Genomic DNA, 230,686 nt, shown 5'->3' on the forward strand with positions numbered 1-230,686 from the left:
AAGCAGCAGGAACAGCCAAATAATGGCTCGAAAGGCTTTCAAGCCTTTTATCCTCACCGGTTCCAATCGAAATAATGACTCCTCCACGTGCCTTGGCCTCTTCCAAATTACTGATCGTTTTTTCATGCAGCTCGTCCTGAGGTGCCAACATAACTACGGCCATTTTTTCATCAATCAATGCCAACGGACCATGTTTCATCTCACCAGCCGCATAGCCTTCGGCGTGCATATAGGCAAGCTCTTTGAGTTTGAGGGCACCTTCTAGTGCCATTGGATAGTTGGTTCCCCGCCCCAGATAGAGAAAGCCCTTGTGTTTTTTCAGAGTATCAGCCGCATCCTCAAAAAACTGACTATGAGCCAACACATGCTCCATTTGGCTTGGTGCCATCAACAAAGCCTCAACATATTTCTCGACTTCTGTAGAGTTCGCACCCCGCTCCTGGGCCAATGCAAGGGCCAATACATTTAATAACGCCATTGTCGCAACCAAGGCCTTCGTACTTGCCACTCCAATTTCAACCCCTGCATTCATGTAGAGGTGCCCGTGAGCCTCACGATCAATTGAAGAGCTGCGAACATTCGTAATGCTTAAAATATTGATTCCAAACTCTTTAGCTAAACGCAAAGCCGCCAAGGTATCAGCTGTTTCACCACTTTGTGAAATTGCAATCAGCAAAGAATTTTTTGGCAATACGGGATGGCGATAGCGAAATTCACTAGCGAGATCAACCTCCGTTGGAAGACCTGCAATCCTCTCAAAAAGATACTCTCCGACCATCGCCGCATAATAGGAGGTCCCACACGCGACAATAAAAACTCTTTCAATATTCTTAAATAGAAGAGAAGTACTTTTCCAATCTTCTGTTGAATCGAGCCCAGCAAGATCCTCAACAGATTTTCCGCCAAATCCAACCTGATGAAGTCGGATTGATCTATTTTCTAATCGAATATGAGGCGCAATGGCCTGCGCAACGGCCCTCGGTTGCTCAAATATCTCCTTTAGCATGAAATGAGGATATCCCAGCTTTTGGGCCTGCTCCGAAGACCAATGTACCCTTGTGGTTTTGATCGACAAAGCCTTTCCTGATTCACCAAATAACTCAAATGATTTGTCTTTTACCAGCAAGATTTCATGGTCTTTCAGATATATAACTTCCCTGGTATAAGGAAGAATCGCCTGAACATCGCTCGCGATAACTACCTCTTGATCATTTCCCCCTACAACCAAAGGAGGGCCATTTTTAAACGCCACAAGATGATTAGGTTGCTCTACCCACACACTAAGAATCGAATAAGCGCCACGCAAACGCGGAAGAACTGCCAACACAGCCTTAAACAGATCCTGAGTCAATTCCACGGCTCTAGCCAGCAGATGAGCCACTAGTTCAGAATCAGTATCGGAATCAAAATGAGAGCCTTCATCTGCAAGTTCTGCTCGCAATTCAGCGTAATTCTCAATAATGCCATTGTGAACAATGCTAATACCTTTAACTGTATGAGGGTGGGCATTCTTTTCATTTGGAGGGCCGTGGGTGGCCCAACGGGTATGCCCAATTCCAATGTGTCCATCAAAGCTGATGTTCTTCAGTTTTCTTTCTAGATGAGTTAATTTTCCTTCAGCACGAACTCTCTTGAACTCTCCCTTATCTAAAATCGCCACTCCAGCTGAATCATAACCACGATATTCCAGAGTGCGAAGTCCATTGAGGATAACTTCCTTTGGATCTCGAGGTCCCGTATATCCAACAATTCCACACATTGAACATTCACTCCCGGCTCTCGCGCCACAGATGCTTTAATCCACAATCTCTATTTTGATGATCTTTCTCCCTTTATCACTCCAACTCCCACGCCAGGGACCTCCTCCGAAGAACCCGAGGAAGAGGAATGAGGGGAATCAGAACGAGAGCCTCTCGGTACATAATTCTCCCTTACGACCTGTTTGGAGCGAGCCATCGCTAGCGCCCCAGGAGGAACACTTTTGGTGATTGTTGATCCCGAAGCGATAACTGCTCCGTCCCCCACCTCTATGGGAGCGACAAATTGACTGTCACTCCCAACGAACACATTTTTGCCAATCTTTGTTTTGTATTTTTTGTGATCGACCGCATAGTTACAGGTGATAGTGCCACAGCCTATATTCGTGTCCTCACCCACTTCGGCGTCACCTAAATATGTCAAATGGGAAGCCTTGGCTCGATCTCCAAACTGAACTTTCTTAAGCTCCACAAAATTTCCAACCTTTGCCTCGACACCCACAATCGTCTCCGGTCTGATGTGCGCGTAGGGGCCAATCTGAGCTCTGTCCCTTATTTGAGCACCCTGAATGTAGCTTCCACCTTTGACTTCAACTCCTTCTCCCAATTGGCAATGAATCAGCATGGCATGAGGCTCTACCACGCAAAATGATCCTAGTTCACTTGGCCCTTTTATCATGACACCCGGATAAATGACCGAGCCTGAACCAATGGTGACGTTGTCCTCAATATAAGTCGCTCCTGGATCAATGATCACAACACCCTTCTCTAACAACTCGCGTGCCTTCCTTCGAAAAATCAATCCGGTGGCCTTAGCCAAGTCCAGCTGGCTATTGACCCCAAATGCCAATTGCCGGCTCCCTTTTACCCCTTCTACCTTCATCTTTTCGTCGATAGCCAAAGACAGAATGTCTGTGAGGTAAAACTCGCCCTGCATGTTCTCATTTTTTAATTTTGGTAGCAAAATATTGAGAATTTCCGAGCGAACCAGATAAAAACCCGCATTGACCTCACAGATTTTCCTTGTCTCGTGAGAAGCATCCTTTTCTTCGACGATAGCACATATCCTATCTTGCCGTCTGAGAATACGTCCAAAACCAGTTGGATTGGCCAACTTAACAGTCACAATCTGCAAATCATCATTCGACTGCTCAAACTCAGTTACCAAGCGACGCAATTCATCTGCCCGAATCAGCGGGTGATCTCCATTCAGAATCAAAACCGTTCCATCTAAATTTTCAGGCTGAGCCGCCCTCACTGCATCTCCAGTGCCCTTCTGTTCTTTTTGATGAAAACAACAAACTCCGTGCGGTTCCACGACCGTTTTAACGAGAGACTCACCAAAGCCTAGGACAACACGAATTTCCTTTGACCCGGCCTGCTTCACCTCGGTGATCATCCGTTGAATCATCGGAATGCCCGCCACTGGATGAAGAACCTTTGGAAGAGGAGATTTCATCCGGGTGCCCCTGCCTGCCGCCAATAGAATCGCAGAAAAACCTTTTTTTGCCATGACCATTTGTTATGATTGACTCAATGAAAGGTCAAGAAAGGACCCGTTATATTTTATGCTTCACATTCTAAGTGACTGGGCGCAATCATCAAATCAACAACCCATATCGCTTTACAGCTCGTCGCCTCTAACGCACTTAAAGAAGTGTGCGCCACTTATTTGTATTGGTGGCGTCCATGGAGACGAGCCAGAAGGGGTTTTCCTGGCTACAGCTCTACTGGAGTGGCTTAAAAGCCACAGCGGGATAATTCGTCATGAATGGGCGATTATTCCTTGTCTCAATGTCGAGGGCTTCAAACTGAACCAGAGGACCAATGGTCGAGGAGTTGACCTAAACCGAAACTTTCCCAGCACTGATTGGACAACCGAGCACAAGGCTCCACGATATTATCCCGGACCGTCGGGTGGAAGCGAAAATGAAGTCAAGGCTCTCACTCAGCTGATCCATGACCTCCAACCGCGTCTCATTATTCATTTTCATTCATGGATACCGGCTGTGATCTTTGCAGGAAACCTCCCTCATCCAGCTCCTCATTTTCTTGTCGAAAGCTCTGGCTATTCATTGAAAGAAGACATTGGGTACCCCACTCCCGGCAGTCTTGGACAGTGGGCCTGGCTAGACCTCGGTATTCCGGTCATATGCACAGAGGAACGCGAGGGCGCCACTCAGCACGAAACCTGGACTCGATTCGGGCCGGGTTTGCAAAAGATCTTTGAGCATCCTCTCCCTCTTCCCGTAAAATAAATTATGGTTAGTGAAGTTTATTCGGATCCGCCATTTCTCAGTTCTCAGACCTTTTCGCAAAGTCAACTGGGAGCCGAGTGGATTAACAGTGTCAAAGAAGCGGAACATCGGCTTCTTAGGAACACCTTTCCGGTAATTATCTTTCAAATTTCCCCCAGAGATATCAACGCATTGATCGAGTGCCTCCAAGAATATCAAAAGAGATCTCCCCAAACCAACCTCATATTTATAATCCATGGTTTCAGCTGGAGAGATCTTCTCCAGATTACAAATAAGTGTAGGCCCTTTCGGTTACTCAAAACTCACCAAGATCCCAATCTTGAACTTTATGTGATGGAGGCCTACAGAAACTATTGCCATTCTAAACAAAATTTTGAATTCGCTCGGCTGCTCGAAGACCAAAATGAAGGCCTAAAAAAGATTAACCGTGAAGTCAATTTGAAAATCGCCAATCACCAAATGCGCCTTGACCGATCTCGGACTAAGCAGCAACAAACAAAACTCCAAGTTGCGTATTTGCGCAAAGCTATGTTCGCTATAAATCAAGCAAAAAGTCCAAAAGAGATTGAAAGGCTGTTAGCTAAAATACTCACAAAATATCTAACTCTCTCCTGGATAAGAATAGATTTCTTTTCAAAACACAATCTCCTGGAATCCAAATCCATAGAGTCTGCGAGAGATTTTCTCCTCATTAAGGCGCCCTTATATTCAGATGATTTGCAGATAGGAAATGCCTATTTTGCGCGAACTGCTCAAGCCGGTGACTTCACAGCAATGGAGGCGGAGTTTCTCCATCAAGTAACCGAAGCCATTTCATTGGTAGTCAATAGATTTCGATCATTTGAAAACATTCAAAATCTCAAGGCTCAATGGCAATCCACATTTGATGCCATCGGAGAGCCTCTGTGTATCACTGATGAACAATTTCGAATTATTCGAACGAATTTCGCTTTTAGGATTGCCTGCGGGAAGGGCCCCAACGAACTACTCAACGCAAATTGCTTTATGTCTCTAACTGGTCGTTCGACACCGCCCGAAATTCGCGATGGCCATTTTAGCTTTCGATTGTTGGTTCCGTCCCAAGACCGCATCGACACCAACACCCATGACGTGCGCATACAGCCACTCCGATCAAAACTGAATCGGCATCCCACCTTTCTGGTTATCTTCAGAGACATGACCCTTCAACTCCGACTCGAAAGGCAAGTCTTAGAGTCGGAAAAAATGACTGAACTCGGAATAATTAGCAGTAGTATCGCTCACGAGCTGAATAATCCCTTGGGGGGCATCATGTCCTTTCTGCAACTTATCCGGATGGAACTAAAAGAAGGCTCTGAAATTCTTGAAGATATTCTCGCTATGGAAGAAGCCACAAATCGCTGCAAAGAGATTGTGGAAAATCTACTGGGATTTGCTCGCCAAGAAGATGTTGATTTAACTGTCAATTTCGATCTGCGTGATACCATTGATCAAACCATCAAATTTCTCGACATCCGGACCCGAAGTCGGGGCATCCAGATCAAATTTAATTCATCGAATGAACCTTGCTATATCTACGGCCAACCGCAAAACATCTCCCAAGCAATTCGTCATGTTTTGCAAAATGCGATCGAAGCTGTTGAAGATAGAATGGACGAAGATCCCGGCCATCCGGGAGAGATCCAAATCACCCTGACGAAAACTCTCGATGAAATTCAATTAACCATCAGTGACAATGGATTTGGATTTTCTGAAGAAAACAAGTCGAAAATTTTTAATCCACTCTACTCGACAAAATCCTCGAAACAGAATGCAGGACTAGGATTAACAAAGGCATTCAAAATAATGACTGACCATTTCGGAAACCTCGAAATCTCCTCTCAACTGGGGTCCGGCACTTCGGCAAAAATTACCTTAAAACGTCCAGATTTAAAAGATGACAGCCAAGTTTTTGGCTCAAAAATTTGACACTGTTTGGTTGTCTCACTTAACATTATCCTAACGGAACTTGATGGGTTTTGAATTAAGTAGCTCAGTCCATCAGTCCTAGCCTCAGCATAATAGATGCGGCTTGCAATTAATGATTGTAAAAAAGGCACCTCAAGGATTGAGGTGCTGCATCGCCAGGGAAGGGAGCTCAATGCAAGCTCACAGAATTCTAGTAGTTGAAGATGAATCCATTCTTCGCACCACTCTCTTTCGATCCCTCACCCGCATCGGCTACCAGGTATTGACTGCCGGCACTCGAGAAGAAGCCGAGACCTTGGCCAATTCAGATGTGCCTCTTGATCTCGCCTTTATTGATCTACGCCTTCCTGATGGGAACGGAATGGATCTCATGACAGAACTCCTCCTGATTTATCCAAAAATTAAAGTCATTCTTCTCACAGGATATGGCACCATTGACTTGGCCGTTCAGGCGACTCGAAAAGGCGCTTTCCATTTTGTCACCAAGCCCTTTAATGTGGACGAAATTCTAACCCTAGCAGAAAAAGCCCTCTCAAGCGATAAATCTCGTTCTGAGAATTTTGCACTCGACAGTGCTCTTCACAAAAAATATCTTTTCGAAAACATCGTGGGTCAAAGCTCAGAAATCATGAATGTTCTCAGAATCATTGAAAAGGTCGCTGAATCCGATGCCACTGTTCTTATTACCGGAGAAAGTGGAACGGGAAAGGAACTGGTCGCAAAAGCGATCCATTTTAATTCTCGACGCGCGGGCAAGCCATTCATCCCAATCAATTGCGGTGCCATTCCCGCAGAACTCTTGGAAAGTGAATTGTTCGGTCATATTAAGGGCGCTTTCACGGGGGCTATTGCAAATCGCACCGGACGTTTTGAGCTGGCCGAAGGTGGAACTCTCTTTCTCGATGAAATCGGCGATATGAGTCCGAACCTCCAAGTCAAACTATTGCGCGTGCTTCAAGAACGCCGCTTTGAGCCATTGGGTAGCACTAAGACTATTTCTACTGATGTCCGCGTGTTGGCAGCCACGAACGCAAATCTTGAAAAGGCAGTCGCAGATGGTCGTTTCAGGGAGGATCTCTATTACCGCCTTAACGTGATACCCATCACTGTTCCCCCTCTTCGTGAGCGCCGATCTGACATCCCGACTCTCTTTCAACATTTTCTCACTCACTTCAATCGCAATCGCGACAAGAAATTGGGAGGAATCTCAGGAGCGGCCATGGACTTTTTACTTCGCTACAATTGGCCCGGCAATATTCGTGAATTGGAAAACCTCGTGGAGAGGCTTACGATTCTGAAAGGCGAAGGCATGGTTGGCGTAGAAGACTTGCCCGCCAAATATAGGCAAAACGACGGCACCAACGAGAAATCAGATTTCCTGGCGGGCGACATGGACTCAATTTCTGAATCAGGAATGGACTTTAATTCTGCCGTCGACAACTTTGAGAACTCTCTGATTCTGAAAGCTCTTGAAAAGACGGGTTGGAATCGCAATCAGGCCGCCATTTTGTTGAAGCTAAACCGTACTACCTTAGTAGAAAAAATAAAAAAGAAAGGGCTAGCTCCTCCTGATATCTCAATCTGAGAAGAGAAGTCAAAATACCCACTGCAAGGTCAGCATATTTCTCACATCACCTGAAGAGGCCTTGTGATTGAACGCTAATTTTGCATTTTGGTTCAAATGACCACTCATTTCGAAACCAAGTTCACTTCTGTCGATTTGATAGGCCAATTGGGCTTGCAAGTAGCCACTGTAGTTGATTGCGGCTTTTGTTTCTGCGGCTCTCAGAGCGAACTGCACTTTATGCTTAATCTTTGAATTGGCCGATTCGATCTGCAGGCTTGAGTTGAGGGACTGATTCAAAGTATTTGCAACTTGTCCGATAGACGAATTTCGAATTTTTGGCGAGCCTAGCACACTTCCCAAACTGTGTGCGAAAATTCTTGAAGCCACATAATTGGCATCATCGCTGGGCGCCAAACAAGTGGGAATATAATCTTCGGTGCGAAATTGAAAGTCGATGGGTCTGGGACGTATTTTTTCTATATAACTGAGATCCAAATTCTTGGATTCGGTCTCATGCATCAAAAAGGGATTTCGAATGGCGGCCCAAGGGGATTCGGGACAGATTAACAAGATTGCTATCACCAGGCTGAGCATGTGATGAACTCTTGTCTTCACCAGATCCTTCTCCCGTCTCATTTCGAGACACTGTCACATCGTCATATTAAGTTACTGATGAGATATAGAGCAAGGTCCAGACCAAACCTTAGCCTGTATGAAGGCTCCTAATTGGCGGAAACTGGACCGCGACTGTCAAGATCTAGCTGGGTGATAGAATGGTTGACACAAATCGCGATTATGGGAATCGATTACGGGCAGACACCGCAAGTAAAGGCTCCAGGCCCGACTCCACCGTTCCTTCCATTCCCACACCACCAGCCGCAGGTAGGAAACTGAACGATATTTGCTGCGTTAGTCGTGGTGTGATCAATTCTGGCCATTGGAGACAGATTCCCGGCCGTATCAACTGCGCGGACATCGAGTTGAATAACACATCCAGAGGTGAGGTTATTAAATGTCATTAAATAATTTTTTATAGTAGGAGTTGATGTCGCAACAGATACTGCCGGAGTCGCGTTACATACAGTGGCCTTATCACAAGCCACCCAAGTGTTGTTTCCGTCTTGAATATAGTTGATAGGTGGATGACCGGCGGCAGTCCAGTTGTCGACCCCGTTCAAGGAAATGTTCAAATAGGGGACGTCAAAGGCTCCTCCGGGATTCGGAGCCCAGTTGGTCCCAATTGCCCTCTGTGGTCGCGGCAATCCGTTTGTGGGCGCAACCGTCCAGCCCTGACTAGGGAAAAAGGCGGTGGGTGGGTATTGAGGTCCCGATGGGCCAGCTAAACACGCCGACGAGTAGCCAACTGCCTCAGGCGGTGGCAACCGATAAGATCGATTGCGGCACAAGAGGACTGATCCCGGCTCATTGCCCGCCGCTATAAAACCGACCTGAATTTGAACTACGTTTAGATTTCTTGCAACGCAATTGGCATGTGCCCCCGCTCCATGAGGTATGGACGGACCAACAAGCCACTCACTATGCCGAATCTGGCCTCCAACACCGTTTGACCAGGTAGAGTTTCTGACAACTGTGATTGTGGGAGTCGTCGGAATTGAGCCGTCTTCAGGGTATTGAAGGCGCATTTCGCCCGAACATCCCCGGGCAACGCCATTTTTATCGACATATGTTGCTGTGAGATTTACCAATAAACCCAAATCGTTTCGAACATTGGGTCCAAACGCTATGCCATTTAAAACTTGAGTGCTGCAATAATTCATACCCCCTCCTTGCGGAGCTGGCGCTACCAGGGTCGTACCCACAGGACAAACTCCGGCGGTCAATACGATTTGCCCTGTATCAATCTGCCCTACGTTAAGGGGCGCAGGAAATCCCGTCGGCATAAAATTTGACATCGCCTTGGGGTTTCCTTTTGGTGCAATAATGAGAGGGGCCTGACAAGCCTGGATTGCCCCAGTTGCAAGGTCAAAGGGTCGTATTCGAATTGTCGTCTGTAAATTGGTCAACGCCTTATTTGAAACAGTAGGAGTGAACAGCTGACTGAGCACTCCCCCCGCAGCATTGTAGACTCCACCCGTCGCCGCAGCACAGAAGATGGCGTTATTGGAGTTTGAAATTGCCAGCATACCTCCCATGATTCCCTGAATGAGATGGGCATTTTGCAATCTCACCGGATTAACACCAACCGGCTCATCTGAAATGCTAAAGTTTGCGTCGGCAGGATACCGATCTGCAATGAGGATATCAGCTCCACCAGGATCGCCTTCAACTCCAACCGTCCCAACGCCATTAACGGCCCAACGAACTTGAGCGGGCCCCGGAGGAGAAGCAGGCAAGAGATAATCACCAATAGTGAGCCGAGCTCCCAGTGAACGTATTCGATTGACGACTGTGTTTAAATGATTGGTGCATTCGCTCGATTCACCTATTTTGTTCATTGCCTGATGGCTATTTACAAAAATCTGGGAAACTCCAAGACCGGTTATCGCAATGATAGCCACTGAAACCATTACCTCAGGAAGAGAAAATCCCCGGGTCGATTCTGACTTGCACCAAATCAGAGCCGCTCGTTTTTGTTTTTTAGAATTCAAAAAAGTCACTCCGTTCTGCAATTTGTCTGTCGCTTTTCAATATCATCGGCTATTCGCCATTTTTTCCAAACCACAATCTAAGTTCGTCTCAAGATGGGATCGTTGTAAGGTATGGCTACCACAATCGCCGTTTTATCTGGCCTCCGTTTAAAGAGGGAAAGAAGCAGGCTACCCAGGGTCTTTGAGTCTGGAACGACAATCAATCGGGATAGCTTATGGTAGCATTATGAGATCAAAATGAGCTCAAAATCCAATCTGCGCTGGGTGGTCTGAGTGCATAACGATCCAAAATGAAACTCCCACGCGATATTTAAATGAGAACATTCTAGTTTTCCACAAAAATCCCGATACCAATTACATCCCCTGACTGGAGACCGTGATGCCTCAGAACTCCAAGGTCAAATGCTGAGAGGAATAGATCGTGAAGGCAAAGGGACTTTTGAGATGGAAAAACTGTAACTTTGATTGGTCTTTCTGTTTATTTTCAGTTCAACTTAAAAATCAAAGTGGGTTTACTCTCCCCGAGCTCATGATATCCACGCTTGTTTCTTCAATTGTGTTATTAGGAGCCGGAACCCTCATTGTCGAAACTAACAAAGGCATCAAAGTGAGCCAGCAACGCCAACACATGATGGACAATATGATTACTGTTAACATGGCTCTCCTTAAGTACGGAAATCAAGCCATTGGTATGAGATGGCAAGGAAACGCGGACATAGACGCGCAGGCTGTTGCCGTCGGGCCCGGTGGAGATTGCTTTAACGTAGGAACCAACTGCGGGCGAATACGCCAATATACGGCCCCCGCGACGGGACCAGGCGCCTACCCCGGAGTCATTCCCACTCCTCCCGTCGACACTTTGGCCATTTTTTTGAGAGAATCGCGTCCGAGCGGGGTCGATGGAGGGGCTGGGGCTCCCAAATTGAGTCAACTAACTGGAGCAGGAATTTTCTACCAATATCAGACAGCTGCTTATTCGGGAGTCCTCTGGATCACTGAAGCAACCGCCGTCGGCGTAAATCAAACATTGCGAGCGGCAGAGGCGGGAGTTAACAAGGGATCTATTTCTTTTGAGAATATTGTCGATCTTCAGATTGCAAACCCAGATCCTCCAGGGGCAGGTGCCGGCACTCTCCTTCGTGGCGTGGACATTGTTCTTCGCATGCGAGCGTTCGGTGCTTCAGATAGAACGCTTTGGCGTTTCTGCAGACCAGCGGAAGCCGCGGCGGCCATGTGCTTAACCACATCGCCTTACTCAGATGTCGACAGAACGATTCATTTGGTTTTTCGAAACAACATCCTCTCTCCTCCTGCTCAACAAAATGGAGTGGTAAATCAGAAATTTTTTGAACGCGTAAACGGAGCTCTGTACTTTTTTGACTTCAATTTTCCGAGCCTTTCGAGTGCCAATACCTCAGAGGGATTCTAGATGGAGAAACAAATTCTCAAAAACGAACGAGGACTCTCAACTCTCGCCGCCGCGGTTGCGACCATTTTTTTACTTGGCATTGCTGTTTCTCTCATGATGACTGACGTTTCTAACTCTTCCCAGATCCGCAACAAGATGCGTGTTTCGATGCAATCATATAACATCATGGAGCAACTCGCCCTGCGCTTTGGTAATGCTTTCCAACTGCGCAACCCTCCTTGGTTTATTGAACTTGCCTGTCCACTTCTTCCCGTTGCAACGGTCGATATGGGCCCAGCCCCTGGCGGTCGTCGCTACTGTTCATACCCAGCCCAGGCCTGCCCCGCTGGCACGACGCTCAGGACGATCACAGGGGTCAATGGATTTGGCGGACCGTCTTTTGAAGTTTGTCTGACCAATGATCTCGACGGAAACGCAAGCCCAGACGACTGTGTCCGCACCACTACTGGGGCTGACTATTGCGTCGACGTTAACAATCTCTTCTCTTCGATTGAATCCGACAGCAACGGAACTGCAATTCCTACTTTGGAAGTTCCACTCCTTGATAAAACGCCCTGGTCCGTCAAAGTCAAATCCAATGCCATCGCTCTCTTTGAAAATTCGATTCAGACGATCGCGCCCTACCTCGATCCAATGGAGTCCGCACAAGCTCAGATCGGAGCAGAAAATTTGCTGTCCGCTCGGCCCAATGCACCTCCACTTGGAGCAACAAACAATCTTGTTTCGGTACCAGCCTGCGTTGATGCTGTCGGAGGCGGCGTTGCGGCCGGTCTCAGTTGTGTTCGTTGTGCCGACCCTGACATTTTTTGTGTTCAGATCAAACTTTGCTTGCCTCCCGGATGTGCCGGCGGCGCTGCGCGGACTCTTTACCAGCGCATAGCGATCTTGCGGATGCGTCCTCAAATATAATTGCACTGGCGTAAAATTCCATTTAACCTCTCACTCAAAAAAACAAGATGTGGAGAATTCCGTCATGCGCCTGTCTGTTGTTCTTCCCTGCCATAACGAAGAATCCGCTATTCCTATTGTTCTTCCAAAGCTGCTTTCTCTACAGTCTGAAATATTAAAGCAGACGGGATTGTCAGAAATCGAAATCATAGTGGTCAATGACGGATCAACTGATCAAAGCGAAAACCTACTTCATCAATATTTATCTGAGATTTCTCTTATCTCATTTCCTACCAATAGAGGATATGGGAATGCCCTCAAAGAAGGGTTTCGCCAATCAAAAGGGGATCTCATCGCTTTTTATGACCTGGACGACACTTGCCAACCCGAAGATCTTGTTTCCATGGTCAATTTGCTCAAAGAAGATCGGGCCGGAATGGTCTGTGGCAATCGCCTCAACGCTCAATCAAAAATGCCTTTTCTTCGCTGCTTTGGCAATTGGCTCTACCGGAGACTCACCGTCCTCCTCTTAGGTATAGAACTGAACGATTGCTGCACTGGAATGCGAGTTTTTCGATCAGAATACCGTCATGTGTTTTGCTCTCACTTGCCTCATCACCTCAATTTTTCTCTCGCTATGACGGTTCTTTTTTTGCGGCAGAAGGGTGTGTATAGAGAAATACCAATTCAATACCATCGCCGCTTGGGGGATTCAAAATTATCGATTTTTTCTGACGGCCCTCTTTTTCTTTGGACGCTTGTCAAATTCTCGCTTTTACCATTTTACAAGAAGGCACGCTAAACATTGCTCGGAGATGATTTGCCAGATTCTAGCTCTACCTTAAATGATGGCCTCTCGCCATGTGCGGGGCAGAAGCTCATTTTTGATCTCGATGTCTATGTTGTACTGAAATGGCTTCGGACCCTTTGCTTGAATCCAATCCACCATTTCTTTGATTCCTTGATATAAGGTATATTTGGTTTCGTAAGAGAAAAGTTTCCGGGCCTTGTCTGCTGAGCAATTGGCAAGATTGTCTTCGCCAGGACGACCATCTACAAAGATTGGCTTTAACTCAAAGCCAATTATTCCCGCAATTGTCTTCGCCAATTCGAATACACTTACAAATTCTTCATCCGGCCCCACGTTGATAATCTGTCCTACGGCCGCCTTGTCAAAAACCAATTTTTCCAAGACCTGAAGCGTATCCTTGATGTGGCTGAAACAGCGCTTCTGCAGTCCATTCCCATATATGACGGGCTGCTTTCCTAGCAACATTCGATTGATCATGATAGCAGCAACGTTTCGGAATGGATCATCATATCTTTGCCGAGGCCCAATAATGTTGTGGGGAACACAGATCACATACTCCCGTTGATGAATGCGGCAAAGACTTTCTATTGTTTTTTCTGCCGCATACTTGGCTATTCCATAAGGAGTTCGCGGAGCCGGAATCATCTCTTCTTGAAAAGGCACTGCCTGTTTCCCATAGCGCGCCATCGAAGAACAAAAGACAAAGCGACGAACATTGTTGTCTATGGCTGCCGCTAACAAAGAAATTGTGTTCGAATAAACATTTTGAGTAATAAAATGAGGACTAAACACGCTCAGCCCATCATATGCGGTGGCCGCCGTATGGAATACGACATCAACGTGGCGCACCAAATTATTGATAGCCCTATAGTCATTGAGATCCGCGACATAAAAATCGGCCTGAGCAGGAACGTTTTCCCTATCTCCACCGATGAGGCTGTCACAACCCACCACACGATGTCCTTGGGCCAACATCGAATCCGCCAGGTGGCTCCCCAAAAAACCAGCTATTCCAGATATAAAAATCGTTTGTTTCTTCATTTACCCCTAAGACTTCGATTTTGGGCGATTATAAGATATGAAAACATAAGTGCTGAGGAGAAGAAGGTAAACGACTTTCTCCTCAGCTTATTCTATTTTTCTCGGTAGGGGGCCCGTGCCTAGCAATAAGATAAACGTTGCCGTTGCAATTGTTACCTTCTGTGAAGGCACTCAATTGATAAAACTTTTCAAAACTCTTCTTTCTGAATTTGATGGGAATTGGCCCGACGAGGTCATCGTCGTTCACAATGGAGGAGCCAATGAAACTCTCCGTCTGCTTCAAAAGATACTCCCTTCGCTACCTTTCAAGTCTAAACTAGTGGTCAATCACACGAATAACCTTGGAGGTGCTCGACAACTCGCTGTCGAGCATTGCCATTGCGACCTGATCGCCTTTACTGATGGCGACTGCCTTCTCCCTCCATCCTGGCTATTTCACCTCACTCAAACCTTTGTTAAATTTAGACAGAGGCATCCAAATCTCGCTGGAATAGGTGGACCAAATCGGCTTTCTGGAGACAATTTCTTTGATCAATCGCTCAATTTGATGTTTTTGAGCCCAATTGGACATGGCGGCAGCCCTCAATCAAAACTTGTCAAGGAAGTCGCAATCGCAGATCACCTCCCCACCTCCAACGCTCTGTTCTGCCGCAAAGCTCTTCTCGCCGCTGGCAATTTTTCTCCTCATTTCTCCTCGACCTGCGAGGACGTGGAAATGGGGTTAAGATTGACGAAATTCGGTTTTACTTTGTTACTTTTGCCTGCCCCCCTCGTGATCAACCAAAGCGCAAATACCTGGAAGGAGTGGTCTCTGCGTATGCTTCGATTTGGCTATCACCAATCTTTTTCTATTGCGCCTTTGCGACGAAACTTCCACTTTCCTAGTTTGATTTCTGCCGTTGGAGTCTTTGGTTTCTTTCTGCTTTTGGCTTTTGCGCCATTGGCGCCTTGGGTTCTCAATGCCTTTGGATTATACCTTCTACTTGTTGTCTCGGAGGGTCTGCGTCTCAATCTTTCGTCGAATTCGTTCTCACTACCAATTTTTTCAAGAGTGACAATGGCCTTTCTCCTCACTCATTTTTCCTACGGCCTAGGAAGTTTAGCTGGACTTGGATATCGAGCTCTCCTTGCGTTCTTCAAAAAACCAGGTCACAAGATCGGGCCACTCGAGCCAGTTCTTCTCGAACAATGGCCCCCTCACGAAGCAAAAAGACATTTTCAGCTTCAATCCGAACGACCGTAGAAGGTTTTATGCCTTCAGATTCTGCTCCCCCCAAAATCCCTACATTCATTGGAAGCCAAGTCAATTCGGCCCCCAATCGAGCCGGAGAGTGACCGGTCTGATTAGCGCTCGTTGTAGTAAGAGGTTCAGAAAGCATGACCATCAATTTCTGCACCAGACAATGACAGGACAACCTTAGCCCCACTTCGCCTGTTCCCCCATGAACCAGGGGGTCAACAACAGGCTTGGCCTTTAATACAACGGTCAAGGGCCCAGGCCACACAATTTGCAGGAATGTCCTTATACGTTGATCAGAAATAAATGCCACCTCCTCTGCCATCGCAATATCGGCAACGAGAAGACTCATCCCCTTCGCAACTTCACGCCCCTTTAATTTGATCACCTGAGCAAGAGCCTCGGGTCTCTTATTTAAAGCCCCAAGCCCCCAAACTGTCTCGGTGGGATAGGCCACGACACCGCCTTCCAACAAGTGGGAGACGGCTTGATCAACATCCATCACTTTTGCACCAAAACTTTTTTGCCAATATCAACTCGCATTTGACGACCCTTCCAAGACACCTTCTCCGCCTGAGAGTAAGCTCTTTTCAAAGCCACCTCCATTGACGGCCCACAACCAATAGCATTCAGAACCCTTCCTCCCGCTGTCAACCAATTCCCATCCGGTCCTTTTGTGCTTCCTGCATGCAGAAAGTATTGAGAGAAAGTATCAGAATCCAAATCTCCCATTATTTGAACTCCCAACTTGGGACGTTCTGGGTATCCTTCTGCGGCCAAAACGACGCAGGCACAATGATCCGACTTCCATTTCAAACTCTGCAAGTGCCCATCGGCAACATCCTTCAAAATCTGCCCCCAATCCCCATCTAAGAGGGGCAATATGACTTGGGCTTCGGGGTCTCCGAATCGCACATTGTATTCCAAGACCATGGGTCCTTTCTCCGTTACCATAATGCCCACATACAAAACTCCTCGATAAAAAAGGGACTCATTTTGCAACTGAGCGACTGATGGAGCCAAGATCTTTCTATCAATTTCGCGATACAATTCCTTTGGAATAGTGAGGGGTCCGACCACGCCCATTCCTCCAGTGTTTGGTCCTTCATCCCCATCATTGAGTCGCTTGTGATCTTGACTCAAGGGCAGCGGCTCGTAATCTTTCCCATTGGTCAGCACCAAAAAACTAAGTTCCCAGCCTGGCAGAAATTCTTCAAGTAAAGCCTCGTGTCCGGAATCGCCAAAAATTCTATCCACAAAAATCGAGTGAGCGCATTCTTGCAATTCTTTCAGGGAACGACAAATGAATACTCCCTTGCCACCAGCAAGGCCATCGGCCTTTAGAACATAAGGTGGGACGAAAGAATCAGCTGCCGCCATGACTTGGTCAACCGAATTCACGACACGATAATCTGAGGTGGGAACCCCTGCTCTTTCCATAAATCTTTTAGAAAAAACTTTACTCGCTTCCAATTGCGCGGCCTGAGCAGAGGGACCAAAGACTAGGACGCCGGCTTCCCGGAGGCGATCCGCCAAGCCATCAGCAAGTGGCCCCTCGGGACCGATAACCACCAAGTCGATCTTCCTGTCTCGAATCTCAGAAATCAATTTCTCTGGCGGAGCTAACGAATGAGAAAGGCAGAAGGCATCTTTTTCCATTCCCATGCTACCCGGAATCGCAATCACCTTATCGACACATGGGGACTGTTTCAAAGCCCGAACGAGGGCATGCTCTCGTCCTCCCTGGCCTACCACAAGAACTTTCATTTTAATTACCTCCACACCGCTTGTAGTTAAACCACTGAGAGGAGTCAATCAGCAGCCGTAAATCGCCCTTAATTAACTGGTAACAGTCACGGCTACAAACCTCAAAAAACTGAATTCCTTTGTATCCCTGACGATGAGCGGCAGATTCTCCCAAAATGCGTTGTGGAGGAGCGACGCAATTGATAGATGATTGGTTATGCTTGCATCAATAATAATTCCTACCCACCGCCGCCATCGTTCTGTCTTGAACCTTCTAAGCTCGCTAGAGAACCAGGATTTTCCGAGAGACGAATTTGAAATTCTTATTATCAGCAACCTTCCCGATCCGTCTCTTAGAAAGCAAATAGACAAACAGATTGGTGGACGTCTGCTTTATGATTTCTTTGAAGTGGGAGAGCTTGGCGTCAACAGAGCCCGAAATTTGGGCATTTCAAAAGCGAAGGGAAAGTTTCTCTTTTTTCTTGATGATGATTGTTTTGCCAATCAAACCTTCTATTTGAAGAAAGGAATTGAGCTACTCCGACGATGGCCAGAGGCCTCAGCTGTCGGTGGACCTTATTCTCTCGGTTCGAAGCCAAGTACGATAGAACAAGTTTACAACGGTATTTGCCGTCAATGGCTTGAGAATTCGGTTCGAAAAAGCGGGTATACCGTTAATCTTGTCGGAGGAAATATGGTATTCCACGCGGGCGTTTTCTCGAGTGGCCTTCGTTTTAACGAAAGCATTGTCTTTGGTGGCGCTGAAACTGAACTCAATTCGCGACTCGTGCAGCAGGGCTATCGTTTAAAGTATGATCCCAATTTTTCGATTGAGCATCGTGTCCATTTGACTTTGCGGACTTTCTTCTCCAAAGCATTTTGGCAGGGATTCGGGGCTCAAAGGCGCGAACAGGCGAATCTCCCACCAGGTATCGGCCTTTCCTCTATATTCTCCGCTTGCCCCTATCCATCCAAACTGAATGAATTCTATTTGTCTTTTTTTAACCATGGATTTCAGATGGGTCAGGAATGGGCCAAGCGCCACTTGGAAGGACGCCCCAAGCTTATTGAGTTAGCTACACTCTTTATTTTTTATTTAAAAAAGATCTAGAGTTCAAAAGATACAAGAAATGGATCAAATTGAAGGCTGGTCACTAAAACAACATCAAGGATACTTTGGTCATGCAACGAGATCCTGTCGCTCTAGATCCATTAAACAGTGAACTTGGCCCGTGTAACAACATTACCGATTGGCAAGGCCGACTCTATTTTTTGCCCTTTTCTCAAGAAGAGAAGTGCCTTTGTGGAAAATGCTTTGAAACTGGGGGTCTCAGTGACAATAAATCACGATCAGAGATTTTCCTTAGTCTTGATAAAGCAAAAAGGGGTGAATATTTCGGAGTGATTTTTCCTTGCTACCTGATGTTGCAAGAAGATGCCCCGGAAATCATCAGTGCGGCAAAGCAACGTGGTCTTAAAGTCTTTGCACAGGTATCCGCGATAGTTTGGGTGAGTGAATTTCGAGACACTCTCGTAAAATTGGTTGAACAGGGGCTCCTTCTCAATGTTATCCTCGGTAGGCCTGGAGTTGCTGAAAATGAATTTATCAGCTACACCTTGTCTTCACTTCAGTATGTCTACTTTACTCTTGTCGGGGAAAACTTCGGCGGCCTATCGAAATACGTCGCTCAACTTCCTCAACCAGTTTTAAATCAGCTTCATTTCTACTTTCCTCTCGATCCTATTGAAACTCGCAGAATGCTTCTCACTCCCAGTATTCATGAGTCATTGAGGAAAATATCGAACCACGTGAGACGAAAGAACAAACATTTGTCGATTCGAGGTCCGAAGGGCGTGGATATCTTTGAACCACACATCCCATCGGACCGAGATTTAGAACCCGAACTGAATCCTTCATTTGAATCACAAGTTGCGTCGACTGAATCAATTGAAGTTTCTGTGATTATTCCAAGCTTCAATTGCAAAAGCTATATCAAAAATGTTGTTCGTCATATTTTCAAGCAAAGTCTGAGCCCAGATAAATATGAAGTTATCATCGTTGACGATGGAAGCAATGATGGAACCCAAGAGGATTTTTTTAAATTTGTTACTCCCTTTCAAAATCAAAGAAACTTTAAATTTCTCTTTTTTTCAAGGTTAACTCCTCGAAAGCGAGGCGATAGCCAGTTTCGAGCAGGGATAGCCAGAAATGTTGGGGTCAAGCATTCTCGGGGTCGCATTCTCCTTTTTTTAGATTCCGATATGTTGATCCCGGCGAATTATCTCTCCGATCTCATTTCAAAAATGAATGAATATGAAATTGTTCAGGGGAAGCGTCTTTTTCTCAACGAAGATGTCAGCAATGAATTAACGAGCTACAATCTCATTGATCCTGAGATTGACACCTACCCTGAAGATCCCTATTGGGCCTCGTTTCAAAATTCAAGTGATTGGAATACGCTTCACAATCATTGGAAATACACCTGCACTCACTCACTTGCCGTAAAGGCCGCCGATTTTAAAAGGCTTGGATGGTTTAGAAAAACCTTTCTCTACTACGGCTTTGAGGATGTCGATCTTGGTTACAGATTGGCAAAGGACGGAGCTCGCTTTTTATTGAGTGATACAGCCCTCTACCACTTGCACCCGCCTCCCTGCCAATCAGAATACGAAAGATCTCCTGTGCGCCGACAAATGATTTTGGCAAAAACCTGCCGGATTTTTTCACCACTCTCTCGATGATTCTGCCTATCAAGACTTTCGAGGCCTTTTGGCACCAACTGAGTCTTTTACAATTTCTCTTCCGACAATTAGCAAACATCGCACCTCGTTTTGGTTTTCCCATTACCTTCAAATGATGAAATGGAGGTTAATGTGGTTTTTGCTTCATCCCGCACCAAAATCAGGAGTGCGCCTCACAGGAGGGCTTCTTCGCAGAACTTATTGGCGCATCATTTGGCCAAGTGCTTGCTGGCTCCTTTGGCGAGTGAAAGTGATTTCCAACTGGCTTTATTGGCGTAGTTATGGTCTTTCCCATCTTTTGCGCTGGAAGGTTCTCGGCACACTCCGTTGGAAAATCCTGATGCCAGCGTATCACAAGGGTCTCTTGCCAGCCTGCTCCACCATTTATTACAGGGGTCTCATGCCCGCGTATCACAAGGGTCTCATGCCCGTGTATTACAAGGGTCTCATGCCCGTGTATTACAAGGGTCTCATGCCCGTGTATTACAAGGGTCTCATGCCGACCTATTACAAAAGCGTTCATTCCGTACATGACAACCCCTTCATTCGTCTTTACTGGCGGATTATCTGGCCTTCACTTTGTTGGTCCTTCTGGCGCATAAAAGGTCTATTGCTCATTTTGAGCTTTTTCAAGAATTGGGCTTTTTGGCGGCTGTTTGAATTGAGAGGATTTCTCTATTGCAAAGTTTGGGGTACATTCAAATGGAAAATCGCGGTTCCCTTTTATCAAATAGGAGTGCGAGGGTTCTTCCACAAGATTCTTGTACCAGGATTGTGGCTAGCCTTTGATTTATCTCTGCCTATCAGAAAGCCTTTTTACGTGCTGAGTTATCAATATCGAAAACGAATTCTTGGGCAGACTATGGAAAAAAGCGGTTAAATGTCCTCATGAGAGACAAAATATCAGAGGGAATTACTGACCTCTTGAACTGTAACCCAATTTTTCATTTCTTTGATGGCTTTAAAATGATGGCAGTTGGTACAAGGGATATCTGAGCGCTCCATCGCCTCCCCAGCTAACATCCGGCGACCATATTGCATTTTTTCATTGTTAATAGCTTCAAATAAAGTTGGATAGTCAAAGACGCTCCCAAAATCTCCCCAATAGTTAGCACAGCAGCCCAGTATCTTTCCGTCAGCGTGAATTTGTGGTTGGGTCCATAGCTGATAGCATATTCCCTTATAATACTGATTTTTATTGGCCTCCAAGCGAACAATGGTTTCAGCCAAAGATTGCTCTTGATCGACAGATTGAATTTCTTCGCTCATACCTGAATGACCTCTCCTTCATCATTTTTAGCCGCCAATTTTTCATCCCAAGAGACCTTGGTATAAAATTCCATACCTAGCTCAGAAGCCAGTTCTTTCGCCCGATTCAGTTCATGTTTGTTGTGTTGAAACATCACAAATTGCCAAGTTAATCGTGGAAGGGGACTTCTATAGGCTGTTTTGAAATCATTGAGGCGACGAATGTTTGCTATAACTCGATCAAAATTTCCTCTTATCCGGTATTGCACATACGTTTCTTGCGAGGCTCCATCTATAGAACAGGTCAAGGCCTTTACGCGATACTTCACCAAGCCTTCAAGTGCCTCCTCCGAAACATTGTTGAAATTGACGCCATTGTAGGCCACTAGTTCAATTTTTTTCTTGAACGCATAATTCATGATTTTAACAATATCTGGGTTGAGAAAAATTTCGCCCCAATTTGATAGTTCAATTTCTTTAAGCCAATCCGCCCCGTCAACGATCCGCTTAAAATCATCTATTTTCAGGAATTTTGAACCCACGACGCTTTTGTGTATGAGGCCTTGAGATGTCGGGCAAGACGGGCACTTCAGTTGACAATAGGACGACGCCTCGATCCGAATCTCCTTGGGATAGGCCAGGGAGATATCAACATCTGCATTCTTTTCATCAAATGCCTTTGCACCTCATTTGGCTTTGAACCAGAAAACTGAAATATCTTTTGCTGAACTCCAAGCCATGACTATACAATTCCCTTCGCAAAACTTGATTTCTTCCTTTCCCAAACAAGCATTTTCTCAAAAGTGACAAGCCTTTTTTGGGAACCAACAACCAAAGCCAAAAAATAGCAAAATAGCCCTCCAATCAGAGCCCAGCCTTTTGAAGTGTGCAAGCTAATGCAATGAAGGTCCAAAATCTTGCCTACCAGCGTCCAAGTCTGTCTCATTGAAAATGTCGAACTTCCACTTCGATTTGATTGATCTCTAGCAATTCCGTGACGAAAAGCATTTGTAAAAAGTCTCAGAAACCCACCTTGGAATTCATGAACAACCGAAAGCTCCTCAAGCAACAAGGGAGGGCAACCCAGAAAACTCAGCCGTTGGCACAAACGATCCTCTTCCGCCGCATCTTGAGCAGCTTCAGCAAACCCACCCGCTCTCTGAAATAATTGCCGTCCAACGAGGAAACAGCCGCCCAGAAGCAAAGGACTGCACGCACCCCCCCCTGCTCGACTTTTCATTAACCAAAGCCCAGCGGCAGCATTGTATATGATCTCAGAGATCTTTGCCTCAGGCCTGTTCAGATAGTAGCCGCCCGCGGCCACCTCCGAATTACTTTCGAAATCTAGCATCCAAATTTCAGCCCAAAATTGAAAATGAGGAATTTGGACATCATCGTCAAGAAACAAAAGATTCTCTCCCCTGGAATGCTCAACTCCCAAATTTCTTGCCCGATTCGTTCCAATTTTATTTGAGCCAATATATTTTACCGGAATATCGCAATCGCTAAATCTCTCAACCGTCTCTTTTACATTAATATTACAGGGATTGCAGACGACAATAACTTCAACCGACCGCCCAACAGGGATATTCTCCCTGAGAGAGTTGAGAGTCCTATTCAAGATTTCACGTCGACCAGATGTCGGGATGATAATTGAAATATCCAAAATTCCTCCGTCCCATTCTGTTCACTTCAATTTTTGGATGGTAAATACTTTCCATCAAAATCTGGAGTGAATCAATGCTTGTTCGAAGGAATGGGAGAAAACTACAAATATTTTCCTTTTAATTTAGAAATTTTTGTCATAGGCAAAGAGAAAAAATAAATTATCTCTGATGGTAAAATCAAGAGGCGGGTGCGCTGAAATTCCAATCTCAGGAACCTCGGAGGAAACCAAAAAGGACTGAAATTTCTCTCTCACGGTCCCCCACGACATTGAATCATCATAAACGCTGACGAAGCCGTCCGATCTCTCGACCATCAGGTCCTCAAGCGAAGCTAATGCACCATTATTAGAAATTGAATAAAAGTACACCGATCGACCAAATATTGAAGGAACCAGATCACGTGGCTGAACATACCTTGGCACTGCGAACGAGGGTGCTTCTATCAGGCGAATCACTCTGTCAAGATCAGCGACATTGATTTTTCTGTAAGTTTTTCCCATCCAATCAGTCGCTACCGTTCTATTTTCGTCAATTTTGAATCTTGCTCCGCGCGCATACACTCCATTTCCAAATGATAAATAGGACCGACTCAGCAGACCACTGATCTGCGGTTCTAAAAAATTCATCTTTTTTGTGTAAAAAACGAAGTTCGGAGAGGCTTCAAGCAATTGAGAAAAAGCATCCCTATTTTGTGCACCCTGATTAGGCCCGACAAAAGCCAAAACAGCTTCGTGATCGGGAATGCTGCCAACGACATCATAATAGCGCACCCGACCCTGCTTATCGAAGTATCGTGTCATATCTTCAATAAACTGTACCTGATCCCAATTCCCACTCCGGGAAAAGACTCGGGCCACGGACCACCCAATAGATAACAGGCACAAGCCTACGACCAGGATCTCAGCATATTTGTACCGTTCTGAAAATCCAGGATTCCATGACTTAACCACGTAAGTTAATTTAAAAAAAATATACGTGACGAAGCGCACTCCAGGAAGACTCAGCACAGGAAGCAAGCCAACTAATAAAAAGGGATATTTCTCTGGAAAAATGACAAAAACGCAAATAAGACAAAAACAGTACAGATAGTAAGAAGAGATACGATCAGCCCAGTTTTTTCCTGACAAAGCCCGGCGAAACATTCGGGCAATTGCAAATACAATTGGCAAATAAATCAACAAACTCCAGACCACGTTTTCCTGCAAAAAATACCGAACATGAAAAAAGGACTCGGGAGAAAAATATTCGGGCATTCCTGCTCCATGGCCTATCGATTCGGACAAATAATCGATAGTGCCAAAGAAGACCTGAAAAAAATCTGTTTTAAACCCAAAATATTGAATTAGGATCAATCCAATCAAGAATAGATCAAGTTCTGCTCGTAGCTTACGCAGAATTCCAGTACTTAGCTCCACCCTCCTTTGTAAGTGAACTCCCTGAATACTGACAAAATAGAGAACATGTAAAGAGACGAATATAACTGTGCCCTTTATCGTCGTTGCCAACAAAAGACTTTCCAAAAGAACAAGACCCAAAACTTGTAAATTGCCTGGAGCCTTGCCACCTTTTCGATAAAGCCAGTACTTAAAGTAATACCAAATTATGAGAAGATGCCAGGTCGCAGCCAAATTGTCGGCCCTGATCCTAAATCCTCGTTCTACATAAAAGCTGAAGCCCAAAATGAAAAGAATGGTTAAGGTCTCTAAGCGGGGGCGACGAAAAACCATCCGGTAGAGAGATGCTGCCAAGATAAGATTGAGAACTCCCACGAGACCAAAAATAAATCTTGAAAAAAGAATTGAATTGGCCTCGTGAAACTCAAACAGCGAAATGAACCGAAGAAACACAGAAAACAGCAACTTATAGGCCTGTCCACGATCTATGGTGTCAGTGGATCTCGTGATCAATAGAGAAAAAAGCTCAGAATCCGCAAAATAGATTTTTTGAGAGAGCCATACAAAAAGACAACACGAAAAGGCCACCAAAGCCCACTGGTAAAAACCAAAGAACCTTGAAAGCCCTTCAATAACCGCCTTCAATTGCTTCACTCCGTTTAACCCTGCTCTAAAAAAGTGGGTAAACAAATGGCGCCAAAGGACTCGTCTGGGCAAAAATAAGCAGAAGACCCAAAAGTACCATCACTAAAATAATGGGTGCTAACCAAAATTTCTTCCGAACTTTCATAAAGCCCCAGAGGTCTATAAGAAGATCTTTTATCAATAGGGAAACTCCATGTGTTGTGGATCCAATTTATCACTGATTTCTCGGTAACTCACTCTTCCTTTTTCCCATTTTAACTGAAGTGGATCGTGCCCCAAAAGACGCCATAAGAGACCAACAGGAGTGATAATTAAACAGTAAAATACGGATAACCAAAACCCAGAGACAATCCGCCCCAAGATCTCGCTAAACTTCATCCAAAGATGATAAATGCGCTTCAGCCTGCTCATCGTTCTCGATTTGCTCCATCAAAAAGTCTAGAAAACTCAATCATCGCCAAAAACCTGCACAAAGTCCTCAGATTTTCCAGGCTGCGCGCTCTTTTCTAAAAGAAATGAGCCCAAAACCAAATAATCAATATTTGTACCCATAAAACAATTGTACGCTTCCTTTGGATCGCAAACAATAGGTTCTCCGCGCACATTAAAGGATGTGTTTACCAGCAAGGGAATATTTGTCCTCTGCTCAAAGGCCTTGATCAAATCATAGAACAAAGGATTTGTTTCTCGATAAACAGCTTGAACTCGCGCCGAGTAGTCGACATGAGTGATCGCCGGAACCTTCGATCTCTGGACTTTTAGCAAGTCAAGTCCACGCCGTGACCTCTCTGCTTCGACCACGGGTTTTCTCCAGGCCTCGGCAACATGGCCCACGATCATCATATATGGATTTGACTCATTTATTGAAAATATCTCACTTGATTTATCAGCCAAAACGGCGGGAGCAAATGGCCTAAAAGATTCGCGAAATTTAATTTTTAAATTCATTGTTGTCTGCATCAGAGGATTGCGTGGATCTCCCAAAATAGATCTGTTACCCAAGGCGCGCGGACCAAACTCCATCCGGCCCTGATGCCATCCTATGATATGACCTTCTGCAAGCAAACGAGCAACCTCAGCAATTAATTCTTGATCTCCGAGTCGAACATATTTTGCATTCTGCTGATCCAAAAACATCTGTATGGCCGAAGAATCAAAGTGAGGTCCTAAATACGAACCCTTCATTTTGTCTCTCTTGTCGATCTTTCGTTCGTGGCCCAAGTGTTGATGCCAAACGCAGAGCGCCGCCCCCAAGGCTCCCCCTGCATCCCCTGCTGCTGGCTGAACCCAAAGACCATCAAAGATCCTTTGGCGAGCCAATTCTCCATTTGCTACACAATTCAAAGCCACACCGCCCGCCAGGCAAAGATATTTCTGTTTTGTTTCTTTTCGTATTGTTCTGGCGAGTTTCAATATAATTTCTTCTGTTACAACTTGAATTGATTTGGCAATATCCATCTCGCGCAAAGTCAAAAGGGAATCCTTGGTTCTCTCAGGTCCTCCAAAAAGGGAATTGAATTTGTTGTTAGTCATCTTTAGTCCGGTGGCGAACCCAAAATAATCCATATTTAAACGAAAAGTGCCGTCTTCTTTAATGTCAATGAGATGGTCGCGAATGAGATCGACGTAAGTGGGCTCACCGTAGGGAGCTAAGCCCATCAGTTTGTATTCTCCGGAGTTCACCTTGAAACCCGCGAAATATGAAAAAGCAGAATACAACAAACCCAGAGAATGTGGAAATCGGATCTCCCACTCCGGCACAAGATTCTTTCCAGCGCCCGTCCAAACTGAAGTGGTGGCCCACTCCCCCACTCCGTCAAGACAAAGAACCGCGGCATTTTCATAAGGACTTGGGTAGAAAGCGCTTGCCGCATGAGACAAATGATGACGAGAGAAAAGGAGTGGTGGCAGCTCATGCGCTTTTAGACCTGGCTCTATCTCTCTTAGTTGCCTTTTTTAAAAGCCACTTGAGATTCAATTTTTCTTTCAACCAGGTTGGCATCGCCGTCACAAATGACCGTAGACCCCTCGGTGCCATCGCAATGTAAGTTTCCAAGAGTCGTTCGAAAGTTAAAAAGGGCTTATCGTAATAACAAATAAAACTGACTTTTTTGAGATCAATCCCTGCCTCGCTCAGACAAAATCGAATGGCCTGTGTCGGAAAGGAGGGATCATGCTTAACTCGAGTGAATCTCTCCTCTTGGGCCGCCGCAATGATCTCCCCATCTTTTATCAGAACTGCCGCACTATCATGATAGTAGCAAGAAAGACCAAGAATATACATTTACTCATTCCTTGAGAGAAAAATCACTTTATGAGGCTAGCAAGAGATATTTCAACAAACAATCTATTCTTCCGAAAGAAGAGCAACTTCGTCCGTTCGGTTTACAAATCATTTTTCGTCAGAATTTCCTCACCCCGATCAAAATTCTCAGGGGCTACATAAATTCTCTCGATACGACGAATCTCTCCGTATTTCTGAAAAATCTCCGTCGACTCCTCGATGGGATATGGTTTTGAATGACGATCATACTGATCGACGACATATATCTGAGTTTCACGTTCAATTTCACTCGGACTATGATACTTGCTGAGGCGTGCTGTTGAACTCGCAAACACAGTTTCTATGCCCTCTCCATTTAAAAAAATCTCCATGTCCTCTGTACGAGAATTTTCTGCGGTGGAGTGAAATTCAAACAACATCTTAAATGGCCGACGCTCGGCAACTCGCCTCGCCCAGGGATTATCAACCTGTGCCAAGTGCTGAAAAAGTGCGTAGTCTGTATAGCCAATATAATCCTCGATATTTGAAGGAAGAAAAAACTCACAATCTTCACTTATCAAATATCGCATCAGCATCTCTTCAAAGATGATGCTCTTGTGGTGAAAATAAACCATCAAATGCATATGATGACGGGCTAAAAGAAAATCGTCAAAAGTGTAGAGAGCCCTGCGATTGAGCGCAAGGTGTAAATCTCCGGCCTTTTCATGGTATGTTAGATTTCCAATCAACCAACCCAATTCAACTCGGCCATAGTTTGTCCCACAAAAATAGGCATCACGTTCCAAATAATCCATGCGATCAACGTCCAATTCTGAACTCACAATCTGGCTAAGGATCGTCCTGAATTGATGGTCTCCAACTCGAAAAAAATCATCTGGACACCTCAAAGACTTGTCGACAAGACAGGCGATATGTAAGGGAGATATATCTGGAAATTGAGCTCTCAAGACGGAGGTCAAAGAGGAATCTGTGATAAACTTGATCGTGTAGTCCTCGTGGTTAGCTTGCACAGATGATTCGTTGGATGTGGCAGGTTTCAATCGCCGGTGCTGATAGGCCGAGATATTCAGATCCTTCAGAGGAGGCATGACCTCCTCAATCGTATGACTTAGCGGGCCGTGCCCTATGTCATGCAGCAATGCCGCCAAACGCATGCACTGCCTCAATCTACGACTCGTTGCGCTATTTGGAAAGGGATAGTTCCCAAAGATCTGATCAAAAGCGCGACCGGCCAAATGACAGACTCCAAGAGAATGCAAGTATCGATTATGAGTGGCTCCCGGAAAACTGAATTCCATGAATCCCAATTGCTTGATCGCTCTGAGTCTCTGATAAGCCAAGTGATCGATCACCGCAATCTCGTTCTCCTCAAAACTCAATGATCCATGAATTGGGTCTCGAATTTCCATTCTCTCTCCTTCATTCGGCCAAAACTAATCTCTTCACTATCAGATATGTCGCGCCGAGCAAACAAGGTTCAACTCATCTTGGAACTTGCCTGAGGGCAGGTTATGCTCGCCCAAAAATTGAGGAACCCAGATGACGCCCTACCTAAATTTAGTCTCCCACATCCTAGATCGCGGCACAGAAAAATCAGATAGAACCGGAACCGGGACTCTCAGTGTTTTTGGTCACCAAATGCGTTTTGACTTACAAGAAGGATTTCCACTGCTTACGACAAAAAAACTTCATCTGCGGTCAATCATTCATGAGTTGCTGTGGTTTCTCTCAGGCGACACGAATATTGGCTACCTGAAGGATAATAAAGTCAGTATCTGGGATGATTGGGCTGATGAGGAAGGGAATCTTGGACCCGTCTATGGAGCCCAGTGGAGATCATGGAAAACTCCAGATGGTCGAGTCATCGACCAGATCACCCAACTTGTCGAACAAATTAAGAATTTTCCGGATTCACGCCGCTTGATGGTGGTTGCCTACAATCCCGGCGAAATAGATAAAATGGCGCTGCCGCCCTGCCACGCGCTCTTTCAGTTTTACGTGGCAAACCGTCGCTTAAGCTGCCAGATGTACCAAAGAAGTGCTGATGTATTTTTGGGAGTTCCCTTTAATATCGCAAGCTACAGCCTGCTTACGCTGATGATGGCTCAGGTCTGCGACCTAACACCAGGTGAATTTATTCATACTCTCGGCGATGCTCACCTCTACCTCAATCATCTGGATCAGGCCCGTCTGCAGCTCACGCGTCTACCGAAAAGGCCACCACAAATTGCAATCAATCGAGAGATTAAAAATATATTCGGTTTTAAATATGACGATTTTCAACTCGTTGGGTATGATCCTCACCCCCATATTAAGGCCGAGGTATCAGTGTGATCACTATTTCTCACATCGTGGCAGCCGCAACAAACGGAGTCATTGGTCGCGACGGCGGACTCCCCTGGCATATACCTGAAGACCTAAAATTTTTTAAAGAAAAGACTCTTGGACACGCGATCATCATGGGTCGAAAGACCTTTGAATCAATTGGTCGTCCGCTTCCTAAGCGTCTCAATATTATCGTGACCCGACAGAAGAATTATCATCCCGCAGGAACCTTGATTGTTTCAGATTTAATTGAGGCATTGGCCCATTGTCAAAAGGAGGTCCTCACCTGGGGAGACGAAGTGTTCATCGTTGGAGGCGGAGAAATTTTCACGCAATCAATGGACCTCGTGGAACGCATTTACCTGACACGAATTCATCAAGAAATTCAAGGCGATACATTCTACCCTCAGCCTGATAAAACCAAATTTATAGAGGTTTCTCGCTCAGATCGAGAGGAACCATTACCCTTTTCTTTTATAACACTTGAAAGACTTCCTTCTCGTCGTTCATCGAAGGATCATTTGAGTCTTTGCTAAGTGACCCCTGAGAGAGATGCTTTTTCAAAACATTAAATTCAGGAATTACCTCAAAAAGATTTTCATTTCGAAGCGCATCTTTAGAAAAAGCAGCTCTCACAAAACTTGGAATTAAATCCTGACGATCCTCACTCTCCATGAATTCAATCGTTTCGCCCACAAGGTCGAGGTAAAACCGATATCTCTTCATTCTCACTCGACGCCTCATTACTTTTTCTGCTTCATCTCTCGCAATAAGCAAACGCTCCTTGGCCGAAGTTTTTAGTTCCTGAGGTAACACTTGGGTTCGATAATGATAGGGATGATGAAGATTTACTAACTTAGGAATGGGAATAATTCGCTCAAACTGACTCAAATATCCAAATAAACGATCAAGCTGTGTGACGTTATACATTTGAACTGTCGTGTTGATCAAAACCAATCGTATCCCATACTTCTCAAAATTCTGTTCAAGATCAAAAAGGTTTTTCTCAATGTCTTTCCACCTCGCTGGAAAGCGAATGTAGTCATTTAAGTCTCCATAGGCATCAACACTTGCATAGATTCGGACGTGATTGAAATGAGGCCACAATTCTTTTACCTCATCTGGAATAATCGTCATGTTGGTGTTGTAGGAAATCCAAATGTTTTTTGCCCGTCCTTCTTCAATACACATTTTCATCACCAAGATCATTTGGGCAACGATCATCGGTTCACCACCTGCAAAATGAAGGTGCCTGAGATACGGGATTTGCTTTCTAAAACTCTCCCAAATTTGAGGATTCTCATAATAACGATAGCGACGATACTGATCCAGTTCAGATTCGGATTGACCAAACCATTTCTGATCGATCTTCTGCCAGTCCTTTATCCACTTGGAAGATGAGCGAGGATTGCACATTCGGCATGCCAAATTACAAAGATTGCCCAATCTATAATCGGCGGATCGAATTCTGACTTTAGTTCCTCCGTCCGGTCGAGTGTCATTGATGGCGCGTGTGATAAACTGATGGTAAGTTGCGTTCTCAAACTGGCGACGACTAAATCCCCCATTATTTTCTGTGATTCGACACCTTTCACAGATTCTAGACCACTCTCCCTTCATTTGCTGAACTCTGAGGGACTTCATAAAACTGGTATTCATCAAAACTTCGTCATCATGAATCCTACTGATATTAATGGGAATACCGTTCTCATCAATGTTATTACTGTTGTACTCCTCACTCACACAGCAAACCTGGACCTCACCACCGACATTTGTAAATCGATGAATCCAAGGAAGAACGCAAAAGGTCGGAGATACGCGATCGCCTCGGTAAGGGTCAAAATCATCCTCACTCATTTCTCCCCTCTCTCCTCCTCAGTTTGACCTTGAAATGAAGCAATAAAATCAGAAATTCATCATCAGTTCAATCCCAAAGACCAGATCTCACTGCAATCTATTAAGCCTCGCAATGAGACGCCGATGAGTTCATTGAGAGAATAGCAACCCTCAGATCAAAGATTGATCTGTTGGCTTCACAAAGTGATGCCGTGTTCTTCAAGGAGGAGGAAAATGGGTTTAAGAATCAACACCAATACCGCGAGTCTAAATGCCCAAAGAAATTTGATGGGTACCAAACTCGCACTCGACAAGAGTCTGGAAAGATTGTCGTCTGGCTTTAGAATCAATAGAGCCGGGGACGATGCAGCCGGACTCGCTATCAGCGAAAACCTCAGAGCACAAACACGTGGCTTGAAACAAGCTTCACGAAATGCACAGGACGGCATTTCACTTGTCCAAGTTGCAGAAGGTGGCCTGAACGAGGTCAGCTCCATATTGATTCGACTGAGGGAGCTTGCCGTGCAAGCGGCTTCTGATACGATCGGGCCAGTGGAGAGGCAGTTCCTCAACGTGGAGTATGATCAACTCGTATCCGAAGTTGATCGCATTGCCGATGGGACTGAATTTAACGGAACTCAATTGTTGAGCGGAACGGGTTCAATACTTGATTTTCAGGTTGGCACTCGTAACGATCCAAACATTGATCGCTTAAGTTTTGACGCTTCTAAAGCAGACTCTAACGCAGCTGCTTTAGGGGTGAATTTAACAAGTGTAGCAGATAAGGCTTCGGCTCAGAACAGTTTAAGTGCTATCGATTCAGCAATTGTGAGTGTTTCAGCAATGCGAGCAGATTTTGGAGCCATCCAAAATAGGCTGCAGTCATCGCTAAATAACATTGCGGTATCGATCGAAAATATGTCTGCAGCCAACAGCCGGATTCGCGACGCGGATATTGCCGAAGAAACAGCTGAACTCACAAGGAATAACATCCTTTTGAATGCTGGAACATCGGTGCTCGCACAAGCAAATCAATCTGCACAAGTTGCACTGGGTCTCTTGAACCGCTCACTCGGTAGTTAATTAAATTACTGAGTGCACTTTAGGTTCACGAACTTTAGCTCACGGGCGCGGAGTTAATCTCCCGCCTCCCCGGCAAATAGTCGGTGGGTACTTGAACGAATGCTACTGTTTCCTGCGGGAAACCGCCCTATTCATAGTGGCGGTTTCCAATTTGATTGAAGCCAACGCAAGGGAATGCTTGTAAGATTCCTGGGACTGCGTCAGTGTCTCCTGGATCATCAAAAAAATAATTGAAAATCTGGACTCAAACTCCCATCTAATTATGACGATCTGACTTTGGAGCTCTTTGGATTTTCCAAAGAACCATTAAAAAACAATGAGTGCATGACGCACTTAAATGCCAATGGAAGGCAGCTATCAAGGAGGATAAGCCATGCAAGGAGGATAATTATGGCCTTAAGGATATCAACCAATGTGGCATCACTGAATGCCCAGAGAAACTTGGTGAATACCAACCGAGCAATGGATCAGTCTCTCGCTCGACTGAGTTCGGGTTTCCGAATCAATCAGGCGGCTGACGATGCGGCGGGACTCGCGATCAGTGAGAATCTCCGAGCGCAAATTCGGGGTTTGGGACAAGCCAATCGAAATGCCCAAGATGGTGTTTCTCTGGTTCAGATAGCGGAGGGTGGATTGAATGAAGTTTCGGCAATGATGATTCGTCTGCGTGAGCTGGCAATTCAAGCAGCTTCAGACACCATCGGAGATGTTGAACGAAAATTCCTTGATGTGGAATATCAACAGCTCAAGTCGGAGATTCAGCGAATTGCTGAGGTCACTTCGTTCAATGGGTACGATTTGTTAAACGGAACCGGTGGAGTCATGGACATTCAAGTTGGAGTGAACAATGACCCCTTTAAAGATAGGATCTCGTTTAATACATCCGCAGCCAATTCTTCGCTCGAAGCGCTCGGTATTACAGCCGAGTCGGTCGCCACAAAGGAGCAGGCACAGACGAGTCTGAGTGCCGTCGATATTGGAATGGTTTCGGTCAATGCGATGCGAGCAAATTTTGGGGCTATGCAGAATCGTCTGCAATCCACCATCAATAACCTTAACATCGCCCACGAGAATCTGTCGGCAGCAAACTCACGAATTCGTGATTCTGATGTCGCAGCTGAATCTGCCGAATTGACGAGAAACTCAATCCTGACACAGGCTGGAGTTTCAGTACTCAGTCAGGCCAATTCAATTCAACAGGTGGCACTAAAACTATTGGGTTAGTCAACGAGAGTTTAACAGCGGGTTTGCGGTGGTGATTTTCAAAATCGCCACCGCCATAGCGTCCTTTTCCAACAACCAGTTCTCTATGATCTTAGATAACGATAAAAGGCAACAAGACCAAGTGCACACGCAATTCCGTATCCTAAGGCCGCCAGGACAGGCAATTCAAATACCTTTGGACCGCGATCAATTACCATCAAAAGAGAAGATGATATCAATAAGCCTCCAATCACAAGACCCAAAAAAACTGTGTGAGCAGACTTCACCACCGTCAAAGACATTTGCGTCATCTGCAAAATATCTAACTTTATTGCATAAGATGGACTATTGATCTTCCTCAGGTATTGTTTCAAATGCCGAGGGAAGCCCGACATGACGGAGCTCAGATCCTTACCAGCAGCTGTCAAGTCGCGCATTACCTTCGAGGTTTCATATCGATTCTTGACCAATTCATCGGCGAACTCAAGCGAATGAGATAGAAAATCAAAATCCTTCATTACTATCCGTCCCATCCCCTCAATGGAAACGATGGATTTAAAAAATAAGACAAGCTCTGTTGGTAATTTTAATTCGTGGCGCGAGGCAACTCCAGTTGAGTCAAGAAGCAGGCGACCGGCGTTCACATTTTTAAGTGTGAGACCGTAATAGGGAGCTATTAAATCGCGCAAGTCCCTAGCAAATCGATCGACGTCCACATGCCCAGTATAAGGGGCCATATCAACATACTCATAAGCGAGCCTCTCATAGTCTTCGGTAAACAAAGCTACCAACATACTGGCGATTGCATTTTGAGTTTTCTTATTTAACCGACCCACCAAACCAAAATCAATGAGACCAATCTGATTGTTGGGCAATACAAGGAGATTTCCAGCGTGTAGGTCTCCGTGAAAGAGCCCATCCGTAAAGACCATTTTTAGATAGCACTTGAGCCCCACTCTTAAAATGGCCTCCCGGTCAATCCCCTCCTGTGCCAGGGCATTTTTGTGACTCAGCGGAACGCCCTCCAACTCTTCAAGAACAATCACTTTTCTTCCCGTCAGCTCCATGAACACGTTGGGAATTTTTATGCTTGGCTCACTCGCAAAATTTCTCTGAAATCGGCGAATATTGTTTGCCTCTATGACAAAATTTGTTTCCTGCTCCAGAGCACGAAAAAACTCATTCACAATAGCAGTGGGAGAATAAAAGCGGGCCTCATCAACATGCTTCTCGAGCAATCCGGCAAGGGTGTACATAATACTCAGGTCTTCAGCAATAATATCCTGAATGCCAGGCCTCTGAATCTTGACCACAACATGGGAGCCATCTTTCAATATCGCCCGATGAACCTGAGCAATACTCGCCGCTGCCATTGGTTCTCGTTGAATTGATTCAAAAATATCTTGCAAGTGGGCCCCAAACTGTTCCTCCAAAATGACTTGCATGAGCGTAAAATCGAGAGTTGGAGCCTGGTCGTGGAGCTTCTTTAATTCTTCTGCCACATCGGCAGGAACAAGATCGGGACGAGTGGCCAACAACTGACCCAATTTAACGAAAACAGGCCCCAACTTTTCAAAGCAAAGGCGCAACCTCTCGCCAGCTGATAAACCGGCTAGCTCTTGGGAACTCAACTTGTCAAAAATGAATCTACCGAGATTTGCCCTTTCGGCGACCTCTTGAAACCCGTGCCTTGCGAACACTGCCACTATCTCTCTGAGTCTGAGAGCGCTTGTGATTGGATTCTGTTTCTTTAGATAGGAGCTCAGCACGCTTGCCTTCCAATACAGGTAGAAAATCTATTTTTCCATCCTGAGTGTCAGTTCTAGCTACCGCCACCCGAATGACATCACCAATGTTATAAGATACTCCAGACTTTTTACCAATCAATCTCAAATGATCTTCATCAAATTTAAGATCATTTTGAGGAAGGGCTTCCGTTCTTATCAAACCATCGACATCAAATTGGCGAAGAAGGACAAAAATACCAAACTTCGCCACTGAGCTGATGATGCCATCAAATTCCTCTCCCAAATGTTTGGCCATGAACCTGGCCTTTTTAATCGCCTTAACTTGACGCTCCGCTTTTGCAGCCCGTTGTTCACGCGCACTTGTCATTGTTCCAATTGATTGCAACTGTGGATAGGGAACGAACTCATATCCCCTCTCCGGTGCGATGACAGCCTTAAGGAGGCGATGAACAATCAAATCGGGATAACGCCTGATCGGTGAAGTAAAGTGCGTGTAAAACTCGAATCCTAAGCCAAAATGTCCCAAATTGTCGGGGCTATATTTGGCCTGGCTCATCGTTCGTAAGGTCAATATGTGAAGAATTTGCTCTTGAGGTTGTCCCTCAAAATGCTCCAATGCTTGACCAATTTTCTTCTGAAGCTTTCCTCCCCCAAGTCCTTTACTGAAACCAAAAATCTGCAAAAATCTTTCCAATTCTATAATGCTATCTGCACTTGGAACTTCATGTATGCGATACAAGGCGGAAACTTCCTTCCCATGAAAAAATTTGGCAACTGCAACATTGGCTGCAAGCATCATTTCTTCAATCAATCGGTGAGAAAAAAGCCGATCCGCTCGAATGATATCTACTGGTTGCCCTCCTTCATCAACTTCAACTTCAGTTTCTGGAATTTCCAGATCAAGAGAACCTTCTCTGATCCGTTTCTCCATAAAGATATGGGCCAAATCACTCGCCCGAGAAAGCATGCTTTTTACGTGCTCCAAATGACTGGGACAGTTGCCATCGATAATCTCTTGTGCCTCACCGTAAGTAATTCTCGCCTTGCTCTCAATCACGCCTTCATAAAAATTCTGTGAAGAAAGACTCCCACTAAAATCAAATTTCATATCTGCCACAAGCGCCAGGCGCGGCACGCCAGGACGCAGAGAGCACAAGTCATTGCTCAAGCTTTCAGGTAACATCGGCGAAACGAAATTCGGAAAATAAACGCTGGTACCCCGCTCATAGGCCTCTTCATCAATGGAAGAACCAGGCTTTACGTAATGACTAACGTCAGCGATCGCCACGATCAAATGAAATCCCACAGGCAGTGTTTCTACATAAATGGCATCGTCAAAATCCTTCGCTGTCACACCATCAATCGTCACAAAATTAAGAGAACGCAGATCAGTCCGACGCTTAAACTCAAGTTCGTTCAAATCATCTCGGATTTCTTCTGACTCTCTTAGAGTCTTTGTTGAAAAATCGTAAGGAATGGACTGAGTATGCAAAACTCTCATCGCATCATTGAGCGGATCAAGAGCATCACCAATGACCGATATGACTTCTCCACAAAATCCCCTTTGTCTCCTGGAAAGGATTTGATTTGCACCAACACCCAATCTCCTTCAGTGATTTCCAGGTGAGTTGGGCAAATTGCAGTCAGATCTTCTCCCCACCCATGACTGACGTCATGAAGAATTCCCCGTCCTTTCCCTTGCGCCCAATACTGGCCCGTCGCACGGGCCGTGCTTCTGACCAATATTTCAATCAATTCTCCACGAAGTCGATGTGTTGCTTTTTCAGCAATGACTCGGATTTTAATCCGATCATTAGTCATGACACCAGTCATCTCTCTTCGAGAAATATAGATATCTGGAATATCAGGACTTTCCGGTACAAAAAATCCGAATCCATCGGGATGTCGCTTGACAACCCCTTCCAATATATTGGGTAGTTTGGTTCGTCGCTTGTTCATTGATTCTCGCTTGGTATGCTATGATAGAGATCTGCTTTGGCGATGTGACCCTATCCTATTTTCGATATTTTAGAAAGTTGAAATATCGTTCCTTGAGTACATCCAGCTCTGCAACGCCACCACATTTGGGGCAGGCGAAACCATCCTGAACCAAAATTCCCTCCTTTGCATCTGCTGTTCCTTCTTTGTAATCTTTCCCGCGATGGACGAGGTGCATTTCGGTGTGATCACATTTGGAGCAGTAATAGGGGATATAGAAGGATTCCACCAGAGCATTTGGCGGGAGAAACCCATCTAAAATATTCATTTGATCCACCACATTTCTGGGACACTTTACAAATTGAAGTTGTATTCCAGAGACCTTTCTAATCCACAATAACCAGCCCCGCAGACCAATGGAATTGACAAAGCGAATACCCGAGAAATCAAAAGTCGCCTGCTTAACGCCTTTGAGGTCAATTTTAGAAAACTCAGCATTCTCATCAATATCCCCCTGAAAACGCAAAATAAGCCGATCTCCCTGCCACTTTTTATCGGTTTTAAATTCGCTTCTCATTTTTTGTGCCTCTCTCTGATGGGATTACGAGCAATTATATGTCAAAAACCATGCCCTCAACACCAAAACACCACTCTAATTTATTTGAATCCAATTCTTGTTCCAATGCCATTCGAATCGCAGATTCGTAATAGGAACGAGTCTGCTCTTCCACTTTCTGAATTTTTTCATCCGTGGCTGCTGGGTCATGATGAATAAAAACCATTTTTTTCACTCTTTCACGCATCCCAATATCGATTCCAATTGGAGCTGAGGCATGGCCCCAATTTATTTTTTCTGCCGCTTCAAGGAAGGTGTACTGTGCATCATAAATGAGCAAATCGACATTTTCATAAAGGGGAAGATCCTGTCCTAGGTCCTTCCTGCTGACTCGAGTCCCTTCAGTGTCTACACAGTGAGAAAAAACCTTCCCACCACTCTCGCAACGATAGCCCCAACAAGGATCGGGATGATCCAATTGATAGGGAATGACCGTTACATCACGCAGGACAAAAGGAACTCTTGGCTTCAATCGATGAAAGGTAATATGGGCTCCCAGCTGTTCAAAGGAAACCGGAAAGTGTGGTTTACAAAACATTTCGCGCACTCTGTCTTCTAGATCCTCCTGAACAGCATAAAAATGTATTCTGTTCCCTGGAATAAAAATAGGGACAAAAAATGGCAAACCGATCAAATGGTCCCAATGAAAATGAGTCATGAAAATATGGGCTTCACCCTTTCCTAAACCGCAAGGCCCCATTAAAAGGGACTCCCCATACCGACGAATTCCACTCCCCCCATCGATAACAAAATCGGCCTTTTGACTCGTCACTTGAATACAGGCCGTGTGTCCTCCGTAGCCTCCCACCCGATAAGGAGGAAGATTCCCAAGGAATTCCGTGACTCCTCCAGAATTGGATCTTCGAAAGTCTTCATACTCTTCGAGCAGATTCTGTATTTTGCTGCGAAGATATTCGGGCGGAACGGGGGCAGGAAGTGATCCGCGCGCCCCCCACAATCTAATTCGCAAATTCATGATCAGCGTCTTTCAATTAAAAATAGAAATTATACCCCACAAATCCCTCAATGCCTGACAAAGTGACTCCTAAGTCATTTCCATCAAGTTCAACTTCTTTGCCGTTTTGCGCCTGACTCAAACTCGCAGGACTGGGAGACCCGGAGGTGAAATCACCAGAGACCGAGGATGCCTTAAGTCTTTCAATACCCAGAATTCTCAAGTTTCCTTCAATACTAAAACAGTGGTTTGGGCTCAGAAAGCAAAATTCAGCTCCGATGCCTCCCAAATAACCGAGATCATTTCCAGAAAATTCAAGAGTGTTGCTGCCCTCTTTTATGTCTCCAGAGACGGTTCCCCACCCCAGCCCCAACTGGGTATAAAATTTAATCACTGTATCTTCGAGAAGATAAAATCTAAACATCGGAAAGACTGTCACACCGATGAGGCCATACTCATAATTATTACCAAGAGCATCTGAGCCGTCCCCGTTTTGATACATCATTCCCAACCGTAACTGAAAAGCTGTCATTCCCGAAAAGCGATAGCTGATGAAACCATTGCCTTCCCAGGCATTGCCAAGCTGAGGAGTTGAAATCCCTCCAGCTCGCTGATTTGCTCGGGTGGAGAGTTTGTTCAGATCTGATTGATCAGCGGCCGTGATACCTAGGTTTAAACCCAACGACCAGCCCCCCCCGCCTCCCTTTGCAGCAAGAGACCCCATCGCAGGCAAGATCGTCATCAAAATTGCTAATAAACGAACCATAGATGTCAGCATTTTTCCCCTCCCTTTCTGTCAATGATCGAGGAAAATACATTGGAGTTCAATCAGAGGTAAAAACCCTAGACTTTCAGCGGTCCGCTCTTTCTTGAACCGTTCTCAATTAATTAAGAAAGTGTTAATTTAGAAAGGAAATATTTTGCCCACTCAATGGTTAACAACCGACCTAGCAGAGTTCTAAATTCCTTCTCCTCAAAGATCTTGCCGTTGATCGAATATCTGGCACCCGTCTTCTCCCCCTGACCGTCAACGAAAGCTTCTATTACTGCTTTCGCTTGCAATTCATTTGAACGTATCGAAATCACCAATTTCACTGCCTCGCCTTGAGAAAGGGCTTTTACGCTGCTTTCCATTTTTAAGAAAAAATCACCCATTTTTTGAGATCGAATTGATCCCCCGAAAAAACCAGTTGATCGTCTCTCACCACGATCTTCACGAGAACTCACCAAACCCGAGAGATGCACTTGATCCACATCATTCAGCTGGCGGTACCCTGAATCTAAGGCCTGATATTTATATTCAAAATCGATATTTTCTTTCAGGCCCTGCACTTTCTTCTCGACCCTAGAAGAAAAATAAATAGGACAAACCGTGCCCTCGACAACCAGAAAGTCATTTTTCAGGCCAGTGGTCTCACCGCCCGAGGACGAATAGTCAATCCGACAGAATTCGCGCCCGATCTCTTTAACCATCTTGCCAACTAAGGGATCTTCTTTTCCGCTGAGGGAATCTTCAAGTAATTGACTCGATAAGTCAAAAGAGGTCTTCCTTTTTGCTCCCTCTTCCCTCTCCGATCGAGCTTTCTCAACGGCATTGGCCGCTCGATCTAAAGAGCCAGTGATTGATCCCAACAAATCAAGTTTCTCCCGGTTGAGCGGAATCTCGGATTCATTTGACACTCGAGACTCACATCCCGCAAATAGGAGAATTCCACCGAAAGAGCTTATTGCCAAAATTCTTGTCACTCTAGATTTCATTGCAACCCTTTTCTTCTCAAAATCACGTCTCTGTTCCACATCGTTTCTGCTCCCTAAATTGGAATTCCTGTCGAGAGTCCTTTAGCCTAAAGTCTGGAGACGAAATCACTGTCTGTCTATTGAATTTCCGAGGCTGTTGACCCGTCGCACGACCTCCCTTTATGTTGAACCAATGAGTTTCGAATTTTTTACCGATGTTCTGCAATATTCTGTCGATGGTTTCTTCGCACAACTTCCACAGAAGAAGCCCTCATTCAAACACTTACGTTTCTCCAAAATCATAGCGCACAGAGGCCATCACGATAACACTGAGATTTTTGAGAATACCTTGGCCGCCTTTGATAGCTGCTTGAAAAACCAGATATGGGGAATCGAGCTCGACGTCCGTTGGACTGAAGATCTCTTTCCTGTTGTGCTCCACGATCAGGACTGCGGTAGGGTTTTTGGACGCCCGAGCATCAACCCTTCTCGCTACACCTTAAGGATGCTCAGACAACATGCCCCCATGATACCGACCCTTCAAGAAGTGGTGGATCTTTTTGGTTTACAGATTCACTTGATGATTGAATTGAAAGAAAGTCTTTCTGATCCCGATAACATTAAGATGCAAAGACTTCTCGAGATACTTAAAGCTCTGAGACCCGGAACTGATTATCATTTGATGTCATTTTCCAAGGAAATTCTCAAGCGTGTTGATTTTCTACCTCCTGATTGCATGCTGGGCATCGCAGATTGGGACCTTGGCGAAATGAGCAAAGAATGCCTCAACCGAAATTATGGAGGTTTAACGGGACATTATCTTTTTATGACACCTTCTCTCATTGAACTTCACCACCACCATGAACAAAAAATTGGTGTTGGCTTTATCAAATCACCAAACAGTCTTTACCGAGAGATAAACCGCAAAGTTGATTGGCTTTTCACCAATCATCCCTTGGAGTTAAAGCAATGGATGCTGGAACTACCTTAATCGAGCCAAATTCTCCCTCAGACTGGCTAGTTTTATCTGCTGCTCCTCCAACTGAGCTCGGGCCTGAATGACAATTTCTGGAGGTGCATTCTTGACAAAATTGTCATTCCGTAAGCGCATTGAGATCCCCGAAACTTCCTTCTCGCCCTTCTCAATAACCTTTTCTAGACGCTTAACCTCCTCTTCAAGATCTACAATTCCCTCGAGAGGAACCACCACCATGACCTTATTTTCACCCACCACAAAGGGACTGATCGCACATTTTCTTAGGGACCCTGCTTCTCCAATCTCACATAAGCCCAGTTTAGCGAGCCTCATGATTGCGACCTTATTCGACTGCAAAATTTTCTGCAATTTGTCTTCCGATGGAACCAACCGTGCAGTAATTTCTTGTCCGGGTTTAATTTGATTTTCACCTCGAATATTTCGAAGAGCTGTGATAACTCCCTTAACCACATCCAATTCAAAGGCCTGTTCCTGAGAGCCACCCTTAAGCCAATTTCTGTCGCTCAAAATTGTAGGATAACGATCCACAACACAAGCTTCCCCTCTGATTGGAAGTTTTTGATATAACTCTTCCGAAATAAATGGGACAAATGGATGCAACAATCTCATTAACCTATTAAGAACCTGAGCCAAAACAATTTGGGTTGCCCGTTTTTCGCTGCTTTCCCTTCCATATACAACTGGTTTGATAAATTCCAAATACCAGTCACAAAATTCATGCCAGGCAAAAGAGTAGATGGCATTTGCAGCGTCTGAAAAGCGGTACGATTCTAATGATGTCTCCACTTCCTTCATACAAATGCTCATTTTATAGATAATCCACTGATCAGCGTGAGAAAGGTCATTCAATGGAGGCAAATCGTCAATGCTGACTGATTTAAAATCGACATCCTCAATGGCTTTGAGCGCAAATCGAGTGGCATTCCAGAGTTTATTCATGAAATTGCGATAGCCTTCAAGTCTCTGATCCGAAAACTTGAGGTCCTTACCCGTAGAAACCTGAGACAACAAAGTAAAACGAAGTGCGTCAGCCCCGAATTTTTCGATCAGTTCTACTGGGTCAGCAGAATTGCCCAGGGATTTGGACATCTTTCTGCCTTCAGAATCTCTCACCAGTCCATGAATGTACACGGATCTAAAAGGAACATCCTTTTTAAACTCCAGTCCCGCCATTATCATGCGAGCGACCCAAAAGAAAATAATATCGTGACCTGTTACCACGACATTAGTGGGATAAAAAGTTCGCAATGCCTCCGTCTCATTTGGCCATCCCATTGTGCTAAACGGCCAAAGTGCAGACGAAAACCAAGTGTCTAAAACGTCCTCTTCTTGACGAATATGAGTGCTCTGACAGTTCTCGCAATTTTGAGGGTCTGCCTCAACAACCGTCACATGTCTACAATCATCGCAATGCCAGGCCGGAATACGGTGTCCCCACCACAGTTGGCGAGAAATGCACCAATCTTGAATGATATTCATCCAGTGCAAATAAGTCTTGGTCCATGATTCGGGTTCAAACAGAACTGTTCCACTCTCAACGACTCGCTTGGCTGGGAGGGATATCTCTGATGTTTTTACAAACCACTGCTCCGAAAGTAAAGGTTCTACAACGACACCCGATCGGGAACAGTGCCCGACAGAATGTATATGAGATTCAATTTTCTCTAAAAAGCCACCGCTTTCAAGATCACTCACTACCTGTTCACGCGCCTTTTTTGCGGTCAAACCCTGATAGGCCTTCGGAACGTTCTCATTGAGAGCACCCTTTCTATCTAGAATACTAATTGACTCTAGTTGATGCCTCTTTCCAATCTCATAGTCATTAAAGTCATGGGCTGGAGTAATTTTCACGACTCCCGAGCCAAACTCCCTATCAACATAATCGTCCCCAATTATTTTTATCAACCGATCTGTGAGTGGCAGTTTGACGCTTTTGCCAATGAGGGAACTATATCTTTCATCCTCTGGATGAACTGCGACGGCTGTGTCACCCAACAAGGTTTCAGGTCGAGTGGTTGCAACCACGAGGTGTCCCGTCCCGTCCTCAAGAGGATAACGGATATGCCAGAGACTTCCCTTTACTTCTTTGTAATCCACTTCCAGATCAGAAAGCGCCGACTCCAACTTTGGACTCCAATTGATCAGGCGAGTGCCCTTATAAATCCAATTTTTCTTGTAAAGCTGAACAAATACCTTCCGAACAGCCGTCGACACACCTTCGTCCAGAGTAAAACAGAGGCGATCCCAGTCACAAGAGTCTCCCAACCTCTTCATCTGCTCAATGATACGCTCGCCGTACTGTTCCTTCCACTCCCAAACCTTCGCAACAAAATCCGTCCGGCCTATCTGATGACGGGTCTTTCCTTCTTTGGCCAACTGTTTTTCAACAACACTCTGAGTGGCAATCCCTGCATGGTCAGTTCCCGGAAGCCAGAGGGCATTAAATCCACTCATTCGCTTCCACCGAATTAAGGCATCTTGAATACTATGATTAAGGGCGTGGCCCATATGCAGAGACCCTGTTACGTTTGGTGGAGGCAAAATGATGCAATAGGGAGGCTTCGTGGACACATCCTGCGCTTTGAAATAACCTTTATTCATCCACCATTGATACATCCGACCTTCAACCTCTTCGGGACTATAACGATCAGGCAATTCCAAATAAACCTCCTTCAACCATTGCTGCGATTGGATAAAAATCCAAAATATCGACCACAGAATTTACCATTAATCCAAGCGGAGAAACAAGGATGGAAGACTCGATTACACTCCAGACTCAATAAAGGTTCGAAGAGATTTCACTCCTCCCTCCAAAACGTAAATATTCACATACCCATGCGCTCCAAGGTCTTTAGCCACCTTTGACGATACTCTTCCATTTTGACAGACGAGAATAACGGGAGAATCCAACCCAGCTGATAGCTCCGAAAGCGAACTCTTCACCAGTTCTGGAGGCAACCTCCTCGCCCCTGACAAAAAGGGTGCAAAGAGAAGCTCCTCCTCTTCCAACAGCACTTTCGGCTCGCGCAAATCAAAAAGGAAAAAATGCCCAGAATTTTGGATGATATTCTCAAGTTGAAAAGGGCCAATCTTCCAAACATCCAATTTCTTAAAAAACCATTTCAAACAACAACCCGCGCCTTCGTTGGTATACTTCGAAAAATTGAAATCCCGATGAGCAATGAAATCCCAACAACCAAGCTTGCCGCCCAAAACGGGGACTGATGACTGACATCACGATAAAGTAAGTTTCCCAATACGGGCCCGATGATGCGTCCCAAAGCACTTAAACTTTGATTGATGCCCATCACGGAACCCTGTTCATTTTCCTTTGTGAGTAAACTAATACTGCCTGATAACGAAGGATTAATAAAACCAGTTCCAAGGCCCAAAAAAGTGACAGCAACGGCCAGTTGCCAAACTTCATTCGATGCCGCGATACCAGCAAGCCCCAGTCCTTTCATGACCAGACCGGACATCAACATGCGTCGCTCCCCGGCCACAGGAAGAAGCTTCCGAATAAAATACCCCTGGGTGATGACCATTACTATTCCAACATAAGCAAAACCAAGGCCCGCAGTCATGAGGCTCCAATTGAACTTGTCCTGAACAAAAAGAAAAAGAGCCGCTTCCATGTGCGCCATTGCAAAAGATGCTAAAAAATACATCACCTGCAGTTGACCTATAACTGGATAAAATAGGTGCTTTCTCATCAGGCCAAAGCGCGATTTCCTTTCAGTTACAATCTTCAATTGAGCAGGTCGAGACTCCACAAGGACGTTCCAAGCAAAAAATGCATTTAACAAGCAGATCACGGCTGCGACGACAGCGGCAAAACTCGCCCCGAAGGGAGGATTGCTCCCGAGACTTTCGCCTACATGGCCAGCTAAAGCTCCCAAGGCAGGCCCCAAGACAAAACCTAAACCAAAGGCAGCTCCGATGATGCCCATATTTTTAGAACGAGATTTTTCATCCGTTATGTCCGCAATATAAGCCATTGTTGCCGATATGTTTGCTCCAAAAATACCAGCCAATAGTCGGGCTACAAAAAGAAGAGTGTAGGTCGTCGAAAAGGCAAATATTAAATGCGACAGACCGGCCCCCACCAAACTTAGCAATATGATGGGCCTACGCCCCCAACGATCACTCAGCTGCCCCCAAAACGGCGAAAATACAAACTGAGCTCCAGAATATACCGCCATTAAGAGCCCGACCTGAAGGGCATCAGCACCAAAGGCCCTGGCTAAATAGGGACTCAATGGAATGATGATGCCAAATCCAATAAGATCAATGAAAACTGTTAAGAAAATGACAACTAGGGGTTTGTTTTTTATGCTCAAAGGAATTCCTGTTGTAGAATATCAATCATGAAAATAGAGATTATGGAACGATGTGAGATACTAGCGCAGTTTATCCTACGAATCCAGCTTTGTGCGGTTTTCAGTGTCGGATTCCTGGCCGCCGCTGATCCTGTGATTTTTCGCCCAAAATCACATCGAGCTATTTTTGACGCTAAACTTTTTAGCAGCGAAGATAATTTTGACTCAGCTGACGGCACCTTTGAAAAATTGGGATCGAATAAATATTTCAATGTGAACACCTATAAGTTTGAATGGGATTACGTGGCAACCAGCAGGAAAGCCTATAAGCTGGGATTTACCGCAAGCCAGGGTGAGAGTTCAGATGGGGTCTCTTTGCGAAAAAACTCTGCGGTTACCAACGCTTTCATAGGGATGCAGTACTTTCTCCTAACAAATCCTTTGAAGGTCAAACCAGAACTGATGGTCTTTTATTCTAACGCGCCGATTGACCCAAATGGCGATGACATCATTCTTAGTGAAGGAGTTCTAGAGGTCAAATTTGGAACTTGGCTTCAGAAGAAGGCAATGACGCTGGATAATTACATGTACTTGGGAGCAGACTATCGCGCTGATGGAAGAGCGAGCCTAGCAGAATATGTCATTGGTACAAAAATAGATTTTGACGGTTTGGCTTTGGGTGGCGAGGCCTTTGGATATCAAAGCATCACGGAAGATGAGCTAACGAATTCTCCCGTTCAACGCACAGCAGTTACGTCTCGAGTCAACGGGGGCTCCCTCAAATATTATTCAATAAATCCCAACCTTCTCTCAGCAAGTGCATATGTAGAAGCCCAAATCAGTGAAGCGCTAGCTCTGAAGGGAGAATACATTCTTGATCTTCAAGGCAAGAACTCGGCCAAAGGCAACACGATCGGGATTCAGGTTGTTTGGAACTTTAATTCTGTCCAAGGAGAATTTACAAAAACCCGCCGGAAAGAAGTAAATAACGATGATCTAAACAAGTTCAATATTGAAAGTACTGAATACAATGAAAGACTCTTTCAGGAAGATTCTCCAAAGCCATTTCGCCGCAAGAAAGAAAAAACTGACGAGGAAATCTTGGACGAAGCTGAAAAACATTTAGATAAAAAATTCAAAAAATAAACTGATTGCTCTCACTGAAAACTCTTGGCCGACTTACTTCCTTTGGTCACTGCATCGTGAACTTTTGATCGAATAAGATCCTCTTCATGAATTTGATCAACTTCTCGAGTTATCGAAAGACTCAATTCGGGGCTCGGCATAATCTTTTGTCCTTGATCCAGCATGGTCAGATGACTCTGAATCAAAGCTTTTAAATTGCTCTCAAACTGCAATCTAATTCTTTTTAAATCAGTGATTTCACTATAGATTTTTTTGAGTGAATCACGGGCATCTCTCACAATAAGTTCACTCTTCTGATTGGCATCTCCCACAATTAAACGAGATTCGCGCTCTCCATCTTCACGGATTTTTTCAGCCATACGTGTCGCCGTTGTAATAGTCGTTTTTAGAAGCTCATCTCGCTCTCTAAAATCCACAATGGTTAAATCTCGCTCCCTGAGTGTTTCACGCAAATTATTTCTCTCTCTCACAAGAGCTTCCATCTCATCGGCCACTACCCGCAAAAAATCAACGACTTCATCAGCGTCAAGGCCCATGAATCTACGACCAAATGTCTTGTGCGCGATATCTATTGGTGCAATTTTCACAGCTCCCCCCATGTTCAATATTATTCAAATACTCAAGTAGAAGGATTTCCGATAATCAACTTGAGAAAACCACAAACAACCAAACATACAAAGAACTGCCATGGTATCATTTGTCGCCAGAGAATTCCAGTAGAGAGAAGCACGATCCTCATCCTGTCGCTCACAAATTGCTTATCTAGACCGACGTCTGTCCAATTTCACGATCCCTCAAAACAGCTTTTTCAAAGCTGTAACGAAGAGCCCGCTCAATCTCAAGTTCTCGCATAGAATCCAATCCCGCAGATGTGACACCCTTCTTAGAGACCACTCTGTTTTGCAGTTCCTGCAGTGCAGTTTCTGGGGCCTGATCTGCTAAAAGGGAGGCACCTAAAAAGGTACTCACCGTCATTGTTCTCGCAATTTCCGCATCGAAGCCATGCTCTTCTAACCATTCCTGCCAGTAAATCATCAATTCGAAAACGAACCCAATTCCACTTGAACAGGAGACCGTGAGTGCCTCAAATTCTTCCCCTTCATCTACCTGCACCACAGTCCCAAGGGCACTCAATAGATCCTCGGCAACTCCTTCCATGCCCTTCGCTGACTCTGCCAAACAAAAGCCTACAACGGATTTATTGATTAGGGCCGCCGTATTTGGCATCGCTCTTATCAGATTCCTCACGTTAGGCATCGCCTTTTTTAAAGTCCTCAGTGAAACTCCAGCCATGAGACTTATCACCGTATGATTGAGGCCAAAGGCAGAAGAAATAGGCTCAATCCCTGAAATAAAATCCTGAGGTTTTACAGATATGATCACTACGTCACAATGTTCCAACAGCTCTTCATTGTTAACTAGTGCTCGGATTCCCATTTGTTCAACGAGCTTCTGCAGTTTTCCCTGTGTGCGGTTGGTTGCAAAAATTCTTTCGGCAGGAATTTTATTGGTATTCACCAAAGCTCGAATAATGGCCTGACCCATATTGCCAGTGCCGATAAAACCTATGTTGCGACCCTTTAAGAAATCTCCGGTCATGCCTACTCCTCAACCTTGCCGTTCACCAAACAAACGGGTTCCCAAACGTATGTAAGTTGCTCCCTCTTCAATAGCATATTGGAAATCTTGGCTTGTTCCCATCGATAATTCACACAAATGATGCCCGGCCGACCCACCAAAAACTTCAGAGCTCCACTGATCTCGCAATTGACGAAGCCGAGCAAACCCTCTCCGAGTTTCCTCCGGCAACCTACCAGGCGCCGGAAGCGCCATCAAACCACAAATTCTGATCCCATCAATCTTTTGGAGGGCCTCCAGAAAAACTCTGCCCTCTCGAAAGTCTATTCCTGATTTATTCGGCGCGTCATCGATATTAATCTCAACCAGAATCCTCTGCACTCGATTTTGAGTTGTTGCCCTTTGTCCGATCAATTGGGCTATATTAACGCGATCCACAGAGTGAATAAGATCTATTTTTCCAACCAAATCCCTTACCTTGTTGCTCTGAATGTGGCCAACAAAGTGCCACTCCAGACGAGTGTCACCGAGCAAGGATACCTTTTTTAAATATTCTTGAGCATAATTTTCGCCCACAATTTCAAGACCTGCGGCAACAGCCTCCTGAATTCTTTCAATACTTTGTCCCTTTGCCACCCCAACTATTCTGACGGAGTCTTGTGTCCTTCCCGACCTTGCCAGGGCATTTGCCATCTCAGCCTGTATCTCAAGCCAATTCTCACGCACGGATTTTCCAACCATTTCGCACCTCCATTTTATTAAAGAGCTCGATGGGAAACCCAACCACATTGGAAAAAGAGCCCTCCAACTTGCTCACAAAGGCGCCGGCCGCGCCCTGAATGCCGTATCCTCCCGCCTTGTCAAATGGCTCCCCGCTGGCGATATATGTGACGATTTCGTCCCTAGCCAGTGTCCGAAACCAAACTCGACTTTCATCTGAAACCAAAGTCTCTTTCTTTCCGTCTACATCGTGCACACAGATACCTGTGATAACGCTATGCATATTTCCAGATAATCTGCTGAGAAAGTCCGCGGCTTCGGCCGAGTTTTTTGGTTTCCCCAGAACTTCGCCCTTCAACACAACGACAGTGTCCGCAGAAAGAATCAAAAAACCTTGTCCTTTCATTGGTTTAGTCTGAGCTATGTAGGCCTGGCCTTTCTCCCTCGCTAGAGACTCAGCGACTGACCGAGGCATCAGGTTTTTGTTAATTGTTTTCGATAGTTTAACAGCATCCACGCGAAACCGATAACCTGCCGAAGTGAGGAGATCATGACGGTGCGGCGACTGAGAAACGAGGATAAGTTGGTGCATGGAAATTTTAGATCATAAAAGGATCATAGATGTTAAGCTTTGATTTCTTAATCCTGTTGAGCGGACTGGGTTTAGCAGCTCTGGCCATTTATTTGTTCGCCACAGCAGTCTTTACAAATAACACCGATTCTGATGCTCTCGCCTGGGCCTCAGGCGATGAGCCTCGCAAATCTAAATCCCCACTCGTTAATATCTCGCGCCCTCTGGTTCATAATTTCACCCTTCAGCATGCCACGCGGATTAAAAATGAGAAATACCGCAAAAAAGTTGAAAAATTGATTCTTACCTCTGGCCTGTCTCAAGAACTCAATGTGGATGAATTCATTGGACTGCAAATTCTTTGGGGAGTGATGGTGCCTATCTTTCTCATTATCCTCAACTTTGCCCTCCAGCTTGGTTATCCGTATTGGCTCTGCGCCATTATCGGAGTCACCGGACTGCAGTTTCCTCACCTCTACTGCGGGTCCATGAAGAAATTTTGTTATATTTTTGTTGTTGTTGATTTGCCATTTTTCATTGACCTTCTTGCACTCTCGACCGAAGCAGGTCTTGATTTCATTAATTCCATTCAACGAATTGTAGAAAAGGCAGAAAACAGCGTTCTCGCCGACGAATTCTCAATTGTGCTTAAAGATATCAAACTAGGCAGCTCAAGATCTGATGCTCTTAAAGCTTTCGCACAGCGCCTGGACATTCCAGAAATCACAAGCTTCGTTGCAATGATCAGAGATGCTGACTACACTGGCGCTCCAATCGCGTCGGTGTTGAAAGATCAAAGCGCCCAGATGCGCCTCGAGCGCTTTATTCGAGCCGAAAAAGCTGGATCAAAAGCCTCTCAGGCCATGCTCATTCCAATGATGGTATTCATCTTACCCGCGGTTTTTATCATGGTCTTCGCACCTGTGGTTCTTCAATTTTTTTATGGAGCGAAATAGTGGCTTACCTACTAAACACCTCGAAAAATAAAAGAGTCTTTTCTGAAGTCATCATCGCAAAAAAATTTTGGGATCGGTCCAAAGGGCTGCTCGGTCGAGCCTCGCTGAGCGAAGAGTCCGTCATGTGGATCTTAGACTGTAACTGGATCCACACCTACTTTATGCAGTTTCCCATTGATGCTGTCTTTGTCGATCGAAAGCTAATCGTGAAAGCAATAAAGCCAAATATTTCGCCGCAAAGACTGACTCTTCCCTCCTGGGGTTCGCATTCCGTATTCGAAATGAAAAATGGATTAGCAAATAAACAAAACATTGAAGTCGGAGATCAACTCTATGTGGGTGCTTAGAGTTCTCTCTGGTCCTCAGGCGGGACAGATTTTCAAACTTAAGGCCGGCACTAACACAATCGGCCGCGAGCCAGGTTGCAATGTCATTTTATCTAGCGCCGGCGTCTCCAAGCAACACGCCAAACTGGACATCTTTGATGACAAGATTATTATCTCTGACCTGGGGTCTCGGAATGGCACATTTGCCAACGGGGTTAAAATTCAAAACCTGCGATTAACTGGAAATGAAAAACTCGCATTGCATGAAATTTTTTTTGAAATTATTGAAATGAGCCAGACTGAACTGCTTCGACTGACGAATGCTGCCACCGCCCCCTTAAATTACCAACAAGCCAGTCCTCATTTGGGCCACTATCAACAGCAGTTCAGTCACCCTCACAACGAAAGTATTGCATTTCAACATCAGCAGGAAACAAGTTCCACCCCAAACCACAGTTCTCAACAAACATCCAGTACCCCACAAAGCAAAGCAACTATACTGATACTTGCTCAGAAATATCTAAACGAAGTGATTTTGCCAGGCGTGTACAAACTACCTGAAATAATGGAGTTTCGCCTGGTCCTCGCCGTATTTGTGGGGGCTTTTATTCTATTTGTTACCTCTCTTTCAGCTGTTCCACTGATGCGAATCCTTAAGGCCAGCGTAGAAAAGGAGAGTCAGCGGCGGGCACTCACCATCGCTCGCACATTGGCAAAAATAAATCGTGCTCCGCTGATGCAGGGAATTGAATCGGCCGTTTCCATTGAAATTGCCCAAAGGGAACCTGGAGTGGAAAGGGCTCTCATTATTTCAAATGTGGACGGAAATATCATCGCACCGGCTTCTCTGGCTGGGCAGGTCCCCGATCTTCCATTTATTCATGAGGCACGTCGAGAGGGAAGAGAAATCGTCAAGCAGATTGATGACAGCACAATTGGGGCCCTGGTTCCGATTGAATTCTACAATCCCGAGACGGGATCACAAGCCGTCACTGCCTGTGCTGCCGTCATATATAATATGGGTTCGTTGGCCGTAGATGATGCGCGCACTCTCAGTCTATTTATTCAGACATTCTTTATCGCTTTAATCGTCGGCTCTATTCTCTTCTATTTTCTTCTAAAAACAATTGAATTTCCGTTAGTAACTCTCAACCAACAGCTTGATCTCGCCCTAAAAGAAAATCATGATAATTTGCGGACTTCCTATCAATTTCCAGTGTTGCAAGCCTTGGTCTCAAATATCAACAGTGCTCTCTCTCGAATGGGCAGCTCGGATCCATCCAAAAATTCCACGAGAGTTGAGTATGATCGTGGTGCAGAATTGAACAATCTGGTACAACTCATAGGTTTTGGTGCCATTGGAATCACTGCACATGACCTCACTATCCAATCTGTTAATCCCGAATTTGAGGATCGAACAGGAATGAAATCCTCGGATCTCGTCTTTCAAACTGTTGACAAGATCACTGATCAAGCAATGCGTCTGAGCATCAAAGATCTCATAGAGAGGGCCCTCCAGAACCCTCACCAAATTGCATCGAATAATCTTGATATCCGTGGAGAGACATTTGAAATCGCTCTGCAAGCGGTTCATGGCAGCGATCAAGTGGCTTACTTTATTGTGAGCATCCTGCCCTCCTACCAAGGAGGTCACCCCTAATGACTGAGGGAAGCCTTGCTCCATCTATACCTCACGGGTTTGAATTTTCTCTAGTTGTATTGAATGGGAAGGACCAAGGAGTCACTTATCGTTTGACTGGGCAACGGGTCACGCTCGGACGCGGGGAGGAGAACGATATCCAATTCCAAAGCGATATGAAATGCAGTCGCCAACACGCAGTTATAGAATTTGCAGAAAATGGGATATTCATTGAAAACGTCTCCGATTCAAATGTACTGATTGTAGATAAAATCGAAGTGCAAAAATCCCGAATAAAAAACCTCTCGCATATTGTTCTGGGAGAAACCGAGCTCAAACTAAAGATCAAAACCCCCCAAGACCTGGGCCTCGTTCCCATCCCGAGTCATCTCACAACTTCTTCCGCTCCAACAAGAACAAAGACCCTTGGCCCAGGCTCAGGAAAACCAAACGACAATTTTCAGGGAAACTTCTATCGCCCGTCTTCCTCATCCCAATCCAAATCCAACAATTCTTCCTCAAAAATTCGTTATCTAGTTGGCGGCCTGGCCGTCCTTTTTCTATATCTGATCATGTCTGAAACTTCGAAAAAAAAGGATGTCACTGAGATCCGTACAGATGAAGCCGTCGATGCTGAAATAGAAAAAACTCAAAAATTACGCGAATCAGTCATAGAGCAGCGTCAAAAACAGGGAAAAAATTCGCAACAATACAATGAAGCGCAAGCCGTCTATCTTCAGGGATTTCGCGACTACAAGCAAGGTATCTACGGCCGATCCCTTGAGCTGTTTCAAGCCTGCCTGTCCCTTTTTCCTGAACATACTCTTTGTCTGAGATATTTAAAACTGGCGCAAAGAAAGTACAACGAATTGACTCAATACCATATGATTTTGGGACGAAAATATCGAGAACAGGCCCAATTCTCAGCTTGCAAGGCATCTTTTCGAAATGTCATGGTCATGGTCGTCGATGCAAATAGCGCCATCTACAAAGAAGCAAAGGCCAACTACGATGCATGCGACACGATGGTAGAGGAAAGATATTGATGGCTAAACTGGTCATAAGGCTTCATGGCAAAAAATATATGACGGTCGACCTCGTCGAGGGTAAGCAATATTTTGCCGGGCGCAACCAGAATTGTGAGATCCCTCTAAATAACCAAAAGGGAATTTCTCGAAGCCATTTAAAGATTTTTCAGAAAAACGAAATCTGGATCGCAGAGCTAGTTTCGCGCTACGGCAGCCTCATTTTTGAGGGTGAGTCCGCCGAAACAATTCAATTGGAGGGGGATTCGGTCTTCCAAGTTCCTCCCTATGAATTCACATTTCAAGAGACGCAGACAACTCCTTCCGTTACCGACCACCCAAGTAAGAGCGAAAAATCATCTCTCGCAACTTCAAATCCACAATCAAACAGCAGGGATGGTGCCTCCGACAATTCAATAAACAAGGGTCAGTTGTTTCCTACTAGCCAACCTCAGCCGTCCACTCATAAAAGAGGGGAACTCATCACCTCAGAACTGAAAGCAAATGGCATTTCCCGCGAAGGGAATCTGGAAGCCACAGCTCCTGGCATTAACAACTTGTCCGCCTTCTTACGAATTAGGTTTCCTGACCGAGACAGAGATGAAGTTCTTGAATTGGTAGGACATCTCTGGGTTGCGGGACGGGATGCGAATTGTGAAATACCAATCGAAGACGGACACGTCAGTCGCAACCATTTTGAACTGAGTCAAACAAATGAGGGGATGTATATAACCGACCTTGGTAGCGCAAACGGAACTTCAATAAACGGTCAAATTCTCACCCCACACGAGCCCTTCAAGATAGTTAGCGGAGATCACATTACAATCATGGATCTCACTATTATTCTTGAAATGAGAGATCGGGATTTCAAGAGCAAGCTCATGGTTGCGAGTCAGACGCCCCTTCCCGATCAACCCTCGCAAATGTTACTACCTGCTCCCTTTAATCCAAATATATACTTTGACCCAGAAGGGCCATCTGCTGTCAGACTCGATGCCCCTCCTCCCGCAGGATTAAAAGGATTTGTGACGAGTTTAAAAAGAAATCGGGTCCGTTTGGCCCTTGTCCTCTCCATACCTTTACTCTTCTTTGGTTACCTATTTAATTCAGAGACAAATAAAACTCAAAAAGCCACCTCCTCAAGCAAAGAGGGATCAAGTTTTGACAGACTTAGTCCCGAGAAGAAATTTGCAGTAAAGGACATCTTTAATCTTGCTCGAGGACATTACACACAAGGAAGATATGAGCTCTGCGTCGCGGAGCTAATAAAGTTACATGAAATTGTCCCTCTTTATGAGGATTCAAAATCACTTCAAGCCCACTGCCTACAGGGTTCTGAGATGACCCGTGAAAATCAAGAACTCGAGCGAAAAGAGAGGGCACGAATAGAAACTCAACAAAAAATTTCATTCATCGTGAAGGACTGCAAATCACGTTTGGGCCAAGGGGCATCTGTTGATGAAGCTAAGGAATGCCTGAGCTTGGCAATAGAATTAGATCCCAGTAACTCGGGAGTCGTCAGCATACTTTCGGAAATTCAGGCCAAAGAGGATGCCGAGAAGCAAGAACAGGCCGATGCCCTTGAAAGACAGTCCAGGAGCAGAGCAGGAGAATCACAATATCGTAAGGCCAAGGATTTTTACAAAAAGGGGCGACTAAACGATTCCATCAGTGAATTTGAAAAATTTCTTCGGGGCGGATATCCTGGTCTACAAAATCTGGAAAATATTGCCACTCGCGAGCTTGCCAGCACCAAAAAGGAATTGGACAAAAAAATTCAGAGCGGACTTTCGCTATGCAAAAGCCATTATGAAAAGAAAAACTATCGACCGGCTATAGAAGCCTGCGACCAAGCTCTCAACGAAGACCCCAACAACAAGGAGGTCCGTTCAACGAGAGACCAGATCCTGTCAGACCTTCGTCGCGAAATGAGATCAATTTACGAGGACAGTGCCCTCGAGGAGAGCCTGGGTGAAATCGAAGGCGCAAAGGAGAAGTGGAAGAAGATTCTTCAAAATGACATCGAGTCTGACGAGTATTACCAAAGAGCAAAGCGAAAATTGCAAAAATATGGAACTGGAATTTGAATGAAATTAGCAGAACGATCCTATAACGGACGTTTTTCCCGCCCTCGTCCTGAAATCTTTATCGAGGAGCAGTCAGGACTCCTCATTATTGCTACTCCCTGGGGCTCCCGAAATGCAGCTCGAAAGGCCATTCAAGCCATTACTGAATTTTTTCTGGCTGCCAAAGATGACATCGAAGTGACTTCCCCTTTTCAAAAACTCACTTGTCTTTCGTCTATTGCTAATTCCTTGAGAACCGCCGTCATGTTGGCAAACGATCTTATCTATCAGGAGGAAAACCGAGAGGAATATCTCTCAAGCCTCGAACTCTTTGCTGCCGCCGTCTCCGCGAATGAACTTTCCTTTGTGCAATTGGGACATCCCCAAGTTTTCTTGGATAGAAGCGGATACCCTCCCATAACAAGTGGTTCTCTTGCTGATTTATCTCTTGATTTCAGCAGGAAAGGAAATGTTTTGCCACCATTGCCAAGTACTCTCTTGGGAATCCATTCTACAAGCGCCTTGAATATTCGAACGATTCGGGTAAACAAAGAAGATCGCCTGCTCCTCGTTAGTCACTCATTCATGCCAAGTTCATTTTTCAATCTGAGTTTCGAGGAAAGATCAGTCGAAAAAATATCCTCAATCATTTCAAAACAGTCTCCCCAGGAACCCTTTTGGGTTGGACAGGTAAGCTTTTAAAGCTCCACATCGGAATTCTTATCTCCCGATTCATCATTGTAAAATTTCTCAATATTATATGATTTAGATGGACTATCACTTTGTTCGGTAGACTTCGCCGGCTTTTTGGGTGGTGGCGTGCGTACCGGATGCGAGGATTCCTTCCAGTACCTGATCGGCTTCCCAGATTCCTTCTTTGGATCCTCCTTCTTAGGCTTGGTCGGTTTCTTCGCAACTTCATCGCTGGGTTTGGACAACTTCCGATGAGATTCTTTGATCTCTTGAGTTTCCTCAACTCGCGGCTTCTTTTTTATCACTTTCGGACTCGTTGCCTTCGGCTCAGAAAAGTCTGACTCAAAATCCTGAAATTCATCAGAGCTATCTTCTGATTCATCAGATTGCGTTCCTGGCTCCTGACGCTTCTTAGTTTTTGAGTCAAAGTAGTAAGTGATTCCGATTCCGCCCTGAAGTCCGCCCGATGTTCTCCCGCTGAGATAAAGCACAGGAGAAACCTCCAACCGAAGGGACCACGTTGCCTTAGGCAAGAGATATTCAAAGGCACCACCTGCCCTTAATCCCAACTGCGATTCTTCTTCCCTTTTGTCCCCTAAATAAACGCCTGCTACAATTCCGCCAAATACAGAAAACATAACTGTCCCCACTCTTTGGCTCATTCTCCAGCGGTCATCTTCGCTCAACAAATAATAGACATAATTTGCATCAAAGACGAGAAACTCATCAAGCTGATATCCAAAATCTGCATTCCACGCTCTTTTCCAATTGAGCCATTCTTGATATCGAATTGAAATCGGCTGACCTATCATCCCGGCCAATCCATATTGACCAGACTTAAATCCTGGAAAACGCGATTCATCCTGCGAAACGGTCTGCACAGCAGAACCAGAATATGAGAGGGGAGTAAAATATAAATTGAGAAAAACCGCCAGCAGAAGAAGGTATCTTATCTGAGCATCCACTCTAAACTTCCCCATACATCTCATGAAACACAAATACCTAAAAGATTGAATTCTTCCATAAAATGAGACTTAATATTAATATGAATGCTCCCATAAAGACAGCTGAATACGAACATCTTGATGAGTTACCACCCATTTTGGGAGCCGTTTACGGCCCTTTTACCAGTCGACTTCTGGGCCAAGTGCTGGGAATCAATTTTTTCAACGAAAAAAAAGTGTGCTCCTTTGATTGTCCCTATTGCGAACTGGGGCGGACGACTATTCGGATGAACCAATTGAAAAGGGAATTGCCCTTTTCACTTCCTGAGCAGTTAATTTCGGAAATCCGCAACAAGTTGAAAGGTTTTTCTCAATCCTCGTTCAATAAGCTGCTTATTTCAGGAAATGGAGAACCCACTTTATACCCCCATCTGTCAGAAATTATCGATCTCCTGATCTCCGCGAGGGACGAATATTTTGGAAAATTGCCTATTGCCCTTATGACCAATGGAGTCCACCTTGACAATCGCAGAACATTGGAATGTCTAGATAAATTGGACGAAGTAATGGTGAAACTTGACGCAGGCAATGAATCTGTATTCAAGTTGGTAAATAATCCCATCGTCAGAGCTCATCTCCCAAAGGTCATTTCTGGAACCCGCAAGCTCAAATCATTCACCATACAATCATTTTTTGTTCGTGGAATTATCGATAATACCAAGGATGCCATGATTGATGAATGGATAGAAGTTATCGGCATGATGAAACCTGAAAAGATTTACCTCTATACTTTGAAACACACTCCTCCAATCAAAGGTCTGCTTAAGGCCGATGAGGATACACTCTACACAATCGCTTCAAAACTCAAGCGGCGGACTCAAATCGAGGCACTCGTATTTCCCTGAAGGAACGGGCTCTTCGTCGCTTAAAGTGGATCCTCGCCATGAAGTATTTGATTGACCATCTTTGAGTATTTTTGATTTTCGGGCAAAGAAAGAAATAGTTCCGCTAAAGAGGGTTCGCTGGGTTCTTCAATGTTCACGTCCCACTTTAAACTATTTACGTAATTCCATCCTGCAATGCGACGATCCGTCAAATTCTGGTGAAAGAGGCGAGCAAACTGCTCGCGCGCCAGTTGCTTTGATCCAAGATTTCTTTCCTCTATCCACCGCAATAAACTCATGAGCACTTCGTCCTCACATTCATGAGGTCTCGGACGTTGATAACGTTTTGTACCCCATAGAAAAATACTTTGGCAGCCAATTGACGAAAGAGGGAAGGACCTGCCTAAATTTTTTTGACCGACGTATTTCCATGTCTCCTTATTGTTCCTTTCTCCCAATACCGTGAGCCACTTCCAATTTTTTTCACGCAACGCAATCAGAGCTTTCCAACCCCATAGCTGTTGATCCCAAGGCGCTGCCCGAGTGAGACCAACAAGTTTTTTTATTAAGGATTCATTTTTTTTATCCTCCAGCCACAGTGCTTTTCCTATCTGAAGCTTTTCCAGCAATAGCTGAGGAGGAAAAGACCACGGCATAAAGGCCTTATTTTGAAGCGAAAGCAAAATCTCATTGGAAATGGACCGAAATATTTGGTCACTTTCAGAAAGCGGTGAAATTTCTTGCCTATCAATGAGGGTATTAAATACCTTTATCTTCTCGTCGTACAGAAGAAGGTAGTGACCGCGCCGCAAAGAAAAACGGCTACCTCCAAGTCCACGCCATTGTGGCCACCCAGACTCCACTAATATGAGTCTATCCTGATCCCATGACACCTGTGGCCGATCCAAAGCGCCAAGTAGGGAGACAACTGGCAATCGCTCTTCACCACTTGATACAAGGGGCTTCCCAAAAAAATCAAATAGGGTCGCACCAACATCAACAAGAGAAACATTTTTGTCTATCTTCCATTCAAGACCAAGATCACGCTTGCTTCTAGCCGGCTTGATATAAAGCGCAACCTGTGAGGCTTCAGAATGGAGGTCATAGGCTTCGAGCTCACCTGGTCGCTGTACTTTTGACCGTCCATTGAGCCCAACCAGAATAACATTCGTGCTATCCCATCGACCCAAAGTCCTTAAGTCAGAAATGAGAGTTCCCAAACTTTCCCCTACCTCCCTCAGTTGACCCGATGAAGATTTCTCACGTATTTCTCCAAAATCATTTTTAGTTGCAATTCCGGGAAACTGAAGGTCCGGGACATAAATGAAGGAAAAAAAGGGGTCATGAAGTGATTCCTTTTTTAGCCAATTCAAAAATTCCCCAAAATTCTCCTCGACTGGGCGATATGGTTGGCTTGCCGTGGGATTGACGTTGTCCTCAAAAACCTCAAAGCCCTGTGCAAAGCCAGACTTTCGCCAAATTGGAGGCCCCCCTGAAAAAAATGAGGTTCGGTACCTTTTTTCGATCGCAACTTCTTGGATCGTTTTAAAATGAGCGCTGAGGTACTGAAAGCCGTTATGCCAAACCCCATGCTCAAAGGGATAACGCCCTGTCAAAATTGAAGCTATGGCCGCCTGACTCATTATTGAAGAGGTATATGCATGTGTGAAACGCACAGATTCTTCACAGAAAACATGAAACCCTGAGAAATCACGGAGAGATACGGTCTCTTGGGTTCCACAAGAAAAGGAATCAAATCCCAGATACTCTACTGCCACGACCAACATAGACGGTGCAGATCGATCCCTCCACCCGCAGCTGGTCAGAATCAAGGCAAAAAACAAAGAAATGCAAGCGCATATTTGAAGTCTCAACACGTCCTGAGTGTTCACGATTGCTCCCCGTAAGTGAATATTTCTTCTAGGTTAACGCTAATCATCATCCCTCTTGACCCCTCGTCTACGCCCCGTAGATAATAGAAGGATCTCGAATACTCACATTGTATCTCCACCAGGAGTTCTCGAACATGTTAACTGATAAATTTTTTTTAATAGCAGAAGCCGGCCACGAAATCACACTTTGGGTACTTGTCACTCTCAGTATTTTAAGTGTGGCCTTCATTTTGGAGCGATACCTTTCGATCAGGCAGGTGCGAATCTCCAGTCGCAAAACAAGAGATCGAATTCGAGAAACCTTAAATAGTAATAACTTGCTTGAAATAGAGGATCTCGGTCGAGACCGCGACACTTTAGAGGGTCGAGCACTCTCATACGGTTTGAGACATATCAAAACAAATGGATGTGTCGGGCTGGAGGAAATATTTAATTCTTATGCTCGCATTGAGCGCCACCAACTTGAGAAACATTTAAATTTTCTTGCGACAGTTGGCTCAAACGCCCCTTTTATCGGCCTTCTTGGTACAGTTTTCGGAATCATGGACGCATTTCGCGGGTTAGCCACAAGCCAAGGTGATGCCGCAGCCGTGATGATTGGCATCTCAAAGGCACTGGTTGCGACAGCTATCGGGCTGATCGTCGCCATTCCAGCTGTTGTTGCGTACAATTATTACAACAAACAGGTCCGTTCCATTTTTCAGGGACTTGAGGGCGTCCGAGACCTTTGCATAGCCTATGCCAAATCAATCAAAGGAAAAACCTAATGGCTGGAAGAATATCTGAAGATGAAGACGGAACCATCTCTGAAATTAATATCGTGCCTTTCGTTGATATTACGCTTGTCGTATTGATTATTTTTATGGTTACGACCCCGCTGATCATGAAACCGAGTATAAATATCAACCTTCCAAAAGCGGCAAGTGGAAGTGATTCCACTCCCTCTCAGCTAACTATCACAATGACAAATGATGGAAAGACCTTTCTCAATGGCCGAGTGGTGGTAAATGAAGAAATTAGCATCTACTCGTCTAACATCTCTAAGACAGAACCAGACATTCAAGCGATCATCTCGGCGGATCGAGACGTGTCTCACGGTCAAGTTGTCGCCATGATCGATCTTATTAAGGAAGCTGGCGTAAAGAAATTCGCTATCACTATCGATAAAAAATAGTCATGAAAAATAGTGAAGGAACTGAGTTCCGATCCTCTGCATTAATTCCCCGCGGTCGATTTGATAACCCAGAATTTCCTCCATCGAAACCATTGTAGAAGAATCAAATCCGCAGGGTTTTATTCCTTGAAAAGCCTTGGGATCCAAATCCACGTTCAATGCAAGGCCGTGATAGGTAATCCAAGAACGCACAGAAACTCCAATAGAAGCTATTTTCCTGCTTCCGACCCAAACTCCCGTCATTCGTAAACCCGCGTTGTCGAATGAACCCATTGATTTAACTTCTGCGGACAATTCGTAGGAAACCAAACTTGCTACCAAACAAGCTTCAAGGCATCTCAAATAAAGGTGCACATCACGCGCACGCGTGAGAAAACCTCGCTCTCGCTCCAGCGAAAAAATCGGGTAGACAACGAGCTGACTGGGACCATGATAAGTGGCCCGGCCTCCCCGTGAAGCTTCATAGATCTCTCCTTTCCAACCTTGAATATCTTCTTCCTCTGTGGAGCGACCCAAAGTCACAACCGGATGGTGTCGACAAAAAACAAGGGTGTCCGGCCTGCTACCGTTCTTGACTGCTTGGACCAATTCCATCTGCTTCAGGAGGGCCTCCTGATAGACAATCAACCCCCAGTCTTCAATCACAAAGGGAGGGATCTCTCCCTTTGTCGATAAAGTGCGAACAGATTCAATTTCAAACATTCGCCCTCACGTTTGTTCCGTTTCCCTTGCTGAGGGGTCTCTGAATGATATGAATGGCGTGACCCATCGCTGCTTCAGCAGCTTCCATCATTGTTTCACCCAAAGTCGGATGTGGGTGAATCGTAAGTGCTAAATCCTCAAGGGTTGCCCCTGTCTCCAGCGCTAAAACAGCCTCACTGATAAGGTTACTTGCCTCTGGCCCAACGATGTGAACCCCAAGTATCAAATGAGTCTTAGCGTCCGCGATAACCTTAACAAATCCGTCGGTTTCCATCATTGAAACTGCCCGGCCATTGGCTGCAAAAGGAAACTTTCCCACCTTCAAATCAACAATCCCATTTGCTTTACAATCCTCTTCTGTCCACCCAGCAGAGGCAATTTCAGGATCAGTAAAGATAACTGCCGGAACGGTCTTCGCATCGTAAGCCCGATTCACACCAGCGATCACCTCAGCAACCAAAACGCCCTCGTGACTTGCCTTGTGTGCCAACATGGGCTGACCGGCAATATCTCCAATGGCAAAAATATGTCCCAGATTCGTGCGCCGTTGAGCATTTACCTTAATAAATCCCTTCTCATCAATCGCAAGACCTATACCTCTCAAATTCATTTGATCAGAACAGGGGCGTCGACCCACAGTCACCAAGACTTTATCTACTTTGATTTTTTCTTCCTTGCCCTTCAGCTCAAAGCTAACCTCAACGGCCTTCCCCGATACCTTGTAGGATTTTGCTTTCGCACCCAGGTGAACTTTCACGCCGCTCTTCGCCAGGCGACGCTGAACGACTTGCACGCAATCTGGATCAGCAGCTCCAACCAGGAGTCCAGATGTTGCCTCCAACACCTCCACCTCAGATCCCAATTTTGCAAGGTAAGAACTGATTTCCAGTCCAATGTAGCCACCGCCGATGACCGCGATTCGATCCGGTATTTGGTCTAAATCCAAAGCTCCCGTCGAAGACAAAATCCACTTTTCGTCGAAGGCAAAGCCGGGTATCTCAATTGGGCGAGAACCTGTAGCAATGATATAATGCTTGGCCCTGACCTTCTCAGTGCCGCCTGATGATTTCACGCTCAATTCCTGAGCTGTAACAAAGCTCGCGTCTCCCTTCACAACCGTGACTTTATTGGCTTTTAACAACATGCCGACACCATCTGACATCTTGTCGCAAACTGATTTCTTCCAACTAACCAGTTTCTTCATGTTGACCGTGATGTCTCCTTTGATCTCGAATCCCATCTCGGGAGCGTCGTGCTTGGCTCGATGAAGAAAATGGGCAGCTGTAATCATCGCTTTCGAGGGAATGCATCCAACATTTAAACAGACCCCTCCCAATGCCTCACGTTCGACGATCACCGTATTGAGTCCCTTCTGAGCTGCACGTATTGCAGCCACGTAACCACCAGGACCAGCACCGATTACGCAAACATCAAAAATCTGGCTCACAAAATCCTCCCTCATTTCTTGAGAAATAAATCAAATCATCTCTAACATTAACTGTGACGGGCTCTCGATTCTTGAAGCAAAATCCCTCATAAAATTTGCCGCAACGGCCCCATCAATTAAACGATGGTCGCAAGTAATTGTATAATTCATGAACTTGGCGGGCACCCATTGATTATTCTTCCAAAGAGGTCGATCAGAGATTTTATACATTCCCAAAATGGCTACTTCGGGATGATTAATTATCGGCGTCGCATAAACACCACCAACACTTCCAATATTAGTTATCGTAATTGTTGCACCCTTCATCGACTCAAGTGGCAACTTTCCATCACGAGCCTGACCTGCCAATTCTGTAATTTCCCGACTGAGATCCAAAATTGTCTTCTGATTGGCATTTTTAATAACCGGAACCAGCAGGCCATTTGGCGTATCAGCTGCAAATCCGATATTAAAATAATTTTTATAGACAACTTCAGAAGCGGCATCGTCAATCGAAGCATTAAACATTGGGTATTTACGAATGGTCGCTATCAAGGCCTTCATGACAAAGGGCAAATACGTGACCTTCACCCCGACCTTGTCGCCAACAGATTTAGCCTGCTCCCGAAATCTGACGAGTTCAGTGACGTCGACCTCCTCCATTAAGGTAAAATGGGGGACTATCTGTTTAGCCAATTGCAGATTCTCCGCTATTTTCTTACGAATTCCGCGCAATGAAATACGCTCTTCTGAAGCTCCGACAGGCCCCTGGTAAGAAGGCCGCTGAAGGTTTGACTCTTTGACATGCCCTACGACCGTCGGACGTCCTGCTAAAGTAGCACCGACTCCACTCGTCATGTTCTTGGCTTTTATCACATCTTCTCTCGTCACTCGCCCCAGTTGACCAGAACCACTGATGTTATTGATATCGACTCCCGATTCACGGGCCAGACGGCGAGTTCCCGGGGTAGCCAAAGTTCTGAAATCAGCCACAGGAGGATAAATATCGGGCGATGCACTGAGAGCTGATAGAGGCAGTTCACCTCGAGATTTGACCGAACCAGTTGCGACATTCAAACTCTGACCAACTGGAGAAACCGAAAGCGATTGAGATGAAACATGTGAGGTTTTAGGATCTGGCGATTCCGATGACACCTTCTTAACATCACCAATTTCTCCCGTTTCCAAAGACAACATAGCCGTTTCTATCGGAATAATATCCCCCTCTTTGCGAAGAAGCATTTTTACAACTCCTGCAATCGGAGTCGGAATTTCGACAGTTGCCTTGTCAGTGAGTACTTCAGCAACCGGTTGGTCGGCAGCGACCCGATCCCCCGATTTCACAAGCCACTTTACCAATTCCCCTTCCGTCACGCCCTCTCCAATGTCCGGTAACTTCACTTCTTGAATCGCCATTTTTACTCTCCGGTTGAAATTTCTTGTTTTGAATCAAAACAATAACATTTGGGTCAAATCCCATTCGCCTGAATCTTCGAAATTGAGTTGTTCCTCACTTTTCATTGCGTTCAATACCAAGAGCCTCAGCCTCCTTTCGGCGCCGCTTCTCAATCATTCCACGCATAAAAAACTCACCCGCTCGATAAGAGCTTCTCACCAAAGGACCGCTTGCAACGTATAAAAAGCCAAGCTCCTCGGCAGTCTTTTTCCAAAACTGAAACTCTTCTGGCCGATAGAATTTTTCCACTCGCAAATGTCTTTTCGTTGGCTGAAGATACTGGCCAAATGTAACGACATCACAATCAACGGCACGAAGATCACGAAGCGTCTTCATGATCTCTTCCTCCCGCTCACCCAAGCCCAACATAAGCGAAGATTTTGTGTGGCATCCTGAATCTAGCTCCTTAGCCAGCTCCAAAACTTTGAGAGACTGAGAATAACCTGCTCGCGGATCTCGAACGGGACGCTGCAATCGCTCGACGGTTTCCAGATTGTGGGCAAAAATATTTGGCCCGGCTCGCACTATTTTCTCGATATGTGAGGAGCAGCCACGAAAATCAGGTGTCAGAACCTCGACAATTAGATCAGGACAATTTTCCTTAATAACGCTGACTGTCCGTGCAAAGTGACCGGAGCCTTCATCTGGCAAATCATCGCGATCTACGCTGGTTAAAACCACATATTTAAGTCCCATTTGACTTATTGCGTAGCCTACTTTTTCAGGTTCATCCTCATCAAGTGCTCCCCGAGGATTACCAGTCTTAACAGCACAAAAGCGACACCCGCGAGTACAAACCTCACCCAATAGCATAAAAGTCGCTGTTCCTCCACTCCAACATTCTCCCATGTTTGGACACCGAGCCTGCTGACAAACCGTCGGAAGGTTCAAAGTGCCAAGCAATTCTTTGATGGCAAGATAGTTTTCGCCGCCTGGAGCTCGAACTTTTAGCCAAGCTGGCTTAGGTTGGCCCTCCTTCGGCGATAACTCTCCGCTCGGAGAGTTGTGCAGCATATTTATTTTCTCCTCTCATCTGACCGCAGAAACCGAGTCTACACGGCCAGCAATAAAGCTGGTTTTATCTACCGCCTCATCAATTGTCCATGCTTGAACCATAAGGAAACTTGATAATGCTCCGCAATAGAATCTAAAGATAACCTCCTTGAACGGAGGGATGGCACATGAAATTCCAGGGTTTGTTAAAAAATGGCAAATTGTTAAAACGCTATAAAAGATTTTTCGCTGACGTTCAGCTTTCTGATTCGTCCATCGTCACCGCTCATGTTCCAAATACAGGCAGTCTGATCGGTTGCCTGGCCCCAGGAAATCCATGCCGATTGACTTACCTGGACAGTCCCAAACGAAAGCTCAAATACACGTTGCAAATGATCAAGACCTCCGCCAGCTGGGTCGGAATAAACACAGGTCTTAGCAACCATTTAGTGTGGGAGGCCTTTTCAACTCGTGCTATTCCTCATTGGAAAGGGATGGAATTCGGCCAGCGTGAAGTGAAAATCAGCCGCGATTCCAGAATTGACTTAGTTCTATGGAAAAATAACTTCGCGCCCTCGTCTCCCGAGCAACGCTTGTCCATCGCAGATTTTGAGAATCAAAAATTTCATTTTGTCGAAATCAAAAATGTCACGCTTGCTCGAGGTAAACAGGCACAATTCCCCGACGCCCAAACAGAAAGGGGACGCAAGCATTTGAGGGAACTCATGACCCTACTGGCAAAAGGCCACTCCGCCGAAATTTTCTTTACTGTGCAAAGAGAAGACTGCGATCTATTTTGTCCTGCCTTAGACATTGATCCAGAATATGCCAGGCTTCTCGCTCAGGCCATAGACAAGGGTCTGGTCGTGACAGCAGTCCCATGCATCTTGCTCGCAGAAGGCATTGAGCTGAATCCATCCCGACCTCTAAAAATACAAATCTCCCCCTTTCCGAAAGACAAGGGGGAGATTTAAACACCTTCAATTTAGGAGTCCGGTGACTCAACAACTCAAAGAGGCAAAATTCTACTTTTTACTCTCAAGCTGCCGATCGATGATCTTTTTGAATTCTTCAAATGGATAGGCCCCTTTGAGAGATACGCCATTTACGAGGAAGCCCGGAGTTCCCGAGAAATCAAATTTTCTTGCTTCCTCCATGTCTGCACGGATAACTTCCTTTATGCTCTCACTCGTAAGATCTTTCTTCAATTTACCCATATCCACACCAACGGATTTCGCTGTTTTTTCAAGAAAGCCTTCCTTGCCTTCGCTTAGCCCCTTTTGATTGCTAAAAATAGCATCATGAAATTTTTCGGCTTTAGACTTGTCTTGAAGGGCAATGGCTTCAAAATACTTAGCAGCAGGCTCTGCAAGGGGGTGAAAATCCAGAGGCAGGTGTTTGTAGATGACCTGAACCTTCCCAGCATACTCCTGCAACACCTTTTTTACCGTTTCATATCCTTTAGAACAGTATGGACACTGGAAATCAGAGTATTCAATGATAGTAATTGGAGCACCTTTCGTCCCAAAAACCACACGACTATCGGATATTGTCGGAACTTTTGGGTTCTTAAACTCCTCTTCCATTCGAGTCTGCTCAGCTTTTGCTTCATTTTCTCTCGCCTTTGATTGGGCCTCACGAGCGGCCTTATTCACCACTTCGATAAACTTGTCAGGATGCTTCTCAATGGCTCCGAAAACGATATCCGGATTATTTTCCACCACCTTTTTGAGCTCGGATGGAGAGGGGGAACAGCCAAAACCAATGGCCGCAACGGCAAGACTTAAAGAGAGGTAGACAAAACTTCTCAAGGGACGACTCCTAGTTAATGGTGAATGTTTAGCCATTTGGTCATTGTGTCATAACTTGAGAAAGTGTGGCAGTAGATTTTTTGTTGGCTGTCGCGTGGCCGCTCTATGTCAATTTCTCACCCGTCCTTGATAGCCGCCCCAACTAACTTTACCTTTTGAATTGGGCCCTGGTGGGCAAATTAAAAAAGAGGAGATACCAATGCGGGGGCGCTTCTATTTTTCCTTCCTGTCCCTTTTTGTCTTCAATGCTCTGTTCCTCGATCAAACTTTCGCCGAGAACTTTAAATATAGCGAACTACAGATCAAAGACTACGATGAAATGAAGAATTCAGTCAGAGAACGTATCACAGCCTCCAAGAAAGCATTTCTTGATAAACAAAAAAAGGCCAAAGACTCCGAAGAGGCCGAAGAGGCCGATCGACAAGCTGTAGAGGTCTTGCGAAACGCTTTGAAATTCATCTTGTCACGTCCCAACGATGATAACATGCTCGCCAAACTTATGCCCTTTGTGAGATCAGAATTGAACAATTATAGCGCCTTTGAAGACACCCTGGTAAGTCTCACTCAAGAGTCTGTTCGCTCTCTGACTAATGACAAGATCCCATCAGTGTACCGCAGCACAAGTCTATTTTTGCTGGAAAATGTCATGAGTGAAATTCGACCTGAAATTAGCCAAAAGGAGGACTTCAAGAAGCTGATCGAGTTCATTCGAGATGCCAAAATTATCGTCCCTGAATCCGTTAGAAATGAGCGCCGGCTGCGAAGCATGTACAGAAGTAAAAATCCTTCCGAGATGGCCGAAACCATTCTCAAGGAGGAAGGAGCCGACGAAGCCACTCGCAGCGCCAGGGCCGCTAAACTTGTGCAAGAGGCCCTCGATAAAGACGCATCGAAAAAAGCCAAAAAAGATGAAAAAAAAATCATTGAAGACAAGAATGGTCTCCAGGAGGAGTCAGAATTGGAAAATTTCGATTCTGACAAGTAATTGAGTACTCCCTATGCCTAAACATCTCCTGTTTTGAAGTCTCAATTATGGAATTTGGCATCAGCCCATGGTGATCAAATTGAATCACTTCTGATCTATGATCTGGGTTTGTAAGCTGGATTTGTGCATCTTTTGCCGCAAGGCTTAAGGCAAATTAAAGGCCTTTGGGACGAAATCCGATCACCTTCAGTGGTACAACGCAACCATTTGCAAAATTTGATTCTTGTGACAGGCACCGCAGTCGTGCTTCTGGGCGGCGCGACATGGTCTACCCTTCGCCCTCCAGAAATAGACGGCACCGAAGTTCAAACAAAAGTGAATCGTGCACCAACTGGCATGGTCAGCGTCGTCGAAAGTTCCAATCTCCTTACTATCAGAGAGCAAATAGATACAATTGATATTGATTGCCTCGTGAGTGGCCTCGCGCCTGAGATAGAAACTCAAGCAAGGCAAATCCGCTTGGTCGGCCGACTCTGCCAGACAGCATCCAACGAAGCCAACCGTTTGGAAAATCCTCAAATCGTCAATCAAACAAATGGGTTCCTAGCCACAGTCTTTGTACCTCAAGCCAATTTTTTACCTCGGACTACATCTACCTTGCCATTGGAAGGAATCAGTTTCTCATCAGTTGGGAAGAAAATGGAAAATCAAAATTATCTAGTAATTTCAATTTAGTACGTAGATCCACTAATAGTTCCAAGACAGCCCAATGATAAGCTTATTTTCCTTACTCGAATCTTCAAAAAAGGTTGAACCAGTAATTGAAGTCGAAATGCCGTTCTCTAGTGCTTTGTACCCAGCCAAAGAAAACTGTCCCGCGCGAAACCCATAGTAGGAACCCACTGCGACTGAGCGAGTCAAGGTGTACCTGATCTTCAATGTCGCTTCATCAATCACCCCAGGTCCAAAGGAATTTTCATCCATTTGAAAAATACATTTGGTTTCAACATCCAGAGGATTCTCAAGGTCCAGGTCCAAGTAATTCCCACTCAACGAATAATGAATCTTCACTCTATAGCCCCTTTTGACCTCGAATTTAACGTTACTCAATCTTTCTTTCGCTTCGTAAACTGGCCTTATGCTTGGACTCGCTTTCGCATACCGGTCCGCATGATACTCCAAAAGACGCCGGACCACATATTCTCCATAGGCTCTCTCTCTCGCATTTTGTAGTTCCGGAGATTCATCTGTTCTTGAAAAATCTTGCTGTAAATATGAGTTCTTCGAAACATTTATACTTTGCTCTGAAACAGTATAACCAAATTGCTTCTCGTACTTGCCTTGAAACTCCTTTTCTAGTTCCGGTACAAAAATAAGATTATTGAAAGACACCCTCTCATCGCTGAGGGGCCGCTCGATCATCTCCATTTCTACAAGTTGAAGCTCCCTTTCACCGCTGACATCACGCAAATAACCCCAATGCTCACTGACGACCGCCGCAACCTGAACTTCCGAGCCAAAGGCAGAAAGATCAAGATTGAAAAAAAACATTAAAATAGGCGCAAAAAGCCACTGATAGATTTTCAAAATCCTGCCTCCTGTTCCCAATATTTGCAACCCCAAGACCATTATTGACATTCGTAACTAACTGAAATGACTATATTTATGTTTTACTAGCCAAGTGATTCAAAAAGCTCTAAAAAGGATTTGATGGGATTTTCGGTTGAGTGTCTAAAACCAAGTCAATTCAGCTTGTTAGTCTTGTGACTTGATTGACAGAGAAGTGCCGAGAATGAGCCTAAAGAAATAAGAGGGAAATTCATTGGAAATGGGCGGACATTTTTAAAGCAACGATCAGATATTCACCTCGCTCGAAAAATATGGCATTTTCTTGGGGTTGTTTTGATCCTTGTGATTTATCACAATGTGAGCCGCTCAATGGCACTTCAACTCATCACTTTTTTCACATGTTTATTTGTTGTTTTTGATATCATGCGCAGTTATTTCCCAGACGTAAATAATTTTTTGGTTTCAATTTTTTATGCATTCATGAGGGAACATGAACGCAATTCCTTAGCGGGAACGACCTATTTACTGAGTGGAACCTTTCTGATTATGTTTTTGTTTCCAAAGCCCATCGTCACCCTTGCCCTCATGTTTTTGGCCATAGCTGATCCACTCGCAGGTTATGTGGGGGTCCTTTACGGCAAAGACAAAATAATGGGAGAAAAAAGTCTCCAAGGTTTTGTCACTGCGTTTATTTGTTGCTCCCTCATCGCGGGTTTCTTTTTTTCGCGCACAAGATCATGATTGACCGAATTCTCATTGTGAGTATTCTCTCGGGTCTCATTGGGGCCTTTGCTGAACTCATTCCTGTATTCAGACTGGATGATAATTTCACCTTTCCGGTGGTTAGCTCGATCGGATTGTGGCTGCTGTTTTATTTATTCGGAGGATTTTAAACAAAATGCTTTCTGTCGACAGGGAAACAACAATTATGAATCAACCACAGCGTCCTTTTAATCGTTTGAATCAAGGGACAAAGCGTCTTCGTCGGCGACTTACAATGCACATCTATGTGCTACCAAATCTTCTGACGACCATGAATATGTTTTTTGGCTTTTACGGCATCGTTCATGCTATCAAGGGAAATTTCGCTCACGCAGCATATGCTATTGTCGCTGCTGCAGTTTTCGATCTTCTTGATGGAAGAGTCGCTCGACTCACGCATTCGACTAGCAAATTCGGGGCCGAATATGACTCCCTTTGCGATCTTGTCAGTTTTGGAATTGCTCCCGCTATTCTTCTGTTTTTATGGTCCCTTCAGCCCTTTGGACGGGTTGGATGGCTAGCCAGCTTTTTCTTCGTCGCCTGTGGAGCTCTGAGATTGGCTCGATTCAATGTTCAACAAAATATCATTGAGAAATCCTATTTTCAGGGTCTTCCAATACCGATGGCCGCCGGAATCGTTGCCAGCTCCGTTATGGCCCTTCAGGACCTTGAGATCCTCGCCTACCGTAATCATTGGATTTTAGCTATGACTTTCCTGCTCGGATTCGTGATGGTCTCTACCTTTAGGTACCGAAGTTTTAAAGACATCGAATTGAAGCGAAGGTTGCCTTTTGCTTACTTGGTTCTCGGAGTGTTTATTCTTGCGCTCATCGCAATAAGGCCTGAAGTGATGTTGTTTGTCTTGTTTTTGACTTACGCCATACTCGGCGCCGTTTTCGGGGTATTGCGGCTTGGTCGGCCCCTCAAAAAAACAGAAGCCTCTTTTGAAGGTGACGAAGAGAGCGAGAGTGCACATGCTGTTCATGAAGATGACCTTCACGAAGAAATTGAGGAGGGCACATGAGTTTAAACGTAGGAGTCATTGGTGCAACTGGGATGGTTGGGGAGGAATTTCTTCGACTGATTGAACAGCGCCGCTTTCCTGTTAAGAATCTCAAGCTCTTCGCAAGCAAGGAAAGCAAGGGGAGGCAAGTCGGGTGTCTCGGTAAAAATTGGACAATTGAAACTTTGGAGAACGGTTGCTTTGAAGGTTTGGATTTGGCCTTCTTTTCGTCTGGGGATGAAATTAGCAAGGAGTGGGGGCCGCGGGCCGTATCTGAAGGAGCCTTTGCCATTGATAATTCGGCGGCCTTTCGGATGGACCCAAATGTTCATCTGATCGTTCCCGAAATCAATGGAGATCTGCTTTCCTCCTCCAGCTCACCCACCCTGATTGCCAACCCGAACTGCTCAACGATTCAACTGGTCATGGCCCTTGCGCCCCTGCAGAAGGACTTTGGAATCTCTCAAATCAAAGTGGCCACCTACCAGTCTGTCAGTGGAGCAGGAAAGGCGGCGCGCGATGAGCTCCTCGCACAGCTCAAGTCAGAATTGAGTTCTGATTCAAACACTGAAATAAGCACTCCCCATATCCCTCAGGTTTTTGCACATCCTATTGCGTTTAACTGCCTACCTCACATCGGTGGCTTCGATAACACCGGGTTTTCGAGTGAGGAGCTAAAAATTATCAAAGAGACAAAAAAAATATTAAGAGACCCTCGGCTCAGCGTCAGTGCTTTTACAGTGAGGGTTCCCACTCTCAACGGACATTCTGAGGTAGCTTGGGTTAAGCTGAACAAAAGTGTCGAGAGGGACGACCTTTTAAGATCCTGGTCCCATCTTTCCGCAGTTGAAATTCTCGATAATCCCCAGGAGGCTGTGTATCCTACGACTCGGCAGGCTTCGGGTCATGACCCCGTTTATATTGGACGAATTCACCGTGATTTCGACGATCCACTGACTTGGGTGATGTGGATTGTGGCCGATAATCTTCGCGTGGGCGCTGCCCTTAATGGTATCCGAATCGCCGAGAAAATTTTTAGACTCTGATTGCGCGCTTCGCACTCGGTTCCTGAGTTGAGGGTAAATACTAGATGATCGTCGGCCCCTGTTCGATTCATGATTTTTGACAAGTGGCACAAAGCATGATCGAATGGTCTCAATGAGAATTGAGCCTGTTTCCAACAGTTTAAGTTTAATGGGATGGCTTTCGGCGGGGAGCCTTTATTGGTTCCTTTCTCCTTGTGCCTTCGCGGCGATCACCGTTCACTCAATTTCGGGAGTTTCAAATTGGGTGAAAGAGGGTGGTTCCATTATTGTTTATGGTGGCTTCGCGGGCAGTGAATCGACCGGCTGCACTGCAAACTCGGATGGCACCTGTAACAACTGTATCTTAGGAACAGGTCTTCTTGCGTGCAATGAAAAGCGAGCAATGCTGAATTCTAACGTTGAGATCTCGATATCTTCCAGTTCTGCTTCGAAATCTGGTCCAATAATTCTTACCTCGGGTGACGGTATCACCAAAATTGGATCAAGTGGCACAACGGTCGGTAAAGATGAGACCGGTGTGGTTAATATCCCATGGACAACCATCTGTGCTAGCGCTTTTAGTGCCTATGCTGCAAGTGCATGCGTGAACTCAACCAGCGCATCCAATGCGAGCCCCCCCTCTCAAACTTTAAAAATTGGAGTGGACGAAGATAACAACGGTCAACTCGGTAGCGGCGAGGGTGACAGTATCGTTTTCAAAGTCCACATGCCCCTCAACGCAGATACCATTGAACACTGCAGCGATACGGGGGCCACTTTTACTGATGGAGTATGTGCATTTACTGCTTTCCCAGGAGACGAGAAGGTATTCATCGAGGATCTAGAGCCTACCGACACTTTTCCGAGTGCTGGAAATATTCTGTTTTCAAAAGCCCGTTTTTATTACTCGACCGTAGGCTTTGCCTACGGAGCCACGGGCCCCAACCCAGGATCTAATTTTGGCTCTTTTGATATCGATATCGAAACCGAGAACGACGAATATTTTCTTGGAAATAATTCTATCAGTGGCTTAACAAATGGAGAATATTATTTCTTTCGAATCGGGATGCTGGATCAAGCGAACAATATCTCATTTATCACATCAGACACGGCCATTGCGCACGCTTGTGGAAATACAGCAACCGCACTTGGCCCCAACCCTACAGATGATGCGGCATGCCCCTTTATAGCCCGCCCCGATGAAGTCGTTGGCCTTCTGACTGAAGACGTAAATTGCTTTGTCGCCACTGCGGCCTATGGCTCCGCCCTTGACAGGCATCTCGACACGTTTCGTAAATTTCGTCAGAAGTTTCTTCTGCCCTACAAGCTTGGCAAAGACTTTGTAAGAGCCTACTATCGACTGGGACCATTTGCTGCTCGATGGATAGACAAACACCCATTTTGGCGACCGTTCGTTCGAACTATCCTTTGGCCTGTTTGGGGTTTTGCGTGGCTATCTATTAGATACGGGCTCTCTTCTGCTTTGACTTTTTTGTTGGTTCTTTTTTTTGCTAGTCTCACCCTGATCTTTTACAATTCCAGACGGAGAAATAAAAATGAACGACTGGCTTAGGCCCGTCTCGATCAATTTACTCCTTCTCCTTTCTGGATTTGAGATCCTTCACGCTCATAGAGCCTCATCGGGATTGAGTCTTTATGATTTTTTTTGCAGCTCAGCAGAAGCCCAAGAAAAGCCTTTAGTGGATCCTAGTGCCACAACGGAGCAGGTGGTGCCCCATCCTCTGGCAGACAAGGGCTTGGTCCGTATCACAAGCGATAAAACCTATCTGTACCAAATACCCAAATCAGATCAGAAACACTCCTCTTCTGTTCGGTTCGGAATGTTTGACCCCGCAGAGCTTTCCAATACTGAGACGGGAGTCACTTTTCAAACCCTTTATGAAGACAGCGAGATGCCCTTAGTCATGTACGATTATGAATGGCAACTCTGGCAGGGACGGCTGGGTAAATTAGGCTGGAAACTAGGAACGGGCATTTATGCTGCTCATGGCAACGGAGCCTTTAAAAGCCCCGAAAACGCAGGCATCAGACCGCGCGAGTCGTTTACTTTTTTGGCTCTTCCCAATAATGTCGCTGCGATTTACCGCATGCAGATATGGGAAAAACAGCCGCTCGTTCCGTTTATTGAGGGAGGCGGAGATGCGATCACCTTTGCCGAAATTCGCGATGACAACAAAGGACCAAAATTTGGCCTTGCAACGGCCGCTCATGCTGCCGGAGGGATTGCCTTCAATCTTGGTTTGCTTGACAAGGATGCATTGATCACCCTCGATCGAGAATTTGGCATTAATTCCGTTTGGGTGGCAATTGAATACCGGGCACTGGTCGCCTTGGGAAAGAAATTTGATTTCTCGGCTAATTTTTTGAATGGTGGCATTTATGTCGAATTTTAAATTTCAGCACTCTAGGCGACAAGGTTCTTGTTTTTGAGTTTAAACAGGGTGGATCTTCCTTTGCCAATCTGCTCAACATGCTCGGCATCAACAGCTTCTTTTAAGAGGCGATTCGCTGTTCTTTGCGAAATTTGCAGCTCGGCGGCGAGGTCTTTTGCAGAAAAGGATGCTCCAGCTCGCTTGGCTCTTTGAAGATACAAGACCAAATGCTCAATCTTATCAGGGCGAACTGTCGATTTCGAAGAAGCCCTCAACCGCATTGAGATCCCTTCTCCCAGCCGAAGTCGGTAATATCCATGGGCCTGATCAATCACCATCGATAGGTCCTTCTCAATAAACCAAGCGCGAGCACGCTGCACAACCTTGTAAACCTTTTCAGGTGAAGTGACCGGATTAAAATACTCGTCTGGGAATAGGGCCCCAAACAAAGATCCCATTTTTTTTGGAGAATACAAATCGGCGGCAAGTACGGAGATCAAAGCATGACTCAGCTGACCTGGGGTTAAATGTCCTGTATCTCCCTCCCCACTCCAGTCACCCAAATCGACGACTTTTCTTATCGGGTCATTCTTCCTACCGCCAACCCAATCAAAATATTCCTGTAATTTGCCCGGATGAGAAAACTCTCGAAGCAACAAATCCCTGAAATGTCGAAAAGGTGTGCCATGATAAAGTCTATTGAGTAAGTGATCATCCTGACTATCAACCGCAATATGTCGATCACAGTCTCTCACTGTTTCCCATAACTTCATTTTTCGAGCTTGAAGCTGAACTTCCTTTATCTCGTCATACGAATTTTTTTGAGAAGTTTTGAGTCCCAAAACCGCCTTCCATTTAAGAGCAAATAGCAAACTATCATGGTGAGAATCTGCCAATAACTTTATGCTTTGGTCCAAATTCCTTGCGGCTGCTGACCAATCTCTCATTTGAATATCAAGCTGTGCTCTCAATTCATAGATATTTCCAAGAAGCAAATGTCTCTGTTCAGTCCGTGCGCGAAGTTCTAAGTGATCAAGTAGACCTCGAGCCTCTTCCCACTCCGAAGTTTGAACCAGTGCTGCAGCCAAATTAACCTGCCCCACCAATTGGGCATACAACTCCAAAGGACATTTTAGGTAACTCCTCAGGCGAGCTCCAGCACCAATTGAATTCCACTCGCGAAAATCTAGAAACGCCAAGTAGAGCAGGGTCTGTGGGGCCTCTCTGGGGTTCACTGCTAACAGAAGATTTTTTGCTTCTTCTAGTGATCCCAGTTCCATCAAAGCATTTGAGTATTCACAAATTTCTTCGGCTGACGGAAAGACATCTTTGTTCTCACTGCGAACAATCGGATACAGAAGTTGCATCCCCCAATTTTCTAACCGCACTCGACGAGCTACGTTTGCAACTCTATACAATTCCCGCCTTGGTATTTCCGCTCGATTGACTTTCATGATTTCAAGGCGAACCTGTCCACCCCTTCCCTCCCTGATCAGCTCATCCCATGTATCAATTTGATATTTCCACTTATCTTTCACGACAAAATTATCGGTTTTTTTATCGACCTGTTAAACTAATAATAGAGGAATCAAGATCGAGAGATATTTTGTGAATAGCAGCCACAGTAAATTGATTGTCAAATTCTTCGCAATGATATTTGGAATTCTTTTATTCTTGGTTCTTTTTCAAAACTGCGATTTGATCGAACTTCTCAAGAAAAACGGAAACGGTGGTGGCTACACTGGAATGAAAAATGACGACTACGCAGAAGCCAACATTGATGGATTGTACGGTCCCTTTGATCCGAGCCACAGTCCATTTGAATTGCCCTCATCGGAAAGAGACCGCAATCCAGTTCCCGAATCTCAATCTCGAACCTATTTTCGATTTTCTGAGGTTAAAACATGTCCCAATGCGAATAGAATCTCTGAACTCGCAGTGAGCAGCCTTATTTTTTCCGTTGGAGATATTCCGAAATTGAGTCATATCGACTGCGGAGCCCTCTCTGTTGGGCCACAAGGTCTCCTCAATCCTGTCATTTCTTCCTACGACCCTTGGTACATAGCTCTTGGAGAAGAAATATTTCAGTACGTCAGCGATCCGTTAAGTCGTGAAGACTTTCCTTACACCCACGTGCTTTGTCGGCAGATTCAGAATATTGATTCAACTGGGACTGATTATGGAATTGATGTCGTTGTTCAGAAATTTCGAGGAAACTTTATAGGTCAGTTCATCAAGGGATCTCAAATTGCCGAAGGAAGAGGGATTCGAAAGATCACGGATCTCGGCTCTTTGGAACGTCATCAATCTACCACTGATCTTTCATTTCGGAGCGATAGTTTTGAGCTACGTATCAAAACCTTTGTGGGCCGCCCAAGCGGTTCAATGTCAGCGCAACTGCGCACCTTGTTCGACGATGCGGTTGTAGATTTGCCAGCAATGACCTGCTGGGTTCAAAACCAGCCCCTATAAAAATCGCGACAAAGACGTCCGTTGTGGTCCATGCCCCCTTTATCTATTCTTATATAGAGCCGCTCAAGTCCCGTATCCGATGGATGGCTCGACAATTCAACACTTATCGAAAAGGAAATGGGTCTATGAAGAAGAAACAATTGCTTTGCCTCATTTTTTCTCTGCTACTAGTTGGAACCTTAAGTTCGTGCAAAGTCATCTTTTCAACTTTGGACGATGATAACAATGGCAATGGCATCGGGGGCTGCGCAACAATCACTCCGGATTCCGACAATAATTACGTATTTGACTTCGATGGATCAGGCCACTTGAAGCAATTCCCTCCCTCAGATTTCCAAATTCATGAGGACGCCCTTTTTTTTAAATTTAGGGGAACGGCACAAAACCATAATTACAAATCATGCACCGGTGGGAATATGGAGCAAAGGTGTTTGCTCCTCGAACGAGCCCCAGCTCCTTACCAATTTCTCTCTACAACAGAGGACCATGAGGTCAGATTTGGCTTGTATCAGCTTTCAGATGGTGAGCAGCAGACCGTTGGAACTATTCAACTCAGCCGGAAGCTAGTCGAAAGCCAGACTTCTCGAAGAGCTCCCGTCCTCTGCGTTGAAAACATCCAATTTATTGATAACACTCTGGCAATAGACAGAGAGTCCGCAAAAGAGCCTTGGCCTTTCCCTAAAGATCCAAGCATAGACCAGAATTTTCCCACATATCTGCCGGACGAATTGCCTGCTCCGGGTATTCTAAGAGGCGAAATCAGAATCACAACAAAGGACCACGGGATTATTACTCTTAAGGACGATAGCTCCCTTCCGCCCCCTCCAGCCAATTGCACAAAGGTCCCACTGCAAGCATCTGGCACTTACGATTTCCAATATATTTCAGTCGGCGATCTGATTCTTCGCTCGGCCAAAGACGTTGTCCAGGGAGCCTCCGAGAGTGATCAGATTGGATTCTACTTGGCCACTGGAAAGGCAATCGAAAATTGCACAGGTAGATGCCCTTTAGACCCCGTAAATCCGCGTTTTGAATTTGCCCGAACAATCAATGATGATCACTCGATCAACCTTTCGATTGCTGGATTGAGAATAGATTCCGGAAATCATCAGAAGTTTGAAGTCCCCAGTTCTGGAACCATTCGCCTCTCCGCAAAAAGGATTCTTGATCCCAAAACCAGCAGACCAGTGGCTCCGCCTGATTCCCTCTGCATCGAGAAATTGAAAATGGATGTTTCCCTTTACCCCTTTGATTCAAGAGCAGTGGGTAGCTTGAAGGGTCCCGTGTCAGTGTATCTGCGAGATTTTGGGGTGATTGAGCTGGAGTAACGGGCACTTGAGAACTGGCTGCCTTGAGATTGGTTCGGTTTTTCTCTTATGATCTTCGATCGAGGTTCAATTCTCTCTCCCTTCTTTAAGGGCCGATTCGTTCTGAATTGGCCCTTCCTTTTTTTTAAAAAACATGGTGAAAGGAATCCGCTGGATTCCAAGCAAGGATCCAAATATTCCATGGAGTTAGAAGAATGTGTCCGGAAGTGAACGCCAATCTTGAGCCACCACATAGAATTCGACTTCTGATTTCTTATGATGGAACTGATTTTGGCGGCTGGCAAAAGCAACCGAGAGGCAAACCAACAATACAAGGCTCTCTCGAGGAAGTTTTCACTCAACTCTTTGATGAGCCTGTCAAGGTGATTGGGTCTGGACGTACGGATTCCGGAGTTCATGCAATAGGGCAGGTTGCGCATCTCGTTACGACAAAAAACCCAAGGCGCTACAAGCTCTTGAGAGCCGCAAATAGCCTTCTTCCTTCCGGGATTGTTGTTCGCCAGGCTTGGGAAGCCCCGAGAGAATTTCACGCGATGGCTTCGGCCACTCATAAGACCTACCGCTATTGGATCCTCAACCGACCTTTCCCTTCGGCGCTGCGTGGTCGCTACGTCAGTTGGTTCCCTAGACCCCTTCATCTGGAATACCTTCAGAGCTGTGCGCGGTTCATCGAAGGGACCCATGATTTTGCCAGCTTTCAAACTGCGGGCTCTGATATCACAGAGACTACACGCCATATCAGAAGCGCGCAATGGGGCTCCAAAGGTTCAGAATTACTGTATTTTTCAATAACTGGGGAGGGATTTCTCAAGCAGATGGTGAGAAATCTTGTGGGAACCATGACAGATCTCTATTACGCCGGCAGACCAGCAACAGACATGAAATCGATTCTGGAACTAAGGGATCGCCGGATGGCCTTGGGGACGGCGCAACCAGAAGGACTTCGCCTTTGCGAGGTCTTCTATCTGCCGGACCTTGACAACAAGTGCCGAACCCTTTAAAACCAGCGATCTTACTCTATCAAAGAAACTAGACAGCTAATCGGAAAATGAGGACATAAATAATGAAAACCTGGAATGCAAAGACAGGTGAGGTCGATCGAAGTTGGTGGGTCATTGATGCTACTGACGCAACCCTTGGACGCCTGGCTATTTAAGTTGCTGGCTTACTCAAGGGCAAGCATAAACCCCAATTCACACCTCACGTAGACACGGGGGATTTCGTGGTCGTTCTGAACACCGATAAAATTAAAATGTCGGGCAATAAGATGGACGCCAAGAAATACTTTACACGCTCCCGCTATTTTGGTTCAATTCGGGAGAAAACAGCTAAGCAATGGATGGAGAAAGACTCTACTCACATTGTTCGTGAGGCTGTTAAAGGAATGTTACCTAAAAATAAGCTTTCGAGCCGCGTAATCTTGAAATTGAAGATGTATAAAAGCGGAGAACATCCTCATTCAGCCCAGAAACCAACCGCATTCTCATTAATTAAGTAATGGAGCGACATCAGAATGGCTAACGACAAAGTTTTTTACGCAACGGGTAGAAGAAAAACGAGCGCGGCTCGCGTTTTCCTCAAACCTGGAACCGGTAAGATCACAATCAATGGCAAATTGGCCAATGAATACTTAACGACGGCTTCAGGCAAGGCTGCCATTCAAGTCCCTTTCAGTACAACTGATACGAGTGGAAGGTTTGACGCTTTTGTTACGGTCAAGGGAGGCGGTCCTACGGGACAGTCTGAGGCCATTCGTCACGGACTCTCAAGAGCTCTTCTCGTCGCAGACGAAGCCTTGCGCGGTGTTTTAAAAAAGGCGGGTCTTCTCACGCGAGATTCTCGGAAGGTTGAACGAAAGAAGTACGGTCTGCACGGAGCGAGACGTCGTCCTCAGTACTCAAAGCGTTAAGACTGAGCTTCTCTTGGTTTTCGCTCGGCTTATTATATCTATCTATGCTCATTGATCTGCTGGTTATTCTGTGCCAGCAGAGAGTTTTTCAGTCTAAGAGACAAGAACCACTGATTTTTTATCATTCGTCCAGAATGTAATTGATCGGATCCACAGGAACTCCGTGAACTCGAACTTCATAGTGACAATGAGGTCCAGAAGACCGGCCCGTGGAGCCTATCGCTGAAATGATATCGCGACGTTTTATTTTTTGCCCCGCCTCCACAAAAATTTGGGAATTATGAGCGAAACGGGTGACAACGCCATAGCCGTGGTCAATAGAAACGAGTTTTCCGTAACCCGATTCGTAACCCACAAATGAAACGACCCCATCCGCCGGCGCAACAATGGAAGTTCCAGGTGGACCAGCAATATCAAGCCCCGCGTGCATGACGGGCTTCCCGGTAAATGGATCAATACGATAGCCAAACCGGGAGGTGAACCAACCCGAAGAGGGTTTGATACTTGGTGTTGCGTTTAAGAGACTTTGTCTCTCAGAAAGAGATTCCCATAACTGTAGTACTCCTAACTCGCGAAGCTGAGTCTCTTTGACCGCCCGGTCAATTCGGATGGAAAGTTTGGCGTAATCCTTTTGATTTAGTGCTGTCACCTCCCCGCTCGATTCGTCGAGAGGCGGCTTGTCCATAAATATGGAATCCTTCACTAAAAACTCTGAGGCCGGCCCACGATCCTGGACAGCTTCATTGTATTCAGATACGGACTGCCCAGCCTTCGGCTCAGACCCGACAGCCAATTTCACGGTTCTATCCTCATCCTCAATGCTGGTAATCAGCCTAAGTTTCGTAGAGTAACTTTTCACCCGCTCGAGACTGTTCTCCAGTGATCCAATTTTACTCTCAACAATCTGAAACTGCCGCTTTATCTGAACATTCTCCGCCCTTAGAATCTTGTTCTCTCCGGCTTCAAGGAGCAAACCAAAGTAATCCACCGTGGCGGCCCCAAAAGTGACCATCAGGACTCCGAACAAAAAAACAATCGCCTTGAGCCAAGCCGCAGAGATTGTGAGTGATTGAGTTCGACCCCGGCGGTTACTCGTTAAAAGTATTGTGAATGATTTTTTTTCCATTCCTTGACCTTCAAGTAGAGATTAAAATTTCGCCGCAATACCAATTTCCTTCGTGCCAGGTCGATTGGAGAGGATTGACCTGACTGTAGAAAAGCTAGCTTTACGCGTCAATAAATAAGTCAAGATTTCAGTTTTTCCAGAGGCTCGCGCAAGATTCTAAATGAACTTAAATCTTCCACCGCCTTAAATCTCACTCATTGGCGCGTCCGTATGAATATGACAGAAACATTGTCGTCGCCGCCAGCCGATTTTGCCTTTTCAATGCATCGCGATACAACCTCGGAGGGATCATTTTTCTGACATAACTCGTTGATGCGAAGGTCAGGAACCAAACCGGAGAGACCGTCCGAACAGAGTAAATAAAATTCTCCGGGATGAAAATCTCTGACCACAATATCTGCCACCACATCATTTTCATATCCCACGCTGCGTGTAATGACGTTGCGACCAATCACATGAGGTGCATCATTCTCATTTATCACTCCCGCCTTAATCTGTTCGTTGATCAGGGAATGATCCTCCGTCAGTTGCCAAAGAAACGGATCCCGATAAATATAAGCTCTCGAATCTCCGACATTTCCAACATAGACTTTGTCGTTGTACCCCCAAAGCATCACCATCGTTGTTCCCATTCCCATAAGCTCAGGATTTTCTCGAGTGCTTTTGCTATGAATTCGCGCACTAGAAGTTCGAAAGGCTTCAGCAATCACCTCTCTCGGATTAATTCTGCCTTTTGCTTGCAACCGACTGCGAATAACTTCCTGAACTGTTTCGACAGCCAAAGCAGAGGCCACTTCGCCACCCTTATGACCGCCCATACCGTCCGCCACAATGAAAAGATGAAGCTCGGGATCGACCAAGATAGTATCCTGGTTTATTTCTCTTTTTAGGCCGACATCGGTCTTTGCCCACACATCGAATTCCATCCCTCTATCCTACGTTACCGAACTAACCCGACCAAGTGAATTTCAGCTTTTCAGTCTTAGAAACCCGATCTCAATTCAACGGCCACCCTCATTGTGCCTCAATTTTTGCGGATTCTTGTCCGATACCCAATAGCGAGGATGTATGGCCGGTAAACTCCGCAAATCTTTGATTGCATTTATTCTCTTTTCATTTCTATTGCACCTCTTCCTTTGGAAAGGATTAAATCTTTTTCGCTCTCAAAAAAACGAATCTCACCGATCTAAAGTCGAGGTCGTGATCCTTGATAAATCTGAGCAAAAACCCAGGCCCCCCACAAAAGATAGCCTTTCGCAACAAATCGTTGAGCAGAACAAGCAGCCACTCAATGATGAACTTCCTGACCAGGCCCGATTTTTGAGCCAACACAATCAAAGTGTTCAAGAGGAAACGCGTGCCCAGGCAACTGGTAAGTTCTCAAATTTGGCACAACCGGGAACGCCGCAACCAGGCGATACAGAGGTTGAGAAAAGGGAAGAAATCACCAAAAACCACAAGAGATCGAAGGGCGGCCATCTCCCAGATCTTTCTGCCCTCAAACCAGACTTTAGCCTCACTCCGGACCTCAGGGTCACCCCACCAGAGTTGCCCCCGGGACGCCCCAGTCAAACGGACGACTACCTGAAAGATACAAAGCTTGGCATCCAAACCCTCCTGAGCACCAAGGAATTTGTCTATTATTCCTACTATAATCGAATCAAAGAGAAAATCAGGCAACACTGGGAACCCACGATTCGGGAAAACGTGAGAATGGCCATTCGAAGGGGACGCTCAATTGCCTCGACCCGGGATCGGGTGACACGGGTTCTCATTACCCTGGACAAAGACGGGACCTTGCTCCAGGTTCAGGTCCTAGGAGAAAGTGGTATCGTAGAGCTTGATGATGCTGCAGTTCAGGCGTTTAAGGAAGCTGCTCCTTTTCCTAATCCCCCCCAAGGAATGGTCGAACAGGACGGCTACATCAGGATTCGATGGGATTTTATTTTGGAGGCCAGCTTTCACTATCGCCTTCAACATGAATTGGAAGAACTCAAAGAAGAGGACTTTGCGTGAACATCTTACTACTTGCGGGAGATAGTAATAGCTTTGATAAATCTCCCACACAGGCTCTTTTACAGATAGAAGGGCAATATCTCATAGACCGCCAAATAAGGGCACTTAACCAATGTGGCTTTAACGTCTTGGTGGTACTTAACCAAGGAAACTGCGAAAATATTTTGCGACAATCAAAGGAAATTTCTTCCTCCGAACTTATCTTCGATCCAAACCCAGATTCAGATTTCTTTTCCCTTTTGATTTCCGGATGCCACGCGGTCAGCGAGAGATGCTTTGTCTTGCCCCTCCATACAATAAGTCCCTCAGGGGAAGCCTATTCTCGTCTTGAGCGACACTTCTTTACAAATTCCGACAGTTTTCAGTGCCACCTCATCCGACCCTTCGCCCCCGTTCGAGGAGAAATGGTTCCTCGATTTCCCTTTTTATTGACAAGGCAGGGGATTTCACTTTTTCGCTATGAGCGAAAATTCACAAGTCTTGATGATCGCCGCATCGTGTGGTCACCCGTTCCTATATTATCTGAAGAGATGATCGGCATTTTGGAGATCCATCAATAAACAATATCTGAGGCTCTTGCCTAATTTGAAGTTTTGTCGTTTAGTCCATTGCCGCGAAATAAAATAAATAGGTGGGATGAAGCCGAGTATTGGTCAGTGGCGTACGCCTGAACCAAACGGTCTGCACCGTAAGGAAAGAAAAATGGCAAAAAAAAATATTCCGGCCAAACCGGACATCGAGATTCTTAACTCTATTGCACAACGCGCCCAATATTTGGCAACTCAAATGATCTATATCGCGAATCATCGGCCGAATAAGGAAAAGGGTGATCCTAAAATCGGAGGACACGCCGCTGCCAGCGCAAGCTCGCTTCATATTCTTGCTGCTATCCATCTCATCGCCAAATCTGGATTCGATCACATCGCAAATAAGCCTCACGCCTCGCCTGCAGATCATGCTTACAATTATCTTTTGGGACTTCTTCTTCATCTATATAACTCCAGGCTCACACGATAAGAATCAAACAAGGCCATGAGTAACCTGAGAGCTTTTCCACATAATGGTGAGGAAGTCTTTCAATCCTATCACTCCTCCTACGATCCAGATCGACACAATTTTTTTCCTACTGGTACGGTTGGGATCCCTCCGGTGCAAGCGGGTTATCTCGCCCTCGCCTATCGTTATGCCAAAGACCACGGATACCAGGTGCCCCAAGCTCATTTTTGGAGCATCATTGGCGACTCTGAGTTCCGAGAGGGTTCTCTTTTTGAAGCAGTGCCTGATTTCGCAGAAAGGGAGATCGGAAACCTGACCTGGATACTCGACTACAATCGACAAAGCCTTGATGGTCATCGAATTACCAACGCGAATATCATGGGAGGGAGTGACGACGAACGAATTGCTAAAACCATGGCTGCAAATGGTTGGCACGTTATTCAGTTACGACACGGTTCAAAGCGCAAAACTCTGATGAAAAAAGTGGGGGGCGATTCCTTCTGTAAATGGCTCGAAGATGAACTCTCAGATTATGGCCTCCAGGTTCTCCTGCAAATAAAGGACGGCGCTCTCCTGAGAAAGGAACTGGAAAAAAATCATTCTTCTTTGCATAAATTTCTTAAAAATGTAACTGATCAGGAGTTATGGACGGCACTCAGAGACTTGGGCGGGCATGATATTGAATGCCTGATCGATGCTCTGGAAGAAAGCAAGAAAGAAGCTCGACGGCCCACCATTATCATTGCTCATACATTGAAGGGCTGGGGTCTACAAATGGCCGCAACCCCAGGCAACCATTCCGCACTTCCCGATGCTGACGAAATTGAATCGCTCAAGAAGGCAACCGGAATCTTGACGAGCGATCCTTTTTCCACATTTCCCGACGACTCTCTAGAAGCAAAATTCCTGAAAGGCCGAGGAGATCAGCTTTACAAAGAGATTCTAGATCAAGACAAACTCAAAGAATCCAATATTGCTTTGTTTCAATCACTGGGTGAAAAACTTGGCGAAATTCCAGAAACCATGGATATCAATTTAAAATTAGCGTCCTATCCTCACACTCAATGGATGCTGGGGCAATTGACTGCGAAGTTAACTCGAATAGCAAACACTCCTCTTGATGAGCAAACTCTTCAACAGAAGCAAAAAGCTCTGGGTCCGGCCGAGCGCTCTTTTAAAGTCGCGAGTGAAATGCTCGTCTCAATGGCTCCCGATGTGGGAACAAGTACGAATCTCAATCCAGCCATGGACGGGCATATTTTTGGAGTCCAAGTCGAAAGCGATTATGAGGCTTCCGTTGGAGTAAAAGATTCCAAATTGCCCGATCTCATCCCCGGCGAAGAAGCTGATGACCGTTACTTGAGGTTTGAAATCGCCGAAGGTAACGTTATGTCTTGCATGGGATCATTTGGAAAGATTCGCGACTTTCTGGGCATCCCTCTCCTGCCACTCATGACAGTCTATGATTTTTTTATTAAACGCGCGCATGACCAGTACTTTTACGACCAATACTGGAAGTCCAGTTTCATACTTTGTGGAACTCCATCAGGGGTAACTCTTTCCCCCGAAGGCGCTCAGCATGGTTGGAAATCGGATCTGCAAATCCCTAATCAAATTACTTGGGAACCCTTTTTCTGCCAGGAATTGGATTGGATTCTCTGCGATGCTATTAAACGGCACCTCACTTTTGACAACAAAAATCGCTCTGGAGTTGTTATTCGTGGCGTTACTCGGGGTGTCGAACAAAAGGACCTATTGCGACTTTTGCGAAACCAAAGACGCTTTAAAGTCGGCCTAGATGAAAATATTTTGCTTACGCCAAATGATATTGATTCTCCAGGGACCACTCCTGAGGGACTGGTGGAGTGCCAGTCCGATGAGCAAATCCTGGCCGTTATTCGCCGCGAAGTCTTGGCTGGCGGCTATACTCTGATCGATTATCGTGGATACGCGGGCTACGAGCCCGGAGACAATGTCGTTAATATCTTTGCAATGGGTTCACTCGGCACTGAAGCCATTCATGCTTCACAACAGCTTCTAAAAATGGGTATTTTTGCAAATGTGATCATTGTCACCAGTCCAGATCTCCTTATTGGAAACTTGGGTTTTGAAACAAACTACTTTCATCTAAAAGATTATTTGCGAATCAACAGCAACCTCCATCTTGTCCCGACAATCAATGGCTCGGCCACACGCTCTGATGTCACAACACTGGCTGGACGGCGCATTCCTATTGTCAGCGTCCATGACGGGGAACCAGGCCTTTTGGATAATATTGGTTCTATCGTTGGGGTTAAACAAGAAGCTCTCGCGGTCAGAAAGCATTCACGATGTGGCCGACCCGCTGATATCTATGCCTATCACGGAATTGACGCCGCATCTGTCATTAAAGCTTGTGGAAAGGTGCTGGCAGAAACAGCCCTGGAACATATCGAACTCAGTTCATATCTCGTGGAGGATGTAGGGAGAACACAACCCGCGGTAAAGCACTGGCGTGAATTGTGGCCAACATAAACAATCCAGACATGAAAAATCCCGAAGAACCACTTCCCTATTCCGGGTTTCGGCGAAGAGCCTCCCTAAAAAAATACGAGGAGGTCATCATCTTTGTGCACCAATTCGGTGGTTCTCCGATTGCGCTGGCCCGACATCTCCTTTTGGCAAATGAAATGGGGTTTGATGCTGTTGCTTTTCAACTCAAATTCAACCGAATCCGTCTTATGCAATTTCCGCCGCTCACTCGAAACTATCGATTTGGAGCCCCAGAAGTTTGGGCTGAGCAAATTTCGGATATCTTAGCGTCAATTCCCGAGCGCAAAGTTCTTTTTACTCTCTCAAGCCCTGGTTCAGGAGCTCTTCTCTCTATCGCTCGACGAAATCCCCAGGATGTCGTTGGATGGATTTGTGATGGCGGACCTTTTGCGCAAATACAACGATGCCTGTGGAATCTCTTCACTCATGAATACACGATCACAAATCCTGTAAGTCGAATCGTTAAAGCTAGCTTTGCCGTTCAATTGCTTGGAGGAAGGCGATATAAAAAGACATGCGACGACGCACTTGCACAATTGCCACCTCGATTTCCAATTTTGAGCATTCGCGCCTGGAAGGACAAATTAGTCCCCATGCAAGCCATTGAGGAATTTTTCGCAGGAGCCAATCATTTGCACCTCGAAGTCTTTAGCATTCCCGAGGTTGGCCATCTACAAGGACTGAGTCGATCACCAAAGGAATATAAGCTAAGAGTGGAAAAGTTTCTCCATGGAATTGCCACCCCGACAAATCGAGCAAAAAGCGAATCGACCGGTCCACGTGAGAGTTCTCAGTGAGTCGACTCTTGATGTTTGATTTTGACGGGACTCTTGTTGATACCGGTCCCGACATTGCCGCTGCCGTAAATGAGCTTCTCAAACTTCACAATAAACCACCGCTGCCCTACGAAGTTATCATCACTTATATAGGAGGAGGACTTGGCAATCTTATCGAGAAAGTCGCTCCCGAGGCCAACGGAAATCTGGATCAAATAAAAAGAATTGAGGTTGAATTTCTTGAGATTTATGACCGACACATTCTCAATAGCCCTCGGCCACTAAAGGATGCTGAAAAATTCTTGGATACCTGCCCACATCAAATAGCCATTGTTTCCAATAAAAAGGAGCATCACTTAAAAAAACTACTGAAACATCTGGGATGGGAGCACTTTCCTTGGGTTTCTGTTTTTGGCGGAGATTCCTTTGATAAAAAGAAACCCCATCCATTTCCACTTCTACAGACAATGCGTCGTGCCAATATTGATCCGGATAGTTCCATCCTTGTTGGAGATGGAATTCCAGATGTTGACGCAGCTCTTGGCTGTGGTGTCACCTCAGTAGCTGTCACTTTTGGCTATGCGCCAGTTGCGGAACTATTAAGGAGAGGCGCCCACGAGCAAATCAGTTCCTTCTCTGAGCTCAACTTATTGTATCCTTAACCAAACATGGCACTTGATAATTCGACGCATTATCATGCTTCATCAAGTGAGGTTATTGACAACTTCAACCCCTAACGCTACACAACACAAGCTATTGGAAGGAGACTGAAATGTTCAATCACAAGATTTTGCGAACATTCTCTGGGGGATTCATTGCCTCCTTTTTTGTGACCCTCATCATGACTCAAGCCGCGTGCACAAGAAAGACAACAGAGGGGGAAAATACATTAAATACGGTTGTTCGAGCGAACGTGAAGGGACTTGATCCTATTTATGCTTCTGATGTCTACTCGAACACCGTCGTATCACAGATCTATGAAACTCTTCTCCAGTACCATTACTTAAAACGTCCCCTGGAGCTTCAGCCGCTCCTCGCCGAGTCTCTGCCCACCGTTTCAACTGATGGTTTGGTGCATACCTTTAAGATTCGCAAGGGCGTTAAATTTCATGACAGCGAAGCTTTCCCCGATGGCAAAGGGAGGGAAATAACCTCCCAAGATTTTGTTTATTCTTGGAAGAGATTAATGGATCCCTCTAATTCTTCGGATGGAGCGTGGATTTTTGAAGGACGAATTGCGGGACTGGATGCATGGCGAAATGGAATTTCAAAAAAGGAGGCGACCTTTGACTCGCCGATCGAGGGGCTGCAGACCCCAGACAACCATACGCTTGTTATTAAACTCACAAAGCCGTTTTACCAACTTCACTACGTCTTGGCTTTGGGCTACGCCTCCGTCGTTCCTAAGGAGGCCGTTGATAAATACGGCAAGGAGTTCCTCAATCACCCTGTAGGAACTGGTCCATTCAAATTCGAAAACTGGGTGCGAAACAGTCGAATTGTTCTTCTTAAAAATCCGGAGTGGTTGGGCCACACTTACCCCACTGAAGGGGAGCTCACCGATGAAGCCAATGGTCTTCTTAAAGACGCAGGCAAGAAAATTCCATTTATCGATAAAGTTGTCATTCATGAAATCATCGAAGATCAACCGGCCTGGCTGAAATTTCAGCAAGGTGAGCTTGATACGCTGAATATCCCCAAAGACAACTTTGACAGCGCTGTTGTAAACAACCAACTCTCGCCCGAGATGAAAAAAAAAGGAATCAAGCTTGAAGTCACCGTCGAACCTGATGTGACTTACACTTCCTTCAATATGCTAGACCCTTTGGTCGGAAAGAATGAAAACCTTCGTAAGGCCATATCGTATGGGGAAGACACTGCAACTGCGATTCAAAAATTTTACAACGGTCGCGCGGTGAGTGCACAAAGTCCGATTCCTCCCGGAGTTGATGCTTACGATCCTGAATTTAAAAATCCGTACAAAGAATTTAATGTCTCGAAAGCGAAGGAGTTTTTAGCTAAAGCTGGCTTTCCAGAGGGAAAGGGACTTCCGGAATTAGTCTATTCAACGACAAATACTTCGACGGCCGCTCAAATGGCTGAGCTTTTTAAAATCAATATGGAAAAGATTGGGGTAAAAATCAAAATTGAGGCTACCTCATGGCCCCAGTTTACTGAAAAGGTCAGAGATAAAAAGGCCCAAATTTGGGGAATTGCTTGGCTGGCAGATTACCCAGATGCAGAAAACTTTCTTCAGCTGCTTTACGGTAAGAACGTATCACCGGGCCCAAATGGTTCTAATTTTGTAGATCCATCATTCGATCAACTCTATGAAAAAGCAGCCCTGCTGCCCCCCGGCCCTGAACGGACCCAGGTCTATCGCAAGATGAGAGATATCGTTGTTGAAAAGTCACCTTGGGTTCCTGGGGTTCACCGCTTGGGATACCAAATGTACCAAGGTTGGCTAGATAACTTCAAATCCCACTCCATCATCAATGGCTCCTTTAAGTATTACAAAGTTAGGCCGAACAAATACAACAGTTTAGGGCCGAACTGGGTCTCGATCGATCACTTCCCCAACAGTACTTTTTTTTCTTGGGCCAAATTGCAACTTTCGATTTTGGGCGAAGCTGGGCAACCAAACAAAAGGTCGCAAGTATGATTGTTGAGGGTATAGGAGTGAGCCTCAGCCTTACTCTTCCGGCCTTCGCTCTAACACTTATTTTGACAGTGTCTCTTGCCCTCATTACGGCCCACCTCCGGGGCACTCTATTTGATCGAAGCGTCATGGTGATCTGCCTTGGACTGATGAGCCTGAGTTCTCTGGTCTATATTCTTTATGGGCAGTACTACTTGGCCTATCAGCTCGGCGTTTTTCCTATTTCAGGGTGGGACCCTAGCTGGGTAGGACGCTGGCAATATTTGACCCTCCCTATTATCATTTTTGTGTCCTTCTCTTTAGGGGAAGATATCCTTTTCTATCGCACAGCTTTTCTTGACGAGATCTACCAGGACTATGTGCGAACTGCCCGCTCGAAAGGATTAAGTACGTCGGTCATCTTGTTTAAGCATGTTTTAAAAAATGCAATGGTCACAATAATCACCTTGGTCGTGCTTCAAATGCCATTTCTTATCACTGGATCACTGCTACTCGAGTCCTTCTTTGGAATCCCAGGGCTCGGGGGCCTCGTTTTTCAGGGCATCCAAAATTCTGATTTTCCGGTGATTAAAGCAATGACTGTTATGGGGGCAGTACTTTACATGATTTTTCAACTTCTGTCAGACATACTTTATGCTGTGGTCGACCCAAAAATTCAATTACGCTAGCTAAATGGAATAAATCATGAGCTTAATACGCCCAGTCACTGCGAGTCTCCTCCCAAAGTCCGCTCTTAGCACGAGGGGTCTGCGCAATTCTTTGTGGTGGGATGCCTATCGCCGCTTGAAAAAGGACAAAATAGCTATCGTCAGCGCCTGGCTTCTCTTTGGATATATCCTTATGGTACTTCTCTGCTCCTCTGGCTTTATTTTTACTGATTACGGAGCTACCAACAACGAAATTGCCTACCAAGCACCCAGCTGGAGCCATTGGCTGGGAACAGATATCTTTGGCCGTGACGTCCTCGCCAGAGCCTCACATGGAGCCGTCACCTCGTTGATCGTGGGCTTTTTTGGAGCCGGAATATCTGTCGTGATTGGCACTCTTTTTGGATCTGTCGCGGGGTATTTTGGAGGCAAGATAGATGATCTCATTGTTTGGTTTTACACGACTATCGACACGATACCTTACATCCTGTTGGTCGTGGCCTTTTCCCTCGTCATGGGACCTAGCCTCAGAACCCTTTGCATTGCTATTGGGCTGACCAGTTGGGTAGGTCTTTGCAGAGTTGTCAGAGCTGAATTCATGAAACATCGTGATCGAGAGTACGTCCAGGGCGCTTTTGCTTTGGGGGCCAGCCATTTGCGTCGGATTTTTCTCCACATCTTGCCCAACGTCACTCACCTTGTTTTAATTAATTTCAGTTTGGGGTTCGTGGGAGCCGTAAAAGGTGAAGTGATCCTCAGCTACCTTGGTTTGGGGGTTGAGCCGGGAACTCCCTCTTGGGGAACCATGATTAACTACGCAAAGCAGGAACTGGCCCGCGGTGTGTGGTGGGGGCTACTCGCAGCAACCCTATTTATGTTCTTCTTGGTGTTGGCTTTTAACTTGTTTAATGATGCGTTAAGAGATGCACTAGATCCTAAACTGAAAAATAAGTAGATCCCAATCAATGGATCAGCTCACTGAACCTTGTGGCAACAAGGACCAAGTGGGCGAGAGGCGGAGTAAAATGAGTTCTTCTCAAAATATCTTGCTTAAAATCGAGAATTTATCGGTTGATTTCAAAACTGACGATGGAACGGTAAATGCCGTCAAAAATATTTCATTTCATATTCCGAAGGGAAAGACGGTGGGCCTTGTGGGAGAGTCAGGTTCCGGGAAGAGCGTAACGTCTTTGGCTATTATGAGGCTAATTCCAAATCCCCCGGGCAAAATCACGAACGGTTCCTGTTTTTTTGAAGGCAAGGACCTCCTAAAATTGCCCGAATCCGAAATGCGCCAGGTTCGTGGCAATAAAATATCAATGATTTTTCAAGAACCCATGACCAGCTTAAATCCCGTTTTCACGGTTGGAGATCAAATTGCGGAGACGCTCATTCTTCATCAGCGTCTTGATAAGAAGCAGGCCCTTGCTAAGTCATTGAGCTTGTTAGATCAAGTGGGTATTCCTCACCCAGAGGAACGAATCAACTCCTACCCCCATGAGCTGAGCGGTGGCCAGAGACAACGGGTCATGATTGCAATGGCTATCGCATGTGAACCCGATCTGTTGATTGCTGATGAACCCACAACGGCGCTTGATGTAACGATTCAAAAACAAATACTCGACTTATTGGCGGACCTCCAAAAGAAATACAAAATGAGTATCCTCTTTATCACTCACGATCTTGGCGTAATTGCAGATATTGCAGACGAAGTTGTGGTGATGTACCGAGGTGACATCGTCGAAAATGAAAGTTCCCACGAACTTTTTACTAAACCAAAACACCCATACACCAAAGGTCTGCTCGCCTGTCGTCCTTCACTCGATCGCAATCCCCTTCGTCTTCCCACTGTCTCCGATTTTATGAGCGAGGATGGAAAAGAGAAATATTTTGATGTTGCGACCCTCAACCATATTAAAGAAGTACGACCTCTCACCAAAGAAAATCCCGTTCTGCTTGAAATCAAAAATCTAAAAAAATACTTTCCTCTCAAAAAAGGAATCTTTGGAAGTGTTCTCTCTAGCATTCATGCCGTCGACGACGTGAGTCTTACTGTGAGAAAGGGACGCACCCTAGGCCTTGTCGGTGAATCTGGCTGCGGCAAAACAACCTTAGGGCGAGCTTTGCTTCGTCTTGTTGAGCCAACATCTGGAGAGATCATTTACAACGGCGTCGACATTACCAAGCTCGGCCGAAACGAGATGAGAGGCATGCGACGAAAGATGCAGATTATTTTTCAGGATCCCTATGCTTCTTTAAATCCGCGAATGACAATTGGCGCTGCCATTATGGAACCTATGGTTATCCACAATCTTGGCAACTCTAAAAATGATCGAATTGAAATGGCGGGAAAACTGATGGAGAGAGTGGGCCTGAGTCGAGCTATGCTCAATCGCTATCCCCATGAATTCTCTGGCGGACAACGCCAACGAATTTGCATTGCTCGGGCGCTCGCTGTCGAACCTGAATTCATTGTCTGCGACGAATCCGTCAGTGCCTTAGATGTCTCTATCCAGGCACAGATTCTCAATCTCTTGCTTGATCTACAAGACGAATTCAACCTCACTTATATTTTTATCTCCCACGATCTTGCTGTCGTAAAATTTATTTCCGATGAAATTGCCGTGATGAACAAAGGAGTGATTGTCGAAATGGCTGATGCCGTTCAAATTTATCGCCAGCCTCAACACGACTACACTAAAAAACTATTGAGCGCGATTCCCAAGGGAACACCAAAGGAACTCTCCCTGTAGGTGAGAAATTCAAACTCACCTACACAGATGCTATTTTGTTGCACCTGTCGAGTGGATGTTAAAGGGGGTAACGCCCAAGCCGATGTTGATGTCGCTGGTTGTCTTGACGTCCCCAGTTACATCTAATGTGTTCGTTGTACCACCAGCCACATTGACGTCGGCCTTCATATTTGTCATCCCTTTGTAGAGAAAATATCCAAATAGCCCCGCTGCTGCGACTATCGCAAGAGGCCATAGCCAAGCCTCGGCGTGAGGAAAAATTTCCTCTCCGATTTTATCAAGCAAGGAGGCATTTTTTTGACGATCTTTAAGCACGAGGGCCTCAATTTTGTTTAAGGCCGCATCGACATCTTCAAAATCGGCATTTGGCATAAGGACGCCTGCAACCGAGATGACCGCCTCAGGATTCCGCTCTGCTTGCAGTCTGATAGCATCTCCGCCTTCCTTCAAAAATAACTTGTTTGCTTCTATGGTTACCTCAGGTAACTCATTTTTTTTATAGGGCTCGACATATTTTGCAAATTTCTTGTACTGAACCTCTGTCATAAGTGGTTTTAGCCGATCCAGGAATTGACCCATCGAAATTCTCTTCACGTTGTCTGGCTTTAACTTATTATATGAAATTCCCAACTGGTTCGAAAGAATCTTCATTCTCAAATTGACAGATTGGGGTTCGGCAAGCGCTGGTCCCATGGACCACACAAGGCCAAAAATCGTTGCAAGGGCACTTCTAATCAGAGAATTCATAGTCTCTCCTCATTTTTTCTTCGGGCCCACTCCCAATATTCTCTCGTCGCTCACTTGTCGGAACAATTGATTCCTAACTAAAAGTCCACCATGGTATTTTAGCAAAATCCGACAAAGATGTCCTCTACCAATTACTCATCCGATGAACAGACTAGACCCTATTGAGACATAAAATAGTCTTAACGGTCTTCCTGATCTTTTCGACTGCAAATGGCTTTTTAATAAAGTCAACCGCCCCCAATTCAAATCCCCTTCTAACGTCAAGATCTCCAGTTCGACCGCTGACAAAAATGATGGGAATTTCCTTTAAACTCTGGTCTCGTTTCATTAGGTGGGCAATCTCAAATCCATTGATCCAAGGAAGGCCAATATCCAATATAATGAGATCAATCGGAGTATCGTCTAAGACTTGAGTCAGGGCCGTACCATCAGCCACTGACATCACTTTGTATCCATCTGCCTCAAAAATCCTTTTCATGGCCTTTCGCATCGCTTCGTCATCTTCTATAATGAGAATTTGTCGAGGATGTCCCTTTTCGAGCGATCGAAATGAATCCAAGGAAACAACCTCTCCCTCAGACATTCGATCTTTAGCCATGCGCTTTACTTTTTTCAAAAATTCACTTGTATCCATTCTTCTGGAGTTGCCCATGAATAATTTCAGTCCCTTCCTTTGAACCTCAATTCATAACCTCGTGAACTCAGCTCAATCAATGATCAGATCGTTCAAGCCATCGCTCGCAGTCTATCGCAGCCATGCAACCCGACCCTGCAGCTGTGATAGCCTGCCGATACACGTGATCTTGAACATCACCCGAAGCAAAAACCCCCTCTACAGATGTGGAGGTCGATTTTTCTTTGGTTACCAGATATCCCATTTCATTCATCTGCAATTGACCCTTGAAAATCTCTGTGTTTGGCCGATGACCGATAGCTAAAAACACCCCGTCCATGGCCATTTCTTGAGTTTCATTTGTAAGGCCATTGAAAAGCCGAATGCCCGTCACCGAATTCTCGCCCAAAACTTCCTTCAATTCAGAATTATATACTACCTCAATTTTGGGATTTCGGAGAACTCGATCGACCATTATTTTTGAAGCGCGAAATGAATCCCTGCGATGAATGATCCAGACCTTTGTCGCAAATCGGGTCAAAAAGCTGGCCTCTTCCATAGCTGTGTCACCACCGCCAACAACTGCCACCTTCTGGTTACGAAAAAATGCGCCATCACAAGTTGCACAGGCTGATACCCCTCGACCACGAAGCCTCATCTCGCTCGGCAAGCCTAAATATTTCGCGCTGGCCCCTGTCGATACAATTATTGATTTCGAGTAATAGACATCCTTACCAACAACCACTTTGAAGGGTCGTTTGGAAAAATCCACGGAAGTCACATTTCTGGTGATAAAACGAGTCCCAAATCGCTCTGCCTGTTTGCGCATCAGACTCATCAGTTCCGGTCCCGTCACTCCGTCAGGAAATCCGGGGTAATTTTCGACGTCATTGGTGGTCATCAGCTGTCCCCCGGCTTCTTCCCCCTCTATCAGAAGAGGCTTTAGATTTGCACGTGCCGCATATATAGCAGAAGTCAAACCAGCAGGTCCCGAACCAACAATCAACAAGTTTTCTAAGTCTGAATCAGCCATAATGGCCCTCCACGTGATGATAGATAAATTGGCGCCAGTTTAGCCAAAGACAAAAAAAAAGCAATTAAAGGAAAAATTCTATTCTGAAACGAGATGGCGATCCAAAGTATCTAAATTCGACCATTTCCAAAGAATCTCAACAACCTCTTCAGGAGACCTTACCTGTTCGGACTGACGTGGCGGAGCGTGAAGGGGTAATAAATCTGTATCCATATACCCTGGGCTAAAAAGCCTTAAGTCGAAGGAAGGGTTCTCAAGATGAATGCTTCGATATAAACCAAGCAAGCCATGTTTTGCCGCGCTGTAACTAGCACCTCGCGGATCACCTGCCGATTCAGATATCGCAGATCCAATCAACACAACTTGTTGAACTCCATGTTCCATCGCCCAGTGCACAACTCTCGCGGCAAACAAGAATGTAACTTGAAACGACCACAAATGATCTTTCCAAGCTTTCTTTTCATAGGCCCCATAGGGTCCGCCGCCCGCAAAGTAGAAAACACGCTCTGGTCGAAAAAGTTCAAGTTGATGGAAGGCCTGTATCTGCCCCTCTTCTCTTGAAAAATCGCAGGAAAAAAATTCAACAAGATCATTTTTCTGCTTTGTACCCTGTTTAAGTTCAAGAAGATGTTGTTTCAGCTCGCTCAGAAGCTCTGCTTTGCGAGCCACTAAAAATACTCGCCTATCCTCTGAGTCCTCCCACATCCTGCGGCAGAATGAACGCCCAAACCCGCGACTCGCACCGAGAACCGCCAAACTTTTATTGCCATTTCCCATGGCTGGAGAATACCATGCTTCAATAGTTCCCTCCAAGACGTGACACGACCCATAGGACCAGGCCTAGCCCAAAGGAGAGCCCCTCACAGTGGGGCAGTGATTTCATGCCAAATGTTCATCTCCCCCAAAAAAATATGAGCCTTTTTTTGAACCATCGGGCACCGCTCATGAAGAGCCTTCTGGCTGCCGGACTTCCGGTGGCCTCCTCCTGTGGAGGCGATGGCATTTGCGGGAAGTGTCGATTGCAAGTTGTCTCCCATCCTGAAAATCTCACTCCGCCAACTGAAATCGAAATGAAAAGGATGCGTGAGTTGCATTTATCCCACCAAGAAAGACTCAGCTGTCAAGCGATGGTGATTGGGGATACGGCCATCGAGTCTTCTTACTGGTAGACCAGACTCTTCTCTCGAATTCTCGGCATTGCATTTGCTCTCCTGATTCGCCAGGAGGCAACTATGACTTATTTTAGTGTTCATTTTAAGAGGCATCTGATTCTCGTCTTAAATCTCGGACTCCTTGCTTGCCAAAAAGCAAAGACTTCCGAACCCCATGTCGGTAGACATGAAATTAAAATTGAAATCACAAAATCAGACACTCTCAATATGAATTCATCGCTTATCCCCTCATTGTCGCGCCATTGGGGCAGTCTCCTTGCTTCAGATCTTCTCAATATAGATTTGAAAGTAGAAACTTTACACGCGCCGGTCACGCTACTATGGATCACTACATGTATAGCCAAAGACAAAAAAATTGTTCAACAAGGAAGAATTCCACTCCCCGCAAAGATAAGAGCTTCCGAGCTTCTCCCCCAAGAATTCTTTTTTGACCCGCAGGATAGTTACCCGATAGATATTCCCTGCTCGTTTAACTTCACGGCCAAGCAGGATTTGACGGGAGCTGTGCATACCTTTACCTATGAAACCCCGATCTATCTTGATCATTCAGGTCAAATTATCATTCAAGATTTGATAACCAAAAAGCCAATTGAAGATCTCGCTGAATTTGCCCTTATCACAAATGAATATTTCACCAAAGCGATGGTTCAATTTCCCCCGGATCAAATTCTCGAGCTCACCTGTACGCGCTTTCGAAGTCCCCTCACTGTTGTGCCGAACAATGCGCTCGTGGTCGGAAAACCCCTTTGGATTCATGAAAAGGCCCAAACCACAAATCCCGTTCAGGAATTTCCCCTGCAGACTTGCCGGTTTGTCGGCAAAAAGGACGGGCGAATCTCATCGTGGTCCCCCTATTTTGTCTTAAAATCAGAACCAGGAAAACTTGAATACAATTGGTCCTCCACACAGGAAATTAACCGGTATTCTCTTGAGCTTCCCCTTCCAGCCATTGATCTCGGAAACCTCAGTATCGAAAATGCTCATGGATATCCCCAGCTCCTGGCCATTCCAAAGGTCGCAGAATTTGATATTCAGCCCCTCTGTTTCACCCCAGTTCAAGCTCGTCCTGGACCACTAATTCGCGTGGCCCAAGGAGAAATTTCTCCTCAATCAAATGCAAATTACAAAATCATTGCCGAAGACGGGGACGCATGGGTTCTTGAGCTTCTGCCTCAAAAATCAATTCGGGTTAGCTACCGCTCAACAGTCAACCTTGAGTGCAGATGTCCCATCGTAAGTGGCACCGCGTTTGGTGCGGCTATTGCCTACGGACATCTTGATCATCGAGAGGGCGGATATTATTTCCGGCATAGGAACGGAAATTCTCCATCGATCAAGGTGATGGTGGAAAATCCAATTAAAACCAATTTGTTGATCCCCTTTTCGACCTGGAAAAGGGAATCGCCTCTTCCGTTAACATGGATAATCGCAATGAGGGCTCCCAAAATAAGTGATTACAGTGAGCGCATGGGCAGCGAAACTATGCTGGGATGGCCAATCATCTCTTCTATTTGCCGTTAACAGTGCCTTAGCCTTAGCCTTAGCCTTAGCCTTAGGCGAGGGCGACTCAAGCATTTTGACTACTTGTACAAAATTGCGTAGTGAATTGGATGACCTTGGCGGATAAATATTTGTTCGAAATGAGTGACGAAATTGTTCTGTCCAAACTCCGACCGATGGAGATCGTAGGTTAACCCTCCTATTCGGTATGAACTTTTTTTGAATCTCTCAACCGACCAATCAAAATAGTCGCGGCTATCTGTTTTGAATTCTAAGAAACAATCTGATCGTTGAAGCTGGAATAGCTTCGCCAAATACGAATCCTGAATCAAACGATGCTTATGCTTCTTTTTTTTGTCCCACGGATCTGGATGATGAATAAAAATATTATTCAACTCTCCATCCTCAAAAAGAAGATCCACAAGAGAAGCATTGAATCGCGCCACCCGCGCATTGCTCGCCCCTCCCCTTAGGGCCCGTCGAATCGTTTGAATCAGAGGCTTAAATTTAATCTCAATACCCACCAAACCACGATCGGATTCGACCTGACATCGATGAGCAAAGAAATAGCCATTTCCGGTTCCTACCTCTAGATCAACCGGGTAATCAGTGCCCTGTCCAAATACCTTCTCCCGCCAAAGCCCTTTCAAATGAAGGGCTCTTTCTTCGTTAAATGCCCATTCAGAAAAGTCCCCATCGAGAGCTTTGACATAAGCATTTGGCCGAGGAATCTCCTTGGATCGTGAAAGACGCAGATGAGCTGAAGTGGTCTCCATATGGGCTCTTCCTAGCAAATCGCGGGGTTTTGAGCAACCATTCCTGTTTTGGTATCGGTAAATAATATCTGATCTGCATCTGATCTCGCCCATTAGGTTGAAAAATTCAAAGATAAGTGCCAATTACAGTGGCTGATCACTTTTTTAGGAGAAATAGATGAAAAATTTGGCCGCTCGCTTGTTCGCCTTTTTCTTAACTATCGCCCCTCAATGGATAGCCCTCGCCGTGCCAGCTGAAGGCACTAAAATGATGGTCTCTGGACCATCACCCCATGCCATCGAAATCGCCAAGATAATTTCGGAAAAAGGTGGGAACGTCGTGGATGTTGCCGTTGGAGTGGGACTCTCTTTGAGTATCACCAATCCCTATTACGCGGCTTTAGGTGGAGGTGGCTTCGCACTGATCAAAATGGATGGACCGGCCGAGGCACTGGATTTTCGAGAGGTGGCTCCAGCAGCAACTTCTCCCACCTTTTATGCTGACAAGGATAAGGAGGCTTCAATCACAGGAGGAAAAGCAGTGGGAGTGCCGGGATTTCCTGCCGGTCTCTGGGCCATGCATAAGAAATACGGAAAATTGAAATGGTCACAGCTCTTTGACGCCCCTCTTGTTTTAGCTGAAAGAGGATTTCGAGTATCTGGAGAATGGCATGAAAAAACAAAGTCTACTTTAATCCGATTCAATGCAGCGGGAAAGCGGCGCTATTTTAAAGTGGGTACGCAGCCACAGCCCTACTTACCGGGTGAAACCTTTCAACAAAGGGACCTTGCAAAAGCCTTGAGAATCTTTCGTGACAAGAATATTCAGGGCTTCTATCAGGGTGAAGTAGCCCAAGACATTGTCAAAGCCATTCAAAGCTCAGGTGGAGTCGTCACTTTAAATGATTTAAAAAACTATTCGGTCCGATGGCTGAAGCCACTCGAAACCGATTTCAAGGGATATCACCTCTATCTGATGCCGCCTCCTTCAAGCGGCGGCGTCGTCATAAAGTCTGCACTGAGTCTTATAGACCAACTTGAGCTAGATAAGCAAAAACCATTCAGCGTCGACGAGCTCCACCTCCTCGGCGAAATCCTCAGTCGATCCTTCCGAGGACGTTCTCTCTTAGGCGACCCCGATTTCTACAAAAATCCCTTGGACCTACTGTTGTCCAGCAACTATGTCAAAGAACTGGCCAAATCGATAAACATTCGAAAGACGGCTAAATTGGACCCTCTGACAGAATCCGCGGCTAAGGAAAGCGAAAACACGACTCATGTTTCAGTGATGGACAGTGATGGGCGCTCTGTCGCCCTCACAGTGACACTCAATGGTGTTTACGGTTCAGCCGTGGTCAGCGATCGGTTTGGAATAGCTCTCAATAACGAAATGGATGATTTTACCACGCGGCCCAATGAGCCAAATATGTATGGGCTGATACAGGGTCAAGGCAATTTTGTTCAAGCAGGGAAAAGACCACTGAGTTCGATGAGTCCCGCTCTTGTGGCTAAAGATGATAAAATCGTTTTATCCATTGGCTCTCCCGGGGGTCCACGAATTATCAGTGGTGTTATTCAAGTTCTTTACCGAAGTTTGGTGACGGGGCTAAATATGGATGAAGCTATCCAGGCGCCAAGAGTTCACCACCAATTTCTGCCCCATACGCTCTATGTTGACAGCCGCAGATTTGCGCCCGAGACCTTAGACGGCTTGAGAAAAAAGCAACATATCGTCGAGGAAAGTTGGATGGGACGAGTCTACGGTATTAGAAAAAATGAGAAGGGTTTTGTGGAAGCAGCTCACGATTTGCGCGGAGAAGGCGCATCGGGAGGACTCTAACGCCTCTGCTTTAGAAACTCATTGGGTTCAACTCGTGAACGTAAATGCTCGAGTTGAACCGGCATACGCTTTTCAAATTCTTCGTATCGAATCGGACAATCCTTCAGGTCACAGACGCGACAATAGGCTCTCCGACAGGGATCAAGATGGAAATTCATTTCTCCGCCATAGAGATAGTTCTCAATGACCTGGCGCTCAAAATTTGTGGTCTTCCGATGTGCCTCAGTGATATTCCAAAATTCAGGAATCACCAGGTGAGCATCGATATGGTGGAAGGCCCCAGATCGAATGACCTTTAAATGATGAATTTGAATGATCCCTTCGAAAGACAATTTCTGAAAAATCCGCTCAAGCTCTGCCAATGATTCAGGATCTTCCTCGTCTAAAAGCCCGGCCACGGACCTGCGAACCAGCTTGACGCCCTCCCACATGAGTAACATACCAGCCAGAATTGCCGTTGCGCTGTCTATCCATTTAAATCTTGTCAAAAATACAAGGCATAGCCCGCCAATCACACCGACACTCGTAACAAAATCTGAAATAAGATGTTTACCGCTCGCAATCAGGGCTATGGAATTATGCTTTTTTCCAAGTCTAATGATCACCAATCCCATGCCAAGATTGACCACTCCCGCAATGCCCACAACGACAAGGCCCACCCTTGGATTGTGTATGATTTGACGATTGGCCAAAGCGTAGATCGCTTCGATGACAATAAGAACCCCGGCGAAGGAAATAAGTCCGCCCTCAAAGGCCGCTGAAAAAAATTCGATTTTTCCGTGACCATAGGGATGATCCTCGTCTACAGGTTTAGCCGAATAATAGACCACAAACAGGGCCAAACCAGCCGCGATAACATTAACGATGCTTTCCATAGCATCCGAGAAAACGGCCTGAGAACCGGATTGGGTATAGCCCCAGAATTTAAACAACATCAAAAAGGAGCCTCCCAACAGGGAAGAAATAGCAGCTCCCTTTATTATTGAAGATGATTGACTTTGGCCACCGCCGGAAATCGTGCTCGATGCTCCCCTAGACTCGCGGGAAGGCTCAGCATTGCCCATTTTGCCATCTCCTCTGGAAAGATCCTCTAGCGCACCTTTCTCATAAGTTTATTGTCAGAGGGCATACTAAGCTGATTTTGGCGATTTGATAAGTCAAATACAACAACACAGTTGCGACCCGCTTCCTTTGCCTGGTAAAGGGCATGGTCTGCATAACGAACCAAAGCTCGAGCGTCTACTGATTGAGTTCCCTTCTCTGTGACGGCGAGTCCAATACTAACAGTTTGGCGAGCCAAATGTCCGTCGGTCTTGAATTCATGATCGCCTATGATTCGGCGCAATCGGTCGGCAAAAGACCTCGCGCCTGCTAGCCCAATTTCATTTAGAACGATAAGAAACTCATCCCCGCCGTATCTCGCTCCATAATCAACGCTCCGAATATTGGTTCTGATAATGCGACCGACCTCTGCAAGAACGAAACTTCCAAATAGATGATCATGGTTATCATTCACTGATTTAAAATGATCCATATCCATCATCAATACGCTGACACAACGCTCATAGCGGCGAGCCCTATCAAGCTCATTATCCAGTTTGTCATAAAGGGAGCGCATATTGAACAGGCCAGTTAAATCATCTTTATCAACAAGGTCTTTGAGCTTCAGATTTGCGCAGCTAAGGTCGTCATTCAACTGCTTAATTCGTAACTGAGTTCGAACTCTTGAGAGAAGCTCCTTTGGGTCAAACGGTTTTCGTATGTAATCATCGGCCCCCGCATCCAATCCACGAACGACGTCATTCACGTCCGACTTACCCGAGACAAAGAGGGTGGACACGTACTCGCTGCGCTCTCGCAAATATTTAAGTGTCTCAAGGCCATCAAGACCGGGCATGCTGACATCAAGCAGCACCAGATGAGGTTGCCAGGCCGACATCTTTTCGATTGCCTCCTCGCCCGATTTAGCAACAACAACTGGATACCCTTCACATTCAAGTGCCACGCGAACAATGCGGACGCTGGCCGGATCATCATCGACAACCAATATCTTGGTTTTTGAGGTCGGAATAGGTTCACTCATGCGTTCAGGATACCCTGTCTCGGCCTGTCCTGTTGAACAAAATCGCTAGCCCTGGTCCAAAGACAGCTTCAGATTTAAGTCGACGTCAAAGTCTTGAGGCAAAGTCCTTGATAAATCGTTACAATCTGAACTAGATATGAACCGGATGTTTAACAAAAATTTAACTTAAAGAGTCGGATGCCGCCTTGTTTCTCTCTCCTGACTCGATGTGGAGCGATCGGTCTACATGCCGGTCGATAAACGAATGGCCTACCATCATAACCAAATCGATGAAAAGTGGCAGAGAACCTGGGAAAAAATGAAGGCATTTCAGGCCGAAATCGACCCCCATAAACCCAAGTATTACGCTTTGGATATGTTTCCTTATCCTTCGGGCGCGGGACTTCACGTGGGGCACCTGGCTTCCTATACTCCAACAGATATTTTGGCACGATTTAAAAGGGCCAAGGGGTTCAATGTTCTTCATCCAATGGGATACGACGCCTTTGGACTACCTGCCGAACAGTACGCAATCAAAACAGGCATTCATCCAGCAGAGACGACAAAAAGTGCAATTGGGAATTTTCGTCGACAGCTGAAGTCCTTTGGATTCAGCTTCGATTGGAAACGAGAGATCTCGACTTGCGAACCCAATTTTTACAAATGGACTCAATTTATTTTTTTAAAGCTATACGAAAGAGGTTTGGTCTACGAGAAGAAAGTTCCTGTTAACTGGTGTCCCGCACTCAAGACCGTCTTGGCAAATGAAGAGGTCGTTGATGGCAAAAGCGAACGAGGAGGACATGAGGTTCTCCGTGTACCAATGCGACAATGGATGCTCAAGATAACTGAATATGCTGAACGTTTATTAAAAGATCTTGATAAACTCGATTGGCCAGAACGGACAAAAGAAGCACAGAGAAATTGGATTGGAAAGAGCGAGGGAGCTAGTCTCCGATTTAAGATAAAGAAACAAGACGATTTAGAGATAGAGGTTTTTACCACTCGGCCTGATACTCTTTTTGGAGCGACCTTTATCGTCATTGCTCCCGAACACCCTCTCTTGACCCGACTCACTGGATCTTCACAGAAAGAGGCTGTTGATCAATATTGCCGAGTCACAGCCGCCAAATCGGAGATAGATCGAAAAGTTGGAGCTGACAAAACTGGAGTATTCACCGGCTCTTTTGCAATAAATCCCGTCAATGGAGAGGAAGTTCCTGTTTGGATTGCTGACTATGTCCTTATGGACTATGGCACTGGGGCTATTATGGCAGTCCCAGCTCACGATAGTCGCGATTTTGAGTTTGCCCAAAAGCATCGCCTAAAGATCAAACAGGTCCTGCAATCGGATTTTGACTTGCCCTACGAGGGAGATGGCATTCTGATCAATTCGGATTTTCTCAATGGCCAAAGCAAGGCAAAGGCCATTCAGCTCATGATCAGTCACCTCGAAAAGACCGGCGCTGGACAGGGCAAAGTCCAATTCAAATTGCGCGATTGGCTTTTCAGCAGACAGCGATATTGGGGAGAGCCGATCCCTGTCGTACACTACCAAAAGGGAAAGACCAGTCCCCTTGATTTTGACGAATTGCCTGTTTTGCTTCCACAAGTAGCGGATTACGAGCCATCGGAAGCGGGCGAACCACCCTCGCCCGGGTCGAACATTTTGTTAACTATGTAAACCCGAAAACCGGCGAAAAAGGAAAGCGATGCGCTGACACAATGCCTGGGTCAGCCGGATCGTCCTGGTATTTTCTTCGGTACACCGATCCAGGAAATGGCTCCGCACCCTTTAGCAAAGATGCAGACAAATACTGGATGCCAGTCGATCTTTATGTGGGAGGGCCCGAGCACACGGTTGGTCACTTGCTGTATGCTCGATTTTGGCAAAAGGTTTTGTTTGATGCAGGCCTCACCGCACATGACGAACCTTTCCTCAAGCTTGCTCATCAAGGTGATATCCTGGGTCCTGATGGGCGCAGAATGTCAAAATCCCTCGGTAACGTGATTAATCCAGACGATGTTCGAGAAAAATATGGGGCCGATTGTTGCCGCGTCTACATTTGTTTTATGGGGCCCTTCGACAAAGCAAAGCCCTGGGCCAACCAAGGGATTGAAGGTGTCAGACGTTTCTTAGAACGACTTTGGAGAGCTTGTGTCGATGATCAGGGTGCGACCATTGCCGACGAGAGTGCCCTCCCTAGAACTGACCAAAGTTCTGCACAAGACTATCAAAAAGGTAACAGCGGATATCGAATCTCTTAGCTTTAATACGGCTATTTCCTCAATGATGATTTTGGTCAACGAGATGTATAAGGAGAATTCTCGTTCTCGGCTAATTTTACGACCTCTCCTTCAGCTTCTGATGCCCTTTGCCCCTCATATCGCCGAAGAGCTTTGGGAAAAACTCGGAGGAAAAAGTTTAGTTTCTCTCGAGAACTGGCCTGAATTTGATCCTAGCCTTGTTCTTGATGAAACGATCACTTTGGGAGTTCAGGTAAACGGAAAAATGCGGGGAACAATTGAAGTCTCCCCGGATTGCCCCGAAGAAAATGCGGTCGAGATCGCGAAATCATTGACAGGCGTTGGGAATGCGATAGATGGGAAGACAGTGGGGAAAGTCATCTACAAGCCCGGAAAGATCTTGAACCTTATAGTAAAGTAAAAATACATTCCAGAGCTAAAATGGAGAGATATATTGAATTGGTCTAGAGAACAAAGTTTACAACTTTACGGAATAAAAAACTGGGGTAGCGGATATTTTGGCCTTAATGAATCTGGAAACATCGAGGTTTCTCCTCAGGGGGCGACTGGGCCCAAGCTGGATCTGTTCAATCTCGTTCAAGACTTACGCGAACGGGGAATTCGTTCCCCGATTCTTATTCGGTTTCCCGATATCGTAAAGGCACGAATTGGCCTTATTGCTGAATGCTTTCGAAAGGCAATCAACGAATGCGGATACAAGTCCCATTATCGTGGTGTGTATCCGATCAAAGTGAACCAACAAAGGCACCTCGTTCAGGAAATCGTCGCCTTCGGACAAAAAACCCTTTTGGGTCTTGAGTGCGGAAGCAAACCCGAACTCTTGGTCGGCTTGGCGATGCTCGATACCCCAAACGCGCTCATCATATGCAATGGATTTAAAGATTGGGAATATATTGAAACAGCTCTCCTTTCGAGAAAAATGGGAAAAGACACGATCGTGGTTGTCGATCGCCGGAGTGAGCTTGACACAATTCTTGAAGTTGCCAAACGGCTTGATATCAGACCAAAAATTGGTTTGCGTTCAAAATTGATTACGCAGGGATCAGGCCGTTGGGTAGAGTCGTCGGGAGCAAGATCAAAATTTGGCCTCACTCCTTCGGAAATTGTCAATTGTGTCGATAAATTAAAAGCAGAAGGCATGTTGGACTCTCTGGCTCTCCTTCACTATCATATCGGTTCCCAGATCCCTTCTATTCAAGCGGTGAAGGCCTCCATGAAGGAAGGAGCCCGTCTCTTTACCGAGCTCTATGCGCTAGGGGCAACTCCAACCTACATTGACGTCGGAGGTGGACTCGGCGTTGACTACGATGGATCTGGAAAAAGTGAAAGTTCGACAAATTACAGTGAACAAGAATATGCCAATGATATCGTGTCGATTCTTCAGTCGGTATGTGATGAAAAAAATGTTCCGCACCCTCATATCGTCACAGAATCAGGAAGGGCCACAGTGGCTCACGGCGCTGTCCTCGTCTTTGATGTTTTAGGACTCAATGAGGTCGCTAAAAAGGATGTCTCGCCTGTTGAAAAGGGAAAAGACAGTCGGCTTGTCGAAGAACTCTGGGAGATTTATCAAAATTTAAGCGAGCAAAATCTCAACGAATTTTACAACGATTTGATTGAGAAGAAGCGAGATACTCTGCAGCTTTTCACCTACGGAGTTCTCAGTCTAGAACAACGAGCCAAAGCTGAAGATCTCTGTTGGGCAATTACAACAAAAATGGCCCAACTCGCCAAGCGGACCGGGGATGACGAAATTCGCTACGAGCTGGAGGCCGAACTCTCTGACACCTATTTTTGCAATTTTTCTGTGTTCCAATCACTTCCCGATTCGTGGGCCCTCGGCCAGATTTTTCCCGTCATGCCTATCCATCGCCACACCGAGAAGCCCGACCGACGCGCTGTACTCGTTGACCTTACTTGTGATTCAGACGGAAAAATTGCAGAGTTTATTGACGTCAGCACTGGGGAGACCCAGAAATATTTGGAGGTTCACTCTTTGAAAGAATCTGAGCCCTATTATATCGGGGCTTTCCTGTGTGGAGCCTACCAGGAAATTTTAGGTGATCTTCATAATCTCTTTGGCGATACAGATACCGTTCATGTGTCCATTCATGAGAATGGCTACAATCTTGATCATGTCGTTGAGGGGGACTCCGTTGCTGAAGTGCTGTCTTTCGTCGAATACAATAAGAGCGAGCTCGTTGAAAAATTAAGGCAGTTTACCGAAGCGGCGATCACTGAAAACCGCCTCACTCGACAAGAGGCCCGATTGCTGATGAAAAACTATGAGGTTGGCTTGTCAGGATACACTTATCTTGAGGACCCCGAATGAGCTTTGATATTGAGATGCGCATTTTTGCAGGCCAAACTGATCTGCTCTAAAAAGACCTCAGACATGCCTTGGATCGAAGGCGTTTCGAACTCCCTCCCCGATGAGATTGAGAACTGTCAGTGTGATGATCATGGCAGCCGAAGGAAAAGCAGCGAGCCACCAAGCAATAGTGAAGTAATTGTTGGCTTGCTGGAGCAATTCTCCCCAACTTGGAGTGGGCGGGGGCAGTCCGAATCCTAAATAATCGAGAGCCGCTAAGGAATAGACATTCCCCGCAATCGAAAAAGGTGAAAACGTTAAAATTGGGCCCAAGGCGTTGGGCAGCACATGTTTGAACATCACCTGCCAAGACGACAACCCCGACGCACGACCTGCTTCCACAAATTCCCGTTTTCGCAATTTCAAAAACTCGGCTCTCACATAAAGTGAAATAAGCATCCAGCCAAATACCGAAGTAAAAATCACGAGTGTCCAAAGTCCAGCCCCAAAAATGGAGACGAGGGTAATTAGCAAAATAAATACTGGAACTGACTCAAATACTTCTACAACTCTCTGTCCGATCAGATCGCTCTTGCCACCCATAAAGCCCATGATTGATCCAAAAACAACGCCTAAAAAGTATGAAAAAAACCAAGCCAAAACGGAAAACCCGATGCTGTATCGAAATCCGTAGATCAGGCGAGACAGAACATCGCGACCGCGATCGTCCGTCCCAAACCAGTTCTGTGAAGTCGGTGGCGCCGGGTAAGAAGCCAACCCATTGTTTGACTCCAGAGGATCCCAACGAACCAAAGGCCAAACTGCCCAATCATCAGAACTCATTTCCAACCGACGATAATTAGTCACGTAAATATCTGATTGACCAAATTCCGTTGGATGATAGGTTTTGAAAACTGGGAAATACAAACGCCCGCGGTATTTCATTGCTATGGGCTTGGAATTGGACCAAATTTCGGCCGTTAAACTCAAGAACAACAAAAATCCCAAAACCCATATTGAAACTACCGAGCGCCTCATCTGCTTGAAGCGCCTCCACCGCTTTAAAGTGAGTTCATTTTGTATATACCTCTCAATCATCATGAAAAATCAATCCTTGGATCAATAAGGGTGTAGCTAAGATCGCTGAGGAACCGGCCAACTAGCATCAAGATACTCTGGAAAAAAATCAGACCCATGATCACATTGTAGTCTCGATCAAGAGCGGCCTTGTAACTCAATAGACCCATTCCATCCAAATTAAACACTTGTTCTATGACAACCGAACCTGCAAAGAAAAAGCCCAAAAAGGACGCTAAGCCTGTGGCAATTGGAATGAGAGCATTTCTCAAGGCATGTTTGTAAACCACTGACTTCTCAGCTAGCCCCTTCGCTCGCGCCGTTCGCACGTAATCCAGTCTAATTTCATCTAAAAGAGAGTTTTTCATCAAAAAGGTAAGTACAGTAAAATTTCCAATGACATAACAGATGAGTGGCAAAACAAAATGGCTGCATCGATCTATCAATTGATCCCAAACGCCCATTTCCATGTAATTGTCAGAATAGAGATCTCCCAGAGGGAACAAATCCAGAAAAGCCCCTCCGGCCAGATAAACCCTTAATAGAATCGCTAAAATCAAAGGCGGTATAGAATAAAGAATCATAAGAAAAAAACTGGAGATCATATCAAATTTTGAACCGTCCCGAATCGCCTTTGCAATTCCCAAAGGAACGCAAACAAAGTAAGTCATTAAGAGCGAAATAATCCCAAATTGCAAAGAAACGGGAAATTTGCTTGCTATGACAGAAGTCACAGGCTCCTCATAGCTAAAACTTTCTCCAAAATTGAGTGTGACAATGTTTTTAAGCCACAAACCATATCGAACGTAAATGGGTTTATCAAAGCCATATTGCTTTTTTAATGCCTCTACTACTTTAGATGAAACCCCTAGCTCAGAAGTCTGATTGGATCCACCACCTCCCATAGCCCCACCGAATCTCATCTTCATTATTTTCTGTTCGACGGGACTTCCAGGCGCCAGATTAATAATAGCAAAAGAAAGAAGAGTTATTCCTATCAGGGTTGGGATCATCATAAAGAAGCGCCGAACAACGTACCTCAGCATGAACACACCTCCGACCCAGGGTCCGAGACACACAGGCCAATTTTACCAACTGCCTAATCCTTTCGAATCCACCATGTCTCAATCCCAACTCCAAAGGAATAAGTAGGTTTCTCCATTTTCATTTTGGATGTGTGGGCGTAAAGGAAGGACTTGTTGTTAAATAAGAAAGCATACGGAGCATCCTCCGCGATTTTTTCGTAAATCTCTTGATAGATTTTGATCCTTTTAGCTCGATCTAGTTCCTGCCGACCCAAATCAATCAATTTATCTACTTCAGGATTTTTATAGCTGATGAAATTAGAGCCGCCGGGTTGAGCACTTTCTGAGTGCCAAATCTGTTTTGGATCATTGTCAACGCTCCCCCCTCCCCATCCGAGGCTTACTGCATCAAACTTTCGCTCATCGAGGGCCTTTACAAAGCTATTCCATTCAACCAGCTTTATCTCCATATCAATTCCGGATTTTTTGAGGTCCTCCTTATAAATCGTCATATATTTCTCAGCGTCCTTGCTCGCCATCATCAACGTAAATTTAAATGGAACGACCTTCCCATCAATTTTTTTCTCAAGAATGCCGTCTTTGTCCAAATCATCCCAACCCTGCTTCTTCAGGAGAACCATGGCACTCTTTGGATCGTACAGAATTGGTTTCACCGAAGGATTTGCGTATGGGCTTTGCTGATACCAGGGACCTGTCGCCAAAAGAGATAAACCAAACCGAAATTTTTCAATCATCAATTCTCGATTCATGAGATGGGCCATCGCAATTCGAACGTCCCTTTCCTTAAATAAGGAATTCGCAAAATTCCAGCCGACAAATCCGTAAGGGCGAGGCCCCTGGTGATCAACTTTCTTTTTGACTGCCGTTGTTCCCCATGGCTGATGATTGGTCTTTTGAACATAGGCCTCAGGAGTGATTTCAGGAATGAGATCGATTTCGCCTTTCTCCAGTCTCGCCAACTGTGCCATTTCCTCTTTGATAAATCGAAATTGAATTTTTTCCCACTTAAACTGACCGGCATACCTTGAATCTTTATATCCCCACCACTCCGGGTTTCTCTTAAGAAGAATTCCCTTTCCCTTATCATACTTCTCAAGCTGATAAGGACCCGACCCAATGAGAGTCTTCGTGTTCTTTTGAGAAGCATCTCCGTAAATGTGCTCGGGAACGATACCTAAAAAGCCACCGCTAGCCAATACCTTGAAGTTATTGAAATATTTTTTCTTTACCAAGAATTTAATCGTGTTTTCATCAATGATCTCAGCTTTATCAATGTTTTCAAAATAGGGTCGGATATGAGCCGTATCGAATTTGCTATCTTTATCAGCCACGGCATCAAAACTAAATTTCACATCTTTTGCAGTGAGGGGTTTGCCATCGTGCCATTTCACATTTTTTCTCAAATGAAATACATACCACATCCCCTTGGGATCCTCTTCGTAGCTTTCAGCAAGGGCCGGGTCCATTTCATTTGTTTCAAGATTTGTTGCCATAAGGCCATCGATCACAAACTGAGAAACTTGGCTTGAATAGTTGTCGGTGCTCGTCAACGGATTGAGCTTTTCGGGCTCTGATTGCAGGACATAGTAAAACGTGCCCCCAACGGGAGCCTTTACGTTGCCAAGAATAGGATTCTGAATTTTACTGCTCGTTGCAAATGCCTGCCCCAAATTTAAAAAAATGCCAATCGCAAACAACGCCATTCTAAAGATTTTCATTACAACTTCCCCCTCTTTCACCTGACTCGCTCAAGGAGCCATGCCAATTCAATCTATCCGACACAAAAATTTTTTCAAGGTGATACAGACATGGTCGTAGGAATATTTAGGTTTTTATCGACTTAATGGTTGAATCGAGTCTATATTTACCCTCAATAATATGAGGTTGAGTAGCTATGTCGCAGAAACCCTGGTTTGCCAAAGGGCTAAAGTTTGAGTGTCAAGGAAGCGGAAATTGCTGTATATCTCGGGGACAATACGGATTCGTTTATCTAACCAAGGAGGATCGGAAACGCCTTGCTAAGATACTGGAATTGACCACCTCCTCTTTTGTAAAAAAATACTGCGACAAAAGTGATGGCTTTTTTCATCTTAAAGAAATTCAGAATAAACCGGAGTGCATTTTTTTACTCAAAAACAAATGCAAAGTTTATGAAGCTCGACCCACTCAATGTCGCACCTGGCCTTTTTGGCCTGAGACGCTATCTCCAAAGTCATGGAAAAAGGAAGTTGTCAATTTTTGTCCTGGAGCTAACAAGGGCCAGGTCCGCTCTGCTCACGAAATAAGAGAGCAGAGAGACCAGCAGATTAAATCCGATCGCCAATTGATCAGCGAGCGTACTTTTTCCTAAGACTCTCGCGAATCTCAGCTCCTTCAATACTTAAGCGGGTCCAAGGAATTGCCAACAACCGATCGGGTTCAATCGCCTCTTCGGTCTCCTCACAGATCCCATAATTCCCACTTTCAATGCGAGACAAAGCAATCTCGATTTCCATGAGTTGCTTTCGCAGACGCTCCGTCATGCTCAGAAACTCGCTCTCGGCAAGAGCCCTCATCGTCTGGTCTCCTTCGTCGCCCCCGCGATCCTCGGATGTATGCAGATCCATTCGAGCTTCCTTCACTCGATTCAAAAGCTCCGCTTTTGTTTCGAGTAATTTTCTTTTGCATTTGTTGATTAAATCACCTGATAGACTGCTCATTTTAGCTCCCCCCCCTTGTATGCATTTCAGTGCCAAAATGGAACTGAACTATTTACACACAACCGCTGCTGTCTTGGCAAGATAAATTCTTACATGCTCTTAAATCTTTTAACTTCTCTACTTGCAAGAAAAATGAAAGCCATGGAGCGTGCTGGCGAATACTTGCTCTATTTCCATGAATCAAATCCCAATCTTTCATAGTGCTGAAAAACACATCGTCTCATCGAGAGAATGATCACAGATCATGTGCTTAATTTCTAGGCAGTTCGTTCATAAATAACTAAAACAAATCTTCATTATTTATGGAGCGGCTTACTAAAACCCAATTCGACTCACAGTGACAGGACGCCAAACTGCCGAATCGTGAACCCAAAAGGAGTTCCCGAAGTCATCTTCTACTTGGTACCAATCATCTCGGCGGTCAATTCGCTTGAAGGGCCAATATTTATCAGCTGTCGCGTAAGCCGCGATAGGAAACTCTGTTCCGGGCCCAGCTCTGAGATTGGCAGTCCTTCCCTTCACCGAAACACACTGATACTGAGTCGTCACCGCTCTCGCAGAGACCCAATGTTGATCCCCATCTTGGTCCTCTACCTTGTACCAAGCGCCCTTTTTTTCCAATCGAACAAGGGGAGTAAACTTTCCCACAGTCCATGTGATAGGGGAATTGGGGTCTGGCGATGACCTTAAATTGGCCTCAAAAACATTGACGCAAAGGCCTTGAGCCGTCGATGTCACAAAACAAGAAAAGCAAACCAGAACCTGCCACTTCACTGCTATCTCCTTTCCTCTGAGCCTAGCAACTCCGCACGGGTGATGCATCAATTCTTATCAAGTCTTATCAAGATCTTTCATCGGCTTGATTGGACTTATATCTATGATTTCCCCCTCCCCTCGAGAAAGGGGCGAGGTTTCCGATGATGATTTCTCCTCTTTGCGAAATTCAAAGGAGGACTTGTAGACTCTAAACTCTCCACTTCGTACTTTTGATTCAATAGAACGTTTGATGAGCGCAATGATTATTCGTCTCGAAATCGGAAACAACAGAAATAGGCCCAGGATATCAGTTAAAAATCCGGGCACAACAAGCATAATGCCACCCAATACAGTGAAGGCCCCTTCGAGAAGAGAATCGGCCGGCATCTCCCCCTTGAGTAGATTGTCATTTATCTTTCGCCAAATCACTCGACCCTGGCTTTTAGCTAAGAAAACTCCCAAGAATCCACTCGCCAAAACGGCCAGCAGAACCGCTCCGCCCCCAATGACTCCCCCCACTCGAATCAGCAGGATCAAATCAAGAACGGGCAATACAAATATCAACAGAACTATCCAAGCAAACATCTAAATCTCCAAGCTTGCGCTAACTGGACAATGATCCGAACCAAGCTGATCCCTTTGTATCTCTACAGATTGAACACAACTCAATAGCCCTTTGCTTACGCAAATATGATCGATTCTCCATCCTCGATTATCGGCCCGAGCCATTCTTTCACGATAAGACCACCAAGTGTACATGCCCTTCTCCTCGGGATAAAACTCGGCCACCAGGTCAACAAATCCCAAATCTAAAAATCTCCCAAACCATTCTCTCTCTTCTGGTAAAAAGCCGCTCACCTGACTCAGTCTCACCGGATCAAAAACATCAATGTTGCGATAGGCCACATTGTAATCGCCCACCACAATGATCTCTCGCCCCTCTTCAATTCCTGATTTCAAGTGACGCCAAAATTTCTCCAAAAAATCCTGCTTGAAAGTATGCCTCACTTCGCTCGCCGAACCATTCGGAAAATAGACGTTATAAAGAACAAACTTTCGATGTTCTGTGATGACAAAGCGGCCCTCATGGTCAAATTTTCGAATACCTATTCCATGATGAACCTTCAATGGCTTGTCTTTGAGGTAAGTTGCTGTCCCGCTGTAACCCGGCCGATGAGCGGACGACCAATAAACCTCCCTTTCTGGAAGTTGCAAGAGTTCTTGACTCAATTGATGAGGGTGGGCCTTCGTCTCTTGCAGGCAGAAAATATCCGGATTCTCCTGCTTCACATAATCAAAGAAGCCCTTTTTTGCCACTGATCGAATTCCGTTCACATTCCAAGTTACAAGCTTCACAATTCCTCCGCGTCAGATCGAATCTATCCCACAGCTGAGCCTCCCCGGGCAATATGGAGTGCAACACCGCAGTATAATTCATACCCTGGGCCGTGCCACTTTGGTAAAGTTTGTATTTCTTGCCGCTCAATTCGCGATGTGGCAGATTCGAATTCCAGTGTTCAAATGAGAAACCTTGAGTTTCGATGTTTTTGTTAATTAAGGAGGAATCCATGCCAATGATAGGTCAACCGGCCCCTCAGTTCAGAGCCCCCGCAGTCGTCGGCGGAGACTTCAAAGACATCAGTCTCACGGATTACAAAGGCAAATGGGTTGTTTTGTACTTCTATCCTCTTGATTTTACTTATGTCTGCCCCACCGAAATCACTCAATTCCGAGACAGTCTTCCCAAGTTTAAAGAGGCCGGCGCTGAAGTGATTGGTGTTTCTATAGACTCCGTCCACTCCCATCGTCGCTGGATCAAGGACGACTTGGGTGATTTAGGATACCCCTTGATTGGGGATGTGACCAAGCGGGTTTGTCGCGATTATGGCGTTCTCATTGAAGATGCCGGAATTGCGACGAGGGGAACTTATATTATTGATCCAGAAGGAGTGATCCAATACATTGCCTTGCATAACCTGAAGGTCGGTCGGGACACGAATGAAATTCTTCGCGTTTTGCAAGGCCTCAAGACGGGTGAGCTTTGTGGCGCAGGATGGCGACCCGGAGCAAAACACGTCTCCATCACTTGATCTTTCCTTCGATGGATAAGGATTCTTTTTACCAGGATTTTAAGAGGAAACTTTCTGAGAATTATCCTTCCACAGAGGCCCTCCCGGACCTAGATCTTCTCCATATGGTTTCTCCTTATGTGATCGAAGTTGAAAACGGGACCATTGAAAGAATTCGCAGTTTTATTGAATCCGCCTATTCCCTTTCTCGAACAGCTGAATATCAGGCGAACATTCAAAAAGACGACAGGGAGATATTCTCGCATCCAAGCAGAAATCAATCCGTCTTGATGGGTTATGATTTTCATACACCCCTACAGCGAGAGTCTCTAATTGAAATAAACACCAACGCAGCCATGTTTTTGATATCAGATATACTCAGCCAGGTTCAGGGAATACCATTTAAATCAAAGAATGGCTTCACTCCCATTCAGATGCTGAAGGAATCATTTCTTGAAGAGTTCAGAGCATTTTCTCAGAATCCCACCTGCTCACCCACGAAAATCGTCATTACTGACGAAAATCTGAAACAGCAGAAAAGATATGTCGAGTTTCTGATGTATAAAGATCTCTTCGCCAGCTGGGGCTGGAATCCCGAAATTGTCGAATTTCAGGACCTGCGTCCAGACCCAACCTCTCGATCCTTGCTAACTCCGGCTGGAGAAAAAATAGACCTTCTCTACAACCGATATTGCGATTTCTATTTATCTCGTCCCGAATCTCTTCATCTTCGTCGTGCCTACTTAGAGGGCTGGTGCTGTGTCACGCCAAACCCATTTGAGTATCTGTTACTCGCAGATAAAAATCGAATGGCGGAGCTCAGCTCGCCTACCTTTCAGGATCGACTTTCAAATGCTATCTCACCAGCCTCCTGGAAAGCTCTTAAATCCTCACTTCTTCCAAGCTTCGATATTCAGTCTTTTCAAAACCGAGAAAGCCTTTGGAACAATCGAAAGAAGCTCGTTTTTAAGCCAAAAAACCAGTACGGAGGGAAATCTGTTTATCGAGGAGACGGGCTTACACACAGTGTTTTTGAGAGAGCAGTGAATGAAAACTTTTTGGTGCAGGAATATGTTCCCGCCCCTGAACCAAGATTTGCAAGGACTTCTATTTCGTCAAAGGCTTGGAAATATGATCTCCGCTTTTATGTCTATCGAGATGAAATTCAAAATATTGTAGCCCGACTTTATAAGGGTCAAGTCACCAACTTCCATCAACCACTCGGTGGTTTCACGTCGATCAGTATCGTGTGAAATGATTGCAAAAAAACCAGCAAAGCGCGAAGAAACTGGCCAACTCTCATCTGAAGCCTAGAGTTACTTCTTATTTCGCGTCGAAAAATTCTCCCACAATTTACCTTTTGCCTCAATATTTCCAGAAGCTTCGTATTGGCTAGAAATCATCAGAACAATCTCCCTTTCGAGATCTTTCAAATTAGCCGACATGAAGTCGTATTCGAATTTTCCTTCTGAAGATGTGGAGACTCGATCAGGTATTTGAATTTTCCTAAGATGAGCCTCGGCAGCCTCTAAATCTCCGTCAAGAAAACTGAGTAAAGATTCCGCAATCAAACGAGCTGGTGGCGTAAACAATTTTGCATAGTCTGAAGTTCTAATCTTCTCTACTTTATCAATTTCAGACTTCTCATCAGATGACATGGGAGAGTACCTGGTTTTTAGTGCCTGAGCAAAAGCCACGGCCAGTGGAGCCGTGTATTTGGAGTTAGCAGATAATATTTTAAATCTGCCCCAGCGATCCTGTGGATTATACTTGAGGTATTTTAGCAAAACCCCCATGTTCTTCTCATCCCGGTTAGACAATGAAAAAAAGTTGGTTACGTCTTCAACATATTTTCTATCGTTCGTTCCACTGTATTGACCTTTGCAAATTTGGCATGCCAATGCATGAGCTTCTGTTTTGGATTTATTGAAGCAACAGGACTCACAGCTATAAGGAAATTCTATGTCAACTGAATGAAGATAACCGCAGTTATGCAAAATCTCGTGAAAGAATGTTGCAGAAAATTCATCTTGTACGCCTTTGATTTGAGAGGGGTTGAATGAAATTAATGGGTGATCCTTGTCTCCAGGTATAGATCCGTGGGCGATAGTCTTTCCGCCCCAATTATATTTAATTTCGTCGCAGATAATTTTGGGGGATTTTTTTCATCTAGTAAAAGTGATGCTATTTTGTGCACATTGGCTCTGCTTTGGGGCGATTCGAGTTGCCACAGGCATGCCAATCCCCTCTTCAGTGAATTTGAGATGATTTTGACGATTTCTTCAGACCCTATCAATTCAACACAAGCTTTTTGAATTTTATATCCAAAATCGGTTAAATAGAAGCCATCGGATAAAGGTCCTATTGTTGCAACATCACTAAATAATTTTGAAAGCCCCTGGATATTTTTTAGCTGTTTGCGAGTGCTGCTCTGTATAGTGCAATTGCCATTGTCTTCTGCTTTAAGTGCTTTATTTCGGAATAGGGAGAGGTTGAATGAAGAGGAGTCGAATGAAGTTATTGGATGATTCTTATCTAAGACATTTTCTTTTTTTTTATTAGTACTCCGTACTTTACCTTTGCCCTCTAGTTCAAGCGATTTATCCTGCTTCACTCGATCAGTGGTCTCAAAATCGAATACACCTCTAGACTTTGTGTCGATTTTGATGTGTATGACAATATATTCACCTTCCTGATATCGTTCTTCAATCCGTTCAAATATGCCATCAAAATTATCATCGCTTTTTGTTGTCAATTTGTCATTTGGATGAACAGGGAACAATGTGATTTTATCAAATTTTTCATCAAGATTCCTGTCCTCTCTTCTTTCCCTCAGAGAACCATCAGCGGAAAAATAGTCGAATATATCTGGCTTACCATCCCCGTTCGTATCGGTGCTTAGAATTTTTTCATTTTTATCTCTGTTCCATTCGACCTTCATCGAGCCAGCGACCGTTTTGGACCTGGGATTCATAAACGGTGACAAAATTGGAGATGGCTCTCTAGCCGCCGACATCGTCGCAATAAGTGAAATCGCAATGAGATTTAAGAAATGTCGAGAGTACATCTCTGCGTGTCGGTTTTTCTTGACGAAATCTAAATATTCTCAGTTTGATATAAACCGTATTCACGATAATTCATCGCAAGGGAATTCGAAACTTTTTTTCTAGTCTGGTGCAAGCTTCACATCGAGTCGCAAAACTTTCTTGCTGGAATGAACCTTGAATTTAGTCAAATCCCGCTGAAGAGCTAAGAGATCCCGCCGATAAGAAAAAGTAAGCGTGAACATTGCGAATCCAATGATATTGGGAGTGTGTCGATTTGAGTCAAAAACACCTTGCTTATGACAATGCAAAATTATCCCAGAAGAACCCAGATACGTCTAGCAATCAAGATTCCTATTCTGCGTTTGACCAGCTCAACGGCGATCACCCCTGGCGCGATTTCGTTCCAGAGGGATTAATCAATTATCCCGTCCGAATCTTGCCGAAGGGACAGATCGCCTATTTTAATTACTCACTTGCAAAGGAAATGGGTCTTCTCCCGGAAGATCACCCCCCAGAGCTCAATCCAGAACTGAGAAAAAAAATCATCTCTACTTTCAGTTTGCGAATTATCAACGAATACGATCAAGAGCAGGGAATTCAGTATCCAGAAAAGCATATGAAATCTCATCTCTACATGGCGACGCGCTATCTTCAGCTTCAGCACCCAGACAAGTGCGGAAGAACCAGTGGTGATGGGCGATGCATATGGAATGGTTTCGTCACCCATCAGGGAACCATATGGGATGTAAGCAGCCGAGGCACAGGCGTCACGGCCCTTGCCCCGGGGGCCGTGGAAGCTGGCCGACCCCTTCAATCTGGCGCCACTCAATTTGGATACGGGTGTGGAATGGCCGATCTGGACGAACTCTACGGAGCGGCTATTCTGGCCGAGATTTTTCACAATCAAGGAATCGAGACCGAGAGAATCCTAACCATCATTGATTTGGGGAATGGCACCGGCATTGGCGTGCGGGCCGGAAAAAATCTTATTCGACCTGCTCATATGTTTCTTTATTTGAAACAAGGCAACCTGGAAGCTCTCCGCCGCTCTGTCGACTATTTTATCATTCGTCAACACCGAAATGGGGAATGGAATTTTGGCATTCATCACCCCCGTAAGTACCAACTGATGCTAAAAAAGATCATTTCAAATTTTGCCAGATTTGTCGCTCAACTAGATCGACAGTACATATTCGCATGGCTTGACTGGGACGGAGATAACGTCTTAGCATCCGCGGGAATTATCGATTATGGCAGCGTACGACAATTCGGAATTCGTCATGATCAGTATCGATATGACGATGCTGACAGATATTCAACTAGTCTGAATCAGCAAATACCCAAAGCCCGAAAAATGATGCAAGCATTTGTTCAAATTGTTGACTACTTGGAGACCGGCCTCAGACAATCGTATGCTTCATATGCCCAGAGCTCGTCTCTCCATGATTTTGACCAACTCGTTGAAGGGCAATTACATTTCGAATTTCTAAAGCAGCTAGGCTTTTCCTCGAAGGACGCTCAGACTCTCATGGCAAAGCATTTATCAAAAATAAAGGAGCTCTACCTTAATTTTTCGTCCCTGGAACGAAAAAAGACCCGGCGAGAGGCAAGGAAGGTTGCCGATGGAATCAATAGACCTGCCGTCTATAATTTGAGGATTGTTATCTATCAACTCGCACTGTTTTTTAATGACTGGTCAGAGGATTTGACGAATGCGAAATATCCTATTGATGAGCTCTTTGGATGCATGCTCTCAGAGCATGCATCCAGCAAAGACTCAATATTGACCCATTCCACCAAGAGGCGGTTGACTCAGTTTCAAGAACAATACCGCCAGATCATCGAGATTACGATACGGGCTTCGAAGCGAAGCTCCGAATCCGTAATGCTCGAGATTTTTCAGCGAGCGAGTCTTATTAATCGCAAAGACCGAATAACGGGAAATGCACTGATACATATTGTCGGCGAGCTGATGGACGCCCGAAAAAGGGGACTCTCCTTTGCCGAAGCACAGAAGGTCATCGACGAATTCATTTCCAGTCAAAGCTTGAATCCGCACGATATCCGCTCTCCAACGGAACCAAACCACCTCCAGAAGCCAATGTTCAATAGGCGAGAAAAAAAGCTCTTGTCCGCTGTTTTCACCCTTATTGAAGGTCATAAAGAAGATATTTAGGCGAGTTATTTCGGTAAATATTGCGCAGCATTATTTTAGCGTCCATACAATTGAACAGCTCCAGATGATAGTGATATGTGGTTAGACCATGAGGAGCTTTTGATGATCGTGATTACGGGGGCCACAGGCTTTATAGGTAGTGCTCTACTTTGGGAATTAAATCAAGGGGGTCACGAGGATATCCTCATCTCTGATCACATCCCGCCAAGCGAACGTTCCCAGGTTTTTTCAAAGCTTTCCTTCAAAAAATTTGTCTTGGCCAATGATTTGCTCGAATATCTCAAAGCCCTTAAGAATCCTCCTGAATATATTTTCCACATGGGGGCGTGCTCCTCGACCACCGAAAAAGACGTGATTTATCTGAAAAAAAATAACACTCTCTTTACAGAGGACCTTTTTGAATACTGCGCAAAAAATGAAGTTCCCTTTATCTACGCGAGCAGTGGTGCTGTTTATGGAAATGGAGATCACGGATTCGATGATGAGAGTCCCCCCACTCTCTTTAGTCCCTTGAACCCCTATGGTTGGTCAAAACTCAATTTTGATTTGCTCGCTTTGAAGAAAGATCAACGTCCCCCTCAATGGTACGGTTTACGTTTCTTTAATGTCTTCGGCCCAAATGAGTATCATAAGGGAAATATGGCAAGTGTTGCTTATAAGGCCTTTCTCCAAATTCGCGAAAACGGCGAGTTAAATTTATTCAAGTCCCACAATCCTCTCTACCCGGATGGCGGACAATTGCGAGATTTCATTTACATAAAAGACATCACAAAGTGGATGGTTGAAATAATGAACAGGAAAGGTAAAGTGGGGTCGGGAATATATAACATGGGTTTTGGAAAGGCCCGAACTTGGCTAGACCTTGCTTCCTCTGTATTTCACGCACTTGATAGGCCCATGAAAATCAATTGGATCCCTGTCCCTGAAGATATCCGTGCCCAGTATCAATATTTTACTGAAGCCAAGTTAGACAAGTTACTCTCGGCCTCTCTGCCCTCACCAGAGTGGTCACTCGAAGATGGTATTTTTGATTATGTGACCAAGTACTTACAAAGACCTGACCCTTATCTATAACAATGATGGTTCTGCCAAGGACAAAGAGTGGTGCTGATAATAGGACAAATGGATTTTTCAAATTCTCCCGGAAAACCTGACCCTGCATGAAAACTGAATGTTTTAATAAAGGCCAAATAGCTATTAATCTTGTGCTTGTCAGAACCATTTATCCAAGCAATATCGGCTCAGTGGCCAGAGTTATGGGAAACATGGGGGCCCATCGCCTCATTTTGGTTGATCCACAGTGTGAGATCAATTCAAAGGCTCGAGAGGGGGCCGCTGGTGCTCAAAAATACTTGGCATCACGATCAATCTACTCCCATTGGGATGAATTTTACCAAAATGAAAGTTCTGGCATCAGGATTGGACTGACACGCAGGACCGGAAAACTCCGCACTGACATCTCACTGAACGAAGTGCTCCCCAAACTAAATCTGAATCTTTCTGATTCATCGCCTCTTCAAATCTATCTGATTTTTGGCCCAGAGGACAATGGACTCTCTGCCGATGATTTGGCCCTATTAAATTTTTCAGCAAGCCTTCCCATCTTCGGTGAATTTCCAAGCATGAATCTGTCGCACGCAGTTTTATTGGCTTGCTACCTCGTAAGACACTGGGCACAAGACCTTTCGATCAACGAAATGACCCCAGATATGATTGACCAGCCAAAAATGAAACCTCAAGAGAGCATAAACGGTAAGCTCAAAAACAGTGGCCTCTATTTTCCCGATCAGTCAATCCGAACTTGGTTGGAAGCAATCGGATTTTCTCTAGAAAAACGTCGGGCCAGTGCCTACACAACCATTCGACGCCTCTTACTTCAAAATCAACCCAGCGAAACAGAACTCCACGTGCTCGAGGCTGTTCTCCAGCAAAATATCAGAAAGCTCCGCAATGCCACAGTGGCCCAAAATGGATCGGCCGGTGATTCAACTCCAAATTGAGCCAATTGTTTTATTTCTTTGTCTGCTTTTTGAAAAGACGACCGACGATCGAAGTGAGCTCTCCCGTGAACGTATCGGTATTAGTATCCTTAGGCATTCGAAGGCTTGAAATCTCCCGCCTCACATCAATCATCCCCGGATCAATTGCGAGTGCCTTATCAAACTGAGCGAGGGCTCCTTCTAAATCGCCTGATACCTTTTTAACAAGTCCGGATACAAATAGATAGATCGGATTCCTACGATCTTCCGCCTTAATTCGATCCATTTTTTTTTGAACTTCCTTGAGAACATCCTCGGGCAGTCTGTCTCCGTAAGCCTTGATTGTCGCCCAGCTCCAGTACATGTACAGGTTGTCACTCGGATAAGACTTAATGCTTTCGTTTAGCTTTTCAAGAGATTCTTTCACCTTTCCACGACGCAATAGTGCCAATCCTTCTTCCGTCAGCTTCTCAGATATCATTTGTTTCTCAGCTTCCTTCTGTTTCTTGGATCGAATAAAACGATCTCTCTTTGCCTCATTACCCGCAACATCATAGGCATCGGATACAAGGGCATAAACTCTGTTCACAATTAACTTCAGCTCCGCAGGGGCCGCCGAAGAAATCTTATCCGGGTGATTGGCTCTGGCAAATTCCTTGTAAATTTTTTCCGCGTCCTTTATTTCAACTTTTCCACCCGCCCCGAAATACTTAAAAATTTCGAACGGATCTTTTCCCTCGATATCACGAAGTATTGTTTTCAATCGCTGAAGCTGATCATCTCCCCCCTTTGCCCGCTTGACATCATCAAAGACGATCAATCGTCGAAGTGCAATAAAATGTATGACCCTGTAGAATTTTGTCTTGTCCCAATCATGTACCTCAAGAATTTCCTCGATTGTCTTTTCCTTTGGAAGCTCCTCTAAGAAATCCGGACTCACTTCGCTCACGATCTTGTCGTAAATTTCATGGGAAGTCGAAAAGTCAGGACCCAATCTCATCGGGTGGTCAAGCCATGGAGAATAGAAATCCTCTAACCACTTCAAAGAATAATACTTGTTTATTACCTTGTAATAGAAGGAATCCAGCATCGAAGAGGAAACTCCCTCGCCTAAGGATTTTACTCTCTCGGGCACAAAATTAATTTGAAGCTTCGATTCCTTTACCAGTTTTTCTAGGTCGTAAATAATTTGATCCTTCTTTATAAGTCCGGACGCATGAGGACTGATAAGATTTTCGGCTATAAGATTTTTAACCACGTCTCCCCGACGTTGTTTTTCAGGAAGCTCATCAAAATCAATGGTTGTTAAAAAACCTGCATCGACCAATAGCTTTCCCAACATTGATCCGCTATCGGCGGTGTCCACTTTGTCAATGAATCCGTTGTTAAAATTAATTCCCGAAATATCACCATTTTCCGTCGCAAGATTCAAAAATCCTGATGACTCCGCATCTAGAAGTATAGATATAATCAAGGGCAGATCCAGGCCACTGATTTCATCGATACTCTCCAAGGCTTTCACGCGTTCTCTATCCGAAGCGTAGGGCTTCGATAATAACGCGTGGAGCGGCACCTTTGGAATGTCAATCAGCCGCTCCAGCTCCTTTTCAAGAACATCTACCAGAGCAGCATTCGAAATTGGTTTGGTAAAATACTCCTTAGCATGAGTTTTACCTATTGCATCTTGAGCAAAGGCCCTATCTTTGAAAACTCCGCTCACAAAGATAATTGGGCCATCGCCGAATCGACTTTTACGTAACTCTTGAGCCAATTGCACGCCATTCATTCTCGGCAACATACAATCAATGATTGCACCGTGCACAGGCTTGATCCTTACCGAATTCAATGCATTTTCGGCCTTAGCTACAACGGTTGTTTTAAATCCAGCCCTTGCCACAACTTCGCTCAACGCTTGCCTTGAGCTTTCGTCATCGTCGACAATCAAAATGTTGATTTCATTCTTATTCATGCACTAACTTGTCGGAAATAAATAAGAAAAAAATGATAGCCCATCGATTTATTGGAACTTTTTAGATGCTATCCAATTTCTCGGAGCTCTGTTATTCTCCGCCATGCTTTCTCCATGCGTCTTCAAGACGCCTGGCCAGTGTCTCCAAATTAAACGGTTTAATCACATAGCCACTGACACCGCCAATCGCGGCAGTAATAACCGAGCCTTTTTCATTTTCTGTCGTCACAAGTAGAAATGGCAAGGATTTGAATTTCTCGTCACTTCGAACCGTGCGAAGAAAATCAAGCCCGCTGAGACCAGGCATGTTCAAATCAGACAGCACGAGTTGAATGGGCGTTGGACTATTCACGTAAAAATTGAGTTTCCCGAGGCCCTCATTCACATCTGACGCCGCAACAATTTTCCTGAAACCTAGACTAGCTAATCCATCGACGATTACTCGACGAATGTTGACAGAGTCATCGACCACCAAAATGTGTGTGTCCTTTGTAAACATATCCTCACCAATCAAAAAATAGACTCAACTTTAGGCGGATTTGGCCGGCCTAAATTCAAATGCCTTGTTATTTGGAACTACAATTATAACCTTTGTACCCAAATCAACTTCCGACTCCACCCTCACTTTTCCTCCCAAGCGCTGAACTTCACTTTTGACCGCATCCATCCCTACTCCCCTTCCCGAAAATTCGCCAGGGATAGATCGAGTTGAGAGTCCGGGATGAAATATAAATTGGATAACCTCACGATCATCATCGATCAATCTCTGATCCACACCAGTGAGCCTATCTCTTACAATTCCTCGAACGACTTCCGGAGAAATTCCAGCCCCATCATCGGAAATTATCAATTCAATCGACTCCCTACTCTCTAAGATGATTTTTCTCGTCGAAACGGTGATTTTTCCTGCCTCCGTTTTGCCCTTTTTCAGCCGCGAAACAGAATCCTCCAAACCATGATCTACCGCATTTCTAAAAACATGAACGAGTGACTCTAAAAGACAACCATAACGATCGAGAGAAATGCGAACGTCTTCTCCAATAAATTCAATAGCTGCCACAGTTTTTCCCTGCTTTGCTGCGATCACCTGAATGACATCATTATAGTAGCTCAAAAGCGACCTCATCGATTGATTCAAGTATTTGTCCTGGATTTGAGATAGCTCTGGTTGGGGCATTCCAAGCTCCTGAAGACGTCTGAGAATCGCAAGAAATTCAGATGCCTCCAACTCCACCCTAGAGTCAGAATCGGGCGGTAAGAGCTTCAATATGTCCGTAAATTCAACAATAAACGCCTTATATCTCTGTTCAAATCTCTTCAGTGAAAGGCGGTAGGGCTTTAGCAGATGAGAAGGATCCTCGCCCGCTTCAAGTATTCTTAGCGGCTCAAGACAATCTTGACATTCCCTGCAGGCGTCTCGAATCTCGGCGGCTGAAAATACGCTCGACTCTCCTTCAATTGTGTGCAATCGCCTAAAAGCCTCGTCTGAATCGAAATCACGAGCAGCTCCTTCAGAAACTTGTTCTCTCAGAAAATCAATCCCTACTTGGGTAGCTTTTAAAAATCTTAGAAACTGATTACGATTTCTGAAGATTTTCAAAATCAATTGTGCGTGCTTCTTTTCCTTTTCTAATTCCCTTTGAGCTTCCCTCTCCAGGGTTTTATCTGTGGCAACCAAAACAAGCTGTGAGGGAGCTCTCCCCTCTTCTCCAATCGGGTAATAATCAAGACAAATCTCGTTTCCCTTTGTATGCCGATAGCGATTCGGGGCCAAATCGACAAGACTTTCGAATGGCAAAGACTGAGCAAAGACCGCCTCGCACCACATGTCAAATTGCACTCGATCCGCTCCCTCAAGTCTCAGAACATCATCTATAACTTTTCCTCCTGGTGCCGATTCTAGAATTTCCAAACAGGCCTTTGTAAAGATCTCCGAGACTTTTCTATCTGCGCCAAATACCAAAAAACCTTGCCCCAAACTTTCCATAATGGCTCTCAACAAACGACTCACTTCAGATAACTCAAGAGTGCGCTCGCTCACCATTTTTTCAAGATTCCTCGAGTAATCCTCTAACTTCGATTGAGCTGCCTGAAGCCGCTGAATGTATTCTTCCTTTTCTCCAATTTCTGACCTGTATTTTCCGACCAAAATTTCCTCAAGTGTCACATCCCGCAAAATAACCAACCAATTGGAACACTCTGCCTGCTTAGCAAGGGGAAATATTGCGATTTGTACCTTTCCATTTTTTCCGTTCCTCAATTTATATTGCACTTCACGGTAGGCCGTTTCCTCAACCATCCCCCAAGTCCCCCCGGGCATGACAAATAATGAAAGATCGTCAAACGCGACAAAATCATGAAGTGAAGCAGCTTTGGAAAGTCTCTTAAGGGACGTTTCCAAAAATGATGTTGCCGCTTCGTTCGCATAGGTCACTCGCCGATTTTCATCGACGACAAATACGGGATCCAGCAATGGATCATACAAACTGTAATTCATCAGCTCTTTTTCAGGAATTTAAAGTACTTATTTTCGATAACATCCATTTCCATGGCTTCTCCTGACTGATCACATTTGATTCCAGGTGGTGGCATGATCTCGCCATCGTCTTTGAACTCCATTCCCTTTCTGAAAATGACCATTTTTTCAGTGCCTGAACTTTCGCAATAATAGGGCACATAAAAGCTATCAACCGCCCCATCTTTGGGAAGAAATCCAGCCACCATATTGATCTGATCAACGATGACTTTGGGACAGTGCCGATAGATGATTTTACTACCCTGAGGGGCAGTTCTAATCCACTTTATCCATTCGCGAATTCCACAGGAATTAATGGATGCCACCTTATCTAAGTCCAAGACAACTTGAGTGCCCGGCGGAATCTCAATATTTCCGAAATTGGCGTCCTCATTGATAGATCCAGAAATGACCATCAACAGACTTTCCTTATCTTTCTTTTTCTCGATCCTAAACTCGCTCATTTTCTTCCTCCTCCTTTTAATATTCAAAATTCATGAAAATGCAAATTCTTCGGTTCTTCCTCGCGCTTTCTCGCACTCATACCCACGGGAATTTTGCAGAACACCAAGGTCTGACGACCCTTTTGAACAGCAATGTGGTAGGAAATTGAAAGCTTAAATAACATAAATGAACCAATGCCTGCTCCGCCTACGCCTGACCAATTCACATTTTCAGCAATACCACCTGTAAAGCAGGTCTGTATCCTCTTCAATAAGCTATCAATGTGCAAGCTGCCATATTCGTCAATACAGCCAATGACCAACTGTTTCTCGTGCACACCCGCAAATAGAAGCCCCAACTTGCCCGCTCCTCTTCTTACTTTTTCAGAGTCCAAAGCAGGCGCCTCAAGTTTTCCTAACGAATTAACAAAGGGAGCATTATATATCGCGTTCATAACCATCTCATCCGCCGCACTCAAAGATTCCGTGACTAAAGTCTGGTTTTTTAATTCCTTTTCCGCCCATATTCTAAAGGCATCCAAAACTGATTTTTTATCATCAGATCCTGAAAATCGTGCAGAAAACCCCCTCAAAGAGGACTCCACTTGATCACTAAAAACACCGGGACGCAGCATTGCTGACAATGGATACTGCATTGCTCTCTGCGGATACGCCGTCAAATAGGAGGCAGCTAAAATCTCTGTAGGAAAATAGGTCCCACTTGCCTGGCAAATATGATTTGCTTTCTGAGTTATGGCAAAATCAATCACCCTTTCCGGACTTTCATTAGAGCAAACACCAATAAAATTTCCACCCCCCAATCTCTGAGAAGGAGAGCCTTGCGGCAAATCTACAACCTGGATTCTATGGCGAAGGTCTATGGGAATAATATCCACCACAGAATTTTCATTTTTTTTGGCAACGTCCACAGTATTCTCCGACACGTGTACCCACTCAACCGCTGAAATTGATTCATAGAATCACATTCCATTTGAGCTTTCCTCACTGGTACTTATCGGTAAATTTCGGCAACATTTAAGGAAACGGAACATATGAGGTGTCGGATCTCAATATGGTGCGTTCGTTCAAATCGGCTAACGAAATTTGAGACGACCCGAAATCATGAGGTCCCCATCGTATGCGGTAGTTCGAGGCGATTCCAACTCGGGACATTGATCCAGCTCTTGACCAGCCAATCCGCAGGTCCAAGATAAGCCCGACGGATAACCCAAGATTTTTGGAGCCAAAAATAAATACAGTCGGTCAACAGCATGCTGAACCAGATAGTTTGAAAATGTGCTCGCTCCACCTTCGACAAAAATCGAGCAAATGCCCTTTTCAAAAAGACGCCGAGAAAGATCATTCAAATCAATCTTAGAGTCTTCCAAATTGACAAGCATTTCAGTGTGTCCATCACTTGGTGGCGAGGAACTAGATTTCGATACCACCTGAATAATGTCGCTAGGAGAATGTGAATGAGAAAATCTGTAAATTCCCAAATTGCTACCAAGTCGCATGTCTGGATCAAGTACAACCACCTTATTGGGTTTCTCCCCAAACCACTCACTTCGTACATTTAACTGCGGATTGTCTGACTTAATAGTCCCATTTCCAACCAATACGGCCTGATAACATCCTCTCAAATAGTGAACGGCCTCTCTGGACTTCACATTGGTAATCCACTTGACCTTTCCGCTATGATCCGCAACAAATCCGTCCAATGTAATAGCCGCCTTCATCCCGACAAAGGCTCTTCTTTCAAGAATATTCACCAAAAAAACTTCCAAAAGCTCCGCTAGCTCAAGACTATGAGGCCCTGTCCATTCTTCTACATGAATACCAAACTGACGAATTTTTGCTATGCCCCGTCCCGCCACCATTGGGTTTGGGTCTTTCATTCCAAATACAACTTTTCTTAGAGGTAGCTCTGCCAACTGATCAGCGCACGGAGGAGTTTTGCCAAAATGCCCACAGGGCTCTAAAGTAACGAAAACGGAAGCATCTTTCAGTCGCTCAGAATCCCTAACTGATCTGATGGCCTCTACTTCGGCGTGAGGCGCTCCGTATTTGGTGTGAAAACCCTTTCCTATCAAAAATCCATTTTTATCCAAAATGACACAGCCAACGGGGGGGTTGGGAGCAACAAATCCTATTCCCTTTCTTGCTTCAAGAATAGCCATATTCATCGCTGCTTCTTCGGATAAAGGAACCTCTCCCATCACTCAGAAAATCCCCATGCTAAGACCATCAAAATTCCTCTCGTTGCGAAAATTTTCACTATGACTTGGATCTTCAATTGATCTAAAAGATCATGAAAGCTATAGATAGTAAAGGTTCTGCCTCCTTTTTCCCGCGAAACCCAACCCTAAGGCAGATTGACGAGGATTTTAGTATGACAAATGCACACGTTGATTTTAGCTCAAAAATGCCAAATCCAAACTGTCGCGGAGTCGTTGACATCTCTCCGGAAGAACTTTTTGAAAAGAGATCTCATGTCAAGCTTATTGATGTCAGAGAACTTAGCGAATTTACCGGTGAACTCGGTCACATTCATGGAGCCAAATTAATCACTCTTAATCTCCTTCCAGAAAAGATCGGGGAAGTGCCGCGAGATGCCACTGTTGTATTTATTTGTCGTAGCGGGGGCCGTAGCGCACAAGCAACTGCCTTCGCGCTAGAAAATGGTTTTTCTTCTGTTTACAACATGAAGGGCGGAATGCTTTTATGGAATCAACTCGGATTTGAAACGGAAGGAGGAAAATAACCTTGAATCAAAAAAGTGTAAGCAAGGTATTCGTTAACCGCACGCTGAGCTTGAAAAAAATTACCTATATTGGCTTTGACATGGATCACACTCTCATCCGCTACAACAGCCGAAAGTTTGAGGAATTAGCCCATAATATGATGATCGAAAAGCTCATCAAGGACCACGGATACCCAAATGTCATTCAGTCCCTCAAATTCGACTTTGATCGTTCCAGACGGGGCCTCGTCATCGATATTCATCGAGGAAACATCCTCAAACTGAGTCGCCATGCTTCGATTCGCGTGAGCTATCATGGATTGACTCCAATTAGCTACTCCCAGCAGCGCAAAGTCTATAAGAGTTCCTATATTGACCTGGGCGAACCGGGTTTTGACATTGTTAATACTACCTTTTCGATTGCTATCTGTGGGTTGTTCGCCCAACTCGTGGATTTGAAAGACAGCTCAGAGACAAAAACACTGCCGGACTATTCCACAATCGCAGCCGATCTCACCTCTTGCCTCGATAAGGCTCACCGTGATGGAAGTCTAAAAGGTGTCGTTGCCTCTAATCTCGATGACTATATTTACAAGGATGCACGAGTTGTCCACGGTTTAGAGAGATTCATTCGTCATGGAAAGAAAATTTTTATTGTTACTAATAGTGATTTTCACTATACGAAACTTTTGCTCGATTATGCTATCAATCCCTTTCTCACAAATAATACTTGGGAAAATTTTTTCGAACTCGTGATAACTTCTGCTGACAAACCGCGATTTTTTTATGACAATCTTAAGTTTTTAAAAATTAATCCCAAAGATGGAACGATGACTAACCTTCAAGAAAAAGTCTCGTCAGGTATTTATCAGGGTGGTTGCGCCTCCATTTTTACAAATGATTTAAATTTGACTGCAGACGAAATACTCTACATTGGAGATCACATTTATGGAGATATCGTACGGTTAAAAAAGGACTGCGCATGGAGAACAGCTTTGGTTGTCGAAGAACTGGATGAAGAAATTGAGTGTTTGCGAAAGGCCGACCAGTTTGTCGAACAAATCAATAGCTTGATGAATATAAAGATTCCATTGGAAACTGAAGTCGACCAGCTCATCTCTGAAAAAATTGAAACGGGCAAAAATATTCACGAAGCAAAAATCTCTCAGCTACTCATGGAGATCTCAGAGCTCGATAAAAGGATTTCACCTCTCATCAAACGCCAGCAGGAAGTGTATAATCCTTGGTGGGGAGACGTCATGAGGGTTGGCATTGAGGAGAGTTTTTTCGCCTATCAGATGGAAAGATATGCCTGTATTTACATGGCGAAGATTCAGGATCTCTTGGATGTATGCCCCAGAACATATTTTAGATCTTCCAAACGCTTGATGCCCCATGAGGTTGCGACTTAAAAAAGTCGCTCGCCCCATATTTTATTCTGTTTGCCAATGCCTGGAATTTTCTCGTTGGTGATTCGGCGCTTTTCTGCTATCGTGGCCAAGTTCGCGAAGCGACCACTTCAGGTAAATGAAGGGTCGACTGAGAGACAGTGCGTTAGCAGATTGGCTTATGTTAATTTTAGCTTGATCAGAAGGGGACGGGACTTGATCCATGGGACGAGTACCTCAGGACCGAAAAGATTTTTTTTCATCTGACGCAAATTTTTTATTGATTGGCTCCGGTCGACTCGCGCGCCATTTGGCCTATTTCTTTAAACACCTCGATATTCCTTTGAGTTTCTGGTCACGTAACAATGATCCAGATTTTAATACCTTAGAACCCAGCGACGGAACACCACAGCAACGCCTCCGTAAGCTTGCGAAGGCGGCTTCACACATTTGGATTCTTACCAAAGATGGGTCTATTTCTGAAATGAGTGAGCTTTGTGCGGATTCGCGCGGAATTCTTTTTCACTGTTCAGGAAGTCTCAATTTAAATGGAGTACATGGAGCGCATCCGCTGATGTCCTTTGGATGGAATTTGTATCCACATACAACATACTTGAAAATCCCTGTTGTTTTAGATTCAAAAACACCAAACCTCACTGAAATCTGGCCAGGATTGACCAATCCACAGATTCGCTTAAAGCAGGATCAAAAGCCTCTCTATCACGCTCTCTGCGTAGCCAGCGGGAACTTCAGCACTCTGCTTTGGCAAATGGCTAAAGAGGATTTTTCCAGATTGGGAATATCTTGGTCCCATCTTCAACCCTATTTAAATCAAATTTTTTTAAATCTCTCTCATTCTCCCGACGAGGCTCTCACTGGTCCACTCGCTCGCTCTGACACCTTGACTGTTGAGAAAAATATACAAGCCCTCAACGGGCATGACTTAGGAGATATCTATTCTCTTTTCTGGAAGATTTATCAAAAAAGGAGAACGAAATGTCCCTACCCAATTTTATGAAAATGAAGCGATCAGGAAGAAAAATTTCTATGATCACTTGCTATGATTTTTGGTCAGCAAAGCTTTTGAACCAGTCAAATGTCGATTGCATTTTGGTTGGAGATAGCGCCGCCATGGTCATGCATGGACACAATACGACTCTTCCAGCTTCTCTTGAAATGATGGCCTTGCATTGCGCTGCCGTTTCCAAGGGAGCTCCTGATAAATTTATTGTAGGTGATTTGCCTTTCTCTCGTTCAGAAAATCTCTTACCAGCAATATGAAAGCTGTTGAGTGCTTGATGAAGTCCGGCGTTCAAGCCGTGAAACTCGAGGGTGCAAGCGGAAATCTGAAACTCATTAAGCATCTGGTTGAATCGGGAGTTCCCGTAATGGGGCACCTCGGACTGACCCCCAGTCAATCCATCAACTGGGGGGATTTAGAGTTCAAGGCAAAGATATTGACTCTGCCCGTCTCCTCGAACGACAAGCTACAGAATTACAGGAACACGGCTGCTTTTCCTTGGTTTTGGAATGTGTTCCGAGCACATTGAGCGAAACTATCACAAAAAATCTTCTTATCCCCACAATCGGAATTGGGGCGGGACCAAATACCGACGGACAGGTTCTTGTCCTACAGGACATGCTAGGCCTCAACCAAGGTTTTAAGCCAAAATTTCTTCGTCAATTTCTCAACGGAAGTGATCTCATTATTTCTGCGGTCAACCAATACGACCAAATGGTTAAAGAACGAAGTTTTCCAGATCTCAGCGAAAGCTACGAATAATGGATATTTACTTTAAGGTTCAACACTGGCGCGATCAAAGAAATGGCGATCGCATTGAGGGACTCTCATTGGGTATGGTTCCAACAATGGGAGCGCTTCATCGAGGGCATATTTCTCTCATCGAGAGATCATTGAAGAAAAATGATCGAACACTTGTCAGTATTTTTGTCAATCCAACTCAATTTGATAATCCTGACGATTTCGCAAAATATCCAATACAATTGGAATCAGATATTGAAACTCTAAGAAACGCGGGAGTTCATTACTTGATACTCCCCGACTATGGGGAGCTATACCCAGACAATTTTCGCTACCAAGTTATAGAAAATGAGGAAAGTCAGCTGCTCTGCGGAGCTCATCGTCCTGGTCATTTCAATGGCGTGTTGACCGTCGTCATGAAACTCCTTCATCTCGCTGATGCCGATCGGGCCTATTTTGGAGAAAAGGACTATCAACAACTTCAATTGATAAAGGACATGGTCAAGGCATTTTTTATGAACGTAGAGGTGATCGGATGTCCCACTCTCAGAGAAGAGAGCGGATTGGCTATGAGCTCCAGAAACCAGCGATTAAGTGCAACTCAACTCAAAATTGCTTCCCAATTCAGTCAGATTTTAAGATCAGCAGCCAATCCGGAGCAGGCGACGGACGCACTCTTACAGGTAGGATTCGGTGTCGATTACGTCGAAGAGAGGTGGGGACGTCGATTAGGTGCCGTTCATCTCGGCAAAGTTAGGTTAATAGACAATGTTGAACTCAAATAGGAGCCAACAGAATATTTTGTTTCAAATCACTGGGTCCGTGGCGGCCTTTAAGGCTTGTTCGGTCATTTCCGCTCTTGTTCAGAAAAAATATCAAGTTCGAGTTGTGACAACAGCCTCAGCCCTCAAATTTGTTGGGCCGGCAAGCCTTGAGGGCTTAACGGGCAGACCTGTTGTACACGATACTTTCGATCGTGGCCAAATGATGAATCATATCAGTCTAGCCCGGTGGGCAGATGCTTTTGTGCTTTGTCCTGCGACGGCTAATTCTATCAATCGGTTGGCCCACGGATTGGGAGATGATTTAATTGGTTCAATTTTTTTAGCCCAAGATTTTCGCAAGCCCTATCTCGTTTTTCCGGCTATGAATTCGCGTATGCTTGAACACCCTGTCACCAGGGAATCTATATCAAAATTAATGGCAATGGGCGTGAGAATTTTTCCAACTGAGAAAGGAATCCTTGCTTGCGGAGAATTTGGGTCTGGAAAGCTAATGAACCCGGAATTGATAGTTGAGGAAATTTCTCGTATCACAGTCAACAACATCTCCAATTTGGGATCCAGAAAATTGAAGATTCTTGTTACTGCTGGGGGTACCTCTGAACCCATTGACAGCGTTAGATTCATTGGCAATCGCAGTACAGGACAGACTGGTTGCCAGATTGCAGAGTCTCTTGCGAATGCGGGACACAGGATTGTTCTTTTGAGATCCAGGACGGGAGCAAGTGCAAAGTCAAATGGCGATCTCCTTTCACATGATTTTGAGAGCTGTGCGGATCTCAGAAGACTCCTCATTGATTATTTAAGTCACGATTCCTTCGATGCCATTATTCACTCGGCTGCCGTCAGTGACTTTGCTGTCGACACGATTGTGGATCAGACAGGTCGTTCTTGCCATCAAAACGAAAAAATTTCCTCAGATGTTAATATCTCCATTAATCTCAAGCAGAATCCAAAGCTTATTCGAGAGATTCGACATTGGTCAGCCAACAAAAATATATTGATAATTGGCTTTAAACTCACTTCTACTCCTAACATCGAAGATCGGTTAAATTCCCTAAAGAAGCTTCAGCAAGAAGCCTCTCCCGATTTTGTTGTGTTGAACGACCTTTCAGATATCTCTGAGCAATCACACATATTTTCGATTTATGAAGGCGAAAAAATCTGCAAGAGAGGAAACTCAAAGGCAGAGCTGGAACTGGCTATTTCACAGCTCCTATCACAAACTGAGGTATATGGCATATGATCATGTGTTTAGACGTTGGCAATAGCCAAATGTTTGGCGGTGTCTTTAAGGACCAAAAATTGCTTTTCCAATTTCGTCGAAATTCGAGAGGTGGTGCTTCTTCGGATGAATATGGCCTCTTCCTGAGGAGTGTTTTGCGAGAAAACGGTATTGATCCGAATTCCATTGAGAGGATCGCGATATGCACAGTTGTTCCAGAAGTTCTTCATTCCTTAAAGAATTGCTGTTTGAAATATTTTAATCGTTCTCCATTCGTCCTTCAGGCTGGAGTTAAGACTGGTCTCAAAATCAATTATCGAAACCCGAGCGAGGTCGGCGCCGATCGTATTGCAAATGCCATCGCAGCTTATCATCTGTATCCAAATCAAGATCTCATCATTATTGACTTCGGAACAGCCACGACTTTTTGTGCTGTTTCCTCAAGCCGCCAGTACTTCGGGGGAGTCATCCTTGCTGGTCTGAGAATTTCCATGGAGGCAATGGAGAGTCGAACCTCGAAATTGCCGTCCGTTGAGATCCTTCGTCCCGGTGAGGTTCTCGGACGTTCAACGGTGGAGAGCATTCAGTCGGGTCTTTATTTCGGAACCTTAGGCGCAGTCCGAGAAATAGTTGATGGGCTTCAAAGAGAAGCCTTTTCTGGAAGCAAGGCCCAAGTCATCGGAACTGGTGGGCTCTCCAGTCTCTTTGAAGATGAAGATGTTTTCGATTTAACTGTTCCCGATCTTGTGCTCGTGGGACTTCGGTTTGCAATAGATATGAACACATGATCACGATTTTAATAAAAATGATGTTTCAAAAAAATGGGAGAGTGAGGATCTCAATATGACATTGACCATGCTTAAATCTAAGATTCATCGGGCTACCGTGACGGATGCAAACCTTTCGTATGAGGGTTCAATCTCGATTGACTCTCGACTGTGCAAACTGGCGCGTCTCCACCAGTTTGAAAAGGTGGATATTTATAACTGCAACAATGGCGCTCGCTTTTCAACCTACGTCATTTACGGAGGGCCAGGTGAAATTTGCCTCAATGGCGCTGCCGCGAGACACGTTCATAAGGGCGATCTCGTTATTATCGCCTGTTATCTCAATCTGAGTCCTCCTGAAGCCCCATCTCACAAACCCAATCTTGTGTTTGTCGACAAAAAAAATTGTCCTGTAGAAAAACTCGCACCGGAGATCTAGTAAGTATACTTGACCTCGACAAATAACTAGGTTACGGATTTTTTAAATCATTCGATTCACTACGTAAAAAATCTTCATCCTTGAAGGGGTCAGGCCGTGACCATGTAGTGATTTGGAGTTTGCAGATGAGTCATTTATCCAACAAGGAAAGCGAGCTATTCTAGGTGAAGAATGTAAGACGCTCACTCTATGCGACTCTGTAAAATTGCCCGCGGCGGGACCATGCAACGTCTCTCTTTGATGATTTCGTTTTTTCTGATTTCAACCTTTTCAATGGCGAGTGTCGTTGTCATTGAAAATGTTAAACAAAGCTGCTCAGATGTCCTATCCCTACGAGATCCCATGTCCGGATACCCAATGGCCTTCAGGAATTTGCAGAAAATGAACAAGTGGCTCACCTCGAATCTGCTCGAGAAGTATAAATCAGAAGCGCAGTACCAGTTCGATATGAGCGTTACTCCGGAGATGCGGGCGCGCGAAATCTTTAATCATTTAGTTCGATTTCGGCTGACTCTTCTTCCGGCTGGAATCCAATCGCCGTTCTTAGCAACCTTGCATTCATCATCGATAACTTATGAATTTCCATTTGCTGTTTGGGGAGGCAACGGTCATGCCAGCAAAGGCAAATTGACAGTGAACACCCATGGAGCGTTACGGGACAGCGCCTTTGTGTTACATACTTTAATCCACGAAATTGAACATCAAATCCAATTTTTGATGTTTAACTCATTGGACTCTACTCAGTGGTTGTATAGCCAGGGGATTTTTCTCTTTATGAGGAAGATTTTTTTGCGATATCAGCAAGAGCTCGGAGCCATGTACCTGGAGTGGATGTTTTTTCACTTATTACCCAGAAGTGATCTCACCTATTGGCAGGCGAAACTGGATTCAGTAGGTGCTCCAATTTTTCGAGACCGCGATCATCTTCAGAGGAGCCTGAATGGTGCTCAATTGCCATTTGAGGAATATTTAAGTCGCGAGCATAAGGCGGGTCGATATTCTCTGCAGAGTCTGACAAAGGCATTTTGGGCAGATCGTAAGGGCAATAGAGTCCCACTTAATTGAAAGGACTAAAGAAGCTAGAGTCTCATTCTCCGACTGAAAAAGACACAATCACCTGATCGTCCCTGCAAGGGGAAGACCGGCTTGACCAACATGAGAAAGAAGTCTTCTTCCAATTATTGGTTCAATCCACCTTTTTGTTTCAATGAGACTTTCTAGATCTACGTTTGTTCTAACTCCCATTGCATGCATCATATAGACCAGATCTTCGGTCGCCAAATTTCCAGAGGCTCCTTTGGCATATGGACAACCTCCCAAGCCTCCCACGCTCGAATCAAAAGATCGGATCCCCAATTCATAGCTCTTCGCTACATTGGCAAGCGCCGTACCTCGTGTATCGTGAAAATGCATGGCCAGCCGACGAGCCGGGATTTTCTTTAAAATTTTCTTTAATAGAATTTCCACCTGTCGGGGGGATGCCACTCCAATCGTATCTCCAATTGAAACCTCATAAACGCCAAGCTCTAAGAGGGCAGTGGCCAGTTTGACAACGTATCCAGGATCGACATACCCATCGTAAGGGCAACCAAAAGCTGTGCTGAGGTACCCTCTGACTTTTATTTTTCGAGTTTTGGCTTCTTTTATGACCTGTCGAAAACGATCAAAGCTCTCTGCTATGCTGCAGTTGATGTTTTTTTTTGAAAAGCCCTCACTGCAGGCCCCAAATATTGCGATGTCACGCAACTCCGTCTTCACCGCATCCTCCATCCCGCGAAAATTCGGAACGAGGGCCGAAATGCGAACCTTCTTTCCTAATTCACCACTTCTCTGTGACTCGAAAAGTTCTGCGATCAGTTCCCCACTTTCTTGCATCTGAGGCACCCACTTAGAAGAAACGAATGCCCCAACCTCAATTAGATTAAGGCCGGCCTGACCTAATCTCAAGACAAGTTCCTTGCGAACCTTTAAGCTCAAGCGATGAGCCTCATTCTGAAGTCCATCACGAGGACCCACCTCAATGATACGAATTGAATTTGCCATTTTCTATTGTCCCTCGCCGGCTTTTCCCACTGAAATCAGTGTGATTCCGAGGGCCACTTGATCACCAAGTTTACAATTTATTTGATCAATGAGACCCTCCTGTCGAGCTTCCAAAGTGTACTCCATTTTCATCGCTTCCATCATTACGACAGGCTGACCAGAAATCACTTTGTCGCCAACTTTCACTAGGATCTTGATAATCTTGCCTGGCATCGGAGACACCACATCGGAATGAGAAATTGCACCTCTTCCACCGCCTCTTGTTTTCACTGGAGGAGAATATTGATATGTTTCTCCTTCATAGTGATACCATAGTTGCTGGCCCAAGCGCTCGCACCAAACCTCCACCTGCCGACCTTCAATCGACACTGAATAGCGTTTCATCATCTTCTCCCCCACTGATGAGTCCAAGGGCTGATCGTCTTGCCTTCATTATGTTCTCTCCCATTTCCTGAACCCGGAGCCGCCAAGCAAGTAGAGGAATTCACGCCGACTGGAATCTGTCGATATAACTCCGCTGCGATATTCTGTTCAAAGGATGATTTTTCCTTTCGCTTAATTCCGTGGGGGAAATAACAATCAATAAAATCAGTTTTCATGGTCCCATCAATAAATTGGGAATGAGATAAAATCTGAATAAGATAGGGTATATTCGTCTTCACTCCGAAAATAATTGTGTCTTTCAAAGTGCGAATCATCTTTTGAATCGCTCGTCCGCGCGTTTCGTCCCAGACAATCACTTTTGCAATCATTGGATCATAAAAGCTTGTTATTTCATCCCCAGAATCAAACCCGATTTCCAATCTCCGTCCTGGACCATACGGAAAATGATATGACCCCAAACGACCCGTACTCGGAATTCCTGCTTGATAAGGATCCTCAGCATAAATTCGACATTCAATGGCGTGACCGTGTGGAATCGGTAATTTTGGCCATACCAGACTCTGTCCCATCGCTGTAAATATTTGAGCCTTTACCAAATCAACGCCCATTACCAGCTCAGTGACAGGATGCTCCACCTGCAAGCGCGTGTTCATTTCCATGAAATAAATTTCTCCATCCTGGAGAAGAAATTCGATAGTTCCGGCACCCACATATTTTGCTTCCTTAGCAATTTGAATTGACGTCCGAGCTAGCTTTTCGCGAAGTTCTTCTGACAAGGAAGGCGACATTGCCTCTTCAATGATTTTTTGATGCCGCCTTTGAATCGAACACTCTCGATCAAAGAGGTGATACACTTTTCCGCTGCAGTCCCCAAAAATCTGAACCTCAATGTGCTTGGCCTTGTCGAGATATTTTTCAAGAAAAATTCGATCTGAACCAAAAGAGCTAAGACCCTCACGTTGTGAAGATGCAATGGCCTCCTTAGCTTCTCTGAGGTGCCGGACAACTTTCAGGCCGCGACCTCCCCCGCCCCCTGCTACCTTAACAATAACTGGAAATCCAATTTTCTCCATTTCTGATAGCAAACGAGACTCAGATTGATCATCGCCCTGGTACCCGGGGATAACGGGGCCGCCTGCTCTTTCTACCATTTTTTTTGCTGATATTTTATCACCAAATAATCGAATCACTTCTGGAGCAGGGCCGATAAAACATATTCTTGCCTTCAAACAAGCATCTGCAAACTCCGCATTCTCAGAAAGAAAACCAAATCCCGGATGTATTGCATCCACTCCCGCACTCAAAGCCCCTTGGATATTTGTGTCTATATTCAAATAGCTCTGATTTGTAGGTGCAGGGCCGATACAAACTCTCTCATCTGCCAGGCGAAAAGCTGTCGTTTCTCTGTCCACATCCGAATGAAGCAAAACCGTCTGTATCCCCAATTCCTGACAAGCACGTATAATGCGAACCGCAACCTCACCTCTATTAGCAATCCCAATCTTTTCAATTTTTAAACTCATTTTATTTTCGATTGCCATTTTGGCAATCGCCTTTCAAAAAAGGAACGAATTCCCTCTTGACCTTCAAGACCAACCCTTTTTTCAGCGATTACCTGAGTCGTCATTTTTTTAATTTCCGACCAATCTTGACAATCTCTTACTCTGGCAATGAGCGACTTCGTCTCCCGTACGGCTTCTGGACCAGCTTGCTTTATAAAGTTCAGATTCTCCAATACCTTGCCACTGCACTCAGCTTCAGACCCCACAAACTGAATAAGTTCCGCATTCAAGGCCTCCAATGCTGAAAAGGTCCGTCCCGTTAACATAAATTCCCGACCTGCCGCAATTCTTATTTTCTTAAATACGAATGGACTAATCACAGCGGGAACCAAACCAATCTTCACCTCACTAAAACAAAATTTTGTCGACAGCTCCGCAGTTGCAAAATCAGAAATTGCCACTAAACCAATTGCGCCACCCATCACGCTGCCATGAACATGAGCAAAGATCGGAACTGGACACCTCATGCCCGCATCAAACATCAAAAAGAGAGCTTCTGCGTCCCGTTGATTTTCCTCAAATGAAAATTTAGCCATGGAGCGCATACTTTCAAGATCTGCTCCTGCACAAAAACTTTTTCCCTCTCCCCTCAGAGCCACAGCTCGTATGGACTTGTTTAATGAGGGCAAAGCAAAAGCCTCTGTTAGTTTTCCGATCATTTCAGTGTCCATGGCATTGTGCACATCTGGACGCGTGAGAATAATGTTTAGTATCTCATCTTGTATATTAGTCTCGATTTTTGCCATGACCCAAACCTGCGTTTCTTCTTTTTGATTTTTTAGCTCTGCACTTCTGGCCCTGCACTTCTAGCCTTGCGGCTTTAGCACTCGTTTTACATTCTAAAAACGCCATGAGACTTTTCTGGCCAAGGTCGGTTAAAACTGGCGCTCAAGCCTAAAGCCAGCACTCGACGAGTGTCCGCCGGATCGATGATCCCATCATCTCAGATGCGAGCACTGGCATAGTAGGCTGAACTTTCTGCGGCGTACTTTGCCAGAATAGGACGCTTGAATTCCTCCTGTTCAGCTTCGCTAAGATCTCTCCCCTCTTGGGCCATCTGATCCAATTTTACTCGCAACAAGACATTCGCCGCCTGTTCTCCACCCATGACCGAGATTCGAGAGTTTGGCCACATCCACATCTGCCGAGGCTGATAGGCTCGCCCGCACATCCCGTAGTTTCCGGCCCCATGAGATCCACCAATGACAACTGTGTACTTGGGTACGCGAGCTGTGCTGACGGCCATCACCATCTTCGCCCCATGCTTTGCTATCCCTTCATTTTCATATTTCTGACCCACCATAAATCCCGTGATATTCTGAATAAATACCAATGGGATGGCCCGCTGGTCGCAAAGTTCAATAAAATGCGTGGCCTTCAAGGTACTTTCACTAAACAAAACTCCATTATTGGCAATGACACCAACAGGATACCCCCAAATATGAGCAAACCCAGTAACGAGTGTTGTGCCGTAATTTTCCTTAAATTCATGGAAACGACTTCCGTCAACAACACGGGCTAATATTTCACGTACGTCGTATGGCACTCGATGATCACGCGGAATAATTCCATACATCTCCTCGGCTCCAAAAAGTGGATCCTCCACAGCTTGAGTTTGAACGGAAACCATTTTTCGTCGATTCAAATAGGATACTATTTCTCGCGTAATTTCGAGGGCGTGCTCATCATCCTCTGCAAAATGATCTGTCACCCCACTCACTTCGCAATGCACCCTTGCTCCGCCCAAATCTTCCGCAGAGACGACTTCGCCCGTTGCAGCCTTGACGAGAGGAGGTCCTCCCAAAAAAATCGTACCGCGATCTTTTACAATCACGTTTTCATCGCTCATGGCTGGAACGTAGGCCCCACCTGCCGTGCAACTTCCCATGACCACTGAAATTTGCGGAATTCCTTCAGCTGACAAGCGAGCTTGATTATAAAAAATTCTTCCAAAATGATCTCGATCAGGAAATACCTCGGCCTGCAGAGGCAAAAATGCCCCTCCACTGTCAACGAGGTAGATACAAGGAAGACCATTTTCTAAAGCTATCTCCTGTGCCCGAAGATGTTTTTTGACTGTGATCGGGAAATAAGTTCCCCCTTTTACTGTGGCGTCATTGGCCACAATCATGCACTCTTGCCCGTTAATGGAACCAACTCCAGTCACAATCCCAGCACAAGGAGCTGAACTGCTGTACATCTCAAAAGCCGCAAAGGACGAGAATTCCAAAAATTGCGATCCGGGATCAAGAAGTCGTCGAATCCTTTCGCGCACAAACAGCTTTCCTCGGCTCTCATGCTTTTCCCGAGCCTCTTTGCCGCCTCCTTGCTCTATGAAGGACAGTCGGCTTCGATGAGTCGCAATTAAGCGAGCCATGTGTTCAGAATTTGAACGAAACTCTGCGGAACTTCGATCTATGCGAGACTTTAATGTGGTCATTTTTTTACCTCAGCAAAAATTGACTTGCCCTGCTCAACCCAAAAAAACGTCTACTCACCCAAAGAAAGGCGGGTCTGCCATTCAATTTTAAAACTCACTTCGGCCACCAACAAATCCTGGTCGTTAAGCACAGAAAGAGAAAGATCATATTCACCCAGTCCTCTTTGTCCTTGGACCACCCGAATCCTTTCTCTGTCCTGTGCCGTCAATCCGTAGCGAATTTTTAAGGACGGACCCCACTCCCCAAGTCTGTTCAATCGAACTTCTGTGACAGTCAAGCGATCAGCCCCGGACAACATATACCTTTCCCAAAACAGGCGTAAAGTCTTCTCTGCTCCATAGGTGATATGGGAAGCTTCCATTCTTGAGCCAAAACCAGGAGAAACAGAAATCGCGGCCGTTAGCACCTCGCCATTCCATTCCCATAGACTATAACTGGGCGAACGTCTGAAAAATCTCGAGGACCCTAACGCGATGTTTAAAGCCAGTTGGGTCGCCTTTGGACTCACAGATTCAAATAAATAAACAAATTTATTGGGCCGGGCTCGGATTTCACCCCAAAAGGAAGAATGGAGTTCCTCGCTTATCTTAAGCTTTTTATCCTGAAGACTCGCCTTGAGGCTCTTGCTTGCCTCATATATCCAATTTCGAGGATCTAGCTCCTTTAACCTCTTATTTGCAAATTTACTCATGGTTGTTCCTACATAAAAGGTAAGTTAGAATGATCTCGGAGCATACTCTGGCTAATAGGATTGGAAAATGAAATACCTTAGTTTGATCGTATTCTTGATTGCGTTACAATGGACTTGGTCCTTTAGCCATCGTCCCTCAAATATTTCTGAATCCGCGCATGTCGGAATCCAGGTTGATTTAAAGAAAATTATCTCGGACTACATCACGGAGAATTTACCCACCTCGCGTAATTTAAAATTTGAAAAATTTTGGAGTGAGCAGTTAAAGAAAAACGTGGTCAAGGCTTCCTTTGTTTATTCCTTCGATGACGAAGATCAGGAATCAGGAAATGCTCGAGTCGTCATCGAAGGCTACGCTATCCTCAACCGTGACTCAAAGGTTGACGAAACTTTTGATTACTGGAACTTGGACGAACTGTACATACTCAACAATAAGATTGATTTTAAAGATCCAATGCTTATTGACCTCCAGAAGGACGGCACAAAAAAGTGAACGAAAAATTCATTGCCATCGATGAAGATGGTTTCTTCCTCATTAAGGGGCAGCGTCTTGAAAACGAGGATTACTGTCACACTCTTTTTTTGAATCTACAGAGGGATGAAAAGGGGAGAATCTTTAGCGCTGTAAATGACCAAAAGCTGTGGATAGAGGCCTTCGATGAGCCTCTCATTGCAAAACAAATCAGCAAAAATCCAGATGGCACATGGACTGTTTATTTTCACTACGGATATTCCACACCACTTATTCTCGAGAGACTTTCGCTGGATGAGTGGGATCGATTTCACGGTATGACGCCCAAAGGAGTGCCATTTGTTCTTTCTCGGTCCGCGCAGGCTGATTTTTTTCAGAAATTAGATAGCTTTGACGACCACTCCATAGTCGCTGACGGAAATTCAGTTCCCATTCCATCCTGGCTACTCGATGACCGCGCCGTCAACAGAGGCGAATTCTGGAATCAAAGGTACCAGAACAAAGATACCCCCTGGGATCTTGACAGACCCGCCCAGGCTCTTGAACAGGCTATTTCCCAATTGAAGATTCCGAAACAACGAATTCTGGTACTAGGCTGTGGAACGGGAACCGATGCTGCCTATCTGGCGAAACTTGGCCACATAACGACGGGGGTGGATATTTCTGGCGAGGCCATTCAGCAAGCAAAGGAAAAGTTCGGCCATGTGAAAAATCTCAATTTCCTCAATGCTGATGTTTTTCAGCTTCCTCAGGCGCTTCATAAGTCATTTGATTTGGTTTTCGAACATACTTGTTATTGTGCTATTTCCCCCTCTCGACGCAATGAGCTTGTCGAGGTCTGGAGGCGAGTTCTTGTGAGTGATGGCCACATTCTAGGAATTTTCTTTACCATGGATCGCAGAGAGGCTCCCCCTTTTGGAGGCAGCGAATGGGAGATTCGCCAACGCTTGCATAAGAGTTTCGACTTTCTCTATTGGACCCGCTGGAAAAAATCGATTGAGAGCCGACAGGGCGCAGAACTCGTTGTTTTTGCAAGACGCAAAGACAATCTCGTCTGATTTTTTTGTTATTATCTTGTTATTATAAAAAAGAGGGACGGGGGATTAAACCCGTCCCACAAATGAGACATCTCTGCGGATATACGATAAGCCGGATTCTGTCTGACCGATAAAAGATGTCTTTTATCCGCCTGGCAGTCATTCCTCTGAGAGCAATATTGCTATTACCCTTATGCAACCTACCCGAAAGCTTCGCGCTGGCCGCGCTCTATCACTTTCCTATTTGGTCTTGCTCCGCGCAGAGTTTGGCTGTTTTCACTCCAGCGGCTCCCTAAGAGTCTCCCATTTCCAACTCTAAGATCAGTGCCCTGGACATTCTCTCTGTTCCACTGTTCCTCACCTCACGGTGGAGGGGCGTTACCCCCTGCGCTGCCATTTGGAGTCCGGACTTTCCTCTCAACCCGAAGGCGAGCGACTGCCTGTACATCCGCGTCTGCCTTGTATCACAATCTGTCTTTATCTACAATCCACCAGATTTGGAGATTTGCTGATGACTTAAAAAGACATAGATTTGACTCATTTGGAGAACTCTCTAGAATTTTTTTTATAAAACAACGACAATAGAAAGGTCAAAACAGTCCGTTGGAGGAAGACCGATATGCCGAGGCAAATATTTATTATTACAATTCTTGCTGCTGGTTCAGTCGCCCTTATTTTCCAAAATCTCAATTTTTTCAGTAGCGCCTAAAAAAGAGCAAGCCTTGTCTTGTCTCTAGGGCTTCAAATGACCAGGATCGGAATTTAATATCTCCAGGATATCCTGTTCGATAAATTTATCGGCGGCCTTACGGCATTCTGCAAAATAGCCCTTTTTTCCCTGCTCGATGTAGGTCCTCACGCAGCCGGCACTATAGGCCGAGCGAGCCAATTCCACAGCCGCTTTTAAGGATATAAGATCCTCCCCATTCTTTAGCGCTGTTTCGAGAGACTGAGACTTACGGGAACTGGCGCACCCATTTCCAAATAAGAGACAGAGGGTTGTGATGTATACCAGGGGCCGAAAAATTACTGAAAAGACTTTTGAGTAGGGCAAATATTCTCCAAAACTGTTATTGGTAGACCTATATGGCTGTAACATTAGATTTTGTCCTCCAGACGAAATCCAAGGGTTTTCACATACTAAGCATATTCCGCTGATTAAGTCTAAGGAGTTCCTCCAGCGCAAATATGTGACGGAGGGGCTTTCTATTCAGCAAATCGTGGAAATGACTGTGTCCTGCAAAACTGCAGTGAAACGGTATCTGAAGGAAGCCGGAATCCCACTTGTAAAGAAGATATGAGACCTGGTCCACCTGGCTATGGGGAGCACAATGCAAAAGGCCGCAAGGTTCCTAACAAAGCTGAGTTGGAGGTAACTGATAGAATTAAGGACCAACACCGGCAAGAGCTATCAGCCACTCGAATTGCACAACTTATGCCTTCGCTCGGCTTACCTACCAAGAAGGGCGGCAAATGGCACGCCAAGACCATTCTAAAAATCTTGAGGCAATTTGCTAAACAAACTGGACAAGAACAGAATTAGGGTCTTGAGAAGGAAAGTGCCATTGACAAGTTCATTTGAGCAGGTACAACTTTTTTATTCAGAAAGTCGAACGCCTCTTGACTTCTTCGATTGTCAAATCCTGCATCAAGATGGACAAATTCTTTTAAGTAAGCACCCACTTGCGTAACAATCGGTTTTGTATCCAACTGAGCCTCGTAGGCATCAAACATCGTCGTTAGCACTGCAAGTTGAGGTTTGGGTTGATTGGGTATTCCGCCGGGCGGGATGCGATTCTTGATGCGAATATCGGCCAAATAGACCAAGTACTGATAGGTAATATCCATGAACTTTCCATAAGCAGTGGGTGACTCGTTAAGCGCCTTCCATCGTACAGCTAAAGGAAGAAGGTCAGGATCTTCAACGACTCGATCAAGTGCATCGAAGTTGTAATAGCTAAACGGGACATGTCCATTGCGCCAATGAGCATTTCTCCAACTCGATCCAAGCCCCTCAGCTGTCAAGTTTCCCGCTAAGGCACCACCACAAGACATCCCAAGCGCTAACGGCGATTGAAGTGTCAAGACTATGCACAACGGTGCCGCAAATCGGAAAAATGTCATAAGCACAAAGCCTCCAACGGCGTTTAAACGCACGCTACCAACTCAATGAATTTACTGCAGGAGAAATCTCAAATCTAGTTGAAAGTTGGGGGCACCAGCCCTTCTGAAAGGATTCCACTACTTTACAAAAAGAAAGGCAGCCTCATGAAAATATCGTAGGTCCCGATTACGCACAGTCAGGGGATGTGTGCAAGTGGACCTCCCAACGAGTATCTGCATATAGCTGGCATATTTGACTTTGGGGCAGTGCTTTTGGGCTGCGTGAACTGTCCCCTCAATTGACATCCTAGGTAATTGGAATGAAACATCAAAAGGACCGTGCGTCTCTCAAATTCGAGGCGCTTTTGGTTGAAGGCTCCAAAGACAAGCGAAGCCAGTACACCCAAGAGTACGAGGCCACTGTCGAACGAATTGATGCTGAAATGACATTGATGCTGAAATGACAAAGCTTCAGGCACGTTTTGATACTTTGGAACCAAGTCAGGATTTCCGGACTGATGGATTCTTTGATGAGTTCAGAGGTCAGTTGAAAGTCGCACGAAAGAATCAGGATCTAATTTCAAAAAAGGCAGATCCACGCATGAGATGACTGAGACTTTGGACAAAGTCCACCATCGACCAAGTAGACCCGTAGACCCCGAGCAACGCGAAGGATATTCCAGGAACCTCTACTTGGGGCTCTTAACGACACCTTCAAAATCAGAAAATACCAGAGTTGGGAATTTTTGCTTTTTATCTAAATCATCAAGTCCTTCATATCGCATATGATCGTCTGATATATAACTTAAAGAGCCCAAATTTAATTCAAACAAGAGATCTAGCCGACCACTATATTTTTGTATCAGTTTAATATCATATGGATGAGCTCTTAATTTTACTTTCTGAGCTGTAGAAAGCAAGATGTGCCTTCCAACTGTCCGTAACCGAGAATCAACAATTTGTGAGTAAAGTATCATCACTCTTCGCAATTCTTTAAATTCATTTGAGTCGAGATGACTATCATGAACCCGAGGCCAAGAGGTCAAATGAATCGACAGTGTCGCTTCATCAGGATTAGGATGCCGACTCCAAACCTCTTCACTAGCAAATGGGAAGAAGGGTGCCGATAGTTTGAGAACCATCTCTAGACAAAACTGATAAGTCGCAACTGCCGAGATATGCCTCGAATCTGATTTGTCTAAGTTAAACATTCGTCTTTTTGTGCCATTAACAAAAAAATAAGAAAACTCTTTTACAAGTTTTGACAATTCAATTACAGCCAAATGATACTTATACTCATTCATGTAAGAAGTGATTATGTAGTTATAATGATTAATATAATTGATGAATAGTTTATCATATTCATACGAGATATATTGCGGTGGATAGTACGTTTGCCTCCAGCCTTCATATTTTCCTAGATTAATCAATTTTTGGATCAGGTTTTTTCCAACTTGATCCATTATAGCATGATCGTATTTTGTATTTTTACCTGGATATCTCGTTAAGGCCCAATAACGAGTTATGTCTCCGCCGAATTCAGTCAGAAACCTATTAGGTTCCACTGAATTTCCAACTGACTTACTCATTTTTGAACCATTTTTGTCTAAAACAACTCCATGTACAATTACATTGTGGAACGGCTGATTTCCGGCGAGGCCACTATCTAACATCGCCCATCTTTGAAGAGATCGAATTGTCCAAGCTTCGGTGATATCTTGTCCATGCGTTCTAATGTGGGCGGGCGTAAAATGAGACAATTTATCTGTTAGATTACCAATCAGATCCGGCCGTTGCGACACAAAAGTTATTGTTGAAGTCATCCATGTATCCATAGAGTTGTGTTCACCAGTAAACCCATTGCTTTTACCGCGCTGGTCATTTGTATAATTTGGTGGAGTATCTACCTGAGGATCTATTGGTAATTTCGCTAAGTCTGGCAATATCGGTTGGCCAAAGAGAGGTTCACCTTTCTCATCCAATGGATACCATACGGGAATAGGTACACCATAATCTCGTGTTCGAGATATGGGCCATTGCTGACGAGAAATGCTTCTAAATTGGCGGATGACCGCTGACTCTTCTGTTCCCAACCATTTAATCTGCTTTATAAGCTTTAAAACTTCAAGTTCTACAGATTGTGGATTAACAATCCATTCGACAGCAGGGCGTCCGTTTTCATCTGCAAACTTTAACTCAAAGTTACCATCTGAATATAGGCCTAAATCGAATCCCGCAATGTTTGAGCCCGGTGGTAACGAATATGCAAAACCACTCTTTAACAATTTTAAAAATGCAATTTGTGAGTCTCGCCGACTGTTCGTGTCCATTGTGTGATACTGAAGGTTTCTATCTAAACCTAACCCAACACCGCTCCATATTTTCCAATGGGGGACTGTGCCACATTGAACAAAATTATCGCATACTGAATTCATATTTTCTCGATTTAAAATCATTTCGCCGCGCAATTCAGATTTGATTAAATTGTGCGTGGGAAAACCATTAGAATCCCACCCCATAGGATATATTACTTCGAACCCTTGCATCCGTTTAAACCGAGCGATTGCATCTATGGGTATATAGGTTACCAAGTGACCAATGTGTAGGTTGCCAGAAAGCGTGGGCGGTCCACCGTCAATAATAAACTTAACTTTGTCGGAGTTTAGGCGAGTACCATAAATATTTTGAGCTTCCCAAATGCCTGCCCACTTAGCTTCATAAATTTTCACTTCGTCTTGAAATGGAGGTCGAGCATCCTTCAAGAGTAATGAGTTGCAACTAATCTCGTCTAAACCAGCAACTTTTGGCTCTCCACGGTTGGAGGTGGGATGCGGTAAGTCAAAAAAGAAGAGGCCTAAGACTTTTTCAAGCTAAGATTTGGGTGCCTGACAACTCAAACCTTTGAAAGGAAAAGAACTTATGCCTCAGCACGAAAAAATATCACAATTTCTATTATTACCAGAATTAAAACTTTTAAAATTTGGGAGAGATCGATCTGGCCGAAAGCACAAACAGGTTGAAAAAGTATCCAGCTTTGAAATCTGTCCAAAGTGTGCGACACCTTCTAAGACTGTTTATGATCGAAGGTGGGCCAAAGCACACGATGCTCCCATCCACGGCAATCAAGTCTGGCTCCATGTTTTAAAACGCAGATTCTATTGTAAGACCTGCCGAAAGCCTTTCACCGAACCAGTTCAAGGAATCAGAAAAGGAAAAGAACCACCGAGAGGTTTAAACGAGGTGTTCTTTGGGCCTGTGAGAACTTTACGGATCTCAGTAAGGTCAGAAGGGCCTATGCATGTTCAACGTGGACGGTCTATCAGACTCTTTATGAGAGGTTAGAGACGAACCTCAAGAGGCATATCAATTATCCGTGGCCAAAACCATTGGCATAGATGAACACTTTTTCTCTCGAGCCAATGGGTTTAGAGAGTTTGCAACCGTACTCGTTGATTACAACAATAAGCGTGTTCGTGAACTCGCTCATGGAAAAGTAAAAGGGCAACTCATTGAACAACTTAAACATATCCCTGGTAGAGAAAATGTAAAAAACGTCGTTCTAGATTTGTCAGATAGCTATAAAAGCTTTGTTCGAGAGTTTTTTCCTAACTCCCAGATGATTGCTGATAAGTTCCATGTGCTCAGGCTTTTAAATCCAGCTCTTAATCGCTACCGAAAACAAGTCACTGGCGACAAAAGAACCAGTCCCCTTCGAAAACTCCTACTTAGAAATGGTAAAAAGCTTGAGTCCTATGAACGAAGAGCCCTTTATGAATGGCTCAATCTTCATCCCCAGCTAAAAGAAATTTATCATTACAAAGAAGCCCTCCATGGATTTTACCGAATCAAAGGAAACAGAACAGCTGCCAAAGTGTTAATTCGAATTACAGATCAAATGGCTTTAAGCCAAATCCCCGAAATAAAAACCTCAGGCGCACCCTCATGAAATGGAGAAATGAAATCTTGAATTACTTCGTCAATCGCATTACCAATGCCAGAACAGAAGGCTTTAACAACGTCGCAAAGCTAATCCAGAAGAGGGCTTACGGCGTTAAAAGTTTTAAATTGTACAGACTCAGATACCTAAGTGCTTGTGCTTAAATGACTTTTTTGAATTACCCACCATGAACCGAGTAGAACCCAACTTTTTCTTGAGCGGCCGGAGATTTATCAAAAAACAAAAGAATTAAACAAAAAAGTGTTCGTACCATTGCTATTATGGCTTGTTTAATCATGCCAATTGACTCCTGCGGCAGCTCGATTCTCCTAGGTTGTACATTTTTTTATTTTTCAAAAAATTACCCGAAAATTGTAATTAAGATATGATATGAACCGTAGAACCATTCGATCTCAATGTTCTAAGCAAAATGTAGACCATCTCAGTCACAATGGTAGGGGCTCCAGGACTTGAACCTGGGATCCTCCGGTTATGAGCCGGATGCTTTAACCAACTAAGCTAAGCCCCCAAATGACTCGCCAAATGAGTGGCACACCATACCCCAGAGACTCAGCGTTAATCAAGCCACCTCTTTGGCAACATTCAAGTTTTTCAGACTCTTCTGTGGGCTTCCCGATCAGCCCTCGCCCTCATCGGCGCGATCCTTTCACCTGTCTTCCGTGCTGCTGCTACCCTCAATAAAGGTTTTAAGCTTATTCGACCGGCTCGGATGACGAAGTTTTCGCAAGGCCTTTGCCTCAATTTGCCGAATTCTCTCACGAGTCACGTTAAAATCTTGCCCAACCTCTTCAAGAGTATGATCACTCTCCTCACCGATGCCGAATCTCATTCGGAGAACCTTTTCCTCGCGAGTGGTGAGGGTCGAAAGGACTCGCCGAGTCTGCTCAGCAAGATTCAAATTAACTATCGCTTCGGCAGGATTAATGACTTTCTTATCCTCAATAAAATCGCCCAAATGAGAATCTTCTTCTTCTCCTACTGGAGTCTCGAGGCTGATCGGCTCCTTCGCGATTTTGAGAACTTTTCGAACCTTATCAACTGCCATGTCCATTTTTTCAGCTATTTCTTCGGGCAGAGGCTCACGGCCAAGTTCTTGAGTCAGATACCGAGATGTTCTCACCAATTTATTGATCGTTTCGATCATGTGCACAGGTATCCGAATTGTACGCGCCTGGTCAGCAATCGCACGAGTGATCGCCTGACGAATCCACCAGGTGGCGTAGGTCGAAAATTTATACCCCCGACGATATTCAAATTTATCGACGGCTTTCATCAATCCAATATTTCCCTCTTGGATCAAATCCAAAAATTGGAGACCTCTGTTTGTATATTTCTTGGCAATCGAGACCACCAAACGCAAATTGGCTTCGACCAACTCCGCCTTGGCTTTATCAGCTTCCCGCTCTCCTCTCCAAATCGCCGTGTATATATTCCGAATTGCTTCGAAAGTCATTTCGGTCTCTCGTGAGAGGCGATCCAAGCGAGCCTCAGCGTTCTCAGCGCGAAGATAATAGGAGCGAAACTGATTGTAAGACAAGCCCGTCTCACGGGTCATCTTTGCTCCCTCTTGGTCACTCGACTCGACGGCTCTAAAACGAACCTTGAGCGCCGCAAGGTCGGCAGCAAAAGCATATTTACAAGCATCACGAATCCGATTGCGCAGCTCCTGCATTCGGTTACGAAGGTTTCTAAACTTAATTACAATGCGATTGATCGTCTTGCGATTAAAATTGATAGATTCAAACTTAGCCATGAGATCAACTAACAATTTATCAATTTCATCGTTTGCTTCTTTGTATTCGGGAGAGGTCACGGATTGGGTCATCAGAATTGGAAAGCATTGGCGAGCGCGCTTTTCATATTTCTTTACATGACCTATCATTTCGTGAATTTTCTCAATATATTCAGCCTCATCGTACTGGGTTTCCTCATCTTCGAGACCACGAAAAATTGCCTTAATTTTGATTCGCCCCTGATCCAAACGCTCGCCCAGCTGGACAATCTCAGAAATACCAATAGGAGACATTAAGATGGCACGGACGATTTCCCGTTCACCGTCTTCAATTCGCCGGGCGATCTCCACTTCCCCTTCACGGGTCAGCAGAGACACAGACCCCATTTTACGAAGATAGAGCCTGACGGGGTCGTTACTCCGGGTGTCTGTGGCCTCTTCCTCTTCTTCCTCTTTTTCTACTTGCTCTTCAGCACTGTCGAGAAAAAAGCCTCCCTCTCCCTCTTCATCCTCTTTCTTCTTTTCTGTCGATTCAGTAATGTTTACACCACTGACCTGTAGAGACTGCATAAAATGATCTAGAACCGCAGAGTCCAATACCTCAGGAGGTAAAATCTCATTGATCTCTTCAATAGTTAGGCTGCCACGTTCCTTCGATAACTTCGTAAATCTCTGGATTTCATCACGAATGATAGCCATCTGCTCATCAATGGAGAACTTTGATAACTTGATCCGGCACTGATGTTTGCGGTTCTTTTGTCATTGAATAGCTCCCAAATGCTCCTTAGATGGTTTCTTTATCGATCTTTTGGACTCGTCGATTCAGTTGGATATTCATAATCTGTTCCAATTTTTCTAGTTGTTCGGAAGTGGGGCGGCCACGCAGATCCACGGCTAACTGGCGGCTCCGGGATTTCAAGTTGGCATCGCGTACCATCCGACTGCAGTCCTCCACTAACTTATGAGCCTCTTCCGAATTAAGGTCTGCCAAATGTTTTTCTAGGTGCTGAAACAAAACCTCAGGGACGTCCACCTGAGAAACCAGCAAGGCTGTTAACTTATCAAATTCATTAGGCATTTGTCCATACAATAGAAGGATCCTACGAAGAACTTCGCGCAGACCTGGGTGAGAAAACATTTCGATGATCCCAGACTCGCCAATCTTCTGCAAATAACGCGAGCTCATAAGAGCCAAATTCACCAATTGTTCCTCAGCTTTAGGCCTCTTCCCGGAAATTACAATCTGCTCTTCTGAGACCTCTTTCGGAAGAGATTTGCTTGAGCAGATTGAAATCTCATCTGAAACGCCCTGTTTTCCTGTCGCTGTGCGTTCGCCTTTTTCTGATTGTTCCAAAGCCTTCGTGAGCCAGTTTTCATCTACACCAAGGCGATCTCCGAGCTCTTGCAGGTAAAGATCCTTCAGTCTATTGTCAGCGATATTTTTGAGTGTGTGTGAAACTCTATCAATAAGTAAAATTTTATCAGCTGAAGATCCCCGATAGTCCTTCATCCAACGGTCTAAGATCAAAATAAAAAGCTCCGGTGCTGCCGCCAAAGATTCCTGCAAAATCTTTGACCCCTTCTTGCGGAGAAAATCATCTGGATCCATCCCCTCTGAAAGAGTTAGACCTCTCGGAAATAGTCCGGCCTGAAGAAGAGTGGGCAGGCTTCGTTCTGTGGCGGCCTGACCTGCTTGGTCTCCGTCAAATAAAACCACAACATTTGATGTAAATCTCTTGAGGAGACGGGCATGATCTAGGGTCAAAGCAGTTCCCAAGAGGGCCACAACATTCTGAATTCCCAACTGAAACAGCGCCAGAAGATCCATATAACCTTCGACAACGATCACCTGATCTTTGGCTCGAATATACTTTGCCGTCTCATTTAATCCGTAAAAAACCTTCCCCTTATGAAAGAGAGGTGATTCGGCACTGTTGAAATACTTAGGCTCTCCCTCTCCCAGAATTCGCCCGCCAAAACCCAAACAACGACCGTCCAGACCAAATATCGGAAAAATGAGTCTGTTTCGAAACAAATCGTAATACCCTGCCTTGCCACCTCCCCGTTGGCGGACAAGCCCCAATATTTCGGCTTCCTTGAACGGAATTCGCCGAGAAGATAAAAGCGAAGACAACTTTTCCCATTCGTTAGGAGCATATCCCAGGCGAAATATCTTAGCTGTCTCAGGACGAATTCCCCTCTTTACGAGATAATCCTTCGCAGGACTCCGATCGAAACCACGGGCCAACTCATCTTCATAGAATTTAATGGCTACTTCGTTAATATTCAGGAATATTTGACGTTCATGTTCTTTGGTCTCTTTGCGTTCTCCAGAAAGATAGACCTCTTCAGGGATGGGAATTCCTGCCTGTCTGGCTAGCCACTCTACAGTCTCGGGAAAACTCATGCCCATGATTGATTCGACAAACTTAAAGATATTTCCAGCCTCCTTGCATCCAAAACAGTAATAAAGTTGTTTGCTTTCGGAGACCGAGAAACTGGGCGTCTTCTCTCTGTGGTTGGGGAAGGGACAAAGCCCCAACATCTGACCTCCAGCTCGCTTGAGTTCAGTCTGACGAGAGATGATATCCACGATGTTATTAGCATCCCGAACTTTATCAATAAAATCGCGAGAAAACTTCATAGGAACAATTAACAATCTTGTGTTTGTGGAGCTCGGCGAATGAATGGGTTCAAAACAATTGCCACTGTGTGATCGCCGAATGCCTGTTCATCATTCACATTACTTACTGCAATTTCGCCTTAACAATTTCGCTCACAAGTTTCCCATCAGCGGAGCCCGCTGTTTTTGCCAAAACCTCTTTTATCACGACGCCCATTTGTTTCATTGAAGTTGCGCTGAGAGTCTTGATGACATTGTCGACGATCTCCTCAACTTCAACACGGCTCATTTGATGAGGCAAGTACCCTTCAAGAACAGATAGCTCATATTTTTCTTTTTCGACGAGATCCTTGCGCCCAGCTTTCTCAAACTGATCAATGGACTCTTTTCTTTGCTTTACCTGCTTTGTCACAACACCAATGATCTCAGCATCATTGATAAGCCCAGGACGCAACTCAATTTCTTTGTACCGAACGGCACTCTGCAAAAAACGAAGCACTTCGAGCCGATGAGAGTCCTTGGCTTTCATTGCTTCTTTCATATCAGCAAGAATTTTTTCTTTTAGGCTCATTTCACCTTCCAACAATAACGAAAGGTTCGAGCGCGCTAAACGCGCCCGCGACCGACTTTTTTCAACTTCTTAACGAGACGCTTTCGCGCCGCGATAGACTTTTTCTTCTTCTGCACGCTGGGCTTTTCGTAATGCTCACGCTTTTTTACTTCTGACAAAATCCCAGATTTCTCACAAGATTTTTTGAATCGTCGGAAGGCCTGTTCAAAAGCTTCGCTGTCACGTATTCTGATCAGTGCCAAGGATAATCACCTGCCCTTCGTGTAAAGTCAGTCCAAGCGGACCGGATTTGCTGCTTTTAATAACAGCAAAGAAGGCCAGGTCTATCAAAGGATTCCCCGCTTGACAAACCCTATTCCGAGCCCGGATTCTCCGGGTTCGAAACAAAACCCCAACCGGCTGATGATCTTTCTATGAATCTAAATGAGAAGTGGATGAGGCTTGCCCTTGAAATGGCAAAACAAGGGGAAACAATTGGAGAAGTCCCGGTTGGGGCCGTCATCGTTCTCGAAGGGGAGCTTGTCGCAAAGTCCCACAACCTGAGAGAATCATGCTTAAATCCAACCTATCATGCTGAGGTCTTAGCTATTCAGGAGGCCTCTCAAAAACTGGGGCGCTGGCGTTTAACTGGTTGTGAGCTCTATGTAACCCTGGAACCCTGTGTGATGTGTTCCGGGGCTATCATTCAGGCCCGTCTTGACCGCGTCATTTATGGCGCCAGGGATCCCAAAGCCGGGGCCGTAGAGTCCCTCTATCAGATTCTTTCCGACTCTCGGTTGAATCATCGTCCTTTAGTTGCTGGTGGAGTCCTCGAAGAAGAGTGCAGTCAAGTTCTCAAGAACTTTTTTCGCCGAAAGAGGCCGGCCGATATTCGTTAGATTTCGGACGAAAAACGGCCGCCATTGCTCATTTTGAATGTTCTTGGCCCATTAAATCAGCAGAAAGGCACGGCACGAAACATGCTGACACCAGATACTCACAAACTATTAGCCCCTTTTTTTGGAGTAACGAACGATGAAAAAAGCTTCTTTAATGATCGCCTTGAGCATTTTAACTACAATCAACAGCTTCGCCCAACAGAAAGAACCAGGACGCAGATCGCTCAAAGACATTGCGGCTAGTTACACTCATGATCAACAAACAAATGCCCTCGCGTTTCAAGGCCTATTGGGCCTTCTGGATGTAGGCCTGGCTGCAAAAATGTACAGCGCTGCAAAATCTCTGCAGCCAGATGCAATTAAAATTCGTGAATTAGAGTCGCAAATTCGTAGGACAAAAACAGAGTTATCCACTATTGAAGATATCTACAGAACTGCGAATGCTAATATGAATAGATCGTATGGCGAAATTACGAACTCAGAGATTGTTTCAGCCATTCCGAAAGAAACTGGAATAGAAAGCAATGCAAGACTCGATGAGATGGCAGCCCACCAAGCGATTACCGACAAATTAAATGCTAAAAAAAGAGAACTCTCAAATTTTGAATCCCAACTAAAAAAATTAAAGGTGGGATTTTTCTCCCGATGTGGTCGCAAGGGACTCACTGCCGTTGCAACCACTGTTGGCGTCGTTATGGTTGCGAATCTCGGAGCAAGAACCTACCTCGTGTTTGTTGACGAATCCGATCCAGGATTATTTCCCGTCTTAGACTTAGCAGCCGAGAAATTTGATTCCATCGGCGGGCTGGAACTGATTGACACTATTTCAAACAAAGGCGCAGGAACTGTGAATGAGATTTATACTGCCTTGGCTGGTAAAATCGGCGGTCAATAATTTCCCAATGTTCTAGGAAGGGAGGCCTCACTCATGAAAAATGCGGTTTTGCCTCCCATAGCTCTGCTCGTTCTATTTGCCATAACCGGCATCTCTCTCGCTTGGTCAGCTTGGTCAGAAACTAATTCCGACCGGCAAGCGGGTCTCTGCAGACGCCTGGTGACAGCTACGATAGAGTCCACCTCGAAAATCACATCGAGCGCAGTGAGCAAAACAAAACAGTATCTCAGAGAAGTCAGAGCATCCAAGGGTCGAAGAATAATAGCAAAGCCGGCTGAATTGGGTGAGCCCGAAACTCAGTGGATGGGACTGCTGACTAAAGTCACATCGAATCAAGCTGACTTTGACGGCTGGCAACGATGGACTCGTTGGATGAGAGCTCCTTCCCATTGGCTCGCAAGACTGATGGGTCAACCAAATTACCGACTCACGCCAGGAACCTTTTTCTATCGGACTGGCGTAGAACTACCCGTGCAATCTCTGTTCAAACGTCTTCGAAACGAGAATATGAGGCCAACCCTTGTGACTGCCATGCTTATGACGGCAATCTACACGACTCCCATCACATTAGCCTTGGACAGTGCTTTGGAAAGTCGCAGCCAACAAAATACCACCCAGATTGAAACACTCATTGAACATGATTACCGATTCCAATCCATCTTAGACCTTCGGCGCTCAGGGCAAATCAACAGATCAGAGGCTGCGCAGGCAGCTTTTCTTTTAAAGATGGCCTGGGAAGAATATTGGCAGCGCTTTGGAAGCCTCTCGCCGGAGCAGCTTCTTTCCGAAGACGTCGCTCGCGTGGAAAGTGGCCATCCTCTCTATATTCACCTCAACCAGCTCTTCACCCGGGGTATCGAAGCCAAACCTGGAGCTCAACACACAAGCCGGGGACTCGGTCCGCTCAGTCTGGAAGAAAAAAGGGACCTGTTGCTTCTCACCTATCAGTCTTACGCTCGAGCCGCGCTTTCGGTAGATTGGCTTCTCCGCCATATTCCGGCGCGAACTCGAATTCCAGACTGGATCTCAGAGAGCATTTCTCAGTTTGAGAATGACGACTTTGCTCTACAAGTACGATCCAGAATTCAATCAGGCGAAATTTCCAGACTTCAGGGGGTGAAGTTACTCCAAGAAGATATTTCTAACCAATTAACATTGGCCATCAATTTACGACTTGGAATCACCTTTGTAATTGAAGAATCTGGCCAAACCATCACACTCGAGATGTTGCGAGACGAGCTACTCGGAACAAAATGAATTATGGACTGCTGATTCCCTGCTTGGCCAAAATAGCTTTTGCCTGAATCATTCCTATTCCAGTCACTTCAACCATTTTTTTTCGACTACTCGCCCCACGTTGCACAGTTACTTGCCTCTGACGGACCTCAAAAAGCTCAGATATAAACGATTCTACAGCCTCGTTGGCTTTTCCATCGACGGGCGGGGCTTTAATTCGAAGCTTCAGACTGCCATTGTGCTCCCCAATGATCTCTGATCTGGATGCATTGGGCTGTACGATCAAACTCAGTAGAATGCCATTTTTGATTTCCCTTAACATATCTTCAGATCCGACTCCCTTAGTAGAACCAGCAGCATACCTCAATTTGACTCCTAAGGTCATGGGCGACGAGCCTGAATAACAAACTTTTTTATTTTTTGCCTTATTTTCAGATTCTAAGATAGATGATAGTCGTCAGGAAACGAGCTCGCACAGCCGATTTGGTCGGCCCAAAGAGTCTGATGATGAGAAATAGGCAGGACAAAATGAAAAGAAGCGAGAATTCGAAACCAGAAGAATTGATAAAGCCGCTTGATCCGGTCGAGTCATTGGCCGCAATGCACCACGAATTTGGCGAACATGGGGGTGTTAACATGTCCATTGAAGCCAGCACGACTTTTTCTGTGATGGATGCAAGGACTCTCCCTGCGATATTTCGTGGACAAGTTGGCCCTAACCAGGGTGGGTGCTTTCTTTACGGAAGGCATTTCAATCCAACCGTATACAACTTAGGGAAGCAGTTGGCCCATATGGAGGGATCTGAGACTGGCTACTGCACTTCCTCAGGAATGGGCGCGATTTCATCTGCCGTTCTCCAATACTGCAATAGCGGGGACGAGATCTTGGCAAGCCACACAATTTACGGAGGAACCTTTGCTTTTTTTAAGGATTTTCTCCCCTTAAAATGTGGAATTAAAACCACTTTCGTCGATGTCTTGAATTTGGATTTGGTCGAAAGCTCCTTCACCAAAAATACACGCATTCTCTACATTGAGACCATGTCGAATCCCATGTTGAGTATCCCAGACATTCCAAAGCTGGCTAACCTCGCTCACAAGCATGGAGTTAAGCTTGTTGTCGACAATACTTTCACTCCCTTGATTGTATCCCCAATAAAATGGGGAGCCGACGTTGTCATTCACTCTCTCACCAAGTTCATTAACGGAGCTTCTGATATTATTGCTGGAGCTATTTGTGGACCGACCTCGCTGATTGAATCTCTGATGGATCTCCATCTGGGCTCCATGATGCTTCTCGGCCCAACTCTAGATCCCCATTCAGCATCTTCCATTAGCCTTCGAATTCCGCACTTATCTCTTCGCATGAAGGAGCACTCTCATCGAGCCTTGATTTTTGCTCAACGATTGGAAGAACTAAGGGTCCCAGTTATTTATCCAGGCCTTCCTTCTCATCCGGGTCGATCATGCTTGGATCGAATCCGAAATAAGGAATACGGCTACGGGGGTCTCCTGTGCATCGATATGGAGACAACTGAACGGGCTTATCGACTCATGGATCTTCTTCAAAATGGAGAAAAATTTGGAATCATGGCTGTGAGCCTTGGGTACTCTGAAACCCTGATGACATGTCCTGCTAGCACCACCTCCAGCGAACTGAGTGAGGAGGAACTCAAAAATGCGGGAATACGACCAGGACTGGTCCGCCTATCAATTGGCTACACCGGCACCATTGAGCAAAGATGGAGCCAGTTTGAAAGAGCACTCAATAAAATTGGAATAAAGAAAACATAAGGAGTAGGTCTCTTAAGCACCAAAAAAAACGAGAAGTGCCCGTCAGTCGCCGTCCATTCTACCCTGAAGGTTGGAGTAAACTTTGTATCCTCCTCCAGTGACTTCAAAAAACAGAAGAGGTAAGTCCGCTCACTGAAGCATGAACGAGATAACCAGATGCTAGTTCCTGTCTCGCTCCGCTCGATGAAAAACCAGCGACTGAACTCCGTCCTGCAGCAGGTAAAAAGTCAAAATTTTTCTGGAGTAAAACCACGGAGCCCATATTTGTCACTCGCATCGTCTTTGTCCCAGCAGAATTGGCTCTCATCGCACAAACGGAGACGCCATTGACGTCAGAACTCGTGCACGGAGACCCGGTCACTCCAACTCCGCTCAAAATTTGGTAGTCGGGACGATAATTAGCCACGACCTTTCCATCAGAATTAACCAATCTGATCAAAATATAGAGTGGCGTCTGACCATCGGCAATGCCCGACCCGCTCACTATAATTTCAGATCTCCCAAAATCATTCCCACTGCTACCAATACCAATATGTCCCTTTATTTCATTATTAATACTGCAGCCAAAGAGCGACAAACTGAGGGCAAAAAAGACGAAGGCACCCCTTCCATTTGCATATGAAGCGGGTGAAGCATTCTCGCCTCCAGATCCCGCCGACGCCAATGTCATACAAAGATTCAATTTCCACCAACGTGTCATAATAAAACCCCTGAGTCTAATACCAAAGTGCCAAGAAAATGATCGTTCCTATCGTTCTTATCATTGTAATAAGCCTTTTGACCCTTCGCAAACGAGTCTCACCCTCTGGCTCCAAATGGGTCGTCAATATCGTTTCTTTTTGATAAAAAAGGCTATCCCCTTTCGTTTTAGCGATCAGTCAAGCATTGAAAATAGGGATTGAGAAGCATAAGGTGGGTGGCGATGACTGAGCTTCGATTTTCTTTTCCACGAATTTTTGTTCGCCTTTTATTGATTGCCTTACAGGTGACTGCCATCATGCCAGTGGCAAAAGCCTCCGGTGATCCCGAACCCACGAGCTTTAATCACTCACAATTTTTTGAACCTCAATTGATTCGAGATGAGCTCACTTCTCCGCTCAAGGCAGACACTCGGAATTGGCTTATCGGCGGTACCACATTAACTGCCGCTCTCGTCCTCTTAAAGGGGGAAGTCGTCGATCCAATTCAAAGGGATTTTTCTCAACGTAAACCGCTGGGAGATTTCTCTGTTCTTGGCGATTATGGAGGCAGATTTATCCCTAATGCAATTTACTCGGGGGCGATGTTCTGTGCCTACAAAATTACAAACGAAAGTTCCTATCTTGGGTTTAGTCTTATCATGATGAAAGCCAGCGTGTATGCTGTCGCGACGTCTACCCTACTCAAAGTCACAATTCAAGAACCGCGCCCCAACGACAGAAGTGATACAAAATCATTTCCTTCCGGTCACACCACCGCCGCGTTTGCATTTTCGTCCGTGGTGACAGCTGAACATGGTTTCTTCCCTTACGGTCTCATGGCCACAGCTCTAGCCACACTGACAGGCTTGAGTCGAATAAATGACAACAAACACTACCTCCACGATGTTGTGGCCGGAGCCACGATAGGTACGGTTTTTGGTCTTGGAGTCTCAAGGGTCAATCAATCCAGAGCAGACAGCAAACGCGAGCAATCAAAGATCGCCTTTCCTCGGTGGCAAATTGCTCCCGCAATGACGAAGGACTTCTTCGGTCTGTTACTTAGCTTTGATTTAGGATAATAGGATAAATTGAATATGATCCCATTTGAAAATCAACCTCCAATCGCCATTAGTGCCTCGCGGTTATTCAAGCGCTTTGCTCCCTCTCTGCCCCCTGCTGTCAATCATCTTGACCTTCAAGTCTCGGTTGGAGAATCCGTTGCGTTTCTTGGGCCAAATGGAGCTGGCAAAAGCACCACTATCAAATTGCTCTGCGGTATTCTAGTTCCAGATCATGGGGAAGCGAAGATCATGGGAGCCCCAGCTGGATCAAAAAAAGCAAATCTCTCACTCGGTTTGGTCTTTGGAGCAAGATCACAACTGTATTTTCATATGACCGTACACCAATGCCTCATTTTGCAAGCTGAAACCTATTACGTCAGCGGTGCAGATCAGAAAATGCGCATCGGCGAACTAAGCGAAATATTTGGCGCCACACACCTTTTAAAAAGGCGAATTCGAGAACTCTCTTTAGGGGAGCGAATGCGCTGTGAGATTATCGCAAGCCTTGTTCACCGGCCAAAAGTGATACTTTTGGATGAACCAACGATCGGCCTAGATATAGGCGCCAAACTGAGCCTTCGTGAAAAATTGAAGGAATGGCAGAGGAATGAAAAAACAACGATGCTTCTCACTAGCCATGACTTAGGCGATGTCGAAGCCCTTTGTGAGCGTTGCATCCTCATCAATCACGGAGAAAAGGCCTATGATGGACGCCTCGAGCAAGTCAGAGGAGACTTGTCTACCATTCGAAGAATTAAACTTTTACTTGGTGAAGGGGCCGTTTCCACTCAAGATCTCATCAAGGGGCTGCGTGAAATCGAAGGCAACAACCCCATGGAAAAGAATTTTGAATTTTGTTTAGATAAAACCCCACTTCCGAAGGTCATGGAATTTTTATCCATGAACTACGGGACCCTTCTTCAAGATATCCAAATCTCTGGAGTTCCACTGGAAGAGGTCATTCAAAAGCGCTACTCACGCACACGAACTGAAACGAAACAGACGTTATGTTAAAATCCGTCTACCAAAACTCTGTTCTGGAAATTCGGTACTATCTTTTACTCATGTCTTTTAGCCTCCGCGAAAATTATACCGATTTGCGTGCCACAGGAGTTACCTATTTTCTCTATTGTTTCTTCATTTGGCTCCTTTTCCCTTGTCTGGGTAAAGTTTCATCCTCAGAGCAGTCATTTTTCTCACACTCAAGTTTTTCTTTATCTTGGTGTTACAGAAATGCTGTTTATGAGCTTTCTTAGCAAAAAGATGATCCTGCGAGGCACTGAGGATTTTTCTCTCTTTCTCGCGCGCCCACGTTCTTGGCTGGCCCGGGAGGTCTTTTCCAATATTGGAAACTGTCTGGGTAAGAGAATCATGTATTCATTGTTTCTCCTTGGATTTTCGGTCCTACTCGGCGCCTCCCCAACCCATAAGATCGGATTTATGGGAAGAATCATCGAACTCATCATCCTCCTAGCAATTCCCCAAGCTCTCTTAGTCACTCTTTTTAGTGCTTTTCGGCTCTCTTATGCACAAACAGATTATTTTATTCTGCCATTTTCTAAACTGTTCTTGGCTCTCGGCGGTGTTTTCGGTCCTCTCAGTGATTTTGCCGATCCCTGGAGGAAGATTTTTCTTCAGTTACCTGGATCTGATCTCTTTTTTCAGCCTGCCTTTTACGCAGTCCACGGACACTTCTATCAAACAACAGGAAAAATTTGGCTTTTTCGAGTATTGCTCATTGATTCTGTTTTGATCCTATTGCTCCTTTTCTTTTACAAAAGAGGACGCAAGCTCTTTCAGGCCTGGGGAGGTTAACATGAATCTCATTATCCGCTCAGCTGGGTTTCACTTTAAATCTCACTGGTCGAGTCAATCGAATTTCTGGATTGGCATTGCTGGCATGCTTGTGAATAATTCCCTCACTCTTTTGGGCATTTGGGCCATGCTTTTTGCGGGAAAAACTGCTCTCGTCGAAGCGAGGGACGCTTTTTTTATCATGAATTTTGTTCTCATGTTGGCTTGGGGTATGATCCATGTGTTTTTAGGTGGAGTCACAAATCTGGATACTCAGATCAACCAGGGGAGTCTCGATCTAGCAATGGTAACGCCAAGAAGTCCCTTCTTGACCTTATCCTTGACCAGTTCCGACTTGCCCGCCTGGGGCGACGTGATTTTAGGCGGCTTGGGTCTGGTTATTTTTTCGTTTCACACAGGATTTCTCTTTTTTCTTCATAGCTTAGTCATGGTCTTTTTTGCCTGCGTTTCTCTCTATTCCTTTTTCCTTTTCGCTGGATCACTGGCCTTTTGGTTTCGCCGAACCGAAAATGCTCATTCCGTCTTAATCAATATGTGTGTGGCGTTCAATACTTATCCCATTTTTGGCGGAAGAGAGAGCGGATCGCGTTGGGCTATCTTTCTAACTCCCATCTTGCTCGCCGGTGTGATACCAGCATCTTTTTTGGTGCAGCCCACAATGGAATCACTCGCTTTGGAAGTGATTGGCAGTCTGGTCGTTCTATTTGGAGCAAGAAAATTTTTTTACTTAGGGATGAAAAGGTATCAGAGTTGCTCCATACTCGGACTTCAGAGATAAAGTAGATCTTGAATTTATTTTCGATTTACTTCCAATTTATTTCTTGAAATACCTCACATAGCTTTTGGATTCTGCAATTTTTCTCCAAGAACTTGCCGGGTCTTTTCAAGCCTTGGACTTTCCCGCACTCTTTTGTGGAGCGAATTAAAAATTTCTGAGGCTTCAATCGACTTCCCTAATTGAATAGAATAGAAAACATCTCCGAGTATAATATTATCTCGAATCGAAAATCGAAAATCCTCATCCTGGATCGATTCTCTTGGCTTTAATTCCGGATCGATAGACTGGTAACTGTCCTTTTCATTCTGCCAAGCTTTTCTTGCTTGTTTCATTTCACTTTCTGAAGCTGTCTTGCTTACTGTCCTTTCGGCGACCGCCACGTCTACCGTGGGTACCTTGAACTCACTATTTCCGAAACCCAATTTGCATATTTCTGATTTGGCTTCTGATAACGGACCTTGGCCACAATTGATATTTTAGAAACATCCTTTCGAATTCGAACTTGAAATGGAATATCCACGAAATTCTTTGTCGGTATAACGTTTTTCTGATCTGAGGAAAACAACCACGACCGATGCCTATCAGTCTCCATCAAATTACCTTCGACATCCCTTGGCACAGACCTAAAAACAAGGGTGTTTCTTTCATCCAGCAGATTATCCTTGTCTAAGCTGCCATATTGATAAATCAGATCTCCCTTCTCGTCTTTAATGCTTATTTCTGGCCAAGCTAGAACTAAATCGCTCTCTGGTCCGGCAGGAAAGGAATGCCCGACGCCAATGTTGGCGATCCGAACAATAAGATCCACCTTTCGGCCCATAAATACACTGGGCGATAAAATCCCAATAAAAATTTTTTTATCTTGAATAAACTTTTGAGAATCCCTCATCTGAGTTTCTTTTCCAAAGAGTTTAGCCATTGTAAATCCTGCGGATAAAAATCGATGGTTTGCTACTTTTCCTTTTGTCTTAGCTGAAACATCAGCATTCGTGCTGATCCCTGCCATATGGCAATTCTGACAGGTCTTAAAATTCGCAGACGCTGATTGTCCATAATGCCCATCTCTCCAACTGGGATACTGTAGGCGCATGTGGCAGGCAGCACAGTATCTTGCCTCTTTATAATCGGACTTCATATACTCTTGTTTATGCGATGAAGGTTTCATTTTAATAATACTATTGTGCAACGAAGCGATAACTTCATTTTTTGATTCTGAAAACAGGAATTCATTTTTTTCCTCAACCTGATAGGACACCCACTGCCCGGTCACCTTCACTTTGCTCATTTTGTGACAGAGAACACATGAGGCTCCCTCATGTGTTCTGAAATTCCGTAATCGTGATTGATTTGCCCTGCTACGAGACCGACGGGTGAATGGCAAGCGGCACAGACCTTAAATGCCTCAGATCCTTTGTGATTTGTATGAGGCGTCTTAAAAAGACCCTTGTCAGCCTCTGAATTCAATAATTCTGCGGTCTTCATCACAAAGGGATTGGGCGTTCTGTAGTGGACCGATTCTTCCCACTGTTTATAGATTTCTTCATGACAGCCACTTGTACCGCAACTCTTTGAATTGGTAAAACCATCAAGAGTGATGAGGTTCCCCTTAGCAAGAGAAACGTGACCTGGAGAGAGGATATTTTCTGTTTGTGACTTGCGACCCTTGCTGAGATAGTTCTTATAAACGTATCTCGCTTCGATTGCCAAACCAAGAGTCAAAGTGAAGGCCACCAGAGTCACCGTCCATCGGACACCTGAGTAGACTATTTTTTTTAAAGCTTTGTGAAAGATGTTCTTCTGGAGTGGCAACAAAGAGTCCCAAACCAGTCGGATAATAGAATAAACATAGGCCGATAGAAATATAACAGCCATAAAGGATGAAAGAATATGAAACCACCACATCCATTTAATTCCTGTCACCCCAATCAACAGAATAGGAAGTGCCGTCCCATACGAAATAATCAAATTCACAAGCGAGAGGATACCAAACCACCAAAGCCTCCTTTCGCCTCTTGAGGAGCCGTGAATCCGTAGGCGAAAATAGAGCATCATGATAGAGAATATGAGAGAAATACCCAGATAAGCATGAGCTAAAAGAACAAATCCAGAGACAGAATTTAATTTGTCACACAATAGAAGAGTGATTCCCGTGATCAATTCAAATGCGATCAGACACAATCCAAATCTGAACAGTCCCGTTTTCCAATCCCGGGAAGTTTCGATTTTTCGTATCTCCTTCACAAAGGAATCCGACAAAGTTGTGACCTTCAGCAAGAGATGTTTTCAAGACATGGGAGTAATTATAATAATATTATCTCAATACGGAAGGGGATAAGAGCAATCGATAAGAGAATTATCAAAGTGCTCTCGGTCCGACCTCTGGAATCCCAAAATCACTAGAGAGAAGCGAAAAATGAAACCCTAGAGATCACGGGTCCAATCTTCATATAACTGTATGGCATCAATATGCCTTATTTCACGCACCGGCTCGAGCTCAAGGTCGATTTCAACCGGGGCGGCAGGGTCGGTAATTGCTCGCACCCATTCTGCCAAAGTCAGAGGTCTTGGCGAGATCGATACATCAAAGATCCATATTCCACCTCCTTCACCAGCGGAGCTTCGTGCATAAGCCACAATGTGCCAACCCCATTGATACTCACGCTGATCCACCCAAGAAATTCCAGTTAGATTTCCTGCCGCTATCAAACGGCCAAGAAAGATATCGCGATCACTCGAAAAGATTGAAATCTCTTCGGCTCGGGAGTTACACCCCCAAACAATATTTGATAGACTTCTGAGTGACTTCGTTACACAGAAGCCCGCCATCAATAAACGCGCTTGAGATTCACTTAAGACAGTAGTCAGATCTGGTACTGATCTAAATTTTTCCTCCATTCTCTCAACAAACGACTGCCTCGCTTCTTCAATCGAATTCCACCGTGAACGAGGTGCCTGGGAAAAATAAAGATCAGGGGATTCATATCTTAAAGCTGCCTTCCAATTGCGAGGCCGCTTCTTCATGAAGATAGATTCTGGAAGGGTGGCCCCTTTCAGCAAACCAAAACAAGACCCACTGCCTAGTATCTGGCTTTGACCAAGTATCGGAAAAAGTGAGAGTAACAATCCCATCAAATATTTAGGACAATTCACTATATTTCCAATTGCTTAGCTCTGCCATTGTCATCCAAAATTTCGTGTCAAAAATTGCACTTAACCAAAAAATCTGATTCAGTTTCTAAGGAGCAATCTTGCCACTCAGAAAAAGCTCATATGTATTCAATGATGAAATTGGCGCGCCCGGAAGGAGTCGAACCTCCGACCACATGATTCGTAGTCATGTACTCTATCCAGCTGAGCTACGGGCGCGCACGCAAAGAATCGACTGGCACACTTTTAGACATATTGTGCTAGGAAATCAAGGTCTCTCTTTCGTCTTAGTCTCCAGTTCAAGTGGATCATTTGGTTTTGCTCAAAGGCCATCAAGACACAAAAAGCCATAAAGCTAAAGGTGACAATCGAGGGCCCGTTAGGCATGTTGAAGTTGATAGCTTAAGAATGGGGCTTTATCCGCTTCTGCTGCCGAACTACCGGCCTGGCAAGCGATGCTGAGGTTTAGATATGACACCTATTTCTGTATGGAAAAATTCCCTAACTGAATCCCGCCAGATTTTGGACGATTTTATCAATGATTCTAGTCAGTTAGATAGATGCAGCAAGTTTTCTCATCTTCTTATTGAGACCTTTAAAAGCGGTGGTCACCTCTTTACATGCGGAAACGGCGGAAGCCACTGTGATGCAATGCATTTTGCGGAAGAGTGGACGGGTCGATATCGCAAAGATCGCAAGCCCATGGGCGCAATCGCTTTGGGAGATGCAAGCCACACAACCTGCGTTGGAAATGACTTTGGGTTTGATTCCATCTTTTCCCGACAGCTTGAGGGTCTTGGCCGCGAAGGAGATTTGCTTGTGGGGCTCTCGACGAGTGGGAATTCACCCAATGTCATTCGAGCAATTGAAATGGCCAGAAATATGAAGATCCGCACTGTCGGCCTCTTGGGACGCGACGGAGGGAAACTCAAAGATATGTGCGATCTCTCAATTACAGTGCCCGCGAAAACTTCCGATCGGATACAGGAAATGCACATTAAGATCATACACACAGTGATTGAAACTGTTGAAAGGGAGATCTTTCCAGGCAACTATTGAGCCTTGATTCTGCCATTGTCCTGTGGCAGTGTTCCCGGAAGCAAGAAGGGTCACCTGGAGAGGTGGGTGAGTGGCTTAAACCAGTTGTTTGCTAAACAACCGTATGGGGTAAACCCGTACCGCGGGTTCAAATCCCGCCCTCTCCGCCATTCTGAATTTTGGCTATACGGTTCTACGGTTCTACGGTTCTACTCGGTTCATGGTGGGTAATTCAAAAAAGTCATTTAAGCACAAGCATTTTTGCTTGATCTCCTCGACTGAAAGTTGAGGCTTTTCAAGCTTTGCGTTCATCTCGCTCCAGTCGATTCTTCGATCCAAGTTCAATGGCGAGCCGCCGGGAAAATGAGTGCTCAAACCCTCGCCAAAATGTTCGATAGCCATTACGATAAAGGTATATCTGGCCAACTGCTCAACCACGAACGAGCTGCTAAAGCGAGGGATCCTTCCCCCGAGGATTAAAAATCAGGACGGGATAGCGCTCCCTTCTGGGCGAGAGATCGGCATTTAAATAAGATCGAGTCTCGACCGATTGATTAGCCAGATTCAACACTTTGGCATCCTTCGAATTGCCAGAGTATTCCTGCGGACTCAAGAGATACGGGGCCCTTGTTTCGGGGAGCAAAATGGTCTTTTCAATAGGATACCACGCCTGAACAACCACAACTCTCTTATCCTTAAGATCGGAGGTATATGGCCCGCCTCCATTCTCGTCCCAGCAAATAAATTGAGTGGTGCCAACTGCATATGATCATTTGAGTCGATAAATGGGCTTATTTTGACGAAATGAGCTTGAATCGCATGACCAATGACGAAAGTAGATGCGAGGCTGATCAATGAGTATGTGATGTTCATAACCGTCCTTTTTGATCTGCTGTTTATTTAGCCCGAAAATAAAATAACCAATCACGAGATTTCACCTGGAAATATTGATTCTCAATTCTTGAAATCATTGGCTTTTCAAAAAACGAGGAATGATTTATCCTACAAACGAGAGCCATCTTTTCATTTGGTCAGGGACTAGCGCGAAATGAGGGCAGAACAGTTTCTATTCCTTTTGGCAAATGACCTACGGATCGGTGCGGTCCCTCAATGGGCCATTTCTATTTTTTGGATTGGTCGAAGCGACCCGCAAATCTCAAGGACATGGGCAGTTGTCATATTTGCAGTGGGGTTCATTGGCTACCTTCTTGTTCCACTTCCCTTCTCTTTCGGTGCCTCAATCGAAGCGAGTCTGTTTTTCTTAGTGGCAATCTACCTCACCGTGCCCTTTATTTGGATCGCTTCATCCGCCCTGTTTCAAGATGGTTTCGGCTGAACCGTAAACATCTCGCGGCCGTCATCTTTGCCGAGCTCGCATGCTTACCTACACTGCACGGAGTGCCGACTTCCGTGTGGCTATTCCAGGGACACGAAAGAAGTCATCGAATGATCTCGTTCGTTCACATCCTCTTTCCGCAAACACTTAGCTTCACATTCGCGACTCTTGCGCTCGTTCAGATTCATATGGGGAGAATAGTGGACCTGGTAGATGCGCGCCTTCGATTTCAGATGACCTTTATCGTCTACACAAGTTGCTTGATGATTTTTGTGATTCTCTGCGAAATTACAGCGAAGATATTTACAGTCGCTGATTACGTCAATCCCGTCACCGCAACTGTCATTTTTCCTTTTTGCTACCTACTCGCCCACCAGAGTCAAAACAAAGGTCCTTGCTTTTTTGATTGGACAAACAAAGGTCATTTTTTCAAGTCTTCGGTGGTGAGCCCATTGAAAAACAAAAACGCCTCCGACCGATAAGATGAAGAGGCGTTCAATGCTTGAAAAGCGAAGGCTTTTTAATTTATGCCGAGGCGTGATTTGTGCCAGCACGAAAGATTGAGTTTTCGGGTATTGTCAATCACCGTTACTGATCCCTTGTGATAACCACTTGCCATTACCTGGTGAGCGTCGAGTAACTCCTCGTCGGGCTTTGCTTTATTGACACTTTTGAATGTTGCCAAGCCAATCGTAATATTGCGATCAAGATCATTTTTAACCTCGTTTTGGGAGGTGAGGGACATAAACGCTACTAATGAACCCGGCAACTCCATGATTTCATTCGGCGCCAGGTTTTCAAGGTTTTTGCTAATAACTTGGCCCTTGGGAGTAATGATAACCGAATCGGAGTCGGTACCGATAAAAACACCGCCAGCAAAAACCTTTTGGTCGTAAGTATTTTTCTCTTTTGGATTTTCACGATTAAGAATGCAGAAGTACTCCGAACGTCCTTCAACTATGGATTTTAGGTCGGTATTCTCAAGCGCCATTGCATTAATACCCAAGAGGGCTATGGCACCGGCCAGTATTGTTCTTTTCATTTTCTGCTCCTTGCCCTGAGGGCGGTTTGATTGTAAAAATTGGCACGCCAAGCCGATTTTTGCGCTGGCGTATCGTAGCCAGAACCACATGAATACATTTTGTCCCGCGTATAGTTGAAGTTTGAAGCGGAGAGGTCATTGTTATTCATCCTATTTTTTGGTCAAAATCAATTGCAATTTCTTGTTTTGTAATTTCTCGGATCATCAGCCAAAGTGCCTCAAGCCTGCGGTAGCCCCGAAACTTGCGCATGCGCTTTTCATTGTGAAGACAAAATGTCGCCAGCCAACGCTGGAAGTGCTCTGAGTTTTTCCAGAGCTTCACACGCCGCATGTCTTCCTCTAAAAGGGAGTTCAAAGACTCAATCGGATTCGTTGTCGAAAAGAATTTCTTTAAATCTCTGAATAGCTTCAGGTCGCCCGTTGCCAGCAAATCATCTTTGGCTTCAAGATAGCTTTCCAGAGCAGACTTATTCAAATCCCGAAGGATTGATTCCAGCTGATCTGACAACACCTTTGCCTCAGCCAGGGTTTTTTGCCTCCCGTAGCGACCAGAGCGGACCCTTGCCTTTGCGGAACCCATCGTCCAGAGCCTTCTCGATGTTACGCCACTTGGGGATCTGGCAACGGATTCTGATGGCGCGCCTTTTTAGTCAATCATTGCACTGGTATTTTGAATTTAGCGCCTTGTTCAAGCCGCTGCCGCCATCAAAGGTAAAAGCTACGCAAATCGATTATATAGAGGCGCGGTATTTGCAGTAAAAACAAAGCTGGATGCTTCTATGAAAATGCTATTTCTCGCTTCGTTCCTTTGCCTGCCTGCCTGTCTTGGCCTCGGCTTATCCTAAAGTTCTTGAAACAGGTGTATATAAAGGCTTTGGCCCCGTCGATGAATCCCCTTTTGGAATGGGTGAAGTTCAAATTGATGTGGTCACGGACCGAATTGCCACTATTCGATATGCGACTGGTTTGGAAGTTCAAGAAAGTCATATCGATTTGTCGCAATTAGTTGCCCTTTCTCCAGAGGCAAGTCGTGAACTTGGCCTGCAGAATGTGGTTGCTTATCGACCTCTAAACGGGGGATACCCGATTATCGTCCTTAATAATTCACTGCCGAGGGGTATTTTAAATAAAATCCCTGCTATTTTTCGCGTGGGCTTGTCTAGAGTTTTAGGTATGCCTGCCGTTACGATTTATACGGGCGAAATGAGTGATTTGAAGATGCCGCTAACGCTTTATAGCCCCAAACAGGTAAGTGGCGGGAAATTTAATAAGGCCGTAGCTAAAGTTGAAAAGGATCTCGGTGGTATACAGGGGATCATTCCGAGAGTTGGGTTGAATGGTCGCGCATTCAGCAACAATGCCTGCTCAGTTCTCCTTCATACGCAAGGCAACTTAGACTCCACTAAGACCCACGATTATTAATCTAATAGCTCATCCAAAGTTCAACTTGCAGAATTAATATCAGTTTAATCATATGAAACTCCTGAGTTTTTAGTTTTTAGAGTTTCAATAAAAACCTCTCCCCTATTATATTTCTCGGCTCACCAAAAAATGACAAACCTGATCGCCCCATGACGTGACTCTAGCGTCTAGAAAAAAACCAAAAGAAAAAGCTCAACGCGAGACTTAATAAAATACTTGTCGCGAGCGGGAAATGGATACTAAAGCCAGGCCTTTCGATATGAATATCGCCCGGCAACCGACCCAACATATTCAAAAATGGAACCTTGTCAGCATAGACAAAGAAGAGCCCGACAATCACCAGAATGGTGCCAGCCAATATGAACAGTTTACCTATAGATGAAGACTCCATGGAATCACAGTTATCATTAACCGCCCTCAAAAGGCAATCGCCTGGGGCGGCGGGGAAGTGTCGGGGTGAAGATACTGCGCTCCCTGCATCCCGCAGCGCTCACTGCCTTGGATTGACCAAAACCAATTTCTGCAACGTCTTTGAACAAAGGCTTTCTCAGGTAAGAAACGGGTAATTCAAGCCAATCGTCATAGCCTAAAATATGGGTGGCCGATCCACTTCAAAATAAGCCCCTCACTTCGCTGAGAAAATGAGCACATAAACCTTCAGGCCTTGCAATGCCTTGAGGAGCGGCTACCCCCAAGACAAAAGTTAATAGGGGCCCAATTTGATCTGGCGAAACTGGCTCTTTGGCTTTCAGTCTAACAACATATCCGTTTCTCAAAGGGTAGATACCCACTTCCATCCTGGGCCACCCTTCAACGACGGGAAAATCAAAATTGATGGACTGAGAACCTTGCCCATCGCTTAGGGGACCATTTCGCACCTTGCACTTGGCTCTGGTAAAATCAATATTCCATTGAAGTTTGGCTACGCATTCCCGTGGATCAAGGCTATAACTCCTCGAGGATTGCGCCAGAGCATGAGAACAAGAAAGCAAAGCAACCAGACTTAGATTAGCCAGAACCAATAATCTCATGGCTCACGTCTATCGCAAAATAGTGGGCATTGGTATAAGATTGAAAATCTTTTAAGGGAAAATAGATTCGACCGCCTTCTAGGCTAGGCCGAAAATCCAATCTCCACAAAATATCAAAAAATAAAAAGGATATTACCGTTACAACCTGACTCCCTCAGAATTCAGGTCGGTCAGTACTCCGCCATGATTTGATCTAAACTTTTTCTGTGTATATCTGGAACTTTAACCGGCTTCCTGGCATGGCCTGTAACCACGATCATGAAAGGCCGAAACGAGTTATCCAGGTTCAATATTGAATTGAGAAAAAACATCGGCCTCGGAGTGTGGGTCAGCGTCACCAGTCCTGCATTGTGGAGTGCCGTAATCAAAAATCCGACGGAGATTCCCGTAGATTCAAGCGGATAATAGGTCCGTTGAATATATCCATCTTCATTTTTAATTGAGACTCGACTAAAAACTGCTATCAAAGCAGGGGCCTCACTCAGGTAAGGTTTTGAGGCATTGGTTTCAAGGGGCTTGATGTCTCGAATCCACTCTGCACTCCCACTCTTAGTATAAAATTCCTGTTCCACTTTCTCGGCCGACTCTCTGATTTTCTCCTTCATGTCCTGAGAAGTGATCAAAGCAAAATACCAAGGCTGCCGATTCGCTCCACTTGGTGCTGTGCCAGCAGTTTTAATTGCATTCAGGACAGTCATCCGATCTATTGGTTCAGATGAAAACTCACGAATGGTTCTTCTCGCAGACATCTGCTTAAAAAATTCTTCTGACCGTTCAACTGGATCGAAATCAGATTCGCTAAAAAAGTCGTTATAGTTACCACTCACAAAATCACCTACAGGTAAATGTGAAACAACAACCAGCCGCTATCACTCTGATTTACTGGAACGCCTCTGTTTAGCCCCTTTTTATATTCCATCTGAAATTCAAGATGTGGAACTGGCAAAAATTGCAAACCCATTCCAACCGATGATTGCTGTGTCCTTGTGTCATTTAGATCTGTCTGCAAATATTCTCCAAAGAGATAGGGCAATAATCCCTGAATTGTCTGACATCCAAGACTCAACGTGCCGGCCACCAGCTCCCTCTGATCGGTCGGAAAATCCGAAAGGTAAGATTCTTCATATGAAGTTTCAAACTTGATCACAAAATCCTTATTTGCGGTAATAACTCCATGGAAATTCAATAGACTTCGTCTCTTTTCCGCGCTTTCACCAATCAAAATATTGGTTCCTAATTTTGAGTTGTCAAAAAGATACTTGAAGTATCCTACAGAAATGGATTTCTCTCTGGACTCTTCCCGCGGAATATCGATTCGACCGAGGTCAGCGGATACAAAAATTTCATTGGAATCGCTGAACTTTGAAAGTTCAAGTATATAGGATTCGCTGTTTGATCCAAATCCAAGCGATTGCTTCGTGACCCTCGTGTGATTCGGGTCATTGAGACCAAAATTCAGTCTAAACTTACCAAGCCTTAGCCGTAGATCCTCAGCCAATTCCCAAATAAGATAGTGGCGTTCCGACAAAAAATTGCCCTTCATTGGAGTTCCAGCTGGACCATCCTGAATTCCCGCTGTTCCCACGATCCAAATCTTTGAATGATTCAAACCTACTTCGATATTCCTTTGCATGACAAACTGTTTTCCCTGTTTGATTTGTGAATTTTCAAAATAGGTTTGAACGGCACGATAGTCGCCGCCGATTTTTATTTTCTCTGTGTTTCTAGCTAATCCAAAAATAGGATATTCTGAATTTTTCCAGCCCCAGGTACTCATCATTTCCTTTGAGAGCGAGCGACCATAGTCACTTAAGAGCCCACCACCAGAAGGAGAAACATGGCAGGCCATGCAGTTCAAATATCCATGGGTCAGAGTTTCAACAAATCCGAATGACGGAACTGAAAGAAAAATGAATCCTGCCACAAGAATTGGACGTAAGCTACAAAACACAACTCACTCCGCTTTAGCAACTGATGCTTCGACGTTAATCTGCACTTCTTCTGCCACCGTGATCCCCTGAAAACTTGGTATCTCAATATTAAAATCAGAAAGCCTTATCTTAAAACTCGCTGAGACAAAGCTCGTCTCCTCTAACGGTGGCATCGCCTTCAATTCGTCGCTCAATCCCATGAAGGCTCAAAACTCCTACGAATTTACCTGATTCAGCTGCTTTTGCAGGAATCCGAAATTCTTGGATTCTGACAGTGGCTATCGGAAACTTTTCGACTTCTAGATATTTCATCTTCAAGTGACTATCCCTCAATTCGATTCCTGTCTTGAGGGAGTCGAGCTGAAATTGAACAGCTCCAGCGATGCTACCGTTCAATTCGTTCAAAGAACCTGCCGCCCCAATGCCCTCTCCCTTTATTGAAATGAGTGCAGGCCTACCCTTAGCAACAAATTGGACCCTTCCTTTGTTGGAATCAAAATTATAGATGGAAGCATCAGCGATAACGCAGATCAGAGAATGAATAAGGAGGAGCATATAGTGTGATTTCATTTTCAAGACCCTTCTAAGGAAGTCCCATTAGAATCCATGCATTCAATGCCATAAATTCTTCATGAGAGATTTGTGGAATATTTGACCAAACTGGGGGCATTGGCTCTTCGTCGTATAAGATTTTTAATAAATAGCTGTTCTCCGGGAAATCGATATCCAACAGTTTTAATCCATCGCCAAAGGTACGGTTTCGACTATCAAATATAGTTTGTCGACTAGATAGATCCAGGAATTTTGCTTGCCCACCTGGATTGTGGCAAACGAGACACTTTGGAAAAAGGATATTTTCTGAAATCGATTTCCAATTTGGCTCTATTGAAATTGGCAAAGAAGGTTTAGGTGAATCCCCAACAAATTCAGGCGCACCTCGGTCTATCCAATCGAACAATTCCGCTTTTTGCCTCTCAGTGAGGGGACCTCCGTTTTTAGGCATCCGGTTGATTGCTACCGCAGATCGAATGGCAGCGACCTCGCGAAGAACTCCACCGTAGGTGTTGTACTGCGCATGACAAGAGATGCATCTTTGCGAAAGAATGGATGTCTTAATCCCTGCAAAATCAGATATCAGGCCTCTTTTGGTAGAGAGACCATCTCCAGGCTCTGAATTCTTTTGTTTTAGATAATTACCGCAGGAGGATAGCCATGCACAACAGAATATCAGCATCGAAGATCTAAATTTGCGCATACTCCTACCCTCCCGTCTCTTGTTTTCTCTTTCAATTGTGATTTAACTGCTAGAATCTGGGATTTTCGCCGGAGAATTTATTCCAGAACTCGTCGGCCCTCCTTTCATATCCAACGATGTCGCTGTCAAAATTCTGTTTCGCCCTCTTCGCAATAAACAAGTGAAGGCGATTTCCGTGAATCGTATAGATCGTCGGTTGAATATCGACCTTGCTTCCTGACGCCATCGCATAGGCACACCAGCCTCCGTAACTCGGCTCATATTTGTTTGGATTCTGAACGAACTGGTCTAAATTTTCGGCCTTGGCAAAATGATAAACGACGCCCATATAATCCAATTGCAAATCTGGTTTGCCCATTTGTGGCTGCCCACCCCCCTCAGGAAAGTAGGAAACCGGATCGTATCCCTTAAGGCCAATACCTAACTGAATGTTGTACTCTCCCAGGTTTCTCTCTTGAGCCCTAGCTGGAACCGATAAAAGCAGGCTAGCCAAAAGGAAACCCACCACTGCCGATACGTTCATTTTGATCTGAGAGTGATTCATCTTATTCCTCCAATTAGTGCTTCAGCTTAAGTTTGGCTTGAATTGCGCCGGATGCAGGAAATAGAAGAGTCTGAACGTCGGCCGCACCGTATTTCATTTCCAGCGCACTTATCACGCTAGGAAGGTATCCAGAAAAGAAACGAATAGAAGCCTGACCTGATTTGGGGAGCGAAAGCTCTCTCAAGCATGAAACTGCGTTCATAGCTGATTCGCATAGCTCGTCTACTTCTGGATATACTACTTCTTCAGGAAGTACTGGTTCCAAAAATGCGCCCGTCAAAAGTGTATTGTCTTTTTGAATGACCTCGCTAGTTACATGAGACTTCAATGCAACCAAACTATGACTGTTCAACGAAACAACCCCACAAGTGTCTTTTGTTTTTCCATACATCGTCTCAAAATGAATGCTCTGCTGTTGAGGATTCTTAACCTGAACCTCAATCGACCTGGATTCTCCAGGGAGGATGGGAGCCGTAGTTGCTGTTACATACTTCACAGAAGCATCTGAATTCAATTGGCGCAGGCGCTGCATTGTATCTCCGGTCTGACAGAGTTGAACAAAGCTAGGTGATGGTACTGAACCAACTGGGGCCGCCGATTCGCCACTTTCCTTTACATAAATGACCGCTGGCGAAATTGGCATTTGAGATCCGTTGGATATTGTGAGCTCATATTTAACTATTGCCTGCGCATGAGCTTTGACTGAGATGGCCAAACAGCAGGTGGCCGCAAGACTTAGGATGGATGTTCTATTTCGGGTATTCATTTTAAATTCTCCGTTCTGTTAAGTTATTGAGCAATGTTGTCAAAGGTCAGTTCTGCTCCAGCAGCTGAATCTTCTGGAATCTTGACTTTAAGAACCGCGAGGCCAGATGGATTCGGATCAAAATCTGGATAGGGCTCGACCGTGATGACGACATTGTGGCCTCCATCCGCCAGATTGTGGCCCAATGTAACAAAATCAGATCCTGGTACTTGCGGAAAATTGAGAGCCAATGGTCCTGCGAATTTACCAGCTGCATCAGAATCGATTCCTCCGCTTGATCGAAAGAGACCAGTGGAGATCTTTTTTCCTGTGCAATCATCAACAAGCCATCCTTCGTAGACCTGATTTTCTGGCAAATCAGGTAAATCAAGTGAAAATGACTTCGACGCTGGTGAAATAAACCAAACACCCTGATTTGTTGGTCCATTTACTTCTGTGGGCGCAGCAATCAATACTTTACCGGTTGCGCTTTTAAAATCGATACTTCCGCCGCTGGCGATTTGTAAGCCCATAACCCCTCCGAGTAGACTTAGGCTCATCTTTACGTAACAAAGTTTCATTTTCCCCTCCTTTTTTATGCGTGTATTCGCTTATTCAAAACTACATCGAACCGGAGTGGGTGTATTGATTAGATATACTTACTACTTAGATTAGAACAACTAATTGTGGGACCTTGAAAAGATCCGGATGTTTTCTTTTGTTTTAACCAAGTATATGGTAAAGAAATTTGTCTATGGCACGAGACATCAATGTTGATCAAATAAAGAAGCTTTGGATTTTGGAGCTGGTCATCCAGAAGGGTAGTCTTAGGAAGGCGTCTCTTCATGCGAAAGTTTCACCCAGTGCTATTTCACAGACTCTTTCCTCTTTGGAACAGGCATTTGGCAAACCTCTGCTCATTCGCGATCGTGGAATCGTGATACCGACCCAAGATGCCTTAGAGATTCTCGAAATCGTTAGGCCTGCCTTTGATGCATTTGATCGTTTGCGATTTTACACCGGTGGTCCTGTTCCAAAGATGAGTTGGCTAAACTTTGGAACCTATGAAAGTATCGCAATGGATCTACTGCCGGGCTTGATCCACAGCCTGCGAGAAAAACTTCCGGACTTGAGACTTGGTCTTCGCATCAGCAGAACCTCTCATCTTCTCACGATGGTGCGAAAGGGCGAACTTTGTTCTGCATTGATAGCGGAGGTCGATGATCTCCAACGATTTTACGTGAAGGATGTGACAGAAGATAGATTGGGACTGTATGTATCAAAACTCCACCCAATTTCAAATCACGGTTGGAGCGCGATTCAAAGATTTGGCTTTGGCTCTCTAGCTCCTGGCAGAGATGGCCTTCCAAGATATTTTACGAAATTTATCCGACAATACGAGCTAACAAGACCTACAATATTGAGTGACAGCTTTGAAACTTTGCGTGCGGCGGCGTCGGCTGGGTCTATCGTGGCGGTTCTACCAAACCGCGTGGCAAAGCGACTCGATGATTTGATCGAAATTTCACCAAAACGCAGTAATGGTAAGGAGGCCAAAGAATCCGGGCGGCATAGGATTTATGTTGTCAGCCAAACGAACTGTGACAGATCGGAAGCAGACTTTATTGCCGAATTAGCAGGAAAGCTCCTGAACGATCGTCATTAGGTTCGAAAATCCCACTTTTATGATTGGCGGAAAGACAGGGATTCGAACCCTGGAACGGGGTTAACCGTTACACGCTTTCCAAGCGTGCGCCTTCAGCCACTCGGCCATCTTTCCACTTTCCATTATTAGAATATCTTATATGACCTAGCATTGATGGTTCCTGATGTCCAGCCCTTGGTTCGTTCTTGACATAGACACAGAGAAAATGTGTTTTGCAGGATTGATATTGATATTGATATTGATTCAAATCCAGAGGGTGTTTATATGCACACAAGGATGCACACGGGCGGTTTATTTTGGCCATTTGAATTGGGATTCAATTATACAATTTTGTGGTCCGTACTGTTCATCGCTCATTTGCTGGCACCTTTGGCATGCCTGCCAGCCCTTGGGCAAGAAGAGAAGCCGCCCTGTCTAAAGTTGGTGGCGGCCACCCGAGATGACACATCTCCAATCAATCCCTTGAGTCAACCCATGGACCTGGCAGGTCCACGCTTGAGAATTGGTTTTTTTAAACAATTTGAACTGCCGGAATTTAATCGTTTCCGCGCTCATTATTTAGAACAATTAGGTCGACTCTACCCACGAAAACTCCAAAAGAATACACAATCTGGCGAGGCTGCTGAATTCCAGCCTGGGGTAAATGAATTTGGTATTTCCAAAAACTCTCCTCCTGAGCAAAAACTCGCATTCTTGGAAGCTCTGGGCCGTCATTTTATTTCGGATTCTGTTCAAAATCCGCTACTGGCCGAAAAAATATTGAATACTCGACGGGTTGATTTTCTTAAAAAGCGACGGTTCTTTATCAAGCTCAAGAAGCTCCAAATCGGAGCTTTGACCTCAAGCGAAATTGAGGAGCTTTTTGTTGATCTTTATACCCTTCAAAATCCTGGAACCGACAGTCTTCCGAAGAGGATCCGTGCCATTGTAAGCATGATCATTCCGTTTGAAAGTGAAATCTATGAAACTTGGTACACTGATGTTGTGCTAAGGAGATTTTACGTCGAGGTCCTCAAGTCCGGCCTGATTTCCGCCCTAGAAGCGACTAACTTCAGGGTGAAGACTCCTCATTTTGGTGATAGCCACCAAGCGAAAATATATAAAAAAATTGCCAATCTATCTTTGAGCCTCGCGATCAATTGGTATGTGCTCATCCCCACTGTTCATTTATTTGGCTACATTCATCTTCCTGAAATTAATCTTGCTGAGTGGTCTGACTTGACCAAATTCATCCATGACGAAATTGAGAAGAATCCCAAAATCCTGGATCAAATTATCTCAGGAAATTTTCGGCATGAACTCGTGGAGCAGTGGGTGAATAAATATGGAGGAAGCTACTATGGAGCAAAATCCAAGTTCGATCTTTTTTATCGCACCCTTAGGTCTCTCTATCTCGGGCTCTGTCTCCCGGCCGCTATTTATCTTTTTGTCTCACAATTTGGCTTTTTCGACCTTCCCTGGCTTGATCACTTCATGGGACAGATAATTGCATTTCGAGATGCTCTCATCCCTTGGATATTTCATGAGGCTGGGGACACTTCTGTTCTAGACGACCTGGCGCGACCTGACGGCTGGCAATGATTGAGGGTATGAATTGCGGAGCTCCCTCATGATAGAGTGAAAAAAATATAATCAGTTGTAATACTTCTCTCATAACTTAAGAATTTTTTTTATTTCTTATTAAAATATCACCGTGGATTGGAAAGGAGCTGATTAATAATTGAGTATGTACTTTCGCAATATGGATCTACTAAGGAAGAGGGGTCGCTATGTTCAGGGTGCCTTTTAATTTCATTGCAATCATTGTTTTTCTCGGCAACTCACTGGTCGCTTGGGGAAGCATGAAAGTCGATCAAGACGCGGATTCTCCAGACATTCACATTTTGGACGGCAGTCATCGTCTCTATGTAGATATCGAAGTGCCATTCCATGAAATGGGGGATGCATCTAAGCGTCTCGCTACAGCTCGAGCAATTATATTTCTAAAGAAAGATTTGGCAGACTTGTGGAAAGACGGAAAAATGCCGAAGAATCTACAAGATCTCATGGATTCAGCAATTGGCTTGGGAGATGTTCATTATGATAAAATCTATGAGAAGTTGAAGGCTTCAACAGGAGATAAAGTCCGTGCCGCAATTGAAGAGGCTCTCCCTGATTCGGCGGCACATCTTAAGGAAAATTTTTCGAAAGTTGACTGGTGGAGACCTTCTGGCCTCATCGTTGAAACAGGGGCTACTGGAAAATTCCGCATATCGCGGCTGAACGGATTATCAGGAACTTTTGCAGAGGTGGTGGTTCCCTATTGCGTCCATCGAGTGAGAAAAATCCCCCTTCAAGAAGTGGAAAAAGATAGAGAAATGATGGAAATACTTAAGGATGGAGGAAGCGGCATCCTTGAAAGATCGCGCAATGCCATTCTGACCAAGATTTACGGCACTCCCTGCACTGAAAACCTTGAAGTTCTCATTAGCAAGATTCAAGAGAAAGAGGGCAACGACTTTTATAACAATTTTTACTTTGCCGAGGAATCACTCGTTAGGGACGTCAGAAAGTTTATGGTTTGGATAGATGCTCCTGTTGGCTTTGGAAAGGGAGTTCCAGAAACTCGCACCCTAGGCCTTGGTGGTAAATTTTCTGTTGGCTTGATTTATGGTGAACTCAAACGACCAGAAGATTTCACCGGAGCCACAGCATCGGTTTCGAAAACGTTTTTACTCCCAGAATCAGTTCGACTGCGCGTCAGCAATTGGATTCTTTCTACATTTCCTCAATTGTCTGGGCTAGCCGGTCTCAGCTGGGGGTGGCAAGCAAAAACTGGAGTCTTGTATTGGGGCGATCAAGTCTTTCCCTATTTCCTCACAGGCCCTGAAGTTGGTAATAACATCAGAGCCAAGACGGCGTTTAGCCTCGGGTCCTCGTTAGACAGTGATGACGTTCTCAAGTACGGTCGATCCCTCTACGCAGAAGTCAGCGATGGAATTTCTGCTATTTATAATTGGATGAGGCGGCCTTGATTTTTTTTGAATATCATCATCCATCATTGAGAAACTGAAAGAGGGGTGATAAGCCCCTCACTCGTTCTCATGATGTTCAAAAAGCCAAGGATTCGGTTTGATTGTTAGCTTGGGAAAAAGGGCTTAATAGCGCTGACGATATTTTTAAAATACCTGCATTTCCCTCAAGATGAGCGATAACCCAAATCATAGGGATCCCGAGACCAAGAAAAATCAGCACTGTGAGGAGGATTTCCTCAAAATAATCCACAATAACAAGAGCTATCAACAGCCCAAGGACGGTGCCCCCTGCAATCTGTACCATCAACAGCATAAAAATCTCCCGCGTCCTACTTATTCAATTCTTATGCCAATCGAAAAGCCAGATAAATTACTCTCTTCCTATTCTAAATTTAATCTTAAGGGATTCCAACGACCACTTCAGGGCTCATGCCGCCAATCTTGGCAACAAGCGATACGCAAAAAGGTCACCTATTCTACACCGCCATTCAACAGAATAGTTCCACTACTCAGACCTCAGTGCCTCGATGATTTGAAGCCTCTCCGCCTTAACAGCAGGGAAAATACCACTAACAAGACCAACGACAAAAATAGAGAGAATCGATAGAAAGAGGGCCATGCCATCCAAAGTCCATTCGAAACTCAATTTATCAACAAACTTCGTGGCGACCCAAATTGCTATCTCATAGGACAAAAAGCCGAGAATCAATCCTATAAAACCAGCGATAGAACACACGATCATAGACTCCATGAGAAATTGAGTTCGAATTTCTCGGCTCGTTGCCCCGAGTGCTTTTCGCAGACCAATCTCTCTGAACCTCTCTGAAATTGACACAAGCATCATATTTGTAATTCCAACTCCTCCCACCAAAAGAGTGACAAATGCAACTGATGAAAGAAGGATCGTAAAAAGAGTTAAAAACTGTCTCATTTGGTTCACCAGAACACTATCAGAATCAACTGAAAATGTGCCAGACGAACCATACTTCTGCTCAAAAAAGGCCTTGATACCCGCTCCAACTCTTTCTGCGTCAGCCCCTTCATCAATTCTCACCAGGATTTGCTTGAGCTGAGAAGACCACCAATTTCCCGACTGGGCCTGAAAAAAAGAATAGGGAACCACAACCTGTAAGTTCGGCCGGAGGCCTTCCTTATTACTTGTTGAGGGGCTCAGAACGCCAATCACCCGACAGCTATAAGAACTCTTTCCCTCACTGATTCTTAGAACCTGTCCAAGTGGCTGACTATCAAAAAAAAGTCGGTCCGCGATTTCGTATCCGATAATGCAAACAGAGCTTTTCTGCATAATTTCAACGTGAGAAAAATTTCGACCAACAAGCAAACGTCGTTGAGAAATAATCAATCCATCCTCGCCAAACCCTATGATTCTTGCATCTTGATCGATCGTTCGCCCTCCGTAATTCAGTGCAATCCTGCTTCTATTTAGAATCGGTGACATCCTGTCAATCTCAGGGAAAATTCTCTTCAAAGAATTAACTTCACCGTCCCAATCAAAAAAACGAAACGGGGTTGGAACGAGATCAGTGGCTTTGATATCCCAGTTAGGAATACCATTGAATACAATTGTGTTAACCCCCATGTCCGCATATCCAGCAAGAATCTTTCCCTTTGTGAACTGCCCAAGTGTAATCATCGCTAGAACAGCGGCGATTCCCACTGAAATACCAATCATCGTGAGGGCAGTTCTTGTCTTATGTCTCTTCAAATTCCAAATGGCCGAGGGCAGAATGTCCCTAAACGCCTTCAAGGCCCTTTTGGGATCAAGTTTGAGTTGACCAGTTGTCCAAAGGCGCCGGGAACCCGCTGCAGGCTTTTTCTCTGATTTCAAAGAAGGAACTGTTAGAGAGTTCGATTGATCAATTCCGGACTGATCAGCTGTAGACTGATCAGAAGTGGACTCATCAAGAATTCGCCCGTCCTTAATTTTAATGATTCTATCACACTGATTCGCTACTTCATTGTCATGGGTGATAATGATAATGGTCTTATTGTGATTCTTGTTCAGCTCTCTCAAAAGCTGAAGTATTTGCTTGGCCGATTCTGAATCCAGGTTTCCTGTTGGCTCATCTGCGAGAATGACTTTGGCGTCGCTCATCAGTGCCCGACAAATGGCTACCCTTTGTTGTTGGCCACCGGATAGTTGATTGGGATAGAATTGCAGTCTTTCTCCCAAGCCGACCAGTTCTGCATACTTCTTCGCCCGATCCATCTGAAAAATCCGATTCGGAAGTTCTTCGTCGAAGTATCGGGTTGGAAGCAATATATTTTCAAGAACACTTGTTTTAGGCAGGAGGTAAAACTGCTGAAAGACAAAGCCGATGTTTCGATTTCGAATTTTAGCGAGCTCCTCTTCCTTACTGTTGGAAACATCCTTTCCCAAAATGCGAATCAGCCCACTATCTGGTCGAGATAAAAGTCCCAAAGCGTAAAGAAGAGTGGACTTTCCAGATCCTGACGGACCTTGAATCGCAACCAGTTCACCCACCTTTACCTTGAAACTGAGATCTTTCAATATAGAACTGATCGTTGTACGAGCGCCACCATATGAAAAATAAAGATGCTCAACTTCGATTGCATTCATTTAATTTAATCCGCTGAATTGAGATCTGAAAAATTAACTTGCCTAATTTTCTGACCTTCACTCAGACCAGATAGAATTTCAAATCCCTCTTCATTCTGAATTCCAACCTGAATGGCCTGCCGATCCCCCGACGACAATACAACAAAATACTGATCATTATCTCTGCGAATAAATTCATGCCGAAGACATAATACATTTTCTTTTCTTGCTGTAATCACATCTATAATAACCGACATCCCCGGCTTTATCATTTCGTCTCCATCGGTTATTTCTATCTTAATCGGAAATTCAACAACCTGACTGTTTGCCTCAGCTTCCTTATCCCTAGCCGCCAACGAAAGCTCACGAATGAGCCCTTTATATTTTCGATCAATAATCGCCGAGGCCCGAATGACTGCCTCCTGGCCAAATCGCAGTTTGACCCGATCCATCTCTGGAGCATTGGCAACAACAAACAGTCTACTTGTATCATCGATCCTCAAAATAAAATCCTTATAATCCCCTTCTTTCACATACTCGCCCTCCGACCTCTCCACCTGAACCACAGCTCCGATCAAGGGAGATCTCAAGGGAAACGGACTATCTCCTGACTGCAGCGATTGGACCACACTGACGATAGGATCGCCCGCCTTTACCTGGTCGCCCACAGAAACAAAAAGCTTGCTCACATAGCCATTATAGGGGGCCGTCACGATCGTCTTCCTAAAAGGAACGACAACCCCAGCAAAGGTGACCCTTTGGATAAAATCCTGCCTCGTCACAACTCCGATGGGCCTCCGAATCTGACGATCATAACATCCACTCATTCGATAAATGCCAACAAAAACTAAAACGCCGGCCAAGGCTCCACCTACTCTCATCAACCATTTCCGATCATTTGACGAGAAGGTCATAGAGACTTCCTTTGTGGTAAAGTAAATCGTATTGGACGTTATGAAATTCAGCAGAAACTGTATAGAATCTATTTTGAGCATCTGAGAGATCTTTAAGTCCCGTAATCATATCAAGGTATTGAACTTTTCCGTTCCGATATTCCCTTCCTATGTATTCGACATTGGCTAACTCAATAGACACCCATTCCTTGGCCAAGTGGTAGCTTTTACGGACATTTTCCAGCCTGGAATTCAGTTGATTGAGCGTGGCCTGTAAGCCGAGAAGGGAAGTGTCTATCTCATTACTTTTGATCATTTCCTTGTGGACGGAAATCTCATAATCGCGGGCACGCGTGCCCCAATCCATAAAATTATATTGAACAACCAGCAAGGCCTCCCATCCAATTTTTGCATTATCGGAAAAATTCTGCTGGGTCCCTAGGTAGTTACTACTTGAATAGGAAAGCCCAGCTGTCAACAGCCATTCAGGTAGATTTTTTTTACGAACCAAATCGACTCCAAGACGATTCATTTTCTTTTCAAGGACTGCGATTCGATACTGAAGATGATCTTCAATTTTCGATGGCAACTCAGTCAGAGAATCAAAAGTGGAATCGAGATTCACAGGCGCAAATTCCTTTGGTCCAGAACTCTCTGATTTTGCTCCAATGGCCTTGAGAAGTTCTTGGCGAGATATCTCAGCATTATTCTTTGCCTCCGCAACATCAATTTCTCGGCGAATTGGATAGGACTTGAATCGGAGAAAATCACGCTTAGTCTTCAATCCTTGGTGGTATCCATTCGAAACCTCTTCAAATTGCGTTTTTACTAGCTTCAGTTGGCGTTCCTGAATATCGAGTAGTTTCAATTTTAAAGAATAATCAACAAAGCGAGTCGCGACGTCCAATGCCAACTTGGATTTTTTGTCTTGAAACTCCAACTCAGACTTACTTTTGTCAAGCACAGCAATTTGGTGATTCGTGCGAGAGGCCCCATTGTCGTAAAGTGATTCAGTAAGGCCCAATTTAAATTCACTCGGGTACCCATCGGTATCCTTCGGAGAGCTGCCGCTGATTCCGTTTTTCGCAACAAGATCAAGAGAGGGAAGCATCTTAAAGGCCGCCGATTTTTCATTCATTTCGGAGATCTGCAAATTTCGCCTCAAATCATCGAAAGCTGGGGAATTATCTGTGGCAAATAAAATAGAGTCCTTTAGAGTAAAAATGGATTTATCCAGCCCTCTCGCCTCGTCAGCTCTAGTCAAAAATGCGATCAGGAACAATGCTACCACCGCCAAGAGCTCCCTCTTCCCTGGCCATTTCCCTTGAACTCGAATTACACTTCCATCAAACAAGACAAACCTCGACAAGATTTCTTCGAAAGCGCGAACCTGCCGCGACCAAAAATGTATCCTTCTATACATTGTGTGAGAGAAATCAGCAACTGACGTTTCGCGCCAAGCCCGCCGATTTTCGCTATTGCAAATGGGCGGGAGATTCTTGAAAAATATATCTGTCAACAGGCTGGACAGCGAAGACAAAGACAGAAAAGATTGATATTTTTGCACAATCGATCGACCCACTGCGGGTCATTTTTGGTGCTGAGAAGGGAGGTAGTTCAATGGGGTTGGAAGTCGCAGGATATCGCGAACCTCAGTTGACTCTCAATTCTCATTTCAGGTTTGGCTACGATAACAAGTCCGAGGCCTTTCGAACTAATCCCGAACAGGCTTGGTGGGTGAAATATGGCCGGTGTCGACGTCAACCTCATCCATTTCGAGATGAATGCGTGGCAACGGCAAGAGCAATTCGCGCAAAGGCATCTGGAGATATCTGGATTCTATTTTCGGGCGGGGTGGACAGCGAAACAGTGCTCCGGTCCTTTCTGGAGGCAGGAATTTCTGTCAGGATAGCAGTTGCCCGTTTCAAAGATCAGATCAACCTCCACGACATTTCCTGGGCTGTTTTGACTTGCAATGAGCTAGGTGTGCCATTTCATTTTTTCGATTTAGATCTACTGAAATTTTGGAGAAACGAGGCCTTGTCTTATGCCGAAATCTCCCAGTGCTTTTCACCTCAGTTGCTCGTGACAATGTGGCTGTCTGATCAAGTCAGCGGATACCCTGTTTTGGGATCGGGAGAGTGTCTTTTTAGAAAGGAGCCGACTGCGCCAGATGATTCAGCAGGCAAAAGCCAAGACCAGGATCGAAATGAAAATAGGTGGTTTTTGATTGAAAAGGAAAGAATTGCTTCGTGGTATCGATTTTTTATCGCTCGCAATAGGGAGGCCTGTCCGGGATTTTTTCAGTACACACCCGAAATTATGCTGAGTTACCTGAGAGATCCACTCGTACACAGATTGGTAAATGATCACTTAGGCGACATTCAATCATCTGAGGAAGTGAAGCTCAGCATTTATCAACAGCATTTTGATTTGAAAACGAGACCAAAATACACTGGATTTGAGAAGGTTCAGGAAGAAGATGCTAGACTTCGCTCCTTTCTGAAACTCCGTTACTCTCACAGTGATCAAATAGTAAGGACAAGATGTACTGATCTCGAGGGAATCCTTGCGCCCTAGAGGCGCGCGCTGGCTTGGGTCTCTTTCAGTGTCTTTTTTAGCTGACTCGTCTTTTCGATCAAACTGCTCTGACGAATCGAGTTCAGATAGGTGAGCGAGCGGTCGAAGTTGCCCTGAGAAAACAGGGCATAGGCCAAGGCATATCGAACCTCATCATCGCCTGCACCTACCTCTCGGCCCATAAGTGAATCCATCGAAGCAACCAGAGAATAGTTTTTTTGATCTAAATAAATTGCCATGCGTGAACGAAAACGCTCTTTGGAGTCCTGAATAAATTGAGAATGAAACGTAGCTTGCTCAAATTTTCCCATTTGTCGGTAGAGTTCTGCTACATGAAATTGGTACTTTGGGCTCAAAGAGGCCGAACGGATAAGGCTATCAAGAGTGGTACGATACTGTCCGTTTTGAAAGGCAACCTGCGCTGACAGGACTTGGATCTCTATATCATTTGGGGCCATTGCACGCGCATACTCAATAAACACGAGGCTTTCTTTGGTTGCCTTCTTCTCAGAAAAGAGTTGGGCCAAGGAGAGGAGTTCACTGCTCCGAACGGAGCCAAGTTCGGCTGTCGCGAGACTCAAAGCTAGCTGATTTAAACCGAGATCTAAAAGAAGAGCCACGTGCTCTCTCTTTAGAGAGAATGATTTAAATATCAATTCTCCCTGCTCTAATGAGTTCAAGGCCTCTTGCCATGAATTGGTTTGAAACTCACACTTTGATCTGGCGATGATGTCCTCTTCGGATTTCTTCCACAAATGGCCACTGTTCCTGTATTGAATTCGACAGTCTTCAAATTTTCGAAGTTCATGTGAGGATCTCGCCAGAAACAAACTTCTCTCCTCTGAAGGTTCAGATTTCTGATAGCTATACAGACCTTGAAAAAAATTTTTCCTTGCCATTTCAAGATGGCCGCGAAGCATCCAATAGCGACTTGATTGAGGCTTCCCCTCGAGTTCCTGTTGCGCCAGATCTAACCTGTCATCTCGAATGAGAACTTCAACTAGATCTAGTCCGGTCAATTCGTCATACGGAGGTTCTTCCACTGCCGCAAAGGAAGAGATGCATCCAAGAAATATTGCAATTAAAAATTCGATCATATTTTCCCCAACTCAAGTCGATTCAGTTCAGTTCAGCTCGAACTTCATTTTTTGGATAGCCCATTCAGCCACCACTTGCCCATTTTTTATCGCAGGATCGAATTTCCAAGAGCGCACGGCCAAAATCGCAGCTTGATCAAAGACTCCACTGGGCACACTTTCAGCAATCTTCACATCTTCCACGATACCACTCCTATCCACATAGATCTTCAATACCACAAATCCAGACAGGCCTTTTTGCCGAGCCAGAGGAGGATATTCGGGGGGAGTGCGAGTGAGCGCCCGTGGCGAGCGGTCGTTCGCTCCACGATCATTTACGATATCAGCTACCCCGGTCCCGAATCCTCCTGATCCACCAATTGCCAATCCCGTTCCCGAACTGCCGAAACCAACTCCTCCTAGCTCCTTGAGCGAATCACGAGATGCCTCTGGTGCCAAATCAGTGAATGATTTCTCCAAATTTCGCTTTGGTTCTTCACGCGGGGGCGGAACTTCCTTTTTTGGCTCGGCGATTTTAATTGGAACAGGCTTAACTCCCGCAGAAGAAGGCGATCGCATTTGTCCTGGGTCGAGTGCAAAAAAATTGGATAAAAGCCCTAGGCACAATACAATGAATCCCGTACCTATAAGGAAGAAGACCAACTTTCCCATCGTCTATATCTTTACCAATACAAAGAAGAGACCGGCCACCACACCCAACATCATAAGCAAAAACAGGGCAGGACCCAAGTCAGCGAGACGTTCAACCCATGTCCCGGGAAGTTTAAGCTGAGCCGCCTCGTACAAATTGTCAAAAAGAAAGAAACTGTTAGCGGACCTATTGAGTGCCTTCAAAGTGCCATTCCCGATGGGCCCCAGCATCGTCATTTCATGTTGTCCGCTCAAAAGGCAGCAACCTGACCTAGTCTCGTCACCTCTCCTTTCTGAAGAGTGTTTTTCTCATCCAGATAATAGCCCGAGAACCTTTCTGAACTCGCCAAGTCTTCCAACAATTTTTTGGATCGAGAAAAAATAGGACTTAAACTCTCAACCACAGGTCCGGCTGGAACAAGAATATCTTCCTTTTCCTGTCTTTCCTGAAACCGAAGAGACCTTTCCACTTCATTTAATATTTTGACTGATTTTCGATAGGTTGCCTCAAATGTGGTTTCTCCTCTATTTAAGTCACGTCTTTTTCTATCCAATCCCGCTAAGGCCTCAGCCTCGTCATCATTTTTTACGCTAATTTTGGCTAATTCTCTCTGAGCCTTTTCCAACTGATTCTTTGCTAAGCCAATACGCTCCTCAAATTTCTTCTCCGTCAACTTTTTTTGACGCAAGAGTGCTTCTCTCTGAGAGATCAAATATGAATATTCAGTTTGAAACGACTTTTCTAAATCCACGCTTTCTGCCTGAGCAAAAGGCACAAAAAGAGAAAATATCAATATAGATATAGGCCGAACTCTCCTTCTCATAAAGCACCTGACCGTTCAGAAAGTGGCAAGAAATAGACTCTGTTCTTCTTTTTCTGTTTCAAATCTTCCATAAGACGGACGACCTCCTGCTCTTGTTTCTTTGACAGGGCATTAGTAACCCAGCCATTATCCCCTTTTACGACCTCTTTCATCTCGCCATCTACTTGCCTAATAAACATCGCATAATAACCCAAGCGCACGGCTTCCACTTTTTCCCGCCCTCGAGGAAAGTCAAAATCTATGATGCGAAATTCATTTTTCGTTCCCAACTTGATCTCGCTCTCATAAAATGCCCAGAGCTCGGCACCCAGGGTCTCCGGTGACTCAATCCCGCGCTCTAGGCGGCTCTCAAGACTCTCGAGTCGAGCCCTTCTCTGCTCCTTCGAGAAAGGAAGAGAAACCTCTACCCATTTTTTTGCTTCACGAATAGCATCCAACAATTGCAATTTTCCCTGAGGTTTGGCTTTTTCATGAGCCTTGGCAAAAGAGAAATATCGCAGTTTTTTTTCTTCAATCTGCACCTGTCTCAACTTCTCCTTCTGTAGATTCGATTCGATTTCCAAGCGTTTTTGCGTCCACATATCAAGTTCGGCCTGCTTTTCTTTTTTAGAAGTTTCCAATTCGTTACTGAGATTTTCAATCTCAGCCCGGATCGACACCAAATCATTCAAGATTTTGGGAGTCTCGGCAATAACCAAGGTATTCATCATAAAAAAGGCGATCAGAATTGTTTCCATCTCCTCACACTCAATCTGTTAAGGGTTGATCGGTGGTCACAGCGAATCTGTTTACACCGGTTGATTTTATCCAATCCAAAACTCTCACAACAACACCGTAATCCAACTCTCTGTCGGCAACAATCACCGCTTGAACGCTTGGATTCCTTTCTACCTCAATGCGCGCTAAATTCTTTGCTTCTTCTTGATTAACTTCCTGATTATTGACCATCACAGTTCCGTCCGCTGTGATCGCAACATTCAATAAGCTCGGCGTTGTTTCATCGCTGCTCGAGGCCTCGGGAAGATCAATCGCGACACTTGGCTTAATGAGAGCAGGGGCCGTCACCATAAAAATAATTAAGACAACCAAAATAATATCGACCAACGGAACTACGTTAATTTCCGATATGGTTTCACTATTAGAAGAGGCTTTACTTGCCATTTCAGAGCTCCTTTACTTTAGCATATGCAATGAGGGCATCCTTGAAGCTTTCTAACCCCGCGATAATCGCCTTCACCTGTTTCTGAAAGTAATTAAATGCGAGAATGTTCGGAATGGCTACCATCAGGCCGGCTGCCGTAGCAATGAGGGCGGCTGAGATTCCCACCATCACGGTCTGTTGTCCGGCATTGGTCGCATTTGCCAAATCGTTAAAGGACTTCATTATTCCAAGCACCGTCCCAAACAGTCCGATGTATGGAGCATTTGATCCGACTGTAGCGAGGAAGGTCAGCGAGCGCTCTACCTTCGGTTGCTCAAACTGAACAAATGTGGAAAATGATTCTTCAAGACCCTTTCTGCCATTTTGCTTTAAGTGTGTCATTCCCCTTTTCACTAACCTTGCTTCAAGCGATCCGTCGACCAATTGGAGTGTATCGATTTCGGACATGTTTCCGCGGGTGAGAACTTCCTCAAGTTTGTCTCGCTGCTTTTTACTGCTTTTCGCTATTCGCCCTAGTCTCACGTAGCGTTCAAATATCACAATCAAACTCGCGATACTGAGTGCGATCAGAAGAAACAGCACTCCGGAGTCAGCATAGTGAGCAACGGAAAATATTCGATCTTTCATTGGTCTCTCCTTTTTATTCTATTGCTTTTGCTTCAATTAAAATCGGAACAAGTTCATCGGCTCCCAATTGTTTCGCAAGGGCCAGTGGCCTTATCCCGTCCGATCCTGGAAAATTGACATCCGTCGCAGTCAACTTTAGGCAACTCGCCTTTACCGATTCGTCGGGACAATCCGTCCAATGAACCAAGACTTGAAGCGATAGTATCTTCCTTTTTCGGATAGCAAAAGTCAGTGGGGTGTTCCCTTGTTCATCTCTGTAATTAGGATCAAGTCCCACTTCTTTGAGCAAACGCATTAACTGATCGGCACTGCCTCTTCCTGAATACTTCATGAACGCAACCCGCTCAGATTCTGCAAGAGCCGGGCTTAGAATAACCATGGTGCGCGTTATATTGGTTTGGCCGTTAGAATCAAGGCCCGCCATCTCAACCGCATATTGTGAGGCTTTCTTGCCTTCCCTGCTCGGCTGTTCAACATCCGCCCCTCTCTTCATCAACTCAATCATAATGCGAAGACGATTCTGAATGGTGGCATCAATCAGGGCCGTGCGACCGTTAGGTAGAATCCGATTCAGATCTGCTCCCGAATCCATCAGTTTGATGACCATATCGACGTCGTCTTTTGCAATAGAAGTCTGCATCAATTCTTCAGTTGTCTCGGGATTCTTCCCTTGAAAAACCTCGCCAGATCGAACGAATGAATGATTGGAAGTGCTATGTTGGCCACAGCCATATGACACAGACGACAGAATCATGAATATGATGTATCTTTTCAATTTTATCCCAATCATATTTCTCCTTAAAAGATCCCTGTCATATTCAAGCCAATGGATCGCCCATTGTGAGTTTTTCGCACCAGCTCCTTATCTTGAAAGGACTCAATTGCAGGATCCAAAAGATTCTTCGCCTTTAGGGCCACCGTCCAAACCTTTGATATAGCTTTAGAAGCGACGAAATCCAGCTGGTGACTGGGATTCTGATAGGTATCAGGAATGTTGTTCGTACCAACCTCTGAAATTCGCTCACCGACAAGACTATAGAGGAGCGTTGCCGAAAATTCCCATATTGGCCGATCGTACTGCAATTGGAAATTCACCACATAGGGTGCCTGACCCTGCAGCGGACGCTGCTGAGAAGTTTGAACTCCTTTGCTTTTCTCGTCCAACTCAATTTCAGATCGAATAAAAGTGAGATTGGTCAGTATTGACCAACGCCGCAAAATTCGGGTCAGCTTTCGCAAGCCTATTCTTGATTCTAGTTCCAGGCCAAAATTTTCTGCGGCCCTTGCATTTGAAAACGTCTGAATTCGATTGACTCCAGGAACAAACATGACCTCTATCGGATCTCTAAATTTCTTAAAAAACAATCCAGATGAAGCATATTCATCTGCGGACCAGTAATACTCCCAGCGATGATCAATATTCTGAATGATGGTTCCCTTCAGACTGGAATTCCCACGAACCTCGTACCCAGTCTCGTCATCTAGAAATCCGACTTCTGAAAGCTCTCGAAAGTCTGGACGCGCGAGAGTCTCACTGTATGCCAGACGAGAGCGCCACTGCTGATTTGGTTTCCACATTACAGCAAAAGAGGGAAGGACATCCCTCATTTCCAATTTAGATTGAGAGAATGGATTCTCAGGCTCATAATAGCGAAAGGTATTTACGGTTTGAACAGAGCGTTCCCAACGATATCCAGCCAGAAATTTCCAATTAGGAAGTGGGCCAAAATCTGCCATCGCATACTGCGAGACAACATTTTGGTCACCTCGGTAACTATCAGCTGCGTCTGTGAGATTTTGCAATTGAAAACCACCTGGTCCAATATTCGCGAGACTCAACTGACTCTCTATGGGATCTCCGGATGTCTCCCCTGAAAAAAAGAGTCGAAATACCTCAGAACGACGTCCTCTTTTCAGTTCGCTTGCGCCTATTTTCAGTTTGAGTCTGTCCCTCTCAAACCCTAATGGTAAGACTAAGTCTGCAGCGACTTCTTGCGAACGATCCATCAAATAAGAGTATGTCCGTCTGTTGCCTCCGCTATCACCTCTCATTCGAAAGGAAGTAGGAGTGCGTTCAAAGGCATATTCTCTTCGATCAGGATTATCCCGAATCGCATCCGCCTGACCAATTCTCCAGCTGCCCTCAATATCTTGGCCAAACGATGTGCCTAACTTATGTTTTCCTTTGAGATGATTCGTCCAAAGCTGCCGCTCGGTCCAATCCAATGTTGTCGACTCTATGGAGGACGTTGAGTTTGGATCCTGCTTCTGATCTTGTTGCGTAAAGTCTGTTGTGTGTCGAAGAAGCATGGAACTCAAACTCACCGTATTTTTTTGATTCAATTCAAAGCCTAAATCCACTTGTCCCGCCAACCGAGTTTCGATTTCGGCATATTCCGAGATACGGTTATAATCAGTGGAGTACCGACCTGGGCTCATGGCGTTCAATCCTCGACTAAATCTTTCTCCACGATCTGCGCTCTGACCGTAGAGAATCGAACCCGCAATTCCAGTTCTCGCACTCCCAACTCGAAATCGATCGGCAATAGCAAGCGAAAAGCCCGGCGGAGTTCCTTCCGATGTTCGATTTGTGACATAATTGACCGGCAAGGATCGACCTAGATGAACGAGTTGTTCTTCAGATATCCCTTCACTCGAGCCCGGTTGCTGCAAGATAAGTTTTTTGCCCGATTGAAGAGCCTCGCGAATAGCAGCAGGCATTTTTCGAGTCCCATTGTCAATTCCCGCCCAGTCTAGGCCTCCCCCTCGTGAAGTGAGTCTCTGATCAGCCGATTCTTGACTGGAGCTCAAAGTAAACTTAAGAGAAAACTTCTCGGGTAGAGTCCGGGATTGAAGCTGAATGACTCCACCACCAAACTCCCCAGGCAGATCGGGCGAATAGCTTTTTTGAACAAGCACGCTTTCGAGTATGGCCGTTGGAAACAAATCAAGAGGCACCACGCGACGATTTGGTTCTGGGCTCGGAAGACTAAATTGATTGAGCTGAACGCCCGAATATCTCTCACCCAAACCCCGAACGTAAACGTACTTTCCATCTTTCAAGGTCAATCCAGTCATGCGCCGAAGCGAACTCGCAGCATCGCTATCGCCTTGTCGGCTCATTTGCTCGGAGCCCATCACATCTGTCACAGAGGAACTCTGCCTCCTCACTTCAATGAGTGCAGAAACGCTGCCCTTGATTTTCGGAGCGAGTATTGTAACTTCGTCCAGCTCGTTGATCGCTGGCGTGAGGGAAACTACCAGTGGTTTATTGCTATCGGGACCTACCTTCACTCCAGAAAGCGTTTTTGTTTGGTATTTTGGATGAAAAATTGACAAGGAGTATTCCCCGTCTGGCAATCTGGACTCAACGCGCCCCTCGGAGTTTGTGGTCAAGGTATCTTCATATCCCGAGACTATAACAAGACCACCAGTGAGGGGGCGAAGGGATTTCTCGTCGACGACCTTAACCTGCAGAGGGAAACCGATCTCGCCACTTTTCAAGCCATCCGAATGAATTCCAGTGGGTGTCTTTACCGAGACTTCGGATTTCTGCGGCTGGTGAAGAAGGTTCACGATCACTTGAGTCTCTTCTCCCGAAGTCACTTGAATTGCAATTTTGCGCTCGAGTTCAGGGATGTAGAAGGAATGCGCACCTGGTGGTAGCTCGACCGTCAGCGATCCATCAATTGCTGACATATAAGAACCTGAGCTGTGCTCAAATTTAACTCTGCCCGAAGGCTCGCCATTTCGAAAGCTAAGAATTAAAACCCTACCCTGGGATTCTTTTAAGCTCTCTTGATCACTTATCTTAAAAGAAGATCGAATTGTTGAATCTTGAGAATATGCAAAGGGAGAGGCTCCGCCTCCCCCTAAGATGAGCACCAGGAGTAATAGGCAAATATTCAGTTCAAAGTGGCACGCCACTCTTTTTATCGAACCGTCCAACCAGTTGTCCAATCTTCATCTTCATATGGGCTGAGAGCGCCAATGTAGTCTACCGGAGTAAATTGCCAAGGACCTGACACAGCAGGAGTTACCCCCGTACCCACAGCTGGACTATTTTCAACTGGGAGACGTCCTTTGAGAAGTGGATCTACCGATCTATTGTTTACTTTATTTTCCCCTTGAAACCAGGCACTCACCGAAAATGGATCGCTCGATTTTTCTTCAAAGTTAGGGCCAGAAGCACAATTGACAATTGAGTTGACCATCTTCAGTCCAGTTTGGGCAACGCCCTTGCCAGTAATTACTCCAGCATTACGAAAAGTTTCATCATCATCGATGTTAATGCAAGACACTTTGAAGTCACCGGTCACAATTGCGTTGTGAATTTCTCCACCTGTTCCACGGCGAAGCATAATTCCGTCAAAAAGGCGAGCATTCGCACTTCGAGCGACGATTGTGATATTACTAAGAACGGGGTTGGAACGAGGCTGAGCATCCATAGGGGACTTCAAATTATCCGCTTCGATGCCTCGACTGTCTTCCGTTCCATTCTCAAGCTCAATAAATACAAATTGAGCTTTCCCCCGATAACCCATATCCCAATCAAATCCATCGTCATCATTGTCGGTCAAGAGCACATGTTTGAGGTTGACGTTTCCTCCAAAAAACTCAATTCCATCATCGGCACTGCGATGGACCTGGAGATAGTCAACCTCTGTGCCGGACCCAACTCCATTAAACGTAATGCCATTGAGCTCATTGTCCTTCGCTAGTTCGTATCCAGCATACTCAACGCGAACATATTTTAGACTGCCGGAACTATCGTTATCATCATTTCCTCCGAATTTTGGCGAATTGTTTTTAATTCCCTCAGAAATGCTTTCACAAATTGGTTCACCAGCTTTGCAATTATTGATGCGTGCATTTCCGTTCAACACAATTCCGCTCCACAGACCGGGGCGCAAGTTGTCTCGTTGAAGCGAAGTGAAGACGACCGGTTTTCCCTTGGTGCCGTTTGCGAAAATTTTTGATCCTCGCATAACGACCAAATATGCACCCGGAGCGCCATAGACAGTGACGCCAGGATCTAGCGTGAGCGTTGATGATTGAGCATTGTCGCCACCAATTCGCACATCACCCTCCAAAACGTAGGCATTTCCCGTGTTCAAGGCGAGAGTCGTATTGAGATAGCTCCCTTTCACCGTGCACACTGGCTTTCCTTCGACTGTATCACTGCGAGGAATTGTTCCTGTTGGACAAACAGCAAAGGCACTTCCGCTCATCATCGCAATCAACACCGTTAGGCCAATCGTAAATTTATTCATCATTTTTCTCCTCAGGGAGTTATGTGTTGTGGGGCCGCCCATTTCATACAGTATCTTGGGCCAATTTCGTAAATCAGGAATCTGTTAGGATAGTGTTAGGAAGTCATTCCCAGCAGAAACTTCACAAAGGAGAAACCTGTCTGCCTCCCCGCGCTTTGTCCAGCCTACCAATACTTTCCTCATGGACACCTCCGTCTAGGAATAGTTCAAATATCGATCAATTCCATTTTTTTGCGTGTTAGATTGATAATTCGAACTTAGCATTCTCCTTATCTACTAAAAATATTCGGAGGGTTCCTATGAAGAAATGGATTTTTTTTGTCCTATTAGGATCTGTCATTTCAGTGATGGGCTGTTCTAGCGATAGTGACTCAGAGAGTGCAGCTCCAACTACACAGGTCGCCGACGCCATCGGTTTGGTGGCCAAGGGAGTGGGAGCTATTGGCACGGGAATGACTGGCACGGCTCTGATGGGTTCCATCAGGGCGATGACAGTAACTCAATTTAACACCAACCGCTGTGATGCGCATGGTAGGCCTCTAGCGAGTGCGGGTGGAGCTGATCTTTCACAATCCGACGAGTTTTACCCTTACCTTCACACGTATTGTGCGGTCAGTATCAAAGATGGAGACACAGTTCGCGGAGGATTTGATTTGGTACGAAGTCTCATCTGCACTCTTGAAAAGGGCGGAATTGAGTTCAGCGGTGCCACACAAGAGATCACTGGAAATTTTAACGATACCGACTGTTGGCCAGATGGCGGCCCCGGTGATGAAACAGGCACGATCACCTTGTCGGCAGTTGGAAGCTCGCCGGCCAGCTTTAACTCACACTATACAAAGGGAGTTATATTTTCCGTCGCTTCCTTGGGGTTAACATTTAAGATTGCGGCGAACCTCGATAGTGACAAAATTGAATTTATCACTCATGAATCTTGGAGCGGAGCTGCGGCGGGAGATTCTGCAGGCGACATTGGTACGATGGCTGGCGAGCTCACTAAATCAACTGGAGTCTTGAGATTCGAAAAACGGGACGAGAGGGTTCGATCAGACTGTGCAGCGAGCCGCTGTGGTTGGAATCGGCACACGCGCCTTTACGCTGTGTTAACAATGTCGAATGGCGAGCCGCAAGGTGTGACTTCGCTTTCATATGGGTTTGCCGATATTCAGGCGAATGCAGCTACTGTTAACAGTAGTGCGACAGATGGATACGGCCGGTTAATCACGGCATCCGGCCCCTTGAGCTCTGGCATCAAAGCAAGATTATTTGAAACTGCCTCTAGCCGATCATTGGCACAGGTAGCAACTGTCGGACAGTACTCTGAAGTAACTAATACAGCTTGCGCGACTTCAGCAGGCTTTGATGATGCAGCAGACTGCACTTCAAATACAGGGATTGGTAATTTTTCTACAAATGCCAAGTTTACCTTACTTTCTAGCACATCAAGAACATCTACTGATTCGTGGCTGTCGACGTTTTCTGGGTTTAATTTCACCGCTGTTGATTTAGACACCGACAACGCCTTTTAGTTTTTTCATTCAGAGACAAAGGTCTCCTTTTAAAGGGGACTCTAAAAGGGAGGGCTATGACCCTCCCTTTTACATTGAAAGATCTTGTTCTCTTCCAAATCTAATCCTTGGCTTTCAGCAAATGATCATTCTCACTGATAAACTTCTTGATCTCATCAGAAATACCTAAAAGCTTAAGCCATTGCTCTTTGTATAAAGTCACTGGAAACCGGCCCATGCCATAAATTGAAAGCGCGCCTTTTTCGCTCACCTTCATGGACAAGGTGCCCGCTGCAGGCTTGGTCTTTTTTAGCGCTGCATTTTCTGCTCGTAATCTTTCAAGTTCAGTTTTGATATCTTCTGACATAAATACCTCTCTCATTTTGCGAGTATTATGGGGAGCAGATTGTTCTTTGGTCAACTTTTGTATTTATGTCTCACTTAGCCAAAAACCGAATAGACATCTTTTCCGTGCGACATGCCGTTGGGTTCACATCTCTAGGGCTCTAACAGCTTTCGCCTTCCCGTGAGTCGCGGTCTTGTTCTTCGACGACGGCAAGCCAAGCCCAAAGCCAGACTTTAGCATATGGGAGCTTCTCGAAGCATTCGAACGTATTATCCCAGCCCCAGTGTCGTGGGAAAGAAATAAAAGGGCCGCCAGGTCTTTTTAAAAACTGAAGAAAAAAAGAGTATGAGAGATGCCAATTTTCGGCCCACGTGTAGAATTTATGGCTATTGAAAAAGCCTGTCTAATGCGGTACGTTATCGGTGCTTCGTTAGCCAAAATTATTTTTTTGGAGTGTTTGTTGTGCCGAATCACTTTTCTGCCGGCTTGAAATTTGAATCTTTAGGTGTGTATTTCCTATTGGTGCTCATCGCGAGCGCTAAGACCCAAGCAGCCACTTTTTCTTCTCGGTTTAATGAATCCAAACAGAACATCTTGGTAAATCAAATAGCGAATGCGATCAAAAGCGATATTGGGAGGAGCGGAATCTCTTTTGATGAACGTATTTTGAAAATTCAAGATCACCTTAAAAGTGAGGTACAACCTTGGAGCGACGCCTTGGGGATTGAACAACCAGTTTTAGGAACATCCCAAATTTTTTGGGCCAGCTTTGAATATTTCAGTCACCACGGATTTATTTTTTCTGGAGAATTTAGTGTCAATTCGGTTCCTAAGGAAAACTGGATGGCGGCCTACAATTACTACTCCACAAAAACAGAAATCGATTACCTAAATAAGAAGATAGGCTCTTATCTTCTTTCAACAGATCCAAAACTAGTCGAAAAGCTACGTGAGATTTTACCTTTAGTTGAAAATATGCAGTGGCCTATATACCGCGACAAAGACGGCTTTGAACTTCGTGGAACAGGCTTCTGCGAGACTCTTAGCAAAAATCTGAAAAGATGCAATGTCGTATCGACAGGCTTTGGCGATGAAGCTCATCCGCAGCACGCACAGCTTCTTTATGAAGTTCAAAAGGCCGCTCTCGTATCAAGTCCTCTCTTTTTATGGCTCCTGGAGCAACCCTTGCTTTCAGTAACTTATTCTGCCCTGTTTGCAAAGGCTTTGGAAATCTACAAAAGCCCTTGGGTAGCTCTAGGCGCAATCACCTTTATGACAATGTCCGATGCACATGCAGGCAGCAGACAACGTGGCGGTGTCGTTGCTTCCCGCCTCGAGCCCATTATTGATGATCTCGATCTTCCCGGGCATAACTATCATTTCTGGGGATACTTATTGAAAGGCATTTTAGGTAATTACTATCGCTTCTTTGTGCTGTCATTTGTCCATGAAAAAATCATACAAAATGATGTTGCAGACTGGACCGTAGACCAAATTGGCCTTTCAATTGGCTCTCAGATCCGTTCCTCTTTTTGAGTTTGAGTGCCTCAGAGAAATGTGGAGGCAGACACAGAGATTTCGCCTGATCCGAACCCATCAAAGTGGGCAGACTTTACAGACTCGTTGATTTATTTGCGTGGTCCGTTTGCCAGATGGGACCCAGTTCTGACCCAAGGTGACCCAAGAAGGCCCAAATGGCGCTCAAGCAGGTACCTGTCTAAGGCTTGTACATTCCTGCTGGATGGCACCAATTTCAATCTAGGGCTTAAAACGACCAGAGGCCGGGCCTTTTGGGATATTTTGACGCCATCATAACGAATGGCATATTTTTAGCATTGAAATCGTCTCGTAGCTGCTCTATCAAAAGGAATTAAGGCAATAAGGTAGAGCGAGGTGAGGCTGTTATGAAATTCATGTCGAAATCCCTTTTTTTAGCTGGCTTTCTCGCCGTTGCGTCTCTGCCACTCTCATCGCCCATCGCTTCGGTAGCTCAGTCAAACACGAGCCTGCTGCCCCCTGGAGATTACATTTACAATCCAAAGACGGGGTCTTATGTGCCATTTGGCGGAGATCCAAACAGGAAACGCACAGGCTTTGTGGAAGACGGTTATTCCGGGCGCTCTGCTGGGCAGGCGGACTCCAGTTTCGGTAACTTTGGCCAGGATTGCGAAAATGCCCCTGGTCTTTCTAAAAACGCCCGCCAAATCGGACAAGTGGGTCAGTTCATCAAAACAGCGATCATCGGCGAAGACGATCGCTGCCCGCTAAGATACGGGCCTGATGCGCCAAAAGCGGACCGGGCGATGAATGGGGCGGGCCGGTTGCAAATTTATAAAGAGAGGATATGCAGTTCGAATGAGGGGGATTCTTGCTCGTCATTCTCGGCGTCAGGTCACCTGGTTGGTAGCAGATCGGATATTGTCGTCACGAATGTCAATAATTTCAAAAAAGTAGATAGTCGGGATCTTATGGACCCTCGATCTGTTGCGTTATTCCGGATTAGAGTATGGAATCCTAGAACCCAGACTCATGTCGCTGCTACTTATCGTGTCAAAGCTTACAGGTTTGGAACAATGGATCCGGATAAGCATCCTGACCTCGATTACGCCTTCCTTCTCTTGGAATCAGAGGTAGGGCAGGTGGTGGATGGGTTGCGAGTGCCTGAACAGTATAGAACTAAACCCTTGCCTTTCAAGAAATTTAGAAGAAACGGGCTCCCAAACATACCTATTATCGCTGGGTATAATAGGGAAGCTAAAGATTTTTCTAAAAACTGTGCTCCTTTCAGTCTTGTTCAAATGCCCTCTGATAGCTCTTATCTAGCAAATAAGGATGCGAACTCGGAAAATTTATATTGGCATAATGCCGATACGATAGGCGGATTTTCGGGGGGCGCAGTTGCCGTACATGATAATGAGGGTAAGCTCTATTTTGAGGCTCTTCACAAAGGTTGGTTTAGAGAGGATGATGAGTTCGAACAAGGACAATTACCCAATGGAAATGAGTCTTCCGATGCTATCAGGGCGGCGGGAGGTGGCATTAACGTGGCCATCAAAGCTGCCTCCTTTTACGATAATTTTGAAAGATTTGAGAAAGAAACTGAAGGAATTCGGTAAGAACCCACAAAAGTTATCCGTTCTCTAACGGGTTCTTTCCCAGTAACGCCGGAAGTTAGGACCAAAGTGAGGCGTTAAAAATCATTAAAATCATAAAATTTTGGAGCGACTGCGCGGAGAAGGTCGGTTGTTCGCATCGTGGCTAGGAGGCCGCTTGTAACCATCGAAAACCTTCGTTTTCGATGGTCCAAGAGGAGATAGAAAACTCGCACCCAAGCTGTGTCGATGGTTTAATTTAGTTGTAAAAATAAAAACTTCAACCACGGAGCAACAGCATGGATGCGCGATCTTCAGAATACATTCCCCAAGTTTTTCGATCTTTTCAAGGATTTAATATCAGGGACATAAAAGAGTGGACCAAAGCACAACGGTTGGAGATTCATTTAGAGAAGATTAAGGACAAAGAGCATTTTTGTCGCAAATGTGGGTGCCAATTGGGGCGACAAGATGGTCGCTATCGGGTTACGGCACAGCATATGAGAATTATGAGTTGGTCGGTGACGGTAAGTTTTTGGCGCGAGAAACGGGACTGCGCAAGTTGTAAAAAAGTCCGTTCTGAGGCTATTGATTTTATCTCAGATACGACGCCACACGTGACAAAGGATTTAGCATTCTGGATCAATCGGTTAAGCGAAATCACTTCAGTTTTGCAGGTTTCCATTTTAGATGGCCTTGATAAGAAAACTTGCTACAAGGTGGACAAGCATTTGCTAATGAGATTTTTGCAGGGATACAAAATGCCAAACGTGACACAGATCTCAGTCGATGAGGTCTATGCGAGGAGCCGCAAGCAGCCGGAAGGAGGGCGAAACAAGGGATGATTTGTTTTTGACAATTATAGTAGACATAAAGACCCACAAAGTGATTTGGGTTTCTCAAAGTCGAAGACGAGAGGCCCTGGATCAGTTTTTTATTTTACTTGGCAAGGAGCAGTGCTAGAAAATTGAGGTGGTGGCAACGGATCAGCACGAGGGATACGGGGCAAGTGTGAGGGAGCACTGTCCGAACGCAACACTCGTGTGGGATCGATTCCACTTGGTTCAGAAGTTTAATGAGGCTCTCAATGAGGATCGAAAAATCGGGCTACAGAACGTGGACACGGAGGGCAAGATGGGCGATTTGATGAATGGGAAGTATCGTTATATCTTTCTCACAAAGTCGAAGAACCGCAATTCGAAGGATCAGTTGCATATCAATGAAGTCATGAAACTCAATGAAAAGATGGCAAAGATGGAGCTAGTTAAAGAGAGGTTCCATCAGTTTTTCGACTGCCATTCAAAAGAAGAAACCGAGATTTTAATAGCGGAAATATACCAGTGGACACAAGATTGTGGAGCCTGGAATGTTATTGAGTGGATCAAAGATATCCGGGAAAAGCAGACATTTTGGAACTACTTCAAATACAAAGTCACGACGGGCTTATCTGAGGGGATCAACCGCGCCATTAAGGGGGTTAAATGGCAAGCCTATGGGTACAAGGATATGGCCTATTTTGCCCTCAAAATCATGCAGAAGTGTGGCTACCTCAATAGCCGTTTTATCTGGGCCTCCGTTTAAAAAGGGAAAGAAGGTCTCTAACGGCTACAACCTAGTTAGGTTTTATTTGTAAATGTCCAAGAAGTGGGTCTTTATTTGAGGAGACTTCAAAGTCCAGTAAAGTCCTAAAGTGAAACGCAAATAAAGCCGATCATACTCTGATTTTGGAATAACTTTCCTTTGGTTCTCTGTCATTTTCAAGAAGGGATGATTCCCTATGCCAAGGATATGTTGCGGATTTAGATGGCTTCTCTGTGGGATGATGGTTACTTGCGGGATAAGCTTCAGCGCTTCTGGCCTTTCCTGCCCCATGGGCTATAAAATGGAATCTCAAGCATTTGCCAATGATGAATGCATCAGGACCGATGGCAGGAGTCGTTTTGTGCTCAGTAGCGCAGCTCTTGCTTTTTATCGACAAATCGTTTTTCCCTGTGAGTCAAATGATAAAACTTACCCCGAATGCGGAAAGTACTGGCATAGCTTTGAACTAATGCAGCGTGCTCAGTCTTTGCCGAAAACATCAACTGAAGTAGATGAGAGAACGTCCACCGATGACACCTGTGGGTTTGGTGAAAACTGCGGAGGAAAAGAAACTATCCCACCACCCACTAAGCCAACCAATGTAGGTGGCGGCAGCGGCGGTGGTAGTCCCCCCGCCAAAACCTCAACAGGAAAAACTGATTCCTCAGGTAAGGGGGGCTCAGGAGAGAATGGCGAAGACGACAGCTCTGCAGCCTCCGCAGAAAAAAGTAAAAAGAAAAAGCAGGTGGGAGAAGAGTCCTACACAGGAGAGAGCACTTTTTGCTGGACTGAGGATTTAGGACAAGTGGCGGGGCAGCCCATGTGCGATGCCAACGGAAGTCCCTCTTGCTATACCAAGTCTGCGCAGAAGGACAGTGGTCTTCCCAAATGCGGAGCTGATGGAAAGCCCGTGGCCTCTGCAAACGAAGGCAATGGAAGGGATCAAGCTGCAGGCGGAGCTGGAGATCTCCCTCAAGGATTTCCTCAGCCTCCAGAAGTAGAGAGCGACCGCGCTCTTTGCGAACAAGCGCATAAGAAAGCCTTCACCTGTTGCAACGATCCCGTGAAGTGTGTGTCTGGCCTTGATGGACCGAGTGCGAGCTCGATGACAGCTATGGGTACACTCTTAGTTGGAGCGACTGGAATGATTGCCATGGGTGGAGCTTCGGGAGGAGATTCGGCAGGAATTGCCAAGAGCTGTGAGTTTATGAAGATCGTGGCACTGGGTGGTGCGGGTGCCAACACAGCTCTCGGTGGCAAGTGCTTCTCTGACAAGGGCACTTGTGAAGACAGATGCACCGAAGTTGTGAACAAGTATCGAAGAGTGCTGACAGAATGCTCAAACCTCGACACAGTTTGGAGTGCCAACGGGGGCAAAGGTCCACGCTGCCCCTCCACTTGGGTGAGCGACTATCGTGCGGCTCAAGCCAATGCCGAAGGCAGAGGCACTCGATGCACAGGATACAACGCAAATGTCGCGGCCATGGGCAGCCAAGCCGCTCAATCGGCTGCAGCAAGCAGCTTTGCCGATCTCTGCCAAAAAGCTGCCATGACTCAAGCCACGGGATTTCCTGAGGTCGATCAGCAACCTGTTTTTAACGGAGATTGCAATGATCCCGTCAACGCCTCAAATCCCATTTGTGTGAATTGCAGAGGTCCCAATGCTCAATCCGATCCTCTTTGTTCAGGATTAGGCGGAGGCAGTGCCTCGACTGGAAGCGGCTCAGGAAGTGGAAGCTCATTTCAGAACACGGCATTTGGAACCAGAGCCGCAGATGGCAGTGACCTCAGTGTGCCTGACACCAACGCACAGGCGCAAGCCCCTATCTTTGGTGAAGGCTTGGGAGAAGAAGCAAAGGCCCATGCCATTCCCAATAACGGAGGAGGCTTTGCGGGTGGCAGTGGTGGCGGCGGTGGTTCGATGCCTTACTCTGGAGGAGGGGGCGGTTATGGAGGCCCCGGCTATGAAACTGATATTTTAAAGGGCGTGGGAGGAGGAGGAGGATATTCCGCAAGTCCTCTTCCAGCTGAATCTCGTGAGGGATATTCCAGCATCAGTGGTGTTCTTGAAAACGGAAAGCGCAGTGACAATCCATTTGAAAAATTCAATCTTCAACAATATCTGCCCGGAGGAAAAAAATCAGGTGATCCCTCGCGAAATCCGGCGTCAGCAAATCAGTTGAAACGAAACCCTGAGATTGGCGGCGCTCACGAAAATATCTTTGAAAAAATCAGCCGTCGCTACCGGATCATGTGCCTTCAAGGGCGCTTGATTGGCTGTGAAAAGAGACAGTGAACTTATTCCGAGCGAATAAAGAAAAGGGGCCTTGGTTTGGATACGGAGCCAGACTGTAGTCCGCCCTATCGACACCAACTCCAGTTACATAAATATGATCTTTTTTTCAAACCTTTGAAAGTTTTAAAACAATTCTCACCTTTGTGAGCGATCAAAAAACGGGCAGGTGACTTACTTCCAGATACATCGTACAGCGTCTTGAAATAGCGTCTCTGAGAGGAAGTAAACTATGTTGATCTCATGTCTGAAAAGGTTTAAGTGGACTTTTTTCCTGATTTTTATGCTGTCTTTTTGGGACCCCTCGCAGGCCATAGCGATAGATCTAAGTAAACGTTGCATAGCAGAGTTGAACACCCCCACCAAGACTCTCCCTCTCGGGCCCTATCAGCTTGAAAAAAGACCAGTTCGAAGCTGGTTTGGGGCTCTTTTAACTGGAAGCATTTCAGATCGCAAAGCTGGAATTGAGTTCAATGCCGAACTTGATAGGCTGAGAAAGGAATTTGACTTAAGTAAAGATCGCCTTGAGAAGTTAATTGCAGAAATCCAGGGCCAAATATCGACGGACATCAAAAACCAACATCTCAAGGGGCTTGCCGAGCAAGTTCTGCAAGAAATATTAATAAAAAAAGATAAAGTCACTCTGACAGAAGAGTTTGAAATCTTGTCTCAAAAACTTCTAAAAGAGACTCAAAATATAGCTGATCAATTCGTAAAATTAAATTCTGCTATCAAAGCATCCAAAACCAATTTAGTAAAAGTATTCAAGAAAAGTCCTCGTAGATATCAAACCAGAATCACCGCAAACAATCTTGACCAAGTCCTGATAGAATTAGATCAGGCAAAATCGCTTGAGAACGCGCAAGAAATATATGCGTCGGCTTTGATAACGCTAAACAATGAAATCTCAGCCTTCCGGGAGGCTGAGCAAGTCCGTCAGAAAAAGGAGAAACGGTTCCCAGTTGAGCTGCCAAACAACAGCACTGAAATAGTTCATGAGTATGGGAAGCTGATTGAATCTTTCAATTTAGGTCTCCCTAACGATCCAATTGTTCTCAAGGAAGATCAAGTGGCACAAAGAATGGAACTCGATTTAAGACTTAAAGTATTCATATATCGAGAGCTTCAGGTTGCCAGACGTCTTCTCAATGAGACTAATGCCCAGGCGAATAATTCAATTTTTCAAGCAATGCGGGAGAGAGTCAGAAACAATCAGGAAATACTCATCGAGTACTTAAATTTAACGCAAACAGATCTCCCACAAAATCGATCTTCTTATTTAGGCCTTGTGGACGGTCTACGTTTGTCAATTCGGTATATTGACAAACAAAGAATTTTTTCAAAAATTGGATTGAAGGCTTCGTTAAATCGGGTGACCGGTTTTTATAGGGAGCTTCTCCTCAGAGAAGCACTCAAAGATCAACAGCTCGCACTAGTAATCATTGGCTCAACAGTTTCATTGCCTCCCATAGCACCTAAGCCAAGCGTGAAACCCACTAAACCAGATAAACCACAAAAAGTGACAGTTTCTCGTAGCGCATCGAGGTCTTCGAAGATAAGTGCCAGAAATAGGAACAAGGAAAATAAGAAAAGGTACATCAATGGAAAAAACGCTTTTGCTCAGAATATTGAAAAATACAGAATTGCGATGGAAGCTTACAAAAAAAGCTTAAGTGCGGCTAAAGAAGCAGAATACAGAAGGAGCGTTGCCAGACAGTCTCTGTATAGTTTTATCGTCGCTCACTATCCAGATCTTGTACGAGCAGATTCTGGAGCAACCGCTGATGCTGGCCGTATGAGGGATTTAATCCAAGAAAATCAGAGAAGCATCCTTGAACGTCGTCTCAGCAGGATGCCGGAGTCTCATCGCACCAGCCTTAATAATCACGTGAAAGGTATTCAGCAGAGACTGGGGTCTCAATATCATTCATCTGAAAATGATGGGCTATTAAATTGGATTCTCTTGTTTTACACAGGAAATCCCCTCTGGGTTATCAATTCTGATTTTGCAAAACTCACACTTTTTATGGACGTATTTGCTGGGACTCATTTTAATTTTGACGAACAGGATGGTGCGTCTGGGTTGAGCGCTTTGATCCATTCCTCAGCGAACACAGGAATCCCCGTGGCAGCGGCCAGCTTTGGAGAAACCGACTCGACAGGAGGGGAACAACAAGTTCTCATTACCGACCAGGCTAAACGAGATATCGACCAAATCGCGAACGAACACCCTGAATATACAGAAATACTTGATAGCACAAGACAACAAACGACTCAGGACGTTGATTTAAACCTGGGTGGAAGGACTTACGCAAGTGCTTTGCAAGACGGCCTTATTCAACAGCCACAACAATCATCGGATGAACTCGATCGCACGGAAATGACCGTTGACCATCAGATGGGCCTAGAAGGAAAATTGGCCAATGGTCACCTGGAAGCAGGAGGCCCTCCAACAAATGCCAGTGACTGGAATTCATTTGTCGGCAAATCTGATTCTCCTTGGGCTGGGGATGGGGGGACGGGAGCGGAGACGGAAAATGATCCAAATAGGGATGAAGAGATCATAAACGAAGAGATAAGTTCGGGCAGTTGACAATGCGTTATCTTTTTGTATTTCCGGCGCTTATTTGTATTTTTTCTGGGAGTGCATTTGCCAAGTATGAGGTCGCCATTGTTAATACTCACCTATCTGGCGAGCTAAACTCTTTGGTCGGAATTGCAAAAAAAATGGAGACCAACTACCACATCGTTGAAGCCGATCAGCTCGATCTTGTGGATAGTTCGCTAGACCTTATTTTGCATGCGCTCGGTAATGAGAATGAAATTGACGAACTTCGCACTTTCAAGGCTCGGCATCCGTTCGTGAAACTCGTGAATTTTGGCGACCCGCTAGGTAATTACGATTTGTTTGATAAGATAATCATGCCTTCTCACCTTCCTCCCTTACAATCAGGAATTCAGGTTGAATATATAGAAGGAATTCCAACTCCGTTGACGCATGAGGATCTAGCGAGCGAAATGGGTCGTTGGCATGACAAGCTTCCACAAACACAGAATCCACGAGTTGCAGTTTTGATTGGCGGAAACGCAAAGGCCAGCAATTTCACCGTCAGACACGGTCACATGCTGGCGGTTGAACTAAATGCGCTCAGGGTAAAATATCATTCTGCCTATCTCATTACGAACAGCCGGAGGACACCGGAAAATACCCAAGCCGCTTTTTTTCAATACCTAGAACCTAGCCGTGAGGACTTCTTTTTTGATGTTCGTTCAGGAAGCTCTGACAATCCTTACAGGGCCATGCTTGGCTTCGCCGACTATGTCATTGTCACTGGCGATTCAATGTCGATGATTGCGGATTCTCTCAGCCTCGGTAAGCCAACCTATGTTTTTGCCCCAACAGGAAGTTTGGAGGAAAGGCACAAAGCGTTTATATTGCAACAGGCACTCAGGAATAGACTTAAACCCCTGTCCAGTGAAATCGAACCTTTCCATTATGAGCCTCTTTCAACCTCAAGCATAATCGCTACAAGACTGATTCAAATGCTATCAAGTTGGGAAAAAAGACAGACTCAATGTCAGCGACACCTATCAACATCAAAAGAAAGAATGTAAACTTGAAACAAAAGAAGTCTGCGAACAGCTCAAAAATATCATTGCGTATGATCAGAGCTATTTTAGAGGACCTCGATGCCAATTATAATGCTGTTAAGGGTGGTGGTATCTCGAGACTCAACATTAAAGGATCAATCAATGAATAAGTTCCCATCGTGTTACGTGACAACAGATATCGTTGCACTTCGACAAGCCAAAAATGGATCTCAAGAAGTTCTGCTCATCCAAAGAAAGAACGCCCCATTCAAGGATACTTGGGCATTGCCAGGCGGTTTTCTTGATCAAAGCGATCAAAATGTTCTCGCGGGCGCCCTGCGAGAGCTAAAGGAGGAAACCACAATTAGTGCCAATCCAACTGATCTGAAACTCATTGGCATTTTTTCTGAAAAGGGTCGCGATCCCCGCGAGAATAATCCAGAAGATCTCTGTCGAGTGGTTTCAGTGGCATTCATGCTTGCGCTGCCAGAGAACCATGCTGTGCCCCAAGCAAAGGATGATGCCAAAGACTTAGGTTTTTTCCCGATAGGCAGCCTCCCAAAACTTGCCTTTGATCACGGGGAGATTATTTCAACCGCTTTAAAAGGCTATAAGAATTTGGCTTGAACCAACCCCTCGCTGTGGGGAATCATTAGAAATTAGGCCTGCACCAACCCGAAACAGCCTTTTTTAAAATCATCATTGATGAAATGATTGGTATATTCGACAGCCTTTTCCTTGGCTTTTGATTGGAGATACCAATCTCGAGAGGGACCTTTTCGGCCGATGTGCCGGTCCAACACTGCATCTTTTTGAATATCCAACCAAAATAATATAGCAGGAGCCCCTCGGCCAAAAGACAGGCTGCTCGACTAATGATGCTCGTATTGCTGACATCTTAAAACTCTTGAAGCCATCCTTCAACCTGTAAAAGCTGGGACCGCGACAATTTGATCTTCAAATCTACCTTGAGCCTTTTTTCGAATTGAGCACGCTCTGCCTTGGCACAGTCATCGTCAGTGAGACTGGCCGAAATAGACGCCACTATTCGTTTTAGGCGCGGAATATATTCGGAATCCTCCTCAGTATACGCCATGACCACATCATGCTCACGATTTAGAATTTTGATTCCAACACGTTCAGCAAATTCAATTTTGTTCATTTGTGAGCTCCATCGTGTCATACGGAGTGGACAAGTGTTTTCTCCAAGCGGGAACAGGATATTTATCCGCCCAATATTCACGAGCAGTTCTAATTAAAACTTCGCCGTCATCTTCAATTTCAAAAATCGATAGGGCAAATAGTTCGACTTCTTTTCCCTCTGGTGTTTTAGATTTGATGAAGACTTCGGAGGTGACCGTGTCGATGTGATCCCATTGGTCATGTTCGCTCCAAACGTTCATAATTTGGATTTCATGTGTGCCGGGATAAGTGCGGTTCACTTCGATAAAGTTATCTCGATTAAACTTCTCGTTCGATTGAGGCCAGTAGGCTTCAATCTCAGGGGCCAAGAGAGCCTTAGCTTAGTCCCATTCTTGATTTTTAATGTGGTTCCAGAACCATGCTCGACTGGTCTTACAAACATAAAATCACTCTTGAGTTTACAAGAGTTCGAAAACCAAATCAGATCATTGAGTCTTTTAGCTCTCGAGTTCGAGATGAGTGCCTCAATGAACACACATTTTTCTCATTGGAGGATGCGAGGAAAAAAGATAGATGAGTGGCACTAGAGATATAATAATATCAATCCTCACTCGGCCCTAGGAATGAAATCTCCAATGGAGTTTGCAAAGGAACAAAGAAGTATGATAGCAAGCTAACGCCACTTGACTCAGAATTCTTGACTCACAGAATCTTGGGCCAACCGCCCATATCTCAGCAAATGACTACGTTCCGCGCTGCCACTTGGGACTCTAACAAAATTTTTAGGTTCCTTGTCACATTTGAGAGTTCCAATTAGTTCTTTGATTACCAAGGCCGGGTTTTTTCGGATTAGGAATTGAAAAACACCTTGTTTCATTTTTAGTTGTTTGGTAGGCAGGGTTTAAAGATGTGATGGGATATCACTCATACACAAAATTTCTTACAGTCTCACAAAAACTGAGAATCTGGAAAATCAATTTTGATCCTTTTGGACAATGATCAAATATGTAAGTATTCGAATGTAATCTCGATCAGTCCATCGGGAAGCTCTCATCCCCGAATTCTGAAATCTCATTCTAAATGGAAATTGAATAGGCATCATGGGCGCATTCGTTCTTTCCAGGGTAGGACTAATTCTGCCGAATGCTGGATCATCAAGAGTGGCCAAAATTTTCTCATCATTTATTTTCACGGCGTTAGAGAGAATTGAAAAATGTCCAGATTTCTGATTTTCAGTATTTGCTAGCTCAATATTGTTCAACTCTCCCCAGCCATTGTGGAACGCAATAACGATCACATCTGGATTATTCGATTCAAAGATATCCTGATCAGACAAATCGTAAGATTTACCACTGACCATTATTTTTCGCCCAAGTTGTTTAGCCACAAGCTCCAAGGTAAGTTCTAGGTGAGGTATCATCATTCCATTCTCCGGCACATCACTAATACCCCACAAAGGGAAGTCTCTCGTGATCATATCGATCAGACGTTGCGGTAAACTAGCTCTAATATAAAAACCTAGTCGAGCCAATGATTCCAAAATACATAACGGGCCACAAAGCTTTGATTCTCCTTGCTGAGAAAATAACCCCGCCTCCCTAAATCGAGCATCATTCTGACTGTGTATTAGGCTCTCAACACAGCGAGCGCTTGCCCATGTTGTCTGCCAGCTCACCAAAATATAAATCAACGAAGTCATCCAAAACCATCGCCTAATATTCAATAACTTCATCGTTTTAATTACCTCAAATAGGAAACTGATTTGGTTGACATCTACAAGGCCCTTTTTTTAAATTGACTGACTATTTTCAATCTTGAGTGAAGAAGGATTGGAATCATCCTCTGCGAATTTTGCTCGAAACGCCATAAATTCGTCGTAGAGTAGATCTGCATTGATGGTAAAATTAAATCGAAAGGTTATCCTTATCTCCGTGAAAGCCTCCCATATGAGCCTTCTTCCCTGTTTTTTTGGACCCTAGTTTTCTAAATTGAAACGGCTGTATCAGATTATTAGAATTCATAACTTTTTCTCCTAAATTGCCTCCATTCAGATCGCTTTTACCTATAGTCCTTCCAACTGGCTCTTTGAGTTTCACAAATGCAAAGTCTCTCAGGTCCACATCCTGTGGATTATTGGTTCCGAAATAAATGTCTTCAATTTCATAAGATCGATATTCATATGCAATTTTTGGATTCATCCGAAATTCTTTGGGACTCCAGACCTTTATTGAAAACCTAAATCCTCTCCAATCAGCCATTTTATTTGTCTTTTTACCAAAAAACACATGGGCAGCAGTGATTACCATATTTGGATCGACTGCCAAAAATCCCGTTCCTGAACACTTTCCTTTTTCATCTTCGCCAACACATTCTCCGTACCTATCAAAAAACTCTCCCGTATTATAGAATGTCTTGTCTAGAGGTGAAGCTTTGGAGGAATAGTCAATATCCTTGCGTGACCAGCCGGGAGTTTTAGTCCACTACATAAGTTCCGTTCACACCGCAAGAAGATTTAAGTTTGGTTGAAAAGTTTACGGTGCTGGCACCTTTCCTCGCAAGCTCGAGTGTGGCCTTACAGTATTGTAGTGCTTCCTCCATTTTTCAATTAGAACTTGTGCCTCGAAAAGTGAGTAAAAGATTTCGCCATTCAAAAACTCATATCGCATCTTACTGTTAAACGATTCACAGTAACCATTCTCCCAAGGACTTCCCCGCTCGATGAACGGAGGCACAACCTCGAGTTGATCCAGCCGCTTTACCAACTTCTTCGCCACAAACTCAGGGCCGTAATACCTACGGATGCATGAGCCATCAGCCAAACACGGTCGTCGCCTTTTGGGTTACTTCTGAGGGACCTGTAGCCCTTCTTCGCGCCAAATTGTATAAACACATCCTTACCCACTTTCCACCCTTCATTGTTCAATAAATTTGTAACCTGCCTGTAACCATAGCGGCCATACTCCGAGGCTAAGTCAGTCACTCGGTTTCGGAGCATTTCCTTTTCGTCATTGGTTTGTGGCTGATACCTCTGAGTTGTTCGTGCTTGCCCGATCACATTACAGGCACGTCGCTCGCTCACGCCATGGTTTTCCATGGCTTGATTGACGGGGCATCCCTGCGCCTGATCGGGCTTAGAAATTTCCCTCTGCTACATCTTTCAATATAGCCATATCAATAGCCTGATCAGCTACATGCGTTTTAGGCGGGCATTTTCTTTCTCAAGCCCCTTGAGGCGCTTGGCCTGGTTAACCTTCAGGCCTCCGTACTCCTTGCGCCACCGAATGATAGTTTGTGGGGTAACACCCACCTTCTTAGCTGCCTGCTCGAGCTTCAGGCCCTTGCCTTGCTCTAGCTCAACTGTGGGTAAATGTTGGATAATTTCTTCTGGGCATAGCGCTTTCTCGCCATCTCGACCTCCCGTTGTGAGGCCCATCTTAACACAAAGCTTGGACCTGGTTAGCCCGGGCAGGTCACTGCTCCTTAACAAGGGACAAATGGCTTACAGAGAACGAATCGTAAACAGGCAGGTCATCGATCTTCAAAAAGAACTTGAGGTCATCGAAAAAATGAAGATCCTCCGCAAGCAAGGTTTTAGCTATTGGAAGATTGCCGATGTTTTAAACGCCATGGGTATCCCAACTAAAACTCGAAAGGCTGAATGGCGGGCCGCAACGGTGATGAAAATTCTGAAAAGAGCGGATTCAAAATGGATAGTACAGTAATAGCTTACGTGCTTATCCGTTATTGATAAAAAGCATCTGCTCAAGTAGCTTAGCGCAACGTCAATATCTAAGGGGGAGTATGAAATTTATCTTTTCATTTCTGATGTTGGTTCTGGTTGCGGCTCCTTCCTTTGCCGCAGAATTAGATCACTCCTGCTTCGTTGCGAAGTCTATTCAGGTCTTCAATACAGAGACAGGCGCAAACACATTTACACGTGGAGCTACAGCCCGTTTTGACGTCACTCAAGCAGATCATGAAGATTCCTATGAGGTTCCAATTCTTGCGCGAGATGGGGCTAACATGGGAATAGCGAAAGTGGACACGGGCACTCTATTAGGAACTCCTGTAGGTGATTTGATCCAAGCACATGCCTATGTCGAGGTGAGCGGCACACCAGAATATTTTGGATTGGTTTCATCTACTGAAAGTCCAATGGCCCGCAGCTACAGATTTTTCACATCTGAATTTGGAAAAGAAATGACGATGATTAATATCGATCTTCAGTGCGAGATCAAAAAAGAAGTCTGATTTGTTAATGGTGGAAGGGTTAAAATTAAAGAATGGGTACAATTGCAACCTATTTCATTCATCGACAAATCTCATAAAAGTTGCAAGAATTTTTCGCGTGATCCCACCACGCCTTTTATAAATCAGAATATTTTCTGTCTCGCCGGTCGATTGGTTCTTAAGAAAAACAACATCCCAAATGGTTTCTCCATTCACGCGAACAACGTATGCCAGGTTGGTATCGGAATTATAATATCCTCCCGTCGAAGGCCCCAGTTCTAGTTTTGCTTGTTCAATACTTTGTCCAACGAAGTATTTTTTTGATATTAGATCCGCGACCATAGTGGATTTTTCATTTGTTGCAGCCTCACGAAATTGCTGAGACACAAAAGGGGAACGGCCCCAGTATATTCCAGCCTCCCAACCGAACATATAATTGTCAACCCTATAGAGAACACAAAAAGCAAGAACTATGAGAGCAAGAATTCCGAGCCCACGACCGGACCACTTTACAGCCTTAATAAGATGAGTCATCGGGAATTTCACCAGTAGGTTTAAGAACAATTAAATCTTTGTTTTTTAGACTCTTGAACGCTTCCTGATAAAGATTTTTTGCAGTGAAACGATCTTGCTGGTCAAGATTCAACGCAGCCTCAATTCCCTTTCTGTTATTATGTTCATCAATTCGACGATCGGGGAAATTAAGTGGTTGTCCACTTTCATGGGCGTTCAGATATTGTTCTGCCAGATTTTTCCCAAGATCGTGGGTCAAAAAACCCGCCCACACGAAATGTCGGAAAGCATCGGCCTCGCCATCTATGCTTCCTCCCTCAAAAAAACGGCCCATTGCGAACTCACTTCGAGCCTGATGCCAAGCGACTCGAAGAGATTCATAAGGATGTTTGCGAATCAGCAGCTTTTCCTCATCCGTCAAGTTTGGATATAGAACCCCTAACTCCGCTAGAGTTCGTTTAAAGAACTGCTCAAGTCGATTTATAAAATAGCTTGGATCTCCTATGATTGAAGCCAAAGCAATTCGCTGAACATCTTTTCTTAGCGGGTTAAGATAGTATTCGCTGGGATCAACCGTTTTGAGGGTATCTGAGAAATTATAAAAATTTAATATTTGATTTCGGTATCCATCACTAAGGCTGGTAGCAAGGATGTCAGATTTAGGTATTTTTGAAAAAAACGGTTTGTCCGGTAGACCATAAGACGATTGCAGGCCTTCTACATTTTTTCGAAACTGTTCATATTCGTAGTATTGACCCTGAATAAAATGAATGAGGCCCCTCAGATCAGTTGCACTAATATCCTCTGCTACAGAAGTTCCGATTTCGATGGCTTCTTGGCGTGTTGCCGAGGGTAACTGTTTGACAGTTTCGGAATCAATTTTATTCAATAAATTTTTAAGATGATTTGGGTAATTTTCATAATAGGTTTTATTCGAAAGATTCCATATGAGTTCTTGAACGGATTCTTGGCCCACCTCTGGATGGGTGGAATAATACTTTAGTACCCTAGAAGAAAGAGGAGCTGGTGGATCTCCCAAAATCCATTCAAACACTTCATTTGATTCTGGGGAAGAACGGTTTGGATCAATGCAGAATGAAGTCACTCGCATTTTGAGATTTGTTTTCCCTGGTATCAAAATTTGGTGATTGTCTCGAATGTGAAGCAGGCTTTTATAAGCATCAAGCGCTTGACCGATCTTAGCCCAAGTATCCGGCTGAACTTTTCCTTGTTTCTTGGCGACAATCAAATCTTGAGTAATTGAGTTCAAAAAAGATTCAAAATTCTTTCGGTCGGTGAAATCAATCTTGTTAACGTCAGCTACACTTTTTTTAATTTCGTCGAATGGAATGAATTTTTCTTTTTTTTGAAATTGGCTACAAGCTGTCGTTGTTAACAACAGTATCGAGGTTATTACAGCGCAAATCCGTACGCAAAAAAATCTCATATTCCTAAATTAGACTCATTAAATTGATCCAAATAGTGTTTATATAAAAATCGACGATTGCGCTCCTTTCCGGTGATCTCAAAAAGTATTTCAGCATTTACAAATTTTTCGATCAAGCTGTTCACGTTTGCTTTTGAGGATACCCCCGTTATCCGAGCGACAGATTTGGCATCTACAACGGGCTGACTATAAAGTTTGTTCAACAATTTGATGGCCGTTTTTGCGTTTCGGCCAAAATTAGAAGTCAATTCTAAATGTTGTTCTCTTAACTGCGTGATCCTCTGTGCGGTGGCGACCGCGTCCTCGGCAACGGATCGAACTCCTTCCAGGAAAAAAAGGAGCCATTGGTTTACACCACCATCCTGACGGTACTTATCAAGTTTGTCGTAGTAGTCTTTCCGATAAACTTTGAAATATTCCGAGAGATAAAGCAAAGGGCGCGGCAATACTCCTTCTTTATATAAATAAAAAGTTATAAGTAAGCGTCCCATGCGACCATTTCCATCTAAGAAAGGATGAATGGTTTCAAATTGTGCATGAATGAGACCCGCTTTGATCAATACTGGTAATTGAGTTGAAGACTCATGAAAGAATTTTTCAAGATCCGACAGAGCCTGCATCATTTCATGATGGGGAGGTGGAACAAAACTGGCTGTTTGAATCGTTGGTCCACCGATCCAGTTTTGAGTCTTGCGAAATTCGCCAGGAGATTTATGATGTCCTCGGACGCCCTTTAACAATTTGGCATGAATCTCTTGGATCAAACGCCAAGATAACGGAATGGACTCTATTCTCTGCACACCATAATTTAGAGCTTGAATGTAATTTTTAATTTCATCCACATCCGATGGGGTATCCGCATCGGGCAACTTTGCTTCGGCCTTTATATAGTCAATCAGTGTCGCTTGAGTTCCTTCGATTTGACTTGAGTGAGCCGCTTCTTTTTTAACGTACATGTAAATGAAAAAATCCATATCAGGAATCAACTGTTCAACGGCAGCAAGTTTTCCAAGCGCCAAATCGCCTTTAGAAAGTTGATGTATAAGGCTTGGGTTCCACGACACCAACCCCTTTGAAGGAAAAGGGTGTGGTATAAATGCCTTGAAACCCGCAGGTTGTTGTCTAAATATCCCAATTTGAGACATGAAACTTATCCAGTCCTTTAGTTCTATTTAATTATTTTAAGCAGAACTAAAGAAAACGCAAGTTCTGTTTGGATCGTCGGTGGGGAGTGGTTGTTAACTTGGCGGAAAAAATCTGTATATACGATAAATTGGCTCAGGCGGACAACTCCTGCACCAAGCCAAGATTGAATATAATGATAAAGCCGAAGAATTGGCAACAAATTGACTCATACTGTTATTATACAAAAAAGTTCTGAAATGACCGCCGTACCGAGGCCGGATTCCTACCAGCCCAATTGATGCCCTCAGAGCTACCAAATAGCGTTGGTGGCAGTGGAGGGTGTGACGATGGATTTACTAAATCGATTAAATAAACAAGCTGCTGAGTTGTGGAAGAAGCACGTCGATTGCAAAGACCAACAGAAAAAAGAACAACTATTAAAACAATACAAAAATGCCTTTAGCCAATATGTGAAGCACAAAGAATGGCTGAAAGTAATGGCGTCTTGATACATGTCCATTTGGTTTGTCGCTTCATTGACCCATGGTTCAGGTTCTCTTAGCGTGAATCTATGAGGCAAATACTTCTATTAATGGTTTCGCTGGGAATTAGTTGCCCGATATGGGCCAGTGACAATTGTAACCACGATGCAAAAACATTTCGCTGTGTGAAATACATCCGCAACTACGACGCTGACACCATCACCTTTGATATTCCCAACGTTCATCCGCTCATCGGAAAGAATATTTCAATACGAGTTCGTCACGTAGATACACCAGAAATGAAAGGCAAATTGCCTTGTGAAAAAGATGCGGCCAGAACAGCAAAAAGGCTGATCGAAAACCTTCTCAAAAATGCCAAAAGAATTGATTTAGAAAATGCAGACAAGGATAAATATTTTCGAATATTGGCGGACGTTGTCGTTGATGGAAAATCAATTAAGGACACCTTGCTGAAAAACAACCTTGCCTACACCTACGAGGGCAAAACAAAGCAAAAACTGAATTGGTGTAGTCGATCCCCAGCCCATAATTAATGAGTATAGGCTCCCGTACTTAGACTTTGATCCAGACTCCAATTCCCACGGGGCTTTTCACATTGACCTAAGTTCATCATCGGCCATTACCACGGTACACGTAGTCGTCTTTATCTAATCAGCAAAGCTTTTGTCGACGATAACTATATGTAATGAATGATGAAGTTAAAATAGGTCCGATCCTAAAGCATTTAATGAAAGCCAAGAAAATGACTTTCAAGAAATTAAGTCATGCTTCGGGCGTACCTATTTCAACGATAAAAACTTGGAGTGCTGGCGTAGAACCAAAGTCCCTATCCCATGCCCGTAAAGTTGCCCGAGCCCTAGACGTTTCGGTCGAGTATCTTGTGTTTGGCGAATCCTCAAGCCAGAGTTCAGACATAGGTAACCTATTAACAACGCAACTATTTAGTGGATGGTGCAAGGTAACTATTGAGATGCCTGTGACTTCGCCGATCCTGAGGAAGAAGGAGTAGATATGACTGGAGCACAGATTCATCAACTTCAAACGATACTGATTGCGGCAGCAATTATTTTCGGATGCTTTTTAACTTACAAAAAATTCTTTGAAAAGAAAAAGTGAGGCTGACGTGAAAGTACTATTTGTCACGCTGTTTATGTTCGCCCACGCCGATTCAGCAAAGAACTGCACTTACAATAACGATGTTATGGTAAGTTGTTACGATAGCATCAGCGAATGCAAAAAACACGAAAATGCAACGCTTCGCTGTCGGGCAAAATTCTTTACCATTAATGACCTACCTAAACCAAATAAGGGAACCTGCCTCTGGGTGAAGGAGGGAGATAAATGGAAGAATATCACCTGTACGGATCTAGCAGAGGGTTGCAAAGCCCAGCAGAAAAGCTTTCCATCAAACATCGTCTCCGAGTGTCGTTAAAGGTGAATTGTTGATTAAATGTATCAGGACCTGTCTATCGCTTATTTTCTTAATCGGGTGTTCCTCCGCTCCTGTCATTGAGTCTTCAGATAATCCTCTCGATCAATACATGAAGGCTAAAGATGAACGGAATGAATCCCGTGGAGTCTACTCTCTTGAGTTCATGAGATCACAAGCCGCCATGTATCTGCTGAGCCAAGGTAAGACAGATTTAAAATCAGGAAATTCGATTCGAGCCGTTCAAAGGTTTGCGCAAGCGAGGGAACTTAATCCCTGGCATGATGACATCAAGGACTTTTACGTCTTATCAGTAAACACTTTGATTAAGGTCACAAAGCGCCTCTCCAACGAGAAATGTGAGGTCATCAACGACAGACTCGGGTTCATTTATTCGGTGGCGGCGGACCGAATGACGGAACTACTTGATCTGACTTCCAAATGTAGCTTTCGCGTTGGAGCTTCCTCAGCTGCGGAATTCCATAACCTGCCTATTTCAGAAAGTGGCCAAAGTATTCAAAATAAGGAATTTGAATCGCTGTTGGAGGAAGCTGAAAATAAGGTGAAGAAAAATCAGTACGTGCCCAGGAAAGAGCTTCTATTCCTTGGCTTGTCCTATCTGAATGGCCTGCAGATTAATCTAGGAAAACCAATGATTGGCGCCGAAGTAGATGATCTAAAGAAAGTACGAGTTCTTTCGCCCATATCCACATCATATAATGGGGAGATGACTGCCGAAGAATATTGCAAAAAAACTCGAAAGCTACTCCAGGATTTAAATTACGAAAGGGAAATTGCTGACACTGACGATCTTCGATATCGCCCAGATGGGTATCTTACGTGCAGGCACTACTATGACATAATCAGACCCATTTCCTTTTATACTTCTCCAAATTTTCGGAGAAACTCCACAATATTTGGCCTCTTCCTAAAGATCTAATCGTTGATTTCATTTTCACTTATAGAAACGGAAGGAAGAAAGCATATCGAAATGTTATCAGTACGCTTACCCAGCCGGACCATGTTCAATACGGAACAGGCATGAAGCTGATGTATACAGCGGGTGATTTGCCCTTTGTTCTAAAATACTCCAAAGTCGCCGATTCAGAGAAAAGATATGTATTACGGGGTAAAGAAGAGTTCATTGAATTTGAATTGCCATCTCACGAATTGGCTGGCTTGGACCAAATCGAAATGAAAATTGATTTCCAGGAGACGTTCAAAGATAGCTACGAAGAGAACAATAAGAAGCGTGGCCGTCATGGTCCTGGTGGATTGGTATTTGATAATTAGACAAATCTCTCTTCGATAGATCTCCGTCATCGGACTCACGCATAACTAAAATACTGGCAAAAATCGTATTCCATGGAAGGAAAAGAAAACGTCGGACCAACTTCACCTTTAATGATGTTTCCCCGATCAACCGACTGCATCAATGGTGCCGGCCTCAAAATATTGATCCTTGACACATTTTCTCGCTCTAGTTAGCCTCGTTGCTGGTTAGGCAGAAACCTTGCGCCTGCGCACTAAAGCTTGCACTCAAGCACTGCCATTGAACGATTGTTCTCTAAATCATATAAACTAAACATCGCTCAACGATGTTTTGGAGCAGGCGACAAAGCGTTGGTGAGTAACATGTGAGGTTTATATGAAAGAGAAGTCTCTAGTCCAAACGTCTGATATCAAGAAAAAAGCCAAGCAGCTAAAGAAGGAAAAATCCTTGAAGCATCATCATGCTCTTGATGAGGCGGCAAAGTTTTTTGGATTGACAAATTACAAAAATTATCAGAATGAATCGGATGCCTACCGTAAGAAACTCGAGGCATCACTGGAAGCCGGCTCTCTGATTGCTATGGAAGAACAAGATAGGAAAATTGGCGAAAAGCTCAAGCTTATCAAGCCGGTCTTCGCAAATTTTAATGTTCCCATCCAGGATTTGATCAATACATTCAAAAAAACAGAATATGCGGATGACGCCGTACAGTCCATTTGTGAAAAGGAATCCTCGCTGAAAGAATATCTCGAGCTATACTTCTTAAAAGATTCGCTTGAAGATTCCGATTGGGACCTTGTCACGTTTGCCCCTTATCATATTCCCCAAAAAGCCTCCTTAACGAATTTAGTCTATAAATTCGGCAAGGATGCATTCGATGAAGAAACTGATTCGGAAGATCTCTTTGTGGAAGGTGAATATCGAATACAGTGCAAGATCATGTTTGAGCATACTCAAGATGACATAAGAAACTGTCATCCTGGTTTTTTTGATGATCAATTTTTGTCTGGTACATTTGAACTAACAATCGATAGGAACAAAAGGATCACTATCGAGAATCTAGATATGGGGTATGATTTTTAGTTTTAACCCTGTCGAAATGTTTTAAAAATATTTGAGCTTGAACACGGGGCTATCGATAAGGTTTTTCTTCCGCTTATCGTAGCCCTGAGTGGTCTTTACGTTTGAATGGTTCACCAGTTGAGAAACTTTATACAAATCACACCCGCTCTCCAGTAGTGATCCAATGACAGTTGCTCTCGCGCTATGTGGGCTGATTTTGGCAGTGATCCCGATTTTTTTGCAGTGATATTTAATAATATAATCTACGCTCGTAGCTTGAAGCTTTTTATTGGTGCCGGATCCCCAGTTGTTAGTAGCGGGCTGAAATAGCGAGTCGCCAATTTTTAACTCCCGTCCACATGATCGCATATGACCGATGTATTGTTCGAGGTGAAATATAGCCGCGGGATGAAGCGGAACCCGTGACACCTTTCCTCGCTTACCTATGAACTGAATAATTTTGAGCCCCTGATGTTCCTGGTAATTTTCAAACTTGAGGTTAATGAGCTCGCCCTTTCTCATGCCAGTTGAAAACAGGAGTACCAATATTGCCTTATGAAGCGGGCCAGATTTTTTGGTGAGATCCACCGAATTAAGCAGTTCTTTGACTTGGTCATCGCTAAGGTCATTAGTAGGTGTAATCACTTGATCGGTCGGACGTTTTATATTGGCCGTGGGATTGGACGTCATTAGTCCTTTTTCAATCAAAAATGCGCAGTAACTCGCTATAGCGGCGAGTTTACGTATAACTGTCTTTGGGCAATATGGGTGCCGCCCTCCAATTCTAGGCGCTTGTAAGGTGTTTCTAAATGCAACTACGTGCATCTTCTGTAGCTGCTGCGTAAGCGATTCAAAACCCGTATTTTTCAAGCTTGAGAATCAGGTGATGAAATGATCTTAGCGAGGCGCTCGAAGTCTTCGAGGGATTTGGCCAGTGGTAGCTCAGTGAGCAGTCGGACCATGGCTGTGTAAGGATTCACCCCATTGATTTTGGCTGTTACAGTGAAGCTGTACATGAGACTGCTGGCCTCAGCTCCTGCGGGGGTATCGGAAAACAGCCACGCATTCCTTCCGATGGCATACTTGCGGATCGCTCTCTCCGTAAAGCCATTGTCCGCCTCCAGACGCCCATCCTTGAGGTAGCCTGTCAGGTACTTATACTCATTCAAGAAGTAGCGGAAGGCCCCTCCGATCTTGCTTTTTGCTGGAACCTTGGGCTGATGCCCTTCAGCCCACTCCTTCATTTCTTTCCAGATGGGCTCAGCTATTTCCAACCTCAGGCGATACCGCTCATCAGAAGACTTCTCGCCGATCTTCTCTTCCAGATCGTAGAGTTTTTTAAAGTAACCAAGGCCTGTTTCTCCAAGACTTCGGCCGGACTTAGCCCCATCCACTGTGGCGGATTCAAACTTCCTGCGGGAGTGCATCCCACATCCTATGCGGATCACTCCTCTTGTTTCTCCAACACATCGTAGGTATTCAATCCGTCATTGCAGATATCCTGTAATCCCGTCCAGAAGCTGCCTGGCTGCTTCCTGGCTCCAGGAGATGCGATAATCAAACAGAACAATCTTCTTGTCCCCGTAGGGCGTGCTCCTCACCCACATCCACGATTTGTCTCCGGCCTTCCTGCCATTCTCTTTGAGAACCTGCACTTGCGTCTCATCCACGGCCACATAAAAAGAGGCGAGTAACCGGTCTGAAAGAACATTCCAGACAGGCACAAGAGCCTGCGCCACTTGCACCACCCAGCGGGCCATCGTGCTGCGGGGAAGATCAACTCCCTGACGATCCATGATCTCCTCAATCCGGTACAGCGGAAGTCCATCGCAATATTTGGATGTCATAATGAAGGCAAGTAACTCAGGAGTGGCAACCCCCTTAGGGATCACAGAAGGCACAGGCGGAGCGGTCTTCACATAGTCCCCGCTGTCCACTCCATACTTGGCCCTCTCATAGCGAATCACACTGACTTTGGCTGGCTCATACTTGAGCTTCTCCGAAAATTCCCAACCAATCACCTTGAGAGGTTGCCCCTCTTCAGAAAAACGCTCATTTTCTGGAAGCTCGATCTTCACCACTTCTCGCTCAAGGTTCTCGGGTATTGGACGACGATGACCCGCTTCCTTTTATGCCCAGGAACCCGTGACTTCGATCTGTGCCTCATCCTCTTCAGGTGTCCCTTTGGAGGCTTCAAGTTCCACTTCGTTGAAGAGCATCTTCTGCTCGGGCGACACCCAAGTCTCCGACTTTTTCCCAAACTGCGCCCGCTTAAGAGAACGGATCTGCTCATGCAGCCAAGTGACCTCACTTTGCAAGAACTTGATCTTCTCTTCATCGAGACGAACACGTGCTCTCAGTCCTTCATTTTCTGAGGACAACTGTTCTTGTTTTGAAAATAGCTCCTGCGCTTGCATGCGAGGGACTCTTCAACATTTTCTTTGAAAGATCAACAGACTCTTTCAAAATTTATTTCTGAAAATGGCCTCATTTTCCAAACATCATAACCTTCCAGAAGCCAACTCAATTGCTCTGTGGATATATGGACGACTTCCTCCACAGATTTCTTCGGCCATGGGAACTTTTCCACATCCAACTGCTTTTGCCATAGACAGAACCCACTTCGATCAAAATACAGAATCTTGATCGTGTGCCGTCGTCGACCACAGAACACGAAAAGATTTTTCCCACCCAACTTTCCCATTTGGGCACTCTCCACAATCTGACTCAACCCCGGAATCCCACGGCGTAAATCCACAGGATCCCGATGCAGAAACACTCCCTCAAATTGGCTGGGAGATTTCATCAGTACCTCCCTACAGATAAAAAATCAGCTCGGCCACCCACTGCGCGTCAGGAAGTGAATGAGCTGCTCTTAGTGTCTTAACTTCCACTGGCACAAAGTTGAGCTCAAGGACCTTCGACGTCGATTACCCCGCTCTTGCTTCCCCTCGATAGTCGATACTTCCAATTCTTGAAGCTGTGTTGTTCAGCCCCTCTTGCCGACAGAACTCGGTCTCGGGGCCAGAAAACTCTCTGCCTCCCTGATTTTGGTCTGCCAATATTCCTTAGTTTTTAATCTTTGCTCAGAATTTTTCACTCAAGCCTCCTTGGATGCGGAGTAATTTATGGGAAAAATTCAAGTCAGGGAAATAGGGTTTATGGAGCGCTCACTATGTATTGGCAGTGGCGCGGTAAAAACTCAAATAGACGAGTGTTCATGTACTACGACAGTACATTGAAAAAGAACGTGCGCCTCAGGGTTGGCGAGATTCCTTCCGGCATTAATTCGGATGATGACGCCGATGCTTTTTGCAGACAAAAAGAATCTGAAATTGAGGCAGCAAAAATTCGAATCGTTCGTCGTTTGAAATGGAAATCTCGCTACCACAATTTTGAAACATTAATGGAGGTGTTCAAAAATGAACGCCTTAAGGAGTCACCTAATAATTGGAAGAATGATATTTACTATATGGAACACTACGTTCTCAATTTTTTCATCAATCAGAACACTTATTCCAACATGAATGACTGGTACATTCATTTTGAAGATTTTAAAGACTGGTTGGATCGGGTTAAAACTATTAAGGGCAACAATACATTGGCATATTCGACAAAAAATCAATGCATCAAAGCCCTCAATGCATTTTTGAAAGTCATGCACAGAAAAAACAAAGTTGATCGGGTTACTAAATGTGCTCAATTTGCTCGTCACCTTGAAAATTCAAAGTCAATCGATGAGGTCATTTCGAAATCTGACATCCAGAGAATATATTCTGAACTTGGTACAATTGACGAGACATCTGCCGCTCTATTTTTCTTATTGGCAAATACTGGCCTACGAATCAATGAAGGTTTGGGATTATCACTGGATAGCTTAGTTCAAGGGGAAATTGAGAACAAAGCCTTTCACGAGCAACTTAGAACTCATGGGATTGATTATGTCGGCTATCTCTCGCTCGAGAGCCAGCCAGTAAATCTAATTCGACTCCGAGATCAGAATGGGAGGGTGCCACGAAAGGCGTTAAAAGGGCGCAGAAAAATCGATCCTAAAAACAACAGAATTATTCCCATTATTGATAAAGAAGTGTTTAACACGCTCGTTAAGCTGTATTTCACGCAACGTGATTTATTCTCGAAGAAGAAATTTGGAGATGACCCAAAGGATTATCTTTTATTCGATGGACTGAACAAACAGCGTTTTGGGATTCACCTAAAGAAGGCATGTCAGAATTTAAAAATTAGGCACTACACGCCACACTCATGTAGGCACACATTCGCAACGCAATTTACTGGGCTAACCTTTGGGAATGTGTTTTTATGCCAGATGGTGCTCGGCCATCGTGATCTAAATACAAGTCGCAAGTATATCCACATTTGGGAGCAGATTCAGAAGGAATCAAAGTCTGCTCAACAATTGAAAACTGGAATTCAGTTGATTGTCTAAGATAGCTTTTCGAATTTAATATCAGAATTAAAGAAAATATATGCTGTGCTTGAGAGATCTCTTTTTTCTTCGATCTGATCGGAGCTCAAAAAGAGTGCATAGTTTAAGCCATTACTATTCTGAGTGCTAGGATAACAAATTCCATTAATAGAATGGAGGCCATTCTTTACATAAAATCTAATGTATTCAGTAAAAATTTGACTTGGAATGTACTCCACATGTTCACGGCCATCTCGTTTTACCGGTTTCATAATGTCGTCACGGAACATTCTAAGAAAAATCAAATTTTCTCTTTCAATACGATCGGTTGATCCAAATATTGAGGGGACATGTGGCAACTTGCTGATATCTAAAAGTCGCAAGGTCTTTTTTGTCGAAAAGGAGGCATAGGCCACCATATCGTGTTGA

At 44.9% G+C, this 230,686-nt stretch carries 230 protein-coding genes, 4 tRNA genes, 1 other RNA gene and 5 pseudogenes (2 of these 240 cut by a window edge); 112 read left to right on the plus strand and 128 right to left on the minus strand.

Translation table 11 applies throughout. The features are described from left to right. Positions 1-1,759, minus strand: partial view of a glutamine--fructose-6-phosphate transaminase (isomerizing) gene (gene glmS / locus IPJ71_14580; protein MBK7844888.1) — the 5' portion only. It extends 125 nt beyond the left edge of the window; the window shows 1,759 of its 1,884 coding nt (coding positions 1-1,759); the start codon lies at positions 1,757-1,759; the stop codon falls past the left edge of the window. Between the two features lie 50 nt (positions 1,760-1,809). Then, positions 1,810-3,276 (minus strand): bifunctional UDP-N-acetylglucosamine diphosphorylase/glucosamine-1-phosphate N-acetyltransferase GlmU, encoded by a 1,467-nt coding sequence (gene glmU, locus IPJ71_14585; protein MBK7844889.1) that lies wholly within the window; start codon positions 3,274-3,276, stop codon positions 1,810-1,812. Between the two features lie 49 nt (positions 3,277-3,325). On the opposite strand from glmU, the gene IPJ71_14590 reads away from it, so the two are divergent. The 3 genes from IPJ71_14590 to IPJ71_14600 all read left to right on the plus strand — a co-directional run bounded on the left by IPJ71_14590 (position 3,326) and on the right by IPJ71_14600 (position 7,547). Continuing rightward, positions 3,326-4,015, plus strand: coding sequence for a DUF2817 domain-containing protein (locus IPJ71_14590; GenBank protein ID MBK7844890.1), 690 nt, complete (start codon positions 3,326-3,328; stop codon positions 4,013-4,015). A 3-nt stretch (positions 4,016-4,018) separates the two neighbouring features. Next, positions 4,019-5,962, plus strand: coding sequence for a hypothetical protein (locus IPJ71_14595; protein ID MBK7844891.1), 1,944 nt, complete (start codon positions 4,019-4,021; stop codon positions 5,960-5,962). A gap of 172 nt (positions 5,963-6,134) precedes the next feature. Then, complete coding sequence (locus IPJ71_14600) at positions 6,135-7,547, plus strand: sigma-54-dependent Fis family transcriptional regulator (protein MBK7844892.1); 1,413 nt, start codon at positions 6,135-6,137, stop codon at positions 7,545-7,547. A 9-nt stretch (positions 7,548-7,556) separates the two neighbouring features. Here IPJ71_14600 and IPJ71_14605 read toward each other — a convergent pair whose 3' ends face one another. Together IPJ71_14605 and IPJ71_14610 are read right to left on the minus strand one after the other, a co-directional pair. Beyond that, positions 7,557-8,144 (minus strand): hypothetical protein, encoded by a 588-nt coding sequence (locus tag IPJ71_14605; GenBank protein ID MBK7844893.1) that lies wholly within the window; start codon positions 8,142-8,144, stop codon positions 7,557-7,559. A 191-nt stretch (positions 8,145-8,335) separates the two neighbouring features. Further along, complete coding sequence (locus tag IPJ71_14610; GenBank protein MBK7844894.1) at positions 8,336-10,138, minus strand: prepilin-type N-terminal cleavage/methylation domain-containing protein; 1,803 nt, start codon at positions 10,136-10,138, stop codon at positions 8,336-8,338. A 421-nt stretch (positions 10,139-10,559) separates the two neighbouring features. Here IPJ71_14610 and IPJ71_14615 point away from each other — a divergent pair, with 421 nt between their 5' ends. The 3 genes from IPJ71_14615 (at position 10,560) to IPJ71_14625 (ending at position 13,257) form a co-directional block, all read left to right on the plus strand. Next, entirely contained in the window at positions 10,560-11,567 is a 1,008-nt protein-coding gene (locus IPJ71_14615) for a prepilin-type N-terminal cleavage/methylation domain-containing protein (protein ID MBK7844895.1), read from the plus strand. Next, positions 11,568-12,476 carry a hypothetical protein gene (locus IPJ71_14620; protein MBK7844896.1) on the plus strand — a complete coding sequence of 303 codons (909 nt, stop codon included), beginning with the start codon at positions 11,568-11,570 and terminating at the stop codon, positions 12,474-12,476. 64 nt (positions 12,477-12,540) lie between these two features. After that, on the plus strand, positions 12,541-13,257 hold the full coding sequence (locus tag IPJ71_14625) for a glycosyltransferase family 2 protein (protein ID MBK7844897.1): 717 nt from the start codon (positions 12,541-12,543) through the stop codon (positions 13,255-13,257). Positions 13,258-13,296: 39 nt separating this feature from the next. Here the strand turns inward: IPJ71_14625 and IPJ71_14630 are convergent, their stop codons facing one another. Further along, entirely contained in the window at positions 13,297-14,307 is a 1,011-nt protein-coding gene (locus tag IPJ71_14630) for an NAD-dependent epimerase/dehydratase family protein (GenBank protein ID MBK7844898.1), read from the minus strand. Between the two features lie 115 nt (positions 14,308-14,422). Between IPJ71_14630 and IPJ71_14635 the strand changes: the two genes are divergently transcribed. Next, entirely contained in the window at positions 14,423-15,550 is a 1,128-nt protein-coding gene (locus IPJ71_14635; GenBank protein ID MBK7844899.1) for a glycosyltransferase, read from the plus strand. Here IPJ71_14635 and IPJ71_14640 read toward each other — a convergent pair. Together IPJ71_14640 and purD are read right to left on the minus strand one after the other, a co-directional pair. Further along, positions 15,444-16,049: an L-threonylcarbamoyladenylate synthase gene (locus tag IPJ71_14640; GenBank protein ID MBK7844900.1), complete on the minus strand. Its 606-nt coding sequence runs from the start codon at positions 16,047-16,049 to the stop codon at positions 15,444-15,446. The genes IPJ71_14635 and IPJ71_14640 overlap by 107 nt on opposite strands. Beyond that, a complete protein-coding gene (purD, locus tag IPJ71_14645) occupies positions 16,046-17,311 on the minus strand; it encodes a phosphoribosylamine--glycine ligase (GenBank protein MBK7844901.1) in 1,266 nt (421 codons plus the stop codon). The genes IPJ71_14640 and purD overlap by 4 nt, the downstream gene beginning before the upstream one ends. A 196-nt stretch (positions 17,312-17,507) precedes the next feature. On the opposite strand from purD, the gene IPJ71_14650 reads away from it, so the two are divergent. The 3 genes from IPJ71_14650 (at position 17,508) to IPJ71_14660 (ending at position 20,912) form a co-directional block, all read left to right on the plus strand. Then, positions 17,508-18,401: a glycosyltransferase gene (locus tag IPJ71_14650; GenBank protein ID MBK7844902.1), complete on the plus strand. Its 894-nt coding sequence runs from the start codon at positions 17,508-17,510 to the stop codon at positions 18,399-18,401. A 71-nt stretch (positions 18,402-18,472) separates the two neighbouring features. Further along, a complete protein-coding gene (locus IPJ71_14655; protein ID MBK7844903.1) occupies positions 18,473-20,032 on the plus strand; it encodes a glycosyltransferase in 1,560 nt (519 codons plus the stop codon). Between the two features lie 130 nt (positions 20,033-20,162). Beyond that, entirely contained in the window at positions 20,163-20,912 is a 750-nt protein-coding gene (locus tag IPJ71_14660) for a hypothetical protein (GenBank protein MBK7844904.1), read from the plus strand. 23 nt (positions 20,913-20,935) lie between these two features. Here the strand turns inward: IPJ71_14660 and IPJ71_14665 are convergent, their stop codons facing one another. From IPJ71_14665 to IPJ71_14695, 7 genes and pseudogenes are all read right to left on the minus strand, one after another. Beyond that, positions 20,936-21,301, minus strand: a complete 366-nt coding sequence (locus tag IPJ71_14665; protein ID MBK7844905.1) for an SPASM domain-containing protein — start codon at positions 21,299-21,301, stop codon at positions 20,936-20,938. Beyond that, positions 21,298-21,927: a radical SAM protein gene (locus tag IPJ71_14670; protein ID MBK7844906.1), complete on the minus strand. Its 630-nt coding sequence runs from the start codon at positions 21,925-21,927 to the stop codon at positions 21,298-21,300. The genes IPJ71_14665 and IPJ71_14670 overlap by 4 nt, the downstream gene beginning before the upstream one ends. Positions 21,928-22,022: 95 nt before the next feature. After that, complete coding sequence (locus tag IPJ71_14675; GenBank protein ID MBK7844907.1) at positions 22,023-22,946, minus strand: glycosyltransferase family 2 protein; 924 nt, start codon at positions 22,944-22,946, stop codon at positions 22,023-22,025. A gap of 123 nt (positions 22,947-23,069) precedes the next feature. Continuing rightward, positions 23,070-24,995, minus strand: coding sequence for a hypothetical protein (locus IPJ71_14680; GenBank protein ID MBK7844908.1), 1,926 nt, complete (start codon positions 24,993-24,995; stop codon positions 23,070-23,072). Positions 24,996-25,163: 168 nt separating this feature from the next. After that, entirely contained in the window at positions 25,164-25,397 is a 234-nt protein-coding gene (locus tag IPJ71_14685) for a hypothetical protein (GenBank protein MBK7844909.1), read from the minus strand. A gap of 36 nt (positions 25,398-25,433) precedes the next feature. Continuing rightward, positions 25,434-27,270 (minus strand): annotated as a pseudogene (locus tag IPJ71_14690) (carbamoyltransferase). Positions 27,271-27,371: 101 nt separating this feature from the next. Further along, positions 27,372-28,679, minus strand: a complete 1,308-nt coding sequence (locus tag IPJ71_14695) for an HD domain-containing protein (protein ID MBK7844910.1) — start codon at positions 28,677-28,679, stop codon at positions 27,372-27,374. Positions 28,680-28,809: 130 nt separating this feature from the next. Between IPJ71_14695 and IPJ71_14700 the strand changes: the two genes are divergently transcribed. Next, positions 28,810-29,604 (plus strand): thymidylate synthase, encoded by a 795-nt coding sequence (locus IPJ71_14700; protein MBK7844911.1) that lies wholly within the window; start codon positions 28,810-28,812, stop codon positions 29,602-29,604. Continuing rightward, complete coding sequence (locus tag IPJ71_14705) at positions 29,604-30,131, plus strand: dihydrofolate reductase (protein MBK7844912.1); 528 nt, start codon at positions 29,604-29,606, stop codon at positions 30,129-30,131. Before IPJ71_14700 ends, IPJ71_14705 begins: the two co-directional genes overlap by 1 nt. Here IPJ71_14705 and IPJ71_14710 read toward each other — a convergent pair. Next, positions 30,070-31,452, minus strand: a complete 1,383-nt coding sequence (locus IPJ71_14710; GenBank protein MBK7844913.1) for a radical SAM protein — start codon at positions 31,450-31,452, stop codon at positions 30,070-30,072. The two genes, IPJ71_14705 and IPJ71_14710, sit on opposite strands and share 62 nt — an antisense overlap. A 213-nt stretch (positions 31,453-31,665) precedes the next feature. Here IPJ71_14710 and IPJ71_14715 point away from each other — a divergent pair, with 213 nt between their 5' ends. Together IPJ71_14715 and IPJ71_14720 are read left to right on the plus strand one after the other, a co-directional pair. After that, positions 31,666-32,514: a flagellin FliC gene (locus IPJ71_14715; protein ID MBK7844914.1), complete on the plus strand. Its 849-nt coding sequence runs from the start codon at positions 31,666-31,668 to the stop codon at positions 32,512-32,514. Positions 32,515-32,904: 390 nt separating this feature from the next. After that, positions 32,905-33,738, plus strand: coding sequence for a flagellin FliC (locus IPJ71_14720; GenBank protein ID MBK7844915.1), 834 nt, complete (start codon positions 32,905-32,907; stop codon positions 33,736-33,738). 83 nt (positions 33,739-33,821) lie between these two features. On the opposite strand, the gene IPJ71_14725 is transcribed toward IPJ71_14720, so the two are convergent. The 7 genes from IPJ71_14725 to IPJ71_14755 all read right to left on the minus strand — a co-directional run bounded on the left by IPJ71_14725 (position 33,822) and on the right by IPJ71_14755 (position 40,771). After that, the gene (locus tag IPJ71_14725) at positions 33,822-35,348 is read right to left on the minus strand and encodes an AarF/ABC1/UbiB kinase family protein (GenBank protein ID MBK7844916.1); all 1,527 of its coding nucleotides are present in this window, start codon (positions 35,346-35,348) and stop codon (positions 33,822-33,824) included. Between the two features lie 16 nt (positions 35,349-35,364). Beyond that, positions 35,365-37,068, minus strand: coding sequence for a ribonuclease R (gene rnr / locus IPJ71_14730; GenBank protein ID MBK7844917.1), 1,704 nt, complete (start codon positions 37,066-37,068; stop codon positions 35,365-35,367). After that, positions 36,963-37,424, minus strand: coding sequence for a hypothetical protein (locus IPJ71_14735; protein MBK7844918.1), 462 nt, complete (start codon positions 37,422-37,424; stop codon positions 36,963-36,965). The genes rnr and IPJ71_14735 overlap by 106 nt, the downstream gene beginning before the upstream one ends. A gap of 55 nt (positions 37,425-37,479) precedes the next feature. Then, the gene (locus IPJ71_14740; protein ID MBK7844919.1) at positions 37,480-37,980 is read right to left on the minus strand and encodes a hypothetical protein; all 501 of its coding nucleotides are present in this window, start codon (positions 37,978-37,980) and stop codon (positions 37,480-37,482) included. 34 nt (positions 37,981-38,014) lie between these two features. After that, the gene (locus IPJ71_14745; protein MBK7844920.1) at positions 38,015-38,989 is read right to left on the minus strand and encodes an MBL fold metallo-hydrolase; all 975 of its coding nucleotides are present in this window, start codon (positions 38,987-38,989) and stop codon (positions 38,015-38,017) included. Positions 38,990-39,011: 22 nt separating this feature from the next. Beyond that, complete coding sequence (locus tag IPJ71_14750) at positions 39,012-39,752, minus strand: outer membrane beta-barrel protein (protein MBK7844921.1); 741 nt, start codon at positions 39,750-39,752, stop codon at positions 39,012-39,014. Between the two features lie 110 nt (positions 39,753-39,862). Continuing rightward, positions 39,863-40,771 carry a hypothetical protein gene (locus IPJ71_14755; protein MBK7844922.1) on the minus strand — a complete coding sequence of 303 codons (909 nt, stop codon included), beginning with the start codon at positions 40,769-40,771 and terminating at the stop codon, positions 39,863-39,865. A 97-nt stretch (positions 40,772-40,868) separates the two neighbouring features. On the opposite strand from IPJ71_14755, the gene IPJ71_14760 reads away from it, so the two are divergent. Further along, positions 40,869-41,702, plus strand: a complete 834-nt coding sequence (locus IPJ71_14760) for a glycerophosphodiester phosphodiesterase (protein MBK7844923.1) — start codon at positions 40,869-40,871, stop codon at positions 41,700-41,702. On the opposite strand, the gene IPJ71_14765 is transcribed toward IPJ71_14760, so the two are convergent. From IPJ71_14765 to IPJ71_14775, 3 genes are all read right to left on the minus strand, one after another. Then, positions 41,694-44,324: a valine--tRNA ligase gene (locus tag IPJ71_14765; protein ID MBK7844924.1), complete on the minus strand. Its 2,631-nt coding sequence runs from the start codon at positions 44,322-44,324 to the stop codon at positions 41,694-41,696. The genes IPJ71_14760 and IPJ71_14765 overlap by 9 nt on opposite strands. 147 nt (positions 44,325-44,471) lie before the next feature. Beyond that, entirely contained in the window at positions 44,472-44,834 is a 363-nt protein-coding gene (locus IPJ71_14770; protein MBK7844925.1) for a rhodanese-like domain-containing protein, read from the minus strand. Further along, positions 44,831-46,048, minus strand: a complete 1,218-nt coding sequence (locus IPJ71_14775; protein ID MBK7844926.1) for an MFS transporter — start codon at positions 46,046-46,048, stop codon at positions 44,831-44,833. Before IPJ71_14775 ends, IPJ71_14770 begins: the two co-directional genes overlap by 4 nt. A gap of 27 nt (positions 46,049-46,075) precedes the next feature. On the opposite strand from IPJ71_14775, the gene IPJ71_14780 reads away from it, so the two are divergent. Beyond that, positions 46,076-47,173, plus strand: coding sequence for a hypothetical protein (locus IPJ71_14780; protein ID MBK7844927.1), 1,098 nt, complete (start codon positions 46,076-46,078; stop codon positions 47,171-47,173). Positions 47,174-47,184: 11 nt separating this feature from the next. Here the strand turns inward: IPJ71_14780 and IPJ71_14785 are convergent, their stop codons facing one another. From IPJ71_14785 to maf, 4 genes are all read right to left on the minus strand, one after another. Continuing rightward, positions 47,185-47,760 carry a DivIVA domain-containing protein gene (locus IPJ71_14785; GenBank protein MBK7844928.1) on the minus strand — a complete coding sequence of 192 codons (576 nt, stop codon included), beginning with the start codon at positions 47,758-47,760 and terminating at the stop codon, positions 47,185-47,187. 175 nt (positions 47,761-47,935) lie between these two features. After that, the gene (locus IPJ71_14790; protein MBK7844929.1) at positions 47,936-48,772 is read right to left on the minus strand and encodes a pyrroline-5-carboxylate reductase; all 837 of its coding nucleotides are present in this window, start codon (positions 48,770-48,772) and stop codon (positions 47,936-47,938) included. Positions 48,773-48,781: 9 nt separating this feature from the next. Next, on the minus strand, positions 48,782-49,492 hold the full coding sequence (locus tag IPJ71_14795) for a YggS family pyridoxal phosphate-dependent enzyme (GenBank protein ID MBK7844930.1): 711 nt from the start codon (positions 49,490-49,492) through the stop codon (positions 48,782-48,784). After that, on the minus strand, positions 49,470-50,063 hold the full coding sequence (maf, locus tag IPJ71_14800) for a septum formation protein Maf (protein ID MBK7844931.1): 594 nt from the start codon (positions 50,061-50,063) through the stop codon (positions 49,470-49,472). Before maf ends, IPJ71_14795 begins: the two co-directional genes overlap by 23 nt. A 29-nt stretch (positions 50,064-50,092) precedes the next feature. Here maf and IPJ71_14805 point away from each other — a divergent pair, with 29 nt between their 5' ends. Genes IPJ71_14805 through IPJ71_14830 form a run of 6 tightly spaced genes read left to right on the plus strand, consistent with a single transcriptional unit; the run spans position 50,093 to position 56,756 of the window. Next, on the plus strand, positions 50,093-50,998 hold the full coding sequence (locus IPJ71_14805) for a type II secretion system F family protein (protein ID MBK7844932.1): 906 nt from the start codon (positions 50,093-50,095) through the stop codon (positions 50,996-50,998). Beyond that, positions 50,998-51,345 (plus strand): DUF192 domain-containing protein, encoded by a 348-nt coding sequence (locus tag IPJ71_14810; protein ID MBK7844933.1) that lies wholly within the window; start codon positions 50,998-51,000, stop codon positions 51,343-51,345. Before IPJ71_14805 ends, IPJ71_14810 begins: the two co-directional genes overlap by 1 nt. Then, positions 51,332-52,984 (plus strand): FHA domain-containing protein, encoded by a 1,653-nt coding sequence (locus IPJ71_14815; GenBank protein ID MBK7844934.1) that lies wholly within the window; start codon positions 51,332-51,334, stop codon positions 52,982-52,984. Before IPJ71_14810 ends, IPJ71_14815 begins: the two co-directional genes overlap by 14 nt. Next, positions 52,984-54,009 (plus strand): FHA domain-containing protein, encoded by a 1,026-nt coding sequence (locus tag IPJ71_14820; protein ID MBK7844935.1) that lies wholly within the window; start codon positions 52,984-52,986, stop codon positions 54,007-54,009. The genes IPJ71_14815 and IPJ71_14820 overlap by 1 nt, the downstream gene beginning before the upstream one ends. A gap of 38 nt (positions 54,010-54,047) precedes the next feature. Continuing rightward, positions 54,048-56,075, plus strand: a complete 2,028-nt coding sequence (locus tag IPJ71_14825) for an FHA domain-containing protein (GenBank protein MBK7844936.1) — start codon at positions 54,048-54,050, stop codon at positions 56,073-56,075. Next, positions 56,076-56,756, plus strand: a complete 681-nt coding sequence (locus IPJ71_14830; GenBank protein MBK7844937.1) for a hypothetical protein — start codon at positions 56,076-56,078, stop codon at positions 56,754-56,756. Here IPJ71_14830 and IPJ71_14835 read toward each other — a convergent pair. Further along, complete coding sequence (locus IPJ71_14835) at positions 56,753-57,727, minus strand: hypothetical protein (GenBank protein MBK7844938.1); 975 nt, start codon at positions 57,725-57,727, stop codon at positions 56,753-56,755. The two genes, IPJ71_14830 and IPJ71_14835, sit on opposite strands and share 4 nt — an antisense overlap. Positions 57,728-57,774: 47 nt before the next feature. On the opposite strand from IPJ71_14835, the gene IPJ71_14840 reads away from it, so the two are divergent. Next, positions 57,775-58,596: a radical SAM protein gene (locus IPJ71_14840; GenBank protein MBK7844939.1), complete on the plus strand. Its 822-nt coding sequence runs from the start codon at positions 57,775-57,777 to the stop codon at positions 58,594-58,596. Positions 58,597-58,616: 20 nt separating this feature from the next. Here IPJ71_14840 and IPJ71_14845 read toward each other — a convergent pair whose 3' ends face one another. Then, complete coding sequence (locus tag IPJ71_14845) at positions 58,617-60,467, minus strand: sulfatase-like hydrolase/transferase (protein MBK7844940.1); 1,851 nt, start codon at positions 60,465-60,467, stop codon at positions 58,617-58,619. A gap of 134 nt (positions 60,468-60,601) precedes the next feature. Here IPJ71_14845 and IPJ71_14850 point away from each other — a divergent pair, with 134 nt between their 5' ends. After that, a complete protein-coding gene (locus tag IPJ71_14850; protein MBK7844941.1) occupies positions 60,602-61,234 on the plus strand; it encodes a MotA/TolQ/ExbB proton channel family protein in 633 nt (210 codons plus the stop codon). After that, complete coding sequence (locus IPJ71_14855; GenBank protein ID MBK7844942.1) at positions 61,234-61,641, plus strand: biopolymer transporter ExbD; 408 nt, start codon at positions 61,234-61,236, stop codon at positions 61,639-61,641. The genes IPJ71_14850 and IPJ71_14855 overlap by 1 nt, the downstream gene beginning before the upstream one ends. Here the strand turns inward: IPJ71_14855 and lipB are convergent, their stop codons facing one another. From lipB to lipA, 4 genes are all read right to left on the minus strand, one after another. Beyond that, positions 61,642-62,343, minus strand: coding sequence for a lipoyl(octanoyl) transferase LipB (lipB, locus tag IPJ71_14860; GenBank protein MBK7844943.1), 702 nt, complete (start codon positions 62,341-62,343; stop codon positions 61,642-61,644). Beyond that, positions 62,336-63,805 (minus strand): dihydrolipoyl dehydrogenase, encoded by a 1,470-nt coding sequence (gene lpdA, locus IPJ71_14865; protein MBK7844944.1) that lies wholly within the window; start codon positions 63,803-63,805, stop codon positions 62,336-62,338. Before lpdA ends, lipB begins: the two co-directional genes overlap by 8 nt. Before the next feature lie 15 nt (positions 63,806-63,820). Beyond that, positions 63,821-65,185 carry a 2-oxo acid dehydrogenase subunit E2 gene (locus IPJ71_14870; GenBank protein MBK7844945.1) on the minus strand — a complete coding sequence of 455 codons (1,365 nt, stop codon included), beginning with the start codon at positions 65,183-65,185 and terminating at the stop codon, positions 63,821-63,823. A gap of 94 nt (positions 65,186-65,279) precedes the next feature. Continuing rightward, positions 65,280-66,239, minus strand: coding sequence for a lipoyl synthase (gene lipA / locus IPJ71_14875; GenBank protein ID MBK7844946.1), 960 nt, complete (start codon positions 66,237-66,239; stop codon positions 65,280-65,282). Between the two features lie 167 nt (positions 66,240-66,406). Here lipA and IPJ71_14880 point away from each other — a divergent pair, with 167 nt between their 5' ends. Further along, positions 66,407-67,192, plus strand: a complete 786-nt coding sequence (locus tag IPJ71_14880) for a DNA/RNA nuclease SfsA (protein ID MBK7844947.1) — start codon at positions 66,407-66,409, stop codon at positions 67,190-67,192. A gap of 51 nt (positions 67,193-67,243) precedes the next feature. Here IPJ71_14880 and IPJ71_14885 read toward each other — a convergent pair whose 3' ends face one another. Further along, on the minus strand, positions 67,244-68,065 hold the full coding sequence (locus IPJ71_14885; protein MBK7844948.1) for a thioredoxin domain-containing protein: 822 nt from the start codon (positions 68,063-68,065) through the stop codon (positions 67,244-67,246). 163 nt (positions 68,066-68,228) lie between these two features. Here IPJ71_14885 and IPJ71_14890 point away from each other — a divergent pair, with 163 nt between their 5' ends. Continuing rightward, entirely contained in the window at positions 68,229-69,014 is a 786-nt protein-coding gene (locus IPJ71_14890) for a hypothetical protein (protein MBK7844949.1), read from the plus strand. Positions 69,015-69,203: 189 nt separating this feature from the next. Then, complete coding sequence (locus tag IPJ71_14895; GenBank protein ID MBK7844950.1) at positions 69,204-69,689, plus strand: hypothetical protein; 486 nt, start codon at positions 69,204-69,206, stop codon at positions 69,687-69,689. A gap of 12 nt (positions 69,690-69,701) precedes the next feature. Here the strand turns inward: IPJ71_14895 and IPJ71_14900 are convergent, their stop codons facing one another. Then, positions 69,702-70,541: a hypothetical protein gene (locus IPJ71_14900; protein MBK7844951.1), complete on the minus strand. Its 840-nt coding sequence runs from the start codon at positions 70,539-70,541 to the stop codon at positions 69,702-69,704. Positions 70,542-70,856: 315 nt separating this feature from the next. Between IPJ71_14900 and IPJ71_14905 the strand changes: the two genes are divergently transcribed. The 6 genes from IPJ71_14905 to IPJ71_14930 all read left to right on the plus strand — a co-directional run bounded on the left by IPJ71_14905 (position 70,857) and on the right by IPJ71_14930 (position 75,727). Next, the gene (locus IPJ71_14905) at positions 70,857-71,264 is read left to right on the plus strand and encodes a hypothetical protein (GenBank protein ID MBK7844952.1); all 408 of its coding nucleotides are present in this window, start codon (positions 70,857-70,859) and stop codon (positions 71,262-71,264) included. Continuing rightward, the gene (locus IPJ71_14910; GenBank protein MBK7844953.1) at positions 71,261-71,416 is read left to right on the plus strand and encodes a hypothetical protein; all 156 of its coding nucleotides are present in this window, start codon (positions 71,261-71,263) and stop codon (positions 71,414-71,416) included. Before IPJ71_14905 ends, IPJ71_14910 begins: the two co-directional genes overlap by 4 nt. Before the next feature lie 35 nt (positions 71,417-71,451). Beyond that, positions 71,452-72,309: a CDP-diacylglycerol--serine O-phosphatidyltransferase gene (pssA, locus tag IPJ71_14915; GenBank protein MBK7844954.1), complete on the plus strand. Its 858-nt coding sequence runs from the start codon at positions 71,452-71,454 to the stop codon at positions 72,307-72,309. Beyond that, positions 72,306-73,334, plus strand: coding sequence for an aspartate-semialdehyde dehydrogenase (locus tag IPJ71_14920; protein MBK7844955.1), 1,029 nt, complete (start codon positions 72,306-72,308; stop codon positions 73,332-73,334). The genes pssA and IPJ71_14920 overlap by 4 nt, the downstream gene beginning before the upstream one ends. Before the next feature lie 112 nt (positions 73,335-73,446). After that, complete coding sequence (locus tag IPJ71_14925) at positions 73,447-74,886, plus strand: hypothetical protein (protein MBK7844956.1); 1,440 nt, start codon at positions 73,447-73,449, stop codon at positions 74,884-74,886. Beyond that, the gene (locus tag IPJ71_14930) at positions 74,870-75,727 is read left to right on the plus strand and encodes a hypothetical protein (GenBank protein MBK7844957.1); all 858 of its coding nucleotides are present in this window, start codon (positions 74,870-74,872) and stop codon (positions 75,725-75,727) included. Before IPJ71_14925 ends, IPJ71_14930 begins: the two co-directional genes overlap by 17 nt. A gap of 11 nt (positions 75,728-75,738) precedes the next feature. On the opposite strand, the gene IPJ71_14935 is transcribed toward IPJ71_14930, so the two are convergent. Further along, positions 75,739-77,244: a hypothetical protein gene (locus tag IPJ71_14935; protein ID MBK7844958.1), complete on the minus strand. Its 1,506-nt coding sequence runs from the start codon at positions 77,242-77,244 to the stop codon at positions 75,739-75,741. A 112-nt stretch (positions 77,245-77,356) separates the two neighbouring features. On the opposite strand from IPJ71_14935, the gene IPJ71_14940 reads away from it, so the two are divergent. The 5 genes and pseudogenes from IPJ71_14940 (at position 77,357) to rpsI (ending at position 81,415) form a co-directional block, all read left to right on the plus strand. After that, on the plus strand, positions 77,357-78,178 hold the full coding sequence (locus IPJ71_14940) for a hypothetical protein (protein MBK7844959.1): 822 nt from the start codon (positions 77,357-77,359) through the stop codon (positions 78,176-78,178). Between the two features lie 125 nt (positions 78,179-78,303). Beyond that, a complete protein-coding gene (locus IPJ71_14945; GenBank protein MBK7844960.1) occupies positions 78,304-79,506 on the plus strand; it encodes a hypothetical protein in 1,203 nt (400 codons plus the stop codon). A 194-nt stretch (positions 79,507-79,700) separates the two neighbouring features. After that, positions 79,701-80,507, plus strand: coding sequence for a tRNA pseudouridine(38-40) synthase TruA (truA, locus tag IPJ71_14950; GenBank protein ID MBK7844961.1), 807 nt, complete (start codon positions 79,701-79,703; stop codon positions 80,505-80,507). Between the two features lie 62 nt (positions 80,508-80,569). Beyond that, positions 80,570-81,004: pseudogene (gene rplM / locus IPJ71_14955) on the plus strand (50S ribosomal protein L13). A gap of 15 nt (positions 81,005-81,019) precedes the next feature. Then, entirely contained in the window at positions 81,020-81,415 is a 396-nt protein-coding gene (gene rpsI / locus IPJ71_14960; GenBank protein MBK7844962.1) for a 30S ribosomal protein S9, read from the plus strand. A 121-nt stretch (positions 81,416-81,536) separates the two neighbouring features. Here rpsI and IPJ71_14965 read toward each other — a convergent pair whose 3' ends face one another. Continuing rightward, positions 81,537-82,541 carry a M23 family metallopeptidase gene (locus IPJ71_14965; protein MBK7844963.1) on the minus strand — a complete coding sequence of 335 codons (1,005 nt, stop codon included), beginning with the start codon at positions 82,539-82,541 and terminating at the stop codon, positions 81,537-81,539. Between the two features lie 194 nt (positions 82,542-82,735). Beyond that, positions 82,736-83,467 (minus strand): Stp1/IreP family PP2C-type Ser/Thr phosphatase, encoded by a 732-nt coding sequence (locus tag IPJ71_14970; protein MBK7844964.1) that lies wholly within the window; start codon positions 83,465-83,467, stop codon positions 82,736-82,738. 142 nt (positions 83,468-83,609) lie between these two features. Here IPJ71_14970 and IPJ71_14975 point away from each other — a divergent pair, with 142 nt between their 5' ends. The 9 genes and pseudogenes from IPJ71_14975 (at position 83,610) to IPJ71_15015 (ending at position 94,920) form a co-directional block, all read left to right on the plus strand. After that, positions 83,610-84,557: an energy transducer TonB gene (locus IPJ71_14975; GenBank protein ID MBK7844965.1), complete on the plus strand. Its 948-nt coding sequence runs from the start codon at positions 83,610-83,612 to the stop codon at positions 84,555-84,557. Next, positions 84,554-85,117, plus strand: a complete 564-nt coding sequence (locus IPJ71_14980) for a nucleotidyltransferase family protein (GenBank protein MBK7844966.1) — start codon at positions 84,554-84,556, stop codon at positions 85,115-85,117. The genes IPJ71_14975 and IPJ71_14980 overlap by 4 nt, the downstream gene beginning before the upstream one ends. A gap of 142 nt (positions 85,118-85,259) precedes the next feature. Further along, positions 85,260-88,067: pseudogene (locus tag IPJ71_14985) on the plus strand (pyruvate dehydrogenase). Continuing rightward, complete coding sequence (locus tag IPJ71_14990) at positions 88,055-88,882, plus strand: alpha/beta hydrolase (protein ID MBK7844967.1); 828 nt, start codon at positions 88,055-88,057, stop codon at positions 88,880-88,882. Before IPJ71_14985 ends, IPJ71_14990 begins: the two are co-directional and overlap by 13 nt. Then, a complete protein-coding gene (locus IPJ71_14995) occupies positions 88,879-89,523 on the plus strand; it encodes an HAD hydrolase-like protein (GenBank protein ID MBK7844968.1) in 645 nt (214 codons plus the stop codon). Before IPJ71_14990 ends, IPJ71_14995 begins: the two co-directional genes overlap by 4 nt. A gap of 110 nt (positions 89,524-89,633) precedes the next feature. After that, entirely contained in the window at positions 89,634-91,523 is a 1,890-nt protein-coding gene (locus IPJ71_15000; GenBank protein MBK7844969.1) for an ABC transporter substrate-binding protein, read from the plus strand. After that, the gene (locus tag IPJ71_15005) at positions 91,520-92,188 is read left to right on the plus strand and encodes an ABC transporter permease (GenBank protein ID MBK7844970.1); all 669 of its coding nucleotides are present in this window, start codon (positions 91,520-91,522) and stop codon (positions 92,186-92,188) included. Before IPJ71_15000 ends, IPJ71_15005 begins: the two co-directional genes overlap by 4 nt. Positions 92,189-92,204: 16 nt before the next feature. Continuing rightward, positions 92,205-93,122 (plus strand): ABC transporter permease, encoded by a 918-nt coding sequence (locus tag IPJ71_15010; protein ID MBK7844971.1) that lies wholly within the window; start codon positions 92,205-92,207, stop codon positions 93,120-93,122. Positions 93,123-93,192: 70 nt separating this feature from the next. Further along, the gene (locus tag IPJ71_15015; protein MBK7844972.1) at positions 93,193-94,920 is read left to right on the plus strand and encodes an ABC transporter ATP-binding protein; all 1,728 of its coding nucleotides are present in this window, start codon (positions 93,193-93,195) and stop codon (positions 94,918-94,920) included. 30 nt (positions 94,921-94,950) lie between these two features. On the opposite strand, the gene IPJ71_15020 is transcribed toward IPJ71_15015, so the two are convergent. The 4 genes from IPJ71_15020 to IPJ71_15035 form a co-directional block, all read right to left on the minus strand. Continuing rightward, the gene (locus IPJ71_15020; GenBank protein MBK7844973.1) at positions 94,951-95,667 is read right to left on the minus strand and encodes a hypothetical protein; all 717 of its coding nucleotides are present in this window, start codon (positions 95,665-95,667) and stop codon (positions 94,951-94,953) included. 151 nt (positions 95,668-95,818) lie between these two features. After that, positions 95,819-96,319 (minus strand): response regulator, encoded by a 501-nt coding sequence (locus tag IPJ71_15025; protein MBK7844974.1) that lies wholly within the window; start codon positions 96,317-96,319, stop codon positions 95,819-95,821. Positions 96,320-96,377: 58 nt separating this feature from the next. Beyond that, positions 96,378-97,313: a thioredoxin-disulfide reductase gene (gene trxB, locus IPJ71_15030; protein ID MBK7844975.1), complete on the minus strand. Its 936-nt coding sequence runs from the start codon at positions 97,311-97,313 to the stop codon at positions 96,378-96,380. A 78-nt stretch (positions 97,314-97,391) separates the two neighbouring features. Next, complete coding sequence (locus IPJ71_15035) at positions 97,392-98,090, minus strand: SDR family oxidoreductase (GenBank protein ID MBK7844976.1); 699 nt, start codon at positions 98,088-98,090, stop codon at positions 97,392-97,394. 134 nt (positions 98,091-98,224) lie between these two features. Here IPJ71_15035 and IPJ71_15040 point away from each other — a divergent pair, with 134 nt between their 5' ends. Then, positions 98,225-98,482, plus strand: coding sequence for a (2Fe-2S)-binding protein (locus IPJ71_15040; GenBank protein MBK7844977.1), 258 nt, complete (start codon positions 98,225-98,227; stop codon positions 98,480-98,482). Positions 98,483-98,545: 63 nt separating this feature from the next. After that, entirely contained in the window at positions 98,546-100,006 is a 1,461-nt protein-coding gene (locus tag IPJ71_15045) for a hypothetical protein (protein ID MBK7844978.1), read from the plus strand. Between the two features lie 59 nt (positions 100,007-100,065). Here IPJ71_15045 and trmB read toward each other — a convergent pair whose 3' ends face one another. Next, the gene (gene trmB, locus IPJ71_15050) at positions 100,066-100,761 is read right to left on the minus strand and encodes a tRNA (guanosine(46)-N7)-methyltransferase TrmB (protein ID MBK7844979.1); all 696 of its coding nucleotides are present in this window, start codon (positions 100,759-100,761) and stop codon (positions 100,066-100,068) included. 157 nt (positions 100,762-100,918) lie between these two features. Between trmB and ggt the strand changes: the two genes are divergently transcribed. Further along, the gene (gene ggt, locus IPJ71_15055; GenBank protein MBK7844980.1) at positions 100,919-102,580 is read left to right on the plus strand and encodes a gamma-glutamyltransferase; all 1,662 of its coding nucleotides are present in this window, start codon (positions 100,919-100,921) and stop codon (positions 102,578-102,580) included. Here ggt and IPJ71_15060 read toward each other — a convergent pair. Further along, positions 102,577-103,644: a cation transporter gene (locus tag IPJ71_15060; GenBank protein ID MBK7844981.1), complete on the minus strand. Its 1,068-nt coding sequence runs from the start codon at positions 103,642-103,644 to the stop codon at positions 102,577-102,579. The genes ggt and IPJ71_15060 overlap by 4 nt on opposite strands. Positions 103,645-103,670: 26 nt before the next feature. After that, positions 103,671-104,663, minus strand: coding sequence for a diguanylate cyclase (locus tag IPJ71_15065; protein MBK7844982.1), 993 nt, complete (start codon positions 104,661-104,663; stop codon positions 103,671-103,673). A 244-nt stretch (positions 104,664-104,907) separates the two neighbouring features. On the opposite strand from IPJ71_15065, the pseudogene IPJ71_15070 reads away from it, so the two are divergent. Both IPJ71_15070 and speA read left to right on the plus strand, forming a co-directional pair. After that, positions 104,908-107,310, plus strand: a pseudogene (locus IPJ71_15070) (leucine--tRNA ligase). Between the two features lie 30 nt (positions 107,311-107,340). Next, the gene (gene speA, locus IPJ71_15075) at positions 107,341-109,242 is read left to right on the plus strand and encodes a biosynthetic arginine decarboxylase (GenBank protein ID MBK7844983.1); all 1,902 of its coding nucleotides are present in this window, start codon (positions 107,341-107,343) and stop codon (positions 109,240-109,242) included. Between the two features lie 57 nt (positions 109,243-109,299). Here speA and IPJ71_15080 read toward each other — a convergent pair whose 3' ends face one another. From IPJ71_15080 to IPJ71_15090, 3 genes are read right to left on the minus strand one after another with little or no spacing between them, the layout of a single operon-like run. Beyond that, complete coding sequence (locus IPJ71_15080) at positions 109,300-110,319, minus strand: ABC transporter permease subunit (protein ID MBK7844984.1); 1,020 nt, start codon at positions 110,317-110,319, stop codon at positions 109,300-109,302. Then, on the minus strand, positions 110,319-111,344 hold the full coding sequence (locus tag IPJ71_15085) for an ABC transporter permease subunit (GenBank protein ID MBK7844985.1): 1,026 nt from the start codon (positions 111,342-111,344) through the stop codon (positions 110,319-110,321). Before IPJ71_15085 ends, IPJ71_15080 begins: the two co-directional genes overlap by 1 nt. Before the next feature lie 53 nt (positions 111,345-111,397). Next, entirely contained in the window at positions 111,398-112,837 is a 1,440-nt protein-coding gene (locus IPJ71_15090) for a peptide ABC transporter substrate-binding protein (protein MBK7844986.1), read from the minus strand. Positions 112,838-113,238: 401 nt separating this feature from the next. Here IPJ71_15090 and IPJ71_15095 point away from each other — a divergent pair, with 401 nt between their 5' ends. Next, complete coding sequence (locus IPJ71_15095; protein MBK7844987.1) at positions 113,239-113,694, plus strand: YkgJ family cysteine cluster protein; 456 nt, start codon at positions 113,239-113,241, stop codon at positions 113,692-113,694. Here the strand turns inward: IPJ71_15095 and IPJ71_15100 are convergent. The 4 genes from IPJ71_15100 to xth all read right to left on the minus strand — a co-directional run bounded on the left by IPJ71_15100 (position 113,672) and on the right by xth (position 116,158). Further along, complete coding sequence (locus IPJ71_15100) at positions 113,672-114,043, minus strand: TraR/DksA family transcriptional regulator (protein ID MBK7844988.1); 372 nt, start codon at positions 114,041-114,043, stop codon at positions 113,672-113,674. The genes IPJ71_15095 and IPJ71_15100 overlap by 23 nt on opposite strands. 315 nt (positions 114,044-114,358) lie before the next feature. Next, entirely contained in the window at positions 114,359-114,817 is a 459-nt protein-coding gene (locus IPJ71_15105; GenBank protein ID MBK7844989.1) for an SH3 domain-containing protein, read from the minus strand. Between the two features lie 57 nt (positions 114,818-114,874). Then, positions 114,875-115,384 carry an FxsA family protein gene (locus IPJ71_15110; GenBank protein ID MBK7844990.1) on the minus strand — a complete coding sequence of 170 codons (510 nt, stop codon included), beginning with the start codon at positions 115,382-115,384 and terminating at the stop codon, positions 114,875-114,877. Beyond that, complete coding sequence (gene xth / locus IPJ71_15115; GenBank protein ID MBK7844991.1) at positions 115,385-116,158, minus strand: exodeoxyribonuclease III; 774 nt, start codon at positions 116,156-116,158, stop codon at positions 115,385-115,387. A gap of 209 nt (positions 116,159-116,367) precedes the next feature. Between xth and IPJ71_15120 the strand changes: the two genes are divergently transcribed. Further along, on the plus strand, positions 116,368-116,889 hold the full coding sequence (locus tag IPJ71_15120) for a peroxiredoxin (protein ID MBK7844992.1): 522 nt from the start codon (positions 116,368-116,370) through the stop codon (positions 116,887-116,889). Positions 116,890-116,900: 11 nt separating this feature from the next. After that, complete coding sequence (locus tag IPJ71_15125; GenBank protein MBK7844993.1) at positions 116,901-118,121, plus strand: hypothetical protein; 1,221 nt, start codon at positions 116,901-116,903, stop codon at positions 118,119-118,121. 63 nt (positions 118,122-118,184) lie between these two features. Here IPJ71_15125 and IPJ71_15130 read toward each other — a convergent pair whose 3' ends face one another. Together IPJ71_15130 and IPJ71_15135 are read right to left on the minus strand one after the other, a co-directional pair. After that, on the minus strand, positions 118,185-118,769 hold the full coding sequence (locus IPJ71_15130) for a hypothetical protein (GenBank protein ID MBK7844994.1): 585 nt from the start codon (positions 118,767-118,769) through the stop codon (positions 118,185-118,187). 164 nt (positions 118,770-118,933) lie between these two features. Continuing rightward, positions 118,934-119,809 (minus strand): hypothetical protein, encoded by an 876-nt coding sequence (locus IPJ71_15135; GenBank protein ID MBK7844995.1) that lies wholly within the window; start codon positions 119,807-119,809, stop codon positions 118,934-118,936. A gap of 380 nt (positions 119,810-120,189) precedes the next feature. Here IPJ71_15135 and IPJ71_15140 point away from each other — a divergent pair, with 380 nt between their 5' ends. From IPJ71_15140 to IPJ71_15150, 3 genes are all read left to right on the plus strand, one after another. Continuing rightward, the gene (locus IPJ71_15140; GenBank protein ID MBK7844996.1) at positions 120,190-122,091 is read left to right on the plus strand and encodes a hypothetical protein; all 1,902 of its coding nucleotides are present in this window, start codon (positions 120,190-120,192) and stop codon (positions 122,089-122,091) included. A 102-nt stretch (positions 122,092-122,193) separates the two neighbouring features. Next, positions 122,194-123,165: an ADP-glyceromanno-heptose 6-epimerase gene (rfaD, locus tag IPJ71_15145; GenBank protein MBK7844997.1), complete on the plus strand. Its 972-nt coding sequence runs from the start codon at positions 122,194-122,196 to the stop codon at positions 123,163-123,165. An 86-nt stretch (positions 123,166-123,251) separates the two neighbouring features. Next, entirely contained in the window at positions 123,252-124,091 is an 840-nt protein-coding gene (locus tag IPJ71_15150) for an RNA methyltransferase (protein ID MBK7844998.1), read from the plus strand. 10 nt (positions 124,092-124,101) lie between these two features. On the opposite strand, the gene IPJ71_15155 is transcribed toward IPJ71_15150, so the two are convergent. From IPJ71_15155 to ribD, 6 genes are all read right to left on the minus strand, one after another. Then, a complete protein-coding gene (locus IPJ71_15155; protein MBK7844999.1) occupies positions 124,102-126,039 on the minus strand; it encodes a response regulator in 1,938 nt (645 codons plus the stop codon). A 91-nt stretch (positions 126,040-126,130) separates the two neighbouring features. Next, on the minus strand, positions 126,131-126,538 hold the full coding sequence (locus IPJ71_15160; GenBank protein MBK7845000.1) for a response regulator: 408 nt from the start codon (positions 126,536-126,538) through the stop codon (positions 126,131-126,133). Positions 126,539-126,568: 30 nt separating this feature from the next. After that, a complete protein-coding gene (locus IPJ71_15165; protein MBK7845001.1) occupies positions 126,569-128,536 on the minus strand; it encodes an Hpt domain-containing protein in 1,968 nt (655 codons plus the stop codon). Next, positions 128,536-129,018: a hypothetical protein gene (locus IPJ71_15170; GenBank protein ID MBK7845002.1), complete on the minus strand. Its 483-nt coding sequence runs from the start codon at positions 129,016-129,018 to the stop codon at positions 128,536-128,538. The genes IPJ71_15165 and IPJ71_15170 overlap by 1 nt, the downstream gene beginning before the upstream one ends. Positions 129,019-129,041: 23 nt before the next feature. Next, complete coding sequence (locus IPJ71_15175; protein MBK7845003.1) at positions 129,042-129,941, minus strand: hypothetical protein; 900 nt, start codon at positions 129,939-129,941, stop codon at positions 129,042-129,044. Between the two features lie 150 nt (positions 129,942-130,091). Continuing rightward, complete coding sequence (ribD, locus tag IPJ71_15180) at positions 130,092-131,219, minus strand: bifunctional diaminohydroxyphosphoribosylaminopyrimidine deaminase/5-amino-6-(5-phosphoribosylamino)uracil reductase RibD (GenBank protein MBK7845004.1); 1,128 nt, start codon at positions 131,217-131,219, stop codon at positions 130,092-130,094. A 170-nt stretch (positions 131,220-131,389) separates the two neighbouring features. On the opposite strand from ribD, the gene IPJ71_15185 reads away from it, so the two are divergent. From IPJ71_15185 to IPJ71_15225, 9 genes and pseudogenes are all read left to right on the plus strand, one after another. Further along, positions 131,390-131,761 carry a rhodanese-like domain-containing protein gene (locus IPJ71_15185; GenBank protein MBK7845005.1) on the plus strand — a complete coding sequence of 124 codons (372 nt, stop codon included), beginning with the start codon at positions 131,390-131,392 and terminating at the stop codon, positions 131,759-131,761. Between the two features lie 2 nt (positions 131,762-131,763). Beyond that, entirely contained in the window at positions 131,764-133,152 is a 1,389-nt protein-coding gene (locus IPJ71_15190) for an HAD-IG family 5'-nucleotidase (protein MBK7845006.1), read from the plus strand. A 199-nt stretch (positions 133,153-133,351) separates the two neighbouring features. Continuing rightward, on the plus strand, positions 133,352-134,146 hold the full coding sequence (locus IPJ71_15195) for a DUF2520 domain-containing protein (protein MBK7845007.1): 795 nt from the start codon (positions 133,352-133,354) through the stop codon (positions 134,144-134,146). Then, positions 134,125-134,911: pseudogene (gene panB / locus IPJ71_15200) on the plus strand (3-methyl-2-oxobutanoate hydroxymethyltransferase). Before IPJ71_15195 ends, panB begins: the two are co-directional and overlap by 22 nt. Continuing rightward, a complete protein-coding gene (panC, locus tag IPJ71_15205; GenBank protein ID MBK7845008.1) occupies positions 134,911-135,675 on the plus strand; it encodes a pantoate--beta-alanine ligase in 765 nt (254 codons plus the stop codon). The pseudogene panB and the gene panC overlap by 1 nt, the downstream one beginning before the upstream one ends. Next, positions 135,659-136,918, plus strand: coding sequence for a bifunctional phosphopantothenoylcysteine decarboxylase/phosphopantothenate--cysteine ligase CoaBC (coaBC, locus tag IPJ71_15210; protein MBK7845009.1), 1,260 nt, complete (start codon positions 135,659-135,661; stop codon positions 136,916-136,918). Before panC ends, coaBC begins: the two co-directional genes overlap by 17 nt. Then, positions 136,915-137,685, plus strand: a complete 771-nt coding sequence (locus tag IPJ71_15215) for a type III pantothenate kinase (GenBank protein ID MBK7845010.1) — start codon at positions 136,915-136,917, stop codon at positions 137,683-137,685. The genes coaBC and IPJ71_15215 overlap by 4 nt, the downstream gene beginning before the upstream one ends. A gap of 55 nt (positions 137,686-137,740) precedes the next feature. Further along, the gene (locus IPJ71_15220) at positions 137,741-138,103 is read left to right on the plus strand and encodes an aspartate 1-decarboxylase (protein MBK7845011.1); all 363 of its coding nucleotides are present in this window, start codon (positions 137,741-137,743) and stop codon (positions 138,101-138,103) included. 189 nt (positions 138,104-138,292) lie between these two features. Continuing rightward, positions 138,293-139,168 carry a hypothetical protein gene (locus IPJ71_15225; protein ID MBK7845012.1) on the plus strand — a complete coding sequence of 292 codons (876 nt, stop codon included), beginning with the start codon at positions 138,293-138,295 and terminating at the stop codon, positions 139,166-139,168. Positions 139,169-139,216: 48 nt separating this feature from the next. On the opposite strand, the gene IPJ71_15230 is transcribed toward IPJ71_15225, so the two are convergent. The 6 genes from IPJ71_15230 to IPJ71_15255 form a co-directional block, all read right to left on the minus strand. Then, positions 139,217-140,146: a hydroxymethylglutaryl-CoA lyase gene (locus tag IPJ71_15230; protein ID MBK7845013.1), complete on the minus strand. Its 930-nt coding sequence runs from the start codon at positions 140,144-140,146 to the stop codon at positions 139,217-139,219. Positions 140,147-140,149: 3 nt separating this feature from the next. Next, the gene (locus IPJ71_15235; protein ID MBK7845014.1) at positions 140,150-140,533 is read right to left on the minus strand and encodes a hypothetical protein; all 384 of its coding nucleotides are present in this window, start codon (positions 140,531-140,533) and stop codon (positions 140,150-140,152) included. Continuing rightward, entirely contained in the window at positions 140,530-142,053 is a 1,524-nt protein-coding gene (locus IPJ71_15240) for an ATP-grasp domain-containing protein (protein ID MBK7845015.1), read from the minus strand. Before IPJ71_15240 ends, IPJ71_15235 begins: the two co-directional genes overlap by 4 nt. After that, positions 142,050-142,838: an enoyl-CoA hydratase/isomerase family protein gene (locus tag IPJ71_15245; GenBank protein ID MBK7845016.1), complete on the minus strand. Its 789-nt coding sequence runs from the start codon at positions 142,836-142,838 to the stop codon at positions 142,050-142,052. The genes IPJ71_15240 and IPJ71_15245 overlap by 4 nt, the downstream gene beginning before the upstream one ends. Before the next feature lie 197 nt (positions 142,839-143,035). After that, a complete protein-coding gene (locus IPJ71_15250; protein ID MBK7845017.1) occupies positions 143,036-144,532 on the minus strand; it encodes a methylcrotonoyl-CoA carboxylase in 1,497 nt (498 codons plus the stop codon). Between the two features lie 50 nt (positions 144,533-144,582). After that, positions 144,583-145,224 (minus strand): hypothetical protein, encoded by a 642-nt coding sequence (locus tag IPJ71_15255; GenBank protein ID MBK7845018.1) that lies wholly within the window; start codon positions 145,222-145,224, stop codon positions 144,583-144,585. A 67-nt stretch (positions 145,225-145,291) separates the two neighbouring features. Here IPJ71_15255 and IPJ71_15260 point away from each other — a divergent pair, with 67 nt between their 5' ends. Then, complete coding sequence (locus IPJ71_15260; GenBank protein MBK7845019.1) at positions 145,292-145,717, plus strand: hypothetical protein; 426 nt, start codon at positions 145,292-145,294, stop codon at positions 145,715-145,717. Continuing rightward, positions 145,714-146,754, plus strand: coding sequence for a methyltransferase domain-containing protein (locus tag IPJ71_15265; protein MBK7845020.1), 1,041 nt, complete (start codon positions 145,714-145,716; stop codon positions 146,752-146,754). The genes IPJ71_15260 and IPJ71_15265 overlap by 4 nt, the downstream gene beginning before the upstream one ends. 71 nt (positions 146,755-146,825) lie before the next feature. Here the strand turns inward: IPJ71_15265 and rnpB are convergent. Together rnpB and IPJ71_15275 are read right to left on the minus strand one after the other, a co-directional pair. Then, positions 146,826-147,185, minus strand: an RNA gene (gene rnpB, locus IPJ71_15270) — RNase P RNA component class A. 281 nt (positions 147,186-147,466) lie between these two features. Next, the gene (locus IPJ71_15275) at positions 147,467-147,832 is read right to left on the minus strand and encodes a hypothetical protein (protein MBK7845021.1); all 366 of its coding nucleotides are present in this window, start codon (positions 147,830-147,832) and stop codon (positions 147,467-147,469) included. 198 nt (positions 147,833-148,030) lie between these two features. On the opposite strand from IPJ71_15275, the gene IPJ71_15280 reads away from it, so the two are divergent. After that, on the plus strand, positions 148,031-148,276 hold the full coding sequence (locus IPJ71_15280; GenBank protein MBK7845022.1) for a recombinase family protein: 246 nt from the start codon (positions 148,031-148,033) through the stop codon (positions 148,274-148,276). Here IPJ71_15280 and IPJ71_15285 read toward each other — a convergent pair. Further along, entirely contained in the window at positions 148,273-148,857 is a 585-nt protein-coding gene (locus IPJ71_15285; GenBank protein MBK7845023.1) for a hypothetical protein, read from the minus strand. The two genes, IPJ71_15280 and IPJ71_15285, sit on opposite strands and share 4 nt — an antisense overlap. A gap of 299 nt (positions 148,858-149,156) precedes the next feature. On the opposite strand from IPJ71_15285, the gene IPJ71_15290 reads away from it, so the two are divergent. Together IPJ71_15290 and IPJ71_15295 are read left to right on the plus strand one after the other, a co-directional pair. Then, the gene (locus IPJ71_15290; GenBank protein MBK7845024.1) at positions 149,157-149,300 is read left to right on the plus strand and encodes a hypothetical protein; all 144 of its coding nucleotides are present in this window, start codon (positions 149,157-149,159) and stop codon (positions 149,298-149,300) included. Continuing rightward, positions 149,297-149,446, plus strand: coding sequence for a hypothetical protein (locus IPJ71_15295; protein ID MBK7845025.1), 150 nt, complete (start codon positions 149,297-149,299; stop codon positions 149,444-149,446). The genes IPJ71_15290 and IPJ71_15295 overlap by 4 nt, the downstream gene beginning before the upstream one ends. A gap of 79 nt (positions 149,447-149,525) precedes the next feature. Here IPJ71_15295 and IPJ71_15300 read toward each other — a convergent pair whose 3' ends face one another. Further along, positions 149,526-151,565 carry a class I tRNA ligase family protein gene (locus IPJ71_15300; protein ID MBK7845026.1) on the minus strand — a complete coding sequence of 680 codons (2,040 nt, stop codon included), beginning with the start codon at positions 151,563-151,565 and terminating at the stop codon, positions 149,526-149,528. 190 nt (positions 151,566-151,755) lie between these two features. Here IPJ71_15300 and IPJ71_15305 point away from each other — a divergent pair, with 190 nt between their 5' ends. Genes IPJ71_15305 through IPJ71_15315 form a run of 3 tightly spaced genes read left to right on the plus strand, consistent with a single transcriptional unit; the run spans position 151,756 to position 152,937 of the window. After that, positions 151,756-152,178 (plus strand): transposase family protein, encoded by a 423-nt coding sequence (locus IPJ71_15305; GenBank protein MBK7845027.1) that lies wholly within the window; start codon positions 151,756-151,758, stop codon positions 152,176-152,178. Between the two features lie 31 nt (positions 152,179-152,209). Further along, positions 152,210-152,782, plus strand: coding sequence for a transposase (locus tag IPJ71_15310; GenBank protein MBK7845028.1), 573 nt, complete (start codon positions 152,210-152,212; stop codon positions 152,780-152,782). Then, a complete protein-coding gene (locus IPJ71_15315; protein ID MBK7845029.1) occupies positions 152,779-152,937 on the plus strand; it encodes a transposase in 159 nt (52 codons plus the stop codon). The genes IPJ71_15310 and IPJ71_15315 overlap by 4 nt, the downstream gene beginning before the upstream one ends. Positions 152,938-153,225: 288 nt before the next feature. On the opposite strand, the gene IPJ71_15320 is transcribed toward IPJ71_15315, so the two are convergent. The 5 genes from IPJ71_15320 to IPJ71_15340 form a co-directional block, all read right to left on the minus strand. Then, a tRNA-Ile gene (locus tag IPJ71_15320) sits at positions 153,226-153,302 on the minus strand. Positions 153,303-153,440: 138 nt separating this feature from the next. Next, complete coding sequence (gene rpoD, locus IPJ71_15325; GenBank protein MBK7845030.1) at positions 153,441-155,225, minus strand: RNA polymerase sigma factor RpoD; 1,785 nt, start codon at positions 155,223-155,225, stop codon at positions 153,441-153,443. Between the two features lie 85 nt (positions 155,226-155,310). Continuing rightward, positions 155,311-157,170: a DNA primase gene (locus IPJ71_15330; protein ID MBK7845031.1), complete on the minus strand. Its 1,860-nt coding sequence runs from the start codon at positions 157,168-157,170 to the stop codon at positions 155,311-155,313. 103 nt (positions 157,171-157,273) lie between these two features. Continuing rightward, positions 157,274-157,720 carry a GatB/YqeY domain-containing protein gene (locus tag IPJ71_15335; protein MBK7845032.1) on the minus strand — a complete coding sequence of 149 codons (447 nt, stop codon included), beginning with the start codon at positions 157,718-157,720 and terminating at the stop codon, positions 157,274-157,276. Between the two features lie 35 nt (positions 157,721-157,755). Continuing rightward, complete coding sequence (locus tag IPJ71_15340) at positions 157,756-157,962, minus strand: 30S ribosomal protein S21 (protein ID MBK7845033.1); 207 nt, start codon at positions 157,960-157,962, stop codon at positions 157,756-157,758. A 171-nt stretch (positions 157,963-158,133) separates the two neighbouring features. Here IPJ71_15340 and IPJ71_15345 point away from each other — a divergent pair, with 171 nt between their 5' ends. The 3 genes from IPJ71_15345 to IPJ71_15355 all read left to right on the plus strand — a co-directional run bounded on the left by IPJ71_15345 (position 158,134) and on the right by IPJ71_15355 (position 160,750). After that, a complete protein-coding gene (locus IPJ71_15345; GenBank protein ID MBK7845034.1) occupies positions 158,134-158,598 on the plus strand; it encodes a nucleoside deaminase in 465 nt (154 codons plus the stop codon). Between the two features lie 136 nt (positions 158,599-158,734). Beyond that, positions 158,735-159,493 carry a hypothetical protein gene (locus IPJ71_15350; GenBank protein MBK7845035.1) on the plus strand — a complete coding sequence of 253 codons (759 nt, stop codon included), beginning with the start codon at positions 158,735-158,737 and terminating at the stop codon, positions 159,491-159,493. A gap of 33 nt (positions 159,494-159,526) precedes the next feature. Then, entirely contained in the window at positions 159,527-160,750 is a 1,224-nt protein-coding gene (locus IPJ71_15355; protein MBK7845036.1) for a hypothetical protein, read from the plus strand. Between the two features lies 1 nt (position 160,751). Here the strand turns inward: IPJ71_15355 and IPJ71_15360 are convergent, their stop codons facing one another. Continuing rightward, positions 160,752-161,051: a YggU family protein gene (locus IPJ71_15360; GenBank protein MBK7845037.1), complete on the minus strand. Its 300-nt coding sequence runs from the start codon at positions 161,049-161,051 to the stop codon at positions 160,752-160,754. 278 nt (positions 161,052-161,329) lie between these two features. Here IPJ71_15360 and IPJ71_15365 point away from each other — a divergent pair, with 278 nt between their 5' ends. Next, positions 161,330-162,523, plus strand: coding sequence for an aminotransferase class V-fold PLP-dependent enzyme (locus IPJ71_15365; protein ID MBK7845038.1), 1,194 nt, complete (start codon positions 161,330-161,332; stop codon positions 162,521-162,523). 103 nt (positions 162,524-162,626) lie between these two features. Here IPJ71_15365 and IPJ71_15370 read toward each other — a convergent pair whose 3' ends face one another. Further along, positions 162,627-163,223: a hypothetical protein gene (locus IPJ71_15370; protein ID MBK7845039.1), complete on the minus strand. Its 597-nt coding sequence runs from the start codon at positions 163,221-163,223 to the stop codon at positions 162,627-162,629. A gap of 222 nt (positions 163,224-163,445) precedes the next feature. On the opposite strand from IPJ71_15370, the gene IPJ71_15375 reads away from it, so the two are divergent. The 4 genes from IPJ71_15375 to IPJ71_15390 all read left to right on the plus strand — a co-directional run bounded on the left by IPJ71_15375 (position 163,446) and on the right by IPJ71_15390 (position 166,857). Next, positions 163,446-164,282 carry a phosphatase PAP2 family protein gene (locus tag IPJ71_15375; GenBank protein MBK7845040.1) on the plus strand — a complete coding sequence of 279 codons (837 nt, stop codon included), beginning with the start codon at positions 163,446-163,448 and terminating at the stop codon, positions 164,280-164,282. Positions 164,283-164,297: 15 nt separating this feature from the next. Then, a complete protein-coding gene (locus tag IPJ71_15380) occupies positions 164,298-165,278 on the plus strand; it encodes an ATP-binding cassette domain-containing protein (GenBank protein MBK7845041.1) in 981 nt (326 codons plus the stop codon). An 87-nt stretch (positions 165,279-165,365) separates the two neighbouring features. Beyond that, complete coding sequence (locus IPJ71_15385) at positions 165,366-166,079, plus strand: hypothetical protein (protein ID MBK7845042.1); 714 nt, start codon at positions 165,366-165,368, stop codon at positions 166,077-166,079. 1 nt (position 166,080) lies between these two features. Then, the gene (locus tag IPJ71_15390) at positions 166,081-166,857 is read left to right on the plus strand and encodes an ABC-2 family transporter protein (protein MBK7845043.1); all 777 of its coding nucleotides are present in this window, start codon (positions 166,081-166,083) and stop codon (positions 166,855-166,857) included. 53 nt (positions 166,858-166,910) lie between these two features. On the opposite strand, the gene IPJ71_15395 is transcribed toward IPJ71_15390, so the two are convergent. The 5 genes from IPJ71_15395 to IPJ71_15415 form a co-directional block, all read right to left on the minus strand. Continuing rightward, positions 166,911-167,189, minus strand: coding sequence for a hypothetical protein (locus tag IPJ71_15395; GenBank protein ID MBK7845044.1), 279 nt, complete (start codon positions 167,187-167,189; stop codon positions 166,911-166,913). A 50-nt stretch (positions 167,190-167,239) separates the two neighbouring features. Continuing rightward, positions 167,240-168,142 (minus strand): hypothetical protein, encoded by a 903-nt coding sequence (locus tag IPJ71_15400; protein ID MBK7845045.1) that lies wholly within the window; start codon positions 168,140-168,142, stop codon positions 167,240-167,242. Continuing rightward, positions 168,139-169,098, minus strand: coding sequence for a hypothetical protein (locus IPJ71_15405; GenBank protein MBK7845046.1), 960 nt, complete (start codon positions 169,096-169,098; stop codon positions 168,139-168,141). The genes IPJ71_15400 and IPJ71_15405 overlap by 4 nt, the downstream gene beginning before the upstream one ends. A gap of 180 nt (positions 169,099-169,278) precedes the next feature. Next, on the minus strand, positions 169,279-169,878 hold the full coding sequence (locus IPJ71_15410; protein MBK7845047.1) for a hypothetical protein: 600 nt from the start codon (positions 169,876-169,878) through the stop codon (positions 169,279-169,281). A gap of 268 nt (positions 169,879-170,146) precedes the next feature. Continuing rightward, positions 170,147-170,223, minus strand: a tRNA-Arg gene (locus IPJ71_15415). Between the two features lie 252 nt (positions 170,224-170,475). Between IPJ71_15415 and gmhA the strand changes: the two genes are divergently transcribed. Continuing rightward, positions 170,476-171,063 carry a D-sedoheptulose 7-phosphate isomerase gene (gene gmhA, locus IPJ71_15420; protein MBK7845048.1) on the plus strand — a complete coding sequence of 196 codons (588 nt, stop codon included), beginning with the start codon at positions 170,476-170,478 and terminating at the stop codon, positions 171,061-171,063. Between the two features lie 56 nt (positions 171,064-171,119). Next, positions 171,120-171,212: transfer RNA gene (locus IPJ71_15425), tRNA-Ser, on the plus strand. A gap of 31 nt (positions 171,213-171,243) precedes the next feature. Here IPJ71_15425 and IPJ71_15430 read toward each other — a convergent pair. Then, a complete protein-coding gene (locus tag IPJ71_15430) occupies positions 171,244-171,480 on the minus strand; it encodes a hypothetical protein (protein MBK7845049.1) in 237 nt (78 codons plus the stop codon). 672 nt (positions 171,481-172,152) lie between these two features. Between IPJ71_15430 and IPJ71_15435 the strand changes: the two genes are divergently transcribed. Then, positions 172,153-172,860, plus strand: a complete 708-nt coding sequence (locus IPJ71_15435; protein ID MBK7845050.1) for a hypothetical protein — start codon at positions 172,153-172,155, stop codon at positions 172,858-172,860. Between the two features lie 38 nt (positions 172,861-172,898). On the opposite strand, the gene IPJ71_15440 is transcribed toward IPJ71_15435, so the two are convergent. Beyond that, entirely contained in the window at positions 172,899-173,420 is a 522-nt protein-coding gene (locus tag IPJ71_15440; GenBank protein MBK7845051.1) for a hypothetical protein, read from the minus strand. 145 nt (positions 173,421-173,565) lie between these two features. After that, positions 173,566-174,000: a hypothetical protein gene (locus IPJ71_15445; GenBank protein MBK7845052.1), complete on the minus strand. Its 435-nt coding sequence runs from the start codon at positions 173,998-174,000 to the stop codon at positions 173,566-173,568. A gap of 323 nt (positions 174,001-174,323) precedes the next feature. Between IPJ71_15445 and IPJ71_15450 the strand changes: the two genes are divergently transcribed. Continuing rightward, a complete protein-coding gene (locus tag IPJ71_15450) occupies positions 174,324-174,842 on the plus strand; it encodes a hypothetical protein (GenBank protein MBK7845053.1) in 519 nt (172 codons plus the stop codon). Between the two features lie 160 nt (positions 174,843-175,002). On the opposite strand, the gene IPJ71_15455 is transcribed toward IPJ71_15450, so the two are convergent. From IPJ71_15455 to IPJ71_15495, 9 genes are all read right to left on the minus strand, one after another. Next, a complete protein-coding gene (locus IPJ71_15455) occupies positions 175,003-175,233 on the minus strand; it encodes a DUF2905 domain-containing protein (GenBank protein ID MBK7845054.1) in 231 nt (76 codons plus the stop codon). 220 nt (positions 175,234-175,453) lie between these two features. Beyond that, positions 175,454-175,873 carry a hypothetical protein gene (locus IPJ71_15460; protein ID MBK7845055.1) on the minus strand — a complete coding sequence of 140 codons (420 nt, stop codon included), beginning with the start codon at positions 175,871-175,873 and terminating at the stop codon, positions 175,454-175,456. Positions 175,874-176,043: 170 nt separating this feature from the next. After that, on the minus strand, positions 176,044-176,700 hold the full coding sequence (locus IPJ71_15465; protein MBK7845056.1) for a nitroreductase family protein: 657 nt from the start codon (positions 176,698-176,700) through the stop codon (positions 176,044-176,046). An 8-nt stretch (positions 176,701-176,708) separates the two neighbouring features. Further along, complete coding sequence (locus IPJ71_15470) at positions 176,709-177,824, minus strand: hypothetical protein (protein MBK7845057.1); 1,116 nt, start codon at positions 177,822-177,824, stop codon at positions 176,709-176,711. A 109-nt stretch (positions 177,825-177,933) separates the two neighbouring features. Beyond that, positions 177,934-178,374 carry a YceI family protein gene (locus tag IPJ71_15475; GenBank protein ID MBK7845058.1) on the minus strand — a complete coding sequence of 147 codons (441 nt, stop codon included), beginning with the start codon at positions 178,372-178,374 and terminating at the stop codon, positions 177,934-177,936. Between the two features lie 13 nt (positions 178,375-178,387). Further along, positions 178,388-179,059, minus strand: a complete 672-nt coding sequence (locus IPJ71_15480; protein MBK7845059.1) for a hypothetical protein — start codon at positions 179,057-179,059, stop codon at positions 178,388-178,390. Between the two features lie 49 nt (positions 179,060-179,108). Beyond that, complete coding sequence (locus IPJ71_15485) at positions 179,109-179,603, minus strand: YHS domain protein (protein MBK7845060.1); 495 nt, start codon at positions 179,601-179,603, stop codon at positions 179,109-179,111. A gap of 13 nt (positions 179,604-179,616) precedes the next feature. Then, the gene (locus IPJ71_15490; protein ID MBK7845061.1) at positions 179,617-180,369 is read right to left on the minus strand and encodes a hypothetical protein; all 753 of its coding nucleotides are present in this window, start codon (positions 180,367-180,369) and stop codon (positions 179,617-179,619) included. A 23-nt stretch (positions 180,370-180,392) separates the two neighbouring features. Next, a complete protein-coding gene (locus IPJ71_15495) occupies positions 180,393-180,929 on the minus strand; it encodes an anti-sigma factor (protein MBK7845062.1) in 537 nt (178 codons plus the stop codon). A gap of 173 nt (positions 180,930-181,102) precedes the next feature. Here IPJ71_15495 and IPJ71_15500 point away from each other — a divergent pair, with 173 nt between their 5' ends. Continuing rightward, positions 181,103-182,014, plus strand: a complete 912-nt coding sequence (locus IPJ71_15500; protein MBK7845063.1) for a LysR family transcriptional regulator — start codon at positions 181,103-181,105, stop codon at positions 182,012-182,014. A gap of 24 nt (positions 182,015-182,038) precedes the next feature. Here IPJ71_15500 and IPJ71_15505 read toward each other — a convergent pair. Next, positions 182,039-182,128 (minus strand) — tRNA-Ser (locus tag IPJ71_15505). A 93-nt stretch (positions 182,129-182,221) separates the two neighbouring features. Here IPJ71_15505 and IPJ71_15510 point away from each other — a divergent pair. Then, the gene (locus tag IPJ71_15510) at positions 182,222-183,595 is read left to right on the plus strand and encodes a hypothetical protein (protein ID MBK7845064.1); all 1,374 of its coding nucleotides are present in this window, start codon (positions 182,222-182,224) and stop codon (positions 183,593-183,595) included. Positions 183,596-183,783: 188 nt separating this feature from the next. Then, the gene (locus IPJ71_15515) at positions 183,784-185,028 is read left to right on the plus strand and encodes a hypothetical protein (GenBank protein ID MBK7845065.1); all 1,245 of its coding nucleotides are present in this window, start codon (positions 183,784-183,786) and stop codon (positions 185,026-185,028) included. A gap of 76 nt (positions 185,029-185,104) precedes the next feature. Here the strand turns inward: IPJ71_15515 and IPJ71_15520 are convergent, their stop codons facing one another. From IPJ71_15520 to IPJ71_15535, 4 genes are all read right to left on the minus strand, one after another. Beyond that, positions 185,105-185,341 carry a hypothetical protein gene (locus IPJ71_15520; GenBank protein ID MBK7845066.1) on the minus strand — a complete coding sequence of 79 codons (237 nt, stop codon included), beginning with the start codon at positions 185,339-185,341 and terminating at the stop codon, positions 185,105-185,107. 192 nt (positions 185,342-185,533) lie between these two features. Continuing rightward, positions 185,534-187,630, minus strand: coding sequence for an ATP-binding cassette domain-containing protein (locus IPJ71_15525; GenBank protein ID MBK7845067.1), 2,097 nt, complete (start codon positions 187,628-187,630; stop codon positions 185,534-185,536). 5 nt (positions 187,631-187,635) lie between these two features. Further along, the gene (locus IPJ71_15530) at positions 187,636-188,523 is read right to left on the minus strand and encodes an efflux RND transporter periplasmic adaptor subunit (protein MBK7845068.1); all 888 of its coding nucleotides are present in this window, start codon (positions 188,521-188,523) and stop codon (positions 187,636-187,638) included. After that, positions 188,504-189,871 (minus strand): TolC family protein, encoded by a 1,368-nt coding sequence (locus IPJ71_15535; protein MBK7845069.1) that lies wholly within the window; start codon positions 189,869-189,871, stop codon positions 188,504-188,506. The genes IPJ71_15530 and IPJ71_15535 overlap by 20 nt, the downstream gene beginning before the upstream one ends. Before the next feature lie 251 nt (positions 189,872-190,122). On the opposite strand from IPJ71_15535, the gene IPJ71_15540 reads away from it, so the two are divergent. After that, positions 190,123-191,082, plus strand: a complete 960-nt coding sequence (locus tag IPJ71_15540; GenBank protein MBK7845070.1) for a hypothetical protein — start codon at positions 190,123-190,125, stop codon at positions 191,080-191,082. Here IPJ71_15540 and IPJ71_15545 read toward each other — a convergent pair. From IPJ71_15545 to IPJ71_15590, 10 genes are read right to left on the minus strand one after another with little or no spacing between them, the layout of a single operon-like run. Beyond that, on the minus strand, positions 191,079-192,179 hold the full coding sequence (locus IPJ71_15545; GenBank protein MBK7845071.1) for a hypothetical protein: 1,101 nt from the start codon (positions 192,177-192,179) through the stop codon (positions 191,079-191,081). The genes IPJ71_15540 and IPJ71_15545 overlap by 4 nt on opposite strands. A 27-nt stretch (positions 192,180-192,206) precedes the next feature. Beyond that, positions 192,207-192,830 (minus strand): energy transducer TonB, encoded by a 624-nt coding sequence (locus tag IPJ71_15550; protein ID MBK7845072.1) that lies wholly within the window; start codon positions 192,828-192,830, stop codon positions 192,207-192,209. A 3-nt stretch (positions 192,831-192,833) separates the two neighbouring features. Next, complete coding sequence (locus IPJ71_15555; GenBank protein MBK7845073.1) at positions 192,834-193,040, minus strand: hypothetical protein; 207 nt, start codon at positions 193,038-193,040, stop codon at positions 192,834-192,836. Between the two features lie 20 nt (positions 193,041-193,060). Beyond that, complete coding sequence (locus IPJ71_15560; GenBank protein MBK7845074.1) at positions 193,061-193,633, minus strand: hypothetical protein; 573 nt, start codon at positions 193,631-193,633, stop codon at positions 193,061-193,063. Further along, positions 193,630-194,370 (minus strand): DUF3450 family protein, encoded by a 741-nt coding sequence (locus IPJ71_15565; protein ID MBK7845075.1) that lies wholly within the window; start codon positions 194,368-194,370, stop codon positions 193,630-193,632. Before IPJ71_15565 ends, IPJ71_15560 begins: the two co-directional genes overlap by 4 nt. 10 nt (positions 194,371-194,380) lie before the next feature. After that, positions 194,381-194,794 carry a biopolymer transporter ExbD gene (locus IPJ71_15570; GenBank protein ID MBK7845076.1) on the minus strand — a complete coding sequence of 138 codons (414 nt, stop codon included), beginning with the start codon at positions 194,792-194,794 and terminating at the stop codon, positions 194,381-194,383. Position 194,795: 1 nt separating this feature from the next. Continuing rightward, positions 194,796-195,422: a MotA/TolQ/ExbB proton channel family protein gene (locus IPJ71_15575; protein ID MBK7845077.1), complete on the minus strand. Its 627-nt coding sequence runs from the start codon at positions 195,420-195,422 to the stop codon at positions 194,796-194,798. 13 nt (positions 195,423-195,435) lie between these two features. After that, entirely contained in the window at positions 195,436-196,176 is a 741-nt protein-coding gene (locus IPJ71_15580; protein ID MBK7845078.1) for a hypothetical protein, read from the minus strand. A gap of 44 nt (positions 196,177-196,220) precedes the next feature. Next, the gene (locus IPJ71_15585; protein ID MBK7845079.1) at positions 196,221-199,307 is read right to left on the minus strand and encodes a TonB-dependent receptor; all 3,087 of its coding nucleotides are present in this window, start codon (positions 199,305-199,307) and stop codon (positions 196,221-196,223) included. Positions 199,308-199,354: 47 nt separating this feature from the next. Continuing rightward, complete coding sequence (locus IPJ71_15590; protein MBK7845080.1) at positions 199,355-200,698, minus strand: hypothetical protein; 1,344 nt, start codon at positions 200,696-200,698, stop codon at positions 199,355-199,357. Positions 200,699-200,994: 296 nt separating this feature from the next. Here IPJ71_15590 and IPJ71_15595 point away from each other — a divergent pair, with 296 nt between their 5' ends. Continuing rightward, a complete protein-coding gene (locus tag IPJ71_15595; GenBank protein MBK7845081.1) occupies positions 200,995-202,224 on the plus strand; it encodes a hypothetical protein in 1,230 nt (409 codons plus the stop codon). 100 nt (positions 202,225-202,324) lie between these two features. Here IPJ71_15595 and IPJ71_15600 read toward each other — a convergent pair whose 3' ends face one another. Continuing rightward, positions 202,325-202,570, minus strand: a complete 246-nt coding sequence (locus IPJ71_15600) for a hypothetical protein (protein MBK7845082.1) — start codon at positions 202,568-202,570, stop codon at positions 202,325-202,327. 441 nt (positions 202,571-203,011) lie between these two features. Between IPJ71_15600 and IPJ71_15605 the strand changes: the two genes are divergently transcribed. The 8 genes from IPJ71_15605 (at position 203,012) to IPJ71_15640 (ending at position 213,733) form a co-directional block, all read left to right on the plus strand. Then, entirely contained in the window at positions 203,012-204,085 is a 1,074-nt protein-coding gene (locus tag IPJ71_15605) for a hypothetical protein (protein ID MBK7845083.1), read from the plus strand. Between the two features lie 368 nt (positions 204,086-204,453). Then, positions 204,454-205,665: a hypothetical protein gene (locus IPJ71_15610; protein MBK7845084.1), complete on the plus strand. Its 1,212-nt coding sequence runs from the start codon at positions 204,454-204,456 to the stop codon at positions 205,663-205,665. A gap of 275 nt (positions 205,666-205,940) precedes the next feature. Next, positions 205,941-206,486, plus strand: coding sequence for a hypothetical protein (locus IPJ71_15615; GenBank protein ID MBK7845085.1), 546 nt, complete (start codon positions 205,941-205,943; stop codon positions 206,484-206,486). Between the two features lie 130 nt (positions 206,487-206,616). Continuing rightward, the gene (locus IPJ71_15620; protein ID MBK7845086.1) at positions 206,617-207,222 is read left to right on the plus strand and encodes a transposase; all 606 of its coding nucleotides are present in this window, start codon (positions 206,617-206,619) and stop codon (positions 207,220-207,222) included. Between the two features lie 301 nt (positions 207,223-207,523). Continuing rightward, positions 207,524-209,518 (plus strand): hypothetical protein, encoded by a 1,995-nt coding sequence (locus tag IPJ71_15625; protein MBK7845087.1) that lies wholly within the window; start codon positions 207,524-207,526, stop codon positions 209,516-209,518. Positions 209,519-209,798: 280 nt separating this feature from the next. Further along, a complete protein-coding gene (locus IPJ71_15630) occupies positions 209,799-212,108 on the plus strand; it encodes a hypothetical protein (GenBank protein ID MBK7845088.1) in 2,310 nt (769 codons plus the stop codon). A 2-nt stretch (positions 212,109-212,110) separates the two neighbouring features. Beyond that, positions 212,111-213,130, plus strand: a complete 1,020-nt coding sequence (locus IPJ71_15635; protein MBK7845089.1) for a mitochondrial fission ELM1 family protein — start codon at positions 212,111-212,113, stop codon at positions 213,128-213,130. A gap of 138 nt (positions 213,131-213,268) precedes the next feature. Then, positions 213,269-213,733 (plus strand): NUDIX hydrolase, encoded by a 465-nt coding sequence (locus tag IPJ71_15640; protein ID MBK7845090.1) that lies wholly within the window; start codon positions 213,269-213,271, stop codon positions 213,731-213,733. A 271-nt stretch (positions 213,734-214,004) separates the two neighbouring features. Here the strand turns inward: IPJ71_15640 and IPJ71_15645 are convergent, their stop codons facing one another. Together IPJ71_15645 and IPJ71_15650 are read right to left on the minus strand one after the other, a co-directional pair. Next, positions 214,005-214,268, minus strand: a complete 264-nt coding sequence (locus tag IPJ71_15645; GenBank protein MBK7845091.1) for a hypothetical protein — start codon at positions 214,266-214,268, stop codon at positions 214,005-214,007. Continuing rightward, positions 214,255-214,617, minus strand: a complete 363-nt coding sequence (locus IPJ71_15650) for a hypothetical protein (GenBank protein ID MBK7845092.1) — start codon at positions 214,615-214,617, stop codon at positions 214,255-214,257. Before IPJ71_15650 ends, IPJ71_15645 begins: the two co-directional genes overlap by 14 nt. 50 nt (positions 214,618-214,667) lie before the next feature. On the opposite strand from IPJ71_15650, the gene IPJ71_15655 reads away from it, so the two are divergent. Continuing rightward, positions 214,668-214,826, plus strand: coding sequence for a transposase (locus IPJ71_15655; protein MBK7845093.1), 159 nt, complete (start codon positions 214,668-214,670; stop codon positions 214,824-214,826). 396 nt (positions 214,827-215,222) lie between these two features. Here the strand turns inward: IPJ71_15655 and IPJ71_15660 are convergent, their stop codons facing one another. From IPJ71_15660 to IPJ71_15680, 5 genes are all read right to left on the minus strand, one after another. Further along, positions 215,223-215,981: a hypothetical protein gene (locus IPJ71_15660; GenBank protein ID MBK7845094.1), complete on the minus strand. Its 759-nt coding sequence runs from the start codon at positions 215,979-215,981 to the stop codon at positions 215,223-215,225. 172 nt (positions 215,982-216,153) lie between these two features. Beyond that, on the minus strand, positions 216,154-216,507 hold the full coding sequence (locus IPJ71_15665) for a hypothetical protein (protein ID MBK7845095.1): 354 nt from the start codon (positions 216,505-216,507) through the stop codon (positions 216,154-216,156). Positions 216,508-216,780: 273 nt separating this feature from the next. Beyond that, a complete protein-coding gene (locus tag IPJ71_15670) occupies positions 216,781-217,023 on the minus strand; it encodes a transposase (protein ID MBK7845096.1) in 243 nt (80 codons plus the stop codon). After that, complete coding sequence (locus IPJ71_15675; GenBank protein ID MBK7845097.1) at positions 217,005-217,328, minus strand: hypothetical protein; 324 nt, start codon at positions 217,326-217,328, stop codon at positions 217,005-217,007. The genes IPJ71_15670 and IPJ71_15675 overlap by 19 nt, the downstream gene beginning before the upstream one ends. Before the next feature lie 108 nt (positions 217,329-217,436). Continuing rightward, the gene (locus tag IPJ71_15680) at positions 217,437-217,682 is read right to left on the minus strand and encodes a transposase (GenBank protein ID MBK7845098.1); all 246 of its coding nucleotides are present in this window, start codon (positions 217,680-217,682) and stop codon (positions 217,437-217,439) included. 61 nt (positions 217,683-217,743) lie between these two features. On the opposite strand from IPJ71_15680, the gene IPJ71_15685 reads away from it, so the two are divergent. Continuing rightward, complete coding sequence (locus IPJ71_15685) at positions 217,744-217,971, plus strand: recombinase family protein (protein ID MBK7845099.1); 228 nt, start codon at positions 217,744-217,746, stop codon at positions 217,969-217,971. 79 nt (positions 217,972-218,050) lie between these two features. Then, entirely contained in the window at positions 218,051-218,500 is a 450-nt protein-coding gene (locus IPJ71_15690; GenBank protein ID MBK7845100.1) for a hypothetical protein, read from the plus strand. 54 nt (positions 218,501-218,554) lie between these two features. On the opposite strand, the gene IPJ71_15695 is transcribed toward IPJ71_15690, so the two are convergent. The 3 genes from IPJ71_15695 to IPJ71_15705 all read right to left on the minus strand — a co-directional run bounded on the left by IPJ71_15695 (position 218,555) and on the right by IPJ71_15705 (position 221,593). Beyond that, complete coding sequence (locus tag IPJ71_15695; GenBank protein ID MBK7845101.1) at positions 218,555-219,013, minus strand: hypothetical protein; 459 nt, start codon at positions 219,011-219,013, stop codon at positions 218,555-218,557. Further along, entirely contained in the window at positions 218,997-220,262 is a 1,266-nt protein-coding gene (locus IPJ71_15700; GenBank protein MBK7845102.1) for a hypothetical protein, read from the minus strand. Before IPJ71_15700 ends, IPJ71_15695 begins: the two co-directional genes overlap by 17 nt. Positions 220,263-220,435: 173 nt before the next feature. Further along, positions 220,436-221,593 carry a Fic family protein gene (locus tag IPJ71_15705; GenBank protein MBK7845103.1) on the minus strand — a complete coding sequence of 386 codons (1,158 nt, stop codon included), beginning with the start codon at positions 221,591-221,593 and terminating at the stop codon, positions 220,436-220,438. Between the two features lie 318 nt (positions 221,594-221,911). Between IPJ71_15705 and IPJ71_15710 the strand changes: the two genes are divergently transcribed. The 7 genes from IPJ71_15710 (at position 221,912) to IPJ71_15740 (ending at position 225,852) form a co-directional block, all read left to right on the plus strand. After that, entirely contained in the window at positions 221,912-222,073 is a 162-nt protein-coding gene (locus tag IPJ71_15710; GenBank protein MBK7845104.1) for a hypothetical protein, read from the plus strand. A gap of 62 nt (positions 222,074-222,135) precedes the next feature. Further along, positions 222,136-222,600, plus strand: coding sequence for a thermonuclease family protein (locus IPJ71_15715; protein MBK7845105.1), 465 nt, complete (start codon positions 222,136-222,138; stop codon positions 222,598-222,600). A 194-nt stretch (positions 222,601-222,794) separates the two neighbouring features. Next, complete coding sequence (locus IPJ71_15720) at positions 222,795-223,076, plus strand: helix-turn-helix transcriptional regulator (protein MBK7845106.1); 282 nt, start codon at positions 222,795-222,797, stop codon at positions 223,074-223,076. Positions 223,077-223,190: 114 nt separating this feature from the next. Then, positions 223,191-223,499: a hypothetical protein gene (locus tag IPJ71_15725; GenBank protein ID MBK7845107.1), complete on the plus strand. Its 309-nt coding sequence runs from the start codon at positions 223,191-223,193 to the stop codon at positions 223,497-223,499. A 109-nt stretch (positions 223,500-223,608) separates the two neighbouring features. After that, a complete protein-coding gene (locus tag IPJ71_15730) occupies positions 223,609-224,436 on the plus strand; it encodes a hypothetical protein (protein MBK7845108.1) in 828 nt (275 codons plus the stop codon). A 101-nt stretch (positions 224,437-224,537) separates the two neighbouring features. Next, entirely contained in the window at positions 224,538-224,789 is a 252-nt protein-coding gene (locus tag IPJ71_15735; GenBank protein MBK7845109.1) for a hypothetical protein, read from the plus strand. A gap of 355 nt (positions 224,790-225,144) precedes the next feature. Beyond that, entirely contained in the window at positions 225,145-225,852 is a 708-nt protein-coding gene (locus IPJ71_15740; GenBank protein ID MBK7845110.1) for a hypothetical protein, read from the plus strand. Positions 225,853-225,873: 21 nt separating this feature from the next. Here the strand turns inward: IPJ71_15740 and IPJ71_15745 are convergent, their stop codons facing one another. The 5 genes from IPJ71_15745 to tnpB all read right to left on the minus strand — a co-directional run bounded on the left by IPJ71_15745 (position 225,874) and on the right by tnpB (position 228,637). Then, complete coding sequence (locus tag IPJ71_15745; protein MBK7845111.1) at positions 225,874-226,521, minus strand: site-specific integrase; 648 nt, start codon at positions 226,519-226,521, stop codon at positions 225,874-225,876. 176 nt (positions 226,522-226,697) lie between these two features. Beyond that, entirely contained in the window at positions 226,698-227,279 is a 582-nt protein-coding gene (locus IPJ71_15750; protein MBK7845112.1) for a transposase, read from the minus strand. A 39-nt stretch (positions 227,280-227,318) separates the two neighbouring features. After that, positions 227,319-227,912: an IS66 family transposase gene (locus tag IPJ71_15755; protein MBK7845113.1), complete on the minus strand. Its 594-nt coding sequence runs from the start codon at positions 227,910-227,912 to the stop codon at positions 227,319-227,321. Positions 227,913-227,960: 48 nt separating this feature from the next. Continuing rightward, on the minus strand, positions 227,961-228,248 hold the full coding sequence (locus tag IPJ71_15760; protein MBK7845114.1) for a transposase: 288 nt from the start codon (positions 228,246-228,248) through the stop codon (positions 227,961-227,963). 32 nt (positions 228,249-228,280) lie between these two features. Next, a complete protein-coding gene (gene tnpB / locus IPJ71_15765) occupies positions 228,281-228,637 on the minus strand; it encodes an IS66 family insertion sequence element accessory protein TnpB (protein MBK7845115.1) in 357 nt (118 codons plus the stop codon). A 369-nt stretch (positions 228,638-229,006) separates the two neighbouring features. On the opposite strand from tnpB, the gene IPJ71_15770 reads away from it, so the two are divergent. Beyond that, positions 229,007-230,278: a site-specific integrase gene (locus IPJ71_15770; GenBank protein MBK7845116.1), complete on the plus strand. Its 1,272-nt coding sequence runs from the start codon at positions 229,007-229,009 to the stop codon at positions 230,276-230,278. On the opposite strand, the gene IPJ71_15775 is transcribed toward IPJ71_15770, so the two are convergent. Beyond that, positions 230,275-230,686: the 3' end of an RES domain-containing protein gene (locus IPJ71_15775; GenBank protein MBK7845117.1), read on the minus strand. The gene runs 761 nt beyond the window's last position; only the last 412 of its 1,173 coding nucleotides appear in the window; the start codon falls outside the window, past its right edge; its stop codon occupies positions 230,275-230,277. The two genes, IPJ71_15770 and IPJ71_15775, sit on opposite strands and share 4 nt — an antisense overlap.

Source organism: Bdellovibrionales bacterium (assembly GCA_016714165.1).
Taxonomy (GTDB): domain Bacteria; phylum Bdellovibrionota; class Bdellovibrionia; order Bdellovibrionales; family UBA1609; genus JADJVA01.

Bases quoted from the DNA above. Each gene is read 5' to 3' on its own strand.
- IPJ71_14825 (MBK7844936.1), top strand. From the start codon at position 54,048: ATGACGGTCGACCTCGTCGAGGGTAAGCAATATTTTGCCGGGCGCAAC.
- IPJ71_14925 (MBK7844956.1), top strand. From the start codon at position 73,447: ATGAGAATTGAGCCTGTTTCCAACAGTTTAAGTTTAATGGGATGGCTT.
- IPJ71_15185 (MBK7845005.1), top strand. From the start codon at position 131,390: ATGACAAATGCACACGTTGATTTTAGCTCAAAAATGCCAAATCCAAAC.
- IPJ71_15290 (MBK7845024.1), top strand. From the start codon at position 149,157: ATGAAACATCAAAAGGACCGTGCGTCTCTCAAATTCGAGGCGCTTTTG.
- IPJ71_15715 (MBK7845105.1), top strand. From the start codon at position 222,136: ATGAGGCAAATACTTCTATTAATGGTTTCGCTGGGAATTAGTTGCCCG.
- IPJ71_15515 (MBK7845065.1), top strand. From the start codon at position 183,784: ATGTTCAGGGTGCCTTTTAATTTCATTGCAATCATTGTTTTTCTCGGC.
- IPJ71_14835 (MBK7844938.1), bottom strand. From the start codon at position 57,727: ATGGGGAAGTTTAGAGTGGATGCTCAGATAAGATACCTTCTTCTGCTG.
- IPJ71_15720 (MBK7845106.1), top strand. From the start codon at position 222,795: ATGAAAGCCAAGAAAATGACTTTCAAGAAATTAAGTCATGCTTCGGGC.
- IPJ71_15330 (MBK7845031.1), bottom strand. From the start codon at position 157,170: ATGAAGTTTTCTCGCGATTTTATTGATAAAGTTCGGGATGCTAATAAC.
- IPJ71_15370 (MBK7845039.1), bottom strand. From the start codon at position 163,223: ATGACACGTTGGTGGAAATTGAATCTTTGTATGACATTGGCGTCGGCG.
- IPJ71_15600 (MBK7845082.1), bottom strand. From the start codon at position 202,570: ATGTCAGAAGATATCAAAACTGAACTTGAAAGATTACGAGCAGAAAAT.
- IPJ71_14970 (MBK7844964.1), bottom strand. From the start codon at position 83,467: ATGGAATTCGATGTGTGGGCAAAGACCGATGTCGGCCTAAAAAGAGAA.
- IPJ71_15410 (MBK7845047.1), bottom strand. From the start codon at position 169,878: ATGAAGAAGCGGCCTCGCAATTGGAAGGCAGCTTTAAGATATGAATCC.
- IPJ71_15610 (MBK7845084.1), top strand. From the start codon at position 204,454: ATGAAATTCATGTCGAAATCCCTTTTTTTAGCTGGCTTTCTCGCCGTT.
- IPJ71_15645 (MBK7845091.1), bottom strand. From the start codon at position 214,268: ATGAACAAAATTGAATTTGCTGAACGTGTTGGAATCAAAATTCTAAAT.
- IPJ71_15445 (MBK7845052.1), bottom strand. From the start codon at position 174,000: ATGGGTTCCGCAAAGGCAAGGGTCCGCTCTGGTCGCTACGGGAGGCAA.
- IPJ71_15440 (MBK7845051.1), bottom strand. From the start codon at position 173,420: ATGAAAAGAACAATACTGGCCGGTGCCATAGCCCTCTTGGGTATTAAT.
- IPJ71_15395 (MBK7845044.1), bottom strand. From the start codon at position 167,189: ATGAAACAAGCAAGAAAAGCTTGGCAGAATGAAAAGGACAGTTACCAG.
- IPJ71_14740 (MBK7844919.1), bottom strand. From the start codon at position 37,980: ATGAGAAGCGAATTTAAAACCGATAAAAAGTGGCAGGGAGATCGGCTT.
- IPJ71_14720 (MBK7844915.1), top strand. From the start codon at position 32,905: ATGGCCTTAAGGATATCAACCAATGTGGCATCACTGAATGCCCAGAGA.
- IPJ71_15660 (MBK7845094.1), bottom strand. From the start codon at position 215,981: ATGAAGTTATTGAATATTAGGCGATGGTTTTGGATGACTTCGTTGATT.
- IPJ71_14920 (MBK7844955.1), top strand. From the start codon at position 72,306: ATGAGTTTAAACGTAGGAGTCATTGGTGCAACTGGGATGGTTGGGGAG.
- IPJ71_14975 (MBK7844965.1), top strand. From the start codon at position 83,610: ATGGCCGGTAAACTCCGCAAATCTTTGATTGCATTTATTCTCTTTTCA.
- IPJ71_15455 (MBK7845054.1), bottom strand. From the start codon at position 175,233: ATGGAGTCTTCATCTATAGGTAAACTGTTCATATTGGCTGGCACCATT.
- IPJ71_15680 (MBK7845098.1), bottom strand. From the start codon at position 217,682: ATGGGCCTCACAACGGGAGGTCGAGATGGCGAGAAAGCGCTATGCCCA.
- IPJ71_15695 (MBK7845101.1), bottom strand. From the start codon at position 219,013: ATGACTCATCTTATTAAGGCTGTAAAGTGGTCCGGTCGTGGGCTCGGA.
- IPJ71_15530 (MBK7845068.1), bottom strand. From the start codon at position 188,523: ATGACCTTCTCGTCAAATGATCGGAAATGGTTGATGAGAGTAGGTGGA.
- IPJ71_15390 (MBK7845043.1), top strand. From the start codon at position 166,081: ATGAATCTCATTATCCGCTCAGCTGGGTTTCACTTTAAATCTCACTGG.
- IPJ71_14685 (MBK7844909.1), bottom strand. From the start codon at position 25,397: ATGAGCAGGCTGAAGCGCATTTATCATCTTTGGATGAAGTTTAGCGAG.
- glmU (MBK7844889.1), bottom strand. From the start codon at position 3,276: ATGGTCATGGCAAAAAAAGGTTTTTCTGCGATTCTATTGGCGGCAGGC.
- IPJ71_15485 (MBK7845060.1), bottom strand. From the start codon at position 179,603: ATGAATCACTCTCAGATCAAAATGAACGTATCGGCAGTGGTGGGTTTC.
- pssA (MBK7844954.1), top strand. From the start codon at position 71,452: ATGAATCAACCACAGCGTCCTTTTAATCGTTTGAATCAAGGGACAAAG.
- IPJ71_15525 (MBK7845067.1), bottom strand. From the start codon at position 187,630: ATGAATGCAATCGAAGTTGAGCATCTTTATTTTTCATATGGTGGCGCT.
- IPJ71_15450 (MBK7845053.1), top strand. From the start codon at position 174,324: ATGGGTGAAGTTCAAATTGATGTGGTCACGGACCGAATTGCCACTATT.
- IPJ71_15545 (MBK7845071.1), bottom strand. From the start codon at position 192,179: ATGATCGAATTTTTAATTGCAATATTTCTTGGATGCATCTCTTCCTTT.
- IPJ71_15165 (MBK7845001.1), bottom strand. From the start codon at position 128,536: ATGAATTACAGTTTGTATGATCCATTGCTGGATCCCGTATTTGTCGTC.
- IPJ71_15260 (MBK7845019.1), top strand. From the start codon at position 145,292: ATGAAATACCTTAGTTTGATCGTATTCTTGATTGCGTTACAATGGACT.
- trmB (MBK7844979.1), bottom strand. From the start codon at position 100,761: ATGGAGACCACTTCAGCTCATCTGCGTCTTTCACGATCCAAGGAGATT.
- IPJ71_15625 (MBK7845087.1), top strand. From the start codon at position 207,524: ATGGAATCTCAAGCATTTGCCAATGATGAATGCATCAGGACCGATGGC.
- IPJ71_15690 (MBK7845100.1), top strand. From the start codon at position 218,051: ATGAAATTTATCTTTTCATTTCTGATGTTGGTTCTGGTTGCGGCTCCT.
- IPJ71_15240 (MBK7845015.1), bottom strand. From the start codon at position 142,053: ATGAGTTTAAAAATTGAAAAGATTGGGATTGCTAATAGAGGTGAGGTT.
- IPJ71_14945 (MBK7844960.1), top strand. From the start codon at position 78,304: ATGAAGAAGAAACAATTGCTTTGCCTCATTTTTTCTCTGCTACTAGTT.
- IPJ71_14820 (MBK7844935.1), top strand. From the start codon at position 52,984: ATGACTGAGGGAAGCCTTGCTCCATCTATACCTCACGGGTTTGAATTT.
- IPJ71_15305 (MBK7845027.1), top strand. From the start codon at position 151,756: ATGCCTCAGCACGAAAAAATATCACAATTTCTATTATTACCAGAATTA.
- IPJ71_14655 (MBK7844903.1), top strand. From the start codon at position 18,473: ATGCAACGAGATCCTGTCGCTCTAGATCCATTAAACAGTGAACTTGGC.
- IPJ71_14885 (MBK7844948.1), bottom strand. From the start codon at position 68,065: ATGGCTAAACATTCACCATTAACTAGGAGTCGTCCCTTGAGAAGTTTT.
- IPJ71_14595 (MBK7844891.1), top strand. From the start codon at position 4,019: ATGGTTAGTGAAGTTTATTCGGATCCGCCATTTCTCAGTTCTCAGACC.
- IPJ71_15345 (MBK7845034.1), top strand. From the start codon at position 158,134: ATGAATCTAAATGAGAAGTGGATGAGGCTTGCCCTTGAAATGGCAAAA.
- lipB (MBK7844943.1), bottom strand. From the start codon at position 62,343: ATGTTTGAAATTGAATCTGTTCGCACTTTATCGACAAAGGGAGAGATC.
- IPJ71_15595 (MBK7845081.1), top strand. From the start codon at position 200,995: ATGAAGAAATGGATTTTTTTTGTCCTATTAGGATCTGTCATTTCAGTG.
- IPJ71_14710 (MBK7844913.1), bottom strand. From the start codon at position 31,452: ATGAGTGAGGATGATTTTGACCCTTACCGAGGCGATCGCGTATCTCCG.
- IPJ71_15015 (MBK7844972.1), top strand. From the start codon at position 93,193: ATGAGTTCTTCTCAAAATATCTTGCTTAAAATCGAGAATTTATCGGTT.
- IPJ71_15735 (MBK7845109.1), top strand. From the start codon at position 224,538: ATGAAGCTGATGTATACAGCGGGTGATTTGCCCTTTGTTCTAAAATAC.
- IPJ71_15230 (MBK7845013.1), bottom strand. From the start codon at position 140,146: ATGGCAAATTCAATTCGTATCATTGAGGTGGGTCCTCGTGATGGACTT.
- IPJ71_15575 (MBK7845077.1), bottom strand. From the start codon at position 195,422: ATGAAAGATCGAATATTTTCCGTTGCTCACTATGCTGACTCCGGAGTG.
- IPJ71_14880 (MBK7844947.1), top strand. From the start codon at position 66,407: ATGAAATTCCAGGGTTTGTTAAAAAATGGCAAATTGTTAAAACGCTAT.
- IPJ71_15495 (MBK7845062.1), bottom strand. From the start codon at position 180,929: ATGAAACTTTGTTACGTAAAGATGAGCCTAAGTCTACTCGGAGGGGTT.
- IPJ71_14890 (MBK7844949.1), top strand. From the start codon at position 68,229: ATGCGGGGGCGCTTCTATTTTTCCTTCCTGTCCCTTTTTGTCTTCAAT.
- IPJ71_15435 (MBK7845050.1), top strand. From the start codon at position 172,153: ATGGGCCATTTCTATTTTTTGGATTGGTCGAAGCGACCCGCAAATCTC.
- purD (MBK7844901.1), bottom strand. From the start codon at position 17,311: ATGAAAGTTCTTGTGGTAGGCCAGGGAGGACGAGAGCATGCCCTCGTT.
- IPJ71_15080 (MBK7844984.1), bottom strand. From the start codon at position 110,319: ATGATTGAGAGGTATATACAAAATGAACTCACTTTAAAGCGGTGGAGG.
- IPJ71_15580 (MBK7845078.1), bottom strand. From the start codon at position 196,176: ATGATTCTGTCGTCTGTGTCATATGGCTGTGGCCAACATAGCACTTCC.
- IPJ71_15475 (MBK7845058.1), bottom strand. From the start codon at position 178,374: ATGAAATCACACTATATGCTCCTCCTTATTCATTCTCTGATCTGCGTT.
- IPJ71_14870 (MBK7844945.1), bottom strand. From the start codon at position 65,185: ATGGCGATTCAAGAAGTGAAGTTACCGGACATTGGAGAGGGCGTGACG.
- rpoD (MBK7845030.1), bottom strand. From the start codon at position 155,225: ATGGCTATCATTCGTGATGAAATCCAGAGATTTACGAAGTTATCGAAG.
- IPJ71_14630 (MBK7844898.1), bottom strand. From the start codon at position 14,307: ATGAAGAAACAAACGATTTTTATATCTGGAATAGCTGGTTTTTTGGGG.
- IPJ71_14600 (MBK7844892.1), top strand. From the start codon at position 6,135: ATGCAAGCTCACAGAATTCTAGTAGTTGAAGATGAATCCATTCTTCGC.
- IPJ71_15040 (MBK7844977.1), top strand. From the start codon at position 98,225: ATGAGCCTTTTTTTGAACCATCGGGCACCGCTCATGAAGAGCCTTCTG.
- IPJ71_15335 (MBK7845032.1), bottom strand. From the start codon at position 157,720: ATGAGCCTAAAAGAAAAAATTCTTGCTGATATGAAAGAAGCAATGAAA.
- trxB (MBK7844975.1), bottom strand. From the start codon at position 97,313: ATGGCTGATTCAGACTTAGAAAACTTGTTGATTGTTGGTTCGGGACCT.
- IPJ71_14715 (MBK7844914.1), top strand. From the start codon at position 31,666: ATGGGTTTAAGAATCAACACCAATACCGCGAGTCTAAATGCCCAAAGA.
- IPJ71_15770 (MBK7845116.1), top strand. From the start codon at position 229,007: ATGTATTGGCAGTGGCGCGGTAAAAACTCAAATAGACGAGTGTTCATG.
- IPJ71_15225 (MBK7845012.1), top strand. From the start codon at position 138,293: ATGCGACTCTGTAAAATTGCCCGCGGCGGGACCATGCAACGTCTCTCT.
- IPJ71_15090 (MBK7844986.1), bottom strand. From the start codon at position 112,837: ATGGCAACAAATCTTGAAACAAATGAAATGGACCCGGCCCTTGCTGAA.
- IPJ71_14780 (MBK7844927.1), top strand. From the start codon at position 46,076: ATGAAAATAGAGATTATGGAACGATGTGAGATACTAGCGCAGTTTATC.
- IPJ71_14910 (MBK7844953.1), top strand. From the start codon at position 71,261: ATGATTGACCGAATTCTCATTGTGAGTATTCTCTCGGGTCTCATTGGG.
- IPJ71_15520 (MBK7845066.1), bottom strand. From the start codon at position 185,341: ATGCTGTTGATGGTACAGATTGCAGGGGGCACCGTCCTTGGGCTGTTG.
- IPJ71_15295 (MBK7845025.1), top strand. From the start codon at position 149,297: ATGACAAAGCTTCAGGCACGTTTTGATACTTTGGAACCAAGTCAGGAT.
- coaBC (MBK7845009.1), top strand. From the start codon at position 135,659: ATGTTGAACTCAAATAGGAGCCAACAGAATATTTTGTTTCAAATCACT.
- IPJ71_15155 (MBK7844999.1), bottom strand. From the start codon at position 126,039: ATGAATAAGAATGAAATCAACATTTTGATTGTCGACGATGACGAAAGC.
- IPJ71_15365 (MBK7845038.1), top strand. From the start codon at position 161,330: ATGCACCACGAATTTGGCGAACATGGGGGTGTTAACATGTCCATTGAA.
- IPJ71_14805 (MBK7844932.1), top strand. From the start codon at position 50,093: ATGTTAAGCTTTGATTTCTTAATCCTGTTGAGCGGACTGGGTTTAGCA.
- IPJ71_15285 (MBK7845023.1), bottom strand. From the start codon at position 148,857: ATGACATTTTTCCGATTTGCGGCACCGTTGTGCATAGTCTTGACACTT.
- IPJ71_15025 (MBK7844974.1), bottom strand. From the start codon at position 96,319: ATGGGCAACTCCAGAAGAATGGATACAAGTGAATTTTTGAAAAAAGTA.
- IPJ71_15160 (MBK7845000.1), bottom strand. From the start codon at position 126,538: ATGTTTACAAAGGACACACACATTTTGGTGGTCGATGACTCTGTCAAC.
- IPJ71_14850 (MBK7844941.1), top strand. From the start codon at position 60,602: ATGTTAACTGATAAATTTTTTTTAATAGCAGAAGCCGGCCACGAAATC.
- IPJ71_15250 (MBK7845017.1), bottom strand. From the start codon at position 144,532: ATGACCACATTAAAGTCTCGCATAGATCGAAGTTCCGCAGAGTTTCGT.
- IPJ71_15085 (MBK7844985.1), bottom strand. From the start codon at position 111,344: ATGCTGAGGTACGTTGTTCGGCGCTTCTTTATGATGATCCCAACCCTG.
- IPJ71_15065 (MBK7844982.1), bottom strand. From the start codon at position 104,663: ATGAGTGAACCTATTCCGACCTCAAAAACCAAGATATTGGTTGTCGAT.
- IPJ71_15550 (MBK7845072.1), bottom strand. From the start codon at position 192,830: ATGGGAAAGTTGGTCTTCTTCCTTATAGGTACGGGATTCATTGTATTG.
- IPJ71_15010 (MBK7844971.1), top strand. From the start codon at position 92,205: ATGAGCTTAATACGCCCAGTCACTGCGAGTCTCCTCCCAAAGTCCGCT.
- IPJ71_15740 (MBK7845110.1), top strand. From the start codon at position 225,145: ATGAAAGAGAAGTCTCTAGTCCAAACGTCTGATATCAAGAAAAAAGCC.
- IPJ71_15480 (MBK7845059.1), bottom strand. From the start codon at position 179,059: ATGCGCAAATTTAGATCTTCGATGCTGATATTCTGTTGTGCATGGCTA.
- IPJ71_15375 (MBK7845040.1), top strand. From the start codon at position 163,446: ATGACTGAGCTTCGATTTTCTTTTCCACGAATTTTTGTTCGCCTTTTA.
- panC (MBK7845008.1), top strand. From the start codon at position 134,911: ATGGATATTTACTTTAAGGTTCAACACTGGCGCGATCAAAGAAATGGC.
- truA (MBK7844961.1), top strand. From the start codon at position 79,701: ATGTGTCCGGAAGTGAACGCCAATCTTGAGCCACCACATAGAATTCGA.
- gmhA (MBK7845048.1), top strand. From the start codon at position 170,476: ATGACACCTATTTCTGTATGGAAAAATTCCCTAACTGAATCCCGCCAG.
- IPJ71_15570 (MBK7845076.1), bottom strand. From the start codon at position 194,794: ATGGCAAGTAAAGCCTCTTCTAATAGTGAAACCATATCGGAAATTAAC.
- IPJ71_14650 (MBK7844902.1), top strand. From the start codon at position 17,508: ATGCTTGCATCAATAATAATTCCTACCCACCGCCGCCATCGTTCTGTC.
- IPJ71_15135 (MBK7844995.1), bottom strand. From the start codon at position 119,809: ATGAAGGTCGAATGGAACAGAGATAAAAATGAAAAAATTCTAAGCACC.
- IPJ71_14590 (MBK7844890.1), top strand. From the start codon at position 3,326: ATGCTTCACATTCTAAGTGACTGGGCGCAATCATCAAATCAACAACCC.
- IPJ71_15500 (MBK7845063.1), top strand. From the start codon at position 181,103: ATGGCACGAGACATCAATGTTGATCAAATAAAGAAGCTTTGGATTTTG.
- IPJ71_15360 (MBK7845037.1), bottom strand. From the start codon at position 161,051: ATGTTAAGGGAAATCAAAAATGGCATTCTACTGAGTTTGATCGTACAG.
- IPJ71_14765 (MBK7844924.1), bottom strand. From the start codon at position 44,324: ATGTATCAATGGTGGATGAATAAAGGTTATTTCAAAGCGCAGGATGTG.
- maf (MBK7844931.1), bottom strand. From the start codon at position 50,063: ATGCACCAACTTATCCTCGTTTCTCAGTCGCCGCACCGTCATGATCTC.
- IPJ71_15315 (MBK7845029.1), top strand. From the start codon at position 152,779: ATGAAATGGAGAAATGAAATCTTGAATTACTTCGTCAATCGCATTACC.
- IPJ71_15095 (MBK7844987.1), top strand. From the start codon at position 113,239: ATGTCGCAGAAACCCTGGTTTGCCAAAGGGCTAAAGTTTGAGTGTCAA.
- IPJ71_15380 (MBK7845041.1), top strand. From the start codon at position 164,298: ATGATCCCATTTGAAAATCAACCTCCAATCGCCATTAGTGCCTCGCGG.
- IPJ71_15655 (MBK7845093.1), top strand. From the start codon at position 214,668: ATGCTCGACTGGTCTTACAAACATAAAATCACTCTTGAGTTTACAAGA.
- IPJ71_15060 (MBK7844981.1), bottom strand. From the start codon at position 103,644: ATGGGCAATGCTGAGCCTTCCCGCGAGTCTAGGGGAGCATCGAGCACG.
- IPJ71_15215 (MBK7845010.1), top strand. From the start codon at position 136,915: ATGATCATGTGTTTAGACGTTGGCAATAGCCAAATGTTTGGCGGTGTC.
- IPJ71_15125 (MBK7844993.1), top strand. From the start codon at position 116,901: ATGGATAAGGATTCTTTTTACCAGGATTTTAAGAGGAAACTTTCTGAG.
- IPJ71_15350 (MBK7845035.1), top strand. From the start codon at position 158,735: ATGAAAAAAGCTTCTTTAATGATCGCCTTGAGCATTTTAACTACAATC.
- IPJ71_14940 (MBK7844959.1), top strand. From the start codon at position 77,357: ATGATATTTGGAATTCTTTTATTCTTGGTTCTTTTTCAAAACTGCGAT.
- IPJ71_15490 (MBK7845061.1), bottom strand. From the start codon at position 180,369: ATGAATACCCGAAATAGAACATCCATCCTAAGTCTTGCGGCCACCTGC.
- tnpB (MBK7845115.1), bottom strand. From the start codon at position 228,637: ATGAAATCTCCCAGCCAATTTGAGGGAGTGTTTCTGCATCGGGATCCT.
- IPJ71_15630 (MBK7845088.1), top strand. From the start codon at position 209,799: ATGCTGTCTTTTTGGGACCCCTCGCAGGCCATAGCGATAGATCTAAGT.
- ggt (MBK7844980.1), top strand. From the start codon at position 100,919: ATGAAAAATTTGGCCGCTCGCTTGTTCGCCTTTTTCTTAACTATCGCC.
- IPJ71_15100 (MBK7844988.1), bottom strand. From the start codon at position 114,043: ATGAGCAGTCTATCAGGTGATTTAATCAACAAATGCAAAAGAAAATTA.
- IPJ71_15235 (MBK7845014.1), bottom strand. From the start codon at position 140,533: ATGATGAAACGCTATTCAGTGTCGATTGAAGGTCGGCAGGTGGAGGTT.
- IPJ71_14965 (MBK7844963.1), bottom strand. From the start codon at position 82,541: ATGGAAAAAAAATCATTCACAATACTTTTAACGAGTAACCGCCGGGGT.
- IPJ71_14625 (MBK7844897.1), top strand. From the start codon at position 12,541: ATGCGCCTGTCTGTTGTTCTTCCCTGCCATAACGAAGAATCCGCTATT.
- IPJ71_15685 (MBK7845099.1), top strand. From the start codon at position 217,744: ATGGCTTACAGAGAACGAATCGTAAACAGGCAGGTCATCGATCTTCAA.
- IPJ71_15005 (MBK7844970.1), top strand. From the start codon at position 91,520: ATGATTGTTGAGGGTATAGGAGTGAGCCTCAGCCTTACTCTTCCGGCC.
- IPJ71_14930 (MBK7844957.1), top strand. From the start codon at position 74,870: ATGAACGACTGGCTTAGGCCCGTCTCGATCAATTTACTCCTTCTCCTT.
- IPJ71_15460 (MBK7845055.1), bottom strand. From the start codon at position 175,873: ATGAGATTATTGGTTCTGGCTAATCTAAGTCTGGTTGCTTTGCTTTCT.
- IPJ71_15195 (MBK7845007.1), top strand. From the start codon at position 133,352: ATGGGACGAGTACCTCAGGACCGAAAAGATTTTTTTTCATCTGACGCA.
- IPJ71_15745 (MBK7845111.1), bottom strand. From the start codon at position 226,521: ATGACGTCCAATCCCACGGCCAATATAAAACGTCCGACCGATCAAGTG.
- IPJ71_15170 (MBK7845002.1), bottom strand. From the start codon at position 129,018: ATGAGCGAGTTTAGGATCGAGAAAAAGAAAGATAAGGAAAGTCTGTTG.
- IPJ71_15640 (MBK7845090.1), top strand. From the start codon at position 213,269: ATGAATAAGTTCCCATCGTGTTACGTGACAACAGATATCGTTGCACTT.
- IPJ71_14790 (MBK7844929.1), bottom strand. From the start codon at position 48,772: ATGACCGGAGATTTCTTAAAGGGTCGCAACATAGGTTTTATCGGCACT.
- IPJ71_15710 (MBK7845104.1), top strand. From the start codon at position 221,912: ATGGATTTACTAAATCGATTAAATAAACAAGCTGCTGAGTTGTGGAAG.
- IPJ71_14735 (MBK7844918.1), bottom strand. From the start codon at position 37,424: ATGAACAAGCGACGAACCAAACTACCCAATATATTGGAAGGGGTTGTC.
- IPJ71_14750 (MBK7844921.1), bottom strand. From the start codon at position 39,752: ATGCTGACATCTATGGTTCGTTTATTAGCAATTTTGATGACGATCTTG.
- IPJ71_15220 (MBK7845011.1), top strand. From the start codon at position 137,741: ATGACATTGACCATGCTTAAATCTAAGATTCATCGGGCTACCGTGACG.
- IPJ71_14660 (MBK7844904.1), top strand. From the start codon at position 20,163: ATGTGGTTTTTGCTTCATCCCGCACCAAAATCAGGAGTGCGCCTCACA.
- IPJ71_15150 (MBK7844998.1), top strand. From the start codon at position 123,252: ATGAAAACTGAATGTTTTAATAAAGGCCAAATAGCTATTAATCTTGTG.
- IPJ71_15120 (MBK7844992.1), top strand. From the start codon at position 116,368: ATGCCAATGATAGGTCAACCGGCCCCTCAGTTCAGAGCCCCCGCAGTC.
- IPJ71_15760 (MBK7845114.1), bottom strand. From the start codon at position 228,248: ATGCAAGCGCAGGAGCTATTTTCAAAACAAGAACAGTTGTCCTCAGAA.
- rfaD (MBK7844997.1), top strand. From the start codon at position 122,194: ATGATCGTGATTACGGGGGCCACAGGCTTTATAGGTAGTGCTCTACTT.
- IPJ71_15665 (MBK7845095.1), bottom strand. From the start codon at position 216,507: ATGGCTGATTGGAGAGGATTTAGGTTTTCAATAAAGGTCTGGAGTCCC.
- IPJ71_14620 (MBK7844896.1), top strand. From the start codon at position 11,568: ATGGAGAAACAAATTCTCAAAAACGAACGAGGACTCTCAACTCTCGCC.
- IPJ71_15560 (MBK7845074.1), bottom strand. From the start codon at position 193,633: ATGAGAAGGAGAGTTCGGCCTATATCTATATTGATATTTTCTCTTTTT.
- IPJ71_15635 (MBK7845089.1), top strand. From the start codon at position 212,111: ATGCGTTATCTTTTTGTATTTCCGGCGCTTATTTGTATTTTTTCTGGG.
- IPJ71_14695 (MBK7844910.1), bottom strand. From the start codon at position 28,679: ATGGAAATTCGAGACCCAATTCATGGATCATTGAGTTTTGAGGAGAAC.
- IPJ71_15245 (MBK7845016.1), bottom strand. From the start codon at position 142,838: ATGGCAAAAATCGAGACTAATATACAAGATGAGATACTAAACATTATT.
- IPJ71_15035 (MBK7844976.1), bottom strand. From the start codon at position 98,090: ATGGGAAATGGCAATAAAAGTTTGGCGGTTCTCGGTGCGAGTCGCGGG.
- IPJ71_14665 (MBK7844905.1), bottom strand. From the start codon at position 21,301: ATGAGCGAAGAAATTCAATCTGTCGATCAAGAGCAATCTTTGGCTGAA.
- IPJ71_15020 (MBK7844973.1), bottom strand. From the start codon at position 95,667: ATGAATTCTCTGATTAGAAGTGCCCTTGCAACGATTTTTGGCCTTGTG.
- IPJ71_15400 (MBK7845045.1), bottom strand. From the start codon at position 168,142: ATGAGCAAAGTGAAGGTGACCGGGCAGTGGGTGTCCTATCAGGTTGAG.
- IPJ71_14795 (MBK7844930.1), bottom strand. From the start codon at position 49,492: ATGGTTGGAAAATCCGTGCGTGAGAATTGGCTTGAGATACAGGCTGAG.
- IPJ71_15280 (MBK7845022.1), top strand. From the start codon at position 148,031: ATGAGACCTGGTCCACCTGGCTATGGGGAGCACAATGCAAAAGGCCGC.
- IPJ71_15255 (MBK7845018.1), bottom strand. From the start codon at position 145,224: ATGAGTAAATTTGCAAATAAGAGGTTAAAGGAGCTAGATCCTCGAAAT.
- IPJ71_15615 (MBK7845085.1), top strand. From the start codon at position 205,941: ATGGATGCGCGATCTTCAGAATACATTCCCCAAGTTTTTCGATCTTTT.
- IPJ71_14815 (MBK7844934.1), top strand. From the start codon at position 51,332: ATGTGGGTGCTTAGAGTTCTCTCTGGTCCTCAGGCGGGACAGATTTTC.
- IPJ71_14855 (MBK7844942.1), top strand. From the start codon at position 61,234: ATGGCTGGAAGAATATCTGAAGATGAAGACGGAACCATCTCTGAAATT.
- lpdA (MBK7844944.1), bottom strand. From the start codon at position 63,805: ATGAGGGAGGATTTTGTGAGCCAGATTTTTGATGTTTGCGTAATCGGT.
- IPJ71_15540 (MBK7845070.1), top strand. From the start codon at position 190,123: ATGGGGTTGGAAGTCGCAGGATATCGCGAACCTCAGTTGACTCTCAAT.
- IPJ71_15590 (MBK7845080.1), bottom strand. From the start codon at position 200,698: ATGATGAATAAATTTACGATTGGCCTAACGGTGTTGATTGCGATGATG.
- IPJ71_15275 (MBK7845021.1), bottom strand. From the start codon at position 147,832: ATGTTACAGCCATATAGGTCTACCAATAACAGTTTTGGAGAATATTTG.
- IPJ71_15045 (MBK7844978.1), top strand. From the start codon at position 98,546: ATGACTTATTTTAGTGTTCATTTTAAGAGGCATCTGATTCTCGTCTTA.
- IPJ71_15730 (MBK7845108.1), top strand. From the start codon at position 223,609: ATGAAGGCTAAAGATGAACGGAATGAATCCCGTGGAGTCTACTCTCTT.
- IPJ71_15000 (MBK7844969.1), top strand. From the start codon at position 89,634: ATGTTCAATCACAAGATTTTGCGAACATTCTCTGGGGGATTCATTGCC.
- rpsI (MBK7844962.1), top strand. From the start codon at position 81,020: ATGGCTAACGACAAAGTTTTTTACGCAACGGGTAGAAGAAAAACGAGC.
- IPJ71_14840 (MBK7844939.1), top strand. From the start codon at position 57,775: ATGAGACTTAATATTAATATGAATGCTCCCATAAAGACAGCTGAATAC.
- IPJ71_15555 (MBK7845073.1), bottom strand. From the start codon at position 193,040: ATGCTGGGGCCCATCGGGAATGGCACTTTGAAGGCACTCAATAGGTCC.
- IPJ71_15110 (MBK7844990.1), bottom strand. From the start codon at position 115,384: ATGTTTGCTTGGATAGTTCTGTTGATATTTGTATTGCCCGTTCTTGAT.
- IPJ71_15355 (MBK7845036.1), top strand. From the start codon at position 159,527: ATGAAAAATGCGGTTTTGCCTCCCATAGCTCTGCTCGTTCTATTTGCC.
- IPJ71_15565 (MBK7845075.1), bottom strand. From the start codon at position 194,370: ATGGAAACAATTCTGATCGCCTTTTTTATGATGAATACCTTGGTTATT.
- lipA (MBK7844946.1), bottom strand. From the start codon at position 66,239: ATGCTGCACAACTCTCCGAGCGGAGAGTTATCGCCGAAGGAGGGCCAA.
- IPJ71_14700 (MBK7844911.1), top strand. From the start codon at position 28,810: ATGACGCCCTACCTAAATTTAGTCTCCCACATCCTAGATCGCGGCACA.
- IPJ71_14830 (MBK7844937.1), top strand. From the start codon at position 56,076: ATGAAATTAGCAGAACGATCCTATAACGGACGTTTTTCCCGCCCTCGT.